Origin of the sequence: Mycobacterium sp. WMMD1722, from assembly GCF_049315205.1 — a bacterium.
Classification (GTDB): domain Bacteria; phylum Actinomycetota; class Actinomycetes; order Mycobacteriales; family Mycobacteriaceae; genus Mycobacterium.
This window is the reverse complement of sequence record NZ_CP186056.1, coordinates 1314780-1545465: the sequence shown is the minus strand read 5'-3', so window position 1 is coordinate 1545465 and position 230686 is coordinate 1314780. Positions and strand designations below refer to the sequence as shown.

Annotated in this window: 204 protein-coding genes, 2 pseudogenes and 1 riboswitch (2 of these 207 only partly in view); of the genes and pseudogenes, 122 read left to right on the top strand and 84 right to left on the bottom strand. The window is 69.8% G+C overall.

All coding sequences use genetic code 11. From position 1 onward, the window contains the following. On the top strand, nt 1–464 hold the 3' portion of the coding sequence (locus ACN27E_RS07160; protein WP_422747773.1) for an MBL fold metallo-hydrolase. 202 nt of this gene lie to the left of the window's left edge; 464 of the gene's 666 nt are visible here — the last part of the coding sequence; the start codon falls outside the window, past its left edge; it ends in the stop codon at nt 462–464. Next, nucleotides 461–1708 (top strand): histidine--tRNA ligase, encoded by a 1248-nt coding sequence (gene hisS, locus ACN27E_RS07155; protein ID WP_422747771.1) that lies wholly within the window; start codon nt 461–463, stop codon nt 1706–1708. The genes ACN27E_RS07160 and hisS overlap by 4 nt, the downstream gene beginning before the upstream one ends. Before the next feature lie 126 nt (nt 1709–1834). On the opposite strand, the gene ACN27E_RS07150 is transcribed toward hisS, so the two are convergent. Further along, nucleotides 1835–2986: a zinc-binding dehydrogenase gene (locus tag ACN27E_RS07150; protein WP_422747770.1), complete on the bottom strand. Its 1152-nt coding sequence runs from the start codon at nt 2984–2986 to the stop codon at nt 1835–1837. Between the two features lie 66 nt (nt 2987–3052). On the opposite strand from ACN27E_RS07150, the gene ACN27E_RS07145 reads away from it, so the two are divergent. Next, entirely contained in the window at nt 3053–3454 is a 402-nt protein-coding gene (locus ACN27E_RS07145; RefSeq protein WP_422747769.1) for a hypothetical protein, read from the top strand. A gap of 71 nt (nt 3455–3525) precedes the next feature. Here the strand turns inward: ACN27E_RS07145 and ACN27E_RS07140 are convergent, their stop codons facing one another. Continuing rightward, complete coding sequence (locus ACN27E_RS07140) at nt 3526–4767, bottom strand: MFS transporter (protein ID WP_422747768.1); 1242 nt, start codon at nt 4765–4767, stop codon at nt 3526–3528. 130 nt (nt 4768–4897) lie between these two features. On the opposite strand from ACN27E_RS07140, the gene ACN27E_RS07135 reads away from it, so the two are divergent. Continuing rightward, nucleotides 4898–5545, top strand: coding sequence for a response regulator (locus tag ACN27E_RS07135; protein ID WP_422747766.1), 648 nt, complete (start codon nt 4898–4900; stop codon nt 5543–5545). 3 nt (nt 5546–5548) lie between these two features. Here the strand turns inward: ACN27E_RS07135 and ACN27E_RS07130 are convergent, their stop codons facing one another. Genes ACN27E_RS07130 through urtA form a run of 6 tightly spaced genes read right to left on the bottom strand, consistent with a single transcriptional unit; the run spans nt 5549 to nt 11544 of the window. Then, complete coding sequence (locus ACN27E_RS07130) at nt 5549–6727, bottom strand: sensor histidine kinase (protein WP_422747765.1); 1179 nt, start codon at nt 6725–6727, stop codon at nt 5549–5551. A 48-nt stretch (nt 6728–6775) separates the two neighbouring features. After that, on the bottom strand, nt 6776–7468 hold the full coding sequence (gene urtE / locus ACN27E_RS07125) for an urea ABC transporter ATP-binding subunit UrtE (RefSeq protein WP_422747763.1): 693 nt from the start codon (nt 7466–7468) through the stop codon (nt 6776–6778). Next, entirely contained in the window at nt 7469–8281 is an 813-nt protein-coding gene (gene urtD / locus ACN27E_RS07120) for an urea ABC transporter ATP-binding protein UrtD (RefSeq protein WP_422747761.1), read from the bottom strand. Then, complete coding sequence (gene urtC / locus ACN27E_RS07115; RefSeq protein ID WP_422747760.1) at nt 8278–9387, bottom strand: urea ABC transporter permease subunit UrtC; 1110 nt, start codon at nt 9385–9387, stop codon at nt 8278–8280. Before urtC ends, urtD begins: the two co-directional genes overlap by 4 nt. Next, the gene (gene urtB / locus ACN27E_RS07110; protein WP_422747759.1) at nt 9384–10268 is read right to left on the bottom strand and encodes an urea ABC transporter permease subunit UrtB; all 885 of its coding nucleotides are present in this window, start codon (nt 10266–10268) and stop codon (nt 9384–9386) included. The genes urtC and urtB overlap by 4 nt, the downstream gene beginning before the upstream one ends. 10 nt (nt 10269–10278) lie before the next feature. After that, complete coding sequence (gene urtA / locus ACN27E_RS07105; protein ID WP_422747757.1) at nt 10279–11544, bottom strand: urea ABC transporter substrate-binding protein; 1266 nt, start codon at nt 11542–11544, stop codon at nt 10279–10281. A gap of 238 nt (nt 11545–11782) precedes the next feature. Here urtA and ACN27E_RS07100 point away from each other — a divergent pair, with 238 nt between their 5' ends. Next, nucleotides 11783–12190: a hypothetical protein gene (locus ACN27E_RS07100; RefSeq protein WP_422747756.1), complete on the top strand. Its 408-nt coding sequence runs from the start codon at nt 11783–11785 to the stop codon at nt 12188–12190. Between the two features lie 325 nt (nt 12191–12515). On the opposite strand, the gene ACN27E_RS07095 is transcribed toward ACN27E_RS07100, so the two are convergent. Then, nucleotides 12516–12719: a cold-shock protein gene (locus ACN27E_RS07095; RefSeq protein ID WP_422747755.1), complete on the bottom strand. Its 204-nt coding sequence runs from the start codon at nt 12717–12719 to the stop codon at nt 12516–12518. Nucleotides 12720–12830: 111 nt separating this feature from the next. Between ACN27E_RS07095 and ACN27E_RS07090 the strand changes: the two genes are divergently transcribed. Continuing rightward, nucleotides 12831–13856 (top strand): Rv2578c family radical SAM protein, encoded by a 1026-nt coding sequence (locus ACN27E_RS07090; protein WP_422749690.1) that lies wholly within the window; start codon nt 12831–12833, stop codon nt 13854–13856. A gap of 6 nt (nt 13857–13862) precedes the next feature. Here ACN27E_RS07090 and ACN27E_RS07085 read toward each other — a convergent pair whose 3' ends face one another. The 3 genes from ACN27E_RS07085 to ACN27E_RS07075 form a co-directional block, all read right to left on the bottom strand. Next, nucleotides 13863–15137 carry an acyl-CoA dehydrogenase family protein gene (locus ACN27E_RS07085; RefSeq protein ID WP_422747753.1) on the bottom strand — a complete coding sequence of 425 codons (1275 nt, stop codon included), beginning with the start codon at nt 15135–15137 and terminating at the stop codon, nt 13863–13865. Then, nucleotides 15134–16264: an acyl-CoA dehydrogenase family protein gene (locus tag ACN27E_RS07080; protein WP_422747751.1), complete on the bottom strand. Its 1131-nt coding sequence runs from the start codon at nt 16262–16264 to the stop codon at nt 15134–15136. Before ACN27E_RS07080 ends, ACN27E_RS07085 begins: the two co-directional genes overlap by 4 nt. 90 nt (nt 16265–16354) lie before the next feature. Next, nucleotides 16355–16987: a TetR/AcrR family transcriptional regulator gene (locus tag ACN27E_RS07075; protein WP_422747749.1), complete on the bottom strand. Its 633-nt coding sequence runs from the start codon at nt 16985–16987 to the stop codon at nt 16355–16357. A 98-nt stretch (nt 16988–17085) separates the two neighbouring features. Between ACN27E_RS07075 and ACN27E_RS07070 the strand changes: the two genes are divergently transcribed. Then, nucleotides 17086–17976 (top strand): acyl-CoA thioesterase, encoded by an 891-nt coding sequence (locus tag ACN27E_RS07070; RefSeq protein WP_422747747.1) that lies wholly within the window; start codon nt 17086–17088, stop codon nt 17974–17976. Between the two features lie 15 nt (nt 17977–17991). On the opposite strand, the gene ACN27E_RS07065 is transcribed toward ACN27E_RS07070, so the two are convergent. The 5 genes from ACN27E_RS07065 to ypfJ are packed head-to-tail and all read right to left on the bottom strand — an operon-like array spanning nt 17992 to nt 23449. Continuing rightward, nucleotides 17992–18819: a mycofactocin-coupled SDR family oxidoreductase gene (locus ACN27E_RS07065; RefSeq protein WP_422747745.1), complete on the bottom strand. Its 828-nt coding sequence runs from the start codon at nt 18817–18819 to the stop codon at nt 17992–17994. Next, nucleotides 18816–20303 carry a flavin-containing monooxygenase gene (locus tag ACN27E_RS07060; protein WP_422747743.1) on the bottom strand — a complete coding sequence of 496 codons (1488 nt, stop codon included), beginning with the start codon at nt 20301–20303 and terminating at the stop codon, nt 18816–18818. The genes ACN27E_RS07065 and ACN27E_RS07060 overlap by 4 nt, the downstream gene beginning before the upstream one ends. Next, on the bottom strand, nt 20300–20890 hold the full coding sequence (locus tag ACN27E_RS07055) for a TetR/AcrR family transcriptional regulator (RefSeq protein ID WP_422747741.1): 591 nt from the start codon (nt 20888–20890) through the stop codon (nt 20300–20302). Before ACN27E_RS07055 ends, ACN27E_RS07060 begins: the two co-directional genes overlap by 4 nt. 32 nt (nt 20891–20922) lie before the next feature. Beyond that, a complete protein-coding gene (locus ACN27E_RS07050) occupies nt 20923–22575 on the bottom strand; it encodes a DUF885 domain-containing protein (RefSeq protein WP_422747739.1) in 1653 nt (550 codons plus the stop codon). After that, entirely contained in the window at nt 22568–23449 is an 882-nt protein-coding gene (gene ypfJ / locus ACN27E_RS07045) for a KPN_02809 family neutral zinc metallopeptidase (RefSeq protein WP_422747737.1), read from the bottom strand. The genes ACN27E_RS07050 and ypfJ overlap by 8 nt, the downstream gene beginning before the upstream one ends. 57 nt (nt 23450–23506) lie before the next feature. On the opposite strand from ypfJ, the gene ACN27E_RS07040 reads away from it, so the two are divergent. Next, complete coding sequence (locus tag ACN27E_RS07040; protein WP_422747735.1) at nt 23507–25003, top strand: carboxylesterase/lipase family protein; 1497 nt, start codon at nt 23507–23509, stop codon at nt 25001–25003. Here the strand turns inward: ACN27E_RS07040 and ACN27E_RS07035 are convergent. Beyond that, nucleotides 24997–25506 (bottom strand): SRPBCC family protein, encoded by a 510-nt coding sequence (locus ACN27E_RS07035; protein WP_422747733.1) that lies wholly within the window; start codon nt 25504–25506, stop codon nt 24997–24999. The two genes, ACN27E_RS07040 and ACN27E_RS07035, sit on opposite strands and share 7 nt — an antisense overlap. Nucleotides 25507–25525: 19 nt before the next feature. Next, complete coding sequence (locus ACN27E_RS07030; protein WP_422747731.1) at nt 25526–26416, bottom strand: oxidoreductase; 891 nt, start codon at nt 26414–26416, stop codon at nt 25526–25528. 68 nt (nt 26417–26484) lie between these two features. On the opposite strand from ACN27E_RS07030, the gene aspS reads away from it, so the two are divergent. From aspS to ACN27E_RS07015, 3 genes are all read left to right on the top strand, one after another. Further along, on the top strand, nt 26485–28266 hold the full coding sequence (gene aspS, locus ACN27E_RS07025; RefSeq protein WP_422747729.1) for an aspartate--tRNA ligase: 1782 nt from the start codon (nt 26485–26487) through the stop codon (nt 28264–28266). Next, a complete protein-coding gene (locus ACN27E_RS07020; RefSeq protein ID WP_422747727.1) occupies nt 28263–28718 on the top strand; it encodes a nitroreductase family deazaflavin-dependent oxidoreductase in 456 nt (151 codons plus the stop codon). The genes aspS and ACN27E_RS07020 overlap by 4 nt, the downstream gene beginning before the upstream one ends. Nucleotides 28719–28780: 62 nt before the next feature. After that, complete coding sequence (locus ACN27E_RS07015; protein ID WP_422749688.1) at nt 28781–29206, top strand: nitroreductase family deazaflavin-dependent oxidoreductase; 426 nt, start codon at nt 28781–28783, stop codon at nt 29204–29206. A gap of 84 nt (nt 29207–29290) precedes the next feature. Here the strand turns inward: ACN27E_RS07015 and ACN27E_RS07010 are convergent, their stop codons facing one another. Then, on the bottom strand, nt 29291–30490 hold the full coding sequence (locus tag ACN27E_RS07010; RefSeq protein WP_422747725.1) for a thiolase family protein: 1200 nt from the start codon (nt 30488–30490) through the stop codon (nt 29291–29293). A gap of 88 nt (nt 30491–30578) precedes the next feature. On the opposite strand from ACN27E_RS07010, the gene ACN27E_RS07005 reads away from it, so the two are divergent. From ACN27E_RS07005 to ACN27E_RS06975, 7 genes are all read left to right on the top strand, one after another. Next, nucleotides 30579–31043, top strand: coding sequence for a winged helix-turn-helix transcriptional regulator (locus tag ACN27E_RS07005; RefSeq protein ID WP_422747723.1), 465 nt, complete (start codon nt 30579–30581; stop codon nt 31041–31043). A 15-nt stretch (nt 31044–31058) separates the two neighbouring features. After that, the gene (locus ACN27E_RS07000; protein WP_422747721.1) at nt 31059–31964 is read left to right on the top strand and encodes a DUF389 domain-containing protein; all 906 of its coding nucleotides are present in this window, start codon (nt 31059–31061) and stop codon (nt 31962–31964) included. A gap of 97 nt (nt 31965–32061) precedes the next feature. Further along, complete coding sequence (locus ACN27E_RS06995; RefSeq protein ID WP_422749686.1) at nt 32062–34668, top strand: circularly permuted type 2 ATP-grasp protein; 2607 nt, start codon at nt 32062–32064, stop codon at nt 34666–34668. Beyond that, nucleotides 34665–35585, top strand: a complete 921-nt coding sequence (locus ACN27E_RS06990; protein ID WP_422747720.1) for a transglutaminase family protein — start codon at nt 34665–34667, stop codon at nt 35583–35585. Before ACN27E_RS06995 ends, ACN27E_RS06990 begins: the two co-directional genes overlap by 4 nt. Continuing rightward, entirely contained in the window at nt 35578–36657 is a 1080-nt protein-coding gene (locus ACN27E_RS06985; protein WP_422747717.1) for a zinc-binding metallopeptidase family protein, read from the top strand. The genes ACN27E_RS06990 and ACN27E_RS06985 overlap by 8 nt, the downstream gene beginning before the upstream one ends. 65 nt (nt 36658–36722) lie before the next feature. Further along, nucleotides 36723–37559: a DUF3097 domain-containing protein gene (locus tag ACN27E_RS06980; protein ID WP_422747715.1), complete on the top strand. Its 837-nt coding sequence runs from the start codon at nt 36723–36725 to the stop codon at nt 37557–37559. 9 nt (nt 37560–37568) lie between these two features. Continuing rightward, complete coding sequence (locus ACN27E_RS06975) at nt 37569–38912, top strand: replication-associated recombination protein A (protein WP_422747713.1); 1344 nt, start codon at nt 37569–37571, stop codon at nt 38910–38912. Nucleotides 38913–38921: 9 nt separating this feature from the next. On the opposite strand, the gene ACN27E_RS06970 is transcribed toward ACN27E_RS06975, so the two are convergent. Next, nucleotides 38922–40583, bottom strand: a complete 1662-nt coding sequence (locus tag ACN27E_RS06970) for an acetolactate synthase large subunit (RefSeq protein WP_422747711.1) — start codon at nt 40581–40583, stop codon at nt 38922–38924. A gap of 241 nt (nt 40584–40824) precedes the next feature. Here ACN27E_RS06970 and ACN27E_RS06965 point away from each other — a divergent pair, with 241 nt between their 5' ends. From ACN27E_RS06965 to ACN27E_RS06940, 6 genes are all read left to right on the top strand, one after another. Then, on the top strand, nt 40825–41919 hold the full coding sequence (locus ACN27E_RS06965; protein WP_422747710.1) for a type III polyketide synthase: 1095 nt from the start codon (nt 40825–40827) through the stop codon (nt 41917–41919). 10 nt (nt 41920–41929) lie between these two features. Next, nucleotides 41930–42430, top strand: a complete 501-nt coding sequence (locus ACN27E_RS06960; protein ID WP_422747708.1) for an isoprenylcysteine carboxyl methyltransferase family protein — start codon at nt 41930–41932, stop codon at nt 42428–42430. 142 nt (nt 42431–42572) lie between these two features. Beyond that, nucleotides 42573–44852 carry an MMPL family transporter gene (locus ACN27E_RS06955; RefSeq protein WP_422747706.1) on the top strand — a complete coding sequence of 760 codons (2280 nt, stop codon included), beginning with the start codon at nt 42573–42575 and terminating at the stop codon, nt 44850–44852. A gap of 47 nt (nt 44853–44899) precedes the next feature. Next, complete coding sequence (locus tag ACN27E_RS06950) at nt 44900–45967, top strand: type III polyketide synthase (RefSeq protein ID WP_422747704.1); 1068 nt, start codon at nt 44900–44902, stop codon at nt 45965–45967. Beyond that, entirely contained in the window at nt 45964–46476 is a 513-nt protein-coding gene (locus ACN27E_RS06945; protein ID WP_422747702.1) for an isoprenylcysteine carboxyl methyltransferase family protein, read from the top strand. The genes ACN27E_RS06950 and ACN27E_RS06945 overlap by 4 nt, the downstream gene beginning before the upstream one ends. Further along, on the top strand, nt 46473–47489 hold the full coding sequence (locus tag ACN27E_RS06940) for an NAD(P)/FAD-dependent oxidoreductase (protein WP_422747700.1): 1017 nt from the start codon (nt 46473–46475) through the stop codon (nt 47487–47489). The genes ACN27E_RS06945 and ACN27E_RS06940 overlap by 4 nt, the downstream gene beginning before the upstream one ends. A gap of 21 nt (nt 47490–47510) precedes the next feature. Here the strand turns inward: ACN27E_RS06940 and mbtM are convergent, their stop codons facing one another. Both mbtM and ACN27E_RS06930 read right to left on the bottom strand, forming a co-directional pair. Then, nucleotides 47511–49088, bottom strand: coding sequence for a long-chain-fatty acid--ACP ligase MbtM (mbtM, locus tag ACN27E_RS06935; protein ID WP_422747697.1), 1578 nt, complete (start codon nt 49086–49088; stop codon nt 47511–47513). Between the two features lie 110 nt (nt 49089–49198). After that, on the bottom strand, nt 49199–49513 hold the full coding sequence (locus tag ACN27E_RS06930; protein ID WP_422747696.1) for a GlsB/YeaQ/YmgE family stress response membrane protein: 315 nt from the start codon (nt 49511–49513) through the stop codon (nt 49199–49201). Nucleotides 49514–49644: 131 nt separating this feature from the next. Between ACN27E_RS06930 and ACN27E_RS06925 the strand changes: the two genes are divergently transcribed. The 6 genes from ACN27E_RS06925 to ACN27E_RS06900 all read left to right on the top strand — a co-directional run bounded on the left by ACN27E_RS06925 (nt 49645) and on the right by ACN27E_RS06900 (nt 55837). Continuing rightward, a complete protein-coding gene (locus ACN27E_RS06925; RefSeq protein WP_422749684.1) occupies nt 49645–50034 on the top strand; it encodes a secondary thiamine-phosphate synthase enzyme YjbQ in 390 nt (129 codons plus the stop codon). Nucleotides 50035–50131: 97 nt separating this feature from the next. After that, nucleotides 50132–52825 carry an alanine--tRNA ligase gene (gene alaS / locus ACN27E_RS06920; protein ID WP_422747694.1) on the top strand — a complete coding sequence of 898 codons (2694 nt, stop codon included), beginning with the start codon at nt 50132–50134 and terminating at the stop codon, nt 52823–52825. Between the two features lie 4 nt (nt 52826–52829). Next, entirely contained in the window at nt 52830–53351 is a 522-nt protein-coding gene (ruvX, locus tag ACN27E_RS06915; protein ID WP_422747692.1) for a Holliday junction resolvase RuvX, read from the top strand. Continuing rightward, nucleotides 53344–54591, top strand: coding sequence for an endolytic transglycosylase MltG (locus tag ACN27E_RS06910; protein ID WP_422747690.1), 1248 nt, complete (start codon nt 53344–53346; stop codon nt 54589–54591). Before ruvX ends, ACN27E_RS06910 begins: the two co-directional genes overlap by 8 nt. Next, nucleotides 54569–55396, top strand: coding sequence for a shikimate dehydrogenase (locus ACN27E_RS06905; protein ID WP_422747689.1), 828 nt, complete (start codon nt 54569–54571; stop codon nt 55394–55396). The genes ACN27E_RS06910 and ACN27E_RS06905 overlap by 23 nt, the downstream gene beginning before the upstream one ends. Nucleotides 55397–55414: 18 nt before the next feature. Beyond that, a complete protein-coding gene (locus tag ACN27E_RS06900) occupies nt 55415–55837 on the top strand; it encodes a prepilin peptidase (protein ID WP_422749683.1) in 423 nt (140 codons plus the stop codon). Here the strand turns inward: ACN27E_RS06900 and helR are convergent. Continuing rightward, a complete protein-coding gene (gene helR, locus ACN27E_RS06895; protein ID WP_422747687.1) occupies nt 55824–58004 on the bottom strand; it encodes an RNA polymerase recycling motor ATPase HelR in 2181 nt (726 codons plus the stop codon). The genes ACN27E_RS06900 and helR overlap by 14 nt on opposite strands. Further along, nucleotides 58001–59026 (bottom strand): NADPH:quinone reductase, encoded by a 1026-nt coding sequence (locus ACN27E_RS06890; protein ID WP_422747685.1) that lies wholly within the window; start codon nt 59024–59026, stop codon nt 58001–58003. The genes helR and ACN27E_RS06890 overlap by 4 nt, the downstream gene beginning before the upstream one ends. A gap of 78 nt (nt 59027–59104) precedes the next feature. On the opposite strand from ACN27E_RS06890, the gene aroC reads away from it, so the two are divergent. The 4 genes and pseudogenes from aroC (at nt 59105) to aroQ (ending at nt 62539) form a co-directional block, all read left to right on the top strand. Beyond that, nucleotides 59105–60322 (top strand): chorismate synthase, encoded by a 1218-nt coding sequence (gene aroC / locus ACN27E_RS06885; protein ID WP_422747683.1) that lies wholly within the window; start codon nt 59105–59107, stop codon nt 60320–60322. After that, nucleotides 60322–60840 (top strand): annotated as a pseudogene (locus tag ACN27E_RS06880) (shikimate kinase); the annotation flags it as partial. The gene aroC and the pseudogene ACN27E_RS06880, both read left to right, overlap by 1 nt. A 179-nt stretch (nt 60841–61019) precedes the next feature. Continuing rightward, nucleotides 61020–62102: a 3-dehydroquinate synthase gene (gene aroB / locus ACN27E_RS06875; protein WP_422747681.1), complete on the top strand. Its 1083-nt coding sequence runs from the start codon at nt 61020–61022 to the stop codon at nt 62100–62102. A gap of 20 nt (nt 62103–62122) precedes the next feature. After that, on the top strand, nt 62123–62539 hold the full coding sequence (aroQ, locus tag ACN27E_RS06870) for a type II 3-dehydroquinate dehydratase (protein ID WP_422749681.1): 417 nt from the start codon (nt 62123–62125) through the stop codon (nt 62537–62539). Here the strand turns inward: aroQ and ACN27E_RS06865 are convergent. Then, a complete protein-coding gene (locus ACN27E_RS06865) occupies nt 62536–63123 on the bottom strand; it encodes a B-4DMT family transporter (protein WP_422747679.1) in 588 nt (195 codons plus the stop codon). The genes aroQ and ACN27E_RS06865 overlap by 4 nt on opposite strands. A gap of 33 nt (nt 63124–63156) precedes the next feature. On the opposite strand from ACN27E_RS06865, the gene ACN27E_RS06860 reads away from it, so the two are divergent. The 4 genes from ACN27E_RS06860 to ACN27E_RS06845 are packed head-to-tail and all read left to right on the top strand — an operon-like array spanning nt 63157 to nt 66516. Further along, nucleotides 63157–64260, top strand: a complete 1104-nt coding sequence (locus ACN27E_RS06860; protein ID WP_422747678.1) for an aminopeptidase P family protein — start codon at nt 63157–63159, stop codon at nt 64258–64260. Nucleotides 64261–64293: 33 nt separating this feature from the next. Next, complete coding sequence (efp, locus tag ACN27E_RS06855) at nt 64294–64857, top strand: elongation factor P (RefSeq protein ID WP_422747677.1); 564 nt, start codon at nt 64294–64296, stop codon at nt 64855–64857. 2 nt (nt 64858–64859) lie between these two features. Continuing rightward, nucleotides 64860–65351 carry a transcription antitermination factor NusB gene (gene nusB / locus ACN27E_RS06850; protein WP_422747675.1) on the top strand — a complete coding sequence of 164 codons (492 nt, stop codon included), beginning with the start codon at nt 64860–64862 and terminating at the stop codon, nt 65349–65351. After that, nucleotides 65344–66516 carry an LLM class flavin-dependent oxidoreductase gene (locus tag ACN27E_RS06845; protein WP_422747673.1) on the top strand — a complete coding sequence of 391 codons (1173 nt, stop codon included), beginning with the start codon at nt 65344–65346 and terminating at the stop codon, nt 66514–66516. The genes nusB and ACN27E_RS06845 overlap by 8 nt, the downstream gene beginning before the upstream one ends. Here the strand turns inward: ACN27E_RS06845 and ACN27E_RS06840 are convergent. After that, nucleotides 66450–67715 (bottom strand): FAD-dependent monooxygenase, encoded by a 1266-nt coding sequence (locus ACN27E_RS06840; RefSeq protein ID WP_422747672.1) that lies wholly within the window; start codon nt 67713–67715, stop codon nt 66450–66452. The genes ACN27E_RS06845 and ACN27E_RS06840 overlap by 67 nt on opposite strands. A 14-nt stretch (nt 67716–67729) precedes the next feature. Then, a complete protein-coding gene (locus ACN27E_RS06835; RefSeq protein WP_422747670.1) occupies nt 67730–68944 on the bottom strand; it encodes a serine hydrolase domain-containing protein in 1215 nt (404 codons plus the stop codon). A 112-nt stretch (nt 68945–69056) separates the two neighbouring features. On the opposite strand from ACN27E_RS06835, the gene pyrR reads away from it, so the two are divergent. The 7 genes from pyrR to pyrF are packed head-to-tail and all read left to right on the top strand — an operon-like array spanning nt 69057 to nt 77810. Next, on the top strand, nt 69057–69635 hold the full coding sequence (gene pyrR / locus ACN27E_RS06830) for a bifunctional pyr operon transcriptional regulator/uracil phosphoribosyltransferase PyrR (protein WP_422747669.1): 579 nt from the start codon (nt 69057–69059) through the stop codon (nt 69633–69635). Next, complete coding sequence (locus ACN27E_RS06825; protein WP_422749679.1) at nt 69632–70585, top strand: aspartate carbamoyltransferase catalytic subunit; 954 nt, start codon at nt 69632–69634, stop codon at nt 70583–70585. The genes pyrR and ACN27E_RS06825 overlap by 4 nt, the downstream gene beginning before the upstream one ends. Then, on the top strand, nt 70582–71913 hold the full coding sequence (locus tag ACN27E_RS06820; protein WP_422747668.1) for a dihydroorotase: 1332 nt from the start codon (nt 70582–70584) through the stop codon (nt 71911–71913). Before ACN27E_RS06825 ends, ACN27E_RS06820 begins: the two co-directional genes overlap by 4 nt. Then, nucleotides 71910–72449, top strand: coding sequence for a transporter (locus ACN27E_RS06815; RefSeq protein WP_422747666.1), 540 nt, complete (start codon nt 71910–71912; stop codon nt 72447–72449). The genes ACN27E_RS06820 and ACN27E_RS06815 overlap by 4 nt, the downstream gene beginning before the upstream one ends. Beyond that, nucleotides 72446–73621 (top strand): glutamine-hydrolyzing carbamoyl-phosphate synthase small subunit, encoded by a 1176-nt coding sequence (gene carA / locus ACN27E_RS06810; protein WP_422747663.1) that lies wholly within the window; start codon nt 72446–72448, stop codon nt 73619–73621. Before ACN27E_RS06815 ends, carA begins: the two co-directional genes overlap by 4 nt. Beyond that, nucleotides 73621–76962 (top strand): carbamoyl-phosphate synthase large subunit, encoded by a 3342-nt coding sequence (gene carB / locus ACN27E_RS06805; protein ID WP_422747660.1) that lies wholly within the window; start codon nt 73621–73623, stop codon nt 76960–76962. Before carA ends, carB begins: the two co-directional genes overlap by 1 nt. A 2-nt stretch (nt 76963–76964) precedes the next feature. Next, entirely contained in the window at nt 76965–77810 is an 846-nt protein-coding gene (gene pyrF, locus ACN27E_RS06800) for an orotidine-5'-phosphate decarboxylase (RefSeq protein WP_422747658.1), read from the top strand. Between the two features lie 51 nt (nt 77811–77861). Here pyrF and ACN27E_RS06795 read toward each other — a convergent pair whose 3' ends face one another. Then, complete coding sequence (locus tag ACN27E_RS06795; protein ID WP_422747657.1) at nt 77862–78161, bottom strand: hypothetical protein; 300 nt, start codon at nt 78159–78161, stop codon at nt 77862–77864. A gap of 612 nt (nt 78162–78773) precedes the next feature. Here ACN27E_RS06795 and mihF point away from each other — a divergent pair. From mihF to metK, 5 genes are all read left to right on the top strand, one after another. Continuing rightward, a complete protein-coding gene (mihF, locus tag ACN27E_RS06790; RefSeq protein WP_066831233.1) occupies nt 78774–79091 on the top strand; it encodes an integration host factor, actinobacterial type in 318 nt (105 codons plus the stop codon). Between the two features lie 10 nt (nt 79092–79101). Further along, nucleotides 79102–79677, top strand: a complete 576-nt coding sequence (gene gmk / locus ACN27E_RS06785; protein ID WP_422747654.1) for a guanylate kinase — start codon at nt 79102–79104, stop codon at nt 79675–79677. A 66-nt stretch (nt 79678–79743) separates the two neighbouring features. Continuing rightward, a complete protein-coding gene (rpoZ, locus tag ACN27E_RS06780; RefSeq protein WP_422747652.1) occupies nt 79744–80067 on the top strand; it encodes a DNA-directed RNA polymerase subunit omega in 324 nt (107 codons plus the stop codon). A gap of 48 nt (nt 80068–80115) precedes the next feature. Next, on the top strand, nt 80116–81375 hold the full coding sequence (gene coaBC / locus ACN27E_RS06775) for a bifunctional phosphopantothenoylcysteine decarboxylase/phosphopantothenate--cysteine ligase CoaBC (RefSeq protein ID WP_422747651.1): 1260 nt from the start codon (nt 80116–80118) through the stop codon (nt 81373–81375). Between the two features lie 130 nt (nt 81376–81505). Then, nucleotides 81506–82714 carry a methionine adenosyltransferase gene (gene metK, locus ACN27E_RS06770; protein WP_422747649.1) on the top strand — a complete coding sequence of 403 codons (1209 nt, stop codon included), beginning with the start codon at nt 81506–81508 and terminating at the stop codon, nt 82712–82714. On the opposite strand, the gene ACN27E_RS06765 is transcribed toward metK, so the two are convergent. Then, nucleotides 82711–84198, bottom strand: a complete 1488-nt coding sequence (locus ACN27E_RS06765) for a flavin-containing monooxygenase (protein WP_422747648.1) — start codon at nt 84196–84198, stop codon at nt 82711–82713. The genes metK and ACN27E_RS06765 overlap by 4 nt on opposite strands. Nucleotides 84199–84222: 24 nt before the next feature. Further along, on the bottom strand, nt 84223–85167 hold the full coding sequence (locus tag ACN27E_RS06760; RefSeq protein ID WP_422747646.1) for an alpha/beta hydrolase: 945 nt from the start codon (nt 85165–85167) through the stop codon (nt 84223–84225). Between ACN27E_RS06760 and ACN27E_RS06755 the strand changes: the two genes are divergently transcribed. Continuing rightward, on the top strand, nt 85130–85864 hold the full coding sequence (locus ACN27E_RS06755; RefSeq protein WP_422747644.1) for a lysoplasmalogenase: 735 nt from the start codon (nt 85130–85132) through the stop codon (nt 85862–85864). The genes ACN27E_RS06760 and ACN27E_RS06755 overlap by 38 nt on opposite strands. Here ACN27E_RS06755 and ACN27E_RS06750 read toward each other — a convergent pair. Both ACN27E_RS06750 and ACN27E_RS06745 read right to left on the bottom strand, forming a co-directional pair. Beyond that, nucleotides 85830–88109 carry a putative bifunctional diguanylate cyclase/phosphodiesterase gene (locus ACN27E_RS06750; RefSeq protein WP_422747643.1) on the bottom strand — a complete coding sequence of 760 codons (2280 nt, stop codon included), beginning with the start codon at nt 88107–88109 and terminating at the stop codon, nt 85830–85832. The two genes, ACN27E_RS06755 and ACN27E_RS06750, sit on opposite strands and share 35 nt — an antisense overlap. A gap of 51 nt (nt 88110–88160) precedes the next feature. Beyond that, nucleotides 88161–88802 (bottom strand): SOUL family heme-binding protein, encoded by a 642-nt coding sequence (locus tag ACN27E_RS06745; RefSeq protein WP_422747641.1) that lies wholly within the window; start codon nt 88800–88802, stop codon nt 88161–88163. A gap of 104 nt (nt 88803–88906) precedes the next feature. Here ACN27E_RS06745 and ACN27E_RS06740 point away from each other — a divergent pair. Beyond that, nucleotides 88907–89922, top strand: a pseudogene (locus ACN27E_RS06740) (NAD-dependent epimerase/dehydratase family protein). Here ACN27E_RS06740 and ACN27E_RS06735 read toward each other — a convergent pair. Continuing rightward, entirely contained in the window at nt 89866–90468 is a 603-nt protein-coding gene (locus ACN27E_RS06735; RefSeq protein WP_422747640.1) for a helix-turn-helix domain-containing protein, read from the bottom strand. The pseudogene ACN27E_RS06740 and the gene ACN27E_RS06735 sit on opposite strands and share 57 nt — an antisense overlap. A gap of 162 nt (nt 90469–90630) precedes the next feature. Here ACN27E_RS06735 and ACN27E_RS06730 point away from each other — a divergent pair, with 162 nt between their 5' ends. The 8 genes from ACN27E_RS06730 to ribD are packed head-to-tail and all read left to right on the top strand — an operon-like array spanning nt 90631 to nt 100332. Then, nucleotides 90631–91899, top strand: a complete 1269-nt coding sequence (locus ACN27E_RS06730; RefSeq protein ID WP_422749677.1) for an acetamidase/formamidase family protein — start codon at nt 90631–90633, stop codon at nt 91897–91899. A gap of 42 nt (nt 91900–91941) precedes the next feature. After that, on the top strand, nt 91942–93936 hold the full coding sequence (locus ACN27E_RS06725) for a primosomal protein N' (protein ID WP_422747638.1): 1995 nt from the start codon (nt 91942–91944) through the stop codon (nt 93934–93936). Nucleotides 93937–93974: 38 nt separating this feature from the next. Continuing rightward, complete coding sequence (locus ACN27E_RS06720; RefSeq protein WP_422747636.1) at nt 93975–95786, top strand: DUF2207 domain-containing protein; 1812 nt, start codon at nt 93975–93977, stop codon at nt 95784–95786. Further along, nucleotides 95780–96316, top strand: coding sequence for a LemA family protein (locus tag ACN27E_RS06715; RefSeq protein ID WP_422747635.1), 537 nt, complete (start codon nt 95780–95782; stop codon nt 96314–96316). The genes ACN27E_RS06720 and ACN27E_RS06715 overlap by 7 nt, the downstream gene beginning before the upstream one ends. Before the next feature lie 20 nt (nt 96317–96336). After that, on the top strand, nt 96337–97269 hold the full coding sequence (gene fmt, locus ACN27E_RS06710; RefSeq protein ID WP_422747633.1) for a methionyl-tRNA formyltransferase: 933 nt from the start codon (nt 96337–96339) through the stop codon (nt 97267–97269). Further along, on the top strand, nt 97266–98639 hold the full coding sequence (locus tag ACN27E_RS06705; RefSeq protein ID WP_422747631.1) for an RsmB/NOP family class I SAM-dependent RNA methyltransferase: 1374 nt from the start codon (nt 97266–97268) through the stop codon (nt 98637–98639). The genes fmt and ACN27E_RS06705 overlap by 4 nt, the downstream gene beginning before the upstream one ends. A 5-nt stretch (nt 98640–98644) precedes the next feature. Then, on the top strand, nt 98645–99322 hold the full coding sequence (gene rpe / locus ACN27E_RS06700) for a ribulose-phosphate 3-epimerase (protein WP_422747629.1): 678 nt from the start codon (nt 98645–98647) through the stop codon (nt 99320–99322). After that, on the top strand, nt 99319–100332 hold the full coding sequence (gene ribD / locus ACN27E_RS06695; RefSeq protein WP_422747627.1) for a bifunctional diaminohydroxyphosphoribosylaminopyrimidine deaminase/5-amino-6-(5-phosphoribosylamino)uracil reductase RibD: 1014 nt from the start codon (nt 99319–99321) through the stop codon (nt 100330–100332). Before rpe ends, ribD begins: the two co-directional genes overlap by 4 nt. Here ribD and ACN27E_RS06690 read toward each other — a convergent pair whose 3' ends face one another. From ACN27E_RS06690 to ACN27E_RS06680, 3 genes are read right to left on the bottom strand one after another with little or no spacing between them, the layout of a single operon-like run. Next, entirely contained in the window at nt 100333–101499 is a 1167-nt protein-coding gene (locus tag ACN27E_RS06690; RefSeq protein WP_422747625.1) for a 3-dehydroquinate synthase II family protein, read from the bottom strand. It abuts the gene before it with no gap. 41 nt (nt 101500–101540) lie between these two features. Continuing rightward, nucleotides 101541–102374: a 2-amino-3,7-dideoxy-D-threo-hept-6-ulosonate synthase gene (locus ACN27E_RS06685; RefSeq protein ID WP_422749676.1), complete on the bottom strand. Its 834-nt coding sequence runs from the start codon at nt 102372–102374 to the stop codon at nt 101541–101543. A 16-nt stretch (nt 102375–102390) separates the two neighbouring features. Continuing rightward, the gene (locus ACN27E_RS06680) at nt 102391–103590 is read right to left on the bottom strand and encodes a 4-hydroxybenzoate 3-monooxygenase (RefSeq protein ID WP_422747623.1); all 1200 of its coding nucleotides are present in this window, start codon (nt 103588–103590) and stop codon (nt 102391–102393) included. Between the two features lie 280 nt (nt 103591–103870). Between ACN27E_RS06680 and ACN27E_RS06675 the strand changes: the two genes are divergently transcribed. Next, the gene (locus ACN27E_RS06675) at nt 103871–104035 is read left to right on the top strand and encodes a hypothetical protein (RefSeq protein ID WP_422747621.1); all 165 of its coding nucleotides are present in this window, start codon (nt 103871–103873) and stop codon (nt 104033–104035) included. A 1-nt stretch (nt 104036) separates the two neighbouring features. Here ACN27E_RS06675 and ACN27E_RS06670 read toward each other — a convergent pair whose 3' ends face one another. Next, nucleotides 104037–105671, bottom strand: coding sequence for an MFS transporter (locus tag ACN27E_RS06670; protein ID WP_422747619.1), 1635 nt, complete (start codon nt 105669–105671; stop codon nt 104037–104039). After that, nucleotides 105671–106381, bottom strand: a complete 711-nt coding sequence (locus tag ACN27E_RS06665) for an LppX_LprAFG lipoprotein (RefSeq protein WP_422747617.1) — start codon at nt 106379–106381, stop codon at nt 105671–105673. The genes ACN27E_RS06670 and ACN27E_RS06665 overlap by 1 nt, the downstream gene beginning before the upstream one ends. Nucleotides 106382–106450: 69 nt before the next feature. Between ACN27E_RS06665 and ACN27E_RS06660 the strand changes: the two genes are divergently transcribed. Genes ACN27E_RS06660 through ACN27E_RS06645 form a run of 4 tightly spaced genes read left to right on the top strand, consistent with a single transcriptional unit; the run spans nt 106451 to nt 109394 of the window. Then, entirely contained in the window at nt 106451–107095 is a 645-nt protein-coding gene (locus tag ACN27E_RS06660) for a riboflavin synthase (RefSeq protein WP_422747615.1), read from the top strand. Nucleotides 107096–107155: 60 nt separating this feature from the next. Beyond that, the gene (locus ACN27E_RS06655; protein WP_422747613.1) at nt 107156–108472 is read left to right on the top strand and encodes a bifunctional 3,4-dihydroxy-2-butanone-4-phosphate synthase/GTP cyclohydrolase II; all 1317 of its coding nucleotides are present in this window, start codon (nt 107156–107158) and stop codon (nt 108470–108472) included. Beyond that, nucleotides 108469–108951 carry a 6,7-dimethyl-8-ribityllumazine synthase gene (gene ribH, locus ACN27E_RS06650; protein ID WP_422747611.1) on the top strand — a complete coding sequence of 161 codons (483 nt, stop codon included), beginning with the start codon at nt 108469–108471 and terminating at the stop codon, nt 108949–108951. The genes ACN27E_RS06655 and ribH overlap by 4 nt, the downstream gene beginning before the upstream one ends. Continuing rightward, the gene (locus ACN27E_RS06645; protein WP_422747609.1) at nt 108948–109394 is read left to right on the top strand and encodes a PH domain-containing protein; all 447 of its coding nucleotides are present in this window, start codon (nt 108948–108950) and stop codon (nt 109392–109394) included. The genes ribH and ACN27E_RS06645 overlap by 4 nt, the downstream gene beginning before the upstream one ends. On the opposite strand, the gene ACN27E_RS06640 is transcribed toward ACN27E_RS06645, so the two are convergent. Together ACN27E_RS06640 and ACN27E_RS06635 are read right to left on the bottom strand one after the other, a co-directional pair. Continuing rightward, entirely contained in the window at nt 109380–109829 is a 450-nt protein-coding gene (locus ACN27E_RS06640) for a GNAT family N-acetyltransferase (RefSeq protein WP_422747607.1), read from the bottom strand. The two genes, ACN27E_RS06645 and ACN27E_RS06640, sit on opposite strands and share 15 nt — an antisense overlap. Before the next feature lie 11 nt (nt 109830–109840). Further along, nucleotides 109841–111796: a gamma-glutamyltransferase family protein gene (locus ACN27E_RS06635; protein ID WP_422749675.1), complete on the bottom strand. Its 1956-nt coding sequence runs from the start codon at nt 111794–111796 to the stop codon at nt 109841–109843. Nucleotides 111797–111874: 78 nt separating this feature from the next. On the opposite strand from ACN27E_RS06635, the gene uvrC reads away from it, so the two are divergent. Genes uvrC through whiA form a run of 4 tightly spaced genes read left to right on the top strand, consistent with a single transcriptional unit; the run spans nt 111875 to nt 116838 of the window. After that, entirely contained in the window at nt 111875–113944 is a 2070-nt protein-coding gene (uvrC, locus tag ACN27E_RS06630; protein WP_422747605.1) for an excinuclease ABC subunit UvrC, read from the top strand. Further along, entirely contained in the window at nt 113937–114845 is a 909-nt protein-coding gene (rapZ, locus tag ACN27E_RS06625) for an RNase adapter RapZ (protein ID WP_422747603.1), read from the top strand. The genes uvrC and rapZ overlap by 8 nt, the downstream gene beginning before the upstream one ends. Further along, nucleotides 114842–115864, top strand: a complete 1023-nt coding sequence (locus ACN27E_RS06620; protein ID WP_422747601.1) for a gluconeogenesis factor YvcK family protein — start codon at nt 114842–114844, stop codon at nt 115862–115864. Before rapZ ends, ACN27E_RS06620 begins: the two co-directional genes overlap by 4 nt. After that, nucleotides 115861–116838, top strand: a complete 978-nt coding sequence (gene whiA, locus ACN27E_RS06615) for a DNA-binding protein WhiA (protein ID WP_422749674.1) — start codon at nt 115861–115863, stop codon at nt 116836–116838. Before ACN27E_RS06620 ends, whiA begins: the two co-directional genes overlap by 4 nt. Before the next feature lie 9 nt (nt 116839–116847). Here the strand turns inward: whiA and ACN27E_RS06610 are convergent, their stop codons facing one another. Then, the gene (locus ACN27E_RS06610) at nt 116848–117492 is read right to left on the bottom strand and encodes a hypothetical protein (RefSeq protein ID WP_422747599.1); all 645 of its coding nucleotides are present in this window, start codon (nt 117490–117492) and stop codon (nt 116848–116850) included. An 84-nt stretch (nt 117493–117576) separates the two neighbouring features. On the opposite strand from ACN27E_RS06610, the gene ACN27E_RS06605 reads away from it, so the two are divergent. The 6 genes from ACN27E_RS06605 (at nt 117577) to ppc (ending at nt 124546) form a co-directional block, all read left to right on the top strand. After that, nucleotides 117577–118278 carry an ABC transporter substrate-binding protein gene (locus ACN27E_RS06605; protein WP_422747597.1) on the top strand — a complete coding sequence of 234 codons (702 nt, stop codon included), beginning with the start codon at nt 117577–117579 and terminating at the stop codon, nt 118276–118278. A gap of 93 nt (nt 118279–118371) precedes the next feature. Next, nucleotides 118372–119391, top strand: coding sequence for a type I glyceraldehyde-3-phosphate dehydrogenase (gene gap, locus ACN27E_RS06600; RefSeq protein WP_422747595.1), 1020 nt, complete (start codon nt 118372–118374; stop codon nt 119389–119391). A gap of 4 nt (nt 119392–119395) precedes the next feature. Beyond that, nucleotides 119396–120616 (top strand): phosphoglycerate kinase, encoded by a 1221-nt coding sequence (locus ACN27E_RS06595; RefSeq protein ID WP_422747593.1) that lies wholly within the window; start codon nt 119396–119398, stop codon nt 120614–120616. Then, complete coding sequence (gene tpiA, locus ACN27E_RS06590; protein WP_422747591.1) at nt 120613–121398, top strand: triose-phosphate isomerase; 786 nt, start codon at nt 120613–120615, stop codon at nt 121396–121398. Before ACN27E_RS06595 ends, tpiA begins: the two co-directional genes overlap by 4 nt. A gap of 31 nt (nt 121399–121429) precedes the next feature. Then, nucleotides 121430–121663 (top strand): preprotein translocase subunit SecG, encoded by a 234-nt coding sequence (gene secG / locus ACN27E_RS06585; RefSeq protein ID WP_422747588.1) that lies wholly within the window; start codon nt 121430–121432, stop codon nt 121661–121663. 99 nt (nt 121664–121762) lie between these two features. Beyond that, complete coding sequence (ppc, locus tag ACN27E_RS06580; protein WP_422747586.1) at nt 121763–124546, top strand: phosphoenolpyruvate carboxylase; 2784 nt, start codon at nt 121763–121765, stop codon at nt 124544–124546. On the opposite strand, the gene ACN27E_RS06575 is transcribed toward ppc, so the two are convergent. The 4 genes from ACN27E_RS06575 to ACN27E_RS06560 form a co-directional block, all read right to left on the bottom strand. Then, on the bottom strand, nt 124543–125061 hold the full coding sequence (locus ACN27E_RS06575; protein ID WP_422747584.1) for a hypothetical protein: 519 nt from the start codon (nt 125059–125061) through the stop codon (nt 124543–124545). The genes ppc and ACN27E_RS06575 overlap by 4 nt on opposite strands. Then, nucleotides 125051–125797, bottom strand: coding sequence for an energy-coupling factor transporter transmembrane component T family protein (locus ACN27E_RS06570; protein ID WP_422747582.1), 747 nt, complete (start codon nt 125795–125797; stop codon nt 125051–125053). The genes ACN27E_RS06575 and ACN27E_RS06570 overlap by 11 nt, the downstream gene beginning before the upstream one ends. Beyond that, on the bottom strand, nt 125794–127287 hold the full coding sequence (locus ACN27E_RS06565; protein ID WP_422747580.1) for an ABC transporter ATP-binding protein: 1494 nt from the start codon (nt 127285–127287) through the stop codon (nt 125794–125796). Before ACN27E_RS06565 ends, ACN27E_RS06570 begins: the two co-directional genes overlap by 4 nt. After that, complete coding sequence (locus tag ACN27E_RS06560; protein WP_422747578.1) at nt 127284–127910, bottom strand: ECF transporter S component; 627 nt, start codon at nt 127908–127910, stop codon at nt 127284–127286. Before ACN27E_RS06560 ends, ACN27E_RS06565 begins: the two co-directional genes overlap by 4 nt. Further along, nucleotides 127899–128010, bottom strand: a riboswitch (TPP riboswitch). (Overlaps the previous gene by 12 nt.) Nucleotides 128011–128172: 162 nt before the next feature. Here ACN27E_RS06560 and ACN27E_RS06555 point away from each other — a divergent pair. Continuing rightward, the gene (locus ACN27E_RS06555) at nt 128173–129738 is read left to right on the top strand and encodes a GMC family oxidoreductase (protein ID WP_422747576.1); all 1566 of its coding nucleotides are present in this window, start codon (nt 128173–128175) and stop codon (nt 129736–129738) included. A gap of 7 nt (nt 129739–129745) precedes the next feature. On the opposite strand, the gene ACN27E_RS06550 is transcribed toward ACN27E_RS06555, so the two are convergent. The 8 genes from ACN27E_RS06550 to tkt form a co-directional block, all read right to left on the bottom strand. Continuing rightward, the gene (locus tag ACN27E_RS06550) at nt 129746–130690 is read right to left on the bottom strand and encodes a helix-turn-helix domain-containing protein (RefSeq protein ID WP_422747574.1); all 945 of its coding nucleotides are present in this window, start codon (nt 130688–130690) and stop codon (nt 129746–129748) included. 110 nt (nt 130691–130800) lie between these two features. Next, complete coding sequence (locus ACN27E_RS06545) at nt 130801–131172, bottom strand: ATPase (protein WP_422747572.1); 372 nt, start codon at nt 131170–131172, stop codon at nt 130801–130803. A 23-nt stretch (nt 131173–131195) separates the two neighbouring features. Then, a complete protein-coding gene (locus ACN27E_RS06540) occupies nt 131196–132611 on the bottom strand; it encodes an HNH endonuclease signature motif containing protein (RefSeq protein WP_422747570.1) in 1416 nt (471 codons plus the stop codon). Between the two features lie 39 nt (nt 132612–132650). Next, a complete protein-coding gene (gene pgl / locus ACN27E_RS06535) occupies nt 132651–133385 on the bottom strand; it encodes a 6-phosphogluconolactonase (protein WP_422747568.1) in 735 nt (244 codons plus the stop codon). Next, nucleotides 133382–134293 carry a glucose-6-phosphate dehydrogenase assembly protein OpcA gene (opcA, locus tag ACN27E_RS06530; RefSeq protein WP_422747566.1) on the bottom strand — a complete coding sequence of 304 codons (912 nt, stop codon included), beginning with the start codon at nt 134291–134293 and terminating at the stop codon, nt 133382–133384. The genes pgl and opcA overlap by 4 nt, the downstream gene beginning before the upstream one ends. Beyond that, nucleotides 134290–135816 carry a glucose-6-phosphate dehydrogenase gene (gene zwf, locus ACN27E_RS06525; protein WP_422747564.1) on the bottom strand — a complete coding sequence of 509 codons (1527 nt, stop codon included), beginning with the start codon at nt 135814–135816 and terminating at the stop codon, nt 134290–134292. Before zwf ends, opcA begins: the two co-directional genes overlap by 4 nt. Nucleotides 135817–135821: 5 nt before the next feature. Next, nucleotides 135822–136940: a transaldolase gene (gene tal, locus ACN27E_RS06520; protein ID WP_422747562.1), complete on the bottom strand. Its 1119-nt coding sequence runs from the start codon at nt 136938–136940 to the stop codon at nt 135822–135824. A 22-nt stretch (nt 136941–136962) separates the two neighbouring features. Then, nucleotides 136963–139053 carry a transketolase gene (gene tkt, locus ACN27E_RS06515; RefSeq protein ID WP_422747560.1) on the bottom strand — a complete coding sequence of 697 codons (2091 nt, stop codon included), beginning with the start codon at nt 139051–139053 and terminating at the stop codon, nt 136963–136965. A gap of 189 nt (nt 139054–139242) precedes the next feature. On the opposite strand from tkt, the gene ACN27E_RS06510 reads away from it, so the two are divergent. Further along, entirely contained in the window at nt 139243–140169 is a 927-nt protein-coding gene (locus ACN27E_RS06510) for a heme o synthase (RefSeq protein ID WP_422749672.1), read from the top strand. A gap of 9 nt (nt 140170–140178) precedes the next feature. Here ACN27E_RS06510 and arfB read toward each other — a convergent pair whose 3' ends face one another. The 7 genes from arfB to ACN27E_RS06475 are packed head-to-tail and all read right to left on the bottom strand — an operon-like array spanning nt 140179 to nt 147010. Further along, entirely contained in the window at nt 140179–140604 is a 426-nt protein-coding gene (gene arfB / locus ACN27E_RS06505) for an alternative ribosome rescue aminoacyl-tRNA hydrolase ArfB (RefSeq protein WP_422747557.1), read from the bottom strand. Nucleotides 140605–140617: 13 nt separating this feature from the next. Continuing rightward, nucleotides 140618–141667, bottom strand: a complete 1050-nt coding sequence (locus tag ACN27E_RS06500; protein WP_422747555.1) for an ABC transporter ATP-binding protein — start codon at nt 141665–141667, stop codon at nt 140618–140620. A 30-nt stretch (nt 141668–141697) separates the two neighbouring features. Next, the gene (locus ACN27E_RS06495; RefSeq protein WP_422747553.1) at nt 141698–142513 is read right to left on the bottom strand and encodes a carbohydrate ABC transporter permease; all 816 of its coding nucleotides are present in this window, start codon (nt 142511–142513) and stop codon (nt 141698–141700) included. After that, on the bottom strand, nt 142510–143364 hold the full coding sequence (locus tag ACN27E_RS06490) for a carbohydrate ABC transporter permease (RefSeq protein WP_422747551.1): 855 nt from the start codon (nt 143362–143364) through the stop codon (nt 142510–142512). The genes ACN27E_RS06495 and ACN27E_RS06490 overlap by 4 nt, the downstream gene beginning before the upstream one ends. A gap of 37 nt (nt 143365–143401) precedes the next feature. Then, entirely contained in the window at nt 143402–144709 is a 1308-nt protein-coding gene (locus ACN27E_RS06485; RefSeq protein ID WP_422747549.1) for an ABC transporter substrate-binding protein, read from the bottom strand. Nucleotides 144710–144749: 40 nt separating this feature from the next. After that, the gene (locus tag ACN27E_RS06480; RefSeq protein WP_422747548.1) at nt 144750–145526 is read right to left on the bottom strand and encodes an SDR family NAD(P)-dependent oxidoreductase; all 777 of its coding nucleotides are present in this window, start codon (nt 145524–145526) and stop codon (nt 144750–144752) included. Continuing rightward, the gene (locus tag ACN27E_RS06475) at nt 145523–147010 is read right to left on the bottom strand and encodes an FGGY-family carbohydrate kinase (RefSeq protein WP_422747545.1); all 1488 of its coding nucleotides are present in this window, start codon (nt 147008–147010) and stop codon (nt 145523–145525) included. Before ACN27E_RS06475 ends, ACN27E_RS06480 begins: the two co-directional genes overlap by 4 nt. 157 nt (nt 147011–147167) lie before the next feature. Here ACN27E_RS06475 and ACN27E_RS06470 point away from each other — a divergent pair, with 157 nt between their 5' ends. Both ACN27E_RS06470 and ACN27E_RS06465 read left to right on the top strand, forming a co-directional pair. After that, nucleotides 147168–147983 carry a BtpA/SgcQ family protein gene (locus tag ACN27E_RS06470; protein WP_422747544.1) on the top strand — a complete coding sequence of 272 codons (816 nt, stop codon included), beginning with the start codon at nt 147168–147170 and terminating at the stop codon, nt 147981–147983. Beyond that, nucleotides 147980–148723, top strand: coding sequence for an inositol monophosphatase family protein (locus tag ACN27E_RS06465; protein WP_422747541.1), 744 nt, complete (start codon nt 147980–147982; stop codon nt 148721–148723). Before ACN27E_RS06470 ends, ACN27E_RS06465 begins: the two co-directional genes overlap by 4 nt. Here ACN27E_RS06465 and ACN27E_RS06460 read toward each other — a convergent pair. The 4 genes from ACN27E_RS06460 to ACN27E_RS06445 form a co-directional block, all read right to left on the bottom strand. Further along, the gene (locus ACN27E_RS06460; protein WP_422747540.1) at nt 148709–149509 is read right to left on the bottom strand and encodes a DeoR/GlpR family DNA-binding transcription regulator; all 801 of its coding nucleotides are present in this window, start codon (nt 149507–149509) and stop codon (nt 148709–148711) included. The two genes, ACN27E_RS06465 and ACN27E_RS06460, sit on opposite strands and share 15 nt — an antisense overlap. A gap of 54 nt (nt 149510–149563) precedes the next feature. Next, on the bottom strand, nt 149564–150538 hold the full coding sequence (locus tag ACN27E_RS06455) for a quinone oxidoreductase family protein (protein WP_422747538.1): 975 nt from the start codon (nt 150536–150538) through the stop codon (nt 149564–149566). A gap of 844 nt (nt 150539–151382) precedes the next feature. After that, the gene (locus tag ACN27E_RS06450) at nt 151383–152384 is read right to left on the bottom strand and encodes a COX15/CtaA family protein (RefSeq protein ID WP_422749671.1); all 1002 of its coding nucleotides are present in this window, start codon (nt 152382–152384) and stop codon (nt 151383–151385) included. Between the two features lie 155 nt (nt 152385–152539). Further along, complete coding sequence (locus tag ACN27E_RS06445) at nt 152540–153112, bottom strand: TetR/AcrR family transcriptional regulator (RefSeq protein WP_422747536.1); 573 nt, start codon at nt 153110–153112, stop codon at nt 152540–152542. Nucleotides 153113–153202: 90 nt separating this feature from the next. Between ACN27E_RS06445 and ACN27E_RS06440 the strand changes: the two genes are divergently transcribed. Further along, a complete protein-coding gene (locus tag ACN27E_RS06440) occupies nt 153203–153832 on the top strand; it encodes a hypothetical protein (RefSeq protein WP_422747534.1) in 630 nt (209 codons plus the stop codon). On the opposite strand, the gene ACN27E_RS06435 is transcribed toward ACN27E_RS06440, so the two are convergent. The 3 genes from ACN27E_RS06435 to mptB are packed head-to-tail and all read right to left on the bottom strand — an operon-like array spanning nt 153800 to nt 157205. Beyond that, entirely contained in the window at nt 153800–154570 is a 771-nt protein-coding gene (locus ACN27E_RS06435; RefSeq protein ID WP_422747532.1) for an ABC transporter permease, read from the bottom strand. The two genes, ACN27E_RS06440 and ACN27E_RS06435, sit on opposite strands and share 33 nt — an antisense overlap. Next, a complete protein-coding gene (locus ACN27E_RS06430) occupies nt 154567–155499 on the bottom strand; it encodes an ABC transporter ATP-binding protein (RefSeq protein WP_422747531.1) in 933 nt (310 codons plus the stop codon). The genes ACN27E_RS06435 and ACN27E_RS06430 overlap by 4 nt, the downstream gene beginning before the upstream one ends. Continuing rightward, complete coding sequence (mptB, locus tag ACN27E_RS06425) at nt 155496–157205, bottom strand: polyprenol phosphomannose-dependent alpha 1,6 mannosyltransferase MptB (protein WP_422747530.1); 1710 nt, start codon at nt 157203–157205, stop codon at nt 155496–155498. The genes ACN27E_RS06430 and mptB overlap by 4 nt, the downstream gene beginning before the upstream one ends. Nucleotides 157206–157272: 67 nt before the next feature. On the opposite strand from mptB, the gene ACN27E_RS06420 reads away from it, so the two are divergent. The 11 genes from ACN27E_RS06420 to ACN27E_RS06370 all read left to right on the top strand — a co-directional run bounded on the left by ACN27E_RS06420 (nt 157273) and on the right by ACN27E_RS06370 (nt 166681). Next, on the top strand, nt 157273–158001 hold the full coding sequence (locus ACN27E_RS06420; RefSeq protein WP_422747528.1) for a helix-turn-helix transcriptional regulator: 729 nt from the start codon (nt 157273–157275) through the stop codon (nt 157999–158001). Next, on the top strand, nt 157998–159428 hold the full coding sequence (gene sufB / locus ACN27E_RS06415; protein ID WP_422747526.1) for a Fe-S cluster assembly protein SufB: 1431 nt from the start codon (nt 157998–158000) through the stop codon (nt 159426–159428). The genes ACN27E_RS06420 and sufB overlap by 4 nt, the downstream gene beginning before the upstream one ends. Beyond that, nucleotides 159428–160621, top strand: coding sequence for a Fe-S cluster assembly protein SufD (sufD, locus tag ACN27E_RS06410; protein WP_422747524.1), 1194 nt, complete (start codon nt 159428–159430; stop codon nt 160619–160621). Before sufB ends, sufD begins: the two co-directional genes overlap by 1 nt. A 2-nt stretch (nt 160622–160623) precedes the next feature. Next, on the top strand, nt 160624–161406 hold the full coding sequence (gene sufC, locus ACN27E_RS06405; RefSeq protein WP_422747522.1) for a Fe-S cluster assembly ATPase SufC: 783 nt from the start codon (nt 160624–160626) through the stop codon (nt 161404–161406). Nucleotide 161407: 1 nt separating this feature from the next. Continuing rightward, the gene (locus tag ACN27E_RS06400; RefSeq protein WP_422747520.1) at nt 161408–162661 is read left to right on the top strand and encodes a cysteine desulfurase; all 1254 of its coding nucleotides are present in this window, start codon (nt 161408–161410) and stop codon (nt 162659–162661) included. Next, nucleotides 162661–163119, top strand: a complete 459-nt coding sequence (gene sufU / locus ACN27E_RS06395) for a Fe-S cluster assembly sulfur transfer protein SufU (protein WP_422747518.1) — start codon at nt 162661–162663, stop codon at nt 163117–163119. Before ACN27E_RS06400 ends, sufU begins: the two co-directional genes overlap by 1 nt. Next, nucleotides 163116–163463 carry a metal-sulfur cluster assembly factor gene (locus ACN27E_RS06390; protein ID WP_422747515.1) on the top strand — a complete coding sequence of 116 codons (348 nt, stop codon included), beginning with the start codon at nt 163116–163118 and terminating at the stop codon, nt 163461–163463. The genes sufU and ACN27E_RS06390 overlap by 4 nt, the downstream gene beginning before the upstream one ends. Nucleotides 163464–163516: 53 nt before the next feature. Further along, nucleotides 163517–163882, top strand: a complete 366-nt coding sequence (trxA, locus tag ACN27E_RS06385; protein ID WP_422747513.1) for a thioredoxin — start codon at nt 163517–163519, stop codon at nt 163880–163882. 25 nt (nt 163883–163907) lie between these two features. Then, nucleotides 163908–164726 carry an enoyl-CoA hydratase gene (locus tag ACN27E_RS06380; RefSeq protein ID WP_422747511.1) on the top strand — a complete coding sequence of 273 codons (819 nt, stop codon included), beginning with the start codon at nt 163908–163910 and terminating at the stop codon, nt 164724–164726. Between the two features lie 19 nt (nt 164727–164745). Then, a complete protein-coding gene (locus tag ACN27E_RS06375) occupies nt 164746–166380 on the top strand; it encodes an ABC-F family ATP-binding cassette domain-containing protein (RefSeq protein WP_422747510.1) in 1635 nt (544 codons plus the stop codon). A gap of 103 nt (nt 166381–166483) precedes the next feature. Next, entirely contained in the window at nt 166484–166681 is a 198-nt protein-coding gene (locus ACN27E_RS06370; protein WP_422747508.1) for a helix-turn-helix domain-containing protein, read from the top strand. Here the strand turns inward: ACN27E_RS06370 and ACN27E_RS06365 are convergent. Both ACN27E_RS06365 and acnA read right to left on the bottom strand, forming a co-directional pair. Next, the gene (locus ACN27E_RS06365; RefSeq protein WP_422747505.1) at nt 166671–167249 is read right to left on the bottom strand and encodes a TetR/AcrR family transcriptional regulator; all 579 of its coding nucleotides are present in this window, start codon (nt 167247–167249) and stop codon (nt 166671–166673) included. The genes ACN27E_RS06370 and ACN27E_RS06365 overlap by 11 nt on opposite strands. Nucleotides 167250–167253: 4 nt before the next feature. Further along, on the bottom strand, nt 167254–170097 hold the full coding sequence (gene acnA / locus ACN27E_RS06360; protein ID WP_422747503.1) for an aconitate hydratase AcnA: 2844 nt from the start codon (nt 170095–170097) through the stop codon (nt 167254–167256). A gap of 200 nt (nt 170098–170297) precedes the next feature. Here acnA and ACN27E_RS06355 point away from each other — a divergent pair, with 200 nt between their 5' ends. The 9 genes from ACN27E_RS06355 to ACN27E_RS06315 all read left to right on the top strand — a co-directional run bounded on the left by ACN27E_RS06355 (nt 170298) and on the right by ACN27E_RS06315 (nt 179121). Continuing rightward, the gene (locus tag ACN27E_RS06355; RefSeq protein ID WP_422747501.1) at nt 170298–170843 is read left to right on the top strand and encodes a DUF6676 family protein; all 546 of its coding nucleotides are present in this window, start codon (nt 170298–170300) and stop codon (nt 170841–170843) included. A gap of 200 nt (nt 170844–171043) precedes the next feature. Then, nucleotides 171044–172486 (top strand): NlpC/P60 family peptidoglycan endopeptidase RipA, encoded by a 1443-nt coding sequence (gene ripA / locus ACN27E_RS06350; RefSeq protein ID WP_422747499.1) that lies wholly within the window; start codon nt 171044–171046, stop codon nt 172484–172486. Beyond that, nucleotides 172480–173202 carry an NlpC/P60 family peptidoglycan endopeptidase RipB gene (gene ripB / locus ACN27E_RS06345; RefSeq protein WP_422747497.1) on the top strand — a complete coding sequence of 241 codons (723 nt, stop codon included), beginning with the start codon at nt 172480–172482 and terminating at the stop codon, nt 173200–173202. The genes ripA and ripB overlap by 7 nt, the downstream gene beginning before the upstream one ends. A gap of 139 nt (nt 173203–173341) precedes the next feature. Then, complete coding sequence (locus ACN27E_RS06340) at nt 173342–174508, top strand: AAA family ATPase (protein ID WP_422747495.1); 1167 nt, start codon at nt 173342–173344, stop codon at nt 174506–174508. Further along, nucleotides 174505–175452, top strand: a complete 948-nt coding sequence (locus ACN27E_RS06335; RefSeq protein ID WP_422747494.1) for a DUF58 domain-containing protein — start codon at nt 174505–174507, stop codon at nt 175450–175452. Before ACN27E_RS06340 ends, ACN27E_RS06335 begins: the two co-directional genes overlap by 4 nt. Before the next feature lie 23 nt (nt 175453–175475). Beyond that, complete coding sequence (locus ACN27E_RS06330) at nt 175476–176483, top strand: VWA domain-containing protein (RefSeq protein ID WP_422747492.1); 1008 nt, start codon at nt 175476–175478, stop codon at nt 176481–176483. Between the two features lie 39 nt (nt 176484–176522). Continuing rightward, complete coding sequence (fabG1, locus tag ACN27E_RS06325; RefSeq protein ID WP_422747490.1) at nt 176523–177239, top strand: 3-oxoacyl-ACP reductase FabG1; 717 nt, start codon at nt 176523–176525, stop codon at nt 177237–177239. A gap of 18 nt (nt 177240–177257) precedes the next feature. Beyond that, nucleotides 177258–178067: an NADH-dependent enoyl-ACP reductase InhA gene (gene inhA / locus ACN27E_RS06320; protein WP_422747489.1), complete on the top strand. Its 810-nt coding sequence runs from the start codon at nt 177258–177260 to the stop codon at nt 178065–178067. Nucleotides 178068–178080: 13 nt separating this feature from the next. Then, nucleotides 178081–179121: a ferrochelatase gene (locus ACN27E_RS06315; RefSeq protein WP_422747487.1), complete on the top strand. Its 1041-nt coding sequence runs from the start codon at nt 178081–178083 to the stop codon at nt 179119–179121. A 9-nt stretch (nt 179122–179130) separates the two neighbouring features. On the opposite strand, the gene ACN27E_RS06310 is transcribed toward ACN27E_RS06315, so the two are convergent. After that, a complete protein-coding gene (locus ACN27E_RS06310; protein ID WP_422747485.1) occupies nt 179131–179988 on the bottom strand; it encodes a hypothetical protein in 858 nt (285 codons plus the stop codon). Between the two features lie 59 nt (nt 179989–180047). On the opposite strand from ACN27E_RS06310, the gene ACN27E_RS06305 reads away from it, so the two are divergent. Together ACN27E_RS06305 and ACN27E_RS06300 are read left to right on the top strand one after the other, a co-directional pair. Next, nucleotides 180048–180488, top strand: coding sequence for an NfeD family protein (locus ACN27E_RS06305; RefSeq protein WP_422747483.1), 441 nt, complete (start codon nt 180048–180050; stop codon nt 180486–180488). 11 nt (nt 180489–180499) lie between these two features. Next, nucleotides 180500–181708, top strand: a complete 1209-nt coding sequence (locus ACN27E_RS06300; protein WP_422747481.1) for an SPFH domain-containing protein — start codon at nt 180500–180502, stop codon at nt 181706–181708. On the opposite strand, the gene ACN27E_RS06295 is transcribed toward ACN27E_RS06300, so the two are convergent. Then, a complete protein-coding gene (locus ACN27E_RS06295) occupies nt 181699–182424 on the bottom strand; it encodes a TVP38/TMEM64 family protein (RefSeq protein WP_422747480.1) in 726 nt (241 codons plus the stop codon). The genes ACN27E_RS06300 and ACN27E_RS06295 overlap by 10 nt on opposite strands. A 140-nt stretch (nt 182425–182564) precedes the next feature. Between ACN27E_RS06295 and mutA the strand changes: the two genes are divergently transcribed. The 8 genes from mutA to ACN27E_RS06255 all read left to right on the top strand — a co-directional run bounded on the left by mutA (nt 182565) and on the right by ACN27E_RS06255 (nt 200240). After that, a complete protein-coding gene (gene mutA / locus ACN27E_RS06290) occupies nt 182565–184433 on the top strand; it encodes a methylmalonyl-CoA mutase small subunit (protein ID WP_422749669.1) in 1869 nt (622 codons plus the stop codon). A 2-nt stretch (nt 184434–184435) separates the two neighbouring features. Next, nucleotides 184436–186703, top strand: a complete 2268-nt coding sequence (gene scpA, locus ACN27E_RS06285) for a methylmalonyl-CoA mutase (protein WP_422747478.1) — start codon at nt 184436–184438, stop codon at nt 186701–186703. After that, complete coding sequence (gene meaB, locus ACN27E_RS06280) at nt 186704–187696, top strand: methylmalonyl Co-A mutase-associated GTPase MeaB (RefSeq protein ID WP_422747475.1); 993 nt, start codon at nt 186704–186706, stop codon at nt 187694–187696. Nucleotides 187697–187743: 47 nt separating this feature from the next. Beyond that, a complete protein-coding gene (locus tag ACN27E_RS06275; protein ID WP_422749667.1) occupies nt 187744–189003 on the top strand; it encodes a serine hydrolase domain-containing protein in 1260 nt (419 codons plus the stop codon). Between the two features lie 744 nt (nt 189004–189747). Continuing rightward, nucleotides 189748–196008, top strand: coding sequence for a sulfolipid-1 biosynthesis phthioceranic/hydroxyphthioceranic acid synthase (pks2, locus tag ACN27E_RS06270; RefSeq protein ID WP_422747473.1), 6261 nt, complete (start codon nt 189748–189750; stop codon nt 196006–196008). A gap of 64 nt (nt 196009–196072) precedes the next feature. Continuing rightward, on the top strand, nt 196073–197545 hold the full coding sequence (locus ACN27E_RS06265) for a condensation domain-containing protein (RefSeq protein ID WP_422747472.1): 1473 nt from the start codon (nt 196073–196075) through the stop codon (nt 197543–197545). Nucleotides 197546–197547: 2 nt separating this feature from the next. Then, a complete protein-coding gene (locus tag ACN27E_RS06260; protein WP_422749666.1) occupies nt 197548–198882 on the top strand; it encodes a hypothetical protein in 1335 nt (444 codons plus the stop codon). Next, complete coding sequence (locus ACN27E_RS06255; protein WP_422747470.1) at nt 198882–200240, top strand: hypothetical protein; 1359 nt, start codon at nt 198882–198884, stop codon at nt 200238–200240. Before ACN27E_RS06260 ends, ACN27E_RS06255 begins: the two co-directional genes overlap by 1 nt. On the opposite strand, the gene ACN27E_RS06250 is transcribed toward ACN27E_RS06255, so the two are convergent. Next, nucleotides 200237–201499, bottom strand: coding sequence for a glycosyltransferase (locus ACN27E_RS06250; protein WP_422747468.1), 1263 nt, complete (start codon nt 201497–201499; stop codon nt 200237–200239). The two genes, ACN27E_RS06255 and ACN27E_RS06250, sit on opposite strands and share 4 nt — an antisense overlap. A gap of 212 nt (nt 201500–201711) precedes the next feature. On the opposite strand from ACN27E_RS06250, the gene ACN27E_RS06245 reads away from it, so the two are divergent. Next, nucleotides 201712–204876 carry an RND family transporter gene (locus ACN27E_RS06245; RefSeq protein WP_422747466.1) on the top strand — a complete coding sequence of 1055 codons (3165 nt, stop codon included), beginning with the start codon at nt 201712–201714 and terminating at the stop codon, nt 204874–204876. 3 nt (nt 204877–204879) lie between these two features. On the opposite strand, the gene ACN27E_RS06240 is transcribed toward ACN27E_RS06245, so the two are convergent. From ACN27E_RS06240 to ACN27E_RS06230, 3 genes are read right to left on the bottom strand one after another with little or no spacing between them, the layout of a single operon-like run. Continuing rightward, entirely contained in the window at nt 204880–205668 is a 789-nt protein-coding gene (locus ACN27E_RS06240; RefSeq protein ID WP_422747464.1) for an ABC transporter permease, read from the bottom strand. Further along, the gene (locus ACN27E_RS06235; RefSeq protein ID WP_422747462.1) at nt 205665–206408 is read right to left on the bottom strand and encodes an ABC transporter permease; all 744 of its coding nucleotides are present in this window, start codon (nt 206406–206408) and stop codon (nt 205665–205667) included. The genes ACN27E_RS06240 and ACN27E_RS06235 overlap by 4 nt, the downstream gene beginning before the upstream one ends. Then, complete coding sequence (locus ACN27E_RS06230) at nt 206405–207337, bottom strand: ATP-binding cassette domain-containing protein (protein WP_422747460.1); 933 nt, start codon at nt 207335–207337, stop codon at nt 206405–206407. The genes ACN27E_RS06235 and ACN27E_RS06230 overlap by 4 nt, the downstream gene beginning before the upstream one ends. Nucleotides 207338–207434: 97 nt before the next feature. Between ACN27E_RS06230 and ACN27E_RS06225 the strand changes: the two genes are divergently transcribed. Beyond that, nucleotides 207435–208136: a glycosyltransferase gene (locus ACN27E_RS06225; RefSeq protein ID WP_422747458.1), complete on the top strand. Its 702-nt coding sequence runs from the start codon at nt 207435–207437 to the stop codon at nt 208134–208136. Here the strand turns inward: ACN27E_RS06225 and ACN27E_RS06220 are convergent. The 4 genes from ACN27E_RS06220 to ACN27E_RS06205 all read right to left on the bottom strand — a co-directional run bounded on the left by ACN27E_RS06220 (nt 208133) and on the right by ACN27E_RS06205 (nt 212401). After that, nucleotides 208133–209374: a hypothetical protein gene (locus ACN27E_RS06220; protein ID WP_422747457.1), complete on the bottom strand. Its 1242-nt coding sequence runs from the start codon at nt 209372–209374 to the stop codon at nt 208133–208135. The two genes, ACN27E_RS06225 and ACN27E_RS06220, sit on opposite strands and share 4 nt — an antisense overlap. Continuing rightward, nucleotides 209371–211107 carry an AMP-binding protein gene (locus ACN27E_RS06215; RefSeq protein WP_422747455.1) on the bottom strand — a complete coding sequence of 579 codons (1737 nt, stop codon included), beginning with the start codon at nt 211105–211107 and terminating at the stop codon, nt 209371–209373. The genes ACN27E_RS06220 and ACN27E_RS06215 overlap by 4 nt, the downstream gene beginning before the upstream one ends. Nucleotides 211108–211243: 136 nt before the next feature. Next, complete coding sequence (locus ACN27E_RS06210; RefSeq protein WP_422747452.1) at nt 211244–211978, bottom strand: hypothetical protein; 735 nt, start codon at nt 211976–211978, stop codon at nt 211244–211246. Between the two features lie 51 nt (nt 211979–212029). Continuing rightward, nucleotides 212030–212401 (bottom strand): XRE family transcriptional regulator, encoded by a 372-nt coding sequence (locus ACN27E_RS06205; protein WP_422747450.1) that lies wholly within the window; start codon nt 212399–212401, stop codon nt 212030–212032. Between the two features lie 195 nt (nt 212402–212596). On the opposite strand from ACN27E_RS06205, the gene ACN27E_RS06200 reads away from it, so the two are divergent. Both ACN27E_RS06200 and ileS read left to right on the top strand, forming a co-directional pair. Further along, nucleotides 212597–213172, top strand: coding sequence for a hypothetical protein (locus tag ACN27E_RS06200; RefSeq protein WP_422747448.1), 576 nt, complete (start codon nt 212597–212599; stop codon nt 213170–213172). Nucleotides 213173–213403: 231 nt separating this feature from the next. Continuing rightward, complete coding sequence (gene ileS, locus ACN27E_RS06195) at nt 213404–216556, top strand: isoleucine--tRNA ligase (protein ID WP_422749664.1); 3153 nt, start codon at nt 213404–213406, stop codon at nt 216554–216556. A 3-nt stretch (nt 216557–216559) separates the two neighbouring features. On the opposite strand, the gene ACN27E_RS06190 is transcribed toward ileS, so the two are convergent. Continuing rightward, nucleotides 216560–217774, bottom strand: a complete 1215-nt coding sequence (locus ACN27E_RS06190; RefSeq protein WP_422747447.1) for an acetyl-CoA acetyltransferase — start codon at nt 217772–217774, stop codon at nt 216560–216562. A gap of 51 nt (nt 217775–217825) precedes the next feature. Between ACN27E_RS06190 and ACN27E_RS06185 the strand changes: the two genes are divergently transcribed. Then, the gene (locus ACN27E_RS06185; protein WP_422747446.1) at nt 217826–219316 is read left to right on the top strand and encodes a carotenoid oxygenase family protein; all 1491 of its coding nucleotides are present in this window, start codon (nt 217826–217828) and stop codon (nt 219314–219316) included. 44 nt (nt 219317–219360) lie between these two features. Next, nucleotides 219361–220233: a winged helix-turn-helix transcriptional regulator gene (locus ACN27E_RS06180; RefSeq protein ID WP_422749662.1), complete on the top strand. Its 873-nt coding sequence runs from the start codon at nt 219361–219363 to the stop codon at nt 220231–220233. Here ACN27E_RS06180 and ACN27E_RS06175 read toward each other — a convergent pair. Continuing rightward, complete coding sequence (locus ACN27E_RS06175) at nt 220220–220432, bottom strand: RNA-binding S4 domain-containing protein (RefSeq protein WP_422747444.1); 213 nt, start codon at nt 220430–220432, stop codon at nt 220220–220222. The two genes, ACN27E_RS06180 and ACN27E_RS06175, sit on opposite strands and share 14 nt — an antisense overlap. Before the next feature lie 62 nt (nt 220433–220494). Here ACN27E_RS06175 and ACN27E_RS06170 point away from each other — a divergent pair, with 62 nt between their 5' ends. After that, nucleotides 220495–221838 carry a DNA polymerase IV gene (locus ACN27E_RS06170; protein ID WP_422749660.1) on the top strand — a complete coding sequence of 448 codons (1344 nt, stop codon included), beginning with the start codon at nt 220495–220497 and terminating at the stop codon, nt 221836–221838. Between the two features lie 18 nt (nt 221839–221856). Here the strand turns inward: ACN27E_RS06170 and ACN27E_RS06165 are convergent, their stop codons facing one another. Together ACN27E_RS06165 and ACN27E_RS06160 are read right to left on the bottom strand one after the other, a co-directional pair. Next, the gene (locus ACN27E_RS06165) at nt 221857–223194 is read right to left on the bottom strand and encodes a DUF222 domain-containing protein (protein ID WP_422747442.1); all 1338 of its coding nucleotides are present in this window, start codon (nt 223192–223194) and stop codon (nt 221857–221859) included. A gap of 162 nt (nt 223195–223356) precedes the next feature. After that, nucleotides 223357–224277: an asparaginase gene (locus ACN27E_RS06160; RefSeq protein WP_422747440.1), complete on the bottom strand. Its 921-nt coding sequence runs from the start codon at nt 224275–224277 to the stop codon at nt 223357–223359. Between the two features lie 42 nt (nt 224278–224319). Between ACN27E_RS06160 and lspA the strand changes: the two genes are divergently transcribed. The 5 genes in view from lspA to dnaE are tightly spaced (at most 58 nt apart) and all read left to right on the top strand, a layout consistent with a single transcriptional unit that may run on beyond the window. Further along, complete coding sequence (gene lspA / locus ACN27E_RS06155; RefSeq protein WP_422747438.1) at nt 224320–224973, top strand: signal peptidase II; 654 nt, start codon at nt 224320–224322, stop codon at nt 224971–224973. Next, nucleotides 224973–225902, top strand: a complete 930-nt coding sequence (locus tag ACN27E_RS06150; RefSeq protein ID WP_422747436.1) for an RluA family pseudouridine synthase — start codon at nt 224973–224975, stop codon at nt 225900–225902. Before lspA ends, ACN27E_RS06150 begins: the two co-directional genes overlap by 1 nt. Continuing rightward, a complete protein-coding gene (rarD, locus tag ACN27E_RS06145) occupies nt 225899–226783 on the top strand; it encodes an EamA family transporter RarD (RefSeq protein WP_422747434.1) in 885 nt (294 codons plus the stop codon). The genes ACN27E_RS06150 and rarD overlap by 4 nt, the downstream gene beginning before the upstream one ends. A gap of 39 nt (nt 226784–226822) precedes the next feature. Beyond that, a complete protein-coding gene (locus tag ACN27E_RS06140) occupies nt 226823–227470 on the top strand; it encodes a TetR/AcrR family transcriptional regulator (protein ID WP_422747432.1) in 648 nt (215 codons plus the stop codon). Nucleotides 227471–227528: 58 nt separating this feature from the next. Then, nucleotides 227529–230686, top strand: partial view of a DNA polymerase III subunit alpha gene (gene dnaE, locus ACN27E_RS06135; protein WP_422747431.1) — the 5' portion only. Its footprint extends 406 nt past the window's final position; only the first 3158 of its 3564 coding nucleotides appear in the window; its start codon is at nt 227529–227531; the stop codon falls past the right edge of the window.

The following is a 230686-nucleotide window of genomic DNA, read 5'->3' as shown; positions in this document are numbered from 1 at the left end:
AGGTGGCCGACACCTACGGCTGTCCGGCGTTCATCCATCCCGAGGACCGCTTCATGCTGACCGACCCGATCAAGGGTTTCGGCCCCCGAGTGGGGCAGGTGCTGCTCGGCGCGCTGTTCCGTGAGCCGCGCCAGCTGATCGAACTCGACCGCGACGGCGACAAACTCGACCTCGGCGGCATCGTGGTGACGGTGGATCACACGCCCGGGCATACGAAGGGGTCGGTGGTGTTCCGGCTCAGTGGTGACTCCGCGCAGGTCGCGCTGACCGGGGACACCCTGTTCAAGCAGTCGGTGGGGCGCACCGATCTACCCGGCGGCAGCGGTCGCGAGCTGCTGGGGTCGATCGTCGACAAGCTGCTGGTCCTCGACGACGACACCGTGGTGCTGCCCGGGCACGGACCGCGATCCACCATCGGCGACGAACGCCGGGCGAATCCGTTCCTCGAGGGGCTGACGCGATGACCCAGCCGTTCCAGGCGCCCAAGGGCGTCCCGGATTATCTGCCGCCCGAGTCTGCGGCGTTCGTCGCCGTGCGCGACGGGCTGCTCGGCGCCGCCCGGCGCGCCGGCTACGGCGATGTGGAATTGCCGATCTTCGAGGACACCGCTCTGTTCGCGCGCGGCGTGGGGGAGTCCACCGACGTGGTGTCCAAGGAGATGTACACCTTCGCCGACCGGGGGGAACGTTCGGTGACGTTGCGCCCCGAGGGCACCGCCGGGGTGATCCGCGCAGTGATCCAGCACCGACTCGACCGGGGCGCGCTGCCGGTCAAGCTGTGTTATTCGGGGCCGTTCTTCCGGTACGAGCGTCCGCAGGCGGGACGGTACCGCCAACTACAGCAGGTCGGGGTCGAGGCGATCGGTGTCGACGATCCGGCCCTGGACGCCGAGGTGATCGCCGTCGCCGATGGGGGGTTCCGGTCGCTGGGCCTGTCGGGGTTTCGGCTGGAGATCACCTCGCTGGGCGACGACACCTGCCGGCCGCAGTATCGGGAGTTGTTGCAGGAGTTCCTGTTCGGGTTGGACCTCGACGAAGAGACCCGCCGACGGGCGGAGATCAACCCGCTGCGCGTTCTCGACGACAAGCGGCCGCACGTACGGGAGATGACCGCGGGTGCGCCTCTGATGCTCGACCACCTGTCCGACAGCGCCGCAACGCATTTCGAGGCGGTGCAGGAGCATCTGAGGGCGTTGGAGGTGCCGTACGTCATCAATCCACGGATGGTGCGCGGCCTGGACTACTACACCAAGACCACCTTCGAATTCGTTCACGACGGTCTCGGTGCCCAGTCGGGGATCGGTGGCGGTGGCCGCTACGACGGGTTGATGGGGCGGCTCGGCGGCCAGGACGTCTCAGGGATCGGATTCGGGCTGGGTGTGGATCGCACCGTGCTGGCGTTGCAGGCCGAGGGCAAGACGGTCGGCGCGACGTCGAACTGCGACGTCTACGCCATCCCCGCCGCACCGCAGGCCAAGGTGCGCGCCGGTGTCCTGGCCGCCGACTTGCGCCGGGCCGGCGTCCGCACCGACGTGGCGTACGGGGACCGGAGCCTGAAGGCCGCGCTGCGGGCGGCCGACCGCAGCGGTGCCGCGATCGCGTTGATCGTCGAGCCCGAAGCGGTGAGGCTCAAGGACCTGTCCAACGGCGAGCAGACCGACGTCGCGGCCGACAGCGTTGTCGCCGAGGTCCTTTCGCGACTGAGTTAGCCGGATCGCCGAGTGTGCAGGGGTGGCGCCGAGTGTGCAATCAGGGCGGCCCTGCGCCCGATCTCACGCCCTGAGTGCACACCGGACGCCGTCATTGCACACTCGATGGGCGTCACGGCGCGTTCGCTAGAGCGACGTCGACGCCGACTGCGGGTCGACGAGGATCTTCGCGTGCGCTTCGGCGGTGCCGAGCACGTCGAAGGCGGCGGCCACCCCATCCAGTCCCACGGTGCCGGTGACGAGCGCCGACGCGTCGACCTTGCCGTCGGCGAGCAGATGCAACGTGTCCCGGAATTCCAGTGGGGTGTAGCCGAAGACGAAGCGCATGTCGATCTCCTTGCTGATCGCCATCGCCGGGCGCAGCCGGTCCTCACCCATGCACACGCCGACGACGATCACCCGCGACGCCAGTGGTGCCGATCCCACGATGCCGTCGATCATGCCCGGCACGCCGACGCACTCGAACACCACCGGCCGCTTGGGCCCCGCGGCCCCGAGTGTGTCGGCGATCCGGTAGAGGTGCTGCCAGCCCGGTAGCTTACGCAGCTTCTCCATCGACCCCATCCCCAGCTCGTAGAGGGCCGGAGCTTCAGTGATCGCCCCGGCGAGGCCGGCATACGGCGAGTCGACGGACGGGTCCACGACCGTGTGCGCACCGCAGCGTCTGGCCAGATCGCGCCGCACGGCGGAGAAGTCACTGGCGACGATCGTGCGCACGCCGAGGGTCTTCAGATGGCAGATCACGGCCAGACCGACCGGTCCGCATCCGATCACGACGGCGGTGTCCCGCCGGCCGATCTCGCTGCGACGCACGGCGTGCAGCGCGACGGCCATCGGCTCGGTCAGTGCGGCGGTGTCGAGGTCCAGCCCGTTGGGGACGGCGAACGTCATGGCGGCCTCGGCGAGTACACCCTCGGCGTAAGCGCCCGGGGCGCGCGGCGACAAGCCCGTCAGGTGCACACCGTCCGCGGCGCGCACCAACGGGAACGAGACCACCGGCGTGCCGACCCGGAACCGGCGCCCGACGCCCTTGCCGCGTTCGGCGACCTCACCGCAGAATTCGTGGCCGAGCACCACGGGTGTGTCGGAGCGCATGAAGTCGGGGTATCCCACCTGCTCCATCAGCCCGGTCAGCTCGTCGGCGTGATCCTTGGCATGCAGGTCGGAACCGCAGATACCGCATCGGCGCACCTCGAGCAGCAGCTGGCCGCGCGCGGGTCGTGGATCGGGCAAGTCCGCTACCGACAGGCTGCCGTGCTGACAGACGACGGCTTTCACGCGTGCACCGGGTTCATGGGGGCATTATGCGCCCCGGGTGGGCCGGCCCTGGTTACCCTTCGGAACATGGCAGGTCCGACCTCCGCTCCTGGGTCCGCCCGACCGTTTCTCCTCGCGGCCCGCGTGTTCGCGGTCGCCACCGTGCTGGTGGTCTTCGTGTCCTTCGGCACCGCGGGAGTGCTGGTCCAGCAGGGCCGGGCCGAGGAGGTGCACGGGTACGCGGCGATCGCACTGCACGTGGTGAGTGCCGGCCTGCTGGTCAGTGTGGGTGGGCTCGTATACGAGCGACGCCGGCACTGGTGGGCGGCGATCGTCGCGGCGCTGCTGCTGATCTACACCTTCATCCAGGCCGCGCTCGGCGACTCGGGCAGGTTGTCCCTGCACATTCCCGGCGCATTGCTCGTCGCCGGGGCGGCGGTCTGGCTGACCACGTGGCTATTGGTCACGCGCTTCGACGAGGTGAGCTGACGGCATCGTTGAGCACCTGATCGAGGTTGCCGACCCCGCCGGTGACCGGATTGCCCGACACCAGGACGCGCTCAGGCCTGCCCGCGGCCGGGCGCTCCGGCGGCGACGGCGACGGCCACCGCACTCAGCACCGCCATCACCGCCACCGGCCACCGCTGCGTGAACAGTTCGGCGATCTCGCCGACCACGGCTCCGGCGACACAGGAGGTCAGGGCGACGAGCGCGGCGCCCAGACCGATCAGGGCCGCCCGGTCACCGCTGAGCGCGAAGGCCCCCACCCAGGTGATCGACGCCGCGTACACCGCCTGGTTCGCGACGGTCACCAGCAGGAACACCGCGGCGAGCACCCAAGGCGAGGACCACATGCCCGCCGTCTCGGCGGCCAGGCACGCCACCGCGGCCACCGTGCTCATCGTCGCGCTGCCCACGAGCATGCCCCGCACGCCGAAGGCCCGGTGAACGCGCCGCCACAGCACCGAACCCACCACCAGCGCAACGCTGGACACCACCACCAGGATCGGCAGTTTGTCGTGCCCGTGCGCCGAGCGCAGGCAGTAGAAGGTGTTGCCCAGCGCCACCGGAACGAACACCACCTGGGTGCCCGCGTAGCGGCGGTACCAGGTGTGGGACCGGGCCGCGCGCAGCCCGTCGCGCAGGGTGTCGGGCAACGTACGCCGCACCGGCTCCGACGGCAGGCGCACCGGGCCGATGAACAGCGCGGCGACCCCGGCGGCGACCAGACCAGCCGCGCCCAGCCAGAGCAGGTCGACGTTCTTGGCCATCGCGTCGCCGTGCGCGATCGCCGGAATCGCCAGCAACGTGACGATCGTGGCGACCACCGACCCGGCGGCGCTCTGACCCAGCAGCAGGTCACCGCGCCGCTCGGCGGTCAGCCGGCTCGAGGCGACGTCGGTGAACGCCACATTCGTCACCCCGGACCCGACGCCCAGCGCGCACGCGGTGAGGAGGAATGCGCCCGCGGTGAGCCAGCGCCCGGCCCCGCTGGCGGTGACGACGGCATCGAATGCCACCAGCGTGGCCATCGCCGACACCGCCGCGGCCACCACGACGTGCCGGTGCCGGCGCGACCAGTGCAGCAGAAACGGCGAGAGCGAATTGCCGGCCGCGGTGCCGATGCTGAACGCGGGGTAGAGCAGGGCGGCCAGCCAGCCCAGTCCGCGCTGGACACAGATGAACGGCAGGACGACCGAGACGTTGCTCAGCCGGGTGCCGGCGACGTAGCAGGTCGCATGGGCCATGAGCCGGCCGAAGCGGGCGGGCGCAACCTGGTCGCAGGTCAGCTGAGCGGTCATGTTCTGACCGTAGAAATGCCTGGGGCCGAACCATATCGGGCGATCGGATGGTTTACCGGTGGATTCTGCATCCACCGATCGGGGGATGGTGCGGGCGACCGTGGGAGCGGGACGGGAGACAATGGCGGGCGTGACCCAGCGCTCCGAGCGGATCGAGGTCGTCGTCGCCGACGACCATCCCGTCTTCCGGCAGGGGGTGGTGCGGGTGTTGGCTGCCAGCGGTCGCGTCGACGTCCTCGCCGATGTCGGCGACGGCCGGGCTGCCCTCGAGGCCATCCGGGAACTGCGGCCCGCGGTCGCGCTCATCGACTTCCGCATGCCCGAGCTGGACGGTCCGCAGGTCGCCCATGCCGTGCTGCGCGACGGGCTGCCGACGCACGTGGTGCTGCTGAGTGCCTTCGACGACAGCTCGCTGGTGCACAAGGCCCTCTCGGCCGGGGCGAGCGGCTACCTTACCAAGGAGGCCGATCCGGACGAGATCGTCGCCGCCGTGGTCAGTTGCGCCGCGGGCAAAGGCTATCTGCCCCCGGGGCTGGCGATCGGCCTGGCGTCGCAGGTGCGTGCGCAGGCCCGCCGGGACGAACTCCAGTTGACCCCGCGCGAGCTGGAGGTGATCCAGATGATCGCCAAGGGCCGGTCGGTGCCGCAGATCGCCGCCGATCTGCACCTCGCGGCGAGCACGGTGAAGACCCACGTGCAGAAGCTCTACGAGAAGCTGGGCGTCTCGGATCGCGGCGCCGCGGTCGCCGAGGCGATGCGTCGCGGACTGCTGGAGTGACCGTCAGCCGCGCCGCGGTAGGCGGATGCGGACGTGGGTGCCGACCGGTTCGGGCACGACGATGAAGGTGCCGCCGGCCGCCTCGATCCTCGCCCGCTGAGAGGCCAGCCCGATGTGCCCCTCGGCGAGCCGGCGCGCCGGCGCCTGCGCGTCGATGCCGACCCCGTCGTCGGCGACGTCAAGCTGGGTCACGTGGCCGTCGTCGGTCAGGGTCACCGACGCCCGCGTCGCCTGTGCGTGCCGCGTGACGTTGGCCAGTAGTTCGCGTGCCGCGGCGAACACGATGGCGTCGCTGGGGCCCGCCTGCGGATGGTCGACGGACGCGGTGATCTCGATCCCGGCGCGGGCCGCGGTGAACGACGCGAGCCGCTCGACGGCCACCCCGAGTCCGGCCTGCTCGAGGACGGCGGGATGGAGCTCGAACGTGGTCTCGCGCAACTGCTCCGCGGCGGTGCGCAGGCTGGCGTCGGCGTAGCCGGCCTCCTCGCTGGGTGAGCGCTTGGCCAGCTGGCGGATCTGCTGGCGCGCCGCGAGGACTTCCTGCAGCGGGCCGTCGTGCAGCGTCTCGGAGATCTGGCGGCGCTGCGCATCGGATGCGGTCATGATGTCGACGAGCAGCGCTTCCCGCGATGCGCTGAGTGCGGCGATGTCGGCCACCTGCAACACCTGGACGTGCACCAGCAAATATGTTGTGCAGCAGAGGAATGCGTATATCGCGACCAGGAACAGCGCCTCATCCCAGCCGAGTTGGGGGCGGATGGTCTGATCTTCGACGATCACCGCGGCGAAGGCGGCGACCGAGAACGCCAGCAGTGCCGCGGCCCGACGGCTGGACACCTCCAATGCCACCATGAGCGGCGCCATCGCCGTCATCAGCAGCGGGATGTAGGCGCCGGTCGAGATCAGCTGGATACCGAAGATGGCGGCGACGTCCAAGGTCGGCAGCAGGAACGGCGAGCGACCAACCGCCGCGGGCGATCTCGGTGCGCGCACGGCGACGGTCACCGCCCACCCAGCGGCAAGAGCGTAGCCGCCCAGCAGCACCGCCTGCCATCCCCACTCGACCGACCGGGTACCGATGAACGCCGCATAGGCCAGAAACACGATCACACCGATGCGCAGTACCGCGGCGATCTTCACCGAGCGCAGGCGGTGGCTGCGGTCCGCAGAGGTGGTGCTCATGGCCTGTCACGCTAGAGGCCCGCGGTGAGATCCGGCCAGACAGTTCGGTCAGATGGTCATGGCGGCACGCACGTCGGCTTCGGACGCCGAGCCTCCGGTACCGCTGTGGGTGATCCGGCCCGCCTCCAGAATGTAGTAGCGCTGCGACGACTCCAGGGCGAACCCGATGTGTTGTTCTACCAGGAGCACCCCCAGATCGCCGCGGGCCGTCAGCGCGGTGATGGCCGCCTCGATCTCGGCCACCACCGACGGCTGGATGCCTTCGGTGGGTTCGTCGAGGATCAGGCATCTCGGGCCGGTGATCAGCGCGCGTGCGATGGCAAGTTGCTGACGCTGGCCGCCGGAGAGGAGTCCGGCGCGGCGGGGGAGCAGCTCCTTGAGCGCGGGGAAGAGGTCGAGCTGTTCGTCGATGAGCCGACGGCCGTTCTTCCGGCCGTCGGCGACCACCTGCAGGTTCTCCGCGGTGGTCAGTTGGCCGAACGACTGCTGGCCCTGGGGCACGTAGGCCAGACCGCGGGCCACCCTGGCGCTGGGCCGCAACCGGGTGATGTCCTCACCGTCGAAGAGCACCTTGCCGCGTGTGCACTTGAGCAGTCCGACCGCTGCGCGCAGCAGGGTGGTCTTCCCGGCGCCGTTGTGGCCCATCACCGCGGCCACCCCGTCGCGGGGCACCTCGATGTCCGCGCCGTGGATGACCTCCGAACGGCCGTAGCCGGTGCGGACGTCGACGAGCTGCAGCATCTACGAACCCTCCTGGATTCCGTCGGCGCCCGCGGCGGCGGTACCGAGATAGACCTCCTGAACCTTCGGGTTGGCCTGCACCTCGGCCACCGAACCCTCGGCGATGACCTGGCCGCGGGCCAGCACCGTCACCGACGTCGCGAACGCCCGCATGAAATCCATGTCGTGTTCGACCACGACCACGGTGCGTTCCCCGCCGATGCGGCGCAGGAGGTTTCCGGTCTCTTCGCGTTCCTCGGTGCTCATGCCGGCGACCGGTTCGTCGAGCAGCAGGACGTCGGCGTTCTGCACCAGCAGCATGCCGATCTCCAACCATTGCTTCTGGCCGTGGGCCAGAACCCCGGCGGGCTGGTCGACCAGCCCGCTGAGTCCGATCGTCTCGAGCGCCTCCTCGATGGCGGGCAGCACTCCGTGCCGGCGGCGCAGCAGACTCCAGGGCGACCGGTGTGCACCGGCGGCGATGTCGAGATTCTGCAGCACGGTCAGCTGTTCGAAGACGCTCGCGGTCTGGAATGTCCGTCCCACACCGAGTTTGGCGATCTGGTGCACCTTCTTGCCGAGCAGTTCGGCGCCGGACTTGTTCACCGATCCGGTGGCCTTGACCAGTCCGGTGATGGCGTCGATGACGGTGGTCTTGCCCGCGCCGTTCGGGCCGATGAGGAAGCGCAGATCGCCCTGGAACAGGGTGAGATCGACGTCGCTGACCGCCTTGAAGCCGTCGAAGTCGACCGTGAGTCCCCGCACCTGCAGATACTGAGCGCCCATCCCGGCGTTGCCGCCGACCACCGGGTCACGGTCAGTGGCGGCGGTCATGTGGCTGCTCCCACTGTCTCGGGCTGCTCGTCGGGCTCGGTCACCGCGGTGTCGGGCTTGGTGGTCTTGCGGCGCCGCCGTTTGAGCAGCACGCCGAGCCCGGCCAGGCCCGCGGGGAAGAAGCCGACCACGATGATGAACATCAGACCCTGGGCATAGATCCACTCCGACGGGAATCGTTCGGAGAACAGCGTCTGGGCCCACGCGACGCCGATGGCGCCCAGCACCGGACCCAGCAGCGTGGTGCGGCCGCCGATGGCGACGCCGATCAGGAAGGCGATCGAGGGCAGGATGCCCACCTGGGACGGCGCCATGAACCCGACGATCGGCGCGAACAGGGCACCGGCGATGCCGGCGAACAGCGCGGCCGCCGTATAGGCGACGACCTTGATGTTGGCCGGGTCGTAGCCGAGGAAGCGCACCCGCTCCTCACCGTCGCGCACCGCCACCAGCAGTTCGCCGTAGCGGCTGTGCATCAACTGGCGCACGACCGCCACCACGACGAGGAGCACGGCCGCCGCGATGAAGTAGAGCATCTGCTTGTTGACCGGATCGTTGAGCGCGAAGCCGAAGAACGTGCGGAAGTTGGTCAGCCCGTTGCTGCCGCCGAGGCCGGTCTGACCGACCAGCAGGATGGCCAGCGCCGCGGCGAGCGCCTGGGACAGGATCGCGAAGTACGCGCCCTTGACCCGACGTTTGAACACCCCGAAGCCCAACGCCGCCGCGATGCCGGTGGGAACGACGAGGATGGCCAGCACCGTGAAGGCGGGCGAGGCGAACGGCGCCCAGTAGGCGGGCAGTTCACGCACGCCGGCGATCTGCATGAAATCGGGCACGCCGCCGCCGCGTATCTGCGCATCGGCGATCTTGAGGTGCATGCCCATCATGTAACCGCCGAGGCCGAAGAAAACGCCCTGGCCGAGTACCAGCATTCCGCCGCGGCCCCACGCCAGCCCGATGCCGGCGGCGACGATGGCGAAGCACAGGAATTTGGCCAGCAGACCGAGCCGAAAATCGGACAGCACCGCGGGGGCGACCGCGAAGAGCAGTACGGCCGCCACCCCGAAGCCGGCCCAGGTCTGCCAGCGTCCCAATCGGGTTCTCACACGAGACTCCTTGTCCGCACGGTGAACAGGCCCTGCGGACGGACCTGCAGGAAGATCACGATGATCACGAAGACGATGACCTTGGCCAGCGATGCGGTGGTGTTGTATTCGATGAACGAGTTGAGGAAGCCCAGTGCCAGGGCGGCGATCACGGTGCCCTTGATCTGGCCCAGGCCGCCCACCACCACCACCAGGAATGCGTCGATCAGGAAGCTCTGACCGGTGGTCGGGCTGGTCGACCCGATCAGTGTCAGCGCCACCCCGGCCACCGCCGCCAGGCCCGAACCGATGAAGAAGGTGGTGATGTCGGTTTTGCGAGAGGAGATTCCGCTGGTTTCGGCGAGGTCGCGGTTCTGCACCACCGCGCGGATGCGCCGGCCCATGGGGCTGGTCTTGAGCACGGTGGCCAGCACCGCGACGCACGCCACCGCCAGCACCAGGATGAAGATGCGCGTTCGGGGAACCACCGCGCCGAAGATCTCGACACCGCCCGAGAGCCACGACGGCGCAACCACGTTCACCGCCGGCGCACCGAAGATGTCGCGGGCGATCTGCTGCAGGATCAGACCGACGCCAAAGGTGACCAACAGCGTGTCCAGCGGCCGGTGGTACATACGCTGGATCAGCGTCACCTCGAGCAGGGCACCCATCGCGCCACCGACGACGAATCCGACGGCCAGTGAGATCAGCAGCGACGCACCGGCGCTCGACACGATCTGCTGGATGACGTAGGCGGTGTAACAGCCGGCCATGATGAACTCGCCGTGGGCCATGTTGATGACGCCCATCTGCCCGAAGGTCAGCGAGAGCCCGAGCGCCGCCAGCAACAGGATCGAGCCGAGGCTCAATCCCGTTGCCAGCTGGCCGATCAGGATATCCATGCGCCGGTGCTCAGCTCGAGAGACCGGCGGCCCACGGGTAGGACTTCAGATACGGATCCGGCTCGATCGGACCGGGAGACTCCCAGATCGTGTAGATCAGCCCGTCGGGTCGGATCTCGCCGATGCGCGCGGTCTTGGTGATGTGGTGGTTCTCCCCGTCGATGGTGACCAGTCCCTCGGGCGCGTCGAACGTGACGCCGCCGGCATTGTCCTGGATCGCCTTGACGTCGAACGACTTCGCCTTCTCGACGGTGTTCTTCCACAGGTACACCGACACGTAGGCGGCTTCCATCGGGTCGGAGGTGGGCTTGTTCGCGCCGTAGGCCTTCTTGTAGGCCGCGACGAACGCATTGTTCACCGGCGTGTCGATGGTCTGGTAGTAGTTCCACGCGGTCAACTGGCCGGTGATGTTCTGGACGCCGATACCGCCGACCTCCTCTTCGGCGATCGACACCGAGACCACCGGCATGTCCTGTGGGGTCAGGCCGACGTTGCGGTATTCACGGAAGAACGCCACGTTCGAATCGCCGTTGAGGGTGTTGAACACAGCGTCGGCATCCGCGCCGCGCACCTTGTTGACGATGGTGGAGAAGTCGGTCGAGCCGAGCGGGGTGTAGTCCTCGCCCTTGATCTCGATGCCGTTGGCCGCAGCGTAGGCCTTGATGATGCGGTTGGCGGTCTGCGGGAACACGTAGTCACTGCCCACCAGGTAGAGCGATTTGACCCCGCGCTCCTTCAGATAGTCCAGCGCGGGCACGATCTGCTGGTTGGTGGTGGCCCCGGTGTAGAAGATGTTCTTCGACGCTTCGAGCCCCTCATACTGCACGGGGTAGTAGAGCAGCGAGTTGGCGCTTTCGAAGACCGGGAGCATGGCCTTGCGGCTCGACGACGTCCAGCCGCCGAAAACCGCTGCGACGCAATCACTGCTGATCAGCTTCTCGGCCTTCTCGGCGAACACCGTCGGCTCCGACGCGCCGTCTTCGCCGATCAGCTGGATCTGCTTGCCCATCACCCCGCCGGCGGCGTTGATCTCGTCGACCGCCAGCTTGATGGAGTCGCGCACGGTGACCTCCGAGATCGCCATCGTGCCCGACAGCGAGTTCAGCGATCCCACCTTGACGGTGGGTCCGGAGGTGTCCACGCACGACGATGCGGCGGTGCCTTCGGTGTCACCGGCCCGGCTACCACAGCCGGAGAGCACCAGACCTGCGGTCAGGACGATGCCGGTGGTGGCCAGGGCCGACTTCTTGAACGCGCTGCGCCGCGATGTTCGCATGGAGAGCCTCTCGTCGTGTCCGGTCGCGCGGTACGCCGATCGTTCGGCCCACGCGCAGAAGGGAAGACACCGTCGCGGTGTCGAATCGGGACGTTAGAGCGCCGGTGTTTCTGTGAAATGTCTGGATGTGACGAACGGGTTAACCCGTCGTACACCCGGTGTCGAGGGATCGTTCAGCGGGAAAGCACCAGGGCCCGAGGGTGGTAACGCGGCTCGGCGCGGCGCCGATGTGCTGAGCATGGGCACATCGACGACCCGGACCGCGACGGCGGTCCTGACGGCTTTGGCCGCGCTGGCGCTCAGCCAGGCGGCGGCCACCGCGGATCCGGCGGCACACACGGTGCGGTACACGATCACCACCACCAGTGAGGTGATGGCCAACATCTATTACGTCACCGCCGATCCGCCGAGCCAGGCCGAGGCCAATTCGCCGCAGTACATGCCGGCGGCGCGGGTGCTGGTGGGACCGGCGGCGCCGTGGACGATCGAGACCACGCTCGTCGATGCGAACCAGTGGGCGTTCGTCAGCGCGAGCGGCGGGCTGCGGGTGAATCCGGAGTTTCGATGCGAGATCTCGGTCGACGGTCAGGTGGTGACGTCACAGCAGGGGGGCAGTGGTGTCCAGTGCTCGCTGCGACCCTGGTGAGCGACCCTGGTGGGCGACCCCGGTGATGGGCCGGCGCGTGCGCGCGTAGGGTGGGGGTTGAGCCGTGGCGCCACGTGGTGTGGCTGCGGTGTTGCGTGGCCGAGCAACCGGCCGCATTTTCCGAGATTCGTCGTTAGGGATACCCCATGAATCACGATCCGCTTTTCTCGCATCCCACCGTGGAGACCGGTGCCGCCCCGCATTCGTCTGTGCCGGTGGAGAACCCGGAATTCTCTGATGGGAATCCGCCGAAACAGCGCTGACATCAGACAGATACAGAAGTGGGCCGCCGGAAAACCGGCGGCCCACGTTCGTGTGAGGTCTGTCAGATCGCGGTGACCGAGGTGGCCTGCGGACCTTTGGCGCCCTGGCCGATCTCGAACTCGACGCGCTGATTGTCTTCGAGGGTGCGGAATCCGCCGCCCTGGATCTCCGAGTAATGGACGAAAACGTCCTCAGAGCCGCCGTCGGGAGCGATGAAGCCGAAGCCCTTCTCGCTGTTGAACCATTTCACAGTTCCCTGTGCCATATTGCTGATTTCTTTCCATTCACGTGAATGCGAGCATGCATTCTGCCCCAAGGCTAACATGCCGGCACGGCGGATCTTGACACACGGTCGAACGTGCGTTCGAATGAAGGCATGCGCTGGGCCAATCAAGCTGTCGACGTCGATGACGGCGCGCTGCCAGGGCTGCAGCGCATCGGGTTCGTCCGCAGCGTGCGGACGCCGCAGTTCGAGGGCATGACCTTCCACGAGGTGCTGTGCAAGTCGGCACTCAACCGGGTGCCCAACGCCGCCATGCTGCCCTTCCAGTACACGGTCAACGGATACCGCGGTTGCTCACATGCCTGCCGGTACTGTTTCGCCCGGCCCACCCACGAATATCTCGACCTCGACGTCGGTGACGACTTCGACACCCAGGTGGTGGTGAAGACGAATGTCGCCGAGGTGTTGCGGCGGGAACTGCGCAGACCGTCCTGGCGGCGTGACACCGTCGCGCTGGGCACCAACACCGACCCCTACCAGCGCGCCGAGGGCAGGTACGCGCTGATGCCGGGAATCGTTGCCGCACTGGCCGATTCGGGGACCCCCTTCTCGATCCTGACCAAAGGGACGCTGCTGCGGCGTGATCTGCCGCTGATCGGCGATGCCGCGGGCACGGTCCGGGTCAGTGTCGCGGTGTCGCTGGCGGTGGGCGATCCGGAACTGCATCAGGACCTCGAGCCCGGCACGCCGTCGCCGCAGGCGCGGCTGGCGCTGATCCGGGCCATCTGCGAGGCCGGCCTGCAGTGCCATGTGATGGTGGCTCCGGTGCTGCCTCGGCTGACCGATTCGACGGAGCATCTCGATGATCTGCTCGGCCGAATCGCTGCGGCGGGGGCGGGCAGTGCGACGGTCTTCGGGCTGCACCTGCGCGGTGCGACGCGCGGATGGTTCATGTCCTGGCTGTCGCGTTCGCGCCCGGATCTGGTCGCCGACTATCAAACGCTCTACCGGCGCAGTGCGTATCTGCCCGCGGACTATCGCGAGATGCTGGCACGTCGTGCCGCGCCGCTGCTGGCCAGACACGGTCTGGTGGGTTCGCCGCGGATCGCGACGCCTGCGGCGGCGGCATCGGTGGCGCCGCTCGCCGCGCCCCGCCCCCCGGAGCTGACGCTGTTCTGAGAGTGCTCAGCTGCTGTTGCGCTTGACCTGGTTGAACGGAACCCCCTTGTCGGCGGCCAACTCCCGCGGGAAGCCCAGGATGCGCTCACCGATCACGTTGCGCGCCATCTCGGAGCTGCCACCGCCGAGCGAGCCGGTCTGGCGCGACAGGTAACGCACACCGATGTCGAGCAGCCCGGACAGTTCCGGGGCATCGGCACCGCCTTCGTCGATGACACCGGCGGTGCCGGCGATGGCCAGCGCGGTATCCACCTCCAGCTCGGTGGTCTCGGCGTGGAACAGCCGGATCAGCGTGCCCGCATTCGGCGGCAGTGAGCCGTCGCCGATACCGCGGAACACGTGGTCGACGAGCTGGTCCTTGACGATCCGCCGGACGAACGCGCGGCCCGCGAGGTCCTGGATGCGGGGGTCGTCACCCTGTCCGGTCGCCGCGGCCAGACCGACGTGGTCGGGCGGCATCTCGCTGGCGTTCTCGGCGGCGGTGCCGCTGGCGAACTCCGATCCGCCGCCGACGGCCCGGCGCTCGTGGAAGAGCTGGCGCGTCGCGACCTCCCAGCCCTTGTTGACCTCGCCCACCACGGCGTCGTCACCGAGTTCGAGGCCGTCGAAGAATTCCTCGCAGAACTCCTCGTTGCCGTTGACCTCCTTGATCCGCCGCATCGTGATGCCGGGGGACTTCAGCGGAACGAGGAACATCGTCAGACCCTCGTGCTTGGGCACGCTCCAGTCGGTGCGGGCCAGCAGCAGCCCGTAATCCGCGGCGAAGGCGCTGGTGCTCCAGGTCTTGGCACCGTTGATGATCCAGGTGTCACCGCGTTTGTCCGCCCGGGTGATCACGCCGGCCAGGTCGGAGCCGCCGCTGGGCTCGGACAGCAATTGACACAGCACCTCGTCGCCGCGCACGGCCGCGGAGATCCGGTCGCGCTTCTGGTTCGCGGTGCCCATGTCCAGGAGGGTGGCTGCGCAGATCGTGAACGTGGGCACGTTGAGGATCAACGGCATCTCATAGCAGCGGCATTCGGCGTTGAACGCCTTCTGGTAGGCGTAGTCCAATCCCAGCCCGCCGTATTCGCGGGGGAAACAGATGCCGGCGAAACCGCCCCTGTACAAACGCTTCTGGAGTTCCTGGGCCCGGTCCCACGAGGCCTGATCGGCGCGCACCGAGAACGGCGGGTGATCCGGGTCGATGGGCGGCATGTTCTCGGCGAGCCAGGCCCGGGCCCGGGCGGCGAAGTCCTGAACCGATTCGGCGGTCTGCGTGGGCGTCATGGTGTCGGTCATGCCGGAACCTCCGCGGCGCTCAGCCGGTAGACAGCGCGGTGGTGCTCCTCCGGTGACCCGAACAGGGCCCGGTAGAGCGCCACCCGGCGCAGGTACAGGTGCAGGTCGTGCTCCCAGGTGACGCCGATCCCGCCGTGCAGCTGCACGCAATCCTGCAGCATCACCGGGGCGCGTTCGGCGACATAAGCTTTCGCGACACTGACGAGTAGTTCGGCGTCCGGCGCGCGTTCCGCCACCGCGCGCACCGCACCCGAGGTTGTGCCGCGCGCGGCTTCGAACCACATCTTCATGTCGGCGGCCCGGTGTTTGAGAGCCTGATAGGACGCCAGCGGCCGGCCGAAGCTGTGGCGGTCGGCGAGCCACCGATTGGTCATCGTCAACACGGCGTCGAGGATCCCGACGATCTCGGCACACTGCAGCACCAGCGCGATCTGACGCTGTCGTTCGATGATTGCCGGGGTCTGCCCGGCGGTCCCCACGGCGGCGGATGCACCGATCTGCACGCCGTCGAACTGCACGCGCGCATAACGTTTCACCAGGTCAACGGACTTCTGCGCGGTAACCGTCACCCCAGGCGCAGCGGTCGGCACCAGGAACTGCCGGAGCTCGCCGTCCGATTCGGCGACCACCAGCACCGCCCCGCTCTCGGCGCCGGCCTCGACCCGGTCCTTCACGCCGTCGATGCGATAGCCGTCGTCGGTGCGGGTGGCCGTCGTCCGAGCGGATGTCGGAGTGAACGGCCGGGTCGGTTCGTACACCGCCCACGAGGCGATGAGGTCGCCGGCCACCAGCGCGTCGATCGTGTCCTGGTGACCGTCGGGCGCCTCGACCAGCCCGGCGAGCACGACACTGACCGGGTGCAGCGGCCCGGGCGCCACCGTACGGCCGGCGTGTTCGGCGATCATCGCCAGATCGGCCACCCCGTTACCGGATACGCTGCCGCCGCCGAGGTCTTCGGGCACCAACAGGCTGGCCCAGCCCAGTTCGGCGGCGCGCTGCCACCATTCGGGGGCGAATGCGGCGTCGCGGGCGTGCAGTTCCCGCACGTGACTCAGCGACGCCTGCTTCTCGAGGAAGGTGGCCGCAGTGGAGGCGAACAGCAGCTGTTCCGGGGTGGCGGTGGTCATGTCGCAGGCAAACCGGGATGCGAGGGCTCGTATAGGGACATATCCGCCTCCTGGAATGACGTTCGCGCTATGCGGTAATGACATTACCACTCACGACGGCGTGGGCTGTTCGAGGCTGCGCACGCAGAAGGTGAAGATGTGCTCGGCCTCGACCGGGTGGCCGGTGAGCTCGGCTCCCAATACCCGCAGCCGCGCGGCGCCCAGAGCGGTCTGCATGATCAGCGCGGCGCAGGTCTGCGGGTCGATGTCAGCCCGGAATGCCTGCTCGTCGATGCCGCGCCGGATGATGTCGCTGATCAGGGCGTGCAGCGGTGCCAGCACCCTGGCGTAATCCCGCGGCAGGGTCTCGGCGAGGTGGTCGTTGTAGAACGTCAGGCCGCGGTTCAACCGACCCTGGGCTTTCGAGCCGGCGGGCACGCAGATCCGGTCGATCAGCGTTCGCAGCGCCGTCCGGCTGGGCTGGTCGTCGGTGGCGGCGCGCCAGCGCATCGTCGACTCGGACATGATCCGGTCGATCAGGGCGAGCAACAGTTCGTCCTTGGTGGAGAAATGTTGATAAAAGGAGCGAAGCGACGTCTTGGACCGCTCGACCACCTCGAGCACCGTGAAGTCGGTCCGTCCGGTCTCGCCGAGGATGTCCAGCGCGGACCGCATGAAGCGCTGCGGGCGGGTCTCGCCGCTGTCGGTCGCGGTGTCCGGCGTGCGTCCATCGGGCTTCGCCATGTGTGGGCACCTTCCCTCGCGCTGAGAATGACGTTACCGCTTTGGCAGAAGGCTATGTAGCTTCTCTGGGGACGCAACCACACAGAAGGGCTCGCGAGATGACCGATTCGACTCAGACATCGGAACAGACGCAGTGGACGGTGGCCACCCTGCTCGACCTGTTCGACGCCCGGCCGGTGGGCGATGACCACTACACCGCCGACTCGGGGCCGGCGGCCGCCGACGAACGCCAGGTGGTGGAAGGAACGCAGGTCCTGGCGCAGGCCATTGTCGCCGTGGCCAAGCGGTTCGAGGGCAAGTCGGTGCGTTCGGTGCATGCGGTGTTCGCCCGGGCCGTACTCGCCGGACCGCCGGTCGATCTCGCGGTCGACGTCGTCGCCGAGGGCCGGTCGACGGCCACCGCGGTGGTCACCGCCGCACAGAACGGCAAGCGCTGCATCACCGTCACCGTCTTCACCGACGTGCCGTCCGCCGACGTCATCCGTCACCATCTGCCGCGTCCGCAGGTGGCCGCGCCCGCCGAGGCGAACGACGCGGGGATGGCGATGACCGGCCGGCAGGTGCGACTGGTCGACATCGTCGACGTCAACAGTCCCGACGAGGTGGGCCCACCGGAGATCCATGCCTGGGTGCACTACGACCCGGTCCCGCAGCGTGACGATCTCGCCAAGGCGCTGATCGCGTATTTCACCGGCCACCTTGGCATTTCGACGACGATGCGCGCGCACGAGGGCATCGGTACCGCGCAGGCGCATCTGACGGTGTCGACCGCTCCGATGACCGTCACCGTCAGCTTCCACGAGCCGGTGCGCTGGAACGGCTGGCTGCTCTACGGTCACGAGAGCACCCAGGTCGGTGCGGGGATGTCCTATGTACGCGGGACGGTGCACACCGAGGAAGGGCAGCTGATCGCATCGTTCACCCAGGACGGTTTGATCCGCCCGCTGCGCACCAGCGATACGACCATCGACGAGCAGTCCCGCCTCTGACTGCCCCGTTAGCGCTCAGATCTTGAGGTAGCCCTTGTCGGCGGGGATCTGCGCAGCGGTGATCAGCGACGAGGCATCGCCGGCCAGCCACACCACGATGTCGGACACCAGGTCCGGCGCGGCCAGCGAATCGGTGGGCAACGCGCCGGGGGAGAAGCTGTGGATGTAGGTCTGGTGATCGGCGAAGATCTGGTACATCGACGTGTCGTTGCCCATCGGGGTGTCGGTGCCGTAGGGGTGCACCGAGTTGACCCGGATACCGAACTCACCGAGCTCGACGGCCAGCGAATTGGTCAGACCCACCACACCGAACTTGCTGGCGCAGTAATGCCCGCAGCCCGGTACCGCCTTGATGCCGGCCGCGGAGCTGATGGTGATGATCGAGCCACCGTTACCGGTGGCGATCATCGGCGGGACGACCGCGCGGATGGTGTTCCACACGCCGGTGAGGTTCACCTCGAGGGTGTCCTGCCACTGCTGCGGGGTGATCTCCCACAGCCGGCCCCAGTTCAGCACGCCGGCGTTCGCGACGACGATGTCGAGGCGGCCGAACTGTGCGACCGCCTCGGCGACCACCCGCGCCTGCCCGTCGGCGTCGCGGACGTCGACGGGTTCGGCGATGATCTTGCGACCCTCGCCTTCGACCAGTGCCACGGTCTCGGCCAGATCCGACGGGTCGGCCGGCGGGTAGCCGTTGGCTTCGCTGACCGGTGCGCACGCGTCGATCGCGACGATGTCGGCGCCCGCGCGGGCCAGTCGCACACAGTGCGACCGGCCCTGGCCGCGAGCCGCACCGGTGACGTAGGCGACCCGGCCGGCCAGCGGCAATTCGTGTTCGGTCATGCGCTGCGCTCCTCGGGGATCGGGGCCACGGTGGCGGGTCGGCTCGCGAACACATAGTCCGACAGTGGTGAGCGGCGCGCGAAACGTCTTGCACCGGTGATGGGATGGGCCACCCGGCCGGCGCGGCGCATCCGCCGATTCCACCGGTCGAAGGCGTCCCGGCTCACGGTCACCACGGGGCGGCCGCGCCGCCTGGACTCGTCGATCACCCGCACCGCGTGGGCGGCCATGGTCTCGACGAAGTCGGGCCACGCGAAGCCCACGAAACCCAGCGGTCCGACGATCTCCCAGCGGTTGGGCAGCCGAGGGTGCGAGGTGCCGGCATAGGCGCTCAAGCCCTGCTCGCGGTAGAACTCGGCGAGATCGAACGCCGCTGTGCCCAGGACGGTTCCGGTCCGGTAGGTCTCCGGGTCGGTCCACAGTTCGTAACCGGTGGCGGTCACCAGCAGATCCGCCGGATGCTCGACCCCGTCGACGGTACGCACCCCCGCCGCGGTGATGCGTTCGATCGGGGTGGTGACCAGATGGGTGTGCGGATCGTTGAGGGCGGGCAGGAATGCACTCGAGATGACCGGTCGTTTGGCCAGGATGCCGTACCGCGGGACCAATGCCCGCCGGGTCGCGGGATCGCGGACCACGACGCGTAGCAGCAGCCGGTACAGCGCGCGGCAGTACGCGTCGTAGAGGGGCATCACGCGCACCAGTACCCGGTCGGGCAGGCGGGACAACAGGTGGACGATCGGTGCGATCATGAATGCGTCCATCGCGGTGCGGCCGGCCACGTTGACCGCGGCCACCACACCCGGCACGCGCAGGATCCGGCGCATCGCCGCGGGGATGTCGAAGTCGATCTTGGGGAGCACCCAGGCCGGGGTGCGTTGGTAGATCTCGAGTTCGGCGGCCACACCGGACAGGGCGGCGGCGATCTGCACACCGCTCGAGCCGGTCCCGATGACGGCCACCCGCTTGCCGCTGGGGTCGTAGTCGTCGTCCCAGGCGTTGGGTCGAAGGACGGTGCCTTCGAAGTCGTCGATGCCGGGGATGTCCACCCGCGGTTTGGCGTTGACGTATCCGCCCACCGAACTGATCGGGAAGCGAGCGGTGACGCTCGCGCCGTCCTTGAAGGACAGGCGCCAGAACCCCGCGTCGTCGTCCCATTGCTGACGCGTCACCTCGCAGTGCGGTCGCAGGTGGCGATAGAGGCCGAGTCGCTCGGCGGTGTCACGCAGATATGCGTGGATCTCCGGACCGGGAGCGAACAGCCTGCTCCAGTCGGGGTTCACGGCGAACGACAGCTGGTACCAGAGCGTCGGGATATCGACGGCCAGACCGGGATAGTGATTGTCGCGCCAGGTGCCGCCGAAGTCGCCGCCGCGTTCGATGATGACCAGATCGGTGATCCCGCGCTCGCGCAGCAGATGTGCCGCGGCGATGCCGCCGGGGCCGGCGCCGATGATGGCCACTTCGTGGTCGGGTTCAGTCATGCCGGCCTGGAGAGTCCTGCGACGATGTGATCGGCGACGAATCTGCCGACGGCATGCGGGTTGTCGAGGTCGACGCCCATCGGCGGCAGCACCTCGAAACTGAGCAACAACCGGACGATCCACTCGCCCGCGCGGTCCGGGTCCACCTCGGCGCGGACCTCGCCGCGGGCCTGCGCGGCGCGTACCAGCGGGCGCCACTGGTCGAGCGACCGAGCCATCAGGTCATCACCGACGTTGCGCAGCAAGAGAACCAGGATGCTCTCGTTGATGCCGCGCGGCGACACCGAATCAGACCGCTGCCGGTGGGCGCAGACCACCACCGCCGCGGCCGCGACCTGGCCGGCCAGGGTGCTCTGGCGGCTCATCTCGGCCGCCATCGTCTCGATGAACGCCGAGGCCAGATGGTCCAGAGCGGTGCGAATAGCGTTGTCGCGGCTGCCGAGTGCGTTGTGCACGGTGCCCCGCGACACCCCGGCGGCCTCGGCGACCGCCGTCAGACTGAACTGACGGGGCCCCATCCGCCGCAGAATCGTGGTGGTCGCGGCCAGCAGCGCCGGCGAGACCGGGCGGTCAGGGGCGGCGCGCACTTGAACACATTAGCGATATGTGTTCAACGTGGTCAATGGGGTCTGTCGAGGAGAGCCGAGCGCAGCACGTCGAGCGGCAAGCCGCCGAGGTCCAACGCGCGGCGGTGAAATTCTTTGAGCGGTACGCTGCCGGCCAGCACGGTGTCACGCAGTTGCTGCCAGATCCGTTGTCCCACAGCATAGGACGGAGCCTGCCCGGGCCAGCCGAGATAGCGGTCGAGTTCGAAGCGCAGCGTTTTCTCCGACTGCGCACAGTGCCCGCGCAGGAAGTCCCATGCTCGATCGGCGTCCCAGCGGCCACCCCCGGGTGCGGCGAGTTCACAGTGCACCCCGATGTCGATGGCCACCCGCGCGGCCCGGAACCGCTGAGCGTCGAGCATGCCCATGCGGGTGCCGTCGTCGTCGAGCCATCCCAACTCGGCCATCAGGCGTTCGGCATAAAGCGCCCAGCCCTCACCGTGGCCGGACACCCAACAGCCCAGCCGGCGCCAGCGGTTGAGTTCACCGGCGAGCACCACGGCCCGCCCGATCTGCAGATGGTGGCCGGGCACACCCTCGTGGAACACCGTGGTGGTCTCCTGCCAGGTGTGGAAGACCTCCTTGCCCGGCGGCACCGACCACCACATCCGGCCCGGGCGGGTCAGATCCTCCGACGGGCCGGTGTAGTAGATGCCGCCGGTCTGCGTCGGCGCGATCCGGCATTCGAGGTGCCGCAGTGGATCGGCGATGTCGAAGTGGGTGCCGGCCAGAGCGTCGACGGCACGGTCGGACAGATCCTGCATCCAGTGTTGCAGCGCGTCCGTGCCGTGCACCTGATAGCGCGGCTCGTCGTCGAGGCGGCGGATGGTCTCGGCGACCGAGGCCCCGGGGTACAACCGGGCGGCCACGGTGTTCTGTTCGGCGACAATCGATTCGAGTTGATCGAGGCCCCATGCGTAGGTTTCGTCGAGGTCGATGTCGGTGCCCAGGAACGACCGCGACATCAGGCGGTAGACATCCGCGCCGACCGCGTCACGGACACGGGCGCGCGGGGCCACCTCATCGGCGAGCACCGTCGCCAGGTCGCGGTAGGCGTCGGCGGCCGCGGCGGCGTGGCGCTCCAGATCAGCCCGCAACGCCGGTCCGGCCGCGCCCGCACCGGCCACCATGTCGACGAGCAGTTCGGCGATCTGGCCGGCCTGCTCGACGCCGCGGCGCACCTGGCGGATCGCCGGCGGGTGCGCTCCCGCGGCCGCGACGCGCAGCGCCTCGGCATAACCGGGGAGCCGGTGCGGCAGCCTGGCCAGCCGCCGGTCGATCACCGCCCAGTCGTCGGAGGTGTCGGTGGCCATCAGGTCGAACACGTCGCGCATGGTCTGCAGCGGTGAGGCGATCACGTTGAGTTCGCCGATGTCCAGGCCGGCGTCGTGGATGTCGAGCAGTACCCCCAGACGCTCACGCATGGCGGCGGCGGTGACCGCATCGGTGGCGTCGACGGCCTCCACGGAGTCCAGCTCCTTGAGCGCGGTCCGGGCCGCCTCGGCCCGGGCGGCCACCCCGTCGGGGGAGTAGTCGGTGATGTCCTCGTCGTAGTTGACGGCGCCGCCGCTGATCCCGAGTTCGGTTGCCGTGCAGGGATCGAGGCCGACCAGGGTGTCCAGGTAGCGTTCGGCGACCGCGTCGACCGCCGTCGGGGGCCTAACCAAGGTCGTTGGTGGCGAAGGTGTCGCACTTGGCCACGTCACCGGTCTGGTAACCGACGGTGAACCACTTCTGGCGTTGTTCGGACGATCCGTGGGTCCAGGACTCGGGGTTGACCCGGCCCGTGGCGGCCTGCTGGATACGGTCGTCGCCCACCGCGGCCGCGGCGGACAGCGCGTCGGAGATCTGTTGGTCGGTAAGGGGTTCGAGAAACGGCACACCGGTGCTGGCCTGCTTGGTGACCGCCGCATAATGCGCCCAGATCCCCGCGTAGCAGTCGGCCTGCAGTTCGGTGCGTACCCCCCCGCCCGAGGCGCCCTCGGGATCCTGCTGTGCCCGCCCGAGCACGCCCTGCAGATTCTGCACATGGTGTCCGAACTCGTGGGCGACGACGTACTCTTGCGCGAACGGTCCTCCGCTGGAACCGAATCGGTCCCGTAGGACATCGAAGAACCCGACGTCGAAATACGCGGTCTGATCCACCGGGCAGTAGAACGGACCCACGTCGCTGGTGGCTCCTCCGCAGCCGGTGTTCGTCTGACCGGTGAAGATCTCGACCTTGGGACGGGTGTAACCGGGCATCAGTTCCGACCACACCCCGTCCAGGGAATTGCCGGTGGCCACGACGCGGCACTGCACGAACTCGTTGGCATCCGCGCCGGTCCGGCACTGGCTCAGGTCGAACCCGGGCGTGTCCACCCCCTGGGTGCCCAGTTCCTGCTGCTGGGGCAGCACGGTGCCGGGATCGACCCCCAGGAACAGCGCGACGACCACGATGAGCAGACCGCCGATACCGCCGCCGACCGCGATGCCCCGGCCGTGGCCGCCGCGGCTCGACGTCGTACTGGTGTCGATCTGCATGCCCTCGTTGAACGTCATCGCACGCTCCTCCGCATCGCCCGCACGCGCCGAGCTTTCCACACTACGATTTCGATTGTGTGCGCCGTCGCCGAACTGTCGTCCGTGGCGCACACCGCACTGGGAGGGTTGCGGGGCACCGTCGAGGGCGGGGTGTCGGTGTGGCGCGGTGTGCCCTATGCGCGCCAGCCCCTCGGTGAGCTCAGGTTCGCCGCCCCGGTCCCGCTCGAGCCGTGGCGGGGGATCCGCGACGCCGTCGAACACGGGCCGATCCCGCCCCAGGGCCGGTCGTTCGTCGGCGGCGGCCGCGACGACCCCAAGATCCGCGACGAGGCCTGCCTGACCGTGACGGTGTGGTCCCCGCGCCGGGCGAAGGATCTGCCGGTGATGGTCTGGTTGCCCGGTGGCGCATTCGTCTACGGCGCCGGACAACTGCAGCTGTACAACGGCTCCCGACTCGCGGCCAACGGCAACGTCGTGGTCGTCAACGTCACCTACCGGCTCGGGGTGTTCGGCGGGCTGGACCTCGGGGCGCTCGGCGACGGCTTCGACGACAACCTGTGTCTGCGCGATCAGATCGCCGCGCTGGGATGGGTGCGCGACAACATCGGCGCGTTCGGCGGCGATCCGGACCGGGTCACGGTGTTCGGTGAGTCCGCGGGCGCGACGTCGGTGCTGGCCCTGCTGGCCAGCCCGGCGGCCGGCGGTCTGTTCGCCCGCGCCATCGCCCAGAGCCCGGCGCTGCCGCTCATCGCCGACCGGCAGATCCGGGCCGAGCGGGCACACCGCTTCCTCGACGCGCTCGGGGTGCCCGTCGAGGAGGTCAAATCGCTGCCTCAGCGGCGACTGCGCCGCGCCGCGGGCGGACTACAGCTGGCCAGCGTGGCCGAGACACCGACACTCGCCTACGGCCTCACCCACGGCGTCGAACTGCTACCCCGTCATCCCCTCGAGGCGGCCCGCGTCGGCGCGGTGGCCCGCGTGCCCCTGGTCATCGGCACCAATACCCACGAAGCGTCGATGTTCGCCTGGGGCAGGCCGCCGATGTTGCCGACCACGCGGGCCGGCGTCGAGGACTGGTTCGGCCGGTGTGCGCCCGGCGCCCGGGACCGCATCCTGGCCGCCTACCCGGACTTCCCCCGACGGCGGGCACTGATCGCCATCGGATCCGACGTCATGTTCGGTGCGCCGGCCTGGGCGTTCGCCGATGCCTACAGTGCGCTCGCCCCGACCCACGTCTACCGCTTCGACCACACCACGGCCACCCTGCGCGCGCTGGGGTTGGGCGCCACCCACGGCAGTGAGATCGTCCACATCCAGCACAGTTACGCGTCGTATCTGGGCCGCAAACTGCATCCGCTGGGCCGTCGGGTGCTGCCGTCGGTGGGCCGGCGGATGCAACGAACCTGGCTCGACTTCGCCACCGGGGGCTGGGAGCCCGGCGGGATCTGGCGCGAGGACTGGCCGCGCTACGACGCCGCGATCCGGCGCACCCGGGTGATCCGCTCGTCGCGCGACGATTCGGTCGACGATCCGGATGCGGTGCGCCGCGCAGCCTGGGCCGGCGTCTACTGACCGGAGACCGGGTAGCGCTCGTCGGTGTAGCGCCGCAGATTGTGCAGGAACTGCTGGAACTGCCGGCCCATCACCGGCCGCCCGACTGTCATGCCCAGCCGCGCGGCGAATCCGCTCGGCTTCATGGCCATCACCCAGGTCAGGTGGCAGCCGCCCGGTGTCTCGACCACGCGATAGTCCTCGGCGAACGCGGCGATGCTGCCGGTGGACGCTTCGTTGAATCGAAACGCCATGTGGCTGAACGGTTCCCACGCGAGGAACTCTTCATTGCCGACGATCCCGCCGCGCATGTGCACGGTGCGGGTGGTGCCGACCCCGCGGGGTTCCGGGCTGGTCCACGTCACCTTCGTGATGGCCGTCGCCCACTGCGGCCAGGACGTCGCGTCGCCGAGCACCTCGAACAGCTGCTCGGCGGTGATGGCCAGGTCGACGGTGCTGACGAACCGGTACGGCGCATGGTCGATGAAGTCCAAGCCGACCCGTTCACAGGTGTGCATGGCCATACACCGTAGTGCACTGTGTCTAGCCTGGACCGTCTCCGGCCGCCGCGAGCAGCGGCACGATGACATCGCTGATCGGCGTGGCGATGCCGTGGGCGGCGGCCTTGCGGGCGATCACCCCGTTGCGGATGTCCCACTCCAGGGGCCGGCCGGCTTGGCGGTCGGTCAGCATCGAGGTGGTGATGTCGGGTGGCCCCGCGGCCAGCATGTCGACGATCTCGTCGACCACTCCGTCGCCGAGCGAGGCCCCCTCGGCCCGGGCGACCGCGAGGCACTCGCTGAGATACCGGCGGGCCAGCGCGGCGATGTCGTCGCGGCCGAACATGCCCGCGCGCCGGCCGGTCAGCACCATGAATCCGACGACGGCGTTGACCAGCAGCTTGTGCCACGCCGCGCTGATGAAGTCCGGATCGCGCTCGATGTCCAGGTGCGGGCCGCCCAGCCGGTCGGCCAGGGTGGCCGCGGCGTCGGTGTCGGGCAGGACGATGCGGGCGTCGGTGCGTACCCGCACCCAGCCCTCGCCCTGCACCTCGGCGGAGATCCAGATCGCGGCCGGCACCACCACCGATCCGGGGCAGTGCCGCCCCACCCGCTCGGCCTGCTCCACGCCGTTCTGCAGTGCGCAGACCACGGTGTGCTCGTCGCAGAGCCGCTGCAGCCAGGGGGCGGCCGCCTCGGTCTGGGTGTCCTTGACCGCCAGCAACACGATGTCGGCCGGACCGTCCACCTGAGCCGGGTCGGTCTGTACGGGACCCGGTACGGCGATGGGTGGCCGGTCGTCGGGCCGGACGTCGAGCCCGGGCCGGGGGGTGTGCCCGCAGAGCAGGATCGACTGGCCGGCCTCATGGAGGAGGGCGGCCACGGTGGCGCCGATGGCGCCGGGTCCGACAAGGGCGATAGGGGTGCGCTGCACTGTCGCCAAAGTACCGGCCCCGCCGCCCCTCTAGACTGTGGCGGTTCTCGTTTCCGGATCGTCAGGAGTTGTTCGTGCTGCGCAGTCACCCCGCCGGATCGCTGCGGCCCGCCGACGCCGGTCAGAAGGTGACCCTGGCCGGGTGGGTGGCCCGTCGCCGTGACCACGGCGGCGTCATCTTCATCGACCTGCGCGACGCCTCGGGGGTGTCACAGGTGGTGTTCCGTGAAGGTGCCGTGCTCGAGGCCGCGCACCGGCTGCGCGCCGAGTACTGCGTCGCGGTAGAAGGCATCGTCGAGGTCCGCCCGGAGGGTAACGAGAACGCTGAGATCCCCACCGGCGGAATCGAGGTCAACGCGACCGCGCTGACGGTGCTGGGGGAGAGCGCCCCGCTGCCGTTCCAGCTCGACGAGGAGGCCGGCGAGGAGGCGCGGCTGCGCTACCGCTATCTGGACCTGCGCCGGGAGGGCCCCGGTAACGCGATCCGGCTGCGCTCCAAGGTCAACGCCGCCGCCCGCGACGTGCTGGCCCGCCACGACTTCGTCGAGATCGAGACCCCGACCATGACGCGCTCCACCCCGGAGGGCGCCCGCGACTTCCTGGTGCCCGCACGCCTGCAACCGGGCTCGTTCTACGCCCTGCCGCAGAGTCCGCAGCTGTTCAAACAGTTGCTCATGGTGGCCGGGATGGAGCGCTACTACCAGATCGCCCGCTGCTACCGCGACGAGGACTTCCGCGCCGACCGGCAGCCCGAATTCACCCAGCTCGACATGGAGATGAGCTTCGTCTCGGCCGAGGACGTCATCGCGGTCTCCGAGGAGATCCTGGCCGCGCTGTGGCGGCTCATCGGGGTGGAGTTGACCACGCCGCTGCCGCGGATCGGCTACGAGGAGGCGATGCGGCGCTTCGGCTCCGACAAACCCGATCTGCGCTTCGGTGTCGAGCTGGTGGAGTGCAAGGAGTTCTTCGCCGACACCACGTTCCGGGTCTTCCAGGCGCCCTACGTCGGGGCGGTGGTGATGCCCGGCGGTGCCGCGCAGCCGCGTCGCACGCTCGACGGCTGGCAGGAGTGGGCCAAGCAGCGCGGCGCCAAAGGACTGGCCTATGTGCTGGTGGCCGAGGACGGCACCCTCGGCGGGCCGGTCGCCAAGAATCTGACCGACGCCGAACGCGACGGGCTGACCGCCCACGTCGGCGCGAATCCCGGTGACTGCATCTTCTTCGCGGCCGGGCCGGTGAAGGCGTCGCGCGCGCTGCTGGGGGCCGCACGGATCGAGATCGCCAAACGGCTGAATCTGATCAACCCGAACGCGTGGGCGTTCACCTGGGTGGTGGACTGGCCGCTGTTCGAGATGGCCGAGGAGGCCACGGCGGCGGGCGACGTGGCGGTGGGCTCCGGGGCATGGACCGCGGTGCATCATGCGTTCACCGCGCCGCAGCCGGAATCGGTGGACACATTCGACACCGATCCGGGCAGCGCGCTGGCCGACGCCTACGACATCGTCTGCAACGGCAACGAGATCGGCGGCGGATCGATCCGTATCCATCGTCGCGACATCCAGGAGCGGGTGTTCGCCATGATGGGCATCGACCACGACGAGGCGCAGGACAAATTCGGATTCCTGTTGGACGCGTTCACCTTCGGCGCACCGCCGCACGGCGGGATCGCCTTCGGGTGGGATCGCATCGTGGCGCTGCTGGCCGGGATGGACTCGATCCGCGAGGTCATCGCATTCCCGAAGTCGGGCGGTGGTGTCGACCCGCTGACCGGAGCCCCCTCGCCGATCACCGTCCAGCAGCGGCGCGAATCGGGAATAGACGCCAAGCCCAAGAAGTCTGATCAGGCATGAGTGACTCCGACTTCGACAAGAACAGGCTCGTCGCCGACACCGATGCGCTGAACGACTTCAACACCGCCATCGTCGAGGAATTCCGGGCCAACGGAGGCAAGGTCGGCGGCCCGTTCGAGGGCGCGACACTGCTGCTGCTGCACACCACGGGCGCCAAGAGCGGGAAGACGCGGCTCTCACCGCTGGCCTACCTGACCCTCGACGACAAGATGCTCATCGTCGGCTCTTACGCCGGAGCGCCCAAGCATCCCGCGTGGGTGCACAACTTGCGGGCTTTCCCGAAGGCCCACATCGAGGTCGGCACCGACGCCTACGAAGTGGACGTGCGCGAATTGCCCGCCGACGAGCGCGACGCCACCTATCCGAAGATCGTCGAGGTGGCACCGGTGTTCGCCGAATACCAGGCCAACACCGAGCGGGCGATCCCGCTGTTCGAACTCACCCGCGCCTGACCGGGAATAGATCCGCGGTCGGCGGGGTCGTCAAGATCATGACGGACTACGACACCGACAAGATGGCGACCGACCGGGACGTGCTCGACGACGTCAACCGCAAGGTGGTCGAGGAGTTCCGCGCCAACGGCGGAAAGGTCGGCGGCCCCTTCGAGGGATCGGATCTGGTGCTGTTGACCACCGTGGGCGCCAGATCCGGCCAGCCGCGGATCTCACCGCTGGTGTACTTCGACATCGACGGCCGGATCCTGATCGCCGGTTCGTTCGGTGGCTCTCCGAAGGCGCCCGCATGGGTGCACAATCTGCGGGCCCGGCCCGAGGTCCGGGTGGAGATCGGCGACGACTCGTATGACGCCCGCGCCCGCGAGCTCCCGCACGACGAGCGCGATGCGCTGTATCCGCGGGTGGTGGAGAAGGCCCCGCAGTTCGGCGAGTACCAGTCCAAGACCACGCGCGTCATCCCGCTGTTCGAACTCGTCCGCGCCTGAACCCTGCCGCGAAACAGCATTCCCGGCGCCGAAGACGCTTACTCGACGACCGGGAATGCTGTTTCGCGGAGAGAATGGGGCTGACTACAGGCGCTCGATGATCGTGGCGTTGGCCATTCCGCCGGCCTCGCACATCGTCTGCAGTGCGTAGCGGCCGCCACGCTGTTCGAGCGCATTGACCATCGTGGCCATGATGCGCACGCCGCTGGCGCCCAGCGGATGGCCGATGGCGATCGCCCCGCCGTGCACGTTGGTCTTGGCGAGAATCGACGCCGGTGATCCCCCGGAGACGTCGGCAGCCCAGGACAGCACGACGGGTGCGAACGCCTCGTTCACCTCGAACAGATCGATGTCGGAGAGTTCGAGCCCGGCTCTGCTCAGAACCTTTTCGGTCGCCGGGATGACGCCGGTGAGCATGTACAGCGGATCCGATCCGACCGCGACCGCGGTGTGGATGCGCGCCAACGGCCGCAGGCCCAGCCGCCGCGCCACCTCGGTGGTGGTGATCAGCACCGCGGCGCTACCGTCGGACAGCGGCGAGCTGTTGCCTGCGGTGATCTCCCAGTCGATCTGGGGGAACCGCTGTTCGTAGGCCGGGTGGTAGAAGGCCGGCTTGAGTCCGGCCAACGTCTCGACCGTGGTGCCCGGACGGATGATCTCGTCGGTGGTGAGCCCGGCGATCGGCGCCAACTCCGCCGCGAATCGGCCCTCCTTGGTCGCTGTGGCCGCCTTCTCGTGGCTGCCGGCCGAGAACTCGTCGAGTTGAGCGCGCGACAGGCCCCACTTGGCGGCGATCAATTCAGCTGAGATGCCCTGCGGCACAAGGCCGTCGGGATATCGGCGGGCGAAGCCTTCGCCGAAGGGGTCACTGCCCGGCAGGACCGACGAGCCCATCGGCACGCGGCCCATCGACTCGACGCCGGCGGCGATGACGATGTCGTAGGCGCCGGAAGCCACCCCCTGAGCGGCGAAGCTGATCGCCTGTTGGCTGCTGCCGCACTGCCGGTCGACGGTGGTGCCCGGCACCGATTCGGGCAGCCCCGCACCGAGTAGCGCGTTGCGCGCGATGTTCACCGCCTGGTCGCCGACCTGGGTCACCGCGCCGGCGATGACGTCGTCGATCTCGGCGGGATCGACTCCGGTGCGCGCCAACAGCTCGGTGAGACTGTGGGCGAGTAGATCAGCCGGCAGGACGTCGTGCAGCGCGCCGCCCGCCTTGCCCTTCCCGATCGGGGTGCGTACCGCCCCGACGATGACGGCATCCCGCCCTGCGTATCCGGCCATGAGCGCCTCTCCTCTGAGTATCGTGGTCCGTACCCAGCTGTATATCACCTGGGTATAGTCACAACAACTCAGATGGGGTGGACATTCCGTGACCGTGCTGCAGGGGCCGCTGGCCGACCGCGACCGATGGTCGGCGGTCGGGCACTGTCCGATCGAGAAGACCATGACCCTGCTCGGGACGAAGACGACGATGCTGCTGATGCGCGAGGCGTACTACGGCACCACCCGATTCGACGATTTCTGGCGGCGGATCGGGGTGACCAAGGCCGCCGCGGCGGCCCGCCTCGCCGACCTGGTCGACGCCGGGCTGCTGCAGCGCAGGCCCTATCAGGACCCCGGCCAGCGCCGCCGCGACGAGTACGTGCTCACCGACGCGGGCCGCGACTTCATGCCCGTGGTGTGGGCGCTGTTCGAATTCGGCCGCAAACACGTCGACGACAGCAGACTGCGGCTCACCCACCTGGGTTGCGGTGCCGAGGCAGGTGTCGAGATCCGCTGTGCCGCGGGCCACCAGGTGCCGGCCGACGAACTGGGTATGCAGCTGGCGCGGTGACGCTAGTCTCGGCCGGTGCTGCATCTTCGGGTCATCGCTCCGCCCGAACTCCGTGACCCCATCCTGGAGCTGCTCTCCGGCAACCCGGGGGCGACGCACCTGGTGGTGCACCGCGACGCCGCCCTGGATCCCCGCGGCGACGAGATTACCGCCGAACTCGCCCGCGAGTCGGCCAACGAGGTCGTCGACGGGCTCAAAGCGCTCGGGGTCAAGGATTGCGGCGCCATCACCCTCGACGTCGTCGACACCGTGCTGTCGGCGCGGGCGTACCGGGCCGAGGACGAGGCCGAGGGCGACCCCGCCGACGCGGTGGTCTGGGACGAACTGGCTGCGCGCACCCGCGAGGAGTCGACGCTCAACGTCACCTTCCTGGCGTTCCTGACGCTGGCGTGCATGATCGCCGCGGTCGGTGTGGCCACCGACTCGCCGGTCACCGTCGTCGGCGCCATGGTGGTCGGACCGGAGTTCGGACCGCTGGCCGCGCTGGCGGTGGGACTGGTGCGCAAGCGGGGCTATCTCGCGCGGCGGGCGTTGGTGGCGCTGCTCGTCGGGTTTCCCGTCGCGATGGCCATCACCGCGGTGGCGGTGCTGGGCGGCGAGGCCGCCGGCTGGATCGAGTTGCAGAGCACCCGGCACCTGGAGGAGGTCGACTTCATCTTCCAGGTCGGCCCGCTGTCGGTGGTGGTGGCGTTGCTGGCCGGCGCGGCGGGCATGCTGTCGCTGGTGTCGGCGAAGTCGGCCGCGCTGGTGGGGGTGTTCATCTCGGTGACGACCGTCCCGGCGGCGGGTTTCGCGGTCGTCGCGGCCACCGTCGGAGACTGGGACATCGCCGCGGAGTCGGCTGCCCAGCTGGCGATCAACCTCGTCGGGATCGTCGGCGCCGGCGTGCTGGTCCTGATGGCGCGGCGGCTGGCCGGATGACCGCGACGTCAGGTCGTGCGTACCCCTGCGCGGTGTGGTGGGATCGGCGGATGGACCTCACTGACGCGCACCGTCGGATGCGTACCGTCTGGCAGTGATGGTTCTCCGCGCGATGGGCTCCCCGGAGCTCGATGATGTGCTGGCCGGATATCGCAGCGCCCGCGCCCAGCAGTCGCTGTTCGACCCACGCGATACGACGGCGACCCACTACGACGAACTCGTCGACGCCGCGGGTGACGTCCGCCCGGCCTGGCGGGAGCTCGCGGTGGGGGTGGGTGAACGCGGGCGCGAGGGCCTCGACCTGTTGCGTGCCACCGTCCGCGGCCTGGTCGACAACGACGGCATCACCTACATCCCGCCCGGCAGCGCAGAAGGTCCCGTGCCGTGGCAGCTCGACGGCGTGCCGCTGCTGATCTCGGCCGACGACTGGGACGGCCTGGAAACCGGTGTCGTGCAACGGTCCCGGATCCTCGACGCGGTGCTCGCCGACCTCTACGGTGCTCGGCGCTCGATCACCAGCGGCGTCCTGCCGCCCCAGCTGCTGTTCGCCCACCCGGGATACCTGCGCGCCGCACGCGGGATCGCGGTCCCGGGCCGGCGTCAGCTGTTCCTGCACGGCTGTGATGTCAGCCGGGGCGCCGACGGCGGCTTCCGCGTCAACGCCGACTGGACGCAGGCGCCGTCGGGAGCGGGCTACGCGCTGGCCGGCCGGCGGGTCGTCGCGCACGCCGTACCCGAACTGTACGAGCGGATCGGTCCGCGGCCGGTGACGCCGTGGGCGCAGGCGCTGCGGCTGGCGCTGCTGGAAGCGGCACCCGAGGCCGCCGATGAACCCCTGGTCGTCGTCCTGAGCCCGGGCATCATGTCCGAAACGGCCTTCGACCAGGCTTATCTCGCCGGAGTGCTGGGTTTCCCACTGGTCGAGAGCGAGGACCTGGTGGTGCGGGAGGGCCGGCTCTGGATGCGGTCGCTGGGAACCCTCAAGCGCGTCGACGTGGTGCTGCGCCGCGTCGACGCCGAATACGTCGATCCGCTGGATCTGCGCGCGGACTCGCGACTGGGTGTCGTGGGGCTGGTCGAGGTGCTGCGCCGGGGCGCGGTGACGGTCGTCAACACTCTCGGCAGCGGTGTCCTGGAGAGTCCGGGGGTGATGCGCTTCCTGCCCGAACTGGCCGAACTGCTGCTCGACGAGGCGCCCGCGCTGCCCACCGCGCCGTCGTACTGGGCGGGCATCGACCTCGAGCGCTCCCACCTGCTGACCCACCTGCCGTCACTGCTCATCAGATCGGTCACCGGCGGTGAGCCCATCGTGGGGCCGGCGCTGAGCGCGGCGGCACGAGCCGATCTGGCGGCCCGGATCGAGGCCACCCCGTGGCAGTGGGTCGGGTCGGAACTGCCGCAGTTCTCCTCGGCCCCCACCGACTTCCAGCGTGGGGGCCTGTCGTCGGCTGCTGTCGGCATGCGCATGTTCACCGTCGCCCAGCCGGGCGGTTATGCACCCATGGTCGGTGGTCTCGGCTACCTCCTGGCACCCGGACACGACTCGGCTCGGTTGGAAACCGTTGCCGCCAAGGATGTCTGGGTGCGCCCGGCGGCCCGGACGCAGGCCGAGCGCGCACCGGCCGAACCGGCCTCGATCACGGTGACCGGACGGCCCACCGGAGTGGTCAGCTCGCCGCGGGTGCTGTCGGACCTGTACTGGACGGGCCGCTACGCCGAACGCGCCGAACACATGGCGCGGCTGCTCACCGTCACCCGCGAGTGCTACCACGAATACCGCTACCGGCAGGACTCACCGGAAAGCATCTGCGTTCCGGTGTTGCTCACCGCCATCGGGCGGATCACCGGCACCGACACCGGGGCCGACGGCGACCACGCCGAGATGATCGCCACCGCGCCGACCACGCTGTGGGCGCTGACCGCCGACCGGCACCGCCCCGGTTCGCTGGCCCAGGCCGTCGAACGGCTGGGCTGGTCCGCGCGCTCGGTGCGCGATCAGATGTCCAACGACACCTGGATGGTGCTGACGGCCGTCGAACGTGCGGTCCTGCAGGCGTCGAGCGCGCCGCCGGAGTCGCAGGCCGAGGGGGAGGCCTACCTGGCCGCCGCGCACAGCCTGACGCTGGCGGGCATGCTGGCGCTGTCCGGGGTGGCCGCGGAGTCGATGGTCCAGGACGTCGGCTGGACGATGATGGACATCGGCAAGCGCATCGAACGCGGGCAGGCGCTGACCGCCCTGTTGGGCGCGACGCTCGACCGGGTCCGGCCGCCGTCGGCCGAACGGACGATCACCGAATCGACCCTGGCCGCGTGCGAATCGGCGATCAGCTACCGGCGTCGGACCCTGGGCCAGGTCAGCGTCGCGGCGGTGGCCGACCTGGTGCTGTTCGATCCGCAGAACCCGCGCTCGCTGATCTACCAGTTCGACCGGCTGCGCGCCGACCTGCGGGCGCTGCCCGGATCGTCGGGATCCTCACGGCCCGAACGCATCATCGAGGATCTGACGGTCCGGCTGCGTCGCGTCGACCCGGATGACCTCGAAGCCGTCGGTGCCGACGGCGGCCGCGACGAACTCGCCGGCCTGCTCGACGGGATCAACGGTGACCTGCGCGAACTGTCGGTGGCGATCACCGCCAGCCACCTGTCCCTGCCCGGCGGTATGCAGCCGCTGTGGGGCCCCGACGAACGCCGGGTGCTGCCGTGACCCATCCGCAGAGCCGGCCCGGGAGCCGCTGCTACCAGATCAGCCACCGCACCGTCTACACGTACTCCGACGACGTCACCAGCTCCTACGGCCGCGGCTTCCTCACCCCGCGTGATCTGAGCCGGCAGCGGTGCCTGTCCCACGAATTGGATATCCGCCCCAGCCCCGGTGACCGTTCGACGAGCCGCGACGTCTACGGAAACCTCAGCTCGTACTTCCACGTCACCGAGCCGCATCGCCGGCTGTCGGTGACCAGCAGATCGGTCGTGGAGGTGGACCCCGTCGCGCCCGAGCGCTACCGCAGCGCCGCGGCGGGCGCACCGTGGGAGATCGCCCGGCCGGTGGGCGCGGACGCCGCCCTGGCCACCGAGTTCACCCTGGATCTGCGCTCAGCGGAGATCACCGATGCCGTGCGGGCCTATGCGGCACCGAGTTTCACCCCGGGACGGCCGCTCATCGAGGTGTTGCGCGACCTCACCTCGCGGATCTTCACCGACTTCACCTACCGGTCGGGCTCCACCACCGTCTCGACGCGGGTCGACCAGGTTTTGGCCGCCCGCGAGGGGGTATGCCAGGACTTCGCGCGGCTCGCCATCTCCTGTTTACGTGCCCACGGTCTCGCCGCGAGCTACGTCTCGGGTTATCTGGCCACCGATCCGCCCCCCGGAAAGGAACGCATGGTAGGCGTCGACGCGACCCACGCCTGGGCGGCGGTGTGGACCCCGCAGAACCACTGGCTGGCCTTCGATCCCACCAACGACCAGATGATCGACGAACGCTATGTCGTGGTCGGTTTCGGGCGCGACTACGCTGACGTGCCGCCGCTGCGGGGGATCATCTACACCGACTCGCAGCGCAGCGCGATCGAGGTGTCGGTCGACGTGGCGCCATGCGAAGGAGTCACCCGGGATGCGTGATTTCAACTGTCCGAACTGCGGGCAGCGCCTCGCGTTCGAGAATTCGCTGTGCCTGAACTGCAAGAGTGCGCTGGGATTCTCGCTGGAGGACATGGCCCTGCTGGTGATCGCCCCGCCCGACGAGAGCGGCCACGCCGGTGCGGTCGACGAGAGCCGCTACGAGCTGTGCGCCAACCGGCATCTGGCCGAATGCAACTGGCTGGTCGAGCGGGGGGCCGACGGCCCGCGGCTGTGCGCGTCGTGCGAGCTGACCCGCACCCGCCCCAACGACGCCGACACCAAGGCGCTCGCGGCTTTCGCATCCGCCGAGGCAGCCAAGCGCCGGCTGATCGCCGAACTGCACGAGCTCAAGCTGCCGATCGTCGGCCGGGATCAGGATCCGGACTACGGGCTGGCCTTCGACCTGCTCTCCAGCGAGAACGAGAAGGTGTTCACCGGCCACGCCAACGGGGTGATCACCCTCGACCTGGCCGAGGGTGACGATGTGCACCGCGAGCAGCTGCGCATCGCGATGGAGGAGCCCTACCGCACGCTGCTCGGGCACTTCCGCCACGAGATCGGACACTATTACTACTACCGGCTGGTGAGCCCGTCCCCGGAGCTGAAGGCCGCGTTCATCGACTTGTTCGGCGACCCCGACGCCAGCTACCAGGACGCGCTGGACCGCCATTACAGCCAGGGTGCGCCGGCGGGCTGGGAGCGTGATTACGTCTCCTCCTACGCGACCATGCACCCCGCCGAGGACTGGGCCGAGACCTTCGCGCACTATCTGCACATCCGCGACACCCTGGACACCGCGGCGGCGTTCGGATTCGCCCCGGCCGGTGCGACCTTCGAGCGACGGGTGCTGGGGCCCAGCGGATTCGACACCATGATCGAGATGTGGCTACCGCTGTCGTGGTCGCTGAACATGGTGAACCGGTCCATGGGCCGCGACGATCTCTACCCCTTCGTGCTGCCCCCGCCGGTACTGGAGAAGATGCGCTTCATCCACACCATCATCGACGACATCACCTCCGACCCGGTCCGGCTGGCCGATCTGAACGCCAACCGTCAGCGGCAGCAGGCCTGAGGCCGCCGAGCAACACGCCCGCGCCGTTGGCCGGTGTCGGCGGTCGCCGTCCCTAGGATCACCCGGTGACCGATCGCTACGGCCGCGACATCCTGGCCGCCAACCCGCACGCCCCGAAACGTGTCCGCTCCACCGAGCAGCCGGTCGAACCGGGGATGGTGGTCGAAGACGCCCAGTCGGGCTATGTCGGCGCCGTGGTGCGCATCGAACACGGCCGCGTCGACCTCGAGGACCGGCACGGCCGAACCCGGGCCTTCCCACTCGGACCCGGTTTCCTCCTCGACGGCCGACCCGTCGTGCTGACCGCGCCGCGCCGCGCCCCGGCCGCCCCGGCGCGCACCGCCTCGGGGTCGGTGGCGGTACCGCAGGCCCGGGCCCGGACCGCGCGGGCGGGCCGGATCTACGTCGAAGGCCGCCACGACGCCGAACTGGTCGAGCAGGTGTGGGGCGAGGACCTGCGCGTGGAGGGGGTGGTCGTCGAGTACCTCGGCGGCGTCGACGACCTCGCGGCGATCGTCGACGACTTCCGGCCCGGTCCGGGACGCCGGCTCGGAGTGCTGGTCGACCACCTGGTGACCGGAAGCAAGGAGACCCGGATCGCCGACGCGGTACGGCGCGGACCCTACGGTCAGCACGCCCTGGTGGTCGGGCATCCGTTCATCGATATCTGGCAGGCGGTCAAACCCGCGCGCCTGGGGATCACGGCGTGGCCCGACATCCCGCGCGGCACCGACTGGAAGCACGGCATCTGCGCGGCCATGCGATGGCCGCACGCCTCGCAGGCCGACATCGCCGCGGCCTGGCGGCGCATCCGCAGCCGGGTGCGGGACTGGAACGACCTGGAACCCGCGCTGATCGGACGGGTCGAGGAGCTGATCGACTTCGTGACCGCACCGGTGTAAGCAGGGAGCGTGTCCGACAGCCTGTTCGACGTACCGGGTGAGGCGCCGGCGCCCGCCGCGGGGGGCGCGGTCGGCGCAGCCTCCCCGCTCGCGGTGCGCATGCGGCCCGCCGCACTCGACGAGGTCGTCGGCCAGGGGCATCTGCTCAAGCCGAATTCACCGCTGCGCCGGCTGGTCGAGGGGTCCGGCGCGGCGTCGGTCATCCTCTACGGCCCGCCCGGCACCGGCAAGACCACGCTGGCGTCGATGATCTCGCAGGCCACCGGCAGGCGGTTCGAGGCGCTGTCCGCCCTGGCGGCCGGGGTCAAAGAGGTCCGCGCGGTGATCGAGAACGCACGCGTCGCGTCCATGCGCGGAGAGCAGACCGTGCTGTTCATCGACGAGGTCCACCGGTTCTCGAAGACCCAGCAGGACGCGCTGCTGGCCGCGGTGGAGAACCGCGTCGTGCTGCTCGTCGCGGCCACCACCGAGAACCCGTCGTTCTCCGTCGTCGCGCCCCTGCTGAGCCGGTCGCTGATCCTGCAGTTGCAGCCGCTGACCCCCGAGGACGTGGCCACGGTCCTGCGCCGCGCCATCACCGACGAGCGCGGGCTCGGCGGCAGGGTGAAGGTCACCGACGAGGCGCTCGAACAGATCGTGCAGCTCTCGGCCGGGGACGCCCGGCGCGCGCTGACCGCCCTGGAGGTGGCGGCCGAGACGGTCTCCGCGTCCGGGGACGAGGTCACCGTCGAGATCGTCGAACAGTCGCTGGACAAGGCGGCGGTGCGCTACGACCGCGACGGTGACCAGCACTACGACGTGGTCAGCGCGTTCATCAAGTCGGTGCGCGGATCCGACGTGGACGCCGCGCTGCACTACCTGGCCCGGATGCTGGTGGCGGGGGAGGATCCGCGGTTCATCGCCCGGCGGCTGATGATCCTGGCCAGTGAGGACGTCGGCATGGCCGATCCGACGGCGCTGCCGCTGGCCGTCGCCGCCGCCCAGACGGTGCAGCTGATCGGGCTGCCGGAGGCGCAGTTGACGCTCGCCCATGCGACCGTGCACCTGGCGACGGCACCGAAGTCGAACGCCGTCACCACCGCGCTGGGCGCTGCGATGGGCGATGTCCGGGGTGGCAAGGCCGGCCTGGTACCGCCCCACCTGCGCGACGGTCACTATTCCGGGGCGCAGAAACTGGGCAACGCCGTGGGGTACAAGTACGCCCACGATCAGCCCGGAGGCGTTGCCGCGCAACAGTATCCGCCGGACGAACTCGTCGGTGTCGACTACTACCGGCCGACCACCCACGGGGTGGAGCGCGAGATCGGCAGCCGTCTCGACCGGTTGCGGGCGATCATCCGCAAGCACCGCTGAACCGCGCGGTCAGGACCAGGATTCGTCGAGTTCGCCGAGCGATTCGATCAGCGCGCTGTTGGCGCGGTAGTCCACCGGGCAGGCGACCACACTGACCGTGTCCGCGGCCAGCGCCTCCCGCAGCGTCGGCAGCAGTTCGGCGGCCGAGGTGATGCGATACCCCTTGGCGCCGAAGCTCTCGGCGTAGGCCACGAATTCCGGGTTGGTGAACCGGGTGTCGACGTTGTGGCCGATCTCCAGATCCATCTTCCAGCTGATCAACCCGTACGCCTCGTCGACCCAGATCAGGATCACCATCGGGGTGCCGATGCGCAGCGCGGTCTCGATCTCCTGCGAGTTCATCAGGAACGCTCCGTCACCGGTGGCGACCAGCACCTTCGCCGACGGCCGGGCGATCTTCGCCGCGATCGCGCCGGGCACCGTCCACGCCATCGTCGACAACCCGTTGGAGATCAGGCAGGTGTTCGGTTCGTAGGTCGGGTAGAGCCGGGCCATCCACATCTTCAAGGCACCGGTGTCGACCAGCGCGATGTCGTCGCGGGCCAGCGCGGCCCTGGTGTCGGCGACGATCCGAGCGGGGGTCAGCGGGAAGCTGTCGTCGGCCCGCCCGCGGTCGAGTTCCTCGGCGAGCAGCCCCCGAATCCGTTCCTGCCCCGACGAAAACGGCTCGTCGCGGTGCACCGCGGCGGCCAGTTCGTCCAGACAGCGCCCGATGTCGGCGTGCAAGCCGACCGCGACGTCGTAATGCGCGTCGACCTCGGCGGGAAACCGGTGGATGTGGATGATCCGGGTGTCGCCGCGCGGATTGATCCGCACCGGGTCGAACTCCTGCAGTTCGTAACCGGCCGCGACGATGACGTCGGCCTGGTCGAATCCGAAGTTGACGTAGTCGTGCCGCATGAATCCGACGGCGCCCAGGGCCAGGGGATGATCGTCGGGCATGACGCCTTTGCCGTGGAACGTCGTGGCGACCGGAATGCCGAGGGCTTCGGCGAAGCGGCGCACCGCCGCCGACGCCTCGCCGCGCGCGGCGCCGTGGCCGGCGAGCAGCACCGGGTTGCGCGCCGAGCCCAGGATCTCCGCGGCGCGGGCGATCTGGGCGGCCGACGGATCGTCGGGGCGTGGCACGTTGATCGGCAGCGGAGTGGCCTCGGCGGGGGTGCCGGCATCCTCGACGTCCTCGGGCACGGCCAGATAGACCGCGCCGGGACGTTCGGTCTGGGCGAGTTTGAATGCCTTGCGCACCATCTCGGGCACCGATCCCGGGGTGGCGACCAGCGCCGACCACTTGGTCACCGGCGCGAACATGGACACCAGATCGACGCCCTGATGTGACTCCTTGTAACTGCGCCGCATGCCCACCTGCGCCGACAGCGCCAGCACCGGAGTGGAATTGGTGGTCGCGTCGGCCACCCCGAGCAGCAGATTGATCGCGCCTGGTCCGAGCGTGGCTGAGCACACCCCGGCCCGGCCGGTCAGCCGGCCGTACACCTCGGCCATGAACGAGGCGCCCTGCTCGTGGCGGGTCAGCACGTAGTCGATCGGGGAGCGCGACAGTGCGTCCACCAGCCGGATGTTCTCCTCGCCCGGGATGCCGAACACGTGGGTGACGCCTTCGTTCACCAGACAGTCTACGATCAGATCAGCGGTGGTGCGACTGTCCTCGGGCATGCCGTGAGCTAACCACAGCGCACCGGCCGACAGCGTTCCGGTACGGAATTCGCATCACGCTGCCAGATTCGCCGCCATTTCTGACAATGGCAGCAACGCCATTGTCAGATTCCCGGCGCCATTCCAGTTTCGGGTCGATGAACAGGCACTTCAAGACCACATCTGCCGATTTCCAACGCCATGTCGCGGTATTGATGCAATCGTCCGGGAAGAGAAATCAAGGCGAGCCGTTGTCCATTTCATGACAGATATCGCCATTCAAGAACGCGCCACGTCCCGTGTGCACCGGGGCGCCTCCCGGATCGCGGGCACCGCGACGGCGTTCACCCCCTACCGCTACAGCCAGGACGAGGTCGCCCGCGAACTCACCGACTTCGCCGACCCGGGTTTCGCCCGGTTCGCCCGCACCAGCGGGGTGGAACACCGCAGCCTCGCGCTGCCGATCGAGCGCTATCCCCGCCTGTCGGGGTTCACCGAGGCCAACGACGCCTACCTCGAGGTGGCGACCGAACTCGGCGCCCGGGCCGTCCGCCGGGCGCTGCAGGCCGCGCACGTGCGGCCCGATGAGGTCGACGCGATCGTCGCGGTGTCGAGCACCGGTGTCGCGGTGCCGACCATCGATGCGCGGATCTGCTCACAGCTCGGGCTCCGCGAGGACGTCAAGCGCATCCCGCTGTTCGGGCTGGGCTGCGTCGCGGGGGCCGCCGGACTGGCGCGGGTGCACGACTACCTGCGCGGCTACCCCGACCACGTCGCGGTCCTCGTCTCGGTGGAACTCTGCTCGCTGACCCTGCAGCGCGACGACATGTCCGTGCCGGCGCTCATCGGGGTGTGTCTGTTCGGCGATGGCGCCGCCGCCGTCGTTGCGACCGGAGCCGACCGGGTGCCGGCCACGCCGGCGCGGAACCCGAGGGTGCTGGCGACCCGCAGCCGGCTGTTCCCCGGAACCGTGGACGTCATGGGCTGGAACGTCAGCTCCAGCGGATTCGGGCTGGTGCTGTCGCGCGACGTCCCGCGGATGGCCGACGACCATCTGGCCGGGGAGGTCGACCGCTTCCTCGCCGCGCGCGGGCTGACCCTCGACGACATCTCGTCGTGGGTCTGCCATCCGGGCGGGCCCAAGGTGCTCGAGTCGATCCAGGGTGCGGTCGGGATGCCCGCCCAGGCGCTGCGGCACAGCTGGGACTCGATGCGCGAGAACGGCAACATCTCCTCGGCGTCGGTGCTCGACGTCCTCGGCCGCACCATCGCTGCGCCGCCGCCCGAGGGATCGCTCGGGCTCATGCTCGCGATGGGTCCCGGGTTCAGCTTCGAACTGCTGCTCCTGGCCTGGTAGGGGGCGGGTCATGTACTACCTGTTCGTGCTCGCGGTCGGCGTCGAGAGACTGTTCGAGCTGGCGGTGTCACGCCGCAACACCCGCTGGTCGATCAGCAACGGCGGGCGGGAGTTCGGCCGCGGTCACTATCCGGTGATGGTCGCCCTGCACACGCTGCTGCTGGTGTCCTGCGTGGTCGAGGTGTGGGGCGGGCACCGTCCCTTCATCCCGTGGCTCGGCTGGCCGATGGTGGCGGTCGTCGCGGCGAGCACCGCGGTTCGCTGGTGGTGTGTGGCCACCCTCGGAAAGCGCTGGAATCCGCGGCTGATCGTCATCCCCGGGGCGTCGCTGGTTCAGCGCGGACCCTACCGATTGATGCACCACCCGAACTACACTGCCGTTACCGCGGAGGTGGCCGCACTGCCGCTCGTGCACTCGGCGTGGGTCACCGCGATCGTGTTCAGCGTGGCCGACGCCGCGCTGCTCAGCGTTCGGATCCGCGCAGAGAACGACGCCTTAGGATACGCATGACCCGTCAGCGGTGCCGTCGCAGCGGACGTGCCCATCGGCGGGCATTGCCTGGTAGCGCACCGCGAACCGGCCCGGTGATGCAGGATGTCGCGGTGCAGAACCCTTCTCCCGCGCGGACGAGCCCGCCCATGCCGGGGCCGGCGTGTTAGCGCGCCTGGCCGCGCTGGCGATCGCCGCCCCGCGCCGCATCATCGCCTGCGCCGTGCTGGCCGCGGTGGCCGCGGCGGTGTTCGGGATCCCCGTGGCCGGGAAGCTGTCCGCCGGGGGGTTCGCCGACCCCGCCGCGGAGTCGTCGCGAGGTCAGGCGCTGCTGGCGCAGCGGTTCGACCAGGGCGACCTGCAGCTGCTCATCACCGTCACCTCGCCCGACGGCGCGACCGGCCCGGCCGCCCGCCGGGTGGGCACCGAGATCGTCGACGAGTTGCGGGCCTCACCCGACGTCGCATCGGTGAGCTCGGCGTGGACGGTGAAAGATCCGGCCGCGGCCGGGATGCTCAGCGAGAACGGTCAGGCCGGGCTCATCGTCGCCGGGGTGACCGGCGGTGAGAAGCACGCCGAGGGCAACGCCAAGGAACTCACCGACGCCATCGGTGGCGAGGTGTTCGAGCGCGACGGGGTGAGTGTCCGCGCCGGCGGTGTCGCGATGGTGAACAACCAGATCACCAAACAGACCCAGGAAGACCTGTTGCTGATGGAGTCGATCGCGATTCCGTTCAGCTTCCTGGTCCTGGTGTGGGTGTTCGGTGGACTGCTCGCCGCCGCTGTTCCCGTCGGTGTGGGGCTGATCGGCATCGTCTGCTCGCTGGCGGTGCTACATGCGATCACCTTCTTCACCGACGTGTCGGTGTTCGCGCTCAACCTCTGTATGGCCATGGGTCTCGCCCTGGCCATCGACTACACCCTGCTGATGGTCAGCCGCTACCGCGACGAGTTGGCCCTGGGCGCCACCCGCGAGGCCGCGCTGACCCGGATGATGGTGACAGCCGGGCGCACCGTGGTGTTCTCCGCGACGACGGTCGCATTGCCGATGATCACCATGGTGCTGTTCCCGATGTACTTCCTGAAGTCGTTCGCCTACGCCGGCGTCGCCACCGTGATCTTCGCGGCGCTGGCCGCCCTGGTGGTGACACCCGCCGCGATCGCCCTGCTCGGCGATCGGATCGACGCCCTCGACGTCCGCCGACTCGGCCGTCGGCTCCTGGGCCGTCCGGACCCCACCCCCAAACCGGTCGAGCGGCAGTTCTGGTACCGCTCCACCACGTTCGTCATGCGCCGCGCCGTGCCGATCGGGCTGGCCGTGATCGCGCTGCTGCTGGTGGCCGGTGCGCCGTTCCTCGGGGTGCGCTGGGGACTGCCCGACGACCGGGTGCTCCCGGCGTCCGCATCGGCCCATCAGGTGGGCGATCAGCTGCGTACCGAGTTCACCGACAACAGCGCCACCGCGGTTTCGGTGGTGCTGCCCGACTCCCGGGGCGTCACCCCCGAGGAGATGACGCGCTACGCGGGCGATCTGTCCCGGGTCCCCGACGTCATCTCGGTCTCCGCGCCGGTCGGCACCTTCGTCGGCGGACGCAACGCCGGCCCGCCGACCGCGCCGACCGGCGAACGCGACGGCAGCACTTTTTTGACCGTGTCGACGTCGGTGCCGTTGTTCTCCGACGCCTCCGAACGTCAACTGGACCGGCTCCACGACGTCGCGGTCCCCGACGGCACACCGGTTCAGCTGGCCGGGGTGGCCCAGAGCAACCGTGACAGCGTCGACGCCATCACCTCGAAGCTTCCGCTGGTGCTCGGGCTGATCGCGGTGAGCACCTTCTGCCTGCTGTTCCTGCTCACCGGCAGTGTGGTGCTGCCGCTCAAAGCGCTTGTCCTCAATGTGCTCTCGCTGACCGCGGCGTTCGGTGCGATGGTGTGGATCTTCCAGGAGGGCCATCTCGGCGCCTTCGGCACCACCCCCACCGGAACCCTGGTCGCCAATGTGCCGGTGCTGCTGTTCTGCATCGCCTTCGGTCTGTCGATGGACTACGAGGTGTTCCTGATGTCGCGGATCCGCGAATTCTGGCTCGGCTCCGCGCAGACGCGGGCTGACGTGACCCGAAGCGTCGCACTGGGTCTCGCGCACACCGGCCGGGTCGTCACCGCGGCGGCCCTGGTGATGTCCATCTCGTTCGCCGCGCTGATCGCCGCCAACGTGTCCTTCATGCGGATGTTCGGTCTGGGCCTGACGCTGGCCGTGCTGACCGACGCGACGCTGGTGCGGATGGTGCTGGTGCCCGCATTCATGCGGGTCGCCGGCACCTGGAACTGGTGGGCGCCACGCCCGTTGGTGAAACTGCACGACCGTCTCGGTCTGCGGGAGGGGCCGCCGCCGGAACCCGCGGCGGCGCCGGCCGAGCCGATCGTCGAACAGAGCCGGTCGTGACCGAGGTAGACACCCGAAATGACATGAGCGCAAATAGGATCCGTCGCATGCCGATAACCAGCACCATCGCCGGCGTCCACGGCGTGCTCCCACCGCACTGCTACACCCAGGACGAGGTGACCCGGGCGCTACTCGACCTGTCCGGATACGAGGACGCCGAGCCGATCGTCACCGCCCTGCACAAGAGCGCCAAGGTGCAGACCCGCTATCTCACACTGCCGCTCGAGCAGTACGCCACCCTGGACGACTTCGGCGAGTCGAACCGGCTGTTCATCGAGCACGCCACCGAGCTGGGCGCCGAAGCGCTGCTGGGCGCTCTCGACGAAGCGGGGTTGGCGCCCGCCGACGTCGACCTGATCATGACCACCACGGTCACCGGCGCGGCCGTGCCGAGCCTGGACGCCCGGATCGCCGCGCGGGTCGGTCTGCGCCCCGACGTACGCCGCGTCCCGGTGTTCGGGCTGGGGTGCGTGGCGGGGGCCGCCGGCGTGGCCCGGCTCAACGATCACCTGCGTGGTGCGCCCGACGGCGTCGCGGTCCTGGTCTCGGTCGAGCTGTGCTCGCTGACCCGTAAACACCAACCGTCGATGGCCACCCTGGTGGCCGGTGCGCTGTTCGGCGACGGCGCCTCGGCGGTGGTCGCGGTCGGCGAGCGCCGCGCCGAGGCGATCGGGGCCGGCGGCCCGATCGTCATCGACTCCCGCAGCCACCTGTACCCGGATTCGTTGCGCACCATGGGCTGGGACATCGGCACCCACGGATTCGAGATCGTGCTGAGCCCGGAGGTGCCCGAATTCGTCGAACGCTATCTCGGCGACGATGTCGTCGGATTCCTGGCGGCGCACGATCTGACCGTCCCCGACATCGGGGCATGGGTCAGTCATCCCGGCGGCCCGAAGGTGATCGAGGCGATCACCGCGACGCTGGGCCTGCCCGACGGCGCGCTCGAGCTGACGTGGCGCTCGCTGGCCGAGGTCGGCAACCTGTCGTCGTCGTCGGTGTTGCACGTGTTGCGTGACACCATCCGCAAGAAGCCGCCGGCCGGCAGCCCGGGACTGCTCATGGCCATGGGTCCGGGCTTCTGTTCCGAATTCGTCCTGATGCGGTGGCAATGACGCGCCGCTCGAACTACCCCCTGCTCATCGGCGCCGTCGCCGTGGAGCGAGTCGCCGAATTGGTTGTCTCGCAACGAAACCTGGCGTGGAGCCGGTCCCGCGGCGGAACCGAGTTCGGCGCCGGTCATTATCCGGTCATGGTGGTGCTGCACACCGGTCTGCTGGCCGGCTGCCTCGCCGAGGCCCGGCGCCGGCACCCGTCGCGGCGGGTCACGGCTGCCGCGCTGACGGTCGCCGTGCTCGCCCAGGCCCTGCGGTGGTGGTGCATCACGACGCTGGGACGGCAGTGGAACACCCGGGTGGTGGTCATCCCCGGTGCGGCCCGCGTCGCCCGGGGACCCTATCGATTGATGCCGCATCCCAACTACGTGGCGGTGGTCCTCGAGGGCGTGGCGCTGCCGCTGGCCGGCGGGGCCTGGCTGACCGCCACCGTCTTCTCGGTACTCAACGCGGTACTGCTGCGGACCCGGATCTCGGTGGAGAACACCGCCTTGGCGAGGCTGGAGTGATCGACCTGCTCGTCGCCGGGGGCGGGCCCGCGGGCCTGGCCACAGCGACGCACGCCGCCCGGGCCGGGCTCGAGGTGGTCGTCGTGGAGCGCCGCCGGGGCACCATCGACAAGGCGTGCGGCGAGGGGTTGATGCCGCATTCGATCCAGGCGCTCGAGCGGATCGGGGCGATCACCAAGGGACGGGATTTCCACGGCATCACCTATCTGGACGGTACGCACCGGGCCGATGCCCGGTTCCGGTCCGGGGCCGGCCGCGGGGTGCGACGCACCGTCCTGCACGACGCGCTGAGCGAGGCGGCCCGCGCCGCCGGCGTGCGCGTCGAGATCGGCGAGGTCGGCGACATCGTGCAGGACGACACCTCGGTGCGCGCCGCGGGGATCCGCGCGCGCTATCTCGCCGCCGCCGACGGATTGCACTCGCCGATCCGCATGTCGCTGGGTCTGTCGCAGCCTGCGGGGGACCGGCGGCGCTGGGGAATCCGCCGGCACGTCGGTATCGAGCCGTGGTCGGACCGCGTCGAGGTGCACTGGTCGCCCGATGCCGAGGCCTATGTGACACCGGTGGCCGACGATTGCGTGGGCGTGGCGATCCTCAAGTCCAGTCGCGGCGGCTTCGCCGAGGGCCTGCGGCATTTCCCGGCCCTGGCCGAACGGACCGACGGGCTGCCGCACGGCCCCGATCGGGCGGCCGGCCCGCTGCGCCAGCGGGTGCGGCACCGCACCGCGGGCCGGGTGCTGCTCGTCGGTGACGCGGCCGGCTACGTCGACGCGTTGACCGGCGAGGGTCTCGGGCTGGCGTTCGGGGCGGCCGAACTGCTCGTCGAATGCGTGGTGACCGGACGCACCGCCGATTACGACCGGCGGTGGCGGCAACTGACGCGGCGCTACCGGTTGCTCACCGTCGCGCTGCTGCACGCCAGCGGCGTCGCGCCGGTGCGGTCGCGGATCACCCCGGCCGCGGCCGCGCTGCCCCGGGTGTTCGACCGCGTGGTCAACGCGCTGGGTCACTAGGCTTTCGGCGACAGCCGGGTGCTAGCCGAGCCGGCCGGATTCGAGGCTGCGCCGGACCTCGAAGCGGCGCAACTTGCCCGACGACGTGCGGGGCAGTGATCCCGGTCTGACGAACACGACATCGGCAGGCACCACCCCGCACTGCGAGGCGACGCGCTGCAGCAGCGCACTGCGGGCCCCGTCCTCGTCGCGACCGCGGAATTCCGCGGCGATGACCAGCCCGGGGCGGATGGACCCCTCGCCGGTGCCCACCGCCACCACGGCACCCTCGCGGACACCGGCGACCTGTGCGGCGACCTGTTCGACCTCGGCGGGGAACACGTTGCGTCCGGCGACGGTGATGATGTCCTTGGCCCGCCCGCACACCACCAGGGCGCCGTCGACCAGATAGCCGACGTCGCCGGTGGCGAACCATGCACCGGGAGCCAGCGCCGGGCCGTCGCGGTAGCCCGACATCATCGAGGTGCCGCGGATCTCGATCTCGCCGGCCTCGCGGTCCGTCACCGCCGAGGTGTCGTCGGCAACGATACGAATCTGCATCCCGTCGATCGGCTGCCCGAGCACCGCGTGTCTGCGCACCACGGACCCGGTATCGGAGCGCACCGTGGTCTCGTCGACCACCAACCCGGTGCCCGGTACGGGAACCGTGACCGCACAGGTCGATTCGGCCAGCCCGTAGGAGGGCGACAGCGCGCCGGCGGAGAAACCGAAGCGGGCCATCTCGGTGGCGAAGCGACCGGTCAGCTCGCAATCCACCGGCTCGCCGCCGTTGAGGGCGAAGCGCACAGCGGACAGATCGACGTCGCTGACACGGCGGGCGTATTTACCGATCATCCCGAAGGCCATGTTCGGCGCCGCGGTGAACGTCGCGCGGCTCTGCGAGAGCCAGTGCAGCCAGCGGAACGGGGAGGCCTGGAACGCCGAGGTGGGCGCCTGCCAGATCTCGCCGCCGACGATGGCCGCCGACAGCAGGAAACTCAGACCCATGTCGTGGTAGAGCGGCAGCCACGAACATCCCACGTCCCCGGCACCGGAACCGGTGCGGGCATTGAGCCCGCGCAGATTCGCCAGGACGGCGTCGGACGACATCAGCACGGTCCGTGGTGTTCCGGTCGAGCCCGCGGTGCCCTGCAGGATCGCCACGTCGCTGCGCGGCGGCGGCGCGGTGAACGCCGCGGACCGTCCGGGCCGGGCCCAGTCGGTGAGCTCGCCGATCCGCACCGCGGGCGCGGCGCCGGTGAGCTGATCGAGATACTCGCCGGTGCTCAGCACGGCCTCGGCGCCGGCCGCGGTGAAGCGCGCCATGGTCGTCTGCGCCCACTGCCCGGTCGACGCCCCGCGGATCGGACCGGGCAGGACGGCGACGCCGCGCCCGGCGAGGACGGAACCCAGGATGCTCGCGATCATCTCGACGGTCGGCTCACCGACCACGCCGACGGCGGCAGCGTCGACGTCGGCGATCCGCTCGGCCACATTCTGCGCGCGGGCGAGCACCTCGGACCAGGGGTGGCGATGCCAGTCGCCGGCGCGGTCGAGCAGCACCAGATCCCTCGACGAGGTGGTCATTGCCGTGGTGAGCGCGGCTGCCAGGGAGTTCATCGCGAGCACAGTACCGCGGCAGGTCAGGCGAGGCTACCCTTACTCATCCGCGCGTCCAACGGCGACGGCCCCGGCGGGCCGTACCCACCGGGGCCGTCGATCGGGGAAGGTCAGCGCAGCAGGCCGCTGCGGCGGCGTCCGCCGATGACACCGCTGCGGCGACGTCCGCGCATCAGCGCCGAGACCAGCGCCACACCCAGGGCCGCGACGATGACCTGGACGAGCAGTTCCATCCAGTCGATGCCGGCGGTCGCCGTCGGAATGCCGATGGCGCGCGCCACGGCGGTGCCGATCAGCGCCGACACGATGCCCACGAGGATGGTGACCAACATGCCGATCGGCTGCTTGCCGGGTACCACCAGCCGGCCGAGCGCGCCGACGACGATACCGATCAGGATTGCGGTGATGAGGCCGGTGATGGTCATTGTTCCTCCATGGTTGACGCGGGGTCGCCGTTGCTGGCTGCGACCGGAAATACCCTGCGTACGCAGCGGATAAACGGCGGCACCCGAATGTCGGGCGGCCGCTTTCGTACGCTGAACCCATGGAGACCGATCTGCTCGACGTCGACACCTCGACGCGGCGCCTGGTGGACCTGACCGATGCGGTGCGAGAGTTCTGCGCGGGGCGGCGCGACGGTCTGTGCAACGTCTTCGTCCCGCACGCGACCGCCGGTGTCGCGATCATCGAGACCGGCGCGGGCTCCGACGACGATCTGCTCGACACCCTGGAGCGATTACTGCCCCGCGACGACCGCTACCGGCACAGTCACGGCTCGCCGGGACACGGCGCCGACCATGTGATGCCGGCGCTGATCTCCCCGTCGGTGACGCTGCCGGTCGCCGACGGAGAGCCGCTGCTGGGCACCTGGCAGAGCGTGGTGCTGGTCGATCTCAACCGGGACAACCCGCGGCGTTCGGTGCGACTGAGCTTCGTCGGCGGATGAACGACTGATGCGCGCCAGTCGTCGCGGTGATTCCGCATGTGCGGCGACCGGTACTGTAGATCGGTCTATTACCCGAGCTGACAAGGACACCTCAGACGTGCAGACACACGAGATCAGGAAGCGCTTCCTCGATCACTTCGTGAAGGCGGGCCACACCGAGGTGCCCAGTGCCTCGGTGATCCTCGACGACCCGAACCTGCTGTTCGTCAACGCCGGCATGGTGCAGTTCGTCCCCTATTTCCTCGGTCAGCGCACCCCGCCCTGGAACCGGGCCACCAGTGTGCAGAAGTGCATCCGCACCCCCGACATCGACGAGGTCGGCATCACCACCCGGCACAACACCTTCTTCCAGATGGCCGGCAATTTCAGCTTCGGCGACTACTTCAAGAAGGGCGCCATCGAATTCGCCTGGACGCTGCTGACCAACCCGCAGGACCGGGGCGGCTACGGGTTCGATCCCGAAAGGCTGTGGGCCACAGTCTATCTGGATGACGACGAGGCCATCGGCTACTGGCAGGAGGTGGCGGGGCTGCCGCTCGAGCGCATTCAGCGCCGCGGCATGGCCGACAACTACTGGTCGATGGGCATCCCCGGACCGTGCGGTCCCTCCTCGGAGATCTATTACGACCGCGGCCCCGAGTACGGCGTCGAGGGCGGACCGGAGGCCAACGAGGACCGCTACATCGAGATCTGGAATCTCGTCTTCATGCAGAACGAACGCGGCGAGGGCACCTCCAAGGAGGACTTCGAGATCCTCGGCCCGCTGCCGCGGCAGAACATCGACACCGGGATGGGCATCGAGCGGGTGGCGTGCCTGCTGCAGGGTGTCGACAACGTCTATGAGACCGATCTGTTGCGCCCGGTCATCGACCTCGTCGCGGGGCCGGCCCCGCGCGGGTACGGCCAGGGCAACCATGAGGACGACGTCCGCTACCGCATCATCGCCGACCACAGCCGCACCGCGGCGATCATCATCGGCGACGGGGTCAGCCCGGGTAACGAGGGCCGCGGCTACGTGCTGCGCCGGCTGCTGCGCCGCATCATCCGCGCGGCCAAACTGCTCGGCGTCGACCAGCCGATCATGGCGGATCTGATGGTCACCGTGCGCGATGCGATGAGCCCGTCGTATCCGGAACTGGCCACCGACTTCGATCGCATCCAGCGCATCGCCGTCGCCGAGGAGACCGCCTTCAACCGGACGCTGGCCTCGGGGTCCCGGCTCTTCGAGGACGCGGCCCGGGCGACCAAGGCCTCGGGTGCCGATCGCCTGTCGGGCAGCGACGCGTTCACCCTGCACGACACCTACGGATTCCCCTTCGAGCTGACCTTGGAGATGGCCGCCGAGGCGGACCTGTCGGTCGACGAGGAGGGTTTCCGCGGTCTGATGGCCGAGCAGCGCCGGCGCGCCAAGGCCGACGCCGCGGCGCGCAAGCAGGCGCACACCGATCTGACCGCCTACCGCGACCTGGTCGATGCGCACCCCACCGAGTTCACCGGTTTCGACGAACTGACCACCGAGGCGCAGATCCTCGGCGTCTTCGTCGACGGCCGCCGGGTACCGGTGGTCGGCCACGACACCGCGAGCGCCCAGAACCGCATCGAACTGGTCCTCGATCGCAGCCCGTTCTACGCCGAGTCCGGCGGTCAGATCGCCGACGAGGGGTCGATCACCGGGACCGGTGGATCGGGTACGGCCAAGGCGGCCGTCTCCGATGTGCAGAAGATCGCCAAGACCCTGTGGGTGCACCGGGTGACCGTCGAGTCCGGCGAATTCGTGGAGGGGGACACCGTGGTGGCCGCGGTGGACCCGCGCTGGCGCCACGGCGCCACCCAGGGCCACTCGGGAACGCATATGGTGCACGCCGCGCTGCGCCAGGTGCTCGGTCCCAACGCCGTGCAGGCCGGCTCGCTCAACCGCCCCGGCTACCTGCGCTTCGACTTCAACTGGCAGGGTGCGCTGAGCGACGATCAGCGCTCGCAGATCGAAGAGGTGACCAACGAGGCCGTCGAAGCCAACTTCGAGGTGCACAGCTTCACCACCGAACTGGAGAAGGCCAAGGCGATGGGTGCCATGGCGCTGTTCGGTGAGAACTATCCCGACGAGGTCCGGGTCGTCGAGATCGGCGGGCCGTTCTCGCTGGAACTGTGTGGCGGCACCCACGTCGGCAGCTCCGCCCAGATCGGCCCGGTGACCATCCTCGGCGAATCGTCGGTCGGCTCCGGGGTGCGCCGGGTGGAGGCCTACGTCGGCCTGGACTCGTTCCGCCACCTCGCCCGGGAACGTGCGCTGATGGCGGGACTGGCGTCGTCGCTCAAGGTGCCCTCGGCGGAGGTGCCCGCGCGGGTGGCCAACCTCGTCGAGCGGCTCAAGTCCGCCGAGAAGGAACTCGACCGGATGCGGCTGGCCAACGCGCGGGCTGCGGCGGCCAACGCCGCGGCCGGCGCCGAAAAGATCGGGAACGTGCGCGTGGTGGCCCAGCGGATGGCCGCCGGCATGTCCGCCGGTGACCTGCGCACCCTGGTCGGCGACATCCGCGGCAAGTTGGGCGCCGATCCGGCGGTCGTCGCGCTCATCGCCGAAGGCGAGAACGACAGCGTGCCGTTCGTGGTGGCGGTCAACGCGGCCGCCCAGGACCTCGGTCTGCGCGCCGACGACCTGGTCACGCAGATCGGCGCAGCGGTGAACGGCCGTGGGGGCGGCAAGGCCGATCTGGCGCAGGGCTCGGGTAGGGGGGCAACGGGGATCGACGCGGCGCTGGCGGCGCTGCGTGCCCAGATCGAGCGGAGTTAGCGGCGTGGCCGACACCGAGCACCGATCGCCCGACAGTCCCGGCGTCCTGGATCCGGGGCGCGGGCGGCGGCTCGGCATCGACGTCGGCTCGGTGCGGATCGGGGTCGCCACCAGCGATCCGGACGCGATCCTGGCCACACCGGTGGAGACGGTCCCGCGGGACCGCCGCGCCGACCGGCACCTGCGGCGGTTGGCGCGACTGGTGGCCGAGTACGAGGCGGTCGAGGTGATCGTCGGGTTACCCCGCACCCTGGCCAACCGCACCGGTCCGGCCGCACACGACGCCATCGACGTTGCCGAGGCACTCGCCCGGCGCATCGCTCCCATCCCGGTGCGGATGGCCGACGAACGACTCACGACGGTCACCGCGCAGCGCACTCTGCGCGACGCGGGCGTGCGGGCCAGGGGCCAGCGCGCCGTGATCGACCAGGCTGCGGCGGTGGGGATTCTGCAGAGCTGGCTGGACCAGCGACGCACTGCCCTGACAGCTCGAGAAGAGGGCTTCGGAGAGGGAGAACGTGACTGAGGACTGGGCTCCGGAGCGGGCAGAGCCCGTGGCGGTCGGACCACCGCGACAGCGGCTGACCCGCTCGGAGCGGATGCGGGCGGCGCGCAACCGCCGGCGGCGACGCCTGGTGGGCGTGCTGTCGCTGGGCGTACTCATCGCCATCGTCATCGGTGTGGTGTTCCTGGGGTCACGGCTGTGGCATGGGATCTTCGGCGGCGGAGGCGACGACTTCGCCGGTCCCGGGGTCAGCGACGTGGTGATCCAGGTCCACGACGGCGACTCGACCACCGCCATCGGACAGACGCTGCTCGACCACAATGTCGTGGCGACGGTCAAGGCGTTCGTCGACGCCGCGTCGGGTAACTCCGACATGTCGGCGATCCAGCCCGGGTTCTACAAGGTCCGCACCGAGATCCCGGCCGCCGACGCGGTCGAGCGGCTCACCGATCCGCAGAGCCGGGTCGGCCGACTGGTGATCCCCGAGGGCCGCCAGCTCGACGACGTACGCGACGTCAAGACCAATGCCGTCACCGAGGGCATCTTCACCCTGATCTCCAAGGCCACCTGCGTCGACCTCGACGGCGCCCAGCGATGCGTGCCCGTCGACGCACTCAAGCAGGTCGCCGCCGATACCCCACCGGCCGAATTGGCCGTGCCCGAATGGGCCGTCGGGCCGGTCAGCGCGATGGGCGACGACCACCGCCGCATCGAGGGGCTCATCGCGCCCGGCACATGGAACATCGATCCGTCGGCGCCGCCGCTGATCACGCTGTCGACGCTGTTGCGGGCCAGCGGCAGCCAGTACGCCCAATCCGGGCTGATCGACACCGCCCAGGCGATGAACATGTCGCCCTACCAGATCCTCACGGTGGCGTCGCTGGTGCAGCGGGAATCCAAACCGGAGGACTTCGCGAAGGTGGCGCGGGTGATCTACAACCGGCTCGCCGAGAACCGGACACTGGAGTTCGACTCCACGGTGAACTATCCGCTCGACCGCATCGAGGTGGCCACCACCGACGCCGACCGCGCGGTGAACAACCCCTGGAACACCTACGTCCGGCCGGGGCTGCCCGCCACGCCGATCTGCTCGCCGAGTCAGCCGGCGCTGGCCGCGGCCGAACAGCCGGCCGCCGGTGACTGGTTGTACTTCGTCACCATCGACCTGCAGGGCACGACGCTGTTCACCCGGGACTACAACCAGCACCTGGCCAACATCGAGCTGGCACGGCGCAACGGTGTCCTCGACAGCGCACGCTGACCGGCCGCGCCGGGCCGCGGTGCTGGGATCGCCGATCGCCCATTCGCGGTCGCCACAGCTGCACCTGGCCGCGTACCAGGCGCTGGGCCTGACCGGTTGGAGCTACGACCGCATCGAGTGCACGGCCGAACAACTGCCCGGGCTGGTCGGCGGGTTCGGCCCGGAGTGGGTCGGGGTCTCGGTGACGATGCCCGGAAAATTCGCCGCGCTGCAGTTCGCCGACGAGCGCACACCGCGCGCCGAACTGGTCGGCTCGGCCAACACGCTGGTGCGCACGCCGGCCGGCTGGCGTGCCGACAACACCGACGTCGACGGCATCCGGGGCGCCCTGGGCGACCTGCCCGCCGGCAGCGCGGCGGTGGTGGTCGGGTCCGGGGGGACCGCGCCGGCCGCCGTCGTCGGGTTGGCCGACCTGGGTGCGGCGGCGGTGACCATCGCCGCCCGCAGCGCGGACAAGGCGGCGCCGCTGGTCGAGCTGGCCGGCCGGGTCGGGCTGCGGGGGCGCTGGTGCCGCCTCGACGGCGGGGAGTTGGCCGGCGTCGTCGCCGAGGCCGCTGCGGTGGTGAGCACCATCCCCGCCGAGGCCGCCCGCGGCCACCTCGAAGCGCTGGCCGCCACCCCGCTGCTGCTCGATGCGATCTACGACCCGTGGCCGACCCCGCTCGCGGACGCGGTGTCGGCGGCGGGCGGCCGGGTGGTCAGCGGATTGCAGATGTTGCTGAACCAGGCGTACGCCCAGGTGGAGCTGTTCACCGGGTGCCCGGCGCCCAAAGAGGCGATGAAGGCGGCACTCGACGGGGCTTAGCGTTTCGGTGTGGGGGAGATGGTCGCCGGGGCGGCGGTGCTGGTGTGGTGTACGGCGCTGAGCGGATACGACATCCGGCACCGCAGGCTGCCGAACTGGTTGACGCTGCCGGGGGCGGTGGTGATCCTGTCCGGAGCCGTGGCGGCGGGGCACGGTGGACCGGCGCTGGCCGGGGCGGGGGTCCTGTTCGCGGCGTACGCGACGGTCCACCTGGCGGCCCCGGCGGCGCTGGGGGCAGGCGACGTCAAACTCGCCCTGGGCACCGGTGCGCTGACCGGTGCGTTCGGCCCGGACGTCTGGCTCCTGGCAGCCCTCGCCGCCCCGCTGCTGACCGCGGTGTGCGGCCTGGTCGCGGTGGCGGCACGCGCCCGGTGCACGCTGGCGCACGGGCCGTCGATGTGCCTGGCCAGTGCGGTCGCGGTGGGCCTCACCCTGGTGTGAGCCCGGCCAGGGCCGGCGGCAGCGGGTCGACGTGCAGAACCCCGAGCCGTTGGGTGGCCCGGGTGAGCGCGACGTACAACTCGGCCGCCCCGCGGGGGCCGTCGGCGAGGATCTTCTCCGGCGCCACCACCAACACCGCGTCGAATTCCAGGCCCTTGGTCTCCGACGGCGCGACCACCCCGGGCAGGCCGGGCGGTCCGATCACCACGCTGGTGCCCTCGCGGGTGGCCTCGGCGCGCACGAATTGCTCGATCGCCGAGCCCAATTCGGCTTCGGAGACCTGTTTGGCCCAGGGCCGCGTGCCGCAGGACCGCACCGACTCCGGCGGCTGCACCCCGGGTGCGACCTCGGCGAGGACGGCCGCTGCGACGGCCATGATCTCCGCCGGTGTGCGGTAGTTGACCGTCAGCGCCCGGTACCGCCAGCGGCCGGGGACGTAGGGCGCCAGCATCGCGTCCCAGGATGTCGCGCCGGCCGCGGACCGGCGCTGGGCGAGGTCGCCGACGATCGTGAACGACCGGCTCGGGCAGCGCCGCATCAACACCCGCCAGTCCATCTCCGACAGTTCCTGCGCCTCGTCGACCACGATGTGCCCGTAGGTCCAGTCGCGGTCGGCGGCGGCGCGTTCGGCCACGTCGCGGGTGTCGCGTTCGGCCATCCGCTCGGCCAGCTCCTCGGCGTCGATCACATCACGCGCCAGCAGCAGATCCTCGTCGTCCATCAGGTCCTCGCGGTCGACCATCAGGTCGAGCACCCCGGCGGCGTACGCCTGCTCTTCGCGGCGTTCCCGTTCGGCGGCCTCCTCGGCGGCCCGGTCCCGGCCGAGCAGATCGACCAGCTCGTCGAGCAGCGGGACATCGGAAACGGTCCAGGCGTCGCCGTCGGCGCGGTAGAGCGCGGGGTCGGCGCCGGCGGCCCGCAACCGCTCTGCCGAGCTGTACAACGAGGCGAGCAGGGAGGTCGGCGTCAGGATGGGCCAGAGCTCGTCGATCGCGGCGCTGAGCTGTTCGTGGTCGGCCAGCTCCTCGGTGATGTCGCTGCGCAGATCGGCCAGCGCGTTGACGTCCTCGCGGTCCAGCCACCCGCGCGCCACCCGCGACACCGCCCGCTCGGTCAGCACATAGGTGATGATCTCCCGGAACTTCGCCCGAGAGTCGTTGTGCGGCAACCCGAGATCGCGTGCCTCCTGCCGGGCCCACTCGGCGGTTGCGGCGTCGATGCGCAGCGTCACGTCCGACAGCGACACCGGGAGGGGTTCGGTGGGCAGGCGCTGCCGGTCGGCGATGGCCGCGGCCAGAACCGGAAGGATCGTCAGCGCTCCCTTCAGCCGGGCGACGTCCGGTTCGTCCTCGGCGTCGGTGCGCACACCGGGCCACAGGTCACCGGGAGTCGAGAACACCGCCTCGGATTCACCCAGGGACGGCAGCACCCGTCCGATGTGGTCGAGGAAGGTGTGGTTGGGACCCACCACGAGGACACCGCTGCGCTCGAACCGGGTGCGGTGCGTATAGAGCAGATAGGCGACGCGGTGCAGTGCCACCACCGTCTTGCCGGTGCCCGGACCGCCCTCGATCACCAGCACGCCCGGGTGGTCGAGCCGGATGATCTGGTCCTGCTCGGCCTGGATGGTCGCGACGATGTCGCGCATCCCGTCGCCGCGCGGCGCGCTGACCGCCGCCAACAGCGCCGCATCGGCATCGCGGCTGCCGTCCTCGACGGTGGGCCGGCCGAAGACCTCGTCGGTGACGTCGATCAGGCGGCGGCCCCGGGTATGGAATTGCCGGCGCCGGCGCATCCCCTCGGGGTGGGCGCCGGTCGCGACGTAGAACGCGCGGGCCGCCGGCGCCCGCCAGTCCAGCAGCAACGAATCCGCCTCGACGTCCTCGTCGAGGATGCCGATGCGCCCGATGTAGCGCCGCTCACCCGACTCGGTGTCCAGCCGGCCGAAGCACAAACCCTGGTCCGGAACGTCGAGGCGTTGCCGTTGTTTGGCCACGGCGCGCACCTCGGCGTCGCGCTGGAACAGCGTGCCGCCGTCCCCCCGGTCGACGGGACTGCGCAGGGCGGCGCTGTACCGGTCGTTCAACCGGGCCCGGTCGGCGTCGAGGCGCGCGTAGAGCCGATCGAGGTAGGCCTGTTCGGCCTGCAGCTCGTCGTCGCAGGTCACTCGCTCACCCGGATCAGCACCTTGCCCGTCACCCCGCTCTCGACCGCGTCGTGGGCGGCCGCCGTCTCTTCGAGCGCAAAATAGTGCACGGGCAGCCCGGCGTCGTCGCCGACCGCCATGGCGCCGTCGCGGACCGCGGCGGCCACATCGGCACCCGCGGCGGCGAGGACGTCGTCGCCAACGGTGTAGAGGACCAGGAACTGGTAGCGGGCGTTGAGCCACATGTTGGAGACGATGTCGAGCTCGACGCCGGTGCCGCCGTTGTTGGCGTAGATGGCGATCGTCGCCCGGTTCTTCACGACGGCCGCGTCCAATGCGGCGTTCTGCGCCGGCGCCACCTCCACCACGATGTCGACCCCGTCGGGGGCGACGGCGCGTATGGCCGCCGCGGCGTCCTCGGCCCGATAGTCGACGACGTGGTGGGCGCCCGCCGCGGAGGCCAGCGCCGCCTTCTCCGGACTGCTCACCGTCGTGACGACGCGGGCGCCGGCCCACCGGGCCAGCTGGATGGCGGCATGGCCCACCGCCCCGGCGCCCCCGGCCACCAGCACCGTGGCACCCTGCAGGGCGCCCGGCGCCAGCCGCGACGGCCAGCCCTCGGCCACCGTCAGCGCGCGGTGTGCGGTGATCGCCGGCACCCCGAGGCTCGCCCCGACCTCGAAGGAGACGTCGTCGGGCAGCGGTACGACGCGTTGCGCGGGCAGCACGACGTACTCCTGCGCCGTCCCTTCCGGATCGTTGTGCTGAGCCATGAACACCCAGACCCGATCGCCCACGGACACGCCCTCGACGCCCGCGCCGACGGCGTCGACCAGCCCTGCGCCGTCGTGGTGGGGGACCACCTCGGGGAATTCGAGCTCCTGGCCGGGCGCGGTGCCGGCGCGGTGCTTCCAGTCGGTGGGGTTCACCCCGGACAGCACCACCCGCACCCGCACCTGTCCGGCGCCCGGGTCGGGCACCGCACGCTCGCCGAGTCGCAGGACAGAGCTGTCGCCGGTGCGGGTATAGCTGATCGCCTTCATGGCACCCACAACGTGAGGCGGCGCGTCCGATGTTCCGCGAATTCGGTGTGAACAGCGCGCCGTGGGAAGATGGGACGCGTGTTGCGTTGGACTACTGCCGGTGAATCCCATGGCCGGGCCCTGGTGGCCATGCTCGAGGGCATGGTCGCCGATGTGTCCCTGACGTCGGCCGACATCTCCACACAGCTGCAGCGCCGCCGGCTCGGATACGGCCGCGGCGCGCGGATGAAATTCGAGCAGGACCAGGTGACCATGCTGGCCGGGGTGCGGCACGGCCGCACGCTCGGCGGCCCGATCGCCATCGAGATCGGCAACACCGAGTGGCCCAAATGGGAGACCGTGATGGCGCCCGATCCGGTCGACGAGCAGGAACTCGCCGACAGCGCGGCCCGCAACGCACCGCTGACCCGGCCGCGGCCCGGCCACGCCGACTACGCCGGAATGCTGAAGTACGGCTTCGACGACGCCCGCCCGGTGCTCGAACGCGCCAGCGCCCGCGAGACGGCCGCCCGCGTCGCCGCCGGCACCGTCGCGCGCAACTTCCTGCGCCAGGCCCTCGGTGTCGAGGTGGTCTCCCACGTGATCTCCATCGGCGCCTCGCAGCCCTATGAGGGGCCGCCGCCCGAGCCCGCCGACCTGGCGGCCGTCGACGACAGCCCGGTGCGCGCGTTCGACGAGAAAGCCGAAGAGCTGATGATCGCCGAGATCGAGGCCGCCAAGCGCGACGGCGACACCCTGGGCGGTGTCGTCGAGGTGGTGGTGCACGGACTGCCCGTCGGACTCGGATCGTTCACCAGCGGCGACAACCGCCTCGACAGCCAGCTGGCCGGCGCGGTCATGGGAATCCAGGCCATCAAGGGCGTCGAGATCGGCGACGGGTTCGCCACGGCGCGCCGACGCGGCAGCGTCGCCCACGACGAGATCTACCCGGGCGTCGACGGCATCATTCGGTCCACCAACCGCGCAGGTGGTCTGGAAGGCGGTATGACCAACGGCCAGCCGGTGCGGGTGCGCGCCGCGATGAAGCCGATCTCCACCGTCCCGCGCGCACTGGCCACCGTGGACATGGCCACCGGTGAGCAAGCCGTGGCGATCCACCAGCGCTCCGACGTGTGCGCCGTGCCCGCCGCCGGTGTCGTCGTCGAGACCATGGTCGCGCTGGTGCTGGCCCGCGCCGTGCTGCTGAAGTTCGGCGGCGACTCGCTGGGCGAGACCCGCGCGAATGTGCAGACCTATCTCCAGGCGGTCGCCCAACGCGAATTCCACGCCGACCCCGCAGAGACGGCGCTGGGCTGATGGCGCCCACGGCCGTGCTGGTGGGGCTGCCCGGATCGGGCAAGTCCACCATCGGCCGGCGCCTGGCCAAGGCGATGGGCGTCGCGCTGCTCGACACCGACGTGGCGATCGAGCAGACCACCGGGCGCAGCATTGCCGAGATCTTCGCTGAGGACGGTGAGAAGGAATTCCGCCGGATCGAGGAAGAGGTGATCCGCGACGCCCTGCAGACCCACGACGGCGTGCTCTCGCTGGGCGGCGGCGCGGTGACCTCTGCCGGGGTCCGGGACGCGCTGGCCGGCCACACGGTGGTCTACCTGGAGATCAGCGCCGCCGAGGGGATCCGCCGCACCGGCGGCAGCACGGTGCGGCCGCTGCTGGCCGGGGGCGATCGCGCCGAGAAATACCGTGCGCTGATGGCCGAGCGCACCCCGCTCTACCGCCGGGTGGCCACCGTGCGCGTCAACACCAACCGGCGCAATCCGGGCGCGGTGGTGCGCCACATCATGCACCGGCTGCAACCGGCACCCGGTGCCGCCGACTCGGTCGGCACCGGAGTCAACCGGCCGCGTCGCCGGCGTCGTCCGCCGTGGCGCCGGGACCCGGCCGCGAGCTCTCCCGCCGACGCCCCGGCACCGTCGACGGCCCGGTCGGCCCGGTCGCCGGACACCCCGCCCACCCCCGCGGTCATGGCCGCGCGCAAACCCGGAAGACACGCATGACCGAACCGGTCACCGTCGACGTGCTCGTCGACCCCCCCTATCCGGTGATCATCGGCACCGGTCTGCTCACCGAGCTGGGTCACCAGCTCGCCGGCAGGCACAAGGTCGCCGTACTGCATCAGCCGACCCTCACCCAGACCGCCGAGGCGATCCGGCACCATCTGGCCGATAACGGGATCGACGCCCATCGCATCGAGATCCCCGACGCCGAGGCCGGTAAGGAACTGCCGGTGCTGGGCTTCATCTGGGAGGTGCTGGGCCGCATCGGCCTCGGCCGCAAGGACGCCGTGGTGAGCCTGGGCGGGGGTGCGGCCACCGACGTCGCGGGTTTCGCCGCGGCGACCTGGCTGCGCGGTGTGGACATCGTGCACATCCCGACGACGCTGCTCGGCATGGTCGACGCCGCGGTCGGCGGGAAGACCGGCATCAACACCGACGCCGGCAAGAACCTCGTCGGCGCCTTCCACCAGCCCGCCGCGGTGCTGATCGACCTGGCCACCCTGGAGTCGTTGCCCCGCAACGAGATCGTGGCCGGTATGGCCGAGGTCGTCAAAGCCGGCTTCATCGCCGACCCGCAGATCCTCGACATCATCGAGGCCGATCCCGAAGCCGCCGTCGACCCGTCGAAAGATGTTCTGCCCGAACTCATCCGGCGCGCGGTCGCGGTCAAGGCGGAGGTGGTCGCGGCCGACGAGAAGGAGTCGGCTCTGCGGGAGATCCTCAATTACGGTCACACGCTGGCGCATGCCATCGAACGCCGCGAACGCTACCGCTGGCGCCACGGCGCGGCGGTGTCGGTCGGCCTGGTGTTCGCCGCCGAACTGGGCCGGCTGGCCGGGCGTCTTGACGACGAGACCGCCGACCGCCACCGCCGCGTACTCACCGCCCTCGGCCTGCCGGTCGGCTACGACGCCGACGCGCTGCCCCAACTGCTGGAGTACATGGCCGGCGACAAGAAGACCCGCTCGGGCGTTCTGCGATTCGTCGTCCTCGACGGTCTGGCCAAACCGGGCCGGCTCGAAGGCCCGGATCCGACGCTGCTGGCCGCCGCCTACTCGGTGGTGGGGAGGGCACAGTGACCGCCGGCCGGTCCAGGACGGTGCAGGTCATCAACGGCCCCAATCTGGGCCGGCTGGGCAAGCGCGAACCCGCGGTCTACGGCAGCACCACCCATGACGACCTGGTCACCCTGATCGAACAGGAGGCGGCCGGGCTCGGCATGAACGCGGTGGTCAGGCAGAGCGACAGCGAAGGCGACCTCCTGGCCTGGATCCACGCGGCCGCGGACGCCCGGGAACCGGTGATCCTCAACGCCGGCGCGCTCACCCACACCTCGATCGCGCTGCGCGACGCCTGCGCCGAGTTGAGTGCGCCGCTGATCGAGGTGCACATCTCGAATGTGCACCGGCGCGAGGAATTCCGCCACCATTCCTATCTCAGCGGTGTGGCGACCGGGGTGATCGTCGGTCTCGGTGTGCAGGGCTATCTGCTGGCCCTGCGGTACCTCGCGGACTAGGCGCGCGACTCGGGCCGGTCGGTGCCGGTCTGGGTGGTCACCGGGCCGGTCTGCGGTTCGTGGTCCTCGGCGGTCGAGGAGTCCTCGTGCCCGCCGGAGCGGACCGCGGCGAAGACGTCGGTGTCGGCGCGCTCGTCGTCCTCCCGCTGGCGCGGCTGATCGGGGCTCTTCCGGTCGACCAGCCAGCGGCCGATCGCGACACCCAGGAGCGACAGCAGGAACACCAGCAGCGCGGTGAACGCCGCGAACGTGGTGACCTCGCTGATCAGCGTCTCGACGTAGAGGTTCTTGTAGAAGCGCCCGATCAGCCAGGTGACCAGACCGCTGACCACGCCCGCGAACAACCCGGCCAGCAGCCACGTCATCGCCAGATCGGCCCGGCGATCCGGATCGGGGTTGCGGCGGGCGTCGGAGCGGCCGTCGGCCAGACCCCAGATGAAGGCGATGATCGCGAAGATCGCCACCAGCGTGATGCTGATCGTCGTGGCCCGCGTCTCCCAGGCATTGATCATCGCTCCCTGCAGCAATCGGACGATCACCATCAGGGCCGCGAACACCAATCCGCGCAGTAACCACTTACTCATGGCGCAACAGCGTAGCGAGTAGCGTCAGCGGCTGTGACTCTTTCTCAGCGCAGGGACCGGTTGCGCGACCGACTGCTCGCCGCTGGGCTGGACGCCATGCTGGTCACGGACCTGGTCAACGTTCGCTACCTGTCCGGGTTCACCGGCTCCAACGCCGCGTTGCTGATCCGCGTGTCGGACACCACGCCGGTGCTGGCCACCGACGGGCGCTATCGCACCCAGGCTGCCGCCCAGGCCCCGGACGCCGAGGTGGTCATCGAACGGGCGTGCGGTCCGCAGCTGGCCGCAAGGGCCGCCGCGGCGGGCGTGGACCGGCTCGGTTTCGAGAGCCATGTGGTGACCGTCGACGACCACCGACGGCTGCTCGACGCCGCCGGACCCACCGAGCTGGTGCGCGCGCCCGGCACGGTGGAGGCGCTGCGCGAGGTCAAGGACGCCGGTGAAGTGGCGCTGCTGCGGCTGGCCTGCGAAGCCGCCGATGCCGCGCTGACCGAGCTGCTCGCGCGCGGTGGGCTGCGGCCGGGGCGTACCGAGAAGGAGGTGCGCCGCGATGTGGAATCGCTGATGCTCGATCACGGCGCCGACGGCCCGTCCTTCGAGACCATCGTGGCGGCCGGAGCGAATTCGGCGATCCCGCACCACCGCCCGACCGACGCGGTGCTGGCCGACGGTGACTTCGTCAAGATCGACTTCGGTGCGCTGGTGAGCGGCTACCACTCCGATATGACCCGCACCTTCGTCCTCGGCCGCGCTGCGGATTGGCAGCAGGAGATCTACGCGCTGGTCGAGGATGCGCAGCGGGCCGGACGCGAGGCACTGGCGGCCGGGGTGACGCTCAAGGACGTGGACGCCGCCTCGCGCCAGGTGATCGCCGACGCCGGCTACGCCGAGTACTTCGGTCACGGACTCGGCCACGGCGTCGGACTGCAGATCCACGAAGCGCCGGGAATCAACGCCGCCGCCGCCGGTACACTGCTTGCTGGCTCCGCGGTGACCGTGGAACCCGGTGTCTACCTACCCGACCGTGGCGGTGTCCGTATCGAGGACACGCTGGTCGTCGGCGCCCAGACCGGCACAGGTTCAGACACACCCGACTTGCTCACCCGGTTCCCCAAGGAGCTGGTGGTCCTCGACTAGGACCAGACTAGGACTACAGGAGATACACCGACCGTGGCATCGACCGCCGACTTCAAGAATGGGCTCGTCCTGAACATCGACGGCCAGCTCTGGCAAATCGTCGAGTTCCAGCACGTCAAGCCGGGCAAGGGCCCCGCCTTCGTGCGCACCAAGCTCAAGAACGTCCTGTCGGGCAAGGTCGTCGACAAGACCTACAACGCCGGCGTCAAGGTGGAGACGGCCACCGTCGACCGCCGCGACGCCACCTATCTGTACCGGGACGGCTCGGACTTCGTGTTCATGGACTCCGAAGACTTCGAACAGCACCCGCTGCCGGAGTCACTGGTCGGCCGCGCCGCGGACTTCCTGCTCGAGAGCATGCCGGTGCAGATCGCCTTCCACAACGGCACGCCGCTGTACCTCGAGCTGCCCGTCACCGTCGAGCTCGAGGTGGCCAGCACCGAACCCGGACTGCAGGGCGACCGCTCCAGCGCAGGGACCAAGCCGGCGACCATGGAGACCGGGGCGGAGATCCAGGTGCCGCTGTTCATCAACACCGGCGACAAGCTGAAGGTGGACTCGCGGGACGGCAACTACCTGGGCCGCGTCAACAGCTAGTCATGCCTGACCGCAAACCCGATCGCGGCCGTCACCAGGCCCGCAAACGCGCGGTCGACCTGCTGTTCGAGGCGGAGGCGCGGGGGATGACCCCCGCCGAGGTGGCCACCGCCCGCAACGCGCTCGCCGGACAGAAGGTCGGCGCCGACGCCGACGTGACCGCGCTCAACCCCTACACCGTCACGGTCGCCCGCGGGGTGACCGAACACCGTGCCCACATCGACGACCTGATCGCGGCGCATCTGCAGGGCTGGACCCTCGACCGACTGCCCGCGGTGGACCGGGCCATCATGCGGGTCGCGGTCTGGGAGCTGCTGCACGCCGAGGATGTGCCCGAGCCGGTGGCCGTCGACGAGGCCGTCGAATTGGCCAAACAGCTCTCGACCGACGAGTCGCCCGGGTTCGTCAACGGGGTGCTCGGCCAGGTGATGCTGGTGACACCGCAGATCCGTGCGGCAGCCGAGGCGGTGCGCGCCGTCGGCGACGATGGCTGAGCGACCGTCGTCGGGCGCGGGTCTGCGCGTCATGTGGTACATCAACGGCGCCGACGGTGCGGTGCCCTGGCAGCCCGAGCACCGCCTGCCGCCGTCGCTGGCGCATCTGCGGTCGCTGGCCGCTGCGCTCGACGGGCTCGGCTACTACGGCGCGCTGAGCACCGCACGCGAGACGATCGCCCTGATCGGCGACACTGAGCGGCTGCGGTTCATGATCCCCGAATATCCGGGGGTCAAACCGCCGGCGCTGCTGGCCGAGGAAGCCCAGGTGTTCGACCACTATTCGGGCGGTCGGCTGATCTTCAACCAGGTCAACGGCGCCGATCCGGTGCTCGCGCGGTACGGCCGGTTCGCGCCCAAGGCCGCCCGCTACGCCGAATCCGAGGAGTACTGGAAGACGGTGCGCCGGTTGTACCTCGACGACGCGGCGGCCTTCGAGGGTGAACACTTCCGGTTCGGCCCGCGCTACAAGCCGCCGATCGCCGGACCCCGTCAGCACGGCGGGGTGCCGGTGTGGGGCACCGGCGCCTCGCCCGAGGGTATTCGGCACGCGGTCGAGGTGCTCGACGTGTATCTGAGCTTCCTGGCCGAACCCACCGCTCTGGCAGGCACTTTCGGCGCCATGCGGGATGCCGCCGCGCGGGCCGGCCGGACGATTCCGGTGGGTGTGCTGGCCAGTGTGATCGTCCGCGACACCGACGCGCAGGCCTGGGCGCACTTCGAGTGGCAACTCGCGCACACCGACCCCGCCGAGATGAGGCGCCTGGCCGATCGCAATCTGCGCTCGTTCGGCTTCGGCCCGCTGGCCGAGATGTCCAGCGCGGACCCGCAGGTGCAGAGCCGCATCGAGAGTCTGCGGGCCGGGCGCATCCCCGGCCGTGCGCAGCTCGAGTTCGCCCCGGGTATGGCCGCCGGCCTGACCACCTGGACCTCCGGCGAGCCGCCGTTCGACATCGCGGGCAAGGGTTCGGGCAACTATCTGATCGGCAGCCCGCAGACCGTCGCGGCGCTGATCACCGAGCTGTCGGCACGCCTGGACATCGACACCTGGATCCTGTCCGGCTGGCCGCTGGCCGCCGAGGCGGAACGCTTCGCCCGTCAGGTGCTCCCACTGCTGGACGTCCGGCCCCACGAGCCGCCGGTGTTGCGGACCGCCGTCGGATAGTCCGGCAGCTCGATCGCATCGGCGGTGGTGAACCACAGCCGCGCGGCGATGGGGCGCAACGGCCAGCGCTGCATCCACTTGTAGCCCCACGCGATGTTCGCGATGTCCTTCTCGGTCATCGGCGCGTACCGGTCCAGGGTGTTGTTCAGGTGCTGGCAGCGTTCGACGTAGGGCCGCATCAGCCGGGTGTAGGAGACCAGCGCCGCCGCGAGTCGTTCGGCGCTCAGCCCGTCCCCGGCGGCACCGATCTCACCGGCGAGCAGATACGCGCCGACCAGTGCGAGGCTGGTGCCCATCCCGGACAGCGGTGACGCGCAATAGCCCGCATCCCCGACCAGAGCCACCCGCCGCGTCGACCAGCCCGGCATGTGCACCTGGGCGAACGAGTCGAAATAGAAGTCGTCGGCGGTCTGGGCCGCGGCCAGCAGCGCGTCGCACTGCCAGCCGGCGCCGGCGAACCGCTCGCGGAGCAGCGCGCGCTGCGCGTCCGGATCGTGCCGGTCATAGGTCAGCGGCTCGGACCGGAACGACAGACTGGCTTTGGCCACCGCCGGATCGTGCGACGGGCGCATCGAGGCGTGCAGCCCGCCGGGCGCCTGAAACGCCAGATACCAGCCATCCAGCCCGACGGTGTCCGGTGCGGTGAACCAGGCGTTGTAGCCCCCGAGCGGGCGGATGTAATCCTGTTCGGGGCCGAACGCCAGCCGACGCACCGCCGAATGCGGACCGTCGGCGCCGACCACCAGATCGGCCCGCATCGAGGTGCCGTCGGTGAACTCGACGTCGACCCCGTCGTCGTGTTCGGTCAGCCCGGCGACGCGGGTGCTGAATCGGTAATCTGTTGTGGCCCTTGTCGCTTGGTAGAGCACATCGACGATGTCACCGCGCAGGATCTCCAACTTGGAGACCGGACCGTTACCGTCGAAGGCGGTGACCGGCATCTCGGCGCGCCGCCGGCCGTCGGCGGTCACCCAGGCGATGCCGCGCTGAAACAGGGCGCGGCCCTTCATCTGGTCGAGCAGACCCATCCGCGCCACCACGTCGGCGCCGGCGCCGCGCAGATCGACGGTCTGCCCGCCGGGCCGGATGCCGTCGGCGATCTCGGCCACCACGACCTCGAAGCCGTTGCGGCTCAACCACAGTGCCAGAGCCGGACCGGCGATTCCGGCGCCGCTGATCAGGACGGTGGGCTTGGCCATGACGCCAGATTAGGTCACAGATCCAGCGCAGCGTAGGTGCGGCGCACGAATTTCGGCTGTACGGCCTGCAGTTTCATCAGCGACGTGTTCCCGGCGACCGCGGCGGCGGCGTCCGCGCCGAGATTGGGCAGATTCTGGATGAGGTAGATGACGATGAGGTCGGCGCTGGGGTCGGCCTGCCACCAGGTGCCATAGGCGCCCGGCCAGCTGAAGCTGCCCAACCCGCCGGGACCGTAGAGCCGGCGCGATTTCACCGGATCGGTGACCACCGAGAGGTTCAGCCCGAAACCGCGGCCCACCCAGAACGGCATGCCGAGAAACGGCTGCTTCTTCTGCTCGGGGGTGAGCCGGTCGGTGCGCATCAGCGCGACGGCGTCGGCAGACAGCACCCGCACGCCGTCGAGTTCACCGCCGGACAGCAACATCCGGGCGAAGCGCAGATAGTCGTCGGCCGTCGAGAACAGGTTCGCCCCGCCCATACAGAACGGCGGTGTGGTGGTGCGCGGCGGCCCCATCGCGTCGTGGCTGAGCACATCGCCGTCGAGTCGGTACATGGTGGCGACGCGGCCACGGTTGTGCGGTGCGACGTAGAACGCGGTGTCGGCCATGCCGAGCGGGCCGAGGATCCGGTCGGTCAGCACATCTTGGAGCGACCTGCCCTCGATGCGTTCGAGCAGGACGCCGAGCACGTCGGTGGAGTTGCTGTAGGTCATCTGCTCGCCGGGCTGATGCTGCAGCGGAAGCGCGGCGAGCTCGGCCAGCCATGCGCCGGGCTCCTGCTTGGCCGAGATCCGGCCGTACGCCCGGGCGAGTGGGCCGACGACGGAGAAGAAGTACGCCAACCCGCTGCGGTGGGTCATCAGATCGTCGACGGTGATGGCCCGCCGGGCCGGATGCGTCCGGTCCAGGGGTCCGCCGGCGGCGTCGAGGACCGTCATGTGCTCCAGTTCGGGCAGCCAACGGGTGACCGGATCGGTCAGGGCCAGCCGGCCCTCGTCGACCAGCGTCATGGCGGCGGCCACCGTCACCGGCTTGCTCATCGAGGCGATGCGGAAGATGGTGTCGCGCTGCATCGGCAGCTCCGCCTCGACGTCGCGGCGGCCGAGCTCGTTGACCTGGAGCACCCGCCCCGCCTGCCAGACCAGCGTGACCGCGCCGGCGAGCAGGCCGGCATCGACCGCCTCGCGGATGGACGCGTCGTTGCCCGCCAGATTCGCCTTCAGAGTCACCGAGCCAGGCTAACCAGTACCGGCGGGCGGCGGAGCCGGTGGTAGGCTCCCGGCAGTTTGACATCCTTTAACGATCCGTCCCGCGAGGCGGAGAAGGAGGTCTGGATCGCGCGTGGGCAGTCCTGACACCCCCGACCGGGAATTGATGACCGCGGCGGACGTGAGCCGCACCATTTCCCGTATCGCCCATCAGATCATCGAGAAGACCGCACTGGACGGCGGTCCGGACGCACCGCGGGTGCTGCTGCTGGGCATCCCGACCCGCGGGGTCACGCTGGCCTCGCGGCTGGCCAAGAAGATCGAGGAGTTCTCCGGCGTCACGGTCGACCGCGGCGCGCTGGACATCACGCTCTACCGCGACGATCTCGACAGCAAGCCGCCCCGGGCGCTCGCGGACACCTCGATTCCCGCGGGTGGTATCGACAACGCGCTGGTGATCCTGGTCGACGACGTGCTCTACACCGGGCGCTCGGTGCGCGCCGCGCTCGACGCGTTGCGGGACTTCGGCCGGCCCAGCGTGGTGCAACTGGCGGTCCTCGTCGACCGCGGTCACCGGGAACTGCCCCTGCGCGCGGACTACGTCGGCAAGAACGTGCCCACTTCGCGCAGCGAGAACGTCAAGGTGCGCCTCACCGGTACCGACGACGTCGAGGGGATCTGGATCGCACCGTACGGAGGGCCCGAACGCTGATGAGCCGACATCTGTTGAGCGCCGCCGATCTCACCCGCGACGAGGCGCTGGCGATCCTCGACGACGCCGACCGGTTCAGCCAGGCGCTGCTGGGCCGGGAGGTCAAGAAGCTGCCGACGCTGCGCGGGCGCACCGTGATCACGATGTTCTACGAGAACTCCACCCGCACCCGGGTGTCGTTCGAGGTGGCGGGCAAGTGGATGAGCGCCGACGTGATCAACGTCAGCTCGTCGGGATCGTCGGTGGCCAAAGGGGAGTCGCTGCGCGACACCGCGCTGACCCTGCGCGCTGCCGGCGCCGATGCGCTGATCATCCGGCATCCCGCGTCCGGGGCGGCGCAGCAGCTCGCGGAGTGGACTGTCGACGAGCACGGCGGACCTTCCGTCATCAACGCCGGGGACGGCACGCACGAACACCCCACCCAGGCGCTGCTCGACGCCCTGACCATCCGCCAGCGTCTCGGCGGGATCGAGGGCCGCCGCGTGGTGATCGTCGGCGACGTCCTGCACAGCCGGGTGGCCAGATCGAACGTCTCACTGCTGTCGACCCTCGGCGCGGAGGTGGTGCTGGTCGCGCCGCCCACCCTGTTGCCGGTCGGGGTCGAGGGCTGGCCGGTGACGGTGTCGCACGATCTGGACGCCGAACTACCCGCCGCCGACGCGGTGCTGATGCTGCGGGTACAGGCCGAACGGATGAACGGCGGGTTCTTCCCCTCGACGCGGGAGTATTCCGTGCGCTACGGACTCTCCGAGAAGCGTCAGGCGCTGCTGGCCGGCGACGCCGTAGTGCTGCACCCCGGCCCGATGCTGCGAGGTATGGAGATCGCCAGCTCGGTGGCCGACTCCTCACAGTCGGCGGTGCTGCAGCAGGTGTCCAACGGAGTGCACGTCCGGATGGCCGTGCTGTTCCATCTGCTCGTCGGAGCCGAACAGGAGGCGATCAGCGCATGAGTCTCGTACTGCGCGGCGTGCGGCTCTACGGGCAGGGCGATCCGGTCGACGTCCTCATCGACGACGGCCAGATCGCCGGGATCGGCACCGCACTTCACGCCCCGGACGACGCCGAGGTGATCGACGCCGCGGGCCAGATCCTGCTGCCCGGATTCGTCGATCTGCACACCCATCTGCGCGAGCCCGGCCGGGAATACGCCGAGGACATCGAAACCGGTTCGGCCGCAGCCGCTCTGGGCGGATACACCGCCGTGTTCGCAATGGCCAACACCGATCCGGTGGCCGACACCGCGGTGGTCACCGACCATGTGTGGCACCGCGGCCAGGCGGTCGGGCTGGTCGACGTGCACCCGGTCGGCGCGGTCACCATGGGGCTGGGCGGCACGCAGCTCACCGAGATGGGCCTGATGGCCGCGGGCGCCGGCCAGGTGCGGATGTTCTCCGACGACGGCGTCTGCGTCGACGATCCGCTGGTGATGCGGCGCGCCCTGGAATACGCCTCCGGTCTGGGTGTGCTGATCGCCCAGCACGCCGAGGAGCCGCGGCTGACCGCCGGCGCCGTCGCCCACGAGGGGCCCACCGCCGCCCGGCTGGGACTGGCCGGCTGGCCGCGCGCCGCCGAGGAGTCGATCGTCATCCGCGATGCGCTGCTGGCCCGCGACGCCGGGGCCCGCGTGCACATCTGTCACGCCTCGACCGCGGGCACCGTGGAGCTGCTGCGCTGGGCCAAAGAACAGGGCATCGCCATCACCGCCGAGGTGACACCGCACCACCTGCTGCTCGACGACACCCGGCTGGCCAGCTACGACGGCCGCAACCGGGTGAATCCGCCGCTACGGGAGGCCGGTGACGCCGAGGCGCTGCGCCAGGCGCTGGCCGACGGGGTGATCGACTGTGTCGCCACCGATCACGCGCCGCACGCCGACCACGAGAAGATGTGCGAATTCGCCGCCGCGCGACCGGGGATGCTGGGATTGCAGACTGCGCTGTCGGTGGTGGTGCAGACGACGGTGACGCCGGGACTGCTCGGCTGGCGTGACGTCGCGCGGGTGATGAGCGAGGCGCCCGCGGCCATCGTCGGGCTGTCCGACCAGGGCCGCCCGCTGGAGGTGGGGGAGCCGGCCAACCTGACCGTCGTCGACCCCGACGCGACCTGGACGGTCAGCGGCGCCGACCTGGCCAGCCGGTCGGACAACACCCCCTACGAGGAGATGACGCTGCCGGCGACGGTGACACTGACCCTGCTGCGGGGCCGGGTGACCGCCCGCGACGGCAAGAGCGTGGCACCGGCGGGCAGGAGCGACGCGACCGGGGGAATGACACCGTGAACACCGGCACCCTGGTCGCATCGCTGATCATGGCGGCGGTCCTGGTCCTCGTCATCGGGCTGCTGATCCGCGCCATGATGCGTGGCTGGCGCGGCAAAGCCGAGCGTCAGGTCGAGCTGATCGGTGCGCTGCCCGCGCTCCCCGACATCGTCGGTCAGGCCCTGCTACCGCCGCTGAAGGGTCTCTATGTGGGCAGCACGTTCGCGCCGAACTGGCACGACCGTATCGTTGTCGGGGACCTCGGATACCGCACGAAGGCGGTGCTGACCCGGTATCCCGAAGGAATCATGGTGCAGCGCAGCGGCGCGCACCCGATCTGGATTCCGGCCGCATCGGTGACGGCGATCCGCACCGAACGCGGCATGGTGGGCAAGGTGGTCCCCGGGGGCAGGAGCGAATCGACCCGGGGGAGGACCGCCTCCCACGACGGCATCCTGGCCATCCGGTGGCGGCTGCCGTCGGGCACCGAGATCGACACCGGATTCCGCGGCGACGACCGCACCCAATACGACCGCTGGCTGGAGGAAGTGGCGTGACACACAGCGAGAATCGAAGCGGATCGCGCAGCGGCGCGGCCAGGGCCCAGCTCATCCTCGAGGACGGGCGGACCTTCACCGGCGTCGAATTCGGCGCCGTCGGGCAGACCCTCGGCGAAGCGGTGTTCTCCACCGGGATGTCCGGCTATCAGGAGACGCTGACCGATCCGAGCTATCACGGTCAGATCGTGGTGGCCACCGCGCCGCAGATCGGCAACACCGGCTGGAATCACGAAGACGCCGAGAGCCGCGACGACAAGATCTGGGTGGCCGGCTACGCGGTGCGCGATCCGTCGCCGCGCGCGTCGAACTGGCGGGCCACCGGCACCCTCGACGACGAGCTGGTCCGGCAGGGGATCGTCGGGATCGCCGGGATCGACACCCGCGCCCTGGTCCGTCACCTGCGCACCCGCGGCTCGATGAAGGCCGGCATCTTCTCCGGTGCCGCCCTGGCCGAGCCCGACGAGCTGCTGGCGCGGGTCCGCGACCAGCCGGGGATGCTGGGCGCCAACCTCGCCGGCGAGGTGAGTACCCCGACGGCCTACGTGGTCGACCCCGACGGCGAACCGCGCTTCACCGTCGCTGCCATCGATCTGGGCATCAAGACCAACACGCCGCGCAACTTCGCCCGCCGCGGGATCCGCAGCCATGTGCTGCCCGCGACCAGCACCTTCGAGCAGATCGCCGACCTGCGCCCGGACGGGGTGTTCCTGTCCAACGGACCCGGCGACCCGGCCACCGCCGAACACGCGGTGGCGGTGACCCGCGAGGTGCTCGGCGCCGGCATCCCGTTGTTCGGCATCTGTTTCGGCAACCAGATCCTGGGCCGCGCGCTGGGCCGCTCGACCTACAAGATGACCTTCGGCCACCGCGGCATCAACATCCCGGTGATCGACCATGCGACCGGCTCGGTCGCGATCACCGCGCAGAACCACGGGTTCGCGCTCGAAGGCGAGGCCGGTGAACGATTCGACACCCCGTTCGGGGCGGCCGTCGTCAGCCACACCTGCGCCAACGACGGCACCGTCGAGGGTGTGAAACTCGTTGACGGACGGGCCTTCTCGGTGCAGTACCATCCCGAGGCCGCGGCCGGACCGCATGACGCCAACTACCTGTTCGACCAGTTCGTCGACCTGATGGACCGCAGCAAGTCGGGGGAGGAGCGCGAGTAATGGCGCGTCGCACGGATCTCAACCACGTGCTGGTGATCGGATCGGGTCCGATCCTCATCGGCCAGGCCGCGGAGTTCGACTACTCGGGCACCCAGGCCTGCCGCGTACTGCGCGCCGAGGGGCTCACGGTCACCCTGATCAATTCCAACCCGGCGACGATCATGACCGACCCGGAGTACGCCGACTACACCTACGTCGAACCCATCACGCCCGCGTTCGTCGAGCGGGTCATCGCCCAGCAGGCCGAGCGCGGAAACAAGATCGACGCACTGCTGGCCACCCTGGGCGGCCAGACCGCGCTGAACACCGCGGTCTCGCTGTACGAGAGCGGGGCGCTCGAACGCTACGACGTCGAGATGATCGGCGCCGACTTCGACGCCATCCAGCGGGGCGAGGACCGGCAGAAGTTCAAGGACATCGTGGCCAAGGTCGGCGGCGAGTCGGCCAAATCCCGGGTCTGTTTCACCATGGAGGAGGTGCGCGAGACCGTCGGCGAACTCGGGCTGCCGGTGGTGGTGCGACCGTCGTTCACCATGGGCGGGCTGGGCTCGGGTATGGCGTACTCGGCCGAGGACGTGGAGCGGATGGCCGGTCACGGGCTGGCCGCCTCCCCGAGCGCGAATGTGCTGATCGAGGAATCGATCTACGGCTGGAAGGAATACGAGCTCGAATTGATGCGCGACCGCCACGACAACGTCGTGGTGGTGTGCTCGATCGAGAACTTCGACCCGATGGGCGTGCACACCGGTGACTCGGTGACCGTCGCCCCCGCGATGACGCTCACCGACCGCGAATACCAGACGATGCGCACCCTGGGCATCGACATCCTGCGCGAGGTCGGGGTGGACACCGGCGGCTGCAACATCCAGTTCGCGGTCAATCCGCGCGACGGCCGCCTCATCGTCATCGAGATGAACCCGCGGGTGTCGCGCTCGAGCGCGCTGGCCTCCAAGGCCACCGGCTTCCCGATCGCGAAGATCGCGGCCAAGCTGGCGATCGGCTACACCCTCGACGAGATCCTCAACGACATCACCAAGGAGACGCCGGCCTGTTTCGAGCCGACGCTGGACTACGTGGTGGTCAAGGCACCGCGGTTCGCCTTCGAGAAGTTCCCCGGCGCCGACGGCACGCTGACCACCACGATGAAGTCGGTCGGCGAGGCGATGTCGCTGGGGCGCAACTTCATCGAGGCGCTCGGCAAGGTGATGCGCTCGCTGGAAGCCGGCCGGGCCGGGTTCTGGACCGCGCCGGATCCGGTCGCCTCACTCGACGAGGTGCTGACCGGTCTGCGCACCGCCACCGACGGCCGGCTCTACGACATCGAATTCGCGCTGCGCCTGGGCGGTTCGGTCGAACAGGTCGCCGAGGCGTCCGGCGTGGACCCGTGGTTCGTCGAGCAGATCGCCGGGCTGGTGGAGCTGCGCGCCGAACTGCTCGAGACGCCGGTGCTCGACGGCGCCCTGCTGCGGCGGGCCAAGAACAGCGGGCTGTCCGACCGCCAGATCGCCGCGCTGCGACCGGAGCTCGCCGGTGAGATGGGGGTGCGGGCGCTGCGCCAGCGCCTGGGCATCCATCCGGTGTTCAAGACGGTCGACACCTGCGCCGCCGAGTTCGAGGCCAAGACGCCGTACCACTACAGCAGCTACGAGCTCGACCCCGCCGCCGAATCCGAGGTGGCCCCGCAGGCCGAACGGCCCAAGGTGCTGATCCTGGGTTCCGGGCCCAACCGCATCGGCCAGGGCATCGAATTCGACTACAGCTGTGTGCACGCCGCGACCACGCTCAGCGAGGCCGGTTTCGAGACCGTGATGATCAACTGCAATCCGGAGACGGTGTCCACCGACTACGACACCGCTGACCGGCTGTACTTCGAACCGCTGACCTTCGAGGACGTGCTGGAGGTCTATTACGCCGAATCCGCCTCGGGCGCAGGCGGTCCCGGTGTCGCCGGCGTGATCGTGCAACTCGGTGGGCAGACCCCGCTCGGGCTGGCCGAACGGCTGGAGAAGGCGGGCGTGCCGATCGTCGGCACCAGCCCCAAGGCGATCGACCTGGCCGAGGACCGCGGCGCGTTCGGCGAGGTGCTCACCACCGCGGGCCTGCCGGCACCGCGATTCGGCCTGGCCACCAGCTTCGACCAGGCCCGCCGCATCGCCGCCGACATCGGCTATCCGGTGCTGGTCCGGCCGTCCTACGTGCTCGGCGGGCGCGGTATGGAGATCGTCTACGACGAGCAGACCCTCGAGGGCTACATCACCCGTGCCACGCAGCTGTCGCCCGAGCATCCGGTGCTGGTCGACCGGTTCCTCGAAGACGCCATCGAGATCGACGTCGACGCGCTGTGCGACGGCACCGAGGTGTACCTGGGCGGCATCATGGAGCACATCGAGGAGGCCGGCATCCACTCCGGCGACTCGGCATGCGCGCTACCCCCGGTGACCCTGGGCCGCAGCGACATCGACGCCGTGCGGCGCGCCACCGAGGCCATCGCCCACGGCATCGGCGTGGTCGGACTGCTCAACGTGCAGTACGCGCTCAAGGACGATGTCCTCTACGTGCTGGAGGCCAATCCGCGGGCGAGCCGGACGGTGCCGTTCGTGTCCAAGGCCACCGCAGTGCCGCTGGCCAAGGCGTGCGCCCGGATCATGCTGGGTGCGACCATCGCTTCGCTGCGCGAGGAGGGTCTGCTGGCCGCCACCGGTGACGGGGCCACCACCGCGCGCAACGCGCCGGTCGCGGTCAAGGAGGCCGTCCTGCCGTTCCACCGCTTCCGCAAAGCCGACGGCTCGCAGATCGACTCGCTGCTGGGCCCGGAGATGAAATCCACCGGCGAGGTCATGGGCATCGACCACGACTTCGGCAGCGCCTTCGCCAAGAGCCAGACCGCGGCCTACGGATCGCTGCCCGCGGGCGGCACGGTGTTCGTCTCGGTCGCCAACCGCGACAAACGGTCCCTGGTGTTCCCGGTCAAACGCCTCGCCGACCTCGGCTTCCGGGTACTGGCCACCGAGGGCACCGCGGAGATGCTGCGGCGCAACGGGATCCCGTGCGACGAGGTGCGCAAGCACTACGAGGGTCTGAGCGGAGCCGACGACAAGCGGCTCTCGGCGGTGGAGGCCATCCGCGCCGGTGAGGTCGACATGGTGATCAACACCCCCTACGGCAACTCGGGACCGCGTATCGACGGCTATGAGATCCGCTCGGCCGCGGTGTCGATGAACATCCCGTGTGTGACCACGGTGCAGGGTGCCTCGGCGGCCGTGCAGGGCATCGAGGCCGGGATCCGCGGTGACATCGGGGTGATGAGCCTGCAGGAGCTGCACAGCGAGCTGGAGCACTGACCGTGTTTCCGGCCGAGCCGGCGGGCCGGGCCGCCGCCGGCTTCGGTGTACGCCTGGCCGAGGCGGTGGCCCGCCGGGGGCCGCTGTGCCCCGGCATCGATCCGCACCCCGAGCTGCTCACCGCGTGGGGGCTGCCGCGCGATGCCGACGGACTGGCCCGGTTCTGCGCAACCTGTGTGTCGGCGTTCGCCGGATTCGCCATCGTCAAACCACAGGTCGCCTTCTTCGAGGCGTACGGCTCGGCGGGCTTCGCGGTGCTCGAGCAGACGTTGGCGGCGCTGCGCGCCGACGGGGTGCTGGTGCTCGCGGACGCCAAACGCGGCGATATCGGCTCCACGATGGCGGCCTACGCGCAGGCCTGGACCGGGGACACCCCGCTGGCGGCCGACGCGGTCACCGCGTCGCCGTATCTCGGCTTCGGGTCGCTGGCACCGCTGCTGGACTCCGCGGCCGCGCACGACCGCGGGGTGTTCGTGCTGGCCGCGACGTCCAATCCGGAGGGTGCGTCGGTGCAGCGGGCCATCGCCGGTGGACGCACCGTGGCGCAGTCGGTGGTCGACGCGGCGGCGGCGGTCAACGCGGCGACGCCCGGACCGGGCGCGGTGGGGGTCGTGGTGGGCGCCACCGTGGCCGACCCGCCCGATGTGAGCGCGTTGAACGGTCCGGTGCTGGTTCCGGGTGTCGGCGCCCAGGGCGGGCGCCCCGAGGCGCTGGGCGGCCTGGGTGGTGCCCGGCCGGGGCAGCTGCTGCCGACCGTCTCGCGGGAGGTGCTGCGCGCCGGGCCGGATGTGGCAGCGTTGCGGGGGGCCGCCGAGCGGCTACGCGACGCGGTCGCCTATCTGGCGTGACCGACGCGGGAGACGGGCCGCCGACACGGCCCGCCCCGCGCGCCGATCCGGCTAGAGCCGGATCCACTGCCCGAGGAACCAGAACCCCCAGCCGTCACCGTTGCCGGCTCGCAGCGGCGTGACCTGCTGACCGTTCCAGTTGAACGGGCGATGGTCCTGGCGGCCCTGGCCGACGCCGCGCTGCTGCCAGTTCGCCGGTGCCGGTCCGTTCTGCGCGCAGGGGGGAGTGCCCGGTCGGTTGCAATCGGGTCCCGGGTCGGCGTTCGCCAGACCGAGGCCCGCGCCGAAGACCCCTGCTGCACCGATCCCTGCTGCCAGCGTCGACACGCCGATCGCGCGCTTGAGGTTCATCAAGTCACTCCTTCTCTGCTGGGTGCGAGGCGCGATTCGCCTCACCCGGGGCAACGCTATGGCCGCCGGATGGGACGGTTCTGTGCCGGATGTGTGCGTCGGTTATGTGTGGCCCGCGGGACCGATGTGACGCATGCGGTCCGGCCGGCCGGGCTGTGATGCGTGCCGGGCGCGGGGCGGGCCGGCGCCCTCGTCGGTTCCCGCTGTTTGGCTGCGTCCCGTTCCGCTTCGCGACGACTCCCCGCCCCGGGCGCCGGACGAGCCACGCTCGACACGCCGACACGCCGTGACCAGGCAAAATTTAAGTTTGCGGCGTCGATGCCCAACCCTCGACCCGGGGTCGAGAGCGCAAGTGACGGTCGATTCCGGCCGACGGAGGGTCAAAAGCCCTGTTGTGCAGGGATATCGCCGATCGACCCGGCCGGGGCGGCGCGCCGACGCGCCCGGTACCGCTGCCCGGCGGAAGCACTACACGCTGGGGTTTTGACGAAGAAAGCCGGGGGTGGGGTTAGCTTTCGTCAGGTTGCGTGGGTACGGTCGTCGTCGCTGGCTGGTTCTACCAGCCGAGACAGAAAAAGATGGCCGAGAGAATCGCCAGAGACGGAGGAACCCGTGGCCCTTCCCCAGTTGACCGACGAACAGCGCGCGGCAGCGTTGGAGAAGGCTGCTGCCGCACGTCGAGCCCGTGCCGAGCTCAAGGATCGGCTCAAGCGCGGCGGCACCAACCTCAAGCAGGTGCTCCAGGACGCCGAGACCGACGAAGTCCTGGGCAAGATGAAGGTCTCCGCGCTGCTGGAGGCGTTGCCGAAGGTCGGCAAGGTCAAGGCGCAAGAGATCATGACCGAGCTCGAGATCGCCCCCACCCGCCGCCTGCGCGGCCTGGGCGACCGTCAGCGCAAGGCGCTGCTCGAGAAGTTCGACCAGTCCTAGGCGCGCACGCTTGAGCGCCGGCCGAGGGGCCGGACGGGTCATCGTCCTGTCCGGCCCCTCAGCCGTCGGTAAGTCCACCGTCGTGCGCTGCCTGCGCGACCGGATTCCCGACCTGTACTTCAGCGTCTCGGCCACCACGAGGGCGCCCCGCCCCGGGGAAGTCGACGGACTCGACTACACCTTCGTCAGCGCCGACCGTTTCCAGCAGCTCATCGACGACGGCGCCCTGCTCGAGTGGGCGGAGATCCACGGCGGTCTGCACCGCTCCGGCACCCCGGCACAGCCGGTGCGGGCCGCGATGGCCGCCGGCCGTCCGGTGCTCATCGAGGTCGATCTCGCCGGGGCAGCGGCAGTGAAGCAGGCCATGCCCGAGGCCACCACGGTCTTCCTCGCCCCGCCCAGCTGGGACGCTCTGGAAGCCCGGTTGCGTGGCCGCGGCACCGAAACCGAAGAGGTCATCGCCCGCCGGCTCGCCACGGCGCGCACCGAACTGGCGGCCCAGAGCGGCTTCGACGAGGTCGTCGTGAATCGGGAATTGGAATCCGCCTGCTCAGAGTTGGTATCCTTGCTGGTGGGCCACGGCTGAGCCGCCGTCACACGCCCCAGGATTGCCCCGAAAAGCAATGCACTCAAACCGCCAGGAGATTTCTTAGTGAGCACCCCGCACGCCGACGCGCAGTTGTCCGCCGTGGACAACCTGACCATCGATCCGTCGGCCGCCGGCGCCTACGACACACCGCTGGGCATCACCAATCCGCCCATCGACGAACTGCTCTCGCGCGCGTCGAGCAAGTACGCGCTGGTGATCTACGCCGCCAAGCGGGCCCGGCAGATCAACGACTACTACAACCAGCTCGGCGACGGCATCCTCGAATATGTCGGACCGCTGGTCGAGCCGGGTCTGCAGGAAAAGCCGCTGTCCATCGCGATGCGCGAGATCCACGAGGATCTGCTCGAGCACACCGAGGGCGAGTAGGCGACACGGGGCCGGCCACGCGATGAGCCGCTCGGGCGAAGAGCAGAGATGACAGACCGCAAGCGGATCATCGTCGGCGTCGCCGGGGGCATCGCCGCGTACAAGGCCTGCACGCTGGTCCGCCAGCTCGCCGAGGCCGGCCATTCGGTGCGGGTGCTGCCCACCGAGTCGGCGCTGCGCTTCGTCGGGGCGGCCACATTCGAGGCGCTGTCGGGCCATCCCGTCCACACCGGCGTCTGGGATGACGTGCACGAGGTGCCGCATGTGCGGATCGGCCAGGGCGCCGACCTGGTCGTGGTCGCACCGGCCACCGCCGATCTCTTGGCCCGGGCCGTGGCCGGCCGGGCCGACGACCTGCTGACCGCCACCCTGCTCACCGCGCGGTGTCCGGTGCTGTTCGCGCCGGCCATGCACACCGAGATGTGGTTCCATCCCGCGACCGTCGACAACGTCGCCACGCTGCGCCGGCGCGGCTCGGTGGTCCTGGAACCGGCGTCCGGCCGGCTCACCGGCGCCGACAGCGGCGCGGGCCGGCTGCCCGAGGCCGAGGAGATCGCCACGGTGGCCCAGCTGCTGCTGTCGCGTCCGGACGCGCTGCCCTACGACCTGTCCGGGGTCAAGGCGCTGGTGACCGCGGGCGGCACCCGCGAACCCATCGATCCGGTGCGCTTCATCGGCAATCGCAGCTCCGGCAAGCAGGGCTACGCGGTGGCCCGGGTGATGGCGCAGCGCGGGGCCGACGTCACGCTGATCGCGGGGAACACCGCCGGGCTGATCGACCCGGCGGGCGTGGAGGTGGTGCACATCGGTTCGGCCGCGCAACTGCGCGACGCGGTCTCCAAACACGCCCCGGACGCCCACGTCCTGGTGATGGCCGCGGCCGTTGCCGACTTCCGGCCCACGCATCTGGCCGCCAGCAAGATCAAGAAGTCCGCCGACCCGAACGAGGCCGCACCCACCATCGAACTCACCCGCACCGACGACATCCTCGCCGGTACCGTGCGGGCCCGCGCGGACGGTCTGCTGCCGAACATGCGCGCCATCGTCGGGTTCGCGGCCGAGACCGGCGACGCCAACGGCGACGTGCTGTTCCACGCCCGCGGCAAGCTGCGGCGCAAAGGCTGTGATCTACTCGTCGTCAACGCGGTCGGGGAGAACCGGGCCTTCGAGGTCGACAACAACGACGGCTGGCTGCTCGGCGCCGACGGTACCGAGGTGGCGTTGGAGCACGGGTCGAAGACTCTGATGGCCAGCCGTATCGTTGACGCGGTCGGCGCGATTCTGCGCACCGCGGCGGGTGACCGGTAGGGCGGACGTTGTCTGCGCCGAACGGGTTGCGCGCAGGCACGGGTAGGCGCTTGAGTGCAACGGGGCCCCGATACGATTCGGTTGGCTAACGAGTTTTCGAGCATTGGATCAAGACGAGAAGGATGGCACCGTGAGCAAAGGTCGGCTGTTTACCAGTGAGTCGGTCACCGAAGGGCACCCCGACAAGATCTGTGACGCCATCAGCGACTCCGTGCTCGATTCGCTGCTGGCCGCTGACCCGAAGTCCCGCGTGGCGGTCGAGACGGCGGTGACCACCGGTCAGGTGCATGTGATCGGTGAGGTCACCACGTCGGCGAAGGAAGCGTTCGCCGACATCAACGACACCGTGCGCAAGCGCATCCTCGAGATCGGCTACGACTCGTCGGACAAGGGCTTCGACGGCGAGACCGCCGGTGTCAACATCGGCATCGGCCGCCAGTCCCCGGACATCGCCCAGGGCGTCGACACCGCGCACGAGACCCGCGTCGAGGGCGGCGCCGATCCGCTGGACCTGCAGGGCGCCGGTGATCAGGGCCTGATGTTCGGCTACGCGATCAGGGACACCCCCGAGCTGATGCCGCTGCCGATCGCCCTGGCGCACCGGCTGGCCCGCCGGCTCACCGAGGTCCGCAAGAACGGCAAGCTGGCCTACCTGCGCCCCGACGGCAAGACCCAGGTCACCGTGCAGTACGACGGTGTCACCCCGGTGCGTCTGGATACCGTCGTGCTGTCCACCCAGCACGCCGAGGGGATCGACCTCGACGAGCAGCTGGCGCCCGACATCCGCGAGCAGGTCGTCGCGACCGTGCTGGACGACCTCGCGCACGAATCGCTCGACGTCTCCGATTTCCGTCTCCTGGTCAACCCGACCGGCAAGTTCGTCCTCGGCGGCCCGATGGGTGACGCGGGCCTGACCGGCCGCAAGATCATCGTCGACACCTACGGCGGCTGGGCCCGCCACGGTGGCGGCGCGTTCTCGGGCAAGGATCCGTCGAAGGTGGACCGGTCGGCGGCCTACGCGATGCGCTGGGTGGCCAAGAACGTCGTGGCCGCCGGTCTCGCGGAGCGGGTCGAGGTCCAGGTGGCCTACGCCATCGGCAAGGCCGCGCCGGTCGGCCTGTTCGTCGAGACGTTCGGCAGCGAGACCGTCGATCCCGCCCGCATCGAGAAGGCGATCACCTCGGTGTTCGACCTCCGCCCGGGGGCGATCGTCCGCGATCTGGACCTGCTGCGCCCGATCTACGCGCCGACCGCCGCGTACGGCCACTTCGGCCGCACCGACATCGACCTGCCGTGGGAGCGCACCGACAAGGTCGACGACCTCAAGGCCTCTGTCTAAGCCGTGAAGCGGTAGTCGTCCAGATCGAACCGGCGGCTGCGCCAGTACGCCTCGACGGTCGTCGCCCGGCGTAGCGGCACGTCGCCGTTGGAATCGAAGTAGTAGCTGTTGGCCAGCCCGCAGCTGGACTGCCAGAAGATCTGCGTGTGCCGCTTACGCATCATCTCGGCGAAATAGCGGTCGTTGGCCTCCGGCGTCACCTCGACCCGGTGCACTCGGCGGCGCCGGGCCTCGCCGAGGCAGCGGATGATGTGGCGCACCTGGGTCTCGATCAGGGCGAAATACGACGAGCCGACGTAACCGTACGGACCCATCACGGTGAAGAAGTTCGGGAAGCCCGGGATGCTGACCCCTTCGTAGGCCTGCATCCGGTGCTGCTCCCAGAAGTCGCTGAGGGTGTCGCCGTCCCCGTTGGTCACCGCGAACGGTACGGCGTCGACATCCATCACCTTGAACCCCGTCGCCAGGATCAGCACGTCGGCGTCGTACGAACCGCCGTCGACCGTCGCGACCCCGGTGCCGGTGATCCGGTCGATCGGCTCGGTCACCAACTCGACGTTGTCGCGGTTGTACGTCGACAGATACGTGTTGTGGAAGCCGGGACGCTTACAGCCGACGGCGTAGCGCGGGGTGAGCTTCTCCCGGATCTGCGGATCGTGCACCTCGCGGCGCAGGTAGTTGCGGCCCAGCTTCTCGGTGAGCCGCCCGAGCGGGAAGTAACTGGCGTACTGCGCGGTGACCGGGAAGGTCAGCTCGACGTAGGCCTGGCTGAGCAGCCGCTGCACCGCCTGTCCGCCGGGCAGTCGCGCCGCCCACCGCGCCGCGGGCGGCAGCGGCACGTCGAACTTCGGGAAACACCAGATCGGCGTGCGCTGGAAGACGGTGAGTCGCTCGACGATCGGCGCGATCTCGGGGATGACCTGGACCGCCGACGCGCCGGTGCCGATGATCGCGACCCGCTTGCCGGTGAGGTCCTGGCCGTGGTCCCAGCGGGCGGTGTGCATGGTCACCCCGGCGAAGTCCGCGACGCCGCCGATATCCGGCAGTTTCGGCACGTTGAGCGGTCCGCTTCCATTGATCAGATAGCGCGCGGTGAGGTGCTCCCCGCTGTCGAGTTCGACGCGCCACAGATTCGGCGCGGCGTCGAAGGTCGCGGCGACGACGGTGGTGTCGAAGCGGATGCGCGACCGCAGCCCGTACTTGTCGATGCAGTGGTCGGCGTAGGACTTCAATTCCCGTCCGCGGGCGTAGGTGCGGGTCCAGTTCGGGTTCTGTTCGAACGAGAACTGGTAGGAGTAGGACGGGATGTCGACGCCGATCCCGGGGTAGCTGTTCCAGTACCAGGTGCCGCCTGCCTCGGGTCCGGCCTCGATCAGGAGGTAGTCGCCGAACCCGGCCCGGTCCAACAGGATGCCGGCGCCGATGCCGGAGAAGCCGGCGCCGACCACCAGCGTTTCGACATCCGGTGTTGTCAGCTCGCCCATGATCGCACTCTAGTGGGCGGCGGGTCAGCGGTGTAGCGCCTCGCGCAGCGCCGCCAGCCCGCGTTCGGTCGCCTCGGTCGCCGCCGGCACCACCCCGGAGTAGCCGAGATATCCGTGCACCAGGGTCTGCGCGTTGTGCAGCTCGACGGGCACCCCGGCGGCGGCGAGGAGTTCGGCGTAGCGCACCCCGTCGTCCCGCAGCGGGTCGTGCCCCGCGACCGCCACGTAGGCCGGCGGCAGGCCCGCCAGATCGGCCGCGCGGCCCGGTGCCAGTCCCGGGTCCGGATCGGAGAAATCGGCGTCGGGGGCGTACCACCGTGAGAATGCCAGGATCGCCGCCCGGTCGAGCACCGGCGCGGTCGCGTTCTCGCTGTAGGAGGGCAGCGATTCGTCCCACATCGTGGCCGGGTACCACAGCAGCTGGAACGCGATCGGCCCGCTGTCGGTGTCGCGGGCCCGCTGGGAGATCACCGCCGCGAGGTTGCCGCCCGCGGAGTCGCCGGCCACCGCCAGGCGGCTCGGGTCGGCGCCCAGCTCGTCACCGTGGGCGTGCACCCACCGCGTCGCCGCCCAGGCGTCGTCGACCGCGGCGGGATAGGGGTGTTCCGGAGCCAGCCGGTAGTCGACCGACACGACCACCGCGCCCGCCCCCACGGCGTGTTCGCGGCAGGTGGCGTCGTGGGTGTCGAGGTCGCCGACGGCGAACCCGCCGCCGTGGAAGTACACGACCACGGGCGGTCGGTCACCGGTGGCCTGCGGCCGGTAGATCCGGATCCCGAGATCGCCCGCGGGACCGGGGATGGAGCGGTCCCGGGTGGCCACATCGGGGTGGACCGGCCGGCGGGGCAGCTCACGCAGTGCGCGGCGTGCCGCCTCCACACCCTCGTCGACCGACAGCTGGAACGGCACCGCGTCCAGTACCTTCTGCAGAATGGCGTCAACCGGCGGCTTCTCGTCTGCGACAGACACGCTCATACCGTACGCACGCGCGCGTACCGCCCGGCTGTGGGGCGCGGCGGCGGTGGTGGCCGCCGGCTACGGCGTCTTCCTGGTCGTCGCGGCCGTCGGCTCCCCGGCCGGTGCCGACCTCACCGGCCGGTTCGCCGCCCAACCCGCCGTCAAGGCCGCCGCCGCGGTGCTGCTGGCCGTCGCGGCGTCCGGGCATCCGGTCCGTCGCGAACGCCGCTGGCTGGTGCCCGCGCTGTTGTTCTCGGCGCTCGGGGATTTCCTGCTGGCGATTCCGTGGTGGGCGCCGTCCTTTGTGCTGGGGCTGGCGTCGTTCCTCATCGCCCACCTGTGTTTTCTGGCGGCGCTGGTACCGCTGGCGACCCGCTCGACGCCCCGGCTGGCCGCGGTGGTGGTGACGGTGGTGTGCTGCGCGGCGTTACTGGTCTGGTTCTGGCCGAGCCTGATCGCCGACGGCATGGCCGTCCCGGTCACGGCGTACATCGCCGTGCTGGGTGCGATGGTGTGCGCCGCACTGCTCGCGAATCTGCCGACGCCGTGGACGGCGCTGGGCGCGGTGACGTTCGCGGTGTCCGACGCGATGATCGGTATCGGTCGTTTCGTCCTGGACTCCGAAGCGCTGGCGGTGCCGATCTGGTTTGCCTATGCCACGTCGCTGCTGCTGATCACGGCCGGGTTCTGGTTCGGCCGGACGCGGTGACCCCGGCGGTGTCGCACAGCGGCTGCGGGCGGCCGAACAGATAGCCCTGCGCCAGACGGCACCCCGCCGAGTACACCGCATCGGCCTGATCGTCGGTCTCGATCCCCTCGGCGATGACGGCCAGCCCGGCCGAATCGCAGACCGAGATCAGCGACCGGTACAGCGCGACGCCGCGGCCCGGCCGGGCCCCGACGGCCAGTCCGCGGTCGAGTTTGACGATGTCGACCGGCAGGGCCTGCAGATAGGTCAGCGAGTTGTAGCCGGCTCCGAAGTCGTCGAGGGCGACCTTCAGCCCACGCGCGGTCAAGCGCTGGATCGCCGCGGCGCCGTCGACCAGATCGACGATCGGCACCGTCTCGGTGACCTCGAGGACGACCCGACGCGGGTCGAGCCGGTAGCGGTCCAGGGTGTCGGCCACCCGTTCCTCGAAGTGGCGGTTACCCAGCCGGGCGGCGCCGATGTTCACATGGATGTCGACCGGAGATCGGCACTCCTGCACCTCGCGGCAGGCCAGCTCCAGGATGAGCAGATCCAGGTCGGCGCCCAGGCCGGAGCCCTCGGCCATCGCGACGAACGTCGGCGGCGGGATCTGCATACCGTTGGGAGCGGTCCAGCGTGCCAGCGCCTCGACGGCGACCGTCGCACGGTCCGGCAGGGTCACGACGGGCTGATAGACCAGGGTGAACCCCGGGGGAGCGGCGCCGCCGGCGTCGCGCAGCGCGCTCGGGAAGTCGACGGTCAGCCCGACCGGGCGGTAGACCACCGCGGTGTCCTTACCGAGCCGCTTACCGGCGTACATCGACAGGTCGGCCTGTTTCAGCAGCTCCTCGGAGCTGCTGACGGACTGGTCCGCGGACGGCGCGACCAGGCCCATACTGGCCCGCACCCGCACCGAGGAGCCGTGCACGGCGAACGGCGCGTGCAGCGCGACCCGGAGCCGGTCGGCGATCTCCTCGGGCGGTTCGTGGTCACCCTCGATCAGGATGGCGAACTCGTCGCCGCCGATGCGGGCCAGGGTGTCCGCAGCGCCGATGCATTCGCCGAGGCGCGACCCGACCGCACGCAGCAGTGCGTCGCCGGCCGGATGGCCGAACCGGTCGTTGACGTCTTTGAAATCGTCGATGTCGACGAAGACGAGCACGAACCGGCGGTGCAGCATCGCGTTCTCGAGCCGCTGGGCGAACAGCAGCCGGTTGGGCAGGCCGGTGAGCGCGTCATGGTGTACCTGGTGCGCCAGTCGGCGCTGGGTCTCGATCAACCGTCGGGTCAGCGACCGCTGTGCGCGCATGGCGACGAACTGGCGCACCGTGACCAGCATGATGGTGGTGAGCCCGGCCAGGATCACCGGCGGATCCAGCATCCGTCCGCCGAGCAGATGGAAGGACAGCAGTGCGATGCTGCCGAGAAACCCGATGTAGGGCATGGCCGCCTGCACCCAGTCCATCACCTCTTCGGTGTGGGCGTGCTCCCCTCGAGGCGGCGGCAGGACGGCAAACGCGATCATCAACGGTCCGAGGATGAGTCCCCAGCCGCCCCACAGATCGGCGTTCTGTACGTCGACCGTGCGCAGATACGCCACCAGCCGGTCGGAGGTGACGATCATCAGGATTCCGCCCGAGAGCAGCAGGAAGTTCGCCCGGAACGGCCGGTCCCGCCGGTAGGCCATGGCCATCAGCATGGCCGTCACCACGACGACGAGCTCGAGCAGCGAGTAGATCACCACCACGGTGGTGTTCTGTGAACGCGGCAGCGCCGCGCCGGTCATCGCGCCGAGGCCGGCGATGAACACCAGGATCGCGAACGCGATCGCGGCGACCAGACCGTCAAGCACGGCGACCAGCCCGTAGTAGGCCAGCGGCCGGTCGCGGCGGCGCTCCAGGCCGCCTCCGGAGCCGGCCAGCACGCCCATCGAGGTCAGCGCCAGCACCGCCGGCACGAAGTAGGCGGCGACGGCGAGCGGCGGGGCCGGCCGGCCGGCCGCGGCGCTGCCGTCCAGCCACCAGAGCAGCTCGCCGAAGACCCAGCTGAACATGGCGACGAGCACCATGACGCGCCACCATCGGGCGAGCCCGTCGACACGTCGCGCGACCACCCCGGCGCAGATCGCGGTTCCGATGCAGATACCGGACTGCAGCCCGGCCGCCACCCACCGGGCGACCGCTTCGCCGTACGGTCCGAGCGCGTTCACCCACGCCAGCAACGCCACGGTGGCGAACAGGGCGATCCGGAACCGGCTGCCGGCCATCCGCACCCCCGTCCGCCGCCTCGAGCGGGGCGTGGCGCCGGCCCGCTGAGCTCAGCTGGTGACCCGTATACCCACTTCGTTACGACGCCGGAACGGGAGAGTGAAGGGCGGGTCGTAGAACCAGGAGAAGGGTTCGCCCACCGTGCGGTACGTGCTGCCCGCGAGCGTCCTGAGCAACGCTTCCCGCTGCTGGCGCACCGCGGCCGGGCTGCGGTCACCGGTGTAGCGCAGCACCGCGACGGTTTCGGAGGGGATGGGGACGAGTACGACCCGGTCGTTCTCCGGCTCGGGCAGCGTGTCGAGGGTGTACTTCGACGGCATGTAGAAGCGGATCACCGAACCGCCGCCTTCGTCGCTCTGCGCGACCGGGGCGGTCATCGCGATGCGTTCGCCCGATTGCCGTCGCTCGTCCTGGGCCACCGGGGCGGTCATGGCGATCGACGTGCTGGACCGATTGCTGCCGAAGATGTAGCGGGCGAGTCGCCGGAACCCGATGGCGCGCGCTTCGTCCTCATCGGCGTCGACGACCGTCTCGGCCGCGACCCTCGGGCCGTAGCGGCGGATCTCGACCGCCCCGAGGCGGTCGACGACGGTGTAGTGCGGCTCCTCGGTGCCGGTGCGCACACCGGCGACGGAGCCGGCCGCCTCCAGGATCTGACCGGGGAGTTTCCACAGGGAGATGAGGGCTGTCATGTACCTGATTCGTCGCCGGTGCCGGATCGGATCGCTGCCGCTTGCAAGGCAACCAGTTCCGATACCATTGGCATCGCATTGGCCGTCGAACGAGGAGTGCACAGGTGCGAATAGCCGTCACCGGTGGGACCGGATACCTCGGCGCCCCCACCGTCCGTGCGCTGCTGCGGGCCGGACACCAGATCCGCCTGCTGGTGCTGCCGGGGGAGGTCGACGCACCCGTCGTCCGGCGTTTCGCGGAGCTGGGACCGCTGAGCGTGGTCACCGGCGATGTGCGCAGGGCCGCGACGATCGGCGAACTGCTCACCGGCGCAGACGCCGCGCTGCATGCGGCGGGGATCGTCGGCACCGCCGAACGGCACGCCCGGATGATGTGGGAGATCAACGCCCATGCCACCGAGGCGGTCCTGCGGATGGCCGTCGAACGCGGGCTGGATCCCGTCGTATCGGTGAGCAGCTACAGCGCCCTGTTCCCCCCGCCGGACGGCGTGATCACACCGGACTCGCCGACGGTCGACGGACGCAGTGCGTACGCCAGGACCAAGGCCTACGCCGACCGGGTCGCCCGGCGATTGCAGGCCGGTGGGGCACCGGTGGTGGTCACGTATCCGTCCAGCGTGGTGGGACCGGCCTTCGCCACGGCGCCCGGGGTCACCGAACGCGGCTGGGAGCCGATCGTGCGGTGGGGGATCGCGCCGACCGTGCGCGGCGGAATGCAGATGATCGACGTCCGGGATGTCGCCGAGGTCCACGCCCGGCTGATGGAACCCGGCCGCGGACCGCGCCGCACACCTGCGGCGGGCACCTGTTGACGTTCGACGAGATGATCGACGTCCTGGAGGCCGGACTGGGCCGTCCCCTGCGGCGTATGCGGTTGAGTCCGGCGGCGATGCGTGGACTCGGTCGCCTGGCCGACATCGCCGGGCGCCACCTGAGCCTGCCCGACGGGCTCAGCTACGAAGCGGCGGTGCTGCTGACCGCCGCCACGCCGACCGACGACAGTCGCACCCTGACCGAACTCGGCCTGCGGTGGCGTCCGCCGCAGGACGCCATCGCCGACTCGCTACGCGTGCGGCGCGGTGATCGCGGCGGTGAGCAGCTCGGCGATCCGGCGGCGTAGGGCATCGGTGTCGTCCTCGACCGCGACCGTGGTGGTGAACAGCGCGGCGCCGGCGGCCATCGCCAACACCGCGCGGGCGTCGAGGTCGACGCGCCGCATCTGGGCCGGCGTCGTCGCCTCACGGTGTGCCGCGAACAGCTCGACCGCGGGACCGCTGAAGTTCTCCCACACCGCTTTACGCAGGTCTTCGTTCTCCCGCAGCGCCAGGAGCAACCCCGGAACCGCCACCCGGACGTCGGCTCGGCTGAACAGTTCGTGGCTGCCCCGCACCACCCAGTCGATCCAGCCGGTCAGATCGGTGCCGGAGAACGGGGCGAGGTCGGGCGTCTCACCCAGGATGGCGTGCAGCACCAGCTCGGCCTTCGACGCCCACCGCCGGTTGACACTGGCGCGGCCGACGCCGGCCCGCGTGGCGACCAGTCGCAAGCTCAACTCACTCCAGCCGACCTCCATGAGCAGGTCGCGCGTGACCGCCAGCACGCGTTCGTCGATCGACGCGTCCCGGGGCCGCCCGGCGGCGCGTTCGCTGCTGGCGGCATCGGTCATCGGTGGTGATTCAACCGCACGCGGCGGTTGTGCGCTAACTCCCCGACCGCGGGCAGCGTAAAGACGCGGCAAAGCTGCCCTAACGTCGCCGAAACGCCGGCCACATAGCGTTCCTGCGTGACCCTGGGACGACGAGGATTCCTGCAGACGGCCGCTCTCGGCATGGGCGCGACGGCGGCTGCGGCGGCGTGTGCCCGGCCCGCATCGTCGTCACAGACACCCGCCACGCCCTACGCGTCGATCCCGATCCTGCACCCGGAGCAGGGGGATCGCAGCGGTGACCACTATCTGGCGTCACTTCCCGACCAGGTGCTGTGGGGCTACGTGCCCACCGTGCACGCCACCCCGGTACTGCGGATGCGGTCAGGACAGACGGTCACCATCGACGCGCTGTCCCACGAGGGCATTCTCGAAGACCAGGGGCGCAATCCGGTGGAATGGTTCGGCCGCAACGGCGTCGCCGAGTCCGATGTGCTGGAAGACGCCACATTCATTGCCGCCGAATACAACCGGACACCGCGCGACTTCGCCAAAGACGGTCCGCACGTGGTCACCGGACCGGTCTTCGTCGAAGGCGCCGAACCCGGCGACGTACTCAAGATCGAGACGCTGGAAACCGTTCCCCGGGTGCCCTACGGCGTGGTGTCCAGCCGGCACGGCAAAGGCGCGCTCGGTTTGACCCAGGACAAGGTGGCCCCGGCGGGCATCGCCCTCGCCGAGGTCATGCCGCCGGCCGAGACCGACGGCCGCTCCCACCCCGACCCGGAACAGTGGGGCGGCGTATCGGTGTTCACCCCGGTCGAGGACGGCCGCGGGGTGATGCCGGTCGGCGGATCGGCGACGGCGCGCTTCCCGCTCAGCCCGTTCATGGGAATGATGGGCGTCGCGTTCGCCCGCGACCAGAGTCTCAACGCCCCGAACGCGAACTCCATCCCGCCCACCATCGGCGGCGGGAACATCGACATCAAGCTGCTGGGCACCGGGTCGACGTTCTACCTGCCGGTGTTCGCGCCAGGGGCGCTGTTCTACGTCGGTGACCCGCATATGGCGATGGGCGACGGCGAGGTGGCGCTGACCGCGATGGAGGGCTCGCTGCGCGGGACCTTCCGGCTCACCGTGTGCAAACCCGGGTCCGGCGACGCGCCGAGCGTGGCCTACCGCTATCCGTTCGCCGAGACGGCGCAGGCCTGGATCCCGATAGGACTCTCGGACCCCGACGCCGCCCAGGGCGGTGGCCAGGGCACTGATCTCGACGTGGCGATGCGCCGCGCCGTGGTCAACGCCCTGGACTATCTGGAACACGATCGCGGGATGGACCGCGCGACGGCCTACGCGTATCTCTCGGCGGCGAGCGACTTCACCATCTCCCAGGTGGTGGACCGCACCGTCGGCGTGCACGGCCAGATCTACAAGGACCACTTCGCGCTGTAGGGGAGCCGAGCACCCGTCGGGGCGGTCTGCTAGACCGTCGGGGTGACCAGGATCCGGCAGGCGGCCGAACACGAGCCGATCGCGCGGGTGCTGCCGATGCTGACCGTGCCGCACCTCGATCGCGAATTCGACTACCTGGTGCCCGCCGACTGCTCCGACGACGCTCAGCCCGGGGTCCGCGTCCGCGTGCGGTTCCGCGGCCGGCTCGTCGACGCGTATCTACTGGAACGGCGCTCGGAGACCGACCACCCGGGGCAGCTGGGTTGGCTCGACCGCGTGGTCTCGGCCGAGCCGGTGCTGACCGCCGACATCCGCCGGCTGACCGACGCCGTGGCCGCCCGCTACGCCGGCACCCGGCCCGACGTCCTGCGCCTGGCCCTCCCCCCGCGCCACGCCAATGTCGAGAAGCAACCCGTCGCCGAGCCCGAGCCCCTGACCGTCGCGCCGGTCGACCTGAGCAGCTGGGACGCCTATCCGCGCGCCGGACAGTTCCTCACCGCGGTGGCGCAGGGCCGGGCGGCCCGCGCCGTCTGGCAGGCACTGCCCGGCGAACACTGGGCCGACCGCCTCGCCGAGGTGGCCGCCACCGCGGCCGCCGCGGGCCGCGGCGTGCTGGCGATCCTGCCCGACCAGCGCGACGTCGACGCCCTGCACACCGCCGTCGTCGCGCTGCTCGGCCAGGCGCGGGTGGTATCGCTGTCGGCCGGACTGGGGCCCGCGCAGCGCTACCGGCGTTGGCTGGCGGTCCTGCGCGGCGGTGCCCGGGTGGTGATCGGCACCCGCAGTGCGGTGTTCGCCCCGGTGTGCGATCTGGGATTGGTGCTGGTGTGGGACGACGGGGACGACTCGCTGGCCGAACCGCGCGCCCCGTATCCGCACGCCCGCGAGGTCGCGATGCTGCGCGCCCACCAGCTGCGCTGCGCCGCGCTGATCAGCGGATTCGCCCGCACCGCCGAAGCGCAGGCGTTGGTGCGCAGCGGCTGGGCGCATGATCTGGTGGCGACCCGGGCCACCGTCCGTGCCGCGGCTGCCCGCGTCGTCGCCCTCGATGACGACGGTTTCGAACAGGAGCGCGACCCGGCCGCCCGGACGGCGCGACTGCCGTCGATGGCGTTGCGGGCGGCACGGGCCGCGCTCGAGGCCGGCCGTCCGGTGCTCGTCCAGGTGCCGCGGCGCGGATACGTCCCGGCGCTGGCCTGTGCCCGCTGCCGGGCGATCGCACGTTGTCGGCACTGCACCGGCCCGCTGTCGCTTCCGGATCGCGGTGCGGCGGTGTGCCGCTGGTGCGGGCGGGAGGACCTGCACTTGCGGTGCGGGCGTTGTGGTTCGGAATCCGTGCGCGCCGTCGTCGTGGGGGCCAGACGCACCGCCGAGGAACTCGGCCGGGCGTTCCCGGGCACACAGGTGATCACCTCCGGCGGCGACGCGATGGTCGCGTCGGTGCCCGACCGTGCCGCCCTCGTGGTCGCCACACCCGGCGCCGAACCGCTGCCCGAGGCCGGCTACGGCGCCGCGCTGTTGCTCGACGGCTGGGCCCTCCTGGGCCGGCAGGATCTGCGCGCCGCCGAGGACACCCTGCGGCGGTGGATGGCGGCCGCGGCACTGGTGCGATCCCGCGGTGACGGTGGCCTGGTCGCGGTGGTCGCCGAGGCGGTGATCCCGACGGTGCAGGCGCTGGTCCGCTGGGATCCCGTCGGCCACGCCGAGATCGAACTCGACGCGCGCGCCGACGTCGGCCTGCCGCCTGCGGTGCACATCGCCGCCGTGGACGGTGACCCCGCCGCCATCGCCGCGCTGCTGCAGACCGCGCAGCTGCCCGACGACGCCGAACCGCTGGGGCCGGTGGACCTGCCGGCCGGCGCGCGGCGCCCACCCGGCATGGCCGCCGACCGGCCGGCCGCCCGGATGCTGGTCCGGGTGCCCCGGCAGCGCGGCCTGGCGCTGGCCGCGGCCCTGCGCCGCGCCACCGGCGTGCTCAGCGCCCGCCACGACACCGATCCGGTTCGTGTGCAGATCGACCCGCTGCACATAGGCTGATCAAGATCTCAGGACCGGCCGCACCGGAGGAGGTGAGCGTGGGGCGACTCATCGCCTGGTCGATCTCCGTGGCGCTGATCGCCGTCGGAGTCCTGTGGCCGCTGGCTTTCGGTGGTGGATCGTCGACCGCTGCTGCGGTCGACGATCCGGTGGTGATCACCGACTACCGCGCCGAGTACGTCGTGGGAGACGACGGTGAGCTCGAAGCCACCGAGACCATCACCGGGCTCTTCCCGTCCGGACGGCACGGCATCTTCCGGTACTGGGATGTCATCAACCAGAACGACTCGCGCATCCGCCAGGAACCCGACGTCGAATCGGTGACCCTCGACGGCGGCCCGGTGCCGTACGACCTGCTGTGGGAGGATGCCGACCGGTTCCGGGTCGCCAAGATCGGCGATCCCGACAGCACGCTGGACTACGGCACCCATGTCTACGTGATCCGCTACACCGTGCCCGGCGTCCTGGATCCCGGTACCACCGGGGCCGACCGCCGCTTCGCCGCCACCACCGGCGACCCGAACGCGGCGTCGGCGTTCTTCTGGAATGTGATCGCGCCGTCGTGGAACAACCAGATCCAGCGGGCCGACATCTCCATCGACCTGCCCGGCGAGGTGACCGGTGCCCAGTGCAGCGTCGGCAGCGGTGTCGGGCGGGCGTGCAGCGACCTGTCTGTCGCCGACGGCACGGTGCGGTTCCAGGCGCTGAACCTGCCGCCGCGCACCCCGGTCACGGTGCGCGCGGGGGTGGACATCCCGCCCCCGCCGCGCGCGGAGCTGCCCTGGCCCTTCGCCTGGGACCGGATCGTCGGACGGTCGATGTCCGGGCTGGCCGTCATGCTCGCGCTCACGGCGGTGGGCGCGGCCGCGGCGCTGCTGTGGCGGCGCTCGATCCGCGAGCGCCCGCCGGCGTTTCCGCTGCAGTACGCTCCGCCGCCGGGCATCGGACCGGTGCAGGCCGAGTACATCCGCACCGAGGCGTTGCCCGGCTCCGGTCTGATCGCGACCCTGCTGCATCTCGCCGACCGCGGACTGGTCGAACTGCGCCAGGAGGGCGCGAAGAAGTGGACCGTGCGCGGCACCGCCGAACGCGCCGAATGGCTCGATGTGGATCCCGTCGGTGTGGCGGTCGGCTCGGCGCTCAAGGTGGACGCACCCGGCCGCGAATTCGAGGCCAAGGGCACCGCTGCGGCGGGACGCCGGCTGAACACCGCCAAAGCCGATATGGCGGCCGCGGCGAAGAAGTGGGCGTTCGACGAGGGCCTGCTGGTCCACCGCCGCCAGGAGCTCTGGCTGCGCAGCGCCAACGCGCTGGCGCTGGTGCTCGCGGTATGCGGCTTCTTCCGCTGGGGTCTGCCCGCAACCGGATGGAGCCTGCCGTTCGCCGTGTTCTTCCTGTTCTCCATCCCGGCGTGGGCGGGCGGCGTCGGTACCCGGCGCACCGAGGCCGGCCGCGACCTGTGGTCGCGCGTCGGCGGTTTCCACCGGCTGATTTCCACCGATTCGGCCGAGACCCGCTTCGACTTCGCCGCCCGGCAGGATCTCTACACCGCCTACCTGCCGTTCGCGGTCGCCGCGGGAACCGCCGCACTGTGGGCCGCAAAGTATCAGACGGTCATGGGAGTGCCTGCCCCGCAACCGGGTTGGTATCACACGACCTCCGGGTCGGATTCGGGCAGCGCCGTCGGCTCCGGCGGCACCTTCGACAGTTTCGAGTCGGCGCTGTCGTCGTCGATCAGCGCGTACACCGCCTCGCAGACATCGTCGTCGAGCGGCAGCAGCGGTGGCAGCAGTTTCTCCAGCGGCGGTGGCGGTGGCGGTGGCGGAGGGGGAGGGGGCGGCTCGTGGTGAGTCTGGTGCTGGTGCTCGTTCTGGTGATCGCCGTCGCGGCGCTGATCGTGTTCGTCGGCGGCTACAACAAGCTGCGATCCGCCGACGTCCGGGTGGCGGAGGCGCTGGCCGGCATCGACGTGGAGCTGACCCGGCGGGCGTCGCTGATCCCGAGCCTGGTGCACACGGTGTCGACCTTCGCCGCGCACGAGAAAGCCGTCCTCGACCACGTCACCACCGCGCGGGCGGCGGTCACCGCCGCCACCAGCGGCACCTCGGTGGCGCAGCGCTCGGCGGCGGAGAAGGAGCTGGACTCCGCGGTCGCTCAGCTGCTCGCACTGGGCCAGGCCTATCCGCAGCTGCGCTCGTCGGAGAACTTCCTCGACCTGCAACGCAACCTGACCGAGACCGAGGACAAGCTCGCCTTCGCCCGCCAGTACTACAACGACGCGGTGGCCACGCTCAACCGGACCGCCACCACCATCCCGTGGATGTTCGTCGCCGGGGCCGCCGGGGTTTCCGAGCGCGAGTACTACCAGACGCCGCGCTGAGCCCTCCCTAGACTGTCGCGGTGCGTCTCGTCTTCGCCGGCACCCCCGAACCGGCCCTGCCCTCATTGCAGCGCCTCATCGACTCGCCACACCACGACGTGGTCGCAGTGCTCACCCGTCCCGATGCGGCGTCCGGTCGACGGGGTAGACCCGCCCCCTCGCCGGTAGCCCAGCTGGCTCTCGACCACGGCATCCCGCTGCTGCGCCCGGCCAAACCCAACGGCGACGAGTTCGTCGCCGAGCTCGGCGCCCTCGCACCGGACTGTTGCGCGGTGGTGGCCTACGGCGCGCTGCTGTCGCAGCGGTTGCTCGATGTCCCGCCGCACGGCTGGATCAACCTGCACTTCTCCCTGCTGCCGGCCTGGCGCGGCGCCGCTCCGGTGCAGGCGGCGATCGCCGCGGGCGACACGGTCACCGGGGCCACGACCTTCCGTATCGAGCCGGCGCTGGACTCCGGACCGGTCTACGGCGTGGTCACCGAGACCATCGCGCCCACCGACACCGCGGGCGAACTGCTCGGTCGGCTCGCCGTTTCGGGTGCCGCGCTGCTGGAACGCACCCTCGACGGCATCGCCGAGGGCAGCCTGGCCGCCGTCGCGCAACCGGCTGACGGGGTGACCGTGGCACCGAAGATCACCGTCGAGCAGGCGCGGGTGCGCTGGGATCTGCCCGCGCACGTCGTCGAACGCCGCATCCGGTCGGTCACCCCGGCGCCCGGCGCCTGGACGACGGTCGGCGACCTGCGGGTCAAGCTGGGTCCGGTGCGGCTCGCCGACGGCGACGCGGCAGTGCTGGAGCCCGGGCAGTTCGAGGTCGCCAAGTCGGGGGTGCGAGTTGGCACCGCGTCGCAGCCCGTGGTGCTCGGGACCGTCCAGCCGCCGGGTAAGAAGCCGATGAACGCCGCGGACTGGGCGCGGGGCGCCCGGCTGGACACCTCGGTGCGGGCGTCGTGACCCGCCCGCCGAGACGCCCGCGGCGCAAACCCCTCGATCCGGCCCGCCAGGTCGCCTTCGACGTGCTGCGCGCGGTCTCCGAACGCGACGCCTACGCCAACCTGGCCCTGCCGGCGCTGTTGAACGAACGCGGTATCAGCGGTCGCGACGCCGCCTTCGCCACCGAACTCGCCTACGGCGCCTGCCGCAGCCGCGGCCTGCTGGATGCCGTGATCGCCGCCGCGGCGGGCCGGCCGCCGGAACGCATCGACCCCGTGCTGCTGGACCTGCTGCGCCTCGGCGCCTACCAGCTGCTGCGCACCCGGGTCGAGCCGCACGCTGCGGTGTCCACCACCGTCGAGCAGGCGGGTATCGAATTCGACACGGCGCGAGCGGGTTTCGTCAACGGGGTACTGCGCACCATCGGACGCCGGGACGAAGCGTCCTGGGTGGCCGAGCTTGCACCCCCGGCCGCCACCGATCCGGTGGGCCACATCGCGTTCAACCACGCCCATCCGCGCTGGGTGGCCCAGGCCTTCACCGACGCGCTGGGACCGCGGGCCGGGGAGCTGCGGGCGTTGCTCGCCAGCGACGACGCCCGCCCCGTCGTGCACCTGGCCGCCCGGCCCGGCGTCATGGACGCCGCGGAGCTGGCCGCGGCGGTCGGCGGCACGGCGGGCCGGTATTCGCCGTACGCGGTGTATCTGTCCGGCGGTGACCCCGGCGCGCTGGAACCGGTGCGCGACGGCCGCGCGCTGGTCCAGGACGAGGGCAGTCAGCTGGTCGCCCGCGCGCTGACCCTGGCGCCGGTCGACGGCGCGGACACCGGCCGCTGGCTCGATCTGTGCTCCGGGCCGGGCGGGAAGACCGCGATGCTGGCCGCGCTGGCGCCGGGCCGGGTGACCGCGGTGGAACCCGCACCGCGGCGCGCCGATCTGGTCGAGGAGAACACCCGCGGTCTCGACGTCGAGGTGCTGCGCGTCGACGGCCGCGAGACTGGACTGCAACCCGGATTCGACCGGGTGCTCGTCGACGCCCCCTGCACCGGTCTGGGCGCCCTGCGGCGCCGGCCCGAGGCGCGCTGGCGGCGCCAACCCGGCGACGTCCCCGAGCTGGCCAAGCTGCAGAAGGAGCTGCTGGCCTCCGCGATCGGGCTGACCCGCCCCGGCGGTGTGGTGCTCTACGCCACCTGCTCACCGCATCTGGCCGAGACCGTCGGCGTGGTCGCCGACGCGCTGCGCCGCCACCCGGTGACGGCCCTGGACACCCGGCCGCTGTTCGCACCCGCCGAGGATCTGGGCGCGCAGTCCGGGGACGGTCCGTACGTCCAGCTGTGGCCGCACCGCCACGGCACCGACGCGATGTTCGCCGCGGCGCTGCAAGTAATCTGATCGGCATGCCCGCACCGCTCATCGCGCCGTCGATCCTGGCCGCCGACTTCGCCCGGCTGGCCGACGAGACCGCCGCCGTCGCCGGTGCGGACTGGTTGCACGTCGACGTGATGGACAACCACTTCGTGCCGAATCTGACCCTCGGCCTGCCGGTGGTCGAATCCCTGCTCAAGGCCACGAACATCCCGATGGACTGCCATCTGATGATCGAGCACCCGGCGCGCTGGGCGCCGCCCTACGCCGAGGCGGGCGCCTACAACGTCACCTTCCACGCCGAGGCCACCGACGATCCCCTCGCGGTGGCCCGCGACATCCGCGCCGCCGGAGCGAAGGCGGGTCTGGCGGTCAAACCCGGTACCGCCATCGAGCCCTATCTGGAGATCCTGCGCGACGTCGACACGCTGCTGGTGATGTCCGTCGAACCCGGCTTCGGCGGACAGAAGTTCATCCCGGAGGTACTGACGAAGGTCGCGACCGTACGGCGACTGGTCGACTCGGGGGAGCTGACGGTGCTCGTGGAGATCGACGGCGGTATCAACGCCGACACCATCGCCGCGGCCGCCGAGGCCGGGGTGGACTGTTTCGTCGCGGGGTCGGCGGTGTACAGCGCCGAGGATCCGGCCGAGGCGGTCAGAGCGTTGCGGCGCAGCGCCGCAGAGGCGTCCCCGCATCTGACCGTATGAGCGGCGCCGTCGACGCCGCGATGAGCCTGGCCGTCGAACAGTCCGAGGGCGTCAAGGGGTCGACGTATCCGAATCCGCCGGTCGGCGCGGTGATCCTCGATGCCGAGGGGGCGGTGGCCGGTGTCGGCGCCACCGCGCCACCGGGCGGGCCGCACGCGGAGGTGGTCGCGCTGCGCCGCGCCGGGTCCCGGGCCGCCGGCGGCACGGCGGTGGTGACGCTCGAACCCTGTAACCACCACGGCCGCACCCCGCCGTGCGTGGATGCCCTGCTGGCCGCCGGGGTGAGCGCGGTGGTGTACGCGGTGGCCGATCCGAATGCGGTGGCGGCCGGCGGCGCCCGGCGCCTGGCCGATGCGGGTGTGCAGGTGAGCGCCGGCGTACTCGCCGACGTGGTGTCCGGCGGTCCGCTGCGTGAGTGGTTGCACCGCCAGCGCACCGGATTCCCGCATGTGACATGGAAATTCGCGACCAGCGTGGACGGCCGCAGCGCCGCCTCCGACGGCAGCAGCCAATGGATCACCAGTGAGGCGGCGCGGGCCGACGTGCACCGGCGTCGCGCGGTCGCCGATGCGATCGTCGTCGGCACCGGAACGGTCTTCGTCGATGATCCGGTGCTGACGGCCCGCCGACCCGACGGCACCCTGCACGAGCGGCAGCCGCTGCGGGTGGTGGTCGGCGAACGGGAGATCTCCCCGGACGCCCGCGTCCTGGACGAACAGTCCCGCACCATGGTGATCCGCACCCGCGACCCGCACGAGGTCCTCAAGGCGCTGGCCGACCGCACCGACATCCTGCTCGAGGGTGGCCCGACGGTGGCGGGGGCGTTCCTGCGGGCCGGTGCGATCGACCGGATCGTGGCCTACGTGGCGCCGATCCTGCTGGGTGGGCCGATCACGGCTGTCGACGATGTCGGCGTGCTGAGCATCGCCAACGCCCAGCGGTGGCGGTTCGACGGCGTCACGCGGATCGGACCCGATGTGCTGTTGTCGCTGGTACCCGGGCCGGCCTGATCAGCGTTCGTCGCAGAATTCGGTGATCGGCAGGCCGACGTGGCGCGATGCGGTCGGGACGTAGCCGAGCAGCCGGTCGCCGGGGCGCAGCTCGGTCACGTTGTTGACCGTCTTCCCCGGGCCGAGCAGCCGGACGTGCCAGTCGTCCTGGGCGATCACGTTGATCGTCGCGCCCCCGGGGGTGGTGGCGTTGATCGAGATGAGTGGCCGCCGTTCGATTTTCACCCGGCCGATCCGGACCTCGCGCACGCTGCCATCGGTGCGGACGGCCAGGATCGGTTGGCCGGCCCGCAGCTCGCTGACGTAGCGGGTCCGGTTGTCAGGGGTCAGGACATAGGAGTGCACGGCGCCGGCGTTCCACCGGAACGGCCGGGTCGGCATGTACGGCAGCGGGTGGGTCTCGCTGCAGGACAGGAACATTCCGGTGGCGAACGAGCCGATCAGGCAGCCTTCGTCGAGTTCGAGCAGCGAGCAGGTGTCGATGCAGGCGCGTTCGCCCATACCGATGTGCTCGACCGAGGACACGGTCAGCTCGACCAGGTCCACGTGGCCGGGCCGGTCCTCGACGATGCCGGCCAGGGTGGCGACGTCGTCCGGACCGGCGGGCGCCAGCAGCAATCCGTCGCTGCCGTGTTCGAGCACCAGTTTCACGATCTCGGCGTCCTGGATGTCGTCGACGACGGTGACGGTGCGTCCGCCTGAGTTCTCGGCCGCGGCGATCACGATCTCCAGCGGGATCTTCGTCGGGTCGGTGAAGGTGAGCACCGTCCAGGCGACGTGGCGCACCACGGTGCACGCCTCGTGCAGGCTGGCGGCGTCGGAGACGACGACCTGGACCCCGCGTTCCGCGCCCGACGCGTCGGCTGCAGACGGGACGGAGTCGCCGAGGACGAGATCGACGTCGGCGGTGTCGACCTCCCGGCCGTCGGTGGCCAGGATCCGCCGAATGGTGGGCGGCAGGCCGGCGAGCACCGCCGGGTCAGCGCTGACCACACCGTCGACGCGGTGGTGGATGGCGGCCTCGATCACCGCGGTCCGCAGCTCACCGGACAGGCCCCGGACGTCGATCCAGGCGAAATGACCGTCGCGGGCCTGCGGCAGCGAGCGGGGGTCCGGCGGCGCCAGGGGAGTGATGTGGTCGGTGACGATGTCGGTCACGTCGGTCATGCGGGCTGGAGATCCTTCCCGGTCGTGAGATATGCGCTGGGTCAGGCGGATTCGAGTGCCGGCGTGCGCGCAGCGCTGGTCAGTGCCGCCGGCGTGTGCAGCTGCCTGCCGAGTTCGGATGCGACGCGGTGGGGGTCGTCGGAGTCGAAGATCAGCCGGCCGAAACTCAAACCCGCGACCCGTGATTCGGCGACCTCCCGGCCGAAGGCCACGGCGTCGTCGTCACACCCGAGGGTGGGTCCGCCGGCGACCAGGACGGGCAGCGGGCAGCTGTCGGCGACGCGATTCATCGCCGTCACCGAGCCGGCGTAGTCGAGCTTGACGATGTCGGCGCCCAGATCGGTGGCGATCGCACCCAGATGACAGAGCGTCTCCACGATCTCGGTGCGTGAGCCCATCTCCGGGCCGCGCGCGTACATCATCGCCAGCAGCGGTACCCCGAGGGTCTCGCACTCCGCGGCGACCGCACCCAGATCGGCCAGTTGCCGGGCCTCGGTGGGCGATCCGACGTTGACGTGGACGCTGACCGCGTCGGCGCCGAGGCGCAGGCACTCCTCGACCGATCCGACCAGCACCTTGGAGGTGCGGTCCAGCGCCAGGTCGGTGCCTGCGGAGATGTGCACGATCAGCGCCATCTCGGCGAACCGGCCGGGATCGATGGTGCGGGCCCGGCCCTTGTGCACCACGACGGCGTCGGTACCCGCGTCGGCCAGCAGCGCGGCGGTCCGGTCGGCGTGATCGCCGGCGCCGAGTGGGCCGACGGTCACCGAGTGATCCATCGGCACGACCAGAGCCCGCCCGCTGCCGGGATGGAAGATGCGGGACAGCCGGATCCGGGTTCCGGTACCGCCGCGGTGGGGGTGCCGGGCGCGCATGTCGAACATGTCTCTCCTAGTAGGCCCACGGGGTCGGGAAGGGGAGGCCGAGATAGACCTCGCCGAGTGCCTGGCGTTCGGCGGGCGAGCTGACCCACCGCTGCAGCCGCGCACGGCGCAGTTCCCACTCGAACGGGTCGTCGCCGAACCGGTGCAGCACCTCGGTGAGCGTGGCGGCGAACGACTGGACCTGCCAGGTCCGCGCGAGCGCCGTGTCACTGTAAGCGTCGAGGTGGGCTCTTGTGTGGCCTCCCTTCCGGCGGGCCCGGTAGTACGCGCCGAGCGCGTGGGAGAGCACGCAGGCGTCGGAGATCGCCAGGTTGAGGCCCTTGGCGCCGGTCGGCGGCACGATGTGGGCGGCGTCCCCGACGAGGAACAGCGACCCGTACTGCATGGGGCTGACGACGAGGCTGCGCAGCGGCGACACGCTCTTCTCGATGATCGGACCGGTGTGCAGCTCGGTGTCGTCGTCGCAGGCGCTGCGGCGCAGCAGTTCTTTCCAGATCCGCTCGTCCGGCCAGTCGCGCACGTCGGTGCCGGCCGGCACCTGCAGGTACTGCCGGCTGATCTGCGTCCCGCGCATGCTGTGCAGGGCGAGCCCGTCGGGGTGCACCGAGTACATCCCCTCCTCGGCGACCGGCGTGCTGCGGGCCAGGATGCCCAGCCAGGCGCCCGGATAGGTGCGGCTGTATTCGGTGGTGGTCGCCGCCGGCAACAGGTGACGGCAGACACCGTGGTGACCGTCACAGCCGGCGACGAAGTCGGCCTCGATGGTGTGCCGGATGCCGTCGGCGACGTAGGACACCTGCGGGCGGTCGCCGTCGATGTCCGAGACGGTGACGTCCTCGGCGTCGAAGACCAGGGGCCCGCCGCCGGCGATCCGGGCGTCGATGAGATCGGCGACGATCTCGCTCTGTCCGTACACGTACGCGTGCCGGCCGGTGTCGGCGTGGAAGTCGAGATGGTGGGTGCGGTGGTCGAACCGGAGGTAGAACCCGTTGTGCACCAGGGCTTCGCGGCGTAGCCGGGCGCCGACGCCGATATCGTCGAGGACGGCGACGGTCTCGTGTTCGAGCACGCCGGCGCGGACCCGGGCGGTCACGTGCGGTCGGGAGCGGCGCTCGACGATCACGCTGTCGATGCCCTGCAGCCGGAGCATCTGCCCGAGCGCGAGTCCGGCCGGTCCGGCCCCGACGATGGCCACCTGGCAGCGCACCGTGTGCCCTCCTCACCCCGACCGATACGACTAAGGGGAGGCTAACTTAAGTGAGTGACGGTTGTCATATCCGTCGGACCGCGCTCGGTAGCGAAATTCGGGGGAACATGGAGGGTGACGTGACGAGTGGAATTCCCCGGCAGCGGCCCGCGTTGGCAAACATGACGCAGGTAATCGCCGTGGACGGCAGCTCGGAACGCTCGTGTACCAGCCCGGTACACTCGTCTCAAAGCGCCTTCGCCGACGTCTGCGCACCCCCGAGCAGGACAAGGAAGACAGCGTGACTGCACTGGCCGACTGGCTGAGCTTGCCCCCGATGACCCCCGACACCGTGCGGTCGTTCCTGCGGGATCCCCTGCGCGCGGTCCTGCCGGGCCGCGACGAGATGACCCGCGGCGTCTGCCGGGAGGTGCCGCTGATGGTTCCCGGCCTCGAGCGCTGCTGACTCAGCGCTCGGGACGGTGGTGCCTGCCGCCCTGCGGTGAACCGGCCGGTGGCGCCGAGGTGCCCCGGACGTCGATGAACTCCGTCGGCGGCTCGTCGTCGACCACCGGAAGCATGGTGGTCGGCTCGTCGGCGTGCTGATTCTTACCGGCGATCAACAGCCCGAGCAGGGCGCCGACCACGCACACCACCACCGTGGCGATGAAGATGTCGCCGTACTGCATGACGTAGGCGGCGCGGTAGCGGTCGGCTTCGGCGGCGAGCCGCTCGGCCAGCGTGTTGGCCCCCGGCGGGAACGGCAGCGTCTGCAGATACTGGTTGAGGCGGTAGAGCCCCCAGGCGCTCAACCCGGCCAGACCGATCAGCATGCCGATCATCCGTGCGACGACCACCGCGGCCGACGCGATGCCGTGCTGGGCCGACGGGACCACCCGCAGGGTCGCGGAGGTGAGCGGCCCGATCACCAGACCGAGACCGATGCCGGCGATCACCAGGTCGGTGTCGAGTACCGGAAGGGTGAACAGCCCGAGGTCGTGGCGGGCCGCGAGCAGATCGACCGGCCACTTGGAGATCAGCCAGTATCCGCCGGCCGCGATGAGTAGGCCGACGAACGTGACGATGCGGTCGCCGATCCGGCTGGCGATCCAGCCGCCGACGACCGCGCCGATCGGCAGCGCGATCAGGAACCGCAGCAGCAGCAGGACGGCGTCGGTCTGGTCTTTGCCCAAGATGCCCTGGCCGAACAGTTCGACGTTGACCAGCGTCACCATCAACGCCGCGCCCGCGCACAGCGATGCGCCGAGCGCGGCCAGGAACGGCCGGAAGTGCACGCCCGCCGGCTCGATCAGCCGGGTGCGGGAGAACCGCTCCCACACGAAGAACGCGATCAGCACCGCCACCGCGCCGATCAGCAGCGGCAACCCGTAGTCGGGCAGGATCTTCTTGCCGTCGGGCGCGGGGTTGTAGAGGCCGATGACGGCCAGCCCGAGGGCGACGGCCAGCAGGACGCCGCCGACCACGTCCACCTTCTCCGGCTGGTCGGATTTGAGCCGGGCGGGCAGGCTGAAGTGGATCATCACCATCGCCAGCAGCGCCATCGGGACGTTGATCCAGAACACGTCCCGCCAGGTGTTCAGCGCCGCGACCACCGCGATGCCGTAGAGCGGGCCGAGCACACTGCCGAGTTCCTGGGCGGCCCCGATGCCGCCGAGCACCGACGCCCGGTTGCGGGTGGCCCACAGGTCGGCGGCCAGCGCCAGGGTCACCGGGAGCAGGGCACCGCTGGCGGTGCCCTGGATCGCCCGGCCCACCACCATCGGGATCAGATCGTTCGACAGCGCGGTGACCACCGAACCCAGCGCGAATCCGGCGAGGCTCAGCTGCAGCACCAGTTTGCGGCCGAATCGGTCCGAGGCGCGCCCGAGCAGCGGCATCGCCGCGATGTAGCCGAGCAGATACCAGGTGATGATCGGCGTGACGCGTTGCAGCTGGTTCACCGCGATGCCGATGTCCATCATGATGTCGCGGATGATCGCGATCACCACGTAGGTGTCCAGCGCGCCGAGCAGCACCGCCAGCCCGCCGGCGCTGATCGCGATACGCCTGCTGCGGCCCTCGCTCGTGGTGGCGGTCGTCATCAGACCGCGGGCTTGGTGACGGTGACCTGCTTACCCCAGTCCGACAGCGTCATCGTCACGCTGTTGCCCGGGGTGGGCTCGAGCTTGGCCTGCACCAGGTCGTGGGTGCCGTCCTCGCGGATCCACACGGTGGCCGGCACCGGGCCGGTGGCGTTGATCTGCGGGGCGATGGCGTTGACGGCCTCCGCGCTCACCGTGCCGGTGAGCCGGACGGTGCCGACGCCGTCGACGGTCTCGCGGCCGTCGGCTTTGGGGTCGGAGAAATTGGCCAGCACGTTGGCCAGCCCCTTGTCCGGGCTCAGGATCGAGGCGATGTCGTAGATGTCGGCGGCCGGACCGAAGTCCTGGAAGCTGCCGGCGGTGATCGCGCCGTAGAGGATCCCGTCGACCACCACGAATTGCACGCCCTCCAGGCGCTGGCCGAGGAACACGATGTTCGCCGAACCCGTCGCCGCGACCGCGGGGCTGTTGGTCAGATCACCCTCGAGCGATTCGATGGGCAGGTCGGGGAAGCTGCCCTGCACGGTCAGCTTGAGGTGGACGCTCTTGAGGTCACGCGTGGTCTGGGTGGCGTCCTGCAACAGCGGCGCCGCATCGGGCAGCGGCTTGTCGGCGTCCTGATCGGACGACGAACATCCGGCGACGAGCAGTGCTGCGGCGAGGAGGACGGCGATCAGGGCCTGGGCTGCATGGCGGGGGCTCGTCGGCATGACTGCATCGTAGAGGGTGCGGCCCCGGTGTCCGGATGCCGACGTTCCGGGCAGGAATAGGCTGGCCCGATGTTCACCGGAATCGTCGAAGAGGTCGGCGAGGTCGTCGACAAAGAGGATCTCGCCGACGGCACGGCGCGATCCGCCCGCCTGGTCATCCGTGGTCCCGTCGTCACCTCCGATGCCGGCCACGGCGATTCGATCGCGGTCAACGGGGTCTGCCTGACCGTGGTCGAGGTGCTGCCCGGCGGGGTCTTCAGCGCCGACGTGATGGGCGAGACCCTCGACCGATCCAGCCTCGCCGCGGTCGGGGTGGGTAGCCGGGTCAACCTCGAACGGGCCGCCGCGGTCAACAGCCGCCTCGGCGGACACATCGTCCAGGGCCACGTCGACGGCACCGGCCGTGTGATTGCGCGCACACCGTTCGAGCACTGGGAGGTGGTGCGCATCGCGATGCCCGCCGCCATCGCCCGCTATGTGGTGGAGAAGGGTTCGATCACCGTCGACGGGGTGTCGCTGACCGTCTCCGGACTGGGCCGTGACCTGGATGATCAGGACGGCGACTGGTTCGAGGTGTCGCTGATCCCCACCACGCTGGACCTGACCACGCTCGGTTCCGCACCGGTGGGCACCCCGGTCAACCTCGAGGTGGACGTGATCGCCAAGTACGTCGAACGCCTGATGGGCCGGCCCGCCGGGGACGGCGGGCAATAATCGTTGCGCCTCAGTGGTTCATACTGGGAGGCGGATACTCCTGAGCAAGGGTGGCAGACAATGACCAGGCTCGATTCGGTCGAACGGGCGATCGCGGACATCGCGGCCGGTAAGGCCGTGGTCGTGATCGACGACGAGGACCGCGAGAACGAGGGCGATCTGATCTTCGCCGCCGAGAAGGCCACCCCCGAATTGGTCGCGTTCATGGTGCGCTACACCTCGGGGTACCTGTGCGTGCCGTTGGACGGCGCCATCTGTGACCGGCTGGGCCTGCTGCCCATGTACGCGGTCAACCAGGACAAGCACGGCACCGCCTACACCGTCACCGTCGATGCGAAAAACGGTGTCGGAACCGGGATTTCGGCGTCAGACCGGGCCACCACGATGCGGTTGCTTGCCGACCCGAGCAGCACCGCGGAGGAATTCAGCAAACCCGGCCACGTGGTCCCGTTGCGCGCCAAGGACGGCGGGGTGTTGCGCAGGCCCGGACACACCGAGGCCGCGGTGGACCTGGCCAGGCTGGCCGGGCTCCAGCCCGCGGGCACCATCTGCGAAATCGTCAGCCAGAAGGACGAGGGCGCGATGGCCCAGACCGACGAGCTGCGGATCTTCGCCGACGAACACGATCTGGCCCTGATCTCGATCGCCGATCTGATCGAGTGGCGGCGCAAGCACGAGAAGCACGTCGAGCGCATCGCCGAGGCGCGCATCCCGACCCGCCACGGCCCGTTCCGGGCGGTGGGCTACACCAGCATCTACGAGGACGTCGAACACGTCGCCCTGGTCCGCGGCGACGTGGCCGGCCCGCAGGGCGACGGACACGACGTGCTGGTGCGGGTGCATTCGGAGTGCCTCACCGGTGACGTGTTCGGCTCACGGCGCTGCGATTGCGGCCCCCAGCTGGACGCGGCGATGGCGATGGTCGCCCGCGAGGGCCGCGGCGTCGTGCTCTACATGCGCGGCCACGAGGGTCGGGGCATCGGACTGATGCACAAGCTGCAGGCCTATCAACTCCAGGACGCCGGCGACGACACCGTGGACGCGAATCTCAAACTCGGTCTGCCCGCCGACGCGCGCGACTACGGCATCGGCGCACAGATCCTCGTCGACCTGGGTGTGCGCTCGATGCGGTTGCTGACCAACAATCCCGCCAAGCGGGTCGGGCTGGACGGCTACGGCCTGCACATCATCGAGCGGGTGCCGCTGCCGGTCCGGGTGAACTCCGAGAACATCCGCTATCTGATGACCAAGCGCGACCGGATGGGCCACGATCTGGCCGGCCTCGACGAGTACGACGAAGCCACCAGCATGGACGACTTCGACGAAGGCGTGTACCTGCTCGGCGAACGCAAACCCGATCTCGGCGGGACCCGGTGAGCGGGGGCGCCGGGGTTCCCGACCTCCCGGACCTCGACGCCTCGGCGTTGAAGCTCGGCATCGTGGCGAGTACGTGGCACGAGAAGATCTGTGACGCACTGCTCGACGGTGCGCGTCGGGTGGCCACCGACGCCAGGGTCACCGATCCGACGGTGGTGCGCGTACTCGGTGCGATCGAGATTCCGGTGGTGGCGCAGGCGCTGGCGGCCGATCATGACGCGGTGGTGGCGCTGGGCGTCGTGATCCGCGGTCAGACACCGCATTTCGACTACGTCTGCGATGCCGTCACCCAAGGGCTGACCCGGGTGTCCCTGGACGCCGCGACACCGGTCGCCAACGGTGTGCTCACCGTCGACACCGAGCAGCAGGCCCTCGACCGGGCCGGACTGCCGGGCTCGGCGGAGGACAAGGGCGCACAGGCCGCCGCTGCGGCGCTGTCCACCGCGCTCACCCTGCGGGAGCTGCGCACCCGCTCATGAGCGACTGGGAATTCGAGATCCGGCCCCGGCTCACGCCGTATTTCGCCTACGCCGCCGCCGCCCTGATCGTGACTGCGCATGTGACCGTCGGCCTGCTGCTGAAGGTGGGTTCGACCGGGGTGATCTTCCGCACCGCCGACCAGGTGGCGATCGCCCTGCTCGGCTGCGTGATCGGCGCGGTCGTGCTGCTGTTCGCCCGGCCGCGGGTGCGGGTCGGTGCGGCCGGCGTGGCCGTGCGCAACCTGTGGTCGGACAAGGTGATTCCCTGGCCCCACGTGGTGGGCGTGACCTTCCCCCGCGGGGCGCGCTGGGCCCGCCTCGAACTGCCCGACGACGAGTACGTCCCGGTGATGGCGATCCAATCGGTGGATCGTGAGCACGCCGTCGCGGGTATGGAGCAATTGCGCGCAGCGATCGTGCGGCACCGCTCACACACTCAGTGACATCGCCAACTCCTGGCGCGGCCCGACCGTCGCCGCCGCCACCTTGAACCCCGCCTTCTCGTAGATGCCCCGGGCCACCGAATTGTCCGCGTCGACGCGCAGGGTCACGGTGTGCGCATGCTGGGTGCGCGCCCACGCCACCGCGGCCTCGAGCAGTTCACCGGCCAGCCCGTGCCCGCGGGCGTCGGGCGCCAGCCACAGCGAGTACAGATACACCGAATCCGCCGACTGATGCTGGGCGCTGATCAGTCCCATCGGCCGGCCGTCGATGAGGACGGTGAATGCCGCGTGCTCGCGCAGCCGCCGCCGCCACTGCGCGGCGGTGAACGACGCTTCCCGGCGGTACTGCGGATCGGCGGGACCCAGCGAATCGGTCAGCGCCTGTAGCCGCACGACGGCGAAGGACCGCCAGTCGGCCTCCGTCAGTTGCGCCACCCTCGTGGTGGTCACTGCCGGGCTCGGGGATCGCCCATGACCATGCCTTCGCGGCGCGGATCGGCCCCACCGATCCAACCGTCCTGCTCCCGCACGATCGCCGAGAGCCCACTGGACTGGTCGGCGAAGTCGACGACGTGCCCCAGCCTGCGCAGGCCGGTGATCAGCGGATCGTGCTCGCCGTTATCGCTGACGTCCACGTCCGGGTGCTCGCCGCCCACATTCGTCTCGGGCGTGTTGGCCGCCCCGAAATCCACCATGCCGACCGCCTGCTGCGGGTCCAGCCCCCAATCCAGCAGGCCCACCGTCGTTTTCACGACGAACTGGATGATGACCGCACCGCCGGGTGAACCCAGCACCGCATACAGCGGGCCTCTGGCTCCGGGCGGACCGCCGGGCGCCTGATCGAAGATCAGCATCGGTGCCATGGTGCTGCGCGGGCGCTTGCCCGGCTGCACCCGGTTGGCCACCGGAACACGGTCCGGCCCAACGGGTTCGGCGGAGAAATCGGTGAGCTGATTGTTGAGCAGGAAGCCGTCGACCATGTGGAACGACCCGAAGGCCGATTCGACGGTGGTGGTCAACGACGCCGCGTTGCCGTAGGAGTCGACGATGCTGACCTGGCTGGTGCCGTGCTCGCGCGGCTGGGGAACCGGCGCGGCCGGCGGGCCGAATTCGCCCGGCTTGGCGGTGCCCATGCTGCGCTTGTCGTTGATCAGCGCCGCGCGCCCGGCGAGGTACTGGGTGTTCAGCAGCGCGTCGGGATTCCCGCCGGGCAGCGCCACGAAATCGGTGTCGGCGACGTAGCGGTCGCGGTCGGCGTAGGCCAGCCGTTCGGCTTCGGAGATCAGATGCACACCCATCACCGCGGGGTGCCCACCGTTGAGGTCGACGTCGCTGGGCCGGTGTTCGCTCATGTCGAATCGTTCGAGCATGCCCAACGTCGCCAGCACCGCGATCCCGCCCGACGATGGCGGTGGCATCCCGCAGACGTCCTTACCCCGGTAGGGCCGGCACAGCGGCGACCGCACCTTGGCGGTGTACCCGGCCAGGTCCTCGAGCGTCATCTGGCCGGGTGTGCGTCCACCCGTGGTGTCGGCGACGGCCGCGACGATGGACTCGGCGATCGGGCCGGTGTAGAACGCGTCCGGGCCGTCGGTGGCCAGTGCGCCGAGTGTCTTCGCGTATGCCGGATTGGTGACCCGGCTGCCCGGCGTCTTCGGGCTGCCGTCGGGATTGAGGAAATACCCGGCGGCGGTGCGGTCGACGCGCAGTTCGTCGCGGCTGTCGGCGATCGCCGCGGCCAGCCGGGGGCTGACGTCGAAGCCGTCGTCGGCCAGGGTCACCGCCGGGGTGAACAGGTCCCGCCAGAGCGTTTTGCCGTGCGTGGCGTGCACATCGGCGAGCATCCGCACGATGCCGGGTACGCCGATGGACCGGCCGGAGGCGCGGGTGTCGGGTCTGGGTTCGGTGCGGTCGGTGTCGCTGATCCAGCGCAGATAGTTCTCGGTCGCGGCAGCGGGCGCGGTCTCGCGGCCGTCGTAGGCCTGCACGGCACCCGAGGCTGCGTCGAAATACAGCAGGAAGCCGCCGCCGCCGATGCCGGAGGACTGCGGTTCGACCAGTCCGAGCATCGCCTGCGCGGTGACCAGGGCGTCCGCGGCGGTGCCCCCGTCGCGCAGCACCCGGCAGGCGGCCTGGGTGGCCAGCGGATTGGCGGTGGCCGCCGAGTAGCTGGCGGTGCGCACCGGCGTCATGTCCTTGCGGTAGCCGGTGGTGATCTCCGGGTTGTCGGCCAGGTCACCATCGGTCCCGGGGGTGCGGGTTTTGGGAGTGGGTGTGCCGTTGGACACGATCTCGCACGGCGGATCGGGCGGTGCGGGCGCTCCGTCGTTCGCCGCGCAGCCCGTGAAGACCAGTGCGAGCGCCGCGAGCACAGCGGTGACCTTCTGCGTCGACGCCGTGATCCGCACCCCTCGAAGGTAGCTGAGCGCCCCGCCACCTGTCCGGAAGTCCTGTGCGGTCAGCGCAGTAACCTTGGCTACGTGCCCGATCCCGCTACCTACCGGCCGGCGCCCGGGTCCATCCCCGTGCAGCCGGGTGTTTACCGGTTCCGCGATCCGCACGGGCGGGTGATCTACGTGGGCAAGGCCAAGAGCCTGCGCAGCCGGCTGAACTCCTACTTCGCCGACATCTCCGGACTGGCGCCCCGCACGCGCCAGATGGTGATGACGGCGGGCAGCGTCGAATGGACCGTCGTCACCACCGAGGTCGAGGCGCTGCAGCTCGAATACAACTGGATCAAGGAGTTCGATCCGCGGTTCAACATCCGCTACCGCGACGACAAGTCGTATCCGGTGTTGGCGGTCACGCTCAACGAGGAGTACCCGCGGCTGAAGGTCTATCGCGGACCCCGCAAGAAGGGCGTCCGGTATTTCGGCCCCTATTCGCATGCCTGGGCCATCCGCGAGACGGTCGATCTGCTCACCCGGGTGTTCCCGGCACGCACCTGCTCGAACGGAGTGTTCAAGCGGCACAGCCAGATCGAGCGTCCCTGTCTGCTCGGTTACATCGACAAGTGTTCGGCGCCGTGCGTGGGGCGGGTCAGCGCCGAGGAGCATCGCCGGATCGTGCTCGATTTCTGCGACTTCCTCGCGGGTAAGACCGACCGGCTGGCCCGCGATATGGAACAGCAGATGACCGAGGCCGCCGAACAGCTCGATTTCGAACGCGCGGCCCGGCTGCGCGACGACATCGGGGCGCTCAAACGGGCACTCGAGAAGCAAGCCGTGGTGTTCGGTGACGGGACCGACGCCGACGTGGTGGCCTTCGCCGCCGATGAGCTCGAGGCCGCCGTGCAGGTCTTCCACGTCCGCGGCGGCCGAGTGCGCGGGCAGCGCGGCTGGATCGTCGAGAAGTCGGGTGAACCGGGGGAATCCGGTGAGGGCCAGCTGGTGGAACAGTTCCTCACCCAGTTCTACGGTGAGCAGGCCGAACTCGCCGACGCCAGCGATGCCGGTGGAGACGAGGCGGCCAATCCGGTGCCACGTCAGGTGCTGGTGCCGTGTCTGCCGGAGAACGCCGACGAACTGACCACGTGGTTGAGCTCGCTGCGCGGCTCCCGGGTGGCGCTGCGGGTCGCGCAGCGTGGGGACAAGAAGGCGCTGGCCGACACCGTCAAACGCAATGCCCAGGACGCGCTGGCTCAGCACAAACTCAAGCGGGCCGGTGACTTCACCGCGAGAACCGCTGCGCTGCAGAGCATTCAGGATGCGCTGGGGCTGGCCGACGCGCCACTGCGCATCGAGTGCGTCGACATCAGCCATGTGCAGGGCACCGACGTGGTGGCCTCGCTGGTGGTGTTCGAGGACGGGTTGCCGCGCAAATCGGACTACCGTCACTACGCGATCCGCGAGGCCGCCGGCGACGGCCGCTCCGACGACGTCGCCTCGATCGCCGAGGTGACCCGCCGCCGCTTCTACCGGCACCTGCACGACGTCCAGCACCCCACCGAGCTGTCACCGGAGGGCCGGTCGCGCAAATTCGCCTATCCGCCGAACCTGTTCGTGGTCGACGGCGGCGCACCCCAGGTCAACGCCGCCCAGGCGGTGCTCGACGATCTGGGTATCAGCGATGTCGCGGTGATCGGACTGGCCAAACGGCTCGAGGAGGTGTGGGTGCCGGCCGAACCGGATCCGCTCATTCTCCCGCGCAACAGTGAGGGGCTGTTTCTCTTGCAACGGGTCCGTGACGAAGCGCACCGGTTCGCCATCGCCTACCACCGCAGCAAGCGCTCGAAGCGGATGACGGCCTCGGCGCTGGATTCGGTGCGCGGTCTGGGCGAACATCGGCGCAAGGCCCTGGTCACCCATTTCGGGTCGGTGGCGCGGCTCAAAGAGGCCAGCGTCGAGGACATCACCGCGGTGCCGGGTATCGGGGTGGCCACGGCGCGGGCCGTGCTGGAAGCCCTCGGGGTGCAACCGGCCAGCGAAGCGGCAACACCCGATTCGGACACCTCCGAGCCGGTGATCGGCGATGATTCACCCAGGGCCGCGGTGAGCATCGGGATGGCCGGGACGAACCCACAGACGAACCCAGAGACGAACTATGAGTGAGCAGGTGCGGGCCGGCGACGTCGATCCCCCGGGGGAGATGGGGATCGACGTCGTGCTGGTGACCGGATTGTCCGGGGCGGGTCGCGGTACGGCCGCAAAGGTCCTCGAGGATCTGGGCTGGTACGTCGCGGACAATCTGCCCCCGGAGTTGATCGCCCGGATGGTCGAGCTGGGATTGGCCGCCGGGTCGCGGATCACCCAGCTGGCCGTGGTGATGGACGTGCGCTCGCGCGGTTTCACCGGTGACCTGGATTGGGTGCGCGGCGACCTGGCCACCCGTGGGATCGCCCCCCGGGTGCTGTTCCTCGAGGCCAGCGACGACATCCTGGTCCGCCGCTATGAACAGAACCGGCGCAGCCATCCGTTGCAGGGCGATCAGACACTGGCCGAGGGCATCGCCAGGGAACGGGCGCTGCTGGCCCCGGTGCGTGCGTCCGCGGATCTGGTGATCGACACCTCGACACTGTCGGTGCCCGCACTGCGGGAGAGCATCGAACGGGCCTTCGGCGCGGAGACCGTCGCGCACACCGCCGTCACGGTGGAGTCGTTCGGCTACAAATACGGTCTGCCGATGGACGCCGACACCGTGATGGACGTCCGGTTCCTGCCCAATCCGCACTGGGTGGATTCGCTGCGCCGGCACACCGGCCAGCATGCCGACGTCCGCGACTACGTGCTCGGTCAGCCGGGCGCGGTGGAGTTCCTCGACACCTACCATCGTCTGCTGAACGTGGTCATCGACGGATACCGCCGGGAGGGAAAGCGCTACATGACCGTCGCGATCGGCTGCACCGGCGGAAAGCACCGCAGCGTCGCGATGGCCGAGGCACTCGCCGGGCGGCTGCAAGGCGGTGACGAGCTCACGGTCCGGGTGCTGCACCGGGATCTGGGTCGCGAATGAGTCCACGCATCGTCGCGCTCGGCGGCGGGCACGGGCTCTACGCCACGCTGTCCGCGGCCCGGCGGCTGAGTCCGCACGTGACCGCGGTGGTCACCGTCGCCGACGACGGGGGATCGTCGGGCCGGCTGCGTGCCGAGCTGGACGTGGTGCCCCCCGGTGATCTGCGGATGGCGCTGGCGGCATTGGCCTCGGACAGTCCGCACGGGCGGTTGTGGGCCACGATCATCCAGCACCGGTTCAACGGCAGCGGTGCGCTGGCCGGCCATCCGATCGGCAATCTGATGCTGGCCGGGCTCTCGGAGGTGCTGGCCGATCCGGTGGCCGCCCTCGACGAGCTCGGCCGCGTCCTCGGCGTCAAGGGCCGGGTCCTGCCGATGTGTCCGATCGCGCTGCAGATCGAGGCCGACGTCGCCGGCCTGGAATCCGACCCCCGGATGAGCCGGGTGATCCGGGGTCAGGTGGCGATTGCGACGACGGTCGGCAAGGTGCGCCGGGTGCGGCTGCTGCCGGGGGATCCGCCGGCCACCCACCAGGCCGTCGACGCGATCATGGCCGCCGATCTGGTGGTACTCGGGCCCGGGTCCTGGTTCACCAGTGTGATCCCCCACGTGCTGGTGCCGGAACTGAACAGGGCACTGCGCACCACGACCGCCCGGCGGGCGCTGGTGCTCAATCTGGCCGCCGAACCGGGGGAGACGGCGGGATTCTCCGCCGAGCGGCACATCCACGTACTGGCTCAGCACGCGCCCGACTTCACCGTCGACGACATCGTGGTCGACGCCGGCCACGTGCCGAGCGACCGGGAACGCGAACAACTCAGCCGCACCGCGACGATTCTGGGTGCCCGAGTCGAGTTCGCCGACGTGTCCCGACCTGGTACACCTTTACATGACCCGGCGAAGCTGGCGGCGACCTTGGAGGGGGTGCGGCTCCGGGGGCCGGCAGCCGGCTCGGTCCAGGCGCCGACCGTCCCCGCACCGACACTGAACCGACCGAGAGGTGACGACTCGTGGCGATGACAGCCGAGGTCAAGGACGAGCTGAGCCGGCTGGTGGTCAACTCCGTGAGCGCCCGCCGCGCGGAGGTCGCCTCGCTGCTGCGCTTCGCCGGCGGTCTGCACATCGTCTCGGGCCGGGTGGTCGTCGAGGCCGAGGTGGACCTCGGCAGCATCGCCCGCCGGCTGCGCAAGGACATCTACGATCTCTACGGCTACAGCGCGGTCGTGCACATGTTGTCGGCCAGCGGCATTCGCAAGGGCACCCGATACGTGGTGCGGGTGGCCAAGGACGGGGAGGCGCTCGCCCGCCAGACCGGGCTGCTGGACATGCGTGGCCGTCCGGTGCGCGGGCTGCCGGCGCAGGTGGTCGGCGGCAGCGTGGGCGACGCCGAGGCGGCCTGGCGCGGCGCCTTCCTGGCGCACGGGTCGCTGACCGAACCGGGCCGCTCGTCTGCGCTGGAGGTCAGCTGCCCGGGCCCCGAGGCCGCGCTGGCCCTGGTGGGTGCGGCCCGCCGGCTGGGGGTCAGTGCCAAGGCGCGCGAGGTGCGCGGCAGCGACCGGGTGGTGGTGCGCGACGGCGAGGCCATCGGCGCACTGCTGACCCGGATGGGCGCTCAGGACACCCGCCTGACGTGGGAGGAGCGGCGGATGCGCCGCGAGGTCCGCGCCACGGCCAACCGGCTGGCCAACTTCGACGACGCCAACCTGCGGCGCTCGGCGCGGGCGGCGGTGGCCGCCGCCGCCCGGGTGGAACGGGCGCTGGCCATCCTGGGCGACACGGTGCCCGACCATCTCGCTACGGCGGGCAAGCTACGGGTCGAACACCGTCAGGCCTCGCTCGAGGAACTCGGTCGCCTCGCCGAGCCGCCGATGACCAAAGATGCGGTGGCCGGGCGGATTCGGCGGCTGCTGTCGATGGCCGACCGCAAGGCCAAACAGGACGGCATCCCCGACACCGAATCGGCCGTCACGCCGGATCTGCTCGAAGACGCCTGACCGCCCGGTCTAGAAGTCGAGCAGGTGCTCGAGCGCCTTGTGGTCGATGGTGCCGAACTCGTGATCCTCGACGTGCATGTAATGCCGGACCCGGTTGACGAAATCGTTGATCGCGGCGTTGAACGCGTCGACTGCGGCGTTGCGCCGGTCCGGCGCGAGCGCGCTGGTGATCTCCTGCGCGAACGCGGTGTAGATGACCCGCTGCGCGCTGTCGGCGATATCGCTCGGCGCGACCAGGCGCAGCTCGGTGAGCAGGGTGATCGCCCGTTTGATGTCGTCTTCGAGCGCTCCGGTGGCGCGCACCACCCGGAACATGACGGCGAGGCGATCCAGATTCTCGGGGATCGTCGGGTCGACGTCGCGGGCCATGGTGAGGAACTGATCGTGGTCCTCGGCGTGCGCCAGTCGCTGCGTCACGTCGGCCCACTGCGCCGAGATCGCCTTCAGGCCGGCACCGGCCACCGAGATCTCGGTCATCGCCGAGATGAATCTGATCGTCGCGTCGCGCAGCAGGTCGAATTTCTGGCGCTCCTCGTCGGCCACGCTCTGCCGTTCGTGGGTCTTCTTCGACGTCCAGTACGTCGCGATCCCGCCCACCATCGTGCCGAGCAGGCTGGCTGAGGCGGTGATCGCCGGGATCACCCAATCGGTCATGTCCGGGAGTATCGCGCTCGGACCCGGCCGTCACGCCGGATCTGCGCGAAGACGCCCCGCCGGCGGTCCGGCTACCGTGAAACCATGGGCACTCTCCGGGTCGGCGTGGCGCTTTTCGATCCACCGTTCACCGGCATGCCCGCGGCCGGGGACCGTCCGGTCGGCCTCGACATCGATCTGATGACCGCGGTCGGCGACCACCTCGGGCAGGGCGTCGAGTTCGTCGCCCACCAGGGCGCCGATGCCGAGGGCGTCTTCGCCGGCCTCGGCAGTGACTACGACTGCGTGGCCGCCGGCCTCACGGTGACCCCCGAGCGTGAGCGCAGGGCCGCGTTCGCGCCGCCGTACCTGATCACCGGGCAGGCGCTGGCGGTCGACACCGCCCGGGCGCCGGACGTGCGCTCCGTACACGACCTGCGGGGGCGCACGGTCGGGGTGCGGCGCGGCAGCAGCGCCGGGATCGTCGCCGATCGGCTGGTCGCCGAGGGCAAGGCGGCCGCGGTCAAGCGCTACGACCGGCCCGACGCCTGGGTCGGCGACTGCGATGCGTTCATCGCGCTGGGGCCCGTCCTGACCGAACTGGTCAAACCGCTGCCCACCGTCGACGTCGTCGCCCAGGGTCTGTCGGTCGAACACATCGCCGTCGCGGTCGCCTCGGGTGACACGGCCTTGCTGAGCCGGATCACGGTGGCTCAGGCCGAACTCGAGGACGACGGCACGCTGCAGCGGATCCGGCGGCGGTGGCTGGGCAATCCGTACGCCGACCAGAGCCTGGCCGTGCACTGACCGGCCCGCACGCGGCGCGCGGCCCCCCACTAGGCTGGCTGGTGAGTACGACACCACAGGTAGACACCCGAGGCAGACAAAGGGGATATCGACGTGACCATCCGCGTAGGCGTTAACGGTTTCGGCCGGATCGGACGCAACTTCTTCCGCGCGCTGGACGCGCAGAAGCACGAGGGCAAGAACACCGACATCGAGATCGTGGCCGTCAACGATCTCACCGACAACGAGACCCTCGCGCACCTGCTGAAGTTCGACTCGATCCTGGGCCGACTGCCCGAGGATGTCACGGTCGAGGGCGATGAGATCGTCATCGGCGGGCACAAGCTCAAGGGTCTGTCCATCAAGGAGGGTCCCTCGGCCCTGCCGTGGGGCGATCTGGGTGTCGACGTCGTGGTCGAGTCCACCGGCATCTTCACCAAGCGCGACAAGGCCCAGGGCCACCTCGACGCCGGCGCCAAGAAGGTCATCATCTCCGCGCCGGCCAGCGACGAGGACATCACCATCGTGCTGGGCGTCAACGACGACAAGTACGACGGCAGCCAGAACATCATCTCCAATGCGTCGTGCACGACGAACTGCCTCGGCCCGCTGGCCAAGGTGCTCAACGACGAGTTCGGTATCGCCAAGGGCCTGATGACCACGATCCACGCCTACACCCAGGATCAGAATCTGCAGGACGGCCCGCACAAGGACCTGCGCCGCGCCCGCGCGGCGGCGATCAACATCGTGCCCACCTCGACCGGCGCCGCCAAGGCGATCGGCCTCGTCCTGCCTGAACTGAAAGGCAAGCTCGACGGCTACGCGCTGCGCGTCCCGATCCCCACGGGTTCGGTGACCGATCTGACCGCCGAACTCAACAAGCCCGGCACGGTCGACGAGATCAACGCTGCGTTCAAGGCGGCCGCGGAAGGCCCGCTCAAGGGCATCCTGAAGTACTACGACGCCCCCATCGTCTCCAGCGACATCGTGACCGACCCGCACAGCTCGCTGTTCGACTCCGGCCTGACCAAGGTCATCGACAATCAGGCCAAGGTCGTCTCCTGGTACGACAACGAGTGGGGTTACTCCAACCGTCTGGTGGACCTGGTCGCCCTCGTCGGCAAGTCGCTCTAGTCGGATGAGCGTCAAGACGCTTGACGATCTGTTGAGTGACGGCGTGCAGGGGCGGGGCGTTCTGGTGCGCTCCGACCTCAACGTCCCGCTCGACGACTCCGGCAAGATCACCGATCCGGGCCGCATCCACGCGTCGGTGCCCACCCTCAAGGCCCTCGCCGAGGCCGGGGCGAAGGTCGTGGTGACCGCGCATCTCGGACGTCCCAAAGGCGGTCCGGATCCGGCGTTCTCGCTCAAGCCGGTCGCCGCCGCGCTGGGGGAGGAACTCGGTCGCCACGTCCAACTCGCCGGTGACGTGGTCGGCACCGACGCCCTGGCCCGCGCCGAAGGCCTGACCGACGGCGACATCCTGCTGCTGGAGAACATCCGCTTCGACGAGCGCGAGACCAGCAAGGACGATGCGCAGCGGCTGAAGCTGGCCAAGGCGCTGGTCGAACTCGTCGGGGACGACGGAGCTTTCGTCTCCGACGGCTTCGGCGTGGTGCACCGCAAACAGGCCTCGGTGTACGACGTCGCCACGCTGCTGCCGCATTACGCGGGCACGCTGGTGGCCGCCGAGGTCGAGGTGCTGCAGCAGCTGACCAGCTCGACCGACCGGCCGTACGCGGTGGTCCTCGGCGGCTCCAAGGTGTCCGACAAGCTCGCGGTCATCGAGAATCTCGCCACCAAAGCCGACAGCATCGTCATCGGCGGCGGGATGTGCTTCACCTTCCTTGCCGCCCAGGGTGTCTCGGTGGGCAAATCGCTGCTGCAGGAGGAGATGTTGGATACCTGCCGCACGCTGCTCGACGACTACGGCGACGTGATCCACCTGCCTGTCGACATCGTCGCAGCCGCCGAGTTCTCGGCCGACTCCGAACCGGAAACCGTTGCCGCGGACAAGATTCCGGATGACAAGATGGGTCTGGACATCGGACCCGGCTCGGTCGAGCGGTTCACCGCGCTGCTGTCCAACGCCAAAACCGTGTTCTGGAACGGTCCGATGGGCGTGTTCGAGTTTCCCGCCTTCGCCGCGGGCACCAAGGGCGTCGCCGAGGCGATCATCGGCGCCACGGCCAAGGGTGCGTTCAGCGTCGTCGGCGGTGGGGACTCCGCCGCGGCCGTGCGTCAGCTCGGGCTGGCCGAGGACGGGTTCTCCCATATCTCCACCGGCGGCGGCGCATCCCTGGAGTATCTGGAAGGCAAGACGTTGCCGGGTATCGAGGTTCTGGAGGAGGGTCAGTGAGCCGTAAGCCGCTGATTGCGGGCAACTGGAAGATGAACCTCAATCACTTCGAGGCCATCGCCCTGGTGCAGAAGATCGCGTTCTCGCTGCCGGAGAAGTATTTCGACAAGGTCGACGTCACGGTGATCCCGCCGTTCACCGATCTGCGCAGCGTGCAGACCCTGGTCGACGGCGACAAGCTGAAGTTGACCTACGGTGCGCAGGACGTCAGCCAGCACGATTCGGGCGCCTACACCGGCGAGATCAGCGGGGCGTTCCTGGCCAAGCTGGGTTGCTCGTTCGCCGTCGTCGGGCACTCCGAGCGGCGGACCTACCACCACGAGGACGACGCCCTGGTGGCCGCCAAGGCAGCCGCGGCGCTGCGGCACGGCATCACCCCGATCGTCTGCATGGGTGAGCACCTGGAGGTCCGCGAGGCGGGCAACCACGTCGAACACTGTGTCGACCAGCTGCGCGGTTCGCTGGCCGGACTGACCGCCGAACAGATCGGGCAGACTGTCATCGCCTACGAGCCGGTCTGGGCCATCGGCACCGGCCGGGTGGCGAGCGCCGGCGACGCCCAGGAGGTCTGCAGGGCGATCCGCGAGCTGCTGGGCGAGCTGTCGTCACCGCAGGTCGCGGCCGGTGTCCGGGTGCTCTACGGCGGTTCGGTGAACGCCAAGAACGTCGGCGAGATCGTCGCCCAGGACGACGTGGACGGCGCGCTGGTCGGCGGAGCCTCGCTCGACGGTGAGCAGTTCGCCACCCTGTCGGCGATCGCGGCGGGCGGGCCCCTGCCCTGAGCGGTCCCCGCAAACCTGTAGGCTGTCCGGCATGACTTTGGCCCTGCAGATCATCCTGATCGTGACCAGCGTGCTGGTCGTGCTCCTGGTGCTGCTGCATCGCGCCAAGGGTGGCGGCCTGTCCACGCTCTTCGGCGGCGGGGTGCAATCAAGCCTGTCCGGCTCGACCGTTGTCGAGAAGAATCTCGACCGGTTGACGCTGTTCGTCACCGGTATCTGGCTGGTGTCCATCGTGGGTATCGCCCTGCAGATCAAGTACAGCTGAGGTTCGTCCCGCTCGCGAATCTGATCGGCGCGCCGACCACCAGCCCTCCCGACACCCACCCGCTCTGCGGGGCGTTGTCGATACGCCGATACTGGAGCGATGGCTGACCTCCCTGACGCGCTGGAACCCATCGGTTCGGTGACCCGGACCCGCGTGGGTCGCGAAGCCACCGAACCGATGCGCGAGGACATCCGGCTGCTCGGCGCCATTCTCGGCGACACGGTGCGCGAACAGAACGGCGACGAGGTGTTCGACCTCGTGGAACGCGCCCGGGTGGAGTCCTTCCGGGTGCGCCGCTCGGAGATCGATCGGGCCGAACTCAGCGAGCTGTTCGACGGCATCGAGGCCCGTGCGGCCATCCCCGTCATCCGCGCGTTCACCCATTTCGCGCTGCTGGCCAACGTCGCCGAGGACATCCACCGCGAGCGTCGGCGCGCCATCCACGTCGCCGCGGGTGAGCCGCCGCAGGACAGCACGCTGGCCGCCACCTACGCGAAACTCGATTCCGCCGACCTGAGCGCCGCGGAGGTGGCCACCGCCCTGGCCGGCGCGCTGGTCGCTCCGGTGATCACCGCCCACCCCACCGAGACCCGCCGCCGTACCGTCTTCGACACCCAGCACCGGATCACCGAGCTGATGCGACTGCGCGCCATGGGTGAGGATGTCGAACCGGAGCTGCGCCGGCACATCCTGACGCTGTGGCAGACGGCACTGATCCGGTTGTCCCGGTTGAAGATCCAGGACGAGATCGAGACCGGACTGCGGTACTACCCGGCGGCGTTCTTCGAGGTGATTCCGCGGGTCAACGGGGAGGTGCGGGCCGCGCTGCGGGCGCGGTGGCCCGACGCGGACCTGCTGGCCGAGCCGATTCTGCGGCCTGGCTCGTGGATCGGCGGAGACCGCGACGGTAACCCCAACGTGACCGCCGAGGTGGTGCGGCTGGCCACCTCACGCGCCGCGTTCACCGCGTTCGCCCATTACTTCTCGGAGTTGACCGCCCTGGAGCAGGAGCTGTCGATGTCGGCGCGGCTGGTCACGATCAGCGAGGGACTGGCCGCACTGGCCGACGCCTGCGCGGAGGCGGCCCGGGCCGACGAACCGTACCGGCGTGCGCTGCGGGTGATCCATGGCCGGCTGACCGCGACGGCGACCGAGATCCTGGACCGGCAACCTGAACACGGGCTCGATCTCGGGCTGGCCCGCTACGACACCCCCGCCGAGCTGCTGGCCGATCTGGACGTCGTCGATGCCTCGCTGCGCGCGCACGGCAGTTCGGTGCTCGCCGATGACCGGTTGCTCCGGCTGCGCGAAGCCGTGCGTGTGTTCGGTTTCCATCTCTCGGGTCTGGACATGCGGCAGAACTCCGATGTGCACGAGGAGGTGGTCGCCGAACTGCTGGCGTGGGCCGGCGTCCATGCCGACTACGTCTCGCTGTCCGAGGACGAGCGGGTCGATCTGCTGGCCGCCGAACTGGCCACCCGGCGACCGTTGACCTCCGAGGGCGCCGACCTGTCGGAGCTGGCCCGTAAAGAACTGGACATCGTGCGGGCCGCGGCGCGTGCGGTGCGGGTGTTCGGATCCCAGGCCGTGCCCAACTACATCATCTCGATGTGTCAGTCGGTGTCGGACATGCTCGAAGCGGCCATCCTGCTCAAGGAGGCGGGTTTGCTGGACGTGTCGGGAGATCAGCCGTTTGCACCGGTCAGCATCGTCCCGCTGTTCGAGACGATCGACGACCTGCAGCGCGGATCGTCGATCCTGGAGGCCGTGCTCGACCTGCCGCTGTACCGCGCCATGGTGACCGCGCGGGCCGACAGCCAGGAGGTGATGCTCGGCTACTCCGACTCGAACAAGGACGGCGGGTATCTGGCCGCGAACTGGGCTCTGTACCGCGCCGAGCTGGATCTGGTGGAGTCGGCCCGCAAGACCGGAATCCGGTTGCGGCTGTTCCACGGGCGCGGTGGCACGGTCGGCCGTGGCGGCGGGCCGAGCTACGAAGCCATCCTGGCGCAGCCCCCCGGCGCGGTGAACGGGTCGCTGCGGATCACCGAACAGGGTGAGGTGATCGCCGCGAAATACGCCGAACCGCGCCTGGCGCACCGCAATCTGGAGACACTGGTGGCCGCGACGCTGGAGTCGACGCTGCTGGACGTGGAGGGACTGGGGGAGGAGGCGGAGCCGGCCTACGAGGTGCTCGACGATCTGGCCGCCCGCGCCCAGCGTGCCTACGCCGAATTGGTCCACGAGACACCGGGTTTCGTCGACTACTTCAAGGCGTCCACCCCGGTCAGCGAGATCGGGGCGCTCAACATCGGCAGCCGGCCGGCGTCGCGTAAGCCGACGACGCAGATCTCCGATCTGCGGGCGATCCCGTGGGTGCTGGCGTGGAGCCAGTCGCGGGTGATGCTGCCCGGGTGGTACGGCACCGGCAGCGCCTTCGAGCAGTACATCGCTGATGGGGAAGCCGACGACGAGTCGCGGCTGGAGACGCTGCGCGACCTCTACCGGCGGTGGCCGTTCTTCCGCACCGTGTTGTCGAATATGGCGCAGGTGATGGCGAAGTCGGATCTCGGTCTCGCGGCGCGCTATTCGGAGCTGGTCTCCGATGAAGCTCTGCGGGCACGGGTGTTCGACAAGATCACCGAGGAGCATGCGCGCACGTTGCGCATGCACCGCCTGATCACCGGACAGGACGATCTGCTGGCCGACAATCCGTCGCTGGCCCGTTCGGTGTTCAACCGTTTCCCGTATCTGGAGCCGCTCAACCACCTGCAGGTGGAGTTGCTGCGGCGTTACCGGGCGGGCGACGAGGACGAACTGGTGCAGCGGGGCATCCTGCTGACCATGAGCGGGCTGGCGACCGCGCTGCGCAACAGCGGTTAACCGGCCACGACGACGTCGGCGAGTTCGCGTGGCCGGTGGCGGGCGATGAAGGCGTCCTCCTGGGCGGCCCACCGGTCCCAGTGCGGCCGGTAGGTGTCGCCGTCACGCTCGAGTGCCCGCCGTTTGCGGTCGGCGTCGGGGGTCTGCACCCAGATGCCGAAGTCCGCCAGCGCGCGGTTGGCGGCGGTCAGCGTGCCGACACCCTCGACGATCAGCCGACCACCGGGCTCGACGGTGTGCACCCCGGCCGGCGCCGCGCGGTCCCAATCCCACTGCCGCCACCGTCCGGGACGCCCGCCGGCCCGGGGCACGAGCAATTCGGTGCGGATGTGCTCGGCCGCCCAGGCCAGGCCGTCCCAGCCTGGGTAGATGTCGTCCAGTCGCACGATCACCGCGGCAGCCCAGCTCGCGGCCAGGCGGTCGGCCAGCATCGACTTACCCGCCCCCGACCGTCCGTCGATGAGCACGGTCTGCGCGCCCGACTCGGTCAACCGGCGCACCAGGTCATCGAGCACCGATGAAACTCCAGTGTCCGGTGCCGACCGACACCGTGATCGCGACGGCGGTGATCGCAAATCCGGCGCCGATCAGGGTCGCGTCGCGCCAGCCGAGGACCGACGGCCGCGCCCACGTGCGGGTGGCATGGGCGCCGAAGCCGCGGGCCTCCATGGTGGTGGCGAGCATCGATCCACGCCGCACCGCGAGCACCAGCAGCGCGAATGCCTGGCCGGCCGCCCGGCGGATCCGGGCGTGGTCGGAAACCCCCCGCGCTCGGCGGGCGTAGCCGAGGTGGGCCCAATCCTGCCGCAGCAGGCCGACCAGCCGCAGCCCGGCCAGCGCGCCGACGACGAACCGGGCAGGCAGCCGCAGGATCTGGGCGAGGCCGTCGGCCAGCTCGGTCGGATCGGTGTCGATGAACAGCGCCACGGACGGCAGCGCGATGGCCAGCACCCGCACGAAGGTGTCCAGCGCCAGGGAGATCGAACCGTCGCTGACGGTGATGAGCAGGAAGTGCCAGTGCACCGCGCCGCTCGTCTGCCCGTAGAGCAGGATGGTCAGCGCGGTCAGCGCGGCGGCCGATACCAGCAGGGCGCCGCGAAACAGCAATGGCCGCAACGGAACCCGGATGGCAACCAGCAGCACCAGCTCCAGCGCCAGCGCGGTCAACGCCGACACCCAGTCCAGGCTGAGCGCCAGGCCGACGGCGATCACCAGCGCGGTCGCGAGCCTGGCGACCGGGTTGAGCGTCACCGGCTGAGCTCCGCGGCGCGTTCGGGATGCCACGCCGGCAGGTCGATGCGCCGGTCGGCCAGCACCGCGACGAAGTCGAGATCGTGGGTCACCGCCACCACCGCCGCACCCCCGTCGGTCAGCTCGGCGAGCAGCGTCGCCAGCTGCGCCCATGTGGTGCGGTCCTGACCGAAGGTCGGCTCGTCGAGGACGATCACCGCGGGCTGGGTGGCCAGCACGGTCGCGACCGACAAACGGCGCTTCTCGCCGCCGGACAGCGTGTACGGGTTCATCTCGGCGAGTTGGCTCAGCCCGAGGCGTTCCAGCAGCGTGTCCACGGTCGCCGCGACGGCGGCGCGGTCGTGGCCGAGGGCGCGCGGGCCCAGCGCCAGCTCGTCGTACACCGTGGCGGTGAGGAACTGGTGCTCCGGATTCTGGAAGACGCTGCCGATCCGGGTCAGCAGTTCACGCGAGCGCCACCGGACCGGTTCCAGCCGGCGCGTCGAGTGGGCGAACGACGCCGCGGCGGTGAACCGGCCGCCGCGTGGAGGCAGCAGCCCGCCCAGGGTGAGCGCGAGGGTGGTCTTACCCGCGCCGTTGGGCCCGGTGACGGCGGTGGCGGTGGCGGCGCGCAGCTCCAGGTCCATGCCGGCGTCCAGACACGGCCCCGAGCGATGGCCCAGGGCCAGATCGGCGGCGATGAGCAGCGATTCGCCGGGCGGGCGGCGGTGCCGGCGCAGCGCCGGCGGCAGCTCGCCGGGCACCCAGACACCCGCCGCGGTGAGGCGGTCGCGCTGCGCCGCGATCGTCGCTTCGGCCGGGCCGTCGGCCACGACGTGCCCGTCGGCGCCCCACACGATGACCCGGTCGACGACCGGCAGCCAGACCGCGGTCCGGTGCTCGACGACGATCAGCGTCGAACCGGTCGCCTCGGCGGCGGCGGCCACCGCATCCCGCACTTCGACGACCCCGGCGGGATCGAGGTTCGCGGTCGGTTCGTCGAGGAGGATCAGCCCGGGATTCATCGCCAGCACACCGGCCAGCGCAAGCCGCTGCTGCTGGCCACCGGACAGCTGCGCGGTGTCGTGGGTCAAGGGCAGGTCCAGGCCGACGGCGTTCAGCGCGCGGCGGGCCCGCGGCCAGATCTGCTCGCGCGGGACCCGGTGGTTCTCCATACCGAATGCGACGTCGTCACCGACGCGGGACAGGATGACCTGCGCGTCGGGGTTCTGCAGCACCATCCCGATCCGGGAGCGCTGCTCCTGGGGCGGTCGCCCGTCGACGGTGAGCAGGCCCGCCTGGTCCCCGTCCTCGCTGCCTCCGAGCAGCCCGGCGACCCCCTGCAGCACCGTCGACTTGCCCGATCCGCTGGGTCCGAGCAGCAGCACCCGTTCCCCGGGCTGCACGGTCAGGTCGAGGTCGCGCACCGCCCACCGCGTCCGGCCGGCGTGGCGCCAGCCCCACCCGCGGGCGGTGACGGCGGCCCCGCCGCTCGGCACCGGTGTGGTCATCTCGCGGCGTCGCGGCGTTGCCCCATCCGGCCCGACTCGAAACGCGACAGCGCCCCGGTGCCGGCCAGGGCCTTGACGACGAACCAGGACAACGCTCCCGCGACGACCATTCCGGAGAGCACTCCGGCGACGGTGTAGGCCAGGGCGAACGGAGTGCCCGACCCCGGATACCAGAGGATCAGGTCGTTGACCGCCATCGCCACCCCCGCGGTGCCGCCGGCGAGTACCGCCACCGGCAGGGTGAACCGGCGGTACAGGAACAGCGCGAAGACCAGTTCGGCGGCCAGGCCCTGGACCAGCCCGGATTCCAGGGTCAACAGACCCCACTGGTTACCGACCAGGGCGGAGACGGTGGCGGCGACGAGCTCACCGTAGAGGGCGGCGCCCGGTTTGCGGATCACCAGGCCGACCAGCACGCCGGCGAACAGCCAACCCCCGCCCAGGAGCGCCTGCAGGCCCGGCACGGCCGCGGCCAGCGGTGCGCCGAGCGGGTTGGACGCGATGTTCCACAGCACGAAGACCAGCCCGGAGGCCACCGCGAGCACGCTGGCCACGACGATGTCGATGACGCGCCAGCGCCGGGGCGCCGCCGTGCCGACGGCCGAACGGGATTCCATGGACATTCGTCTCCCTACGCCGGCATTACCCGGTCAGGTTCGTACGGTCGACGGCCGGTCAGCCGTCCTCTCAGCGCACTCGGTGTGCGCTCCCGCGTGGTTCTAGTCCCTCAAGCTAGTGCACGTCGTCACGGTCGGCCAAGGCGCGGTGCGACAACACGTCGGCGCGCAGGGGCAAGCCGCGGCGCCCCGTGCGCGCAATCGTGAATCCAGAGGTCGAAAACCGATTCTGGACAACCCGATTCATGCCACGCACACGGAGGAAACCATGCCCACTTCCGACCACCTGGACCACGATCGATCGCGGATCGATCGCGAGCACTACGACGTCGTCGTGATCGGGGCGGGGTCCGCGGGTTGCGTCCTGGCCGCCCGATTGTCCGAGGATCCGGCGGTGCGGGTACTGCTGCTCGAGTCCGGCCCCGCGGACACCAGATCGGAGATCGCGGCGCCAACCGCCTGGCCGGCGTTGTGGGGCACCGAGGTCGACCATGCCTACGAGACGGTGGCCCAGCCCGGGACGGCGGGCCGGCCCCACCGTTGGCCCCGCGGGCGCACGCTCGGTGGCAGCAGCAGCATCAACGCGATGATCTTCCTGCGCGGCACTCCCGCCGACTTCGACGGTTGGGCGAAGTTCGGATGCGTCGGCTGGGATTACGCCTCCGTGCTGCCCTACTTCCGGCGCATGGAGGCGGTCACCGGCGCAGACGCCGCGTATCGCGGCACCGACGGTCCGCTGGCTCCCGCGCCCGCGCGGGCCGAGAACGCCAATCCGTTGTCGGCTGTGTTCCTTGAGGGTGCCGCGGCAACGGGCCATTCCCTCACCGCGGACTTCAACGGACGCTGTGCAGAAGGTGCGGGCTGGCACGATCTGACCATCACCGGCGGATTGCGTCAGAGCACCGCCGCGGCGTATCTGCATCCGGTGCGGCACAGGCCCAACCTCGTGGTGTCCACCGATTCACATGCGCATCGGCTGATCTTCGACGGCACCCGCTGTGTGGGCGTCGCCTACCGCTGCGGCGATCGCGTGCGCACGGCATATGCTGCGCTGGAAGTGGTCCTCAGCGCGGGCGCGGTGGACTCACCGCGGCTGCTCCTGCTGTCCGGGATCGGGCCGGCGGCCGACCTGGCGGCCGCCGGTGTCCCGGTGATTCTCGATTCGCCCGGGGTGGGGCGCAATCTCCACGATCACCCGTTGTGCGGCGTCGTCTACGAGGCGACGCAGCCGATTCCCGCCGGCCGCAACAATCACGGTGAGACATCCCTGCTGTGGCGCAGTGACGACTCGCTCGACGGGCCGGATATGCAGATCGTGTTCATCCACATCCCCTTCCATCCGCCGCACCTGGCCGCCCCGGACAACGGATACACGTTCGGCGTCTGCACGGTGCCCGACTCCCGGGGATCGATCCGGATCGTGGATGCGCATCCGGACACGCCGCCGCTGATCGATCCGAACTATCTGGGCGAAGAGTCGGATGTGCGGCGGATGTTGCACGGCGTCGACGTAGCTCGCCAGATCGCGGCGAGCGAGCCGTTCGCCCCGTGGCGGGCTCGCGAAGTCCTGCCCGGAACAGATGTCACGAGCGAAAACGCCCTGCGCAGCTATCTCGCCCAGGCCACCGGGACGTACTACCACCCGGTGGGTACCTGCGCGATGGGCACCGGAGTGGAGGCGGTCGTCGACGTCGACCTGCTGGTCCGCGGCGTGACCGGTCTGCGCGTGGCGGATGCGTCGATCATGCCGAAGATCGTCTCGGTGAACCCCGGCGCGACGACGGTAATGATCGGGGAGAAGGCGGCCGACCTGATCCGGACGCAGCACGCCTGAGCGGAACTCATCTCGGTACCGCCACCTGGCGGTACCGAGATGGCGCCATCCCGTACCGCAGGCGGAAGGTCTTCGACAGCCAGGACGCATCTGTCACGCACCATTTCGCGGCGACCGCTGAGATCGACTGTCCGACGAGCTCGGGATCGATCAGATCGCGGCGGATGGCTTCGAGGCGGAGGTCCCGAATCGTCCCCGCCACGCCGTGCGGCTCCGTCTCGAACAACCGCTGAAGGGTGCGCGTCGACACGTGATGTGCGCGCGCCAGTGTGCTGGTCGACAGCGCGGGATCGGACAACCGTTCCCGGATCGAGTCCAGCACCTCGGCGCGCTGCACAAGTTCCGTGACGCGGCAAGGGGATTCGCCGGCGTCGGCCAGGGTGGCGGACAGCAGCGCCGCCAGCGCCAGACCCAGCCGATGCGCCGCACTCGGTGACGTGTCGACCACACCGGCCACCTCGCCGAGGACGGCGCGCAACGCACGACCGACTCCATCGGTGTCGTGCACCTGCTGCGACGCATGTGCCAGGCGTCCACCGGGCAGCGCGAGGGCAGCGCGCGGAAGGGTCAGAACGACGCAGCGCCACTGGGCGGACGGCAGCGTCAGCTGATAGGGACGCGACGCGTCATAGACGGCGAACTGGTCCGGCTCCACGACGAGATGCCGTCCGGCCTGACTGAACCGACCTTCGCCGTGCGTCATCATGGTCACCTTGACGACCCCGGACGGCAGCGCGCGCACGTCACCCGCAGTGCTGGTGACGCGCTGCGCGCTGCCGGTCAAGAAGAACACGTCTACGGATCCGAGCCGGGTCTGCTCCAGAACTCCGGTGGCGCATGATCTCCCGATCGCGTGGCTGCGCAGGCCGCGGAAGCGGCGATGCAGGATCTCGTCCCATGCCGGCCGCTTGAGCCTCGACTCGGCCACACCGTCCTCCTCGGCACCCTGCATCCGCCCAACTCGAACGCTACGTGCGTTCGCTGCACGCAGGCTGGGAGCGAACTGTGCGATCAGGGGATGACGTCGCGCCGGGATCTCAGGCGATCCAGCGGATGGTCGGGTTAGAGGCCGATCGTGCGGCGCATCGCGTTGACTCCGCCGCGGAGCGCATTCTCTGTCGCGGCCAGCGGTCCGAGGACTGCCTCACCCATGCCGACGAGACGTTCGACGCGCGACACGATGCCCTCCATGCGGTCGACCACGGCGATGAGACGCGGCGCGAGCGCATCGATCTGGTTGATGGTGGCGTTGAAGCGCTCGAGGGTGTGGTCGAGGTTGCGCGTCGAGTTGTTGAGGTCGTCGAGCGTCTCACTGAGCCCGTCGAGGATGGTGTCCACCTGCTCGACGGTGACGTCGGCGTTCAGCGCCGCCTGCGCAAGCTTCCTGATGCGCTCCGGACCCGTGCGGACAGGTCTGCCCCCTTTGTCTGCCACCGGGTCAGTATGACCGGCGCGGCTCAGAAAGGTGGGGGATCGCCCCCGTGGTCGGGCTGGGCCCTGACCCGGCGTCGGCTGTGCTCTTGGCTGTGATTATGTCGGCGCTCGGCGAGGACTCGTGCCGCGCGGTCCTGCGCACGGGTGCGTCGCCGCGTCGGCATCCGCCACGTACGGTCCCCGCCCCGTGGGGTGGCGGCGCTGCCGACGATCGGTGCGACGGGCCGGCACAGCGCAGGAAACAGCAGCGCCGAACCCGGGGTGGTGACATATACCTGGCCGGTCGGCGACTGCCAGATCACGGTGCCGTCGGCCAACTGACGGTCCTGCCAGCCCCAGAACGTCTTCAAGAGATGATGCAGGCGGCACAGACATTTCAGATTCGACGCATGCGTGAGCCCGCCCTCGCCGTACGGCAGGGTGTGGTCGATGTCGGACTGCGTGGCCGGCTGATCGCAGCCGGGGAAGCGGCAGGTCATATCGCGGCAGCGCACGTAGTCGGCCAGTGCCCGCGACGGTCGGTAGCGGGGCTCGGCGTCGGCGTCCATCGGCGCGACGGGCCGGATGTTCGCGGTCCTGACCAGTTCGGCGATCACCTCGGGCGGGAGCAGACCGTCGCCGCCGAGTTCCGCGCCGTCGGCGCCGTCGGTGACGATGTGGATCACGACCGAACCCGCTGCCGGTTTCGTCGCAGCGGTGCATTCGGCGAGACCGCACCGGCACGCGATGCGGTCACCGCCCGCGGTGAGGACGTCGATCGCATCGGCCCGCCGCTCCTCGCAGCTGCGCGGATCCTGCGGGCACACCGTGGCGGCCAGGGCCGCGAGTTTCCGGCCGAACGCGTGTGCGTGCGGAGTGAGCACCGTGGCGCTGATCTCGGATAGCCCGTCGAACCGGTCGGCGATCCACACCTCGCGCTGCGCGAGAGAGTCCTTGCGCGACCGGCGGACGGCGTCGCGATCATGGCGCCGGACGATCGTGTCGATGCGTTGTGCCAGACGTGACCGCGTCATCGACGGCCAGGCCGGCAGCGTCACCGCCAGTTCGCCGTCCACGGCGGCCAGCACATCGGCGTCGGTGATCAGGTCGGTGCGGTAGACGATCGTCTTGAACAGGTTCACATCCACGTCCCCGGCGATGAAGACCTCGGCGACCCGGGGAATCCGGCTCATCGACCGGGCGTACCGCAATGCGCTACCGGCCAAGCCCTGGCTGATCCGCAATTCGGCGGCGATCTCCGCCGTCACCGCCGCTTCGGCGTCGACGACCCAATCGGCACGTTCGCCGCACTCGGCAAGCCGGATGGCCCATAGTTCGCCGATCGCCACGAGCCTCGCCGCGGCCGCCCGGTTCTCGGCGCGGCTCGCCGCCGACACCGCAGCCAGCGCAGAGCGCGAGGCGGTGGTGTCTTCCGCGACGAAGAACACGGGCTCGAACATGCGTTCGATTCTGCCATGGCCCACCGACACGATGGGCGATCAGAGCTTGGCTGCGGCACCCTCGTCGAGCCACCACACCGTCGCCTCGCGGCCGACCGCTCCCGCGGCGGGCCAGTCGTCGGCATCGGCACCACCGACGGCGGCGGCCACGGCCTCGGCCTTGCCCTCGCCGGAAACGATCAGCCAGACCTCGCGCGAACGCGTGACCGCGGGCAGCGTCAAAGTGATGCGCTTGGGTGGTGGCTTGGGGGAGTCGGTGACGCCCACCACCGAGCGACTGGTCTCGCGCACGGCGGCGGTGTGGGGGAACAGCGAATTGACGTGTCCCTCCGGCCCCATGCCGAGCAGATGGACATCGAATGCCGGCGTGAGCTCACCCTTGCCGAGCTTGGCCAGCTCCTCGGCGTAGTCCTCGGCGGCGGCGTCCAGATCGTCGCCGAAGGCGCCGTCGGTCGCCGCCATCGCGTGCACGTTGGCGGCCGGTACCCCGACCGGATCCAACAACGCCGCACGGGCCTGTTTGTCGTTGCGTTCGTCGTCGTCGGCCGGCACGAAGCGCTCGTCGCCGAAGTACAGGTGCACCTTCGACCAGTCGATCCGGTCGCGGTGTTCGGCCAGTCGGGCCAACACCTTGATCCCGGTACCGCCACCGGTCAGCACGATGTCCGCGCGGCCGCGCTGGTCCAGGGCCGCGGTGATCTCGTCGGCCAACCGGTCGCCGACCGCGCTGACCAGGGCATCGCTATCGGGGTATTTGCGCACGGTCGGGCTCATATGTACTGCACCTTCTCGATTCCCTGCAGCGCCTCGAAGTAGATCTCATCGGCATCGAGGCGGCGCATGTCCTCGGCCAGGCATTCGCGAGTCTCCCTGCGCGCCAACGGAACCAAAGCCTCCGGCTTGGCCGTACGGCTGATCTTAGCCGTGACGCCCTCCTGGGGCCGGCTCAGCGTGATGGTCTCGCTGTCGCGGACGAGCTCGACTTTCAGTTCGCCGACCGCACGCCGCACCGGACCGTCGATGCGGCTGGCCAGCCAGCCCGCCAGGACGTCCAGCGCCGGTTCGTCCTCGAGGCCGGACACCAGCGCCGAATTGATCGGTTCGTGCGGCGCCTGGTCCACCGCCGCGGTCAGCAGCGCCCGCCAGTAGGTGATGCGGCTCCACGCCAGATCGGTGTCCCCGGGGGTATACCCCTGCAGCCGGCCCTTGATCGACGCCAGCGGGTCGGTGCCGTTGGTGGCGTCGGTGATCCGGCGCAGCGCCAGCTTGCCCAGCGGATCCTCGGCAGGCACCGGCGGCGCGATGTCCGGCCACCACGTCACCACCGGCGTATCGGGCAACAGGAACGGCATCACCACGCTGCTGGCGTGATTGGCCAGCGGTCCCGACAGGCGCAGGACCACCACCTCGTTGGCGCCGGCATCGCTGCCCACCCGCACCTGGGCGTCCAGCCGGGCCTTGTCGGCCCGCCGATCACCCGGGGCGACCACGATCACCCGGCAAGGATGTTCGCGGCTGGCCGCGTTGGCCGCGTCGATGGACTCCTCGAGAACCGCCTCGGTGTCCGGGGCGATGACCAGCGTGAGCACGCGGCCCAGCGTGATGGCGCCGCCCTCCTCGCGGAGTGCCTGGATCTTCTTGTTGATCGCGCCGGTGTCGGTATCGGGCAGATCGATGATCACGGCCGCCTCCATTCCCGACCGGTGCGCTTGAGCATCTCGAACGCCGAATCCGGGCCCCAGCCGCCGGATTCGTACGGATCCGGCTTTCCGTGTGACGCCCAGTAATCCAGCGCGGGGTCCAGGATCTTCCACGCCAGCTCGACTTCTTCGTTCACCGGGAACAGCGACGGCTCGCCGAGCAGGACATCCAGGATCAGCCGCTCGTAGGCCTCCGGTGACTCCTCGGCGAACGCCGAACCGTAGGAGAAGTCCATGCTCACGTCACGGACTTCCATCTGGTTCCCCGGCACCTTCGAGCCGAACCGCAGCGTGATGCCCTCGTCGGGCTGGACCCGGATCACCAGGGCGTTCTGGCCGAGCTCCTCGGTCATGGTCGCGTCGAACGGCAGATGCGGGGCCCGCTTGAAGATCAGCGCAATCTCGGTGACCCTGCGGCCCAGGCGCTTTCCGGTCCGTAGATAGAACGGCACCCCGGCCCAGCGGCGGGTGTCCACGTCGACGGTGATCGCGGCGAACGTCTCGGTGGTGGACGTCGACGAGAAGCCCTCCTCCTCGAGCAGCCCGACCACGCGCTCACCGCCCTGCCAGCCGGCCGTGTACTGACCGCGGGCCGTGGTCTGGTCGAGCGGTTCGGCGAGCCGGCTGGCCGAGAGCACCTTGATCTTCTCAGCCTGCAGTTCGTCGGGGGAGAAGCTGACCGGCTCCTCCATCGCGGTCAACGCCAGCAGCTGCAGCAGATGGTTCTGGATGACGTCACGGGCGGCACCCACCCCGTCGTAGTAGCCGCCGCGCCCGCCCAGCCCGATGTCCTCGGCCATGGTGATCTGCACGCTGTCGACGTAATGCGAATTCCACACCGGCTCGAACAGCTCGTTGGCGAAGCGCAGCGCCAGGATGTTCTGCACCGTCTCCTTGCCAAGGTAGTGGTCGATGCGGAACACCGACGACTCGGGGAAGACGTCGTTGACGATGTGGTTGAGCTCTTCAGCGCTCTTGAGATCGTGACCGAACGGCTTCTCGATGACCACCCGGCTCCAGTGGCCGTCGGCCTTCTTGGCCAGCCCGGTGCGCGAGAGCTGTTCGAGCACCTGAGGAAAGGCCTTCGGTGGAATCGACAGGTAGAACGCGTGATTGCCGCCGGTGCCGCGTTCGGCGTCGAGTTTGTTCAGCGTCTCGGCCAGCTGCTCGAACGCCTTCTCGTCGTCGAAGGTGCCCTGAACGAACCGGACACCCTCGGCCAGTCGGTCCCACACCTCCTGGCGGAACGGCGTTCGGGCGTGCTGTTTGACCGCGTCGTGGACGACCTCGGAGAAATCCTCGTCGGCCCAGTCGCGCCGGGCGAATCCGACCAGAGAGAACGTCGGCGGGAGCAGACCTCGGTTGGCCAGATCGTAGATCGCGGGCATGAGCTTCTTGCGCGCCAGATCGCCGGTCACACCGAAGATCACCACACTGCACGGCCCGGCGATCCGGGGCATCCGCTTGTCGCGCTTGTCCCGCAGGGGATTACGCCACTCGGTCATCGATATTAGGACTTCTTCTCGTCCAGCTGGCCCTGCGTTGCCTCGAGGAGTTCGTGCCAGGACTTCTCGAACTTCTCCACACCCTCGTTCTCCAGCACCAGGAAAACGTCGGTGAGGTCGATGCCGATGGCGTCGAGCTTGTCGAAGACCTCTTGAGCCTCGGAGCCCTTGCCGGTCACCGTGTCACCCGTGACGACGCCGTGATCGGCGACCGCGTCGATGGTCTTCTCCGGCATGGTGTTCACCGTGTTCGGTGCGACCAGCTCGGTCACGTAGAGGGTGTCGGCGTAGTCGGGGTTTTTCACCCCGGTCGACGCCCACAGCGGGCGCTGCACCCGTGCGCCGGCGGCCTTGAGCTTCTCGAAGCGCTCGCCGCCGACGAAGACCTCCTCGTAGGCCGCGTAGGCCAGCCGGGCGTTGGCGACGCCGGCCTGTCCGCGCAGCGCCAGCGCCTCATCGGAGCCGATGTCCTCCAGGCGCTTGTCGATCTCGGTGTCCACGCGCGAGACGAAGAACGAGGCGACCGAGTGGATGTTGGCCAGATCGTGGCCGGCCTCCTTGGCCTTCTCCAGGCCCTGCAGGTAGGCGTCCATCACCAGGCGGTAGCGCTCGACCGAGAAGATGAGCGTCACGTTGACCGAGATGCCTTCGGCGAGAACCGAGGCGATGGCGGGAACGCCGGCTTCGGTGGCGGGGATCTTGATCAACAGGTTCGGCCGGTCGACGATCTTCCACAGCTCGATGGCCTGCAGGATCGTCTTGTCGGTCTCGTGTGCCAGGCGCGGGTCGACCTCGATGGAGACCCGGCCGTCGACGCCGCCGGAGCGCTCGTAGATCTTGGCAAACACGTCGCAGGCGTTGCGCACATCGTCGGTAGTGACGGTGCGAATCGTCGCATCGACGTCGGCGCCGCGTTCGGCGAGCTCCTTGATCTGGGCGTCGTAGGCGTCACCCTTGGACAGGGCGGCCTGGAAGATCGACGGGTTGGTGGTCACCCCGACGATGCTCTTGGTGTCGATGAGCTCCTGCAGGTTGCCGGTCTGCAGGCGCTCCCGGGACAGATCGTCGAGCCATACGGACACGCCGGCCGCAGACAGGGCGGCGAGATTCTCGTTCTGAGTCATCGGTTGTTCCTTCCAGGAAAGATCAGTTGGCTATCGATCGCTCCGCGGCGGCGGCGACATTTTCGGCGGTGAAGCCGAACTCGCGGAACAACGTCTTGTCGTCGGCGGACTCTCCGTAGTGCTCGATGGAGACGATCTCACCGGTGTCGCCGACGAGCTTGTACCAGCTCTGGGCGATGGCGGCCTCCACGGCGACTCGCGCGGAGACGTTGGGGGGCAGCACCTTGTCGCGGTACTCCTTGGGCTGACTCTCGAACCATTCGACGCACGGCATCGACACCACGGCGGCGTTGATGTCCTTGTCGGCCAACAGCTTCTTGGCCTCGACGGCCAGCTGCAGCTCCGAGCCGGTGCCGATCAGGATGACGTCAGCCCCGGTGGCGTCCCCGCCGCCGAGCACGTAACCGCCCTTCGACACGCCCTCGGCGTCGGTGCCCTCCAGCACCGGGATGCCCTGCCGGGTCAGGATGAAACCGACCGGACCGCTGCCGTTTCCGCGGGCGATGATGCTCTTCCACGCGTACGCCGTCTCATTGGGATCGCCGGGGCGGACCACCGACAGGTTCGGGATGGCGCGCAGCGCGGCCAGATGCTCGATCGGCTGGTGGGTGGGGCCGTCCTCGCCGAGGCCGATCGAGTCGTGGGTCCAGATGTAGATGGTGTCGATGTCCATCAGTGATGCCAACCGCACGGCGGGTCGCATGTAATCCGAGAACTGCAGGAACGTGCCGCCGAACGCGCGGGTGGGCCCGTGCAACACGATGCCGGACAGGATCGAGCCCATCGCGTGCTCCCGCACGCCGAAGTGCAGCACCCGGCCGTACCAGTCGGCCGTGAAGTCCTTGGTGGAGATGGACGGCGGGCCGAACGACTTCACATCCTTAATGGTGGTGTTGTTGGAGCCGGCGAGGTCGGCCGAACCGCCCCACAACTCGGGCAGCTTGGGGGCCACGTCATTGAGCACCTGGCCGAAGGCCGCGCGGGTGGCGACGGCCTTACTGCCCGGCTCCCAGTAGGTGATGTCGGCGTCCCAGCCGTCGGGCAGTTCTTGCGCCGTCAGCCGGTCGAGCAGCTTCTTGCGCTCCGGGTTGCGCTCGGCCCACGCGTCGAACTCGGGCTGCCACTTCTCGTGCGCCTCTCGGCCGCGGTCGACCAGCTTGCGGGTGTGCTCGATGACCTCGGGGCGCACCTCGAACTTCTTGTCCGGGTCGAAGCCGAGGATCTTCTTGGTGGCGGCCACCTCGTCGTCGCCGAGCGCCGAGCCGTGCACGCCGCCGGTGTTCATCTTGTTCGGCGCCGGATAGCCGATGATCGTGCGCAGCGAGATGAACGACGGGCGGTCGGTCACCTTCTTCGCCTCCTCGATGGCGGCCTCGATCGCCGTGACGTTCTCGCCGCCCTCGACCTCCTGCACATGCCAGCCGTACGCGCGATACCGGTCTGCGGTGTTCTCGGACAGCGCGATGTTGGTGTCGTGCTCGATGGAGATCTGGTTCTGGTCGTAGAACACGATCAGATTGCCCAGCTGTTGGGTGCCGGCCAGCGAGCTGGCCTCGCTGGTGACGCCCTCCTCGATGTCGCCGTCGGAGGCGATGACATAGATGAAGTGATCGAACGGGCTGGTGCCCGGCGCGGCGTCGGGGTCGAACAGACCGCGTTCGAAGCGGGCGGCCATCGCCATGCCGACCGCCGACGCCAGGCCCTGGCCCAGCGGCCCGGTCGTGATCTCGACACCCTTGGTGTGGCGGAACTCGGGGTGGCCCGGCGTCTTGGACTTGAAGGTCCGCAGCGACTCGATATCGGACAGCTCCAAGCCGAAGCCGCCGAGATAGAGCTGGATGTAGAGGGTCAGGCTGGAATGCCCGCAGGACAGGATGAAGCGGTCCCGGCCCAGCCAGTGCACGTCGCTGGGATCGTGGCGCATCTGTCGCTGGAACAGCGTGTACGCCAGCGGGGCGAGGCTCATCGCCGTGCCTGGGTGACCGTTACCGACCTTCTGCACCGCGTCGGCCGCGAGCACCCGGATCGTATCCACCGAGACGGTGTCCAGCTCGGTCCAATCATCGGGGTGGTGCGGTCGGGTCAGTTCAGAGATCTCTTCGGTTGTCGTCACGACAGGCACTCCTAGATCAAATCGGCTATCCCCCCAGTACCCACCCTAGTGCGGAATATCGCCGAGCCGCAGTCCGCGTCACCCAGCTGTCGCCTGCCCGTCATCCGGGTCTACCATCGCTTGTAGTAGAAGTCTGCGCGACGCCACCTGTGAGGAGTTACCTGCGTGAGCATCCGCGAGCGCTCCCTCCTGGCCGGCGCCGGGGGTAGGGCTGGAAAATCGGTGCCCTCCCGCATCGTCAACACGCTGCTGGCCTACGTGGCGCTGACCAAGCCCCGGGTCATCGAATTGCTGCTGGTCACTGCGATTCCGGCGATGTTGCTGGCCGACCGGGGCACCGTCGATCCATTGCTGATCCTCAACACACTGATCGGCGGCATGCTGGCCGCGGCGGGCGCCAACACCCTCAACTGCGTCGCCGACGCGGACATCGACAAGGTCATGAAGCGCACGGCCCGGCGGCCGCTGGCCCGCGCGACAGTGCCGACGAGTCACGCGCTGATCTTCGGACTGGTGCTCTCGACGGCGTCGTTCTTCTGGTTGTGGCGGTCGAGCAACCTGCTCTCCGGTCTGCTGGCGCTGGCCACCATCGCGTTCTACGTGTTCGTCTACACGCTGCTGCTCAAGCGGCGTACGTCGCAGAACGTGGTGTGGGGCGGGGCGGCCGGCTGTATGCCCGTGATGATCGGCTGGTCGGCGGTGACCGGAACGATCCAGTGGCCCGCCCTGGTGATGTTCGCGGTCATCTTCTTCTGGACGCCGCCACACACCTGGGCGCTGGCCATGCGCTACAAGGACGACTACAAGGCGGCCGGGGTGCCGATGCTGCCGACGGTCGCGACCGAGCGGCAGGTGACCCGCCAGATCCTGATCTACACGTGGCTGACGGTGTTGGCCACGCTCGGCCTCGCGCTGGCCACCGGATGGCTGTACGCCGCGGTCGCGCTGCTGGCGGGGGCGTGGTTCCTGGTGATGGCCCATCAGCTTTACAGCGGTGTCAAGCGCGGCGAGCCGGTGAAGCCACTGCGGCTGTTCCTGCAGTCGAACAACTATCTGGCCGTGGTGTTCTGCGCGCTGGCCGTGGACTCCGCGCTGGCGCTGCCGACGCTGTTCTGACCGGCCGTTCTAGTCCCATCCGCCGCGGCGGCCCTCCTTGATGGTGCCTCGGCGCTTCTTGGCCGCCAGCCGGCGTTCCGCGGAGCCGCGGGTGGGTCGGGTGGGCCGGCGCGACGGCGGGGGAGCCGCGGCCGCGTCGCGCAGCAGCCGGGCCATCCGTTCGCGGGCGGCCGCCCGGTTCTGCAGCTGCGCGCGGTACTCGCTCGCCGCCACCGTCAGCACACCCCCGCTGAGCCGGCCACGCAGCCGGCAGAGCATCCGGTGCCGCAGGTGCGGCGGTATCGCCGGCGAGCGGGCCACGTCGAACGACAGCTCGACCCTGCTGTCGGTGGTGTTGACGCCCTGACCACCCGGACCCGAAGACCTGGAGAAGCGCTCGCTCAACTCCGACGCCGGGACGACCAGAGCCGGGGTCACCACGAGGTCGGTCGGCACCGCACCAGGGTAGCTAGAGCCGCAGGCCGGTCTGGGGGTGGAATCGGTGCACGTGTTCGGGTGCGGCCGACAGCCGCACCGCGGTACCGGTACCGACCGCCGGCAGCGCCGCCGCCGGCACCACGCTGGTGAGCTGTTCCTCGCCGCAGCGCACCGTGACGATCGCCCGGGGGCCCAGCAACTCGACGAGTTCCACACTCGCGGCCGCGTCCGCCGCTGGGTGCAGCACCAGGTCGTCGGGGCGCACCCCGACGGTCACCGCCGCCGCATCGGGTCCACCCACGTGGATGCGCAGGCCGCCGGGACCGCGCAGTTCGCCACCCGACACTGCACCGGTGACCAGGTTCATCTTCGGGCTGCCGACGAACGTCGCGACGAAGGTGTCCGCCGGCCGGGCGTAGACCTGCGCGGGCGGGCCGGCCTGGGCGATCTGACCGCCACGCATGACCACGATGCGATCGGAGAGCGTCATGGCCTCCTCCTGGTCGTGGGTGACGTAGAGCGAGGTGACACCGAGGCGCCGCTGCAGCCGCAGCAGCTCGGTGCGGGTCTCCACGCGCAGCTTGGCATCCAGATTGCTCAGGGGTTCGTCGAACAGGAACACCGACGGTTCACGGATGATGGCCCGGCCGATCGCCACCCGCTGCTGCTGCCCGCCCGAGAGGTCCTTGGGTTTGCGCGCGACCAGCTCACCCAGCCCCAGCGAGGCGGCGATGTCGTCGGCGCGGCGCAGCGCCTCGGCACGCGGAACGCGGGTGGCGCGCAGCGGGAAGGCGATGTTCTCCCGGACCGTCAGATGCGGATACAGCGCGTAGTTCTGGAACACCATCGCGATGTCGCGTTCCTTGGGCTCGAGCCGGGTGACATCGCGCGCACCGATGCGGATGCTGCCCGAGGTGACGTCCTCGAGCCCGGCGAGCATGCGCAGGGACGTGGTCTTCCCGCAGCCCGACGGGCCGACCAATACGGTCATGCTGCCGTCGGTCAGCTCGAGGTCGAGGTCCGAGACCACCGTGGCGTCACCGAACGCCTTGGTGACCCCGGTGAACGAGACCGATGCCATGTCTGTGGGTTCCTCTTCTGTTCCGGGCTACTAGTACTTGACCGCGCCGCCGCTGATCCCCTGGACCAGGCGGCGCTGGATGAAGAAGCTGGCCAGGACCACCGGCACGATGGCGATGATGATCGCGGCGCTCATGGTGCCGATCTGCACGCCGCGGAAGGTGTTGAAGTTCGAGATGGCCACGGGCAGGATCGCCGCGTTGCCCGGCGCCAGGATCAGCCCGTAGAACAGGTCGTTCCACGACAGGGTGAAGCCGAAGATGCCGGCCGCGCCGATGCCCGGCAGCACCTGGGGCAGCACCACCAGCCGGAACGCCTGCCAACGACTGAAACCGTCGACCCGGGCCTGCTCCTCCAGTGACGAGGGCACCGCCTCGAAGAAGCCGATCAGGAACCAGGTCACCAACGGCAGCACGAAGCTCAGGTGGGCGAAGATCACCGGCGCGATGGTGTCGGTGAGCCGCAGCGCCTGGGCCATCGTCAGGAACGGGAACACCATCACTGCGGGGGGCACCACCTGCGCGGCGAGCATGCCGAACCGGGTCAGGGATCCGCCGGCGCGGAACTTGGCGATCGCATAGGCGCCCATGCTGCCCACCACCAGGCTGATGACGACGGTCACCACGCCGACCAGCGCGCTGCGCCCCGCCGCCGCGAAGATCCCGGAGTCGAGCACCGCACGCCAGTTCTCGAACGTCGGGCTGAACGCCACCAGCCACGGCTCGGACATCTGCTCCGGGGTCTTGAGACTGGCCAGCGTCACCCAGGCGATCGGGAACAGCACGAACACCAGCGCCGCGGTCAGCACCGCGATGCGCAGGACGTCGAGCGGACGGGACCGGTTCACCGGGTGCTCCTCGTCCGTTCCATGGTGCGGAACGCGACCACGATGACCACCAGCACCAGCGCCAGCACGATGAAGGCCATGGCGCTGGCCTGCGCCAGCCGGAAGAACTGGATGCCCTCGAGGTACATGAAGTACTGCAGGGTCTGGGTGTCGGTTCCCGGGCCGCCGCGGGTGGTGGCATAGACGTATTCGAAGACCCGCAGTGCGTCGAGGCTGCGCAGCAGCACCGCCACGGTCAGCACCGGCGCGAGCATGGGTATCAGCACGCGCCGCAGCCGGTACACCGGACCGGCGCCGTCGACGCGGGCGGCTTCCATCGGTTGTTTGGGCATCGATTCCAGTCCGGCCAGGATCAGCAGCACCATGAACGGCGTCCACTGCCAGACGTCGATGAACGCCAGGGTCAGCAGCGCCTTGCCCGGTCCGAAGAAGTCGTAGTCCGCCCCGACCGCGTGCAGCAGTGCGGGCACGGCTCCGATCTGGTCGTTGAGCAGGAACCGGAAGATCAGACCGACCGCGATCGGGGTGATGAACATGGGCGCCAGCACCAGTGCGCGGGAGAGGTCCTTGGCCCACCGCTGCTGATGCAGCGCCAGCGCGACGGCGAACCCGAGGACGAGTTCGAACGTCACGGCGATCACGACGTAGGTCGCGGTGGTGGCGAACGCTTCCCAGAACGCGCCGTTGCCCAGCGCGCTGGTGAAGTTGGCGACGCCGACGAAGCCGGGTGGTTCCCGGTCGGTCAGCCGGTAGTCGGTGACCGACAGATAGGCGGCGTAGCAGAGCGGGAATCCGACGGCCACGGCGAAGAGCGCGAGCAACGGCGCGACCATGCCGTACTTGAACTTCACGCGCGCCGCCCCGCGGCGGCCGCCGGATTCCCCTGTCTCACTGCTGGATCCGCTCCGCGGCGGCCTGGGCGTCCCGCAACGCGTCGGCGACGCTCTTGTTGCCCGCGACCGCGTCGTTCAGCTCGGTGCCCACGGCCTGGATCATCTCCTCACCGCCCTTGCCCTGGGTCAGGGGGGCGGCGTTCTCGAGGATCGTGCCGACCGTGCGGTAGTAGGCCTCGCCGTAGCCGTCGGCCAGCACCTTCGGGTTGGTCAGCGAGCTCTGCCGGGTGACCGCGCCGCCGGCGGCGACGCGCTGGGCATCGACCTCGGGGGAGGTGATCCAGGAGACGAACGCCCAGGCCCCATCGGAGGCCGCCGAATTCGCCGGGATCGCCCAGCTCCACAGCCCCAGTGCGGACTTGCCACCCGGGATGGGGGCCAGCGAGAACTGTCCGGCGCGCGGGCCGGAGGCCCCGGCGGGATCGTTGAGCGCGGGCAGATTCCAGTTGTAGCCGATCATCGACGCCGCGTTACCGCTCGACACCGACCGGAACGCCTCGTCGAAGCCCCACGACAGGCTGTTGGCGGGGGCGGCGGTGCGGTAGGTCTCGATGTAGGCGTCCAGCGCGCGGGCGGCCTGTTCGGTGTTCAGCGTGGGTTTGCCGTCCTCGCCGTAGATCGAGCCGCCGGCCGCGAACAGCCAGTTGGCCCACTCCTCGAAGATCTTGTACCCGCGCTGGGGCTGCATCGCGATCCCGGCCCGGTCACCGGCCTTGAGCCGCTGCGACGTGCTCACCAGCGCGTCGAGGTCGGTGGGCACGCTCAGCGCCGCGGCGTCGAGATCGGGCTGGTTGTAGATGTAGCCCAGCGCATAGTTGTAGAACGGCACGCCGTAGGTGGTGCCGTCGATGTCGGTGATGTCCGTCAGCGACGGGAAGAAGTCGTCGGGCCGGTAGTCGGTGGTGGCCTTGATCCGGTCACCGAGCGGCTGCAGGAAACCGGCGGCGGCGAAATCGTCCATCCACGGGTTGTCCACGACGATCAGGTCATAGGCGGGTTCGGACGCCTGGAACGAGGACACCAGCCGGTCGCGCATCTGATCGAAGGTCATGGTCTCGATCTCGACCTTGACCTGCGGATACTTCTCATTGAACTGACCGACCATCTGCTGGACGATCTCGGTGTCGGGAACGTTCTCCATCAGCACCCGCACGGTGGCATCGGTGTCGGTGGGGACGTCGCCCAACCCGGAGGACTGCTGCTGGTCGCCTCCCGACCCGCCGGTGCCGGCACAGCCCGACAAGACGAGCCCGGCCGCCGTCACGACCGCGGGCAGCCACCGCCGCAGCTTCGGTTTCTGCATGGTTCTCACTTCCTCTTGGGTGGGACTGGGCCGGGCGGCGTCAGTCCATGTATGCGCCGCCGTTGACCGAGAGCGCTTCGCCGGTGATGAACCGGGCGTCCTCGGAGACCAGGAACGCCACCGCGCGGGCGACGTCGTCGGGGGTCTGCAGGCGTCCCAGCGGGGTGGCCTCGACCCAGCCGTCGCGGACCGCCTCCGGCGTCGAACCGGTGAGGCGGGCTTCCCACTCGAGTTCCCGGCTCTGCATCGGGGTGGCGACGAAACCGGGGCACACGCAGTTGACGGTGATCCGGTGGGCGGCCAGTTCGAACGCCATCGCCTGGGTCAGCCCGAGGACGCCGAACTTGCTGGCGACGTAGTCCGACAGGAACGGCACCCGGCCCTGTTTGGCGGCCATCGAGGCGGTGTTGACGATCGTGCCGGTGCGTCCGGTGCGCACCATCGCCCTGGCCGCGGCCTGTCCGCAGAAGAACACCGAACGCAGGTTGACCTCGAGGCTGCGGTCGTACTGCTGGGCCGAGACGTCCAGGAACGGCGCCATCGCCGAGATCCCGGCGTTGTTGATCCAGGCGTCGAGCCCCAGCCGATCGGCGATGTCGTCGGCGAGCGCCGCTGCCGCGCCGGCATCGGTGACGTCGAGGCGATGACTCTCGTGGCCGCTGCCGGTCAATCGCGCGGCCGACTGTGCGGCGGCGGCCTCATCGACGTCGGTGACGATGACCCGCCAGCCGCGCTCGGCCAGAGTGGTGACGATGGCTCGGCCAATGCCCGAACCGGCACCGGTCACCACGACGCTGCGCGTCGAATCTTCGCTCACTGGTTGTCCTTTCGCGCCAATCGATGTGACACCGGGGTCAACACGGCGCCGAGTTCACGCCACTGGCCGTAGGCCTCGGCGTAGCGCCCGGTGTGCCGGGGGTCGGGCTCGACGGGCTCGCCGAGCGTGCGGAAACGGTCGATGTCGTCCCAGCCGGTCACCATGCCGACGCCCACCGCCGCGGCCAGCGCCGCGCCCAGGGACGCGCCGGGATGCCCGATCACCGGCCAGAGTGGAAGGTCGAGCACGTCGGCGAGGATCTGTTTCCAGAGCACCGACCGACTGCCGCCGTTGGTGACCATCGCGGGGCCGAGTCGCACGCCGATGTCGGCGAAGACCTCGGTGTGGTGTTTGAAGCCGAACGCGATCGCCTCGAGGACGGCGCGGTACATGTCGGCGCGGGTGTGCACCAGGTCCAGGCCGACGAACGCACCGCGCAGATCGGGATCGTGCAGCGGGCTCTTCTCGCCGAGGAAGTAGGGCAGGCACAGCACGTCGGCGGGGGAGCGCTGCGCGGCCTCGTCGTCGAGTGCGGTCAGTTCGGTCCCGCCTACGAGGGTCTGGAACCAGCGGATCAGGCTGCCGCTGGTGGCCATGCAGCCGTTGGGCAGCCAGCGGCCCGGTACCGGATGGGCGTCGAGGTACAGGCGCGCGTCGACGACCGGGGTGTCGCTGGCGGCCAGCACGTCGCCCGCGCCGCCGAGTTTGACCAACCAGTCACCCGGGGAATTGACCCCGGCGGCGTAGGCGGACAGCACATGATCGGCGCCGCCGACCACCAGCGGCGTCCCCTCGCGCAGCCCGGTCGCGGCGGCGGCCGCGGCATCGAGCGAACCGGCGGTGCTGCCGGGTGCGAGTACCTCCGGCACCAGGTCGGGGGTCAACTCCGCGGCGGTGAAGGCCGCATCGTAGGGCGCCCCCTGGAGGGTGGCCAGACCGGATTCGATCGCCCAGTTGAGCTCCACATGCGGCGCGGCGCCGAGTGCCATCAGTACCCAGTCGTAGGAGCCGACCAGCGCTGTGGTGTCACGCCAGTTCTGTGATTCGTTGTGGCGCAACCACATCGCCGTCGGAGCGACCGACTGCTGGGTGATCGCCGATCCGGTTGCGGCCAGGGTGGCGGCGGGATCCATTGTGGCGCGCAGCGTTTCGATCTCGCTGGTGGCGCGGGCATCGTTCTGCAACAGGGCGCGCCGGACCGGTTCACCGCGCCGGTCGACGGGCACCACGGCCGGCACCATGCCGGTGGTGGCGAGGGCGCCCACGTCCCCGGCGGAGGCGCCCGCGGTGTGGAGCACCTCACGAATGGTGCTGTGCACGTTGTCGATCCACTGCTGCGGGTCGGCCTCGGCATGCCCGGCGCGGTCGGCGATCAGCCGGGATTCGCGGGAAGCCTGGGCGACGATGCGGGCGGCGGACACGTCGACGAGCACGGTCTTGGTTCCCGTGGTGCCGACGTCGACACCGAGGGTGAACTGCGCCATCGCGTCCTCTCCGCTCGTGATGTCCCGACCCTAGCCGGTTATCTGTTAGATTCTCACATGTTGTGTGTAAACGTCACGTAAATGACGCGGCTAATCTGGCTTGAGGTGTTATTTAATAACAGCAAGCGTAGCCGCGACAACCCGGGGAAGGTATCTGATGACCAGTTGGCTCGATGAGGTGTTCGGCGTCCGCAAACCGGTGATCGCCATGCTGCATCTGGCGGCGCTACCGGGCGACCCCGGATTCGATTCGGCGGCCGGTATCCGTGCCGTGGTCGATCGGGCCAAGGAGGAGCTGACCGCGCTGCGCGACGGCGGTGTGGACGGAGTGATGATCTCCAACGAGTTCAGCCTGCCCTACCTCACCAAGACCGAGCCGATCACCGCGATCACGATGGCCCGGATCATCGGCGAACTGCTCGACGAGCTGACGCTGCCCTACGGGGTCAACGTGCTGTGGGACGGCCGCGCGTCGATCGACCTGGCGGTCGCCACCGGCGCGCAATGGGTCCGCGAGATCTTCACCGGGGTCTACGCCAGCGACTTCGGGCTGTGGGACACCAACGTCGGCGAGGTCGCCCGCCACCGGCACCGCGTCGGCGGCGACGCCGTCAAGCTGCTGTTCAACATCGTGCCGGAGTCGGCGACCTACCTGGCCGAACGGGACCTCGAATCGATCACCAAAACCACGGTTTTCGCCACCCGTCCCGACGCCATCTGCGTCTCCGGTCTGACCGCGGGATCCTCCACCGACAGCCAGGCGCTTGCGCTGGTCAAGCGCTCGGCCGGACCGGTGCCGGTGTTCGTCAACACCGGGGTTCGGGCCGAGAACGCCGCAGAGCAACTCGCGATCGCCGACGGCGCGATCGTCGGAACCTACTTCAAACAGGACGGGGTGTTCGAGAACCGCGCCGTCACCCCGCGCGTGCGCGAACTGATGGGTGCGGTCGAGAAGTTCCGCACCACGCTGTGACCCCAGCGGCCGACGCACTGCGAGCAGTGGCGGTCAGCGCCGCGCAGGCCGGTGCGGACATCTGTCTGCGGCGTGCGGGCACACCGCTGGCTGCGCAGACCAAGAGCGCCGCGGGCGATGTCGTCACCGCGGTGGACCGGGAGGCCGAGGCCGCCGTGCGGGCCGTGCTGACCGCGGCGCGTCCCGGGGATGCGATCGTCGGGGAGGAGCTGGCGCCGTGGGCCGGGACCAGCGGGTTCGAGTGGGTGGTCGATCCGCTGGACGGCACCACCAACTACACGCGGCGCATCCCCTTCTTCGGCACCTCGGTCGCCGTGCGCAGCCTGTCCGACGGCGCCTGGCTCGCCGGCGCGGTCTGTGCGCCGGCGCTCGCCACCACGTGGAGCGCGGCCGCGGGCCACGGCGCGCGGGCGGCGACCGGGGGTGCGATCACGGACCTGCCACTCGACCTGCCGAGCACGTCGGCCCGGCTGATCGGGACGGGCCTGTCCTACGACCCCGGACGCCGCAGGCGCCAGGTACGCGAACTCGGTGCGCTGCTCACCGACTACACCGACATGCGGCGCCTCGGCGCCGCGGCCCTCGACCTGTGCCTGGTCGCCCAGGGCAGCCTCGACGCCTTCGTCGAAGACGACCTGGCGGTGCACGATTGGGCCGCCGGGGCGTTGATCGCGCAGGAGGCGGGTGCCCACGTGGCCCGTCCCGGCGCCGGCAGCGAGGCGGTGTCAGCGCACTGGTGATGAGCGGGCGTTCACGCAGACCACGTCCACACCGGCGGCTTCGAGCGCCGTGACCGTGGGATGGGTCGGCGGCCCGTCGGTCACCAGCACCGAGATCCCGGTCACCGGGGCGACGTTGATCAACTGCACGCGGCCCAGTTTGCTTGCATCCGCTGCCACGATCACCCGGTCGGCCGAGCGCATCGCGGCCTGCTTCACGTTGCCCTCCTCGCGGTGGTATTCCGACGCGCCGCGGCGCCCGTCCACCCCGGCGATTCCCATCACGTATGTGTCGCAGTTGTACCGCAGGTAGAAGTCCTCCGCCTCGGCGCCGATCAGGCTCAGCTCGCCGGGGCGGACCTTGCCGCCGGTCAACAGGATCGTGGTGTCGGGTTCGTCGGCCAGTTCCACGGCCACCAGCACGCTCGGCGTGATCACCGTAAGCCGCAGATCCCGGCCCCGGATCGCGCGCGCGACGGCCAGGACCGTACTGCCGCTGTCGAGGATGACCGTCTCCTGCGGGACGAGCAGATCGACGACCGCGGCCGCGATGTGCGTCTTGCCGTCGGCCGCGACCGCCGCCCGCGCGGCGAACGACGGTTCAGTCGACTTGCCGCCGAAGGCGATCGCGCCGCCGAGCACCCGCCGGGCGACGCCCTCGTCCTCGAGTCGTTCGATGTCGCGCCGGATCGTCATCTCGGACACGCCGTACTCCCCGGCGAGCGAGGCGAAGTCGACCTCGCGGTCGGCCTGGATGCGGGCGGCGATCGCCGACCGTCGCGCATGGGCGTTCAGAGCGGCAGCCACGTCGTCAGCCTAAGCCACCGCTGTGAATTTCTCACACCGATCACACGGCCGGTGTCAGGGCACCAGCACCACCGAGCCGACCGTCTTGCGGCCCTGAAGATCGGTGTGGGCACGGGCCGCTTCGGCCAACGGATAGCGCTCGCTGACCGTCACCGTGAGCGTGCCGCTGTTGATCGCGTCGAGCAGCTCACCGGCGCGCCACGAGAACTCGTCGGCCGTGCGGGTGTGATGCGCGAGGTTGGGTCGGGTCAGGAACACCGAGCCGGCGGCGTTGAGCCGCTGCGGGTCCACCGGCGGCACCGGGCCGCTGGACGCGCCGAACAGTGCCAGGGTGCCCCGCACCGCGAGACTGGCCAGGCTGGCGTCGAAGGTGGCCGCGCCGACCCCGTCGTAGACCGCGGCGACACCGTGGCCGCCGGTGAGATCGCGGATCTTCGCCCCGAACTCCTGCGGATCCTCCGGATAGTCCAGCACCTCGAAGGCGCCGGCCTGCCGGGACAACTCGGCCTTCTCCGGCGTCGACACCGTGGTGATGACCTTGGCCGCCAGGCTGGTCGCCCACTGGGTCAGCAGCAGCCCGACCCCGCCCGCGCCCGCGTGGACCAGCAGGAAGTCACCCTGTTGCACCGGATAGGTCGACTTGATCAGATAGTGCGCCGTCATGCCCTTCAGCAGCGCCGAGGCCACGGCGTCGGAGGCGACGCCGTCGGGGACGTAGGCGACGAAATCGGCGGGTGCCAGGGTGTATTCGGCGTAGGCGCCGAGCGCCTTGTCGGTGACCACCCGGTCGCCGACCTGCAGTGCGGCCACGTCCTCGCCGAGGGCCTCGATGCGTCCGCACACCTCGGTGCCGACCACGAACGGCGTCTCCCGCGGATACAGGCCGGACCGGAAATAGGTGTCGATGAAGTTGACGCCGATGGCCTCGGCCTTGATCAGCACCTGCCCGGGCCCGGGGGTGGGCTGTGGCTTCTCGACGTGGTTGAGGACCTCGGGACCGCCGGTCTCGGCGACTTCGATGGCATACATGAGACCCATCATTGCCGCCTAACATGGCCGGGTGAAACTCGCGCGCCCTGATGTGTTCCATCCGCGCATCGTGCTGGCCTCCTGTGCGGCGTTACCGTCCAGCGACGGGGACGACGACGGGCTGGTCGAGGCGCTGGGCGCCCGCGGTCTGCATGCGCGCTGGCTGCCCTGGGACGATCCGGCCACCGAGACGGCGGATCTGGTGATCCTGCGGGCGACCTGGGACTACATCGACCGCCTCGACGAGTTCCTGGCCTGGTCCCGCCGGGTGCCTCAGGTGCTCAACGGACCGGACGTCATCGCCTGGAACACCGACAAGCACTACCTGCTCGACCTCGTCGAGCGCGAGGTGCCGGTCGTGCCGACCCGGATCTTCGACGCCGATCAGGACGCCGAGATCCCCGGCGGTGAGGTGGTGGTGAAGCCGGCGATCGGGATGGGTTCGGTGGGTGCGCAGCGGTTCACCGACCCCGCGCAGGCCGCAAGCCACGCCGCCGCCCTGCAGGCGCGCGGCGGCGCGGTGGTGGTCCAGCCCTACGATCCGCGCATCGAGGACGGGGAGACGGCGCTGGTCTTCCTGGGCGGGGCGCAGTCGCACGCGTTCACCAAGGGCCCGATGCTGCCCGCCGACGGGGCCCCGACGTTCGACGAATCCGGCACGTTCGCCGCGGAGACCCTCTCGGCGGCCGAACCGGATTTCGAGCTGTGGGACGTGGGCTATTCGGCGCTGGCGGCGGCGGCCGACGCCATCGGCGTCGAGGCGACGGACTTCCTCTACGCCCGGGTCGATCTCATCGGCGGCCGCGACGACCCGCGGTTGCTCGAGGTGGAACTGGTCGAGCCGTCACTGGGCTGGCGGCAACTCAGCGCCGACGCCCGCGCGGCCCGCCAGCGCGACTTCGCCGTCGCGGTCGAGGTCGCGCTCGAGCGCCTCGGGCTCGGTCCGCTGTCGCATCGACGCCCATAGCGCCGCGGTCGCCGCGGTGCAGGCCGCCGCGCCGGCCACGTGCACGGCGACCAGTGCTGCGGGCACGTTGGTGGCGAATTGGACGGCTCCCACCACACCCTGGCCGACGACGAGTGCGAGGAGCACGCCGAGGCGGATCCGCACCGGGCGCGGCGCCCGCACCGCGAGCAGACCGAAGCCGAGACCGACCAGCAACCCGAGATAGGCCACCAGCAGCGACGAGTGCAGGTGCACCAGGGTGGTGATCTCCACCATCAGCCGCGGGACCGGCTGCTCGATGCTCTTGTCGCCGGCATGCGGACCGGCGCCGGTGACCAGCGTCCCGGTCACCAGGACGGCGGCCAGCGTGACCCCGGCCAGCAGCGTCAGCTGGCGCAAGGCCTTGGGCGCCTGCCGGGTCCGGACCCCGGTGTCGGGTTCACCGATCTTGACGAACAGCAGGACGGCCAGCCAGACCATGGCCATCGACACCAGCAGGTGGATCGCGACTGTCCACCACAGCAGTCCGGTCAGCACCGTGATGCCCCCGATGACGGCCTGGGCGACCGTCGAGGCCGGCATCAGCCAGGCGTAGATGAGCACCTCGCGGCGCCGGCGGGCCCTGGTGACGGCCAGCACCGCAGCCGCCGCGGTCAGCACCACCAGGAATGTGATCAGCCGGTTGCCGAATTCGACGGCCTGGTGGATACCGGGGACCTCCGCGTGCGGAACCGGGGTGAAGCTGCCCGGGAAGCACTGCGGCCAGGTGGGACACCCCAGCCCCGAGGCGGTGACGCGGACGATGGCACCGGTGACCGCGATGCCGCCCTGGGTCAGGATGACCGCCGCGGCGATCGCGCGCTGTACGCGCAGGCTGGGCTCCGGGAGGAAGTCGACCAGCCGCAGGAAGAGTCGTCCGACGGCCACGAAACGATGGTAGAGGACTGCTAACTACAGCCTGTAGTAGGGAGGCCGCGCCGGTCCCCTCCCGCGAAACAGCATTCCGGGTCATCAAGTGCGCGTCCTGGTCGCCGTGAAGGCGGTTTCGCGGGCCCTCAACGGCGCGGCGAGACGAACGGCACCAGCACGTCGTCGACGAGGGCGACCACCAGGTCGTCGGTGATCGGGTCGCCAGTGATCAGCAGCCGGTGCCACAGCACACTCTGGCCGAGTTCGCGGGCGATCTCGACCGGGACGTCGGCGCGCACGTCACCGCGTTCGATGCCGCGTCGTAGCAGGGCGGCCATCTCGGCTTTCCGCCAGCCGATCACGTCCTGCTGGAAGGCTGCGGACAGCTCGGCGTCATGGACCGCCGCGGCGATGGCCGCCCGCAGCAGTGGCGCGTCCGGGCCGGTGAACAAACCCGCCCAACCGCGCAGGACGGCGAGCATGTCCGTGCGGTAACTGCCGGTGTCCTGGTGGGGGATCGACGTGGTGGCGATGCCCATCAGCGTGTCCCGCAGCAGATGTGAGCGGTCGGTCCAGCGCCGGTAGAGCACCGGCTTGCTGGTGGCGGCGGTGGCGGCGACGGCTTCCATCGTGACACCGGACGGGCCGTGTTCGGCCAGCAGCGCCAACACGGCCCGTCGGATCGCGGCATTCAGTTCCGCACCGCGTCGGCGCCCCATCGCCCCGCCCCTCCTGAGAAACGCTTGCGTATCCAACGTGACCAGCCTAACGTCGCTATTAAGAAACGCAACCGTATCTAGGAGATGACCATGGCCCGGCCCGTCTGCTATCCGCTTCGACCCGTCGACTCGGCCACGGTCCGTGTCACCCACGCGCCGGCCCACCGCCGGCGCGTCACCATCGATCATCGGCCGCTCGCGGGGATCACCCCGGCGATGCTGCTCGACTGGTTCACCCACCTCGGCGCCACGATGCACTACGGCGGGACGGAGATCGACCGATATCTGGCCTGGCATCCGATCGACCACATCCGGTGGGAGCTGGCCAGGCCCGCCCCGGGTGGCGGCGCGGGCGAAGGTGCCCGTTTCCGCATGGTCGAGGCGTTCGGCGGACGGCCCGAGTTGACCATCGACGAGGTCGCGCGCGTCGAGAAGCTCGACGAGACCGGGATCCGACTGGTCAAGCGGGTGGCGGGAATCGTCGTCTTCCAACTCGAGCACACCTGGTCGGCCGGCGCCGACGGCGCGCACTACGTGACGGTGATGGATCTCGGCGCCCGCGCACCGCTGCTGGCGCCGGTCAACCGGGTGGTCGGCGCGAAGATGCCCGAGGCGAAACTGACCGCCTGGATCCGGCACAACATCGAGGAGGTCGGACAGCTGGAGTATCTGCTGCCCGGGCTCAGCTCAGGTGAAGCGGAACCAGCGCAGCGCCGCTAGCGCCGCGACCCCGCCCCACCCGGCGAGCACCGCGATACCGAACCAGTCCACCGAGAGATCCATCGCCCGGGTCAGCGCCTCGGTGAGCGCCCCGGACGGGGTGAGCCGTGCCGCCCAGGCCACCGGTGCCGACACAGCCTGTCCCTCCAGGGTCAACGCGCCGAGGCCGGCGAATACGAACCAGGCCAGATTGGCGACGGCGAGCACGATCTCGGCCCGCAGCGTCCCGCCCAGCAGCAGCCCCAGCGCGGCGAACCCTGCGGTGCCCAGCGCGATGATCAGCGCGCCGAGCGCCAGCCCGAGCACCTCGGGGCGCCAACCCAGCGCCAGGCCGATCGCGCCGAGCAGGATCGACTGCAGGGCCACCACGGCCACCACCGCGAGCGATTTCCCGGCGATGATGCCCCACACCGGAAGTGCGGTCGCGCCGAGGCGCTTCAGCGCTCCATAGCGACGGTCGAAGGCCACCGCGATGGCCTGACCGGTGAACGCCGTCGAGATCACGGCCAGCGCCATGATCGCGGGGACGAACGTCGCGGCGCGGTCGTCGCCGTAGTCGCCGAGCGGCAGCAGCACCAGCCCGATCAGCAGCGTGATCGGGATGAACATGGTCAGCAGCAGCTGTTCACCGTTGCGCAGGAGCAGCCGCAGTTCCAGCCCGAACTGCGCGGCGAGCATCTTGGCCACCGGCGCCGGACGCGGATCCGGGCTGAAGGTCCCCGGCGCGAATCTGGTCACGACCGCAGCTCCCGTCCGGTCAGATCGAGGAAGACGTCCTCCAGGCTGCGCTGCTCCACCCGCATGTCGGTGGCCAGGACGTCCAGCCGAGCGCACCACGCGGTGACCGTCGCCAACACCTGCGGGTCGACGTGGCCCTCGACGAGATACTCACCCGGGGACGTCTCCGAGGCGCGATAGCTCTCCGGCAGCGCCGTCACCAACAGGGACAGGTCCAGTTTCGGCGGCGCGCTGAACCGCAGCTGATTCTCCGCGCCGCTGCGCATCAGCTCGGCGGGGGTGCCGGTGGCCACCGCCGCCCCGTGGTCGATGATCATCAGCCGGTCGGCGAGCTCCTCGGCCTCGGTGAGCTGGTGGGTGGTCAGGACGACCGACACCCCGTCGCGGCGCAGCCCGTCGATGAGCTCCCACACCACGATGCGGGCGTGCGCATCCATACCCGCGGTCGGCTCGTCGAGGAACACCAGCTCGGGACGTCCGACGACCGCGCATGCCAGCGCCAGGCGCTGCTGTTGACCGCCGGACAGCCGCCGGTAGGTGGTGCGGGCGACGTCACGCAGACCCAGGGTGTCCATCAGCCAGGCCGGATCCAGCGGGTCGGCGGCATAGGCGGCGACGAGTTCGAGCATCTCACCGGCCCGGGCCGCCGGATAGCCGCCGCCGCCCTGCAGCATCACCCCGATGCGTTCCCGGACGCGGGTGTTGTGGGCGGCCGGGTCCAGGCCCAGCACCTCGATCTCGCCGCTGTCCGGACGCAGGAAACCCTCGCACATCTCGACGGTGGTGGTCTTACCCGCACCGTTGGGGCCGAGCAGGGCGAACACCTCGGCGCGGTGCACGTCGAGGTCCAGACCCGCGACCGCCGTCGTGGACCCGTAGCGCTTGGTGACGCCGCGCAGGCGCACGACGCAATCGGATCCGGAGGTCACGAGGAATCAGCGTATTCGCCCGGCGCGGCGGACCGGTCCTGCGGTGGGTCGACGCCGGTCTGGGACAACGGTCGCCACGGCAGCCGGCGCCACGTCAGGCCGATCAGCAACGCCACGATGACCGCGCTGGCCAGCGTCGCCATCACGATCTGGAACAGCGCGAACCGATCGCCGTTGGCCGTGGGGCCGAAGATCCCCACGACGAGGGTGATCGCGATGGTCGCGCCGCGGAAACCCGGGCGGGTGGCCCAGGCGGCCAGCGGAATGATCGCCCACAGCAGGTACCAGGGCTGGACGACCGGGAACAGCAGCACGGTGGCCCCCAGCGCGACGCCCAGACCGCCGACCGGATGCAACTTGCCCCGCAGCACGGCGATGAGCAGACCGCTGACCAGGACGGCGATGATGCTGACGCCGATCGCACGGGTCAGCGCGAGCACCGCGGTGGTGTGGTCACCGAGGCCGAGCAGGATGCCGACCTGACCGGTGCCCAGCGCGATCAGGGTCGGTGGCGACATCCAGCTGCGCACGACGTTCGCGGTGCCCAGGGTGAACAGCCAGCCGAAGCCCAGACCGCTGGCCCAGCCGATCAGCGCCATCACCGCCAGCGCAACCGCACCGAGCGAGCCGCCGGCGAGGAAGAACGCCTTGGCGGTGCCACCCCAGCGGCAGGCCAGCGCCATCGCGACGAAGCCCAGCGCCAACAGGGACGGCAATTTGACCTGGGAGGACAACGCGATGAGCACGGTGCCCGTGAGCAGCATCGTCAGTGGATACCAGCGCACCCAGCCGGCGCGGTCGGGAGGCCAGCGCAGCGGTCGGGGCAGCAGACGTTTGCCGGAGTCGATGCCGCGCAGGGCGAATTCGGTGCCCGCCAGCATCAGCCCCAGCATCAAAGCCTCGTTGTGGATGCCGGCCACCAGGTGCATGAACAGCAGCGGGTTGCACGGACCCAGCCACAGCGCGCTGACTTCGGCGACCCCGCAGCGGCGGGCCAGCCGTGGGGTGGCCCAGACGATCAGCCCGACACCCAGCAGGACGACCAACCGGTGGAACAGCACCGCCCACACGATGTTCTCGCCGGTGACCGCGGAGATGGTCTGCCCGATCCACAGGAACAGCGGGCCGTACGGCGCGGGCGTCTCCCGCCACAGACTGGGCACCGACAGGGTGAACACATGGTCGAGTCCCAGCCCGGTCGCCGGGCCCACCCGGTACGGGTCGAGGCCCTGCAAAGAGATCTCGCTCTGCGCGAGATAGGAGTAGACGTCCTTGCTGTACATCGGCGGTGCGATGAGCAGCGGCAGCGCCCACAGCAGCAGTGTGCGGTCCAATTGGCTGCGCGACATGCGCCGGGGCCCCAGCGCGAACCGGCCCAGCATCAGCCAGGCCAGCGCCATCATCACCGCGCCGGTGGTCGTCATGGTCAGCGACACCGTCTGAATGCGCGAGGGCAGGTTGAGCAGCCGAACGCCGAAGGTCGGGTCCTGGACGACCGGCCGCGCGCCCGCACCGAGCGCGCCGATGGCCATCAGCACCGTGCCCGCCGCGCCGAACAGCCGGGTGCGGCGCATGACCGCGACCTCGGCCTCGTTCAGCGGCGAGCCGACCGTGCGCTCGTCGCCGTGCCAACGGCTGACCGACGCGGACAGGGATTCCGAGATCGAGGCGGACAACGCCTGCAATCGCCCCGCCGCTCGAGCCATTCGAGCAGACTAGCCGCCGCCGGGAATCGGTCGATGTCGTGACGATCACGCCCGACTAAGGGTCACCTTGCTGGAAGCGCCCAGGGAATTCCGCCACAATGATGTTGTGAAAATCGTTCGAGAGACTCCTGTCGCGGGTACCGCCGCGTCGGTCCTCGACGGCCACACCCGCAGCGCCATCATCCAGCTCCTGCTCGAAGGACCCGTCACCGCCTCGGCCATCGCCGAACGACTCGGCATCTCGGCCGCGGGTATCCGCCGCCACCTCGATGCGCTCATCGAGGCCGGTGACGCCCAGGCCAGCGCGGCCGCGGCCTGGCAGCACACCGGACGCGGCCGCCCGGCCAAGCGGTACCGGCTGACCGCCGCGGGCCGGGCCAAGTTGGGGCACGCCTACGACGATCTGGCGGCCGCCGCCATGCGTCAACTGCGCGAGATCGGCGGGGACGACGCGGTTCGGAACTTTGCCCGCCGGCGGATCGACACCATCCTGGCGGGAGTAAAGCCGGGCCCCGACGCTGTTGACAAGGTGGCCGGCGCACTGACCGATGCCGGGTATGCCACCACCACCACCCCGATGAGTGGGCCGGTGGGCGGGGTTCAGATCTGCCAGCACCACTGTCCGGTGTCGCACGTCGCCGAGGAATTCCCGGAGCTGTGCGAGGCCGAGCGCGAGGCGTTCGCCGAGATCCTCGGCACCCACGTGCAGCGGCTCGCGACCATCGTCAACGGCGACTGCGCCTGCACCACCCACGTACCGCTGAAACCCGAAGAGCAACAAGGAGCGTCGACATGACCGCCACCCCCGAGACTCAGCTCAGCCAAGAAGAGGCCATCGCCTCGCTGGGCAAGTACGGCTATGGCTGGGCCGACTCCGACGTCGCGGGCGCCAGCGCGCAGCGCGGACTGTCCGAGGCCGTGGTCCGCGACATCTCGGCCAAGAAGAGCGAACCCGAGTGGATGCTCGACATCCGCCTGCGCGCGCTGCGCACGTTCGACAAGAAGCCGATGCCCAACTGGGGTTCCGACCTCGAGGGCATCGACTTCGACAACATCAAGTACTTCGTACGTTCCAGCGAGAAGCAGGCCGCCACCTGGGACGACCTGCCCGCCGACATCAAGAACACCTACGACAAGCTCGGCATCCCCGAGGCCGAGAAGCAGCGGCTGGTCTCCGGTGTCGCCGCACAGTACGAATCCGAGGTCGTCTACCACTCGATCCGCGAGGACCTCGAGGCCCAGGGCGTCATCTTCCTGGACACCGACTCCGGTCTGCGCGAGCATCCCGAGCTGTTCAAGCAGTATTTCGGCACCGTGATCCCGGCCGGCGACAACAAGTTCTCCGCGCTCAACACCGCGGTGTGGTCGGGCGGCTCGTTCATCTACGTCCCGAAGGGTGTCCACGTCGACATCCCGCTGCAGGCCTACTTCCGGATCAACACCGAGAACATGGGCCAGTTCGAGCGCACGCTGATCATCGTCGACGAGGACGCCTACGTGCACTACGTGGAGGGTTGTACCGCGCCGATCTACAAGAGCGATTCGCTGCACTCGGCGGTCGTCGAGATCATCGTCAAACCCGGCGGCCGCTGCCGGTACACCACGATCCAGAACTGGTCGAACAACGTCTACAACCTGGTGACCAAGCGGGCCCGCGCCGAAGCCGGCGCCACCATGGAGTGGGTCGACGGCAACATCGGCTCCAAGGTCACCATGAAGTACCCGGCGGTGTGGATGACCGGCGAGCACGCCAAGGGTGAGGTGCTCTCGGTGGCGTTCGCCGGCGAGGGACAGCACCAGGACACCGGCGCGAAGATGCTGCACCTGGCCCCCCACACGTCGAGCAACATCGTGTCCAAGTCGGTGGCCCGCGGCGGCGGCCGGGCGTCCTACCGCGGCCTGGTCCAGGTCAACAAGGGGTCGCACGGGTCGAAGTCGAGCGTGAAATGCGATGCCCTGCTGGTCGATTCGGTGAGCCGGTCGGACACCTATCCGTACGTCGACATCCGTGAGGACGACGTCACGATGGGCCACGAGGCGACCGTCTCCAAGGTCAGCGCCGATCAGCTGTTCTACCTGATGAGCCGCGGTTTGACCGAGGACGAGGCGATGGCGATGGTGGTCCGCGGATTCGTCGAGCCGATCGCCAAGGAGCTCCCGATGGAGTACGCGCTCGAGCTCAACCGCCTGATCGAGCTGCAGATGGAAGGGGCCGTCGGCTAGTGGGAGTCACCGAATCGGTTGAAGGCACGGCCAAGTCGGGCTCGGTCCTCAACCTGAACAAAGGCGAGCTGTTCTCGTCGTTCGACGTCGACGCCTTCGAGGTACCCGGCGGGCGCGACGAGATCTGGCGCTTCACCCCGCTGCGCCGGCTGCGCGGACTGCACGACGGCTCCGCGCCCGCGACCGCGCAGGCCGGTATCGAGGTGTCGGAGAACCCGGGTGTCACCGTCGAGACCGTGAGCCGGTCCGACGAGCGGCTCGGCCAGGGCGGTGTGCCGTCGGACCGCGTTGCGGCTCAGGCGTATTCGTCGTTCGAGACCGCCACCATCGTCACCGTCGCCCGCGACACCGAGGTGGCCGAGCCCATCGAGATAGGTGTCAGCGGCCCCGGCGAAGGTCAGGTCGCCTACGGGCACCTGCAGATCCGGGTCGAGGAACTGTCGCGCGCGATCGTCGTCGTCGATCTGCGCGGCAGCGGTACCTACGCCGACAACGTCGAGATCGTCGTCGGCGACTCGGCCGGCCTGGGCGTCATCTGGATCGCCGACTGGGCTGACGACACGGTCCATGTCAGCTCCCACCACGCCACCCTCGGCAAGGACGCGGTGCTCGGGCACGTGAATGTGACGCTGGGTGGCGACGTGGTCCGGACCACCGCCAACGTGCGATTCACCGCGCCCGGTGGCGACGCCAAACTGCTCGGCACCTACTTCGCCGACGACGGGCAGCACTTCGAGTCGCGGTTGCTGGTCGACCACAGCCAGCCCAACTGCAAATCCGATGTGCTGTACAAGGGTGCGCTGCAAGGGGATCCGGACTCGGCCAAACCCGACGCGCACACCGTGTGGGTGGGCGACGTGCTGATCCGCGCCGAAGCGACCGGCACCGACACCTTCGAGATCAACCGCAATCTGGTGCTCACCGACGGCGCTCGCGCCGACTCGGTGCCCAATCTCGAGATCGAGACCGGTGAGATCGTCGGCGCCGGCCATGCCAGCGCGACCGGCCGGTTCGACGACGAGCAACTGTTCTACCTGCGCGCCCGCGGCATCCCCGAGGATCAGGCCCGCCGCCTGGTGGTGCGCGGCTTCTTCGGCGAGATCATCGCCAAGATCGCCGTGCCCGCGGTGCGTGAACGACTGACCGAAGCCATCGAACGCGAACTAGCGATCACCGAATCGAGAGCCGACTGAACATGACCACACTCGAAGTCAAGGACCTGCACGTCTCGGTCGTCAATCCCGACGGCGGCCCCGAGGGTGCCGACATCCCGATCCTCAAGGGCGTCAACCTGACGGTGCGTTCGGGGGAGACCCACGCGGTGATGGGACCCAACGGATCCGGTAAATCCACGCTGTCCTACGCGATCGCCGGGCACCCCAAATACACCGTGACGTCCGGTTCGATCACCCTCGACGGCGAAGACGTCCTGGAGATGGACATCGACGAGCGCGCGCGGGCCGGCCTCTTCCTGGCCATGCAGTACCCGGTCGAGGTCCCGGGCGTGTCGATGTCGAACTTCCTGCGCACCGCGGCCACCGCCGTGCGCGGCGAGGCGCCCAAGCTGCGCCACTGGGTCAAAGAGGTCAAGGGTGCGATGACCGACCTCGGCATCGACCCCGCCTTCGGCGAACGCAGCGTCAACGAAGGCTTCTCCGGCGGTGAGAAGAAGCGTCACGAGATCCTGCAGCTGGGGCTGCTCAAGCCGAAGATCGCCATCCTCGACGAGACCGACTCCGGTCTGGACGTCGACGCGCTGCGCGTCGTCAGCGAGGGGGTCAACCGCTACAAGGAGACAGAACACGGCGGCGTCCTGCTGATCACCCACTACACCCGCATCCTGCGCTACATCGAGCCGCAGTTCGTGCACGTCTTCGTCGGTGGACGGATCGTCGAGTCGGGTGGCCCGGAACTGGCCGACGAACTCGAAGCCAACGGCTACGAGCGCTTCACCCAGGCTGCCACCGCGGGAGCCTGACATGACGGCCGCGCAGACGCTGGATCTCGCCACGATCAGGGCGGACTTCCCGATCCTGAGCCGGGTGATGCGCGGCGGTAGCACGCTGGCCTATCTGGACTCGGGTGCGACCTCGCAGCGTCCGCTGCCGGTGCTCGACGCCGAGCGGGATTTCCTGACCACCTCCTACGGAGCGGTGCATCGCGGCGCCCATCAGTTGATGGAGGAGTCCAGCGACGCCTACGAGCAGGGGCGGGCCGATATCGCGGCATTCGTCGGGGCCGGTCCGGACGAGCTGGTGTTCACCAAGAACGCCACCGAAGCGCTCAACCTGGTCGCCTACGTACTGGGCGACGACCGGTTCACCGGCCGCTCGGTCGGTCCGGGTGACGTCATCGTCACCACCGAGCTCGAACACCACGCGAATCTGATCCCGTGGCAGGAGTTGGCGCGCCGCACCGGGGCGACCCCGAAGTGGTTCGGGGTGACCGACGATGGACGCATCGATCTGGACTCACTCGAACTCGACGAGCGGGTGAAAGTCGTTGCCTTCAGCCACCATTCGAACGTCACCGGTGCGATCGCACCGGTCGCCGAATTGGTGTCGCGGGCGCAGGCGGTCGGTGCGCTGACCGTGCTGGACGCCTGCCAGTCGGTGCCGCACCAGATCACCGACTTCGGCGCGCTCGGGGTGGACTACGCCGCCTTCTCCGGGCACAAGATGCTGGGCCCGAACGGGATCGGGGTGCTCTACGGCCGCCGTGAACTGCTCGCGGCGATGCCGCCGTTCCTGACCGGCGGCTCGATGATCGAGACCGTGACGATGGAGTCGGCGACCTATGCGCCGGCGCCGCAGCGCTTCGAGGCCGGCACCCCGATGACCTCCCAGGTCGTCGGGCTGGCTGCCGCGGCCCGATATCTCGGAGACATCGGGATGGCCGCGGTGCAGGAGCACGAGGCGCACCTCGTCGCCGCCGCGCTGGAGGGCCTGTCCGGGATCGACGGCGTCCGGATCATCGGACCGATGTCGCTGGAGCACCGGGGCTCACCGGTGTCGTTCGTCGTCGACGGCGTGCACGCCCACGACGTCGGGCAGGTGCTCGACGACGACGGGGTGGCCGTACGGGTCGGTCACCATTGCGCGTGGCCGCTGCACCGCCGGTTCGGCATCGCCGCCACCGCGCGGGCGTCGTTCGCGGTGTACAACACCCTCGACGAGGTGGACCGGCTGGTGGCCGGGGTGAAACGGGCCGTGCAGTTCTTCGGGCGGGACTGATGAGACTCGAGCAGATGTACCAGGAAGTGATCCTGGACCACTACAAGCACCCGCATCACCGCGGGCTGCGCGATCCGTTCGGCGCCGAGGTGCACCACGTCAACCCCACCTGCGGTGACGAGGTGACGTTGCGGGTGGCGCTGTCCGAGGACGGTGAGACGGTGGTCGACGTGTCCTACGACGGGCAGGGCTGTTCGATCAGCCAGGCGGCCACCTCGGTGCTCACCGACCAGGTGATCGGGGCGACCGTCGGGGATGCGCTCAAGACCGTCGCCGCGTTCACCGAGATGGTGTCCTCGCGGGGCACCGTCGACGGCGACGAGAACCTGATCGGTGACGGGGTGGCGTTCGCGGGTGTGGCGAAGTACCCGGCGCGGGTGAAGTGTGCCCTGCTGGGGTGGATGGCTTTCAAAGATGCCGTGGCTCAGGCGACGCACGACGTACAGGAGAGAAGATGAGCGACACCGCTGCACCCAACGAGGAGTTCCTCGCCGACCTGGAGGAGGCGATGCGCGATGTCGTCGACCCGGAACTCGGGATCAATGTCGTGGATCTGGGGCTGGTGTACGGCCTCGACGTCGAGCAGGCCGAGGGCGGCGATATCGCGTTGATCGACATGACGCTGACCTCGGCGGCCTGTCCGTTGACCGATGTGATCGAAGATCAGTCGCGCACCGCGCTGGTCGGCGCCGGTCTGGTCAAAGACATCAAGATCAACTGGGTGTGGAATCCGCCGTGGGGTCCGGACAAGATCACCGAGGACGGCCGCGAACAGCTGCGCGCCCTCGGTTTCACCGTCTAGCCCCACCCGGATGACCTGGGAACACCGCTCGGCGACCTGGCGTTAGGACAGACATGGCAACGCAAGACATCACCGCTGAACAGTTCAACGACACCATCACCGACAACGAGATCGTGCTCGTCGACTTCTGGGCGTCGTGGTGCGGGCCGTGCCGGGCGTTCGCGCCGACGTACTCGGCCTCCTCGGAGAAGCACCCGGACGTGGTCTACGCCAAGGTCGACACCGAAGCCGAGCAGGCACTGGCCCAAGCCGCCGACATCCGCTCGATTCCGACCCTGATGGCCTTCAAGAAGGGCAAGCTGGTGTTCAACCAGGCCGGTGCGCTGCCGGCGGCGGCCCTGGAGGATCTCGTCCAGAAGGTCAAGGAATTCGACGTCGACGCCGCGATCGCGGCACAGGGTGACGGCCAGCCGCAGTGAGTGTCGTGCACGATAACGTGCACGGGTGACCCACGTTCTCGTCGACCGGCCGCGGCCGCACGTCGCGCTGGTGACCCTCAACCGCCCCGAACGGATGAACTCCATGGCGTTCGACGTCATGGTCCCGCTGCGTGAGGTGCTCGGCGAACTCACCTACGACAATTCGGTGCGGGCAGTGGTACTCACCGGGGCCGGGCGCGGATTCTCCTCCGGCGCCGATCACAAATCGGCCGGCTCGGTCCCGCATGTGGAGGGGCTGACCCGGCCCACTTACGCGCTGCGGTCGATGGAGGTGCTCGACGACGTCATCCTGGCGCTGCGCAAGATGCACCAGCCGGTGATCGCCGCGGTCAACGGGGCCGCAATCGGCGGCGGTCTGTGTCTGGCGTTGGCCGCCGACATCCGGCTGGCCGCGTCGGGCGCCTACTTCCGCGCCGCGGGCATCAACAACGGCCTGACCGCCAGTGAACTCGGGCTCAGCTATCTGCTGCCCCGGGCGATCGGCTCGTCACGGGCGTTCGAGATCATGCTGACCGGCCGCGATGTCACCGCCGAGGAGGCCGAACGGATCGGGCTGGTGTCGCGCACCGTGCCCGAGGAGGACCTGCTCCAGGCGTGCTACGACGTCGCCGAGCGCATCGCGTCGTTCTCCCGGCCGGGAATCGAGTTGACCAAGCGCACACTGTGGAGTGGGATGGACGCCGCTAGCCTGGAAGGGCACATGCAGGCAGAAGGCCTCGGGCAGCTCTACGTGCGCCTGCTCACCGCGAACTTCGAAGAAGCGGTGGCTGCGCGCGCCGAGAAGCGGCCGGCGCACTTCAGCGACGACAAGACCACACCCTGAGACATAAGGAGAGCGACGCGTGATCACCGCAACGGACCTGGAGGTCCGCGCCGGGGCGCGCACCCTGCTCTCCACCGAAGGCGCCGCGCTGCGGATCCAGCCCGGTGACCGCATCGGACTGGTCGGACGCAACGGCGCGGGCAAGACCACCACCATGCGCATCCTCGCCGGTGAGGGCGAACCCTACGCCGGGACCGTGGTGCGCAGCGGTGAGGTCGGCTACCTCCCGCAGGACCCCCGCGAGGGCGATCTGGACGTGCTGGCCCGCGACCGGGTGCTGTCCGCGCGCGGCCTGGACACCCTGCTGGCCGACCTGGAGAAGCAGCAGGCGTTGATGGCCGAGGTCGCCGACGACGCCGCACGCGACAAAGCGGTACGCCGCTACGGCCAGCTCGAGGAGCGGTTCGCGGCGCTGGGCGGATACGCCGCCGAATCCGACGCCGGGCGCATCTGCGCCAGCCTGGGGCTGCCCGAACGCGTGCTCACCCAGCCGCTGCGCACTCTGTCCGGTGGGCAGCGCCGCCGCGTCGAGCTGGCGCGCATCCTGTTCGCCGCGTCCGAAGGGGGAGCGGGCGCGTCGTCGTCGACCACCCTGTTGCTCGACGAACCCACCAACCACCTCGACGCCGACTCGATCGGCTGGCTGCGCAGCTTCCTGCAGAACCACAGCGGCGGGCTGGTGGTGATCAGCCACGATGTGGATCTGCTCGCCGACGTGGTCAACCGGGTGTGGTTTCTCGACGCCGTCCGCGGCGAGGCCGACGTCTACAACATGGGCTGGCAGAAGTACCTGGACGCCCGTGCCACCGACGAGCAGCGCCGCCGCCGCGAGCGGGCCAACGCCGAGAAGAAGGCCAGCGCGCTGCGCGCGCAGGCCGCCAAGATGGGCGCCAAGGCCACCAAGGCCGTCGCCGCCCAGAACATGCTCAAGCGGGCCGACCGGATGATGGCCGCCCTGGACGACGAGCGGGTGGCCGACAAGGTGGCCCGGATCAAGTTCCCGACCCCGGCGCCCTGCGGTAAGACCCCGCTGATCGCGAAGGGACTGACCAAGACCTACGGGTCGCTGGAGATCTTCACCGGGCTGGACCTGGCCATCGACCGCGGTTCGCGGGTCGTCGTGCTGGGCCTCAACGGCGCGGGCAAGACGACGCTGCTGCGGCTGCTGGCCGGCGTGGAGAACGCCGACGCCGGCGGGCTGGAACCGGGCCACGGCCTGCAGATCGGCTACTTCGCCCAGGAGCACGACACCCTCGACAACCTGGCCTCGGTGTGGGAGAACATCCGCCACGCCGCACCCGACACCGGCGAACAGGATCTGCGCGGCCTGCTGGGCGCGTTCATGTTCACCGGTCCGCAGCTCGACCAGCCGGCGGGGACGCTGTCGGGTGGTGAGAAGACCCGGCTTGCGCTGGCCGGGCTGGTCGCCTCCAAGGCCAACGTGCTGTTGCTCGACGAACCGACCAACAACCTGGATCCGGCATCGCGCGAGCAGGTCCTCGACGCGCTGCGCAGCTACCAGGGCGCCGTCGTCCTGGTCACCCACGACCCGGGCGCGGCCGAGGCGCTCGACCCCCAGCGGGTGCTGCTGTTGCCCGACGGGACCGAGGACTTCTGGTCCGAGGACTACCGCGACCTCATCGAACTCGCCTGATCCACTTCGCGCACCGTTGCGCGAAATTGCGCACGCTCCGATTAGCCGTGCCCGCGCTGGGTATGAAATCGCGAGGCGGGGGCATCACGAGCGGGGAGATGCGATGAAGAAGTCGGATCAGTCACGGGACCAACTGCTGAGCGAACTGCGCAGCGAATACGAGAGCGGTGCGAGCATCCGGTCGCTGGTGGCCAAGACCGGCCGGTCCTACGGGTCGATCCACAGCATGCTGCGCGAATCGGGCACCACCATGCGCAGCCGCGGGGGACCGAACCACCGCGCCCGCCGGGTCAGCTCCTGAGCTCGCTCTGCTGGCGCACCGACGCCTCGACGAGGTCGAGGACGGCGCCGAGCCGGGCCGGATCGTCGCCGGAGGCCAACCGCGCGACCAACCCGTCGAGCACCAGATCCAGATAGGTCTGCAGCACGTCGCTGGGCACGTCGTCGCGTAGCCGGCCAGCCTGCTTCTGCCGCCGCAGCCGTTCGGTCGTCGCCGCGGACAGCTCCGCCGAACGTTCCACCCAACCCCGGTGGAACACCGGATCGTTGCGGAGTTTGCGCGCGATCTCCAGCCGGGTCGCCAACCAGTCGAACTGCTCGGGGGCGGCGAGCATGTCCCGCATCACCTGGATGAGACCCTCCCGGGCGGCCACGTCGGCCATCCGTTCGGCGTCCTCCCGGGCCAACTCGAAGAACAGCGTGTCCTTGTCGCGGAAGTGATGGAAGATGGCGCCGCGCGACAGCCCGATGGTCTGTTCGAGCCGTCGCACGGTCGCCTCGTTGTACCCGTACTCCGCGAAGCAGCGCCGGGCACCGTCGAGGATCTGGCGGCGGCGCGCCGCCAGATGATCGTCGGTGACCCGGGGCACGAAACTACTTCGACTTGAGCATGTTGCGCAGCACGAACTGCAGGATCCCGCCGTTGCGGTAGTAGTCCGCCTCACCGGGGGTGTCGATACGCACCACCGCGTCGAACTCGACCGTCTCGCCGCCCTCCTTCGACGCCGTGACGTGCACGGTCTTGGGGGTCTTGCCCTCGTTGAGCGCTTCGATGCCGGTGATGTCGAACGTCTCGGTGCCGTCGAGTTTCAGCGACGCGGCCGATTCTCCCTCGGGGAACTGCAGCGGGATGACGCCCATGCCGATGAGGTTCGACCGGTGGATGCGCTCGAAGGACTCGGTGATCACCGCGCGGACGCCCAGCAGGCTGGTGCCCTTGGCCGCCCAGTCGCGCGAAGAACCCGATCCGTACTCTTTGCCGCCCAGCACGACCAGGGGAATGCCCTGCTCCGCGTAGTTCTGCGCCGCGTCGTAGATGAACGCCTGCTCCCCGTCCCTGGTGAAGTCGCGGGTGTACCCGCCGGAGACGTCGTCGAGCAGCTGGTTCTTCAGGCGGATGTTGGCGAAGGTGCCCCGGATCATCACCTCGTGGTTGCCGCGGCGCGATCCGTAGGAGTTGTAGTCCTTCTTCTCCACACCGTGCTCGTCGAGATACTGCGCGGCCGGGGTGCCCGGCTTGATGCTGCCGGCGGGGGAGATGTGGTCGGTGGTGACCGAATCGCCCAGCAGGGCCAGCACCCGCGCCCCGGTGATGTCGGAGACCGGCTCCGGCTCGGCCGGCATACCGTCGAAGTACGGGGGCTTGCGCACGTACGTCGAGTCCTCGGCCCACTCGAAGGTGTCACCGCTGGGGGTGGGTAGGTTGCGCCAGCGGTCGTCGCCCTTGAAGACGTCGGCGTAGTTCTTGACGAACATCTCGGTGTTGATCGCGTTCGCGATCGTGTCGTTGATGTCCTGCTGGGTCGGCCAGATGTCCTTCAAGAGGACCTCGTTGCCTTCATCGTCCTTGCCCAAGGCCTCGTTCTCGAAGTCGAAATCCATGCTGCCGGCCAGTGCGTAGGCGATCACCAGCGGCGGGGACGCGAGGTAGTTCATCTTGACGTCGGGGTTGATCCGGCCCTCGAAGTTGCGGTTGCCCGACAGCACCGCGGTCACCGACAGATCGTTGTCGTTGATGGCCTGACTGATCTCCTCGGGCAGCGGGCCCGAGTTGCCGATGCAGGTGGTGCAGCCGTAGCCGACCAGGTAGAAGCCCAGCTTCTCCAGGTAGGGCCACAGGCCGGCCTTGTCGTAGTAGTCGGTGACGACCTGCGAGCCGGGCGCCATCGTGGTCTTGACCCACGGCTTGCTGGTCAGCCCCTTGTCGACGGCGTTCTTGGCCAGCAGCGCCGCACCCAGCATCACCTCGGGATTGGAGGTGTTGGTGCATGACGTGATCGCCGCGATCACCACCGCGCCGTGGTCGAGGACGAACTCGCCGCGTTCCTCGGACTTCACCGTGACCGGTTTGCTCGGCCGGCCCTCCGCGCCATTGGCGGCCGACTTCACATCCACCGAATCCTCGTCGGCGAAGGACAGCGCCACCGGATCGCTCCCCGGGAAGGACTCCTCGACGGCCTCGTCCACCTTGGAGTGGGGTGCGGAGTTGCCGTTCTCGACGTAGTTGTGGATGTCCTTGCGGAACGCGCTCTTGGCGTCGTCGAGGGCGATGCGGTCCTGCGGGCGCTTGGGACCGGCGATCGAGGGCACCACGTCGGCCAGGTCGAGTTCGAGGTACTCGGAGAACTTCGGCTCGCGGCTCGGGTCGTGCCACATGCCCTGCGCCTTCGCGTAGGCCTCGATCAGCGCGAGCTTCTCCTCGCTGCGGCCGGTCATCCGCAGATAGTCGATCGTCACCTCGTCGATGGGGAAGATCGCGGCGGTGGAACCGAACTCCGGGCTCATGTTGCCCAGCGTCGCGCGGTTGGCCAGCGGCACCTCGGCGACGCCCTCGCCGTAGAACTCCACGAACTTGCCGACCACGCCGTGCTTGCGCAGCATCTCGGTGACGGTGAGCACGACGTCGGTGGCGGTGACGCCGGGGCGGCGCTCACCGGAGAGCTTGAACCCGACGACGCGGGGGATGAGCATCGAGACCGGCTGGCCGAGCATGGCCGCCTCGGCCTCGATACCGCCGACGCCCCAGCCGAGCACGCCGACGCCGTTCTCCATGGTGGTGTGGCTGTCGGTGCCCACACAGGTGTCCGGGTAGGCCACCGTGATGGTCTCGCCCCCAACTTCGCCGGCCCGATCGCGCTCCATCACGACGCTGGCCAGGTACTCGATGTTGACCTGGTGCACGATGCCGGTGCCGGGCGGGACGACCTTGAAGTCGTCGAACGCGCCCTGACCCCAGCGCAGGAACTGGTAGCGCTCGCCGTTGCGCTGGTATTCGATCTCCACGTTGCGTTCGAACGCGTTGGCGGTGCCGAACAGGTCGGCGATCACCGAGTGGTCGATGACCAGATCGGCGGGGGCGAGCGGGTTGACCTTCTGCGGGTCGCCGCCGAGGTCGCCGACCGCCTCGCGCATGGTGGCCAGGTCGACGATGCACGGCACGCCGGTGAAGTCCTGCATGATGACCCGGGCCGGGGTGAACTGGATCTCGATGCTCGGCTCGGCCTCGGGATCCCAGTTGGCGATGGCCTCGATGTGGTCCTTGGTGATGTTCGAGCCGTCTTCGGTCCGCAGCAAGTTCTCGGCCAGGACCTTCAGGCTGTACGGCAGGTTCTCGGTGCCGGGCACGGCATCGAGCCGGTAGATCTCGTACGACTTGTCCCCGACCTCGAGGGTGTCGCGGGCATCGAATGAGTTCTTCGACGAATCCTTTTCGCTCACATCAACTCCCGATAGTTCTCGCCGCGACGGGCTGTGTCGCGGCGCCTGATGTTAACAGTACGCTTGTCCTGCAATACACTCCAGGCCGCGCGGAAACCGGGTAACAGTCTGGTCGCTGCCCGGCGGGTGCTGGCGTCGGGGTACCCGCTCGCGAGGTACCGTGCTCACCTGTGACGGCACCCGATGTGATGGCTGGTGTCATGCCAGAGGTTCTCCCGTTTCTGCCCGGGTTCATTCCGCCTGACCTCGACATGGACCAGGTGCTCGCCGAGGTCGGTGCCGACGGGGTGAGCGCACCGCCCGGTACCGATGAGGCGGCGCTGCGCCAGGTCGTGTCCGAGGCGCGGGCCGATGGTATCGATCTCAAGATCGTCGTCATCGATCGCGATCCGCACCTCGACACCCCGCTGCGCGATATCGCGACCGAGGTCGGCATCGCCTATCCGGACGCCACCGTGCTCGCGCTGAGCCCGTCATTCGCCGGGACCTGGAGTGGATCGATCGACCGGGTGACCCTGGAGGCGGGCCAGGATCTGGCCAAGACCGGCAACCCGGTGCAGTCGGCGCAGAATTTCCTGGACCAGATCACCACCGACGACTTCCCGTGGACGCTATTGACGATCGTGCTGGTCGTGTTGGTCGCCGTGGCCGCCGTGGGCACCCGGTTATTGCAGGTCTGGGGTAAACGCGTGACCGCGCCGACGCCGGCCGAACAGGCCGCCGACACCCCCGCTGACCAGCGCTGATCGGCATCCCGGCCGAGGGCCGGGAATGGCGATATCACCATTCGATAACGGTGCGCGCAATTACAACATTGTAATTTGTGACGAAAGTTTCTTTAGCGACTTTTGTGACGTACGGTGCATTCGGTACCCCTGTTGTAGTTGTGCTTAATGTGACAACTGCGCAACGGTTTCGCATCGAGCCCCGAGGAGATCTGAGTCGAATGAAGCGCTCCACTCGCGCCTCAGCCTCTCGCCGCTACGGCAGGGCCTATGCGCTTCCGCTGACCGCAGGCATGCTCGTCACCACCGCGCTGTGGAGCGGGACCCCGGCCTCGGCCGATCCGGACGGTATCGGCCCGCTGGTCGCCGCGGTCGCCAACGCCAACCAGCAGCTGCAGGATCTGGGCGCCGCCGTGCAGACCCAGCAGGAGAGCGTCAACAAGGCCATCCTCGACGTCCAGAACGCGCGTGACGCCGCGGCGGCCGCCCAGCGCGACCTCGAGGAGTCCAGCGTCGGCGTCGAGGATGCCAACATCGCGATCGCCAACGCGCAGAAGCGTTTCGACGAGTTCGCCGCCGCCACCTACGTCAACGGGCCGTCGTCGTCGTATCTCACCGGTGCCGACCCCGCCGACGTGCTGCACACCGCGGCCGTGGCCCAGACCCTGTCGGTCAGTTCCGCGCAGGTGATGGCCAACCTGCAGCGCGCCCGCACCGAGCAGATCAACCGGGAGTCGGCCGCGCGCCTGGCCAAGCAGCAGGCCGATCAGGCCGCCGCCGACGCCGAGGCCAGCCAGGCCACCGCGGTCGAGGCGCTGCGGTCGGCCCAACGCACCTTCGGCGACCAGCAGGCCCAGCTCGACCGGCTCGTCGCCGAACGCGCCGCCGCCCAGGCCCGTCTCGACGAGGTCCGCAAGGCCGCCCAACCGTCCGCCCCGGCGCAGCCCGCGTCGGCTCCGGTGCAGAAGGCCGCCGGCCCCGCGCCCGCACCCGGCGCGGCCACCAACTGGGACCGGGCCCCCGGCGCCCCGGCGCCCGGGGCGGCCAAATGGGACATCCCGGCCTGGGATCCCACGCTGCCGGCCATCCCGAGTGCGTTCGTCAGCGGTGACCCCATCGCGATCATCAACGCGGTGCTTGGCATCACGTCGACCTCCGCGCAGGTCACCCAGCAGATGGGCCGCGGCTTCCTGCAGAAGCTCGGGCTGATCCCGACCCCGAGCGGTTACACCAACAACGGCGCCATCCCGCGCGTCTACGGCCAGCAGGCCACCGAATACGTCATCAAACGGGCGATGTCCCAGCAGGGTGTGCCGTATTCGTGGGGCGGCGGCAACGCGGCCGGCCCCAGCAACGGTATCGACTCCGGGGCGGGCACCGTCGGCTTCGACTGCTCGGGCCTGATGCTCTACGCGTTCGCCGGCGTCGGCATCAAACTCGACCACTACTCGGGCTCGCAGTACAACGCGGGCCGCAAGATCCCCAGCTCCGAAATGCGCCGCGGCGACATGCTCTTCTGGGGCCCGAACGCCAGCCAGCACGTCGCGCTGTACCTGGGCAACGGGCAGATGCTCGAGGCGCCCTACACCGGCTCGGTGGTCAAGGTCTCCCCGGTGCGCACCAGCGGCATGACGCCGTACGCCACCCGATTGATCGAATGGTGAAATTCTCGATGTCGCTGCGCCGCTTTGCTTCTCGATGGGCTCGGTCGATAGCCGCGCTGCTTGCCGCGGTGGTGATGCTGTTCGGCGCCGTCGCCACGGCGGCCGCCCAGCCGGATGACGGCCAGTGGGATCCGACGCTGCCCAAACTGCTCAGCGCCGGCGCCCCGGGCGACCCGCTGGCGATCGCGAACGCGTCGCTGGCCGCCACCGCACAGGCCACCCAGACGACCATGGAGTTGGGCCGGGGCTTCCTCGAGAAGCTCGGCATCGTCAGCCCCTCGGTGTCCAGTGTGGCTCCAGGGCGGGTGCGCGGACCGCAGGCGATCGAATACGTCATCCGCCGCGGCGCATCCCAGATGGGTACGCCCTACTCCTGGGGCGGCGGCAAGCCCAACGGACCGAGTACCGGCATCGACTCCGGTGCCAACACCGTCGGATACGACTGCTCGGGATTCACCCAGTTCTCCTACGCCGGAGTCGGCGTGCTGATCCCCAAGTACTCCGGGGACCAGTACAACACCGGGCGCAAGGTCCCGCTGGCCCAGGGCAAGCGCGGAGACCTGCTGTTCTGGGGACCCAACGGCAGCCAGCACGTCGCGATCTACCTCGGCAACGGACAGATGCTCGAATCGTCGGGCAGCGCCGGCAAGGTCACCGTCAGCCCCCTGCGCAAAGCCGGGCTGCAGCCCTACGTCGCCCGCATCATCGAGTCCTGAGCGCGCCCGCCGCGCCAGAGGGCACGTCGACGGATTCTCCGGTGCCTGGAATAGTTGACGGCGGGCGCCCCGGCGCCGGGCGCTGACGTGGGATACGCCTGCAGCACGCCTTGAAGCGAAAGACAGTGGGAGGATCTCGATGACGTCACCGAGTGGGCAGCCGCAGGGCGCCGGAAACTTTTCCGGTCAGAACCCCGCACCGGGCTATCCCGCCGGCTCCCACGCCGCGCCGCAGGGTCAGTCCCCGGCGCAGGCGCAGTCTCCCGCCGGCGGTCTGCAGGGCGAGGTGACCACCTTGGAGCGGGCCATCTTCGAGGTCAAGCGCATCATCGTCGGTCAGGACCGGCTGGTGGAGCGAATGCTGGTCGGGCTGCTGGCCAAGGGGCACGTGCTGCTCGAGGGGGTGCCCGGCGTCGCCAAGACCTTGGCCGTGGAGACCTTCGCCAAGGTGGTCGGCGGCTCGTTCGCCCGCATCCAGTTCACCCCCGACCTGGTGCCCACCGACATCATCGGCACCCGCATCTTCCGGCAGGGCAAGGAGGAGTTCGACATCGAACTCGGCCCGGTGGTGGTGAACTTCCTGCTGGCCGACGAGATCAACCGCGCGCCGGCCAAGGTGCAGTCGGCACTGCTCGAGGTGATGGCCGAGCGCAAGATCTCCATCGGTGGCAAGACCTTCCCGTTGCCGCAGCCGTTCCTGGTGATGGCGACCCAGAACCCGATCGAGCAGGAGGGCGTCTACCAGCTCCCCGAGGCGCAGCGCGACCGCTTCCTGTTCAAGCTCAACATCGACTACCCGTCGCCCGAGGAAGAGCGCGAGATCATCTACCGGATGGGCGTCAAGCCGCCGGAGCCCAAGCAGATCCTCGGCCCCGGTGACCTGCTGCGGCTGCAGGACGTCGCCGCCAACACCTTCGTGCACCACGCGCTGGTCGACTACGTGGTGCGCATCGTCACCGCCACCCGCGAACCGGAGAAGTTCGGGATGCCCGACGCCAAGGCGTGGATCGCCTACGGCGCCTCCCCGCGCGCCTCGCTGGGCATCATCGCCGCCTCCCGGGCGCTGGCGCTGGTGCGCGGACGCGACTATGTGATCCCGCAGGATGTGGTGGAGGTCATCCCCGACGTGCTGCGCCACCGCCTGGTGCTGACCTACGACGCACTGGCCGACGAGGTGTCCTCGGAGACCGTGATCAACCGGATCATGCAGACCGTCGCGCTGCCCCAGGTGAACGCCATTCCGCAGCAAGGGCCTTCGGTGCCCTCGGTAGTCCCGGCCGGTGCCGGCGCGGCGGGCGGTCGGTGACCGACTCGACCGGCCGATCCGTCGACCTGCCGTCCCTGGAACGCGGTGAGATCCGCGATCCGGCGCTGTCGGCCGCGCTGCGCAAACTCGAGCTGACGGTCCGCCGCAAGCTCGACGGCGTGCTGCACGGCGACCATCTCGGCCTCATCCCCGGGCCCGGCTCCGAACCCGGCGAATCGCGGATCTATCAGCCCGGTGACGACGTCCGGCGGATGGACTGGTCGGTCACCGCGCGCACCACCATCCCGCACGTGCGCACGATGATCGCCGACCGCGAGCTCGAGACGTGGCTGGTGGTGGACATGTCGGCCAGTCTGGATTTCGGCACCGCGGGCTGCGAGAAGCGCGATCTCGCGGTCGCCGCCGCGGCCGCGATCACCTTCCTCAACAGCGGTGGTGGCAACCGGATCGGCGCCATCATCTCCAACGGCGAGACCACGCGGCGGGTGCCTGCCCTGTCGGGTCGGATGCACGAACAGGAGATGCTGCGCACCATCGCCACCACGCCGCGGGCGCCGGCCGGGGTGCGCGGCAATCTCGCCGAAGCGATCGACTCGCTGCGCCGGCCCGAGCGTCGGCGCGGGATGGCGGTGATCATCAGCGACTTCCTCGGGCCGATCAACTGGATGCGTCCGCTGCGCGCGATCGCCGGACGCCACGAGGTGCTCGGCATCGAGGTGCTCGATCCGCGTGACATCGAGCTACCCGACGTCGGGGACGTCATCCTGCAGGACACCGAGACCGGCGTCACCCGCGAATTCACCATCGACCACCGGCTGCGCGACGACTTCGAGCGCGCCGCCGCCCAGCACCGGACCGAGGTGGCCCGCACCCTGCGCCGCTGTGACGCCCCGCTGTTGACGCTGCGCACCGACCGCGACTGGATCGCCGATGTGGTCCGGTTCGTCGCCAACCGGCGCCGCGGCGCCATGGCTGCCCGCTAGAGAAGCGAAAAGATAAGTCACACATGACGTTACCGTTGCTCGGCCCGATGTCGCTCTCGGGTTTCGAACACCCGTGGTTCTTCCTGTTCCTGCTGGCCATCGCCGGACTGGTCGGCCTGTACGTGATCGTGCAGACCGCCCGGCAGAAGCGGATGCTGCGCTTCGCCAACATGGAACTGCTCGAGAGCGTGGCCCCCAAGCGACCCAACCGCTGGCGGCACCTGCCGGCGATCCTGCTGGTGGCCTCGCTGCTGCTGCTGACCGTCGCGATGGCCGGGCCCACCCACGACGTCCGGATTCCGCGCAACCGGGCGGTGGTGATGCTCGTCATCGACGTCTCGCAGTCCATGCGCGCGACCGATGTGGCGCCCAGCCGGCTGGCCGCCGCGCAGGAGGCCTCCAAACAGTTCGCCGACGAACTGACCCCCGGGATCAATCTCGGCCTGATCGCCTACGCCGGCACCGCGACCGTGCTGGTCTCACCGACCACCAACCGCGAGGCCACCAAGGTCGCGATCGACAAGCTGCAACTGGCCGACCGCACCGCCACCGGTGAAGGGATCTTCACCGCGCTGCAGGCCATCGCCACCGTCGGCGCCGTGATCGGTGGCGGCGACGAGAACCCGCCCGCGCGCATCGTGCTGTTCTCCGACGGCAAGGAGACCGTGCCGTCGAATCCGGACAATCCCAAGGGCGCCTTCACCGCCGCCCGTACGGCCAAGGACCAGGGCGTGCCGATCTCGACCATCTCGTTCGGCACCCCGTACGGCTACGTCGAGATCAACGACCAGCGCCAGCCCGTGCCGGTCGACGACGCGATGCTCAAGAAGATCGCCGATCTGTCCGACGGTGAGGCGTTCACCGCGTCCAGCCTCGAACAGCTCCGCGAGGTGTACGCCAATCTGCAACAGCAGATCGGCTACGAGACCATCAAGGGTGACGCGAGCGTCGGCTGGCTGCGGCTGGGTGCGCTGGTGCTGGCGATCTCGGCGCTGGCGGCGCTGCTGCTCAACCGCCGCCTGCCCGGGTAGATTTCGGCCGCGAGCAGGGCAGGCACTAAGTTGGCGGGCATGCCCGAATTCGTATCGCGTTCCGTCCTGGTCACCGGCGGCAACCGCGGCATCGGTCTGGCCATCGCGCAGCGGCTGGCCGCCGACGGCCACCGGGTCGCCGTCACCCACCGCGGATCCGGGGCGCCCGACGGTCTGTTCGGCGTCGAATGTGACGTGACCGACAGCGCCGCCGTCGACCGCGCCTTCACCGAGGTCGAGGAACACCAGGGCCCGGTGGAGGTGCTGGTCTCCAACGCCGGCATCTCCAAGGACGCGTTCCTGATCCGGATGACCGAGGACCGGTTCACCGACGTCATCGATGCCAACCTCACCGGTGCGTTCCGGGTGGCCCAGCGGGCGTCACGCAGCATGCAGCGCAAGCGGTTCGGCCGGATCATCTTCATCGGGTCGGTGTCGGGGATGTGGGGGATCGGCAATCAATCCAACTACGCGGCCGCCAAGGCCGGCCTGATCGGGATGGCCCGCTCCATCTCACGCGAACTGTCCAAGGCCGGCGTCACCGCCAACGTGGTGGCCCCCGGCTATATCGACACCGAGATGACCCGGGCACTCGACGAGCGGATCCAGGAGGGTGCGCTGGAGTTCATCCCGGCCAAGCGGGTGGGCACCGCCGAGGAGGTCGCCGGGGCGGTCAGCTTCCTGGCGTCGGAGGATGCGAGCTACATCGCCGGCGCCGTGATCCCGGTCGACGGCGGCATGGGCATGGGTCACTGAGACAGATAAGGACACGTCATGACAGGCATTCTTGAAGGCAAGCGGATCCTCGTCACGGGGATCATCACCGACAGCTCCATCGCGTTCCACATCGCCAAGGTGGCGCAGGAGGCCGGCGCCGAGGTGATCTGTACGGGCTTCAACCGGCTGCGGCTCATCGAGCGCATCCTCGACCGGTTGCCGTCGAAGCCGCCGCTGCTCGAGCTCGACGTGCAGGACGACAAGCACCTCGACACGCTCGCCGAGCGCATCACCGCCGAGATCGGTGCGGGCAACAAACTCGACGGCGTGGTGCACTCGATCGGCTTCATGCCCCAGACCGGTATGGGCATCAACCCGTTCTTCGACGCGCCCTATGAAGATGTCGCCAAAGGCATCCACATCTCCGCCTACTCGTATGCCTCGCTGGCCAAAGCCGTGCTGCCGGTGATGAACTCCGGCGGCGGCATCGTCGGCATGGATTTCGACCCGACCCGCGCGATGCCGGCCTACAACTGGATGACGGTGGCCAAGAGCGCCCTGGAGTCGGTCAACCGCTTCGTCGCCCGTGAGGCCGGTGCGTACGGGGTCCGGTCGAATCTCGTTGCGGCGGGACCGATCCGGACTCTGGCGATGAGCGCCATCGTCGGTGGGGCACTGGGCGACGAGGCCGGTGCGCAGATGCAGCTGCTCGAAGAGGGCTGGGATCAGCGCGCGCCGCTGGGCTGGAACATGAAAGATCCCACGCCGGTGGCCAAGACGGTGTGCGCGCTGCTGTCGGACTGGCTGCCGGCCACCACCGGAACCGTCGTCTACGCCGACGGCGGCGCCAGCACACAGCTGCTCTGATCGGACGGCTGCTGTGTCTTTCGATGCGCTGCTCCTGCTGTCTTTCGGCGGGCCGGAGGGGCGCGACGAGGTAATGCCGTTCCTGGAGAACGTCACCCGCGGCCGGGGTATCCCGCGCGAGCGGCTGGAGAGCGTCGCCGAGCACTATCTGCACTTCGACGGGGTGTCACCGATCAACGGCATCAACCGCGCGCTGATCGCGTCGATCGAGGCCGAGCTGGCCGAACAGGGCCGCGATCTGCCGGTGTACTTCGGCAACCGCAACTGGGCGCCCTACGTCGAGGACACGGTGCGCCGGATGCGCGACGACGGGGTGCGCCGCGCGGCGGTGCTGGCCACCTCGGCCTGGGGCGGCTACTCCAGTTGCACGCAGTACAACGAGGACATCGCCCGGGGCCGGACGGCGGCCGGCGCAGGCGCCCCCGAACTGGTCAAGCTGCGCCACTATTTCGATCACCCGCTGTTCGTCGAGATGTTCGCCGAGGCGATCTCGGCTGCCGCGCAGACACTTCCGGCCGAGCTGCGCGACGAGGCCCGGCTGATCTTCACTGCACACTCGGTACCCACCGCCGCCGACGAACGGCACGGTCCGCACCTCTACAGCCGCCAGGTCGGCTACGCGTCCCGGCTGGTGGCGGCCGCGGCCGGATACTCCGACTACGACCAGGTGTGGCAGTCGCGGTCCGGTCCGCCGCGGATCCCGTGGCTCGAACCCGACATCGGCGATCATCTCGACGCGCTGGCCGGGCGCGGCGTGCGGGCGGTGATCGTGGTGCCGATCGGCTTCGTCTCCGACCACATCGAGGTGGTGTGGGATCTCGACAACGAGGTCGCCGAGCAGGCGGCGGAGCTGGGCGTCGCGTTCGCCCGCGCCGCCACCCCCAACGCCGACCGGCGCTACGCGCGCCTGGCCCTGGACCTTGTCGACGAACTCGAGACCGGCCGCCCGCCGAGCCGTGTCGCGGGTGCCGACCCGGTCCCCGGCTGCGGCCACGCGGTCGACGGCACGGTGTGCCGGAACTCGCCGCGCTGCGTGGCGGTGTTCAGCGACTGACCGGGGCCCTCAGCGCTGCCACGCCGAATAGAGGACCGCGTTCAGCGCGGCCAGCCGCGCCCTGCGAACCACGGCCACCAGCGGGCGCAGCGCGTCGCTGGCGATCTGCACCTCCGAGGAGCTCTGCAGACCGATGGGCATCAGACCCGAGCTGACCGTGATGATCGCATCGACGTGCGCGGCGTTCTCCAATACCCGCACCGCCCGGGTCGGCGCATGCTCGGGCAGCCGGTGCGCCCGCCCACTCTCGAGCACCTGCTCGACGAGGCCGCGGGGATCGTCGACGTCGGCGCCGGCCGCGCCCGCCCGCAGCGCACCGAGCGCATCGGCGGCCGCACGCACCGCCGAACGCAGCTCGTATTCGGCCTCACCGAGGTCGATGTGCTCGGACGGCGGCGTCCCCGGCGCCGAGTAGACTGTCCAGGACAGCGCCGAGACGTCCGGGTCGAACTCCGCGTCGTCACCGGGTTCGTCGAATTCGAAGTCTGGGACCAGACCGACCGCATTCGACGGGTGGTGCACATCGGTGACGATCAGCGCCTCGCCGACGGCGATCGCATCGCGCTGGAACTGGGAGCCCGGGGGCAGGCCGCGGACGTCGCCGGGCACGGGCAGGGCCACCGTGACGGCCGGACCGCCCGGGGTGGGCCCGGCCGCGGTGCGCACCGTCTGCAGCAGCGAAACCCCGCCGGAGTCGTTCAGATCGGGCCACGGCAGACCCGTGCGGCTCGCCGCGGCGGAATCGTACGCCGTCACGAGATGCCTTGGCGCCCAGGCCGAGAGTGCGTCGAGGACGTCGTCGGGCGCGGCGGCTCCGGCCGACCAAGCATTGGCCCACATCGCAAGGGTTGCACTCGGACACCACATGATGCAGGCAGTGTAGTTGTTCGCCGCGGCCCGAGCCGGTCACGCGCTAGGGTGGCGCCATGCCCGTTTGGCTGATCTGGCTGATCCTCGCCTTGGTGCTGGCCGGGGCCGAGATACTCACGGGTGACCTGTTCCTGCTGATGCTCGCCGGCGGTGCGCTCGCCGCCACGGGTTCGAGCTGGCTGCTGGACTGGCCGATCTGGGCCGACGGGGTGGTGTTCCTGGCGGTGTCGGTGCTGCTGCTGGTGGGGGTGCGCCCGGTGCTGCGGCGCCGGCTTGCCGCCGGCGGGGGCCTGCCCGATCCCGCCAAGGCGCTCGAGGGCAAACCCGCTCTGGTGCTCGACCGGGTGTCGCGCCATCACGGCCAGGTGAAACTCGACGGCGAGGTCTGGACGGCGCGCCCGTTCAACGACGACGATGTGTTCGAACCAGGCGACCACGTGACCGTCATGCACATCGACGGGGCGACGGCGGTCGTGTGGCGTAGTCCCCGACTGTAAGGAGACCGCTTGTGGATGGTGCCGTCACCGGACTGATCCTGCTCGCCGTACTCGTCGTCTTCGCCGTGGTGGTGGTCGCGAAATCGGTCGCGCTCATCCCGCAGGCCGAGGCGGCCGTCATCGAGCGGCTGGGCCGCTACAGCAAAACGGTGTCTGGCCAGCTCACGCTGCTGCTGCCGTTCGTGGACAAGATCCGCGCCCGCGTCGATCTGCGGGAACGGGTGGTCTCGTTCCCGCCGCAGCCGGTGATCACCGAGGACAACCTGACGGTCAACATCGACACCGTCGTCTACTTCCAGGTGACCAATCCGCAGGCGGCGGTCTACCAGATCAGCAACTACATCGTCGGCGTCGAGCAGCTGACCACCACCACACTGCGCAACGTGGTGGGCGGCATGACGCTGGAGCAGACGCTGACCTCCCGCGATGCCATCAACGGTCAGCTGCGGGGTGTGCTGGACGAGGCCACCGGCCGCTGGGGGCTGCGGGTGGCCCGGGTGGAACTGCGCAGCATCGACCCGCCGCCGTCCATCCAGGACTCGATGGAGAAGCAGATGCGCGCCGACCGGGAGAAGCGCGCGATGATCCTGACCGCCGAGGGCAGCCGCGAGGCGGCCATCAAACAGGCCGAGGGGCAGAAGCAGGCGCAGATCCTGGCCGCCGAGGGTGCCAAGCAGGCGGCGATCCTGGCCGCCGAGGCCGACCGGCAGTCCCGCATGCTGCGGGCCCAGGGTGAGCGGGCGGCGGCGTATCTGCAGGCGCAGGGCCAGGCCAAGGCCATCGAGAAGACCTTCGCCGCCATCAAGGCCGGCCGGCCCACCCCTGAACTGCTGGCCTACCAGTACCTGCAGACCCTGCCGCAGATGGCCAAGGGGGAGGCCAACAAGGTGTGGGTGGTCCCCAGTGACTTCGGTTCGGCGCTGCAGGGCTTCACCAAACTGCTCGGTGCGCCCGGGGAGGACGGGGTCTTCCGCTACACCCCGTCACCGGTCGACGACGTGCGCACCGGACCCGCCGACGACAGCGACGAGGTGGCCGACTGGTTCACCACCCAGACCGATCCGGCGATCGCCCAGGCGGTGGCCAAGGCGGAGGCCGATGCACGGGCATCCAGCGACGTCGGCGTGTTGCCGCCGGCGCCGACCCCGCCGCCGCAGATGCAGTATCCGCCGCTGAGTCAGCAGGATCTCTCGGTGCGGCCCGAGTCGGGTCAGCCGTGAGCGACGTCGGCTGAGGACTGTGCCGCGGCGCTGCGGTGGGCGCGGGCTTCGTAGAGCAGCCCCAGCACGCCGATCGAGGCGATACCGGCCGAGACGGCCACCAGCAGGGGATCCACCCGGCCGGTGAGGGCGTCACCGAGGATCACCACCGCGACCGTGCCGGGCGTCAGGCCGACCAGCGTCGCCAGCGCGTACGGCACCAGCCGCACCGAGGATGCGCCGGCGGCGTAGTTCAGCGCCGCGAACGGGACCACCGGGATCAGCCGCAACGACAGCACCGACGGCCAGCCCCGCCGCCGGAGCCGGTCGTCGAGGCGGTCGACCGCCGGATGGCTGATCAGCGTGCTGAGCTGCCAGCCCAGCGCGCGGATCAGCAGAACCGCCAGGACGGCGCTCACCGCGCTGGCCGCCACGGCGATCGACACCCCGAGCGCGGGACCGAACAGCAGCCCCGCCGCCAGCGAGAACGCCGTCCGGGGAAACGGGAACGTCGTGACCACGATGTGCGCGGCCAGGAAGACCAGCGGGAACCACGGTCCCACCGATGTCGCCCAATCCCGGACCTGCACCGCGGTGGGCAGCGGCACCGCCCAGGCGAATGCGACGAGAATCACAATCCCGACCGCCATTGCGACAAGACGCCTGCGCGGGACCTGTATGGCCGTGGCCCGTACCGCCGACCGCGCGGTCCGCAGGGTCCTGACGACGGCTTTCACGGTCGTCAACGATACGGGCCGCGGGTGACCGGCGGCTGTCGGCGCGGCACCGGCGAAGCCATGACCAGCGAACAAGACGGTGACGGCCATCATTTAGCCTCAAAGGTCCAAGGGTCAGTCACATGCTGCGACAACAGGAGATGCCGGTGTCCGTGCAGGGGTCCAATGCCGTGGATGACGATCTGACCGCCGGGCTGCAGCAGTGGCGTACCGGGGTGTCCGCGGTGCTGGCCAAGAGCATGCGGCGCGATCCGGCCGACCTGCCGGCCGAACCCGAACGACTGCTCGATTCGCCCACCTACGAGGGCTTCCCCATCCGCCCGCTGTACACCGCCCTCGACGCGGCGCCCGAACCTCCGCTGCCCGGCCGCTGGCCGTTCGTCCGCGGTGGCGATGCGCTGCGCGATGTCGTGGCCGGCTGGAAGGTCGCCGAAGTCTTCCCCGCCGCATCCGCGACCGCCGCCGAGGCCAACGGCGAACTGCTTCTCGCCCTTACCGAGGGGGTCAGCGCACTGGTGTTGCGCCTCGGCGACGGCGGGGTCGTCCCGGCCGACCTGGACCGCCTGCTCGACGGCGTCTTCGTCGACCTGGTGCCGGTGCAGGTGGATGCGGGCGCCGACTTCGCGGCCGCCGCGCAGGCCGTCCAGACCCGGCTGAGCGGCCTCGACGCCGACCAGCGTCAGCGGCTGTCGGTGGACCTCGGTGCCGATCCGCTGACCGCCCCGCTGACCGGCCGCCCCGCCCCGGAGCTGGCCGAGGTGATCGCCACCGCCGCCGAGCTGGCCGGTTACGGCGGGCACGTCCGGGCCGTCACCGTCGACGGTGCCGCGCTGCACAACCGCGGCGCCAGTGCGGTGTGGGAGCTCGCCGGCGCGGTCGGCGCCGCAGTGGCCTATCTGCGACTGTTCACCGAATCCGGGCTCTCCAGCACCGACGCACTGGCGCAGATCAGCTTCCGGTTGGCCGCCGACGACGACCAGTTCATGACCATCGCGAAGCTGCGCGCCCTGCGGCTGCTCTGGGCCCGGGTCGCCGAGGTCGCCGGTGCCCCCGATGCCGGCGCGGCCACCGTGCATGCGGTGTCGTCGCTGGCGATGATGGCCCAGCGCGACCCCTGGGTGAACATGCTGCGCACCACCCTGGCGGCGTTCTCGGCCGGTGTGGGCGGCGCCGACACCGTCCTGGTGCATCCGTTCGACGTCGCGATCCCGGACGGCCACCCCGGCACGTCGCGGTCCTTCGCGCGGCGTATCGCCCGGAACAGCCAGCTGCTGCTGCTCGAGGAGTCCCACATCGGGCGCGTACTCGACCCGGCCGGCGGCTCCTGGTTCGTCGAGGACCTCACCGCCCTGATCGCCGAGCGGGCCTGGGCGCTGTTCCAGGAGATCGAACGCCGTGGCGGATTCGCCGCGGCCCGCGAATACGTCGCGGCGCAGCTGGCCGAGGTGTCGGCGCAGCGCCGCGACGACATCGCCCACCGGCGCACCGCGCTGACCGGGGTCAACGAATACCCCAACCTGGGCGAGGAGCCGCTGCCGGCCGGCGAGACGCTGACCGGCGTGGCCCGCTACGCGGCCGGTTTCGAGGAACTACGCAACCGGTCCGACGCCCATCTGGCGCGCACCGGCGCGCGCCCGCAGGCCCTGCTGCTGCCGCTGGGGCCGCTGGCCGAGCACAACATCCGCACCACGTTCGCGGCCAATCTGCTGGCTGCCGGTGGCATGGAGGCGGTCAATCCGGGTCCGCTGGACGCCGACGGTGTGGCCGCCGCCGTCGCCGCACTCGGGGCCACCCCGGCCGTCGCGGTCGTCTGCGGCACCGACGCCCGCTACGCCGGCGAGGCCGCCGCGGTGGTGGCGGCCGCGCACGAGGCCGGCATCGAGCACGTCTGCCTGGCCGGGCCGCAGAAGGCGGTCGCCGAGACGGATCCGCAGCCCGACGACTTCCTCACCGCGAAGATCGACGCGGTCGCAGCCCTGTCCGACCTGCTGACCCGATTGGGGGCCTGAGCATGACCGCCGCTGAAGAGACCGCCGTCCTCGGCAGTTTCGCCGACGTACCACTGCACGGCGAGCGCCCCACCGACCCGGTCACCGACGCGGCGGTCGACGACTTCGTCGCCGCCGCGGCCGCGGCCCACGGCTACACCCCCGAGCAGGTGCAGTGGCCGACCCCCGAGGGCATCGACGTCAAGCCGGTGTACACCGCTGCCGACCGCGACGCCGCGGTCACGGCCGGCTATCCGCTCGACAGCTTCCCGGGCGCGGCGCCGTTCGTGCGCGGGCCGTATCCGACCATGTACGTCAACCAGCCGTGGACCATCCGGCAGTACGCCGGGTTCTCCACCGCCGCCGAGTCCAACGCCTTCTACCGTCGCAACCTGGCCGCCGGGCAGAAGGGGCTGTCGGTGGCCTTCGACCTGGCCACCCACCGGGGCTACGACTCCGACCATCCGCGGGTGCAGGGCGACGTCGGCATGGCCGGGGTGGCGATCGACTCGATCCTGGACATGCGTCAGCTCTTCGACGGCATCGACCTGTCGACGGTGTCGGTGTCGATGACGATGAACGGCGCGGTGCTGCCGATCCTGGCGCTCTACGTGGTGGCCGCCGAGGAACAGGGGGTGCCGCCGGAGAAGCTCGCCGGGACCATCCAGAACGACATCCTCAAAGAGTTCATGGTCCGCAACACCTACATCTATCCGCCCAAGGAGTCGATGCGGATCATCTCCGACATCTTCGGCTACACGAGCGCGAAGATGCCGAAGTTCAACTCGATCTCCATCTCCGGCTACCACATCCAGGAAGCCGGGGCGACGGCCGATCTCGAGCTGGCCTACACGCTGGCCGACGGCGTCGAGTACATCAAGGCGGGTCTGGACGCGGGCCTGTCCATCGACAAGTTCGCCCCGCGGCTGTCCTTCTTCTGGGGCATCGGGATGAACTTCTTCATGGAGGTCGCCAAATTGCGCGCCGGCCGGCTGCTGTGGAGCGAGCTGGTCGCCGAATTCGCACCGCGCAACGAGAAATCGCTGTCGCTGCGCACGCATTCGCAGACCTCGGGGTGGTCGCTCACCGCGCAGGATCCCTTCAACAACGTGGCCCGCACCTGCATCGAGGCGATGGCAGCCACCCAGGGCCACACCCAGTCGCTGCACACCAACGCCCTCGACGAGGCGCTGGCGCTGCCCACCGACTTCTCGGCCCGCATCGCGCGCAACACCCAGCTGCTGCTGCAGCAGGAGTCCGGCACCACGCGGCCGATCGACCCGTGGGGCGGGTCGTACTACGTCGAATGGCTGACCCATCAGCTGGCGACCGCGGCCCGCATGCACATCGGCGAGGTGGTCGCCCACGGCGGGATGGCGCAGGCCATCAGCGACGGCATCCCCAAGCTGCGCATCGAGGAGGCCGCCGCCCGCACCCAGGCCCGCATCGACTCCGGCGCGCAGACCGTGATCGGCGTGAACAAGTACCAGGTCGAGGAAGACCACGAGATCGAGGTGCTCAAGGTCGAGAACAGCCGGGTGCGCGCCGAGCAGCTGGCCAAGCTGGAGAAGCTGCGCAGCGAGCGCGACGAGCAGGCGACGCAGGCCGCGCTGGCCGAGTTGACCCGCGCCGCCGCGGCCACCGGCCAGGCCGGCGAGGACGGGCTCGGCAACAACCTGCTCGCGCTGGCCATCGACGCGGCCAGGGCGCACGCCACCGTCGGCGAGATCTCCGATGCGCTGGAGCAGGTCTACGGCCGCCACGTCGCCGAGATCCGCACCATCTCCGGGGTGTACCGCGACGAAGCCGGGACGGGGGACCACATGGCCGAGATCACCACCGCGACCGAACTGGTGGAGAAGTTCGCCGAGGCCGACGGCCGCCGCCCGCGCATCCTGGTCGCCAAGATGGGCCAGGACGGCCACGACCGCGGCCAGAAGGTCATCGCGACGGCGTTCGCCGACATCGGTTTCGACGTGGACGTCGGCTCCCTGTTCTCCACGCCCGACGAGGTGGCCCGCCAGGCCGCCGACAACGACGTGCACGTGGTGGGGGTCTCGTCGCTGGCCGCCGGACACCTCACCCTGGTGCCGGCGCTGCGCGACGCCCTGGCTGAGGTGGGCCGCCCCGACATCATGGTGGTCGTCGGCGGTGTGATCCCGCCCGGCGACTTCGAGGAGCTGTACGCGGCGGGCGCGGCGGCCATCTTCCCGCCCGGCACGGTGATCGCCGACGCCGCCAAGGGGCTGCTCGAGAAGTTGGCCGACCGCCTCGGCTACACGCTGAACTAGATGAGCCGACCGGTCGACGAACTCGCCACCGCCCTGCGCGACGGGGACCGCACGGCGCTGGCGCGGGCCATCACGATGGTGGAGTCGACGCGTGCCGATCACCGGCAGCGGGCCCAGGAGCTGCTGCTCGAACTCATGCCCGAAGCCGGTTCGGCCATGCACGTCGGCATCACCGGCGTGCCCGGGGTGGGGAAGTCGACCACCATCGAGGCGCTCGGGATGTATCTGATCGAGCAGGGCCACCGCGTCGCGGTGCTGGCCGTCGATCCGTCGTCGACGCGGACCGGCGGATCGATCCTCGGCGACAAGACCCGGATGGCCCGGCTCGCCGTGCACCCCGACGCCTACATCCGTCCCTCACCGACGTCGGGGACTCTGGGCGGGGTGGCCAAGGCGACCCGCGAGACCATCGTGCTGCTGGAGGCGGCCGGATACGACGTGATCCTGGTGGAGACCGTCGGGGTGGGGCAGTCCGAGGTGGCCGTGGCCAACATGGTGGACACCTTCGTCTTCCTCACCCTGGCGCGCACCGGCGACCAGTTGCAGGGCATCAAGAAGGGTGTTCTCGAACTGGCCGACATCGTGGTGGTGAACAAGGCCGACGGGCCGCATGCGGTGGAGGCCAAGGCGGCGGCGCGCGAATTGACCGCGGCGCTTCGGCTGATCTATCCCCGCGAGACCCTGTGGCGCCCGCCGGTGCTGACGATGAGCGCGCTCGAGGGCTCGGGTCTGCAGGAACTGTGGGACACGGTGTGCCGGCACCGCGACGTGCTGACCGAGGCGGGGGAGTTCGACAACCGCAGACGCTCCCAGCAGGTCGAGTGGACGTGGTCGATGGTGCGGGACGCCGTCCTGGACCGGGTACTCGGCCACCCGGACGTGCGCCGGATCCGCGCCGAGGTCGAACGGCAGGTGCGCGAGGGTGAGCTGACCCCGGCGCTGGCGGCCCAGCGCCTGCTCGACGCCGCGGATCAGCGGCTAACGACTCGGTAAACGCGGGTTTTATTAGCCCGTCTCAGCGGTACATTGACGTGGTGACGATGCAGTCCAGCCGAGCCCGCGCTGCGGTGCTTCCCCACGGTGTCCAGGGCGCGGCGGACACCAACTTCTCCTGCACGCTGCGCGGGTTCTCGCAGTTGTTCCCCGGTCGGCGCTACGGCGGCGGAGCGCTGTCGATCTATCTGCACGGCGACCCGGTCGTCGACGTCTGGACCGGCTACCGCGACCGGCGCGGCCGCGACTATTGGACCGCCGACACCGGCGCCATGGTCTTCTCGGCGACCAAGGGGATGGCCTCGACGGTCATCCATCGGCTGGTCGACCGCGGGCTCATCGCCTACGACCGGCCGGTGGCCGAGTTCTGGCCCGAATTCGCGGCCAACGGCAAGGCGGAGATCACCGTCCGCGACCTGATGTGTCACCGTGCCGGGCTGTCCCAGCTCAACGGCGTCGGCAAGGCGGATCTGCTCGACCACGTCGCCATGGAGGCGCGGCTGGCGGCGATGCCGGTGAACCGCTTCCTGCACGGGCACTCCGCCTACCACGCCCTGACCTACGGCTGGCTGATGTCGGGGCTGGCCCGGGCGGTGACCGGGCGGGGGATGGCCGAGCTGATCCGCACCGAACTCGCCGGACCGCTCGACACCGACGGGCTGCACCTCGGGCGTCCCCCGGCCGGGTCCGCGACGCGTGCGGCGCAGATCCTCGCGCCGCAGGGCACGCTGGCCAATCCGGTGTTCAACTTCGTCGCCCCGAAGGTGGCCGCGCTGCAGTTCTCCGGGATGTTCGGCTCGATGTACTTCCCGGGCATGAAGGGCGTCGTGCAGGGCGACACCCCGTTCCTCGACGCGGAGATCCCCGCGGCCAACGGCGTGGCCACCGCCCGCGGCCTGGCCAAGATGTACGCCGCCATCGCCAACGGCGGCAGCGTCGACGGCGCCGAGCTGCTGTCGCCGGAGGTGGCCTCCGGTCTGACCGGCAAACCCAATCTCCGGCCGGACCGCAACCTGGGCATTCCGCTGGCCTTCCACCTCGGTTACCACTGCCTGCCGTTCGGCGTGATGCGCGGTTTCGGTCACATCGGGCTCGGTGGTTCCACCGGATGGGCCGATCCGGTCTCGGGTCTGTCGATCGGTTTCGTGCACAACCGGCTGCTCACGCCGATGCTGCTGGACATGGGTGCCATCGCGGGTCTCAACGTGCTGATCCGTCGCGATGTGGCTCGCGCACAGCGGCGCGGATACCGGCCGGTCGCCGAACAGGGCGCTCGCTTCCGGGCCGCCAAGCCGGTCGCGGGTTAGCCGTCACCGGGCGGTCGCACGGTCGTCGCGGGCCCCGGCCGGGCTGACCGCGCGAGTCCGCCCCAAGATTTTTCCCGACAATTTTCCGGCGCGCGGGGCGTCGCACGCCTCCCGACGAGTCCGCTGCGCGTTTGCTGCGGGCCTGCAGGCCGTAAGTGGCGTTACCCGGTGGACTGTTGCCACATTCGCGCAGCGAGCGGCCCGCCGGAGCCCGTGGGGGGCGTCCGCCGGCCGGGCGACGGCCGGCTCGTACACCGCGCCGCACGGCCGGTGTGCGCTCTGTGCAGGCACTACCGCGGCCTCTAGTCGGTGCTTTGCATCACATCCGGAACCTGCTCGAGGGCGCACAGGCGACTCACAGGAAACAAAAATAACGCCTGCGCAAGTTTGCTGATAGACGCGTCTGCGGTGAACCTGAGAGTAAGCCAAGAGGAACCCAAGACTTAGGTAAATGCCCGGAATCAAAAAAGGCGCAGGTCAGAGCGAAATCGCTGCGCGAAACTGCGATTTCGGCGTGTTTCATGTAACATTTCGGCGGCAGATATTGAACTAGCAATGATTAGGCGGAATTTGCTCGTATAGATTCTGCGGAGTCGGACCGGCGACCGCTGGTCCGGCTCACCACCGACTCGGACCACAGTAGTCCGGAGCGAGGCGCACGGAGCACCCACACCGGCGCCACGATCCGTCACTATCGGGTCCGCCGTCAGTACAGGTTTACCCGGTCGGAAGAGGTTTGCAGCAGTGGTCGAGGTACCGGTCACCCCCGTCGCCGTCATCGGTATGGGCTGCCGGCTTCCGGGCGGAATCGACTCACCCGATCTGCTGTGGGACGCGCTGTTGCGTGGTGAGGACTTCGTCACCGAGGTTCCGCTGGACCGCTGGGATGCCGACGACTACTACGACCCCGAACCGGGCGTGCCCGGGCGCTCGGTGTCCAAATGGGGCGCCTTCCTCGACGACGTGGGCGGTTTCGACGCGGGGTTCTTCGGGATCAGTGAACGTGAGGCGACGGCCATCGACCCGCAGCATCGCCTGCTGCTGGAGACCGCGTGGGAGGCCGTCGAGCACGCCGGGGTGGATCCGGGTGCCCTCTCCGAATCGCGGACCGGTGTCTTCGTCGGGATGACGCACGGCGACTACCAGCTGCTCGCCGCCGATGCGCACGCGATCGAGGGGCCCTACGGCTTCACCGGCAACAACTTCAGCCTGGCGTCCGGCCGTATCTCCTACGCCCTGGGGCTGCGCGGCCCCGCCTACACCGTCGACTCCGCGTGCTCGTCGGGCCTGTTGGCGGTGCACATGGCCTGCCGGAGCCTGCACGACGGCGAGAGCGACCTGGCCCTGGCCGGCGGCGTCTCGCTCACCCTCGAACCCCGCAAGCTCTCGTCCGGATCGGCCCAGGGGATGTTGTCGCCCACCGGCCGCTGCCACGCGTTCGACGCCGACGCGGACGGCTTCGTCTCCGGCGAGGCCTCCGCGGTGCTGTTCCTCAAGCGGCTGTCCGACGCCCAGCGCGACGGTGACCGGATCCTGGCCGTCATCAAGGGCACCGCGGCCAATCAGGACGGCCACACCGTCAACATCGCGACCCCGTCGCGGGACGCCCAGGTCCAGGTCTACCGGGCCGCCCTGGCCGCCGGGGGCGTCGATCCCGCCACCGTCGGCCTGGTGGAGGCGCACGGCACCGGCACACCGGTCGGAGACCCGATCGAGTACGCCAGCCTGGCGGCGGTCTACGGCACCGCCGCGCCCTGCGCGCTGGGCGCCGCCAAGACCAACTTCGGCCACTCGCAATCCGCGTCGGGAGCGGTGGGGCTGATCAAGGCGGTGCTGTCGCTGCAGCACGCGGTGGTCCCGCAGAACCTGCACTTCCACCGCATGCCCGACGAGATGGCGCGGATCAAGACCCAACTCTTCGTCCCGACGGAGACCACCCGCTGGCCGCATCCGGAGGCCGACCGACGCCGCGCCGCCGTCTCGTCCTACGGCATCTCCGGCACCAATGTGCACGCGGTACTCGAACAGGCGCCCGATCCGCAGAACCCCGGTGGCGCCGCACCGGCCGAGCGGTCACAGCTGTTCACGCTGTCGTCCACCTCACCGGACGAGCTGCGCCGCACCGCGGCCCGCCTCGCCGACTGGGTCGACGCGCGGTCCTCGGTCGATCTGCGCGATCTCGCCTACACCCTGGCCCGCCGCCGCGGGCACCGTCCGGTCCGGGCGGCGGTCCTGGCCAACAGCCACGAAGGTCTGATCAAGCAGCTCCGGGAAGCCGCCGACAGCGACTTCCGCCATCACCCGTCGGTCGCCGCCGGTGATCGCGGCCCGGTCTGGGTGTTCTCCGGACAGGGTTCCCAATGGGCCGGTATGGGCCGGGGGCTGCTGGACAGCGAGCCGGTGTTCGCGGCGACGATCGCCGAGCTCGAGCCGCTGATCGCCCGCGAGTCGGGGTTCTCGGTGACCGAGGCGATGTCGTCACCGGAGAAGGTCACCGGCATCGATCGGGTGCAACCGACCGTCTTCGCGGTGCAGATCGCCCTGGCGGAAACGCTGAAGGCCCACGGTGTGCGCCCTGGCGCGGTGATCGGCCATTCGATGGGCGAATCGGCCGCGGCCGTCGTCGCGGGCGGGCTGTCGGTGTCCGACGGCGTCAAGGTCATCTGCCGACGGTCCCGGCTGATGGCCCGGATTGCCGGCTCGGGCGCCATGGCCTCGGTGGAACTCCCCGCCCAGCAGGTGCTCTCCGAACTCGCCGCCCGCGGCGTCACCGATGTGGTGCTGTCGGTCATCGCCTCGCCGGAGTCGACCGTCGTCGGCGGCGCCACCGAGTCGATCCGCGACCTCATCGCCGAATGGGACCGCCGCGGGGTGATGGCGCGCGAGGTCGCCGTCGACGTCGCCTCCCATTCGTCGCAGGTCGACCCGATCCTCGACGAGCTGACCGAGGTCCTCGACGACGTCGAAGCGCTGGACCCGCAGATCCCGTATTACTCGGCCACCCTCTACGACCCGCGCGACATCCCCGAATTCGACGCCTACTACTGGGCCGACAACCTGCGCCACGCCGTCCGCTTCTCCGCGGCGGTTCAGGCCGCGCTGGAGGACGGTTACCGGGTGTTCGGCGAGCTGTCGCCGCATCCGCTGCTCACCCACGCCGTCGACACCACCGGACGCAGCCTGGACATCGGCCTGTCCACCCTGGCCGCGATGCGCCGGGAGCAGGAGATGCCCGACGGGCTGCTCGGCTTCGTCGCCGAATTGCACGCCGCCGGCGGCGAGGTCGACTTCGCCGTGCTGTACCCGGAGGGCCGGCTGGTCGATGCGCCGCTGCCGACCTGGACGCGCACCCATCTCATGCTGACCCGCGACGGACAGGACCAGGGCGGCGCCGTCGTCGCGGTCCATCCGCTGCTGGGCGCCCACGTCCGCCTGCCCGAGGAACCCGAACGGCACGTCTGGCAGGCCGATGTCGGCACGGCCCACCAGCCCTGGCTCGGTGACCACCAGGTACACCGCGTGGCCGCGCTGCCCGGCGCGGCGTACTGCGAGATGGCGCTCACCGCGGCGCACGCGGTCTTCGGCGAGGGGTCCGAGGTCCGCGACGTCAGCTTCGAGCAGATGCTGCTGCTCGACGAGCAGAGCCCGGTGTCGGCCGTGGCGACGGTCAAGCGCCCGGGAACCGCGGAGTTCATGGTCGAGACCTTCGATCAGGGCGACGTGGCCCGCCGCACCACCGCGGTGCTGCGCGCCGCGGGCACCCCGGCCGCCGACACCCCGGCCGCGGCGGACATCGACGCACTGCTGGCGGCCCACCCGGACCGCACCGAAGGTGCCGCGCTGCGGAACTGGTTCGCCGCGCGCGGTATCGACTACGGATCGGCGTTCTCCGGTCTGGTGGCCACCAACACCGCCGACGGAGCCGACACCGTGCTGGCCGAGGTGACGCTGCCGGGCTCCATCCGCTCCCAGCAGTCGGCCTACGAAATCCATCCCGCCCTGCTCGACGCGTGCTTCCAGGCCGTGGCGGCACACCCCACCCTGGCCGCCGACGTGACGGGCACGCTGATGCTTCCGCTGGGGGTGCGCCGCATCCGCATCCACGGCTCGACGCGGCGCGCCCACTTCTGCCATGTGACCGTGACCAGCATCGGTGCCGCGGCCGTGGAGGCCGACCTCGACGTCCTCGGCGAGGACGGTGCGGTGCTGCTCACCGTCGAGGGTCTGCGGATGGGCACCGGCTCGACGGCGGGCGGCCATCGTGACCGCCTGCTCGACGACCGGCTGCTCACCGTCGACTGGCGCCCGCAGGACGCGCCCACTCCCGGCCACATCGACACCGCCCGGTGGTTGGTCATCGACACCGGTGCCGACGCGTTGGCCAGTCGCCTGGCGCTGGCCCTGAACCGGGACGACGTTGCGGTGTCGACGGTCGCGTGGCCGGTCGACGGCGACGAACCGACCGCGGCGCTGGCCGATCCGCACACCGGCGTGGCCATCGTCGTGGGCGAGCCCGGCGCGCATCGCGACGACATCCCGGCCCGCGGCGCCGCCCATGTCCGCCACCTGACCCGCATCGTGCAGCAGCTGACCGCGCTGCCCGGTGCCGCCCCGCGGCTGTTCGTCCTGACCCGCGACGCCGCGACCGTGCTGCCGACCGACTCGACATCATCGGCGGTCAACCTCGAGCACGCCGGTCTGCGCGGCCTGCTGCGCTCGGTTCACCTGGAGCATCCCGAGCTGCGGATCACCCAGATCGACCTCGACCGGGCGACCGACGTCGCGCTGGTGGCCGATCAGCTGCTGTCGGGCTCCGGTGAGGACGAGACGGCCTGGCGGGACGGCCGCTTCCATGTCGCCCGCCTCAACGCGGCGCCACTGCAGGCCGACGGCCGCCGCCACACGGTCGTGGACCTCGACTCCGGTGGGGTCCGTCTGCAGATCCGCACGCCCGGCGACCTGGAGTCGCTCGAGCTGGTCGCCTTCGACCGGACCGCCCCCGGACCGGGTCAGGTGGAGGTCGCGGTCGCGGCGTCGAACCTCAACTTCGCCGATGTCCTGGTCGCCTACGGCCGCTATCCGAGCTTCGAGGGCCGCATGCCGCGCCTTGGTGCCGACTTCGCCGGCGTGGTGACCGGTGTCGGGGCCGGGGTGACCGACCTGCAGATCGGCGACCGGGTGGCCGGTATCTCCGCCGATGGCGCCTGGAGCACCTACGTCACCTGCGACGCCAACCTGGCGGTCACCTTGCCCGACTCGCTGCCCGCCGAACAGGCGGCGGCGGTGCCCAGTGCGCACGCGACCGCCTGGTACGGGCTACACGATCTGGCCCGCATCACCTCGCGGGACAAGGTCCTGATCCACTCGGCGACCGGTGGGGTCGGTCAGGCCGCGGTGGCGATCGCCAAGGCCGCCGGTGCACAGATCTATGCCACCGCGGGCAGCCCCGAGCGGCGGAAGCTGCTGCGCGACTGGGGGATCGAGCATGTCTACGATTCCCGCAGCACCGCGTTCGCCGACGAGATCCGCGCGGATACCGCCGGCTACGGCGTCGACATCGTGCTCAACTCGCTGCCCGGAGCCGCGCAGCGCGCCGGACTGGAGCTGCTGTCCTTCGGCGGACGCTTCGTCGAGATCGGCAAGCGCGACATCTACGGCGACACGAAGATGGGCCTGTTCCCGTTCCGCCGCAACCTGGCCTTCTACGCCGTCGACCTGGCGCTGCTGACCCTGACCAACCCCGATGTGATGCGGCGCCTGCTGGAGACGGTGTATCAGCAGATCGCCGATGGCGTACTCCCGCTGCCGGAGACGACGCACTATCCGCTGCGCGACGGCGCCACCGCCATCCGCGTGATGGGCGCCGCCGAGCACACCGGCAAGCTGGTGCTCGACGTCGAGCACACCGGGCGGACCGATGCGGTGGTGCTGCCCGAGGACGCGACTCCGTTCCGCGCCGACGGCGCCTACGTGATCACCGGCGGCCTGGGTGGACTCGGGCTTTTCCTGGCCGAGCGGATGGCCGCGGCCGGTTGCGGTCGCATCGTCCTGAATGGCCGGTCGGCCCCAACCCCCGACGGCCTGCGCGCGATCGAGCGCATGCGTGCCGGCGGTACCGAGGTGGAGGTGTCGCTGGGCGACATCGCCGACGCCGCCACCGCGACCCGGTTGATCGCCGCCGCGACCGCGACCGGGCTGCCGGTGCGCGGGGTGCTGCACGCCGCAGGTGTGGTCGAGGACGCCACCCTGGCCAACATCACCGACGAACTCGTCGACCGGGACTGGGCGCCGAAGGTGTTCGGGGCGTGGCATCTGCACCATGCGCTGCGCGCCAACGGTGCCGACGCCCGGCTGGACTGGTTCTGCTCGTTCAGTTCGGCCGCCGCGATGGTCGGCTCACCCGGGCAGGGCGCCTACGCCGCCGCCAACAGCTGGCTGGACGCCTTCACCCACTGGCGCCGCGCCCAGGGGCTGCCGGCCACCGCCATCGCCTGGGGTGCCTGGGCGGAGATCGGCCGTGGTCAGACCCTGGCCGAGGATGCCGCGATGGCGATCCTGCCCGACGACGGCGCACACGCTTTCGACGTGCTGCTGCGCCACGACCGCGCCTACACCGGATATGCACCGGTGGCCGGTGCGCCGTGGTTGTCGGCGTTCGCCGAGACCAGCCCGTTCGCCGAGGCGTTCAAGTCGATCGGGCAGACCGCGGGGAATTCGAGCGCGTTCCTGACCGACCTGCGCACGCTGCCCCGCGAGGAGTGGCCGGGCCGGCTGCGCAAGCTGGTCTCCGATCAGATCGGGGTGATCCTGCGCCGCGCGGTCGATCCGGACCGACCGCTGTCCGAGTACGGGCTCGATTCGCTGGGCACGCTCGAGGTGCGCACCCGGATCGAGACCGAGACGGGCATCCGAATCGTCTCGACGGACATCACCACCGTCCGGGAATTGGCGCAGCGCCTGGCCGACACCCTGGCCGGTGAGGCGGGGACGGCGCCACCGCCGTGACGTACCCGCACAGCCCGGCCGACGCCGTCGTCGGCCATACGCACGCGAAGACAAGGAGTCGCTGATGGTGGCGATGAAATCGATCCAGGACTGGATCGGCACGCCGGGCACGCTCATCTCGTGGGATCCGTCGGCCGCCTCCGCGGCCAAGATGGCCGACGCGCCGATCAGCGACGTCCCCGTCAGCTATCAGCAGGAACAGCACATCCGGGCCTACCGCGAGCACGTCGAGCAGGGAACCGACATGGCGCGGCTGCTGATCCCCGCGTGGGATATGCCGGGGCGCTGCGACACCCGGGCGATGACGCATGTCATCAACGCCTATCTGCGCCGCCACGACACGTACCACAGCCGGTTCGAGCTGACCGAGGACGACCGGGTCGTGCGCCGGACCGTGCGCAACCCCCGCGACATCAAATTCGCCCCGACCGACCACGGCGAGGTCACCGCGGCGCAGTGGCGCGAACATGTGCTGGCCACCGCGGATCCGCTGCAGTGGAATTGCTTCAGCTTCGGGGTGATCCAGCGGGCCGATCACTTCACCTTCTACATCAGCGTCGACCACGTGCACACCGACGCGATGTTCATGGGTCTGGTGCTCGTCGAGATCCACATGATGTACGCGACCCTGGTCGGTGGCGGCGCACCGCTGCAGCTGCCCGAGCCGGGCAGCTACGACGACTACTGCGTGGCCCAGCACGACTACACCTCGGCCCTGACCCCGGGCTCCCCGGAGGTCGCCGAATGGATCGAGATCGCCGCGCGCAACGGCGGGTCCAAGCCCCGTTTCCCGCTGCCGCTGGGCGATCCGTCGGTGCCCTGCTCGGGTGAGCTGATGACCGTGCGGCTGCTGGACCGCCAGCAGAGCGAGCGCTTCGAGGCGTCCTGCGCGGCGGCCGGGGCCCGGTTCATCGGCGGCGTCTTCGCCTGCGGTGCGCTGACCGACCTCGAGTTCAGCGGTAATCCGGACTACTACATCATCACGCCGACCACCACCCGTGGCACCCCCGCGGAGTTCATGACCACCGGCTGGTTCACCGGCGTCGTCCCGGTGACGGTCACCGCCGATCCCGCGGACTTCGCCGCGACCGCCCGGCACGCACAACAGTCCTTCGACGGTGTCCTGCACCTGGCGCACGTCCCGTTCGAGCTGGTCGTCGAGCTCGGCGAGTCGGCCGGCATCCGGCACCCGGATCCGGGTGTGCCGATGCTGTCCTACCTCGACGCCGGACTGCCGCCGCTCTCACCGCAGGTGATCGCCCAGTGGGAGGCGATGAACGGCAAGCTCTACACCGATGCGCGCGCGGCGTTCCAGGTCGGCCTGTACGTCAACCGCACCGAGCGCGAGACCACCCTGACCGTCTGTTTCCCGGACAACCCGGTGGCCCGTGAATCGATCGAGCGCTATGTGCGCGCCATGCAGGCCTGGTTCCTGCGGGTGGCCGACGGCGAGACCGCCGCGGCACCGCTGACCACCGCCGCCCACGGTGCCACCCGCAGGCAGCGCAGCGAATTGGTCCCCGTAGTCGGACGGTGAGCATGCCCGATCATCTGGTCCCGTATCTGGACCAGGCGATGTTCCTCGGCCTGCGCGCCACCGGCCAGGCGGCGGTCATGCAGTGCGTGTGGATCTACGAGCACCCGGTCGACCACGACGGGCTGCGCCGGTTCCACCGCAACTTCGGTCACGGTCTGGCCGGCCGCCACATCGAACCGTCGCCGCTACCGTTCGGCCGGCACCGCTGGGTGGCGGCGACCGGACCCGAGTGCGACATCGACATCGCCGAGACCGTGCTGCCCCGCGAGCAGCTCAGCGACTGGCTCGACGAGCGGGCTGCGGTGCCGGTCGACCCCGAGTGGGGGCCGGGGTGGCATCTGGCGGTGCAGCCGCTGACCGGCGGCGCGACCGCGGTCACCCTGGTCGGATCGCATTGCCTCAGCGACGGCGGCGGTGCCCTGCTCACCGTGTTCAACGCGGTCACCGGTAACCCCGCCGAGTTGGGGTACGCGTCGCCCAACACCCGCACCCGCGCCCGCGCGATCCGCGAGGACACCCGCCAGGTGGTGCGGGACCTGCCCGATCTGGGGCGCACGGTGGCCGCCGCAGCGAAGCTGGCCTACCGCCGGCGCACGGAGTTCACCCGACCGGCCAAGTCCCCGGCCGGCGAAGCCGGCGCCGACGACGCGATCGTCACCCCGGCGATCTCGGTCTTCGTCGACGGCGAGCGCTGGGACGCCCGGGCCCAGGCGCTCGGCGGCAACTCCTACTCCCTGCTCGCCGGCGTCGCGGCGCGGCTGTCCCAGCGGATGGGCCGCCACCGACCCGAAGACGGCGCCGTCACGTTCACCATCCCGATCAACGACCGCGCCCTCGAGGACACCCGCGCCAATGCGGTGAAGCTGGCGACCGCGCACATCGATCCGCGCCGGGTGACCGAGGATCTCAGCGCGGCCCGCGCGGCGATCAAGCAGGCGCTGCAGACGATCCGGGAGGTCCCCGACGAGACGATGGCACTGCTGCCGCTGGTGCCGTTCATCCCCAAGCGGGCGGTGCAGGCCATGGCCGACGTCGCCTTCGGCTTCTCCGATCTGCGGGTGTCGTGCTCGAATCTGGGCACCCTGCCGGTGGAGATCGGGCGCGTCGACGGCACCGACGCCGAATACGTCGCGCTGCGTGGGGTGGACGGGCACATCTCGCGCCGCGTCCTCGAGGAGCGCAGCGGGATCCTCACCGTCGTCGGCGCCCGCATCGGGGCGAAGATGTCGATCGCGGTGATCGGCTACCAGCCGGGTGCGGTCAACACCAAACCCTGGCTGGCCGAGTTGGTGCGGCAGACCCTGGCCGAATTCGACCTGTCGGCCGAGGCCATCTGATGGTGCCGGCGCCGCCGCCCGACGACCGTCTCGCCTTCATCGACCAGGCGGCGTTCCTGCAGCTGCGGGCGACCGGTCCGGGCAAGCTCGGACAGATCTCCTGGATCTACACCCACGACGTCGACTCCGACGCGCTGCGCCGTTTTCACGCCAACCTGGGTCACGGGCTGCTCGGACGCCGGATCGAGCGCTCGCCGCTGCCGTTCGGCCGGCATCGTTGGGTGGCCTCGACCGGGCCCGCGCGGCCGCTCGACATCGACGCCGTGCGGCCCCGAGCGGCCCTGTCGGATTGGCTCGACGAACGCGCCGAACTGACCGTCGACCCGGAACGGGGGCCGGGCTGGCACCTCGGCATGCTGCCGATGACCGACGGCTCGACCGCATTGACCCTGGTCGCCTCACACTGCCTCGCCGACGGCGTCGGGATCCTGCAGACGATCGCCGACGCGGCCGCGGGCACACCGCGTGACTTCGGATACGCACCCGCGCAGACGCGTCCGGCGCGGCGCGGTGCGCTCGAGGATCTGCGGCGGACGGTGCGGGACGGTCCGGAATACGGTCGTACCGTGCTGGCGGCGGCCCGGCTCGCGCTGCGCCGCCGGCACGACATCGCGAACTCGGGCAGCTCCCGGCCGCCGGTGGCCCCCGGCGGGCCCGCGGACGGCACGGTCGTGGTCCCGGTCGTCAACGCCTTCGTCGGCACCGACGAATGGGATGCGGCGGCCGATGCCCGCTCCGGCACCACCTATTCGCTGCTGGCCGGATTCTCCGCCCGGCTGGCCGAACGGATGGGCCGGATGCGCTCGGGTCCGTCCGGCCCGGGCGCCGTCTCGCTGCTGATCGCCATGAGCGATCGCACCGCCGAGGACACCCGCGCCAATGCGATCTCGCTGGCCCACGTCGACGTCGACCCCGCGCAGGCCACCGTCGACCTGTCCGACGTCCGGGCGGCGATCCGGCGGGGACTCGCCGAGTTGCGCGAGGTGCCCGACGAGACCTTCGCGCTGCTGCCGCTCACGCCGTTCGTGCCGCGGCGCGCGGTCCGGCGCACCGCGGACCTCATGTTCGGGGATCTGCCGGTGTCCTGCTCCAACGTCAGCGACCTCGATCCGATGGTTGCCCGCCCCGACGGCACCGACGCCGAATACCTGCTGTTGCGCGGCGTCGATCAGGCCGTCAGCCGGGCACACATCGAACGGGCCGGCGGACATCTGGTGGTCGTCGCGGGCCGCGTCAACGGCACCGTCACCATCGGCGTCGTCGGTTACCAGCCGGGTGCGCCGAACACCAAGGACCACCTGCGCGCGATCACCGCCGCGACGCTCGCCGAGTTCGGGCTGGCCGGCGAATTCGTCTAACCCCGGCCGCGGCCCCGCCGGACGGCGTCCTCGAGCAGAGTGGCCGCGGCGGTGATGCTCTCCGCGGGTTTGGTCATCGCGGCCGCGGTCGCACGGGCGCGGGCCAGCTGATCCGGGGACAGCACCGCGGTCAGGGCGTGTCGCAGCGACTCGCGCGTCGTGCCCGAGAAGCGCCGGTAGTCCCCGACGCCCAGTTTCCTGATCGCGGCGCCCCAGATCGGCTGCTCGGCCCCGACCCACAGCACCAGCGTCGGCACCCCGGCGCGCACTCCCGCCGCGGTCGTGCCTGCGCCGCCGTGGTGCACCACGGCCCGGCACATCGGGAACACCGCGGCGTGGTTGACCGAGCGGACCACCTTGACGTGCTCGGCGGTCGAGGCGCCCGCCTGCGGGCTCCACAGATCCCCCACGCCCGAACAGACCAGCGCCCGCAACCCCAGGTCGGCACAGGCGTCGGTGATCCTGGCCAGCACCTCGGCGGGGTGTTCGACGGGCATGCTGCCGAACCCGAAGTACACCGGCGGTTCGCCGGCGGCGATCCAGGAGGCCACATCGTCGTCGGCCTCGGTGTCCAGTTCCAGGGTGAGCGCCCCGATCACCGGCCGCGTGTCCCCCCACTGTTCGGTCAGGCCGGGGAAGAAGACCTCGTCGTAGGCCTGGATCTCGATCGCCCCGGCCTCGAGCATCCGGCGCACCGCGCGGGTCCGGGCCGGCGGCAGCCCGAGGCTGCGTCGCTGGGCATCCTCCGCCCCGCGCAGCACTCGCCAGTGCGCCCACTCGACCGCGGCGTACAACCGTTCGGCGGCGGGGTAGCTCACCGGCAGCGGCAACACCCGGGTATTGGGCCGGACCGGGAAATAGTGCAGGGCGCCGAGCGGGATGTCGTGCGCCTCGGCGACGTTGGCGGCCAACTCCTGATACGTCGTCCCGGTGAGGATGAGATCGGCGTCGCCCGATACGGCGGTCAGCGCCGCGCTCATGTCCGCCCAGCCCGCGGCGACGTAGTCGCGGACCTCCCGCAGCACGGTCATCGGGTTGCGCAGCTTCCACCAGTCGCGGAACACCTCGGCCTGCAATTGCTGCTGGGAGTCGACGCCGTAGGGGATGGCGCCGCCGAAGCCGGCGGCGTCGGCGAAGTCGAGCAGATTCGGCGGCACCGCGAGGGTCACGTCGTGACCGCGACGCGTCAATTCCAGGCTCACCGCCACGCACGGCTCGACGTCGCCGCGGGTGCCGTGGACAGCCACGACGAATCTCATCGGCGGACGGGCCCGTCCCCGTGCCCGCCGGCATGCGGTGGCGCCGACACGGCCGCGCGGCGCGCGATTCGGTGTAACGGCGGTGCGAGCACGCCCGAATTCCACCACGGGAGACACCCATCTGTCCGACCTCCCTTTTCGGGTGTCAGGCCAGGATGCCAGCCCTTTCCGGGCCGGACTTACGACCATGTGAGCCGTGTAGCGTGACTGGAATGTGGCGGCGCACCAAGCTCAGCGGTGCGTGGGCGGGCGGGATCCTGCCGTTCATGGGGCGGGTCATCGTCCGCCATCCCGTCCTGGTCATCGTCGGATGGCTGGCCACCGCGGCGGTGCTGTTCCTGGTGATCCCGCCGCTGGCGGTCGTCGCCCAGAAGAATCCGCCCGACTTCCTGCCCGCCCAGTCGCCGGTACTGGTCACCGGCAACGAGATGCAGGCGGCATTCGACGAGGCCAACGCCTCCAACGCACTGGTGGTCATCCTCGTCGACGACGCCGGGATCAGCCCGGCCGACGAACAGACCTACCGAACCCTGGTCGAGCGACTCAACGACGAACCGGATTCGGTGTCCTCGACGCAGGACTTCCTGAGCATCCCCGAGCTCCGCGAAGTCATGATCAGCAAGGACCAGAAGGCCTACAACCTCCCGGTCACCCTCACCGGGGTGATGGGCACCCCGGCCGGACAGGAGTCCTACCGCAACGCCGTCGAGGTCGTCGAGGACGTCACCGGGGGCACCACCTTGACACCGTATTTCGTGGGTGGACCGGCCACGTTGGAGGATGTCAACTCGATCGGTGTGCGCGACCAGCACGTCATCGAGATCGCCACGGTCGGCACCATTCTCACCATCCTGGTGCTGGTCTATCGCAGCCTGATCGGCATGTTGATCCCGATGGTGACCATCGGGGTGTCCCTGGCGGTGGCCAATCAGGTGGTGGCCGGTCTCGGCGAACTCGGCCTGGGGTTGGGTCCGCAGACCATCGTGCTGATGACCGCGATGATGATGGGTGCCGGTGTCGACTACGCGGTGTTCCTGTTCAGCCGCTACCAGGAACTCGTGCGCGGCGGTATGGGCTCCGACGACGCCCTGGTCGGCGCGCTGGCCACGATCGGCAAGGTCATCGCCGGTTCGGCGGCCACCGTCGCGATCACCTTTCTCGGGCTCGGTTTCACCACCCTGGCGGTGTTCTCCACGGTCGGTCCGGCGCTGGCGGTCACCATCACCATCGGCTTCCTGGCCTCGGTGACGCTCCTGCCGTCGCTGATCGTGCTGGCGGGCCGGCGCGGCTGGGTGAAACCGCGCAAGGATGTGACCGGCCGCTTCTGGCGGCGGTCCGGGGTCAACATCGTCCGCAAACCGGTGCGCTACCTCGGCACCAGCCTCGCGCTGCTGATGGTGCTCGGCGCCGGGACGGTGTTCCTGGAGTACAACTACGACGACCGCAAGGCGCTGCCCGACGACGCCACGAGCAACATCGGCTACGACGCCATGGACGACCACTTCCCGATCGCGACCACCCTGCAGCAGTTCGTGGTGATCCAGTCGCCGCAGGATCTGCGCACCCCCACCGCGCTGGCCGATATGGAGATGATGGCGCAGCGCATCGCCGCGCTGCCGGACATCGCGATGGTGCGCGGCATCACCCGGCCCACCGGAGAGATGCTCGAGCAGGCCAAGGCGACCTGGCAGGCCGGCGAGGTGGGCACCCGCCTGCAGGACGCCGGCACCCTCATCGACGAGAACGACCAGAATCTGACCAAACTCTCCGGCGGCGCCCATCAGCTCGCCGACGTCCTCAACGAGTTGCGCACCGGCGTGGTCAACGCCGCGGGCAGTGTGCGCGGCCTGGCCGGCGCCCTGGACGACATGGCACGCAAGTACGGCGGGGAGAAGACGCTCGACGAGATCGATCGCACGGCGTCGTTGGTGACGAACATGCGCCAGCTCGGCGACGCCATCGGGGTGGACGTCGGGCGGATCACCGACATCTACGCCTGGGGCGCCCCGGTGCTGCGCTCGCTGGACAGCAGTCCGGAGTGCGCCACCGACCCCGAGTGCGTGGCCTCACGGGAGGATCTGCGCCGGATCGTGGCGACCCGCAGCAGCCCGGCGCTCAACAGCATCTCCGAATTGGGCCGGGAACTGCAGAACACCGACGGATTCCAGTCGCTCGACGAGACCATCAAGGGTTTGTCGACGAGCCTGCGGACCGCCACCGAAGCGGCCCGCGAGTTGGGGATGGGTCAGCCGGGCGGGGTGTCGAGCCGACTCAACGAGGCCATGCAGGGCGCGAATACGCTCGCCGACTCCAGCCGTCAGCTCGCCGAGGGCGTCCAGCTGCTCGTCGACCAGACCCGCACCATGGGCGGCGGTCTGGACCAGGCGTCGGCGTTCCTGCTGGCGATGAAGCGCGACGCCAGCAATCCGCCGATGTCCGGGTTCTACATCCCGCCGGAGATCCTGACCCAGGCCGAGTTCAAGAAGGCGGCCAGCCTGTTCGTCTCACCCGACGGCCACACCGCCCGCTATCTGGTGCAGACCGCGCTGGACCCGTTCAGCACCGACGCGATGGACCAGGTGACCGACATCGTCGACACCGCCCAGAGCGCGTTGCCGAACACGTCGCTGGCCGGCTCCAAGGTGTCGATGGTCGGGTTCTCGGCGGTGCAGAACGACCTGCGCAACTACTACGACAAAGACGTCCGGTTCATCGTGATCGTCACCCTCATCGTGGTGTTCGTCATCCTGGTACTGCTGCTGCGCGCCCTGGTGGCACCGCTCTACCTGGTGGCGTCGGTGGTGATCTCCTACGTGTCGGCCGTCGGGATCGGGGTGGCGTTCTTCGGCTTCTTCTTCGACCAGAAGCTGTACTGGACGGTGCCGGGGATGGCCTTCCTGGTGCTGGTGGCCGTCGGCGCCGACTACAACCTGCTGTTGATCCACCGAATACGGGAGGAGTCCCGCAACGGCATCCGGACCGGCATCGTGAAGACCGTCGGCGCGACCGGCGGGGTGATCACCTCGGCGGGCCTGATCTTCGCGGCGTCGATGCTGTCCCTGACCGTCAGCAGCATCGCCACGGTGATCCAGCTCGGTTTCGTGATCGGCATCGGCCTGCTCCTCGACACGTTCATCGTCCGCACCATCACCGTGCCCGCGGTCGCCACCCTGGTCGGCAATGCGAACTGGTGGCCGTCGAAACCGAAATACGACGATCACGACCCACCGGGTTCCGCACCCCGGGACGGGGAGGACTCCGACGAACCGGCCACCGTCACCCTGCCCACCGCACCCCGGGCCCGGGTCCGTCAGCGGCTCAGCGAGGCGACCGCCTCCTACCGGGCCTGCCGCGAGGACACCCGGACCAGGATCTGAGGCTCAGTCGCCCTGGGCGGCGGCGCGGTAGCCGCGCACGGCCATCGGCAGGAAGATCGCCAGGACGGCCACGATCCAGCCCGCCGTGACCAGCAGCGCGACCGGGGACGGATCGCCGGCCGACAGCCCGCGCATCGTCTCGATGACCGAGGTCATCGGCTGGTACTCGACGAACGGCCGCAACCAGGACGGGAACATGTGCACCGGCGCGAGGCCGGGGCTGGCGAAGACCAGCCCGATCGCGCTGGTTCCCAGCCACATGAACAGCGCGGTGCCGTCCGCGCGCAGCGCCAGCGCCGTCACGAACGTGGCGAAGCCGACCGAGACGAACACCGGGACCAGCAGGTAGGGGATGACGGCCAGCGGATGGCCGGAGAATCGCAGTCCGAGTGCGACGCCGACCGCGGTAACCACGACGGTACCCAGCAGGGTGCGGGCGGCCTCGGCGAGCAGCCTGCCGGTCAGGGCGCTGGCTCGGTGCACCGGCAGCGTCCAGAACCGGGTGAGCAGCCCGCCGGAGCGTTCGTTGGGGATGGCCAGCGCCGCGCCGATGGCCCCGAACATCCCCCCGGCCAGCGCGCACATCGGAACCAGCCCGTCGAGGTTGTCGGTGCCCGTCAGGGTCGCCATCGACCTGCCGACCAGCAGGTTGTAGGTGATGAGCAGCACCGTCGGGAACAGCAGGGCCTGCACCGGCACGCCCGGGTGCCGGCGCCATTTGGCGAACATCCGCCCGGCGAACAGGAAGCTCTCGAACGCCACCGAATGACGGCGCAGTGCGGGCCGGGTCATCGCGCCCGCCGCTGCAGCTTCACCGCGGCCGCTCCGAAACCGGCCAGCAGCGCCAGGCACCACGCCAGGCTGATCGCCAGGTTGGTTCCGTCGATGTGCCCGCCGGCGAAGCCCCGCAGCGTCTCGGTGACCTGGGACACCGGCTGGGCCCGCACGAACGGTTGCACCCAGCCCGGGAAGGCTTCGGCCGGGGCCATCCCGGTGGAGAGCAGGACCAGCAGCAGCTGGGGGACCAGCAGCACCTGGCTGGAGGCGTCGCTGCGCCGCACCCAGGTACCGATCGCGTCGGCGCCCAGCGACAGCCCGAGCGTCAGGGCCAGCGCCAGCACCACGAATGCGACCGAATGGGCCGGCGCGCCGCTGAACCGGAAGCCGAACAGCGACGCGATCGCGACGGCGGCCACGATCACCACGACCGCGCGCAGCAGGCAGTAGATCATCCGGGCGGTCAGCGGCACCCAGGTGGCGATCGGCAGGGTGCGCAGCCGGACCCCGAACCCCGACGACTGGTCGCGGGCGGCCCGGTCGGCGGCGGTGAGCGTGCCGAACAGCAGCGACTGCACGATGATCGCCGGCAGCACGTATTGCGGATAGCTCAGCTGACCGGTGTCGATGACGCTGCGCAGCACGACGGTGAACCCGACGAATGTGCTCACCGGCGTAAGCACCGCGATCAGCAGGTCGAAATCCCGGACGGTGGTGCGCACGACCCGCTCGGTGAGGGCGGCCAGCGCCGTCATGCGGTGACGGGTGGCTCGGTGAGGTGCAGGAACACCTCGTCGAGCGATGGTCTGCGCAGGGCGATGTCGGTCAGGCTGATGTCGCGGTCGTCCAGGCGGCGGAACACCTCGCCGAGGGTGGCGACGCCCCGGTCGGCGGGCACCGAGACGGTGTTCCTGTCCCGGTCGATCTCCAGACCGGCGAAATCGGCCAGGGCGGCCGCGATCTCGGACAGATCGGCCGGGTCGACGGGGGAGACCTGGCAGTAGATGAACCCGGTGCGGGCTTTGAGTTCCTCGGCGGTGCCGCAGGCCACCACCCGGCCGGCGTCGAGGATCACCACCGAATCGCTGAGCACGTCGGCCTCCTCGAGGTACTGGGTGGTGAGCAGCACCGTGACGTCCTGCGCCGCCAGCGAGGACACCAGCGCCCAGACGTCGCGACGGCTGCGCGGGTCCAGTCCGGTGGTGGGCTCGTCGAGGAACAGCACCTCCGGCGCCACCACCAGCGAGGCCGCGATGTCGATGCGCCGACGCATCCCGCCGGAATAGGTGGCGACCGTGCGGTCGGCGGCGTGGTTCATGTCGAACTGTTCGAGCAGCTCGTCGGCGCGGCGGCGGGCCTGTTTGCGGCGCAGCCCCCGCAGCCGGCCGAACAGCACAAGGTTCTCCCGGCCGGTCAGCATGATGTCCACCGAGGCGTCCTGCCCGGTCACCCCGATGCTGGCGCGAACCCGGTCGGGATCCGCCACCACGTCGTGGCCGGCGACCACGGCGCGGCCGGCGGTCGGCAGCAGCAGGGTGGACAGGATTCCGATGGTGGTGGTTTTGCCGGCGCCGTTATGGCCGAGCAGGGCGCAGACCGATCCGGTGGGGACGGAGAAGCTCACGTCCTGCAGGGCGCTGACCCCGCCCTCGAACGTCTTCGCGACACCGTCGAGCTCGATCACCGTGCGACTATAGCGACTGCGGTGCTGGTTGCGGGGCCCGCGCGGGCCGCCCGACGTAGCCCCCTGAACCGGCCGTGCGGTCGCTACCATCCCCGCCGTGGCGCTGCGCTTCTCCATCGTCATCCCCGCCCACAACGAGGAGCGCTACCTCGCCGACACGCTGCGCCACGTCGCCGCGCTGGACTATCCGAGCGATCGCTACGAGGTGGTGGTCGTGGAGAACGGGTCCGCGGACCGCACGCTGGAGGTGGCACGGCGGTTCGAGGGTGGCAACGTCCGCGTCGTGCAGAGCCCACGCATCGGGGTGTCGGCGGCCAAGAACCACGGCGCCGGGGTGATGTCGCCCGACAGCGACTGGGTGGTGTTCCTCGACGCGGACACCCTGCTGGGACCGGGGTTCCTCACCGAATTGCAGACGAAGCTGACCACCGCGCGCAAACCCCTGGCCATCGGCACCACGACGATCACCCCGCTCGATCGCAGCTGGACCGCGCGCACCTGGTTCGCCTACTACGACGTGGCGCACCGCTTCGGCGGGTCCTACGCCCTGCAGATCGCCAAACGGTCCCTGTTCCCGGATTTCCGTTTCGACGAGGACCTGCGGATGGGTGAGGACGCGCTGCTCATCCGCCGCGCCCGCCGCACCGGCGGCTGGTTCTACCTGCCGACGCGCAGTGTGCACACCTCGACGCGGCGCTTCGACGCCGACGGGTATTGGCGCATCTTCTTCCGCTACTGGTTCTTCTCGCTGTTGCCGGTGCGCTACTGGAAGGCGTTCGATTACCGGGTGATCCGCTAGACCGGCGGCTGGACGGCGAACCCGGCGACGATACCGACCGGCAGCAGCGCGAACAGCACTCCCGCGGTCACACAGACGGTCACCGTGCGCCGACTTGCGGGGGTGCCCGCCTGCGGTCGCCCCGCGGCGTAGAGCAGATACACCACCGCGATGTCGAAGCCGATGATGACCATCCAGCGGGTCCAGTCGAAGGCGGTGAGGAAGACCGGGATCAGCAGCGCGGCCGCAGCCACCAGCCACCAGCGCCACGGCGCCGCCGCAGCGAGGAAGTCGCGGATCGGCACATTCGAGGCACGCCGCAGCACCGCGATCGCCGCGGCGATCACCAGCGCGCCGAAGACGGCCGACGCGATCAGCTGGCCGACGCCGAGACCGAATACGTAGCGCACCGCCTGTCCCGGGCTCCAGTCCCACATCGGCAGGATGTTGCGGCACATCCAGTCGTGGTACTCGGTGTAGGGCCGGTTGCGTCCGCTGAGGTAGTCGAGCACGCCCTGCGGGCTCTGTTCGAGTGCGTACGGATTCTCGATGCGGCGCACCGGGATCCGGGCGCACAGGTCACCGGCCACCCCGCGCCGGCCGGCAACCGCCACCAGGAAGGTCGACACCAGCCCCGGCAGCACGGCCAGCAGCATGCCGATGCGGGCGCTGCCGCGGGGCAGCGCGCGTGGCAGCGTGGCGATCGCGAGCACCGCGCCGAGGGCGAATTCGACCGGAACCGCCTCGTGGATCAGTGCCAGCACGGCGGTGACCGCGCCGAATGCCGCGCAGCCGAGCAGAGCCGTGCTGCGCTGCCGCGCCCGGACCAGCAGTACGGCCAGCGCGGCGAGCGCGGCCCCGCCGAACAGGTCGGGACGGGCCGAGTACAGCGCGAACAGGAAGCCGAACGGCAACACCGGCAGCAGCAGCGCCAGTATGCGGCGGCGCTGGGCCGATCCCGGTGCGGCTGCCGGGTGGGTCCACGCCGTCCACGTGACCGCCAGCAGGCCCGCCGAGAAGGCCAGGGTCGAGAGCCAGCGCAGGGCCCGCATCCCGACGAAATAATCGCCGAACATCCCCAGCAGTTCCCCACCGAGACCGCGGCGGACGAAGCCGAGCGTGTAATCGATCGAATAGTAGGAGAAGAAGTACAGATCCGCGCCGGACAGGACGGTGGCGGCGAGCAGGCTCAGCCCGCCGGCCCACACCGCGATCAGCACGCCGGCCACGACGTAGGGCCGTCGCGAGGTGTCGGTCAAGCGTCGAGCCGCGTGAATGCGCCCTGCCGGTACAGATCACCGCATGCGGCGCGCCGCACCTTGCCGCTGGTGGTGATCGGGATGGATCCGCGGGCCACCAGCACCAGGTCCGCGGCGCTGATGCCGTGCACGGTGGAGATCGCCGACGTCACCCGGTTCTTGATGTCGCGGTAGTGCTCCCCGATCTCCTCGGGGGTGTCCCCGCGCGGGCGGACCTCCACGATGGTGACGAGTTGCTCGGTGCGGTCCTCCTCGACCGAGATGGCCGCGACGCGTCCGCCGGTGATCTCCTGGACCGTGCCCTCGATGTCGTCGGGGTAGTGGTTGCGGCCACGCACGATCAGGAGGTCCTTGATGCGACCCATGATGAACAGTTCGCCCTCGGAGATGAAGCCCAGGTCACCGGTCCGCAGCCACGGTCCCTCGTCGGTGCCCGGGGACGGTGCGGCGATCATCGCCTCGAACACCGCGCCGGTCTGGTCGGGCTTCTCCCAGTAACCCAGGCACACGTTCTCGCCACGCACCCAGATCTCGCCCACGGAGCCGCCCGGCAGCTCGGTGCGGGTGTCGGGTTCGACGATGCGCACCGCGGGGGAGTTCGGGCTGCCGTAGCTCACCAGCGGCGTCCCGGTCGGTCCGCATCGCTTGGCGTGTCCGGCGGAGAGCTTCTCGGGCTCGAAGTGCACGATCACCGGTGGGGTGCCGGGCGCGTTGGTCGCGACGTAGAGCGTCGCCTCGGCCAACCCGTAGGCCGGGCGCAGCACGTCCTGGGGCAGGCCGAAGCGTTCGAAGCGCTGCGCGAAGCGGCGCAGAGTGGCGTCGTGGACGCGCTCGCTGCCACTGATCACGCACAGCGCGTGGGCCAGGTCGAGGCCGGCCATGTCCTCGTCGGAGGTCTTGCCGACGGCCAGCTCGAAGGCGAAGTTCGGACCCGCGGTGATGGCGTGCGGACTGCGCGCCACCATCTGCATCCAGCGGGCCGGCCGGGCCAGAAACGACAGCGGGGTGGTGAACAGCGTGGGCCAGCCACCGAGGATGGGGGCGAAGACCCCGAGCAGCAGCCCCATGTCGTGGTAGAAGGGCAGCCACGTCACCGCGGTGGTGCCGGGCGGGGCGACGCCGCCGTGATGGGACAGGAACGCCGCCATGATCTGTTCGAAGTTGGCCGACAGGTTGCGGTAGGACACCATCACCCCGGCCGGGGTGCGGGTCGACCCCGAGGTGTACTGCAGGTAGGCGGTATCGGGGCGATCCACCGGGCGGTTGCTGACCCGGCGCCGGGTGTCCAGGTCCAGGGTGTCGACCTCGAGGACGGCCGGGCCGGGGGATCCGTCCTGCGGCCCGGTGTACTCGCCGACCGTCGCGCTGACCGCCGAGGTGGTCAGGACCACCGTCGGGGCGGCGTCCCGCAGGACCGCGCTGATCCGCTCGTCGTGCACGCCCGGGGCCGGAGTCGACAGGGGTACCGCGATGAGTCCGGCCTGCAGGGCACCGAGGAAACCCACCAGGTAGTCGAGTCCCTGGGGGGCGATGATGACGACGCGGTCGCCGGTGTGCGCACATCCACCGAGTTCCTGCGCCAGGTTCACCGCTCGCCGGTAGAGCTGCGACCAGGTCAGCGTGTGCTCCACGCCGGCGGGATCGGTGTCGTAGTCCACGAAGGTGAAGGCGGCGTCGTTGGGCTGCAGACTGGCACGTTCTCTGAGCACGAGCGGCAGAGAAGATGCGGTCATATTCCAGCCCCTCGTCGTTGCAACAGCGAACAGTGTGTCGAGCATAAGGGAAGGCCCACGGAAACCGGGTATGGGTGGGCGCGCACGAAAAACGCTGCCACGTCGGCGAATGCGCAGTTGATGGCTCTCGGACGGGTCAGCGCGTCGCGCCGGTGAACCACTTCGTCTTGGTTCTCCAGGAGTGCGCGGACGCCAGAGCAAATCCGGCGCCGCAGCTACAGGCGAACAGCCAGACCAGCGTTCCGCCCTCGATCGCCTGCAGTTGCGGGACGAAGGCGGTGGCGATCCGGATGACGCAGGCGAGGATGCCGCTGGCGCATGCGGCCAGGTACACGTTGGCGAGCCGGCGCGACCGCGGATCCTTGCGCAGGACCAGCAGCGCGCGGGCTCCGTAGCCCAGCAGATAGATCAGCATGCCGCAGAGCAGCAGCCAGTAGGCGCTCAGCCATCCGTCGGTCGGGGTGTCGAAGAAGTCGGCGCGGTACACCGCCGCCCCGTTGCCGAAGGAGAAGGTGGCCAGCAGCAACGGAATGCACAGTGTGGCCGGGCGCTCGACGTACTGCTTGAACGACGCCTGCAGCCGGTCGTCGGACTCCAGCCGGCCCAGCGCGTTGTAGACGATCGCCGACGCGGCCACGATGTAACAGTCGTGGCCGATGTAGTCCTCGAGGTTCCACTTCCCGGTCAGGTTGTACAGCACCTGGCCCAGGGTCTCCGAGGCGAAGGGCGACATCAGCAGGACGGCGGCCAGCTGCAGAGCGACGTTGAGCGTGGCGGCGACCTCCCACCGGCAGTTCCACGTCACCCGGCGGATCCACAGACTCCATGCCATACACCCCGCGGTGATGGCGATGAGTACTGCCAGGGTCATCGGATTCTGCCTTTTTGTGCGCCGACCTCAAATCATGGCAAAGCTTAAGCCTCAGAGCGGCGGTGCGTCAGGCCGTGGCGAAAGTTGGGACAGTTTCTGCCGCCGGCCGGCCTCGCGGGCGGTCTGTCGCGCCGGCGGGGCGGTGGTGGTCGGGGTGAACGGCGCCGACTCCAGGTAGTGCCAGACTTCCTGACGGCTCATCAGGCCGAAGCGGATCTGGAGATCGGGATAGCTCAACGCGAACCGGTCGGCCACCCGCCGCAGTTCCTCGGCGTCGGGGTAGTCGCGCTCCTTGATCCGGCGGTAGTACGTGCTGCTCGAGATGCCCAGCGCGTCGTAGATCGCCTTGGCGTCGACGTCCCCGTCGAGCAGATAGTCGAGCAAGGCCTTGAGCTGTCTGCCGTTCTCATCGGTCCTGGGCACATCACGACGATACCGACAGTCCCGGAAATCGTCAGGCTTTGCCTTAGCCAGGACAGGTGTCCGCAAATTGACCGAGTAACCACATAATTGGTAGAGGTCTCCCATTTTTGGGACACAGCGAGTACCGTCCCCACCATGGTCGCCCCCCATACGGCTCCCCCTCGCACGTCTTCGCACTCTTTGTCTTCGCAATCGATGCCCGACGACGTCGTCGCGCAATTGCGGATGTCGCTGGTCGATCGGCAATCCCTCCCGGGTGAGCCGGTGCTGATTCCGGCGCCCTTGGATCCGGTCCTCACCCTCGAACTCGACGGGGCGGCTTTCGCCCTCGGCCTCACCGGTGATGAACTGCTGCTCGCGGCGTTCGGTCGCGCGGTGGCCAGGGTCATCGGGGAGGGCGTCGTCGCGGTCGACGTCCTGCGTGGGTCAGCCCCCGCCGGCATCGATCTGTGCTGTGCGGGGGAACGCCAGATGGACGCCACCGAGCTGGTGCGGCTGGTCCGCCAGGCACTGTTGTCCTCGACCGGCTTCGGCGCGGACGTATCCGCCGAGGCCCTGTTCAACTACAGCGGTACCACGCCCGCATGCGCCGACGAGGGCCCGCTGGCCGGCTATGCACTGGAAGTGCGCGCTTACCGCGACCAGAACCTGATGTGGCTGGACTGGTGGTTCGACAGTGCGCGCTTCGATGCGGCGACCGTGCGGGAACTCTCCGAACAATTCCCCTTCGCGCTGATCGAGCTCACCTCGGAGGCACTGCCCGTCGAATGAGGGCTAGGATCGGTCGACAGCAGCGTTGATCCGGCCATCACCGGGGAGCTTCCGGAAGAACGGGCCCGGCTCTCGTCGAGGGCAGCCCCAGTAGAACCGGACGGGCGGCCCGTCACAGCCTGGAGATGAGCGGCGTACGAGGACGTGCGCAAGCGGGGTGGTACCGCGGCGCTCGCGTACCTGCGCGACGTCGTCCCCGTGCCGAGCTTCCTGGCACAGGAGACCTACGCAGTGACCGCCTATCCCAAGCCGGCCGGTGGCGCCCCCAACTTTCCGGCGCTCGAAGCCGACGTCCTCGATTTCTGGGGCGCCGATGACACCTTCCGCGCCAGCATCCAGCGGCGTGCCGACGCGCCCGAATACGTCTTCTACGACGGGCCGCCGTTCGCCAACGGTCTGCCGCACTACGGCCATCTGCTGACCGGCTACGTCAAGGACATCGTCCCGCGCTACCGCACCATGCGGGGGTACAAGGTGGAGCGGCGGTTCGGCTGGGACACCCACGGCCTGCCCGCCGAACTCGAGGTGCAGCGCCAGCTCGGTATCACCGACAAGGCCCAGATCGACGCCATGGGCATCGAGAAGTTCAACGAAGCCTGTCGGGAATCGGTGCTGCGCTACACCGACGAATGGCGCTCCTATGTGACCCGGCAGGCGCGGTGGGTGGACTTCGACAACGACTACAAGACGCTCGACCTGGGCTACATGGAGTCGGTCGTCTGGGCCTTCAAGCAGCTGTGGGACAAGGGCCTGGCCTACGAGGGTGTGCGGGTGCTGCCGTACTGCTGGAACGACGAGACCCCGTTGTCCAGCCACGAATTGCGGATGGACGACGACGTCTACCAGAGCCGGCAGGATCCGGCGATCACGGTGGGCTTCAAGGTTCCCGAGGAGGGCGGCGGGCCGCTCGCCGGGTCGCACCTGCTGGTGTGGACGACGACGCCGTGGACGCTGCCGTCCAACCAAGCGGTGGCGGTCAACCCCGAGGTGACCTATGCGCAGGTAGCGGTGGGCGACGCGCGGTACGTGCTGGCCGAGGCGCGGCTCGGCGCCTACGCCCGCGAACTCGGTGAGGAGCCCGAGGTGCTGGCCACGTTCACCGGTGCGGACCTGCTGGGCGTCCGATACACGCCGCCCTTCCCGTATTTCACCGATTACGACGAGGCCGGCACGGCGTGGCAGGTGCTGCGCGGCGACTTCGTCACCACCGAAGACGGCACCGGCATCGTGCACATGGCCCCGGCCTACGGCGAGGACGACAAGGCCACCACCGACACCGTCGGCATCGTCCCGGTGACCCCGGTGGACTCCAAGGGCCGCTTCGACGCGTCGGTACCGGACTATCAGGGCCAGCACGTCTTCGACGCCAACGCGCAGATCATCCGCGATCTGAAGAACGGTACGGGCAGCGCGGGCCACAACGGGGCCGTGCTGGTGCGCCACGAGACCTACGAGCACTCCTATCCGCACTGCTGGCGGTGCCGCAATCCGCTGATCTATCGCGCGGTGTCGTCGTGGTTCATCAAGGTCACCGAGTTCCGGGATCGGATGGTCGAGCTCAACCAGCAGATCACCTGGTATCCCGAACACGTCAAGGACGGCCAGTTCGGCAAATGGCTGGCCGGCGCGCGGGACTGGTCGATCTCGCGGAACCGCTACTGGGGCACGCCGATCCCGGTGTGGAAGTCCGATGACCCGGCGTATCCCCGCGTCGACGTCTACGGCAGCCTCGACGAGCTCGAACGCGACTTCGGGGTGCGGCCGGACAATCTGCACCGCCCGTTCATCGACGAGCTGACCCGGCCCAATCCCGACGATCCGACCGGGACGTCGACGATGCGGCGGATCGAGGATGTGCTCGACGTCTGGTTCGACTCCGGGTCGATGCCGTACGCCCAGGTGCACTATCCGTTCGAGAATCGGGCGTGGTTCGACGGTGACGGTTCGTCGGAGCCGCATTTCCCCGGTGACTTCATCGTCGAGTACATCGGCCAGACCCGCGGTTGGTTCTACACGCTGCACGTGTTGGCGACCGCGCTGTTCGACCGGCCGGCGTTCAAAACGTGTGTCGCGCACGGCATCGTGCTCGGCAACGACGGTGCGAAGATGAGCAAGTCGCTGCGCAACTACCCCGATGTCACCGAGGTGTTCGACCGCGACGGCTCCGACGCGATGCGCTGGTTTCTGATGGCGTCGCCGATCCTGCGTGGCGGAAATCTCGTCGTCACCGAACAGGGCATCCGCGAGGGTGTCCGGCAGGTGCTGCTGCCGCTGTGGAACGCCTATACGTTCCTGAGCCTGTACGCACCGCAGAAGGGCACCTGGCGGACCGACTCCACCCACGTCCTCGACCGCTACATCCTGGCCAAGTTGGCGGTGCTGCGCGACGAACTGACCGAATCGCTGGACACCTGCGATATCTCCGGCGCCTGCGACGAGCTGCGCCAGTTCACCGAGGCGCTGACCAATTGGTATGTGCGCCGGTCGCGTTCGCGGTTCTGGGAGGAGGACCGCGACGCCATCGACACGTTGCACACGGTGCTCGAGGTGACCTCGCGGCTGGCTGCACCGCTGCTACCGCTGATCACCGAGGTGATCTGGCGCGGGGTCACCGGTGAACGCTCGGTGCATCTGACCGACTGGCCGTCGGCCGGCGATCTGCCCGCCGATCCGGCGCTGGTGGCCGCCATGGACCAGGTACGCGCGGTGTGTTCGACGGCCTCGTCGCTGCGCAAGGCCAACAAGCTGCGGGTGCGGCTGCCGCTGCGCAAACTGACGGTGGCCCTGGACACGTCGGTTGATCCGGCGACGCTGCTTCCGTTCACCGATCTGATCGCCGACGAGTTGAACGTCAAGGCCGTCGAGGTGACCGACGACATCGACACCTACGGACGCTTCGAACTGACGGTCAACGCCAAGGTGGCCGGACCCCGGTTGGGCCGGGATGTGCAGGCCGCGATCAAGGCCGTCAAGGCGGGGGAGGCGGTGGCCAATCCCGACGGCACGCTGACGGCGGGGCCGGCCGTCCTGCAGCCCGGTGAGTTCACCTCGCGCCTGGTGGCGGCCGATCCGCAGGAGACCGCCGCGCTGCCCGACGGTGCCGGTCTGGTGGTGCTCGACAGCACGCTCACCGAGGAACTCGAGGCTGAAGGCTGGGCGAAGGACCGGATCCGCGAACTGCAGGAGCTGCGCAAGTCGACGGGTCTTGATGTCTCCGACCGCATCTCGGTGGTGATGGCGGTGCCCGCAGCGCAGCAGGGCTGGGCCGATGCCCACCGCGATCTGATCGCCCGCGAGATCCTGGCCACCAGCTTCGCGTTCGGTGAGCCCGTCGGCGGCGCCGAGATCGGCGACGGTGTGCGGGTGTCCCTGGCGAAGGCCTAGGGCTCAACGCGCCGCGGCGCCGACGACGAAACTGACCACGGTCGCGGTGCTGCCGCCGATGTTGAGGGTGCCGAACCGGTCGGCCCCGTCGACCTGATAGGCGCCCGCGCTGCCGCTGACCTGCTTGGCGGCGTCGACGAGCATGCGCACGCCGGTGGCACCGACCGGATGCCCGCCGCCGATCAGGCCGCCACCGGGGTTGACCGGCAGGCGTCCGGCGGCCGCGATGGCACCGTCCTCGACGGCCTGCCAGGACATCCCCGGTTCGGTCAGGCCGATGTGGTCGATCGCCAGGTATTCGCCGGGGGTGAAGCAGTCGTGCACCTCGAAACCGGCCATGGCGTCGAGGGTGACGCCGGCGCGGCCGAAGGCGTCCTGCACCGCGCCGCGGACGTGGGGCAGGACATACGGGCAGTCGGCGTCGCGCCGGAGTTTCTCCGACAGGCCGAGGCCGACGGTGCGGTGTCCCCAGCCCTCGATGCGGGCCACCGGGCGGGCGTCGGGGTGCTCGCGCAGGTAGGCGTCGGTCACCAGCACCACACCGGCGCCGCCGTCGGTGAGCTGGCTGCAGTCATAGCGCCGTAACCGCCCTTCCACCAGAGGGTTTCGTTCGTCGTCGGCCTCACCGAGGTGGGGTACCGACCAGTCGCGGGTCTGGGCGTTGTCGTTGCGGCGGGCGTTGGCGTAGTTCAATTCGGCGATCGCCCGCAGGTGGGCCTCGTCGAGGCCGTAGCGGCGGTCGTATTCGTCGGCGACCCGGGAGAACACCTGGGCCCAGAGGTTGGCGGTGGCGGCGTCCTCGTGTCCGGTCCAGCCCGCGGCGGCCAGGTGGGCGGCACCGACCGGTCCGGGCACGGTCTTCTCCAGTTCCAAGCCGAGCACCAGTGCCACGTCATAGGCGCCCGAGCGCAGATCTGCGATCGCCGCGAGCGCGGCGATGCTGCCGGAGGCGCAGGCGGCCTCGTGGCGCGCGGCGGGCACACCCCACAGGGCGTCGTGGACGGTCGCCGGCATGGCGCCCAGGTGGCCCTGGGCGGCGAACAGTTCGCCGAAGGCGTTGCCGACGTGGATCACCTCGACCGCCGTGGCGTCGAGGCGGGCGGCGGCCAGTGTCCGGTCGACCACCTCGGTCGTCAGATCGGCGAAGTCGAGCCCTTCCCGGTGCAGGTTGCGGGCGAAGTCGCTCTGGTAGCCGCCGAGAATCCAGACGTTCTGCATGCACTCATGGTTCAATTGACAGAGTCACTCTGTCATTTGTAGTTTCCGGTGATGGGCGCACATCGCATCGGCTCGTTCACCTCGACGCTGCCGGCCGACGACGACCATCCGTACCGGACCGGGCCGTGGCGCCCCCAGCTCACCGAGTGGCGCGCCGACGATCTCGAGGTGGTCGCCGGTGAGGTGCCGGCCGATCTCGACGGCATGTATCTGCGCAACACCGAGAACCCGCTGCATCCGGCGGCGACGGCATATCACCCGTTCGACGGCGACGGCATGATCCACATCGTCGGGTTCGCCGGAGGAAAGGCCCACTACCGGAACAGGTTCGTCCGCACCGACGGCTTCCTCGCCGAGAACGAGGCGGGCGGTGCGCTGTGGGCGGGCTTCATCGAGATGCCGTCGGCGGCCAAACGCTCCGACGGCTGGGGTGCGCGAACCCGGATGAAGGACGCGTCGAGCACCGACGTCGTGGTGCACCGGGGGACCGCGCTGACGAGTTTCTACATGTGCGGTGACCTGTACCAGGTCGATCCCTACACCGCCGACACGCTCGGCAAGGAGACCTGGCACGGCGACTTCCCGCAGTGGGGGGTCTCGGCGCATCCCAAGGTCGATCCGGTCACCGGGGAGCTGCTGTTCTTCAGCTACAGCAAGCAGGAGCCCTTCCTGCGCTACGGCGTGGTGGACAAGGACGCGAACCTGGTGCACCACACCGACGTGCCGCTGCCCGGCCCGCGGATGCCGCACGATATGGCGTTCACCGAGAACTACGTGATCCTCAACGACTTCCCGCTGTTCTGGGAGCCGTCGCTGCTCGCCCAGGACATCCACGCGCCGGTGTTCCACCGCGACCTGCCGTCGCGCTTCGCGGTGCTGCCGCGCCGCGGCGACCAGTCGCAGGTGCGGTGGTTCGAGGCCGCCCCCACCTATGCCCTGCACTTCGTCAACGCGTTCGAGGACGGTGAGGAGATCGTGCTCGACGGGTTCTTCCAGGACAACCCGTCGCCGTCGACGAAGGGTGCGAAGTCGCTGGAGGAGGCGGCCTTCCGCTACCTGGCGCTCGACGGCTTCGAATCGCATCTGCACCGCTGGCGGTTCAATCTGACCACCGGGGCGGTGACCGAAGAGCGGCTCTCGGAACGCCTCACCGAGTTCGGGATGATGAACGGCGACTACCAGACCCGCCCCTACCGGTACGTGTACGCCGCCACCGGCAAGCCGGGCTGGTTCCTGTTCGACGGACTGGTCCGCCACGACCTGTCCACCGGCAGCGAGGAGCGCTACGCGTTCGGCGACGGCGTGTTCGGCAGCGAGGCGTCCATGGCGCCGCGGCCCGGCGCCACCGCGGAGGACGACGGCTATCTGGTGACGCTGACCACCGACATGAACGACGATGCGTCCTACTGCCTGGTGTTCGACGCCGCGCGGGTCACCGACGGCCCGGTGTGCACCCTGCGGTTGCCCGAACGGATCTGCAGCGGAACGCATTCCACCTGGGTGGCCGGAGAGGAATTGCGGCGCTGGCATCCGCCACGGTGACCGGTGAGGTGACCGCGGTCGGTGAGGTCAACGCGATAGGCCGGATGCTGGGCCTGCTCGGTGACGAGTGGACTCTGCTGATCGTGCGCGAGTCACTGCTGGGTGCGCGCCGCTTCACCGACTTCGCCACGCTGCCCATCTCGACCGCCGTGCTGACCACGCGCCTGCGGGCCCTGGTCGACGACGGACTGCTGGAGCGGCAGGTGTACCAGGAGCAGCCGCTGCGCGCGGGATACCAGCCCACCTCGCGCTGCCGGGCCCTGTGGCCGGTGCTGGTGTCGATCTGGCACTGGGAACGCACCTGGGTCGGCGCGCACGTCGCGACGCTGCCGGCGATGGAGCACACCGGCTGCCGGGCGGAGTTCTCCCCGGTGCTGCGGTGCGCCGCATGCCGACGCCCCGTGGAGTCCGCCGACATCGCGGGACGGTGGGGTCCCAGCGGGGGTTGGCAGCGGTCGGTACCGCGCGGGGCCACCCGCCGGCGGGCCCGTGGCGAGGCGCCGGGCCTGTTCCCCGAGACGATGGCGATCTTCGGTAACCGCTGGGCGGCGGCGATCGTCGGCGCAGCGTTCCTCGGGACCAGACGTTTCGGCGACTTCCAGGCCCGGTTGGGCGCACCGGCCGCGCTGGTCTCCGAACACCTGCGGGTGTTCTGCGACATCGGGGTGCTGCAGGCCGCCGCCCACCCGCGCCGCGCGGACTGGTCGGAGTACCCCCTCACGCCCAAGGGCCGGGCGTTCTATCCGGTGGTGGCGGCCGCGATCCACTGGGCGCAGGAGTGGTTCGGCACGCCGGAGGGTCCTGCGCTCATGCTCACGCATACCGCTTGCGGCGCGGACTTCGTCCCCGAGCTGGGCTGCGATCAGTGCGGGCAGACCGTGACGGCCGAGGCGGTCCGGGTGGTCAGCCGCGGGTGACGCGGGCGGTCTCGGCCCCCAGGGCGACGGTGTCGCCGGCGCGCAGCTGCCGCCCGCGCCGCGTCTCCACCGCACCGTTGACCGTCACCATGCCCTCGGCGATCACGGCTTTGGCGTCCGCTCCGCTGTCGATCAACGAGGCGAGTTTGAGGAACTGCCCGAGGCGAATCGACTCGTCACTGATCGGCACCTCGCGCACGGTGTCAGGCTAACCCCCTAGCATCGGCGGGTGTGGACGCGCGGTGGGTCCTGCACCTGGACATGGACGCGTTCTTCGCGTCGGTCGAGCAGCTGACCCGCCCGACACTGCGCGGCCGGCCCGTCCTGGTCGGCGGTCTGGGCGGGCGCGGCGTGGTGGCCGGCGCGAGCTACGAGGCGCGGGTGCACGGCGCGCGGTCGGCGATGCCGATGCACCAGGCGCGCCGGATGGTCGGCGCGCCGGCGGTGGTGCTGCCGCCCCGCGGCGTGGTCTACGGCGTCGCGAGTCGCCGGGTGTTCCACACCGTGCGAACCCTGGTGCCCGTGCTGGAGCAGCTGTCGTTCGACGAGGCATTCGGTGAGCCGGCCGAACTGGCCGGCGCGTCGGCCACGGACGCCGAGCAGTTCTGTGAACGGCTGCGTGCGAAGGTCCGGCAGGAGACCGGGCTGGTCGCGTCGGTGGGGGCCGGCTCGGGCAAGCAGCTGGCCAAGATCGCCTCGGGTCTGGCCAAACCGGACGGGATCAGGGTGGTCCGGCCCGATGAGCAGCGCGCCCTGCTCGACGGCCTGCCCGTCCGGAAACTGTGGGGGATCGGACCGGTCGCGGAGGAGAAGCTGCACCGCCTGGGCATCGAGACCATCGGGCGGCTGGCTGCGCTGTCGGACGCCGAGGCGGCCGACGTCCTCGGTGGCACCATCGGTCCGGCGCTGCACCGGCTGGCCCGCGGCATCGACGACCGGCCGGTGGCCGAACGCGCGGAGGCCAAGCAGATCAGCGCCGAGTCCACCTTTCCGCAGGACCTCATCACCCTCGACCAGCTCCGGGAGGCGGCGGGCCCGATCGGTGAGCATGCGCACCGGCGGCTGGCCAAGGACGGCCGCGGCGCGCGCACGGTGACGGTCAAACTCAAGAAATCCGATATGAGCACGCTGACCCGCTCGGCCACCCTGCCCTATGCCACCACCGACGCGCCCACCCTCATCGCCACGGCGCGGCGGCTGCTGCTCGACCCCGCCGAGATCGGGCCGATTCGCCTTGTCGGCGTCGGGTTTTCGGGCCTCACCGAGATCCGGCAGGAGTCCCTGTTCCCGGATCTGGAGTTGATCGCCGAGGACGATCAGCACGGCAGCGCGTCCACCCTGCCGCCGACCGTCAGCGCGGCCGCGGCCACGCCGCCGGCGTGGCGGGTCGGCGACGACGTCGCCCATCCCGAACTGGGTCACGGATGGATCCAGGGTGCCGGGCACGGCGTCATGACGGTGCGGTTCGAGACCCGCAGCACCGGGCCAGGCCCGACGCGGACCTTCCCGGTCGGCGCGCCCGAGGTGGTGCGGGCCAATCCGGTCGACAGCCTGGATTGGCCGGAATTCGTCGCGGGTCTGGTCGACAACGATCCGGAGCACTGATATCGCTGTCGCGCAACGTTATTCGGGTTCTTCATCGTCATCTCCCGCGGTGTCGTGAAGGTAGCGGTCGGGGTGGAAGTAGTGGTTGATGCGGGTTTGGCCGGTGTCGAGTGCCGGGGGTGGGTGCCATTGGGTGTGGCCGTTGCGGCGGGTGGTGGTCCAGCCGGTTTCTTCAACGGTGAGGTTGTCGGATTGGCAGGCCAGGGCCAGTGTGTCGATGTCGGTGCGCCCGCCCGCAGAGAAGTCTTTCTCGTGATGGGCCTGGGACTCGAAGGCGGGTTTCGGGCAGCCGGGGCGCGTGCAGCCGATGTCACGGGCGAACAACGCCAGCCGCTGGGCGGTCGATGCGCAGCGTTTGCTTCGGCCGAGGTAGAGCACTTCTCGGTGGTGGTCGTCGAAGACGGCGAGGTAGTGCCGCGATCGCCCGGCCATGGCGATGAGGTCGCGTACGGGTAGTCGGGTGCCGCTGGCGGTGTCGGCCCAACCGCTGCCACTCTCCAGGTCTTTCACCGTGGTGGTGGCGACGATGGTGGCGGGAAACCCGTTGATCTGGCCGAGGATTCCGGAGCCGACGACGTCGCGCAGCCCGGTTTTCAGCGCGTCGTGGTGGCGTTGCCCGGTGGAGCGCAGGTCTATCCCGGTCGCACCGGTCATGTTCGCGCCGGGCTGGCCGTGTTTGGCGAGAACGACGTCGAGCAGGGCGGCCGCTTCTGGGTCGAGTAGCCCGTGGATGGGGGTCATGCCGTCGTGCTCTTGGGTGCCCTTTTTGAGGTATCGCCTGCGTTGCTGTCGTTCGTCATCGGGTTCATCACCGTCGGGGTCGAGCAGCGCGATGAGGCGCTGTGCTGCGGCGCGCAGGTGGTCGGGGTTGAGGCCCGCGGCTTGACGTGCCAGGGTCCGTTCGGCCAGTGCGCGGGTGGCGTCGTCGACCCAGCCGGGGAGCCGTGTGAGGGCTTTGCGGATCTCGGCGACGTGCTGCTCGCCGATGTCGCCACGTTCCAGTGCGGCGGCGGCCTCGGCCAACAGCGGGGGTAGCCGTTCTCCGGTGAGTGACCGTCGCGGGCCCAGCAGCGCGGCGTCTTTGATCCGAGTACTGGCTTCACCGTCGGTGAGGTGTAGGCGGGTGGCGAGCACCGCGCGAGCACTGCGCTCGCCGAACACATGGGGGTCGATGTCGTCCATGAACGCGGCGACCACCGTATGACTCAAGGCTCGATCCTGGCGCTGCACGCGTTCGACGTGTTCGACCATCGCCAACCGTTCACTGGTGGTCAGCGTCTCGAACGGGAAGGCCGCCAGTTCGGCGCGGACAGCGTCCCACCGCTCGAGCGCCGCCCGCAGGTCGTCCCTGTCCATACTTCGAACACTAGTGCGAACCACCGACAAGATCGCCGGGCGAAAGCTACTTGTGGACAACTCTTTTCGAAATTTTCGCCGAGTGTGCGCATGGTGCGCGGCGTGTCGCGTACAGACACGCACTCTCGACGAAATCCAGCGAGACCGGACGCGCGGTACCGCTCATCCCCAGCGCCCGAGCACCTCGCCCGGCGACTCGCCCGCTGCGAGCGCGGCCATCAGCAGCACCCGGGCCTGCGGGGGGCGCAGCGTGGGAACGACCACCGCCCCGGCGTCGGCCAGGTCCCGCCCGGGACCGTAGGCGGGGCTGACCCGACCGCCCGGCACCCTGGTGGCCACCGCCACCACGACGCCGTCGGCGCACAACCGTCGTACGCCGTCGACCACGTCGTCCCCGGCGTTGCCCGACCCCATGGCCTCCAGCACGACCGCCCGCGCACCCGCCGCGGCGAAGGCCCGCAGCGCCACCGCATCACTGCCCGCGTACGCCGCCGCGATGTCCACCCGGGGGGCGTCGGCGGCCGACAGCGAACCGAAGGCAGGTCCCGTCCGCTCCCCGGTGCGGGTGAACCGGCCCTCGGACACCACGCCCAGCTGCGGTCCGGCGAAACAGTCGAGTTCGCCGCCACCCCGCTTGTTCAGGCCGAGCGGCTGGCGGACGCGCCCGGCGAACGCGACCAGGACGCCGTCGGCCGCGGGGTCACCGGCGACGGTCAGCGCGTCGCGCAGGTTCGCCGGCCCGTCGGCGTCGGGGGCGTCGGCGCTGCGCATGGCGCCGGTCAGCACCACCGGCGCCGGCCCGGCGTAGGTCAGGTCGAGCCAGAGCGCCGTCTCCTCGAGCGTGTCGGTGCCATGGGTGACCACCACACCCCGTGCGCCGTCGGCGACCACCGACGCCACCGCCGCCCCGATCAGATCCCACTCCGGCGGGCCCAGCTGGGAGCTGTCCCGACGCAGCAGATCCACCACCGTCACGTCGAGGCCGGCGGTCAGCTGGGCGCCGGTGCGGTCGGGCCGGCGCACGCCGTCGGCGTCGGTGCTGGTGGCGATGGTGCCGCCGGTGCTGATCACGACGATGCTCACACGGGGAATTGTCGCCCACCGCGCGTTTGGGATGATGGTGGTGTGACTGACGAATCCCCGGGCCCGGCGGAGCCCGCGACCGCTGCCGCCGAACCGGTGGCACCGCGGCCGCGCCGGCGGCTGCGTCTGCTGCTGTCGGTCGCGGCGGTCGTGCTCGCGCTGGACGTGGTGACCAAGGTGCTCGCGGTGCGGCTGCTCACCCCCGGTCAGCCGGTGTCGATCATCGGCGACACGGTGACCTGGACGCTGGTGCGCAATTCGGGTGCGGCGTTCTCGATGGCGACCGGCTACACGTGGGTGTTGACGCTGGTGGCGACCGGTGTGGTGATCGGCATCATCTGGATGGGCCGGCGCCTGGTGTCGCCGTGGTGGGCGCTCGGCCTGGGGATGATCCTCGGCGGGGCGATGGGCAACCTGATGGACCGGTTCTTCCGGTCACCGGGGCCGCTGCGCGGACACGTGGTCGACTTCCTGTCGATCGGCTGGTGGCCGGTGTTCAACGTGGCCGATCCGTCGGTGGTCGGGGGAGCGATTCTGCTGGTGGTGCTGTCGGTGTTCGGCTTCGACTTTGACACCGTCGGGAGGCGCCAGCCGGACGACGCATCGGAGTCGGTCGAGAGGCGCCAGCCGGACGACGCATCGGAGTCGGTCGGGAGGCGCCAGCCGGGCGCCGAGCCCGAGGCTGATCCGTCCTAGTGGCCACCCGTTCGATGCCGGTTCCCGAGGGGCTGGCCGGTATGCGTGTCGACGCCGGCCTGGCCCGGCTTCTCGGGCTGTCCCGCACCGCCGCGGCCGATATCGCCGAAGACGGCGGTGTCGAACTCGACGGCGCTCCTGCGGGTAAGTCGGACCGGCTCACCGCGGGCGCCTGGCTCGAGGTCCGGCTGCCCGAGGCGCCCGCGCCGGTGGAGAACACGCCGGTCGACATCGAGGGGATGAGCATCCTCTACTCCGACGACGACATCGTCGCCGTCGACAAACCGCCCGGGGTCGCGGCGCACGCCACGGTCGGCTGGCACGGGCCGACGGTGCTCGGCGGCTTGGCGGCTGCGGGCTTCCGGATCAGCACCTCGGGTATCCACGAACGTCAGGGCATCGTGCACCGTCTCGATGTCGGTACCTCGGGCGTCATGGTGGTGGCGCTGTCGGAGCGGGCGTACACGGTCCTCAAACGGGCGTTCAAGCAGCGCACCGTCGACAAGCGCTACCACGCGCTGGTACAGGGTCATCCCGATCCGAGCAGCGGCACCATCGACGCGCCGATCGGCCGCCACCGGGGCAACGACTGGAAATTCGCGGTGGTCGAGGGCGGCCGTAACAGCATCACCCACTACGACACGTTGGAGGCGCATCAGGCGGCCAGCCTGCTCGACGTGCATCTGGAAACCGGTCGCACCCATCAGATCCGGGTGCATTTCGCCGCCCTGCACCACCCGTGCTGCGGGGACCTCACCTACGGTGCGGACCCGACACTGGCCAAAAAACTGGGACTGGAACGGCAGTGGTTGCATGCCCGGTCCCTGGCCTTCGCGCATCCGGCCGACGGCCGTCGCATCGAGATCACCAGCCCCTATCCGCAGGACCTGCAATCCGCGCTGGACGTCCTGCGCCGGCACGCCCGTTGAACGGGCAGCGCTCTGGCTGGATCTTCGGCACCGGCGCCTACGTGTGGTGGGGGCTGTGCCCGGGCTTCTTCCCGCTGCTGCTGCCCGCCGGTTCGCTGGAGGTGCTGGCGCACCGGATCGTGTGGAGCGCGGTCTGCATGGCGGTCGTCCTGCTGATCGCCCGCCGGTTCGGTGACCTGAAGCGCCTCAGCGGCCGCACGTGGCTGCTGCTGATGGTCGCCGCGGTGCTGATCGCGATCAACTGGGGCACCTACATCTACGCCGCGACCAACGGCCATGTCGTCGATGCCGCGCTCGGATATTTCATCAATCCCCTGGTGACGGCGGCGTTGGGCGTGCTGGTGTTCCGGGAGCGCATCAACCGGTGGCAGGTCACCGCCCTGCTCATCGCCGTGGTGGCGGTCGCGGTGCTGACCGCCGGGGTGGGCGACCCGCCCTACATCGCCGGGGTGCTCGCAGTGTCGTTCGCCCTGTACGGACTGGTGAAGAAGGTGGTCGTGGCCGACCCGCGGGTGAGTGTGGCGGTGGAGAATTTCCTGTCCCTGCCGGTGGCGCTGGGCTTCGTGGCCGTCCTGGCGGTGCAGGGTCAGGGCCACTTCCTCAGCGCGGGCGCCGGACATTCGGTGCTGATGGTGCTCTCCGGGCCGATCACCGCCGTGCCGCTGCTGCTGTTCGCCGCCGCCGCGCAGCGCCTCCCGCTGGTGACGCTGGGGATGCTGTTCTACATCAACCCCGGCCTGCAGATGGCCTGGGGAGTGTTCGTCGGCGGGGAACCCATGCCCGTCGGCCGGTGGATCGGGTTCGGGCTCATCTGGGTGGCGTTGGCGCTGCTCACCGTCGACGCGCTGCGCCGACGCTCGGCCCCACAGGTGAGTACATAGCCGGTTGCCAGCCATCCGGCGATGTCCTACGTTCGCTGAGTGCAGCGCAAGAGCCGGGTCAAGCCGGCTCCGCGCGTGCGCGGCCGCCCGGTGGGCGCTGATTCGGCCCGGACCCGCAAGCAGATCGTCCGCGCCGGCCGCGAGGTACTCAACGAGCGCGGCTATCCGGCGATGACCTTCCAGGCCGTCTCCAAACGCACCGGGTTGAGCCGGCCGACCCTGCACTATTACTTCTCCACTCGCGAAGATCTCTACGAGGCGATCGTCGAGGAGGCCCGCAGCGTCATCGCCCACTGCGCGGGTACGGCGATGGAGTCGCCGACGCTGCTCGGCCGGCTCTCGACGTTCGTCGACGCCGTCCGGCAGGTCGAACGGCGCGACCCGTCGATGATGCCGTTCCTGATCAGCGCTCGCCTGGAGTTCCATCGCAACCCGGAACTGCAGCACGTCGGCGCCTCACCGATCCGGGCGTTCCTGTCCCGGCTGGTCGGTGACGCGGTCCGCAACGGCGAACTGACACCCGACACCGAGGGCGAGGCCGTCACCGATCTTCTGCAGGTGATCCTCTACGGAATGGCGTTCCACGCCGCCTTCACCGGTGACCTCGGCCCGATCAGCGGGCAGCTCATCTCGCTGTTCGCCAACGGGTTGGTACCCGACGTCCCCGACGTGCCGGCAGATTCGTGAGACACGTGCCGCGACACGCCGGGGCCGTGTCGGTCGGCGGCCATAGACTGGCAACCCTATGACCGGTCAGTCGCCATCCTCGGGGTCGTTCGTTCACCTCCACAACCACACCGAGTATTCGATGCTCGACGGTGCGGCGAAGGTGAAGCCGATGCTGGCCGAGGCCAAGCGCCTCGAGATGCCGGCGATCGGTATGACCGACCACGGAAACATGTTCGGCGCCAGCGAGTTCTACAACGCCGCCACCGACGCCGGCATCAAGCCGATCATCGGCATCGAGGCCTACATCGCACCGGCCTCCCGGTTCGAGACCAAACGGGTGCTGTGGGGTGATCCGGGCCAGAAGTCCGACGACGTCTCGGGCAGCGGCTCCTACACCCATATGACGATGGTCGCCGAGAACGCGACAGGTCTGCGCAACCTGTTCAAGCTGTCTTCGCTGGCCTCGTTCGAGGGTCAGCTCGGCAAGTGGGCGCGCATGGACGCCGAGATCATCGCCGAGCACGCCGAGGGCATCATCGCCACCACCGGGTGTCCGTCGGGGGAGGTGCAGACCCGGTTGCGCCTCGGCCACGACCGGGAGGCGCTGGAGGCCGCCGCAAAGTGGCGCGAGATCTTCGGACCGCAGAATTTCTTCCTCGAGCTGATGGATCACGGCCTGTCCATCGAGCGGCGGGTGCGTGAGGGGCTGCTGGACATCGGGCAGAAGCTCGGGATCCCGCCGCTGGCCACCAACGACTGCCACTACGTCACCCGCGACGCCTCCCAGAACCACGAGGCGCTGCTGTGCATTCAGACCGGTAAGACGCTGTCGGATCCGGCCCGCTTCAAATTCGACGGAGACGGCTACTACCTGAAGTCGGCCGCGGAGATGCGGGCGCTGTGGGACGACCAGGTGCCCGGCGCCTGCGATTCGACCCTGCTGATCGCCGAGCGGGTGCAGTCCTATGCCGATGTGTGGGCCCCGCGCGACCGGATGCCGATCTTCCCGGTGCCCGAAGGCCACGATCAGGCCACCTGGCTGCACCACGAGGTGATGGCCGGGCTGGCACGGCGCTTCCAGCATTCGGGTGGCGCGGTACCGGGCGACTACGTCGACCGCGCCGAGTACGAGATCAAGGTCATCTGCGACAAGGGTTTCCCGTCCTACTTCCTGATCGTGGCCGACCTGATCAACTATGCGAAGTCCGTCGACATCCGCGTCGGGCCCGGCCGCGGTTCGGCGGCCGGTTCGCTGGTGGCCTATGCGCTGGGCATCACCAACATCGACCCGATCCCGCACGGTCTGCTGTTCGAGCGGTTCCTCAACCCCGAACGCCCCTCGGCCCCCGATATCGACATCGACTTCGACGACCGCCGCCGTGGTGAGATGCTGCGCTACGCCGCGAACAAGTGGGGCAGCGACCGGGTCGCCCAGGTCATCACCTTCGGCACCATCAAGACCAAAGCGGCGCTCAAGGATTCGGCCCGCGTGCACTACGGGCAGCCGGGCTTCGCGATCGCCGACCGCATCACCAAGGCGCTACCCCCGCCGATCATGGCCAAGGACATCTCGGTGTCCGGCATCACCGATCCGAATCACGAGCGGTACAAGGAAGCCGCCGAGGTCCGCGCGCTCATCGACACCGACCCGGATGTGCGGACCATCTACGAGACCGCCCGGGGACTGGAGGGCCTGGTCCGCAACGCGGGTGTGCACGCTTGCGCGGTGATCATGAGCTCCGAACCGCTCATCGACGCGATCCCGCTGTGGCGCCGTCCGCAGGACGGTGCGGTGATCACCGGCTGGGACTATCCCTCCTGCGAGGCAATCGGCCTGCTGAAGATGGACTTCCTGGGGTTGCGCAACCTCACCATCATCGGCGACTGCATCGAGAACATCAAAGCCAACCGCGGTATCGACCTCGACCTGGACACACTGCCGCTGGACGATCCGAAGGCCTACGAACTGCTCGGCCGCGGCGACACCCTCGGGGTGTTCCAGCTCGACGGCGGTCCGATGCGGGATCTGCTGCGCCGCATGCAGCCCACCGAGTTCAACGACATCGTCGCGGTGCTTGCCCTGTACCGGCCCGGTCCGATGGGCATGAACGCCCACAACGACTACGCCGACCGCAAGAACAACCGACAGCCCATCAAGCCGATCCACCCCGAGCTCGAGGAACCGCTCAAGGAGATCCTCGCCGAGACCTACGGTCTGATCGTCTACCAAGAGCAGATCATGTTCATCGCCCAGAAGGTCGCCTCGTACACGATGGGTAAGGCCGACGCGCTGCGCAAGGCCATGGGCAAGAAGAAGCTCGAGGTGCTCGAGGCCGAATACAAGGGCTTCCACGAGGGCATGACCAACAACGGTTTCTCGGAGAAGGCCGTCAAGGCGCTGTGGGACACCATCCTCCCGTTCGCCGGGTACGCGTTCAACAAGTCGCATGCCGCCGGATACGGCCTGGTGTCGTACTGGACGGCGTATCTGAAGGCGAATTTCCCGGCGGAGTACATGGCCGGTCTGCTCACGTCGGTCGGCGACGACAAGGACAAGGCCGCGGTGTACCTGGCTGACTGCCGCCGACTGGGCATCACCGTGCTGCCGCCCGACGTCAACGAATCGGTGCAGAATTTCGCCTCGGTCGGCGAGGACATCCGCTTCGGCCTGGGCGCGGTGCGCAACGTCGGCGCGAATGTGGTTGCCTCGCTGGTCAACACGCGCACCGAGCGGGGTGCGTTCACCGATTTCTCGGATTATCTGAACAAGATCGACATCGCGGCCTGCAACAAGAAGGTGACGGAGTCGCTGATCAAGGCCGGCGCGTTCGACTCGCTCAAACACCCCCGCAAGGGCCTGTTCCTGGTGCACACCGACGCCGTCGACTCGGTGCTGGGCACCAAGAAGGCCGAGGCGATGGGCCAGTTCGATCTGTTCGGCGGCGGTGACGACGCCGGCGGGACCGACGCGGTGTTCACCATCCGCGTCCCCGACGAGGAGTGGGAGGACAAGCACAAACTCGCGCTCGAGCGCGAGATGCTGGGCCTGTACGTCTCCGGACATCCACTCAACGGTGTGGCCCACCTGCTGGCCGCCCAGGTGGACACCCAGATCCCCGCGATTCTCGACGGCGACGTCGCCAACGATGCGCAGGTGCTCGTCGGCGGCATTCTGGCCTCGGTCAACCGACGCGTCAACAAGAATGGTTTGCCCTGGGCCTCAGCGCAATTGGA

Bases quoted from the DNA above. Each gene is read 5' to 3' on its own strand.
- ACN27E_RS06305 (WP_422747483.1), top strand. From the start codon at position 180,048: ATGCCCGTTTGGCTGATCTGGCTGATCCTCGCCTTGGTGCTGGCCGGG.
- ACN27E_RS06620 (WP_422747601.1), top strand. From the start codon at position 114,842: ATGAGTCCACGCATCGTCGCGCTCGGCGGCGGGCACGGGCTCTACGCC.
- ACN27E_RS07140 (WP_422747768.1), bottom strand. From the start codon at position 4,767: ATGACCGCTCAGCTGACCTGCGACCAGGTTGCGCCCGCCCGCTTCGGC.
- ACN27E_RS06180 (WP_422749662.1), top strand. From the start codon at position 219,361: ATGCTGGGCCTGCTCGGTGACGAGTGGACTCTGCTGATCGTGCGCGAG.
- ACN27E_RS07130 (WP_422747765.1), bottom strand. From the start codon at position 6,727: ATGAGCACCACCTCTGCGGACCGCAGCCACCGCCTGCGCTCGGTGAAG.
- urtE (WP_422747763.1), bottom strand. From the start codon at position 7,468: ATGCTGCAGCTCGTCGACGTCCGCACCGGCTACGGCCGTTCGGAGGTC.
- ACN27E_RS06370 (WP_422747508.1), top strand. From the start codon at position 166,484: ATGAAGAAGTCGGATCAGTCACGGGACCAACTGCTGAGCGAACTGCGC.
- urtB (WP_422747759.1), bottom strand. From the start codon at position 10,268: ATGGATATCCTGATCGGCCAGCTGGCAACGGGATTGAGCCTCGGCTCG.
- ACN27E_RS06745 (WP_422747641.1), bottom strand. From the start codon at position 88,802: ATGACAGCCCTCATCTCCCTGTGGAAACTCCCCGGTCAGATCCTGGAG.
- ACN27E_RS06440 (WP_422747534.1), top strand. From the start codon at position 153,203: ATGGCCCGGCCCGTCTGCTATCCGCTTCGACCCGTCGACTCGGCCACG.
- ACN27E_RS06555 (WP_422747576.1), top strand. From the start codon at position 128,173: ATGCCCACTTCCGACCACCTGGACCACGATCGATCGCGGATCGATCGC.
- ripB (WP_422747497.1), top strand. From the start codon at position 172,480: ATGGTGAAATTCTCGATGTCGCTGCGCCGCTTTGCTTCTCGATGGGCT.
- ACN27E_RS06755 (WP_422747644.1), top strand. From the start codon at position 85,130: ATGGCGTCAACCGGCGGCTTCTCGTCTGCGACAGACACGCTCATACCG.
- sufC (WP_422747522.1), top strand. From the start codon at position 160,624: ATGACCACACTCGAAGTCAAGGACCTGCACGTCTCGGTCGTCAATCCC.
- trxA (WP_422747513.1), top strand. From the start codon at position 163,517: ATGGCAACGCAAGACATCACCGCTGAACAGTTCAACGACACCATCACC.
- sufU (WP_422747518.1), top strand. From the start codon at position 162,661: ATGAGACTCGAGCAGATGTACCAGGAAGTGATCCTGGACCACTACAAG.
- ACN27E_RS06985 (WP_422747717.1), top strand. From the start codon at position 35,578: ATGCGTGATTTCAACTGTCCGAACTGCGGGCAGCGCCTCGCGTTCGAG.
- ACN27E_RS06690 (WP_422747625.1), bottom strand. From the start codon at position 101,499: ATGACCGACGTGACCGACATCGTCACCGACCACATCACTCCCCTGGCG.
- ACN27E_RS06250 (WP_422747468.1), bottom strand. From the start codon at position 201,499: ATGAGATTCGTCGTGGCTGTCCACGGCACCCGCGGCGACGTCGAGCCG.
- ACN27E_RS06340 (WP_422747495.1), top strand. From the start codon at position 173,342: ATGACGTCACCGAGTGGGCAGCCGCAGGGCGCCGGAAACTTTTCCGGT.
- carB (WP_422747660.1), top strand. From the start codon at position 73,621: ATGGCGCGTCGCACGGATCTCAACCACGTGCTGGTGATCGGATCGGGT.
- rpe (WP_422747629.1), top strand. From the start codon at position 98,645: ATGCCCGCACCGCTCATCGCGCCGTCGATCCTGGCCGCCGACTTCGCC.
- ACN27E_RS06965 (WP_422747710.1), top strand. From the start codon at position 40,825: ATGACAGATATCGCCATTCAAGAACGCGCCACGTCCCGTGTGCACCGG.
- ACN27E_RS06215 (WP_422747455.1), bottom strand. From the start codon at position 211,107: ATGACCGCATCTTCTCTGCCGCTCGTGCTCAGAGAACGTGCCAGTCTG.
- ACN27E_RS06750 (WP_422747643.1), bottom strand. From the start codon at position 88,109: ATGGCCGGCAGCCGGTTCCGGATCGCCCTGTTCGCCACCGTGGCGTTG.
- ACN27E_RS06595 (WP_422747593.1), top strand. From the start codon at position 119,396: ATGAGCGTCAAGACGCTTGACGATCTGTTGAGTGACGGCGTGCAGGGG.
- ACN27E_RS07085 (WP_422747753.1), bottom strand. From the start codon at position 15,137: ATGACCGACACCATGACGCCCACGCAGACCGCCGAATCGGTTCAGGAC.
- ACN27E_RS06840 (WP_422747672.1), bottom strand. From the start codon at position 67,715: ATGGCCAAGCCCACCGTCCTGATCAGCGGCGCCGGAATCGCCGGTCCG.
- ACN27E_RS06950 (WP_422747704.1), top strand. From the start codon at position 44,900: ATGCCGATAACCAGCACCATCGCCGGCGTCCACGGCGTGCTCCCACCG.
- ACN27E_RS06970 (WP_422747711.1), bottom strand. From the start codon at position 40,583: ATGCCCGAGGACAGTCGCACCACCGCTGATCTGATCGTAGACTGTCTG.
- ACN27E_RS06670 (WP_422747619.1), bottom strand. From the start codon at position 105,671: ATGACGACCGCCACCACGAGCGAGGGCCGCAGCAGGCGTATCGCGATC.
- ACN27E_RS07145 (WP_422747769.1), top strand. From the start codon at position 3,053: ATGGCAGGTCCGACCTCCGCTCCTGGGTCCGCCCGACCGTTTCTCCTC.
- ACN27E_RS06400 (WP_422747520.1), top strand. From the start codon at position 161,408: ATGACGGCCGCGCAGACGCTGGATCTCGCCACGATCAGGGCGGACTTC.
- ACN27E_RS06240 (WP_422747464.1), bottom strand. From the start codon at position 205,668: ATGACCCGGCCCGCACTGCGCCGTCATTCGGTGGCGTTCGAGAGCTTC.
- ACN27E_RS06960 (WP_422747708.1), top strand. From the start codon at position 41,930: ATGTACTACCTGTTCGTGCTCGCGGTCGGCGTCGAGAGACTGTTCGAG.
- ACN27E_RS06485 (WP_422747549.1), bottom strand. From the start codon at position 144,709: ATGCAGAAACCGAAGCTGCGGCGGTGGCTGCCCGCGGTCGTGACGGCG.
- ACN27E_RS06685 (WP_422749676.1), bottom strand. From the start codon at position 102,374: ATGCGCGCCCGGCACCCCCACCGCGGCGGTACCGGAACCCGGATCCGG.
- ACN27E_RS06930 (WP_422747696.1), bottom strand. From the start codon at position 49,513: ATGACCATCACCGGCCTCATCACCGCAATCCTGATCGGTATCGTCGTC.
- ACN27E_RS07070 (WP_422747747.1), top strand. From the start codon at position 17,086: ATGACCGATTCGACTCAGACATCGGAACAGACGCAGTGGACGGTGGCC.
- whiA (WP_422749674.1), top strand. From the start codon at position 115,861: ATGACAGCCGAGGTCAAGGACGAGCTGAGCCGGCTGGTGGTCAACTCC.
- ACN27E_RS06820 (WP_422747668.1), top strand. From the start codon at position 70,582: ATGAGTCTCGTACTGCGCGGCGTGCGGCTCTACGGGCAGGGCGATCCG.
- ACN27E_RS06475 (WP_422747545.1), bottom strand. From the start codon at position 147,010: ATGGCGCAGTTCACCCTCGGTGTCGACGTCGGCACCACGGGAACCAAG.
- ACN27E_RS06500 (WP_422747555.1), bottom strand. From the start codon at position 141,667: ATGGCATCGGTCTCGTTCACCGGGGTCACCAAGGCGTTCGGTGACGCC.
- ACN27E_RS06445 (WP_422747536.1), bottom strand. From the start codon at position 153,112: ATGGGGCGCCGACGCGGTGCGGAACTGAATGCCGCGATCCGACGGGCC.
- ACN27E_RS06945 (WP_422747702.1), top strand. From the start codon at position 45,964: ATGACGCGCCGCTCGAACTACCCCCTGCTCATCGGCGCCGTCGCCGTG.
- mutA (WP_422749669.1), top strand. From the start codon at position 182,565: ATGCCGGTGTCCGTGCAGGGGTCCAATGCCGTGGATGACGATCTGACC.
- ACN27E_RS06265 (WP_422747472.1), top strand. From the start codon at position 196,073: ATGGTGGCGATGAAATCGATCCAGGACTGGATCGGCACGCCGGGCACG.
- secG (WP_422747588.1), top strand. From the start codon at position 121,430: ATGACTTTGGCCCTGCAGATCATCCTGATCGTGACCAGCGTGCTGGTC.
- ACN27E_RS06995 (WP_422749686.1), top strand. From the start codon at position 32,062: ATGGTTCTCCGCGCGATGGGCTCCCCGGAGCTCGATGATGTGCTGGCC.
- ACN27E_RS06560 (WP_422747578.1), bottom strand. From the start codon at position 127,910: ATGTCCATGGAATCCCGTTCGGCCGTCGGCACGGCGGCGCCCCGGCGC.
- ACN27E_RS07080 (WP_422747751.1), bottom strand. From the start codon at position 16,264: ATGACCACCGCCACCCCGGAACAGCTGCTGTTCGCCTCCACTGCGGCC.
- ppc (WP_422747586.1), top strand. From the start codon at position 121,763: ATGGCTGACCTCCCTGACGCGCTGGAACCCATCGGTTCGGTGACCCGG.
- hisS (WP_422747771.1), top strand. From the start codon at position 461: ATGACCCAGCCGTTCCAGGCGCCCAAGGGCGTCCCGGATTATCTGCCG.
- ACN27E_RS06275 (WP_422749667.1), top strand. From the start codon at position 187,744: ATGCAGTCCAGCCGAGCCCGCGCTGCGGTGCTTCCCCACGGTGTCCAG.
- ACN27E_RS06890 (WP_422747685.1), bottom strand. From the start codon at position 59,026: ATGAAGGCGATCAGCTATACCCGCACCGGCGACAGCTCTGTCCTGCGA.
- ACN27E_RS06310 (WP_422747485.1), bottom strand. From the start codon at position 179,988: ATGTGGTGTCCGAGTGCAACCCTTGCGATGTGGGCCAATGCTTGGTCG.
- pgl (WP_422747568.1), bottom strand. From the start codon at position 133,385: ATGAGCCCGACCGTGCGCAAATACCCCGATAGCGATGCCCTGGTCAGC.
- urtA (WP_422747757.1), bottom strand. From the start codon at position 11,544: ATGCGAACATCGCGGCGCAGCGCGTTCAAGAAGTCGGCCCTGGCCACC.
- urtD (WP_422747761.1), bottom strand. From the start codon at position 8,281: ATGACCGCCGCCACTGACCGTGACCCGGTGGTCGGCGGCAACGCCGGG.
- ACN27E_RS06185 (WP_422747446.1), top strand. From the start codon at position 217,826: ATGGGCGCACATCGCATCGGCTCGTTCACCTCGACGCTGCCGGCCGAC.
- ribD (WP_422747627.1), top strand. From the start codon at position 99,319: ATGAGCGGCGCCGTCGACGCCGCGATGAGCCTGGCCGTCGAACAGTCC.
- ACN27E_RS06865 (WP_422747679.1), bottom strand. From the start codon at position 63,123: ATGAGTAAGTGGTTACTGCGCGGATTGGTGTTCGCGGCCCTGATGGTG.
- ACN27E_RS06330 (WP_422747492.1), top strand. From the start codon at position 175,476: ATGACGTTACCGTTGCTCGGCCCGATGTCGCTCTCGGGTTTCGAACAC.
- ACN27E_RS07020 (WP_422747727.1), top strand. From the start codon at position 28,263: ATGAGTGACTCCGACTTCGACAAGAACAGGCTCGTCGCCGACACCGAT.
- ACN27E_RS06455 (WP_422747538.1), bottom strand. From the start codon at position 150,538: ATGTATGCCATCGAAGTCGCCGAGACCGGCGGTCCCGAGGTCCTCAAC.
- ACN27E_RS06900 (WP_422749683.1), top strand. From the start codon at position 55,415: ATGGTCGCCGGGGCGGCGGTGCTGGTGTGGTGTACGGCGCTGAGCGGA.
- ACN27E_RS06210 (WP_422747452.1), bottom strand. From the start codon at position 211,978: ATGACCCTGGCAGTACTCATCGCCATCACCGCGGGGTGTATGGCATGG.
- ACN27E_RS06550 (WP_422747574.1), bottom strand. From the start codon at position 130,690: ATGCAGGGTGCCGAGGAGGACGGTGTGGCCGAGTCGAGGCTCAAGCGG.
- ACN27E_RS06190 (WP_422747447.1), bottom strand. From the start codon at position 217,774: ATGCAGAACGTCTGGATTCTCGGCGGCTACCAGAGCGACTTCGCCCGC.
- ACN27E_RS06605 (WP_422747597.1), top strand. From the start codon at position 117,577: ATGGGCACTCTCCGGGTCGGCGTGGCGCTTTTCGATCCACCGTTCACC.
- mbtM (WP_422747697.1), bottom strand. From the start codon at position 49,088: ATGAACTCCCTGGCAGCCGCGCTCACCACGGCAATGACCACCTCGTCG.
- ACN27E_RS06665 (WP_422747617.1), bottom strand. From the start codon at position 106,381: ATGCCGACGAGCCCCCGCCATGCAGCCCAGGCCCTGATCGCCGTCCTC.
- ACN27E_RS06260 (WP_422749666.1), top strand. From the start codon at position 197,548: ATGCCCGATCATCTGGTCCCGTATCTGGACCAGGCGATGTTCCTCGGC.
- ACN27E_RS07015 (WP_422749688.1), top strand. From the start codon at position 28,781: ATGGCGACCGACCGGGACGTGCTCGACGACGTCAACCGCAAGGTGGTC.
- ACN27E_RS06255 (WP_422747470.1), top strand. From the start codon at position 198,882: ATGGTGCCGGCGCCGCCGCCCGACGACCGTCTCGCCTTCATCGACCAG.
- ACN27E_RS06730 (WP_422749677.1), top strand. From the start codon at position 90,631: ATGGGCGCGACGGCGGCTGCGGCGGCGTGTGCCCGGCCCGCATCGTCG.
- meaB (WP_422747475.1), top strand. From the start codon at position 186,704: ATGAGCCGACCGGTCGACGAACTCGCCACCGCCCTGCGCGACGGGGAC.
- ACN27E_RS06235 (WP_422747462.1), bottom strand. From the start codon at position 206,408: ATGACGGCGCTGGCCGCCCTCACCGAGCGGGTCGTGCGCACCACCGTC.
- ACN27E_RS07035 (WP_422747733.1), bottom strand. From the start codon at position 25,506: ATGGCCATGCACACCTGTGAACGGGTCGGCTTGGACTTCATCGACCAT.
- ACN27E_RS06355 (WP_422747501.1), top strand. From the start codon at position 170,298: ATGCCAGAGGTTCTCCCGTTTCTGCCCGGGTTCATTCCGCCTGACCTC.
- ACN27E_RS07090 (WP_422749690.1), top strand. From the start codon at position 12,831: ATGCGCTGGGCCAATCAAGCTGTCGACGTCGATGACGGCGCGCTGCCA.
- ripA (WP_422747499.1), top strand. From the start codon at position 171,044: ATGAAGCGCTCCACTCGCGCCTCAGCCTCTCGCCGCTACGGCAGGGCC.
- ACN27E_RS06540 (WP_422747570.1), bottom strand. From the start codon at position 132,611: ATGTTCGAGCCCGTGTTCTTCGTCGCGGAAGACACCACCGCCTCGCGC.
- ACN27E_RS06610 (WP_422747599.1), bottom strand. From the start codon at position 117,492: ATGACCGATTGGGTGATCCCGGCGATCACCGCCTCAGCCAGCCTGCTC.
- aroB (WP_422747681.1), top strand. From the start codon at position 61,020: ATGACCGAACCGGTCACCGTCGACGTGCTCGTCGACCCCCCCTATCCG.
- sufB (WP_422747526.1), top strand. From the start codon at position 157,998: ATGACCGCCACCCCCGAGACTCAGCTCAGCCAAGAAGAGGCCATCGCC.
- ACN27E_RS07075 (WP_422747749.1), bottom strand. From the start codon at position 16,987: ATGGCGAAGCCCGATGGACGCACGCCGGACACCGCGACCGACAGCGGC.
- nusB (WP_422747675.1), top strand. From the start codon at position 64,860: ATGCCTGACCGCAAACCCGATCGCGGCCGTCACCAGGCCCGCAAACGC.
- ACN27E_RS06200 (WP_422747448.1), top strand. From the start codon at position 212,597: ATGCCCGACGACGTCGTCGCGCAATTGCGGATGTCGCTGGTCGATCGG.
- ACN27E_RS06845 (WP_422747673.1), top strand. From the start codon at position 65,344: ATGGCTGAGCGACCGTCGTCGGGCGCGGGTCTGCGCGTCATGTGGTAC.
- mptB (WP_422747530.1), bottom strand. From the start codon at position 157,205: ATGGCTCGAGCGGCGGGGCGATTGCAGGCGTTGTCCGCCTCGATCTCG.
- ACN27E_RS06565 (WP_422747580.1), bottom strand. From the start codon at position 127,287: ATGACCACACCGGTGCCGAGCGGCGGGGCCGCCGTCACCGCCCGCGGG.
- ACN27E_RS07095 (WP_422747755.1), bottom strand. From the start codon at position 12,719: ATGGCACAGGGAACTGTGAAATGGTTCAACAGCGAGAAGGGCTTCGGC.
- ACN27E_RS06170 (WP_422749660.1), top strand. From the start codon at position 220,495: ATGGACGCGTTCTTCGCGTCGGTCGAGCAGCTGACCCGCCCGACACTG.
- tal (WP_422747562.1), bottom strand. From the start codon at position 136,940: ATGACTCAGAACGAGAATCTCGCCGCCCTGTCTGCGGCCGGCGTGTCC.
- ACN27E_RS06765 (WP_422747648.1), bottom strand. From the start codon at position 84,198: ATGGGCGAGCTGACAACACCGGATGTCGAAACGCTGGTGGTCGGCGCC.
- zwf (WP_422747564.1), bottom strand. From the start codon at position 135,816: ATGACCGAGTGGCGTAATCCCCTGCGGGACAAGCGCGACAAGCGGATG.
- inhA (WP_422747489.1), top strand. From the start codon at position 177,258: ATGACAGGCATTCTTGAAGGCAAGCGGATCCTCGTCACGGGGATCATC.
- ypfJ (WP_422747737.1), bottom strand. From the start codon at position 23,449: ATGACGTTCAACGAGGGCATGCAGATCGACACCAGTACGACGTCGAGC.
- ACN27E_RS07060 (WP_422747743.1), bottom strand. From the start codon at position 20,303: ATGACTGAACCCGACCACGAAGTGGCCATCATCGGCGCCGGCCCCGGC.
- ACN27E_RS06795 (WP_422747657.1), bottom strand. From the start codon at position 78,161: ATGAACCTCAAGCGCGCGATCGGCGTGTCGACGCTGGCAGCAGGGATC.
- ACN27E_RS06645 (WP_422747609.1), top strand. From the start codon at position 108,948: ATGAGCGACTGGGAATTCGAGATCCGGCCCCGGCTCACGCCGTATTTC.
- scpA (WP_422747478.1), top strand. From the start codon at position 184,436: ATGACCGCCGCTGAAGAGACCGCCGTCCTCGGCAGTTTCGCCGACGTA.
- ACN27E_RS07010 (WP_422747725.1), bottom strand. From the start codon at position 30,490: ATGGCCGGATACGCAGGGCGGGATGCCGTCATCGTCGGGGCGGTACGC.
- rapZ (WP_422747603.1), top strand. From the start codon at position 113,937: ATGAGTGAGCAGGTGCGGGCCGGCGACGTCGATCCCCCGGGGGAGATG.
- ACN27E_RS07100 (WP_422747756.1), top strand. From the start codon at position 11,783: ATGGGCACATCGACGACCCGGACCGCGACGGCGGTCCTGACGGCTTTG.
- coaBC (WP_422747651.1), top strand. From the start codon at position 80,116: ATGACAGACCGCAAGCGGATCATCGTCGGCGTCGCCGGGGGCATCGCC.
- ACN27E_RS07065 (WP_422747745.1), bottom strand. From the start codon at position 18,819: ATGACCGAACACGAATTGCCGCTGGCCGGCCGGGTCGCCTACGTCACC.
- ACN27E_RS06660 (WP_422747615.1), top strand. From the start codon at position 106,451: ATGTTCACCGGAATCGTCGAAGAGGTCGGCGAGGTCGTCGACAAAGAG.
- ACN27E_RS06470 (WP_422747544.1), top strand. From the start codon at position 147,168: ATGACCAGTTGGCTCGATGAGGTGTTCGGCGTCCGCAAACCGGTGATC.
- ACN27E_RS06165 (WP_422747442.1), bottom strand. From the start codon at position 223,194: ATGGACAGGGACGACCTGCGGGCGGCGCTCGAGCGGTGGGACGCTGTC.
- ACN27E_RS06390 (WP_422747515.1), top strand. From the start codon at position 163,116: ATGAGCGACACCGCTGCACCCAACGAGGAGTTCCTCGCCGACCTGGAG.
- ACN27E_RS06245 (WP_422747466.1), top strand. From the start codon at position 201,712: ATGTGGCGGCGCACCAAGCTCAGCGGTGCGTGGGCGGGCGGGATCCTG.
- ACN27E_RS06655 (WP_422747613.1), top strand. From the start codon at position 107,156: ATGACCAGGCTCGATTCGGTCGAACGGGCGATCGCGGACATCGCGGCC.
- fabG1 (WP_422747490.1), top strand. From the start codon at position 176,523: ATGCCCGAATTCGTATCGCGTTCCGTCCTGGTCACCGGCGGCAACCGC.
- ACN27E_RS06735 (WP_422747640.1), bottom strand. From the start codon at position 90,468: ATGACCGATGCCGCCAGCAGCGAACGCGCCGCCGGGCGGCCCCGGGAC.